Below are 188,056 nucleotides of genomic sequence, written 5' to 3' on the forward strand. Positions count from 1 at the left end.
GGAATTCACCCAGTACGCGCAGGCCGAGGTTTTCCAGAATCGGCAAGACGTCGGACAGCGCCAGCGGGGTGTCGGCGTGGTACAGCTTGCAATGCAGCTCGCGCTGGCCTGAGACCTGACCAAGCGGCTGATAGAAGCTCATCACCAGCGGATTTTTTTCGTTGAGGCTCAGCAGGTGCTGCATGTCGACCACGGCCGAATGCGCAGCGAAACGCTCGCGGTAGCCGGCCGGGAAGCCTTTCGGGAAATCCGCCAGCACGTTGGTGCCGTGGGCTTCGCCGAAGCTTTCGACGGTCAGCGCGGCGTAGTCGTCCTGCCAGCTGCGGCAGGCCTGCACCACTTCTTTTTCCAGCAGCAGCGGGTCGATGTCGATGCGGTTCTTCGGATCGACGCGCAGGATCAGCTGCACGCGGGCCAGCACGGACTCGGAGAAGAACGTCCAGAACTCGCAGTCGGTGGCCTTCAGGCGCTCCATCAGGACTTGCTGGATCTTCTGCCGCACTTCGGTGGAATAGATGTCGCGCGGCACGTAGGCCAGGCAGTAGCAGAAACGACCGTACGGGTCTTTGCGCAGGAACACGCGGATCTTGTTGCGCTCCTGGATCTGCACGATCGACATCACGGTGGTGAACAGTTCGTCGACCGGGGTCTGGAACAGGTCGTCACGCGGCAACACTTCGAGGACCTGCGCCAGTTCCTTGCCCAGGTGAGCCTTGGACTGGAAGCCGGAGCGACGCTCGATTTCCTCGACCTTGCGCCGGATGAACGGGATGACCCGCACGCTCTCGCCATACACCGAGGAGGTGTACAGGCCCATGAAGCGGTGTTCCTTGATGACTTTGCCGTCGGCGTCGATTTCACGGATCGACACGTAGTCCGGGTAAGCCGGACGGTGCACACGGCTCGGGTGCGCAGCCTTGGCGAACGACAGCAGGGTCGGTTCGCGCAGGTAGTTCACCGCGTAGTCTTCGATGTGCCGGTCTTCGTTGGTCAGGCCGGTGCGCAGTAGCTTGGTCAGACCGAGGAAGGAATTCTGGTCGTACTCGATGTGGCCGCCATCGGCCTGATCGACCACGGTGAACTCTTCGTAGCCGAGGAAGGTGAAGTGGTTGCCCACCAGCCATTCCAGGAAGCTTTTGATTTCGCTCTTTTCGTCGGCATCGACGGCGAATGCGCTGTGGTCGAGCTTGGTGAGGATTTCCTGCACCTTGGCCTTCATCGGCTCGAAATCAGCGACCGCGACGCGCACTTCGCCAAGCACCTGCTCCAGCTCTTTGCTCAGCACGGTCAGCTCGGCCGCGTTGGCGCAGCGGTCGATTTCCAGGTACATCAGCGACTCGTGCAGCACGCCTTCGCCGGTGCTGCCTTTTGGCAGGATTTCCAGCAGTTCGCCCTTGCTGCCACGGCGTACGCTGAGCACGGTGGTTTGCAGGGTGTGGATGCTGTAGCCGCGACGGTTCAGCTCGGTGCGGACCGAGTCGACCAGGAACGGCAGGTCATGGTGCAGCACTTCGACCGCGGTGTGGGTCGACTGCCAGCCATGACGTTCGTAATCGGGGTTGTAGACGCGCACTTGCGGTTGCGCGTGATCGAAGCGCTCAAGCAGGCGCCACGCGGAAAGAGTACAGCCAGCGAGGTCGGAGAGGCGACGTTGAGTCAGCTCGTCCAGAGAAATGATGCCGAAGAATTGTTCAGCGAACAGCGCCACTTGTGGCAGTGCCTGTTCACTGATGTGCTGCGCCAGTGCCGCTTGCAGTTGGTGCTGGAAGTCGGCTTTGCTGGCTGCGGTGAAGAACGCCATCTGTGGTACTCCGCTTAAGCTTGTTATTGATGGAAAGCGTCGCGTGCAACACCCCTCTCGGGGCCTGTGTCGCCCTGTTCCTGATTCTCGGGCAGAGGAAACAGGGTGACAGGTGGGTGAAGCTGGACGGGACACTCAGGTCACATTCACCTTCCATTGAATGAGCATCTGCAAAAACGACTGCGGGACTGCCGACAATGCCTTTACGGGTGCTCATCCGTTGCGCAGCTTAATGGGTGCGACAATGTGTCTGCTTGCGGTGCTGCGACATATTCGGTCATTGGCACGTAAACCCGGGGTCTGGCACCGGTAAACACTAGCAGCCGTGGCGGAAAACGGCGGCTTGAATGCCCGGTTTCACGGGACTTCCGTGCCAGAAGCAGCCTTCGTGGCGCTACATATCCGGAAACGAAAACGCCCAGGGACGTTAATCGGCCCTGAGCGTGGCATTGGCGGCGTGCTCGATGATTGATCCGGATCAGTCCGGCAACTCCTCGTAAGCCCTGAATTTGCTGATGGTGGCGCAGTCGTAGCACATCGTCCTGAGAATCTGCTTGTCCATGCTGGCGTCGATATTGCCCGAATCGCACTCGCGGCAAAAAAGCCGAAAATTGCCGAGCAGATCACTGTCGAACGCCGCTGCGGAAAAGAACTGCGGCACCAGTTCATCGCGCCAGTACAGCCCTGGAGATTTGCCGAAACCGGCACCGCTGTCCTTGAGCACGACGTCGTACAACACCCGTTGCAACGCTGTTTGCGGCACTCGCGAATCGCGATGGGAATTCTTGCGCCAGCTGCGTGCCAAGGCATCCTGAGCGGTTCCGAGCATGTTGCGCGGGATGGTGTTGGAGGCGTGATTGCGTCCTTTGGAGTTGCCGGTGGCGTAGAAGTGCGCAGCATTTTTTACCGCCAGCCGGGCGAAGTAGTAGAGCTGGCTCACGGAAAAATCCTGCAGGAGTTGACTCACTACCGTTTCAGCGCGGGCTTCTGCCGTGAAGGTAAAACTGACTTCATTGGCCAGCACGCGGATGTATTGCAGCGATTCCTCCCGGGCCAGATCGAAGATCAACCCGTAAAGCTCACTCTTCCAGGCCGCCTTGATGTCGCCGGACAATTCCTGATAGAGCGCCAGATACAGGCTTTCCCGGTTGCAGCGCGCCGCACCGCCAAGCGCGACATTGGGCTGCCAGCGCACTGCAGAGTAGTCGCTGATACTGCAACCCTCGGCACGGTCGAACGCCCTGATGTCAGAACTGGTCTCGACCGTTAACACTCCGGCTTCGTAGAGGCTCTTCAACCTGTCCTCACTGGCCTCGGTGGTCAATGCGAGAGGCTCGCTGCGCGAAGGCGCGCGCAACGGCGCGATCCATTCGGCATGGCCGCCGCTGCCGTCCTCGAGCAAGGCCAGCAGCGTCAACTTCTGCACAAATCCCAAAGCGGTATAAGGCACCGCTGGCGGGGGCGTGCCGTAGCGCGACTCAAGTTCGAAGCGGTCACGTGCGGCCTGCGCCGCCCGCTGTTGCTGCTCCACCCTGAAGCAGGCCTGGCAATTGCAGACAGCGCGCCGACCATGACGCGCCGACGCCGCATAGCGATGCTCGCACCGCACACATTTGAACGGCTGGCGCTGCGAAACCGGCGTGCCCCGGGCATGCCGACGCACCCACATGGGCAGATCGCAGTAAGGACACCTCAGGTCTGGACTGATGATGGGCGGCAAGACCTTGAGCAAGCTGCGCACCGTGGCAGGGATTTGATATTCGAGCAAAAGCGCAGCGCTTTTTTCCCCGTCCAGATAACGCTGGTAAAGCTGCTCGACCTGCTCGTCGGACAAATGCGCAATGGCCTCAGCGCGTTCGAAATATTTGTGCATGGGAAAGGTCCTTTTTTCAGTCAATGTTGACGCACTCCCTTGCGTTCGAGTGGCCAAACTAATGGCAATCGTGCCGGCAAAACAAGCGAAAAGACCCACAACGTACGAAAATAGCCGACTGGTAAATCTTCCTGCACAGTGGTCGGAAATTTCAGTCCGTTACGCCGGATTCAACGGCGGGAATTTTCCTACATCATTGGTTTTGCCAATTCCAAAACGCTGCGTTATTACCCAGACCAATAGGACCAAATCGCCCTTGAAACAGCCTTGTCCGCGCAAGACAGCAGCGCAAATCCGCCAAGGCTGGCAAAATCGCGCTTTCGATTGCCCTTAGCGCCCGCTGGCCAGGAATTCCCCATGCAAATGACCACCGCCCTACTGATCGTCAACCCGTGCGACGACGAAGAAGACAACATGGCCATGCTTTGCTGCCACAGTGACAAGGGCGACATGTTCCTGATGAGCCGCTATCCGGACGAGGATGAGCTGGAGATCACCCTGGATGGCGAGCCATCGACGCTGGACGGGGTCAAAGTCACCCTGAGCAAGACCCTGCTGAAGATCGAGATCGCGGCGGCGGATGCCGATGCGTTGAACGGGGATGATGTGCTGGAGATCAGCTTCAATCCGGACATGGTGGATCTGGATGAGGTGGTCGAGACGTTGAAGAATATTCTGGATGGGACTGGCACTTTCATCAGCGAGATTTGATGTTGTCCGGGCTGGCCTCATCGCTGGCAAGCCAGCTCCCACAGGGTTCTCCGTTGTGCATGCAATTTGTACAACACATTGGTTACTGTGGGAGCTGGCTTGCCAGCGATGAGGCCGGAACTGCCACCACAACACTCGCCCACTACAAAACTCCAACAATTGCCCCAGTCATTTCCCGCACTTTGCGCAAAATGCCGTTAGTCGCCACCCCCCTCGATGGATTAAAGTAACCCCCCCAGCCACGGCGTTATCCGAACGCCTGCGGCCACCCTTTCCAGGAACAGTCACCGATGGAACATCGTGAAGCGCTGCTGGCGCTGCGAACCTTTCTTTCAACGCAGATTCTCGGCCAGGAAAAACTCATCGAGCGCCTGCTCATCGCCCTGCTCGCCGACGGCCATCTACTGGTCGAAGGCGCTCCGGGTCTGGCCAAGACCAAAGCGATCAAAGAGCTCGCCGAGGGCATCGAAGCCCAGTTCCATCGCATCCAGTTCACCCCCGACCTGCTGCCGGCCGACATCACCGGCACGGAAATCTATCGCCCGGAAACCGGCAGTTTCGTGTTCCAGCAAGGGCCGATCTTCCACAACTTGGTGCTGGCGGACGAAATCAACCGCGCCCCGGCCAAGGTGCAATCGGCGCTGCTCGAAGCCATGGCCGAGCGTCAGGTCAGCGTCGGGCGCAGCACCTATGAGCTGTCGCCGCTGTTTCTGGTGATGGCCACGCAGAACCCGATCGAGCAGGAAGGCACCTATCCGCTGCCGGAAGCGCAGCTCGACCGTTTCCTGATGCATGTCAAAATCGGTTTCCCGGATGCCGCCGTCGAACGCCGCATCCTCCAGCAGGCCCGTGGCGAAGCGCTGAATGGCGAGACCAAGCCCGAGCGCCGGGTCAGCCAGCAGGCGATCTTCGCCGCGCGCAAGGAAATCCTCGGTCTGTACATGGCCGACGCCGTGGAGGAGTACCTGGTGCAACTGGTCATGGCCACGCGCACGCCGGCCAAGTTCGACCCGGAAATGGCCGAGTGGATCGCCTATGGCGCCAGTCCGCGCGGCTCGATCGCCCTTGACCGCTGCGCCCGCGCCCATGCGTGGCTGGCCGGACGCGACTTCGTCAGCCCGGAAGACATTCAGGCGGTGTTGTTCGACGTGTTGCGCCATCGCATTATTCTGTCGTTTGAAGCGGAAGCCGCCGGCATCGATCAGGATCGCGTGGTACAGCGCATTCTCGACGTCGTCGCCGTCGCTTGACCCCCATGAACACCCCTCTGCCGTCCGAAGCGGGCATCCGCATCAGTCTTACCGACCTGATCGAGATGCGTCACCGTGTGCGCGAAGTGCAGCTGTTTTCCACGCCGAGCCAGCGCAGCCCGCTGGTCGGCCTGCATCATTCGAAATTTCGTGGGCGCGGGGTCGACTTCGATCAGGTACGGGTCTATCAGGCCGGCGACGACGTGCGCACCATCGACTGGCGCGTGACCGCGCGTACCCAGGAGCCGCACACCAAGCTGTTCCATGAAGAACGCGAGCGACCGATTTTCATCATGGTCGAGCAAAGCACCCGGCTGTTTTTCGGCTCGGGGCTGATGTTCAAGTCGGTGCTCGCGGCGCAAGCGGCGGCCCTGATCGGCTGGGCCGCGCTGGGCCATAACGACCGGGTTGGCGGGCTGGTGTTCGGCGACAACGAGCATTACGAAATCAAGCCGCGCCGCAGCAAGCAGAGCCTGTTGCAGTTGCTCAACCGGCTGGTCAAGGTCAATCAGTCGCTGCACAGCGAGCGCGAAGCGGACCGTGACGGCCTCGGCGTGGCGTTGCGCCGGGCCCGTGAAGTGTTGCGTCCGGGCAGTCTGGTGATCGTGATCTGCGATGAGCGCGCGCTGTCCGACAGTGCCGAGCAGCAACTGAGCCTGCTCTCGCGTCATTGCGATCTGTTGCTGTTGCCGCTGTCCGATCCGCTGGACCACGCACTGCCCGCCGCCGGCCTGTTACGGTTCGCCGAACGCGGCGCGCAGTTGGAACTCGACACGCTGAATTTCGAGCTGCGCCAGACCTATCGCGCCCAGGCCGAAGCGCGCATCGCCCGCTGGGAATTGCTCGCGCAAAAGCTGCGGGTGCTGTTGATGCCGTTGAGCACGCAGAGCGAAATGGTCGAGCAGATGCGCGAGTTCCTTAATCCGCAGCGCCCGGGGAGCAGTCGATGAACGGCCTCGAGCAATTGCAGCCGCTGATCTCGCCGCCGCCGATCGACTTCTGGCCGCCAGCGCCGGGTTGGTGGTTGCTGTTGTTATTGCTGCCGCTGCTCGGCTTCGGCGTGTGGCGCTTGCGCCGTTTTATGCCGATCAGAAAGCGTCCGCTGGTGCGCGCCGAACAGCCGCTGGATCCGCTGCGCATCGCCGCGCTGGCGGAACTGGCGCAAATGCCCAAACCCTACGACGGCGCACCGGCCGGGGCCTGGCTGCAACAGCTCAACGGCCTGCTCAAACGCCTGTGCCGCAACCACTATCCCTACAGCCAGAGCCATACGCTCAATGGTCGCAAGTGGCTGGCGTTTCTCGACAACCGGTGCCCGGCCGCCGGCCTGACGCGCTGGATGGTGCTGGTCGAAGGCGCCTACAAACCCGAATGCAAACTCGACGACAAAGCCATCGCCGGCCTGACCCAGGCCGTTGAAATCTGGATTCGCAAACATGTTTGAGTTCGCCTGGCCGTGGATCTTTGCGCTGCTGCCGCTGCCGTGGCTGATGCGCCTGCTGCTGCCGGTGGCCGACAGCGGCGAGCCGGCGTTGCGCGTGAGTTTTCTCGCCGACCTCGAAGGCCTCGCGCGGCGCCGGGCGCGGGCCAACCTGCCGGCGTGGCGGCAGCAAGCACCGTTTTTGCTGCTGTGGCTGTTGCTGCTGAGCGCCGCCGCCCGCCCGCAATGGCTCGGCGAACCGTTGCCGATTGCTGCCAGCGGCCGCGATCTGCTGGTGGCGGTGGACGTGTCCGGCTCGATGGATTTCCCCGACATGCAGTGGCAGGACGAAGATGTCAGCCGCTTGTCGCTGGTTCAGCACCTGCTGGGTGACTTTCTCGAAAGCCGTGATGGCGACCGGGTCGGTCTGATCCTGTTCGGCAGTCAGGCCTATCTGCAGGCGCCGCTGACCTTCGACCGCCACACCGTACGCGTCTGGCTCGACGAAGCGCGCATCGGCATCGCCGGCAAGAACACCGCGATTGGCGACGCCATAGGCCTGGCACTGAAACGCCTGCGCATGCGTCCGGCGCAAAGCCGGGTGTTGATTCTGGTCACCGACGGCGCCAACAACGGCGGTGAAATCGATCCGCTGACCGCCTCCAGACTGGCCGCCAGTGAAGGGGTGAAAATCTACCCGATCGGCATTGGTGCGGATCCTGAAGCCAGCGGCAGCACCGGCCTGCTCGGGGTCAATCCGAGCCTCGACCTCGACGAACCGGCACTCAAGGCAATCGCCGCAGCCACCGGTGGCCAATACTTCCGCGCCCACGACGGCAAGGAGCTGCAGGCGATCAAGGACACCCTCGATCAACTCGAACCGGTGACCCAGCAGCCGACCCAGGCGCGGCCGGCGCAAGCCTTGTATCAGTGGCCGCTGGCACTGGCCCTGCTGCTGAGCCTGTTGCTGGTCGCGCGGGATTTGTGGCCGGACAATCCGCTGCAACGCCTGTTCACCAAGGAGCTGTATCTGCAAAGTCCGTTGCCTGACTGGCGCGCGCGTCTGCAACGCCTGCGTCTGCGGAGGCGCCGATGATCGCGCTGTGGCCGCACTGGTTCCGCCCGTGGTGGCTGTTGCTGCTGCCGCTGCTCGGCTGGCTGCTCTGGCAACTCTGGCACCGGCAGAAACGCGCCGGGCGCTGGCAGATGATTCTGCCGCCGGCGTTCCACGCGACGCTGCTCAGCGGTGGCAATGGCCGCGACAGCAAGCTGCCGTGGGTCGCCCTCGGTGTTGCGTGGTTGCTGACTCTGGTCGCGCTACTCGGACCGAGCTGGGAGCGGGTCGAACAGACCAGCCAGAAACCGGCCGATCCGCTGGTGGTGGTGCTGGAACTGACCCCGGAAATGCTCGCCACCGACTCACCGCCCACTCGCCTGGAGCAAGCCCGGCGCAAGCTGTTCGACCTGTTGCAGGCGCGCAGCGATGCGCAGACGGCGATCGTCGTCTACGCCGGCAGCGCGCACACGCTGGTGCCGCTGTCGGATGACCTGGCGACCAGTCGCAATCTGCTCGACGCGCTCAAGCCGTCGCTGATGCCGGAAAGCGGCCATCGCGCCGACCTCGGTGTGCGCAAGGCACTGGCGCTGCTCAAGCAAGGCGCGCTCGGCCAGGGGCGGATTCTGCTGATCGGCTCCTCGTTGAGCGAAGACGAACGCCAAGGCATTCGCCGCGCCCTCGGCGAGCAATCGGCGCAACTGCTGATGCTCGGCGTCGGCACCGCCGAAGGTGCGCCGATTGCCCAGGAGGACGGCAGCTTCCTCAAGGACGAACAAGGTGCGATCCGCGTGCCGCAACTCGACAGCCCGAGCCTCGGCGCCTTCCTCGCCAGTGTCGGCGGCGAATACCACCCTGCCCGCCTCGATGAGGCGGATCTTGGTGCGCTCGGCCTGCTCAACGGCCCACGCAGTCTGCGCAACGATGGCCAGACCGTACGCCTCGACACCTGGGCCGATCAGGGTTACTGGCTGTTGTTGCCGCTGTTGCTGCTTGCCGCTTGCGCCGGGCGCCGTGGCTGGTTGCTCTGTCTGCCACTGCTGCTATGCCTGCCGCAGCCGAGCTACGCGTTTGACTTTGAAGACCTGTGGCTGCGCCCCGACCAGCGAGGCGTGCACCTGCTCAAGCAGAAACGCCCGGCCGAGGCTGCCGAGCACTTCGAAGATCACCAGTGGCAAGGGGTGGCGTTGTACGAGGCCGGCGATTACAGTGGCGCCGCTGAGCGTTTCGCCGAAGGCAGCGATGCCCGCGCCCACTACAATCGTGGCAACGCCCTGGCAAAAAGTGGTGCGCTGGAAGCCGCGATCGATGCTTATGAGCAGGCGCTGGAACTGCAACCGGATCTGCGCCCGGCGCTGACCAACAAGGCGCTGGTGGAAAATCTGCTGAAGCAGAAAAACACCCCGCCGGCCGCCGAGCCGCAAAAGCAGCCTGACGAGCAGAGCCTGCCCGGCGATGAACCGCCGCCGGCCGCCGCGCCGCCACCGGCGGTCAGCAGTGAAAGCCAGAGCGAGGCGCATCCGGCCGAGTCAGCCAGCGAACCGCCGCCGAGCACCCCGCCGCAGCCAGGCCCCAACGAAGTCCCGGGGCTTGATGAAGCGGAAGACACCGACACCGTGCCAACGCTGCGTCCGAGTGAGGACAACCTCGAAGCCGAGCAACGGCAGGCACTGGAACAATGGCTGGGCAAGATTCCCGACAATCCCGGAGAATTGCTGCGCCGTAAATTCTGGTACGAACAGCAACAACATCAGGATCAGGAAAACACTCGATGACCCGTTTCACCGCTCTGTTCCTGCCCCTGCTGATCTGCACGGCCACCGCCCAGGCGGCCGAGCTGACCGCCAGCGTGGATCGCAGTCGCCTGAACTCCGGCGAGACGGTCGAACTCACCCTCGAATCCGACGATGTCACCCAGTTCGGGAAACCCGACCTGACCCCGCTGGAACCGCTGTTCGAAGTGCGCGGCACGCGTCAGGTCAACCAGCTGAACACGCTCAATGGCGACAACCGCGCCACCACGCGCTGGATCATCACCCTGCTGCCCAAGGAAAACGGCAGCGTGGTCATTCCGCCGCTGCAACTGGGCGACGTACAGAGCCAGCCGATCACCGTGCAAGTGGTCGAGAGCGATACCCGCGAAGAAAAAAACAACCCGGCGCCGGTGTTCATCGAGGCCAGCCTCGACCAATCCAGCGTGTACGTGCAGGCGCAGGCGATCCTGACCCTGCGCATCTACCATTCAGTGTCGCTGTACGACGACAGCAGCCTGACCCCGCTGCTGATCGCCGATGCGCGGATCGAGCAACTGGGCGACACACGCACCTACGAGAAAGACATTAACGGCGTGCGCCATGGCGTGATCGAAATGCGCTATGCGATCTACCCGCAACACAGCGGCCTGCTGCTGATCGCGCCGCAGACCTTCAGCGCGACGCTGGTCGACACTCAACCGGCGCAAGATGCGAGCGCGCAAGGACCGAAACCGGGCAAGCTGCTGCGGGTCAACTCCGCCGAGATTCCGCTGACGGTCAAACCGAAACCCCTGACCTACCCCGCCGATGCGCCGTGGCTACCGGCCCGCAGCCTGAGCCTCACGGAAAGCTGGAGCCCGGAGCCGGAGCACGTCCAGGTCGGTGACTCGCTGACGCGCAGCCTGACCCTGAAAGTCGAAGGCTTGGCCAGCTCGCAACTGCCGCCGCTGCCCGCCACCGAGGCCAACGGCCTGCGCCGCTACCCGGATCAACCGGTGCTGAGCAACCAGAGCGGCGAGCGCGGTCTGATCGGCAGCCGTGAAGAACGCGAAGCACTGGTGCCAAGCCGCAGCGGCAACATCGAATTGCCCACCGTCGACGTGATCTGGTGGAACACCTTCGAAGATCACCTGGAACACACCAGCCTGCCGGCGCGCACGCTGCAAGTGGCGAACAACCCGAGCCTGCAAGTCGACACCCCGGCCGGCAGCCTGCAACCGGGCGTCGTCGATAACGACGTGCTGTGGTGGTGGAAACTCAGCACGCTGATCCTCGCCTGCACCACCCTGCTCGGCTTCGGCCTGTGGTGGCGCGCTCGTTGGCAACCGGCAATCCTGCGCGCCGCACAAACCGGCCCGAGCCCCCGCACCTTGATGGACGACATCAAACGCGCCTGCCAGGCCAACGACCCGCAAGCCACGCGCCAGGCACTGGATGCGTGGGCGCGGCAGCAGCCGGAAACCCTGGCGGACATGGCGGCGCGGTTTGTGCCGCTGTCTGATGCGCTGGATGGGTTGAACGGCGCGCTGTACAGCGAGACCGGGCAGCATTGGCAGGGTGAGGATTTGTGGCGGGCGATACGGGTGATTCCGGCGGCGGAGCGGGTTCAGGATCCGCTGGGTGACAGCGGCTTGCCGCCGCTTTATCCGAAGTAAAAAATCAAAAGATCGCAGCCTTCGGCAGCTCCTACACTTGACCTCTGTAGGAGCTGCCGAAGGTTGCGATCTTTTGATCTTGATCCGCCTGTCTACCGGGCACGCTCTCGGCAAACCGTCGCCCCCCTCCTAACTCACGCAGCTAGCTCACAGGCCCTGCCTATACCTGCCAGAAGGTTAAACACACCCCATATTCATCGAGAAGATCATCCGCGATTTCAAAGTGAAACACCTTTTCCGGAAAGGCGTCTGATAACTCGCGCTTCCAATATCTGACAATCTGCTCGGCAAAGAGATGACAAAGGCGATAGTCCTCTTCCGACAGGCCGACCTTAAACACTGGACGTTCAGGCGTATCTTCCCACTTTGAAAAGAACTGATTTATTGAAAAAACATTTCTGTATCGCTCCACATCTCTACGCAACGTACTTTGTTCCAACCTGCCAAGCTCAGCCTCGACCAGCCCCTTCAATTGAATCTCTTGCGAGTCGTATTGCTGAGCGTCAGGCAGCCAGAAAACATGACCATCGACCTCAATAAAATCAGGCGATAAAATTCCTAGAACAGAAATTGCCTGTTCCAGTGAAACTAGGTTTCCTGCATGTGAAAAATATTCTTTGGAACCGATATCCGACACAAACAGGTTTAAATAATCTTTAGAAATATTGCCCTTACAAACTTTCATCAACTCAACCCTTGATGATTAAGGACCGACTGAAATAAATTTCTTCTCTGTTCTCTGGAAGAAAACCGACCACTTAAGGCCACTCCTTACCCGCCACTCAGAGCCGGAGCGAACACAGGGGCCTCCAAATTCACTCAAAGAAGAAAATGCGTGCGCACAGTTTCCATTTCCGCCTGGATAATTTTCAATTCCTCATCATCGACATCTGCTTCAATCAGGCTCTCAATGCTGCATCTGCTATACGTTGCCGCCAGAATATCCAACATATCACGCGCATATAAACTGTCTTTTGAGAGTTGCATACCACGACGAAGCCCCTCCATATAAATGGCGGTCTGAAGGATTGCATTCGGGCCGGGTGCATCCTTGCGCAACAAGATCTCCAACTCATCCTGTGCGTAGGCGAAAGCTTGCTCGGGACGGAAACCAAGCTCATCCATCGCGTGAAAATAAAGCCCTTTAACCATTGCCCTGGCCTGATTGAACAAGCTTTCAACCTGCATTTACGTTCTCCGGGGACGTGCATTATCCAATTAATGGTTGAATTTCGTTTTCACTTGTTCACCATCACGATAAGACAGGACAAAGGACTTCCATGGTTCACCGCGCTGGACTGCATTAGCCTGTAAGTCGCGTACCAGATGTAGAATTAGCGCGCCGTTAATGTCGTACTCGACGTTCCAGTCCTCCACACCGTCCTTCTCAACGCACAACTCCATTTCAATGTACCCTTCACCAAGCTACACACCATATCGGAACGCATCATAGCCTTGGACAATGCTTGCTTCGACCAACTGGAAAATTTTCTGGATGATTCTTATATCTTCAGTGATCATTTTTTTCCCTTGGGGATGGGGCACTGTTGAGTAGGTACGGAAGCGACAGTTTCTTCGGTGACTTCTTCGACGGCGTCAGACCATCTGTAGACCTTGAACTGACCCAGAAAAACTGACACCAAGCGGAGCAACAAGCACTGGTCCAGCTCACTCCCACCTTCGTCCAATTCAATGATCATGAGGGTCTTTCCTGACATGTCTACTGGCCAGAAAGCGCCATCCTCACGTAGAAAATCTTCGAGCGTAGCCCCTTTAAATTTTTCAATTCTTATCCAGCACTCGCTGTCCTGCTTATCGCCCCATTCCCTGTTGAGTTCCCATTTATTGACTTTTAAATCCAGGAAACTGCAGTCGTTAAACGCCTCTTGATCCTGGATATAGGAGACGGGAACGTCGCCCCATGCCCGACTGACCAGAATATCTCTGTCAGGCAAGTCAGATCCTGATTCCACAACAACAGCGAATCTATTAGCCAACACAAGCTTCCTTTTACTTGCGAATGATGCAGGCCTTTCTCAGCGTTTTTGATCAGTTAAAATCTTGCTGACTGAGGCGAAAATTGTCAAAAGCGGACAGATTTATTTAATCAAATAAATCTGTCCGCCTTTTTATTTATACCTTGTAACCCGCTTCTCTCATCTTCCTGAGAACTGTTTCATCAAGTTGCTGATCAGAGGTACCTCTAGCCGACTTGGCACTTTTCCAATGCCAAATCACAGAAACAACTTTGTCATCCAAACGATCATACTCCTCCAAAAAAGCATCTGCCAAAGCATACTTATCCAGATCATGAACAGTTTTCAGCATCATGTTAAACACTGTACTGGGCAACTCTCCATCCAATATTTTCGCGAACAGACGCCTATTTTCCGAAAGTGACATAAGTGGTGTACCCGTCATCTTCAATTTTCTCGACCTTCGTGAAGCCGTACTTTTGGGATAGCTTACCGGTCCAAGTGTTCAGAGCAGCATTTTCTTGCGACATTCCATTGGCGATATTCTGACGACATTGAGCAATATTCACACTATCGGTTCCCGTCTCCCACGACCCACGGATTTTATTGACCTGAACCCCCTCATTGCCGAGTCGCTGCATCGCGCTGGCGAACATATCCGTACCCGAAGCCTCGAAATAAGGATGGTCCTTTGCCGCTCGAATTTCAAACGCCAGAACGCCTTCGTCATTTACTCTGACAACCAATCCCGCTACTCCATCAGGATTGCCGTACTTCCACGTAGAAACCCCATTGCTGGTAGGCAACCTCTCAAACGCATCGGTAACATCAAATTTCGGGATGGGTGGCTCAATCTTTTCCACACCAATGACGCTTTTCGCAAACCCTGAGCTTACCCGGCCAATTACGGCAGCCAGCCCTAAAAAGGAGAGCTCGCCCGCCATGAACTGGCCCCACGCCTTGACAAACTCGGTGGCAGGCTGCACACCCTCAAAACCTTGCCCTTCACCGAGCGCTCGTTGTACTCGGGCAACGTCCTCTGCTGATGCCCCTATACTTTGCATGTACTCCGTCAAGGTCGTTGATGCGTTGGCATACTCCGTCAGCCCCGGTGGCATGTGAAAATCATGATTGTAAGTCGTAGCATTCCCGGCGATGCCTGCGCCCAGCTGCAGGTCTCCACCTACCGCTGCCGCCCCGATCATCCCGGTAAGTTGGGAAAGCATTTGATGCAAATCTTTGTTAGTGCCTACGAAGTCAGCCAGAACATTCATCGCCGCTTCGTTCAGGCCGGCAGCCGCCGCACCGGTGGCAAAATCTCCGCCCATGGCCTGTGACAGCAAGCCTCCCATCAGCGCATGCGCGACGGTTTTCTCAAGACTGCCATCAGGAAATTTGATGGTGTCACCCACCCAATTGAACCCGGTTGCCATGGCGACGCTACCCGCCTGCCCCACCAGTGCCGCGCCAAAGCTGTCACCAAGGCTGCCGCCGCCAATGGCGGTCGAAATGCCACTGGTGATGATCGCCCGACCGGTCGTCCGGATAGCGACGTCGGTAAAGTTGCTGCTCGTCAGGATGTTTGCAGTTTTGCTGGTTCCACCCGCAAACCAGTTGGCGTCTGCATAGTTGAGCACGCCCGCCGTAAACCCGGCGATGGCCGCGCTCTTGAGGCTGTCGGCGCTGAAGGTGTCCTTTAAAGCAGCGCCCAGGTTGCCCTTGTTGCTGATGGTGCTGGTCACAGCGGTGGTGGCCAAAGAGGTGGCAATTGCGCCGCCGAAGCCACCACTGGTCAATGCCAATCCTCCGGGCCCCATGACAAACGACATCATGATCGCGATGGCTATTTGTGCTGCAGGGCCCACACCAGAGTTTTCATACTTGAACGACTCGTGGATTTCCTTGACGCGTCGCCAATCGACGTCTCCACGAGACTCGGCATCTTTCAGCCAGGCCAACTGCGGATCTGCCTTGACCATAGCGTCGATGGTCTGGCTGACGGACTGCTGGTTGACATCCTTGATGTCGATCTTCAGGCCATCGACCGCTTTGATCACGATGTTGCCTTTGGCAATCATCTGGGTCTGGCGCAGGGTTTCATCGGTATTACCGCGACCTTTGGACGACACCCACGCGGCATTGTTGTTGGTCTTGGTGTGGCTTTCGTCATGGAGGTCTTTGACCCCTTCAAACGTAATCGCTCCACCGCTGTCCAGCCGGTGATGTTGATGTCGTTGGCCGCTTTGACGGTCAAGTCATTGGCCGACTCGATCCGCGCGGCGTTGTCGGCATAGTCATGATGCTGGGTGCCGAAGCGGGTGCTGTTGTCGGAGCAGGTGATGGTCCGTTCGTTGATCACATCCCCGGTGCGAGTCGTCAGGTTCACATCGCGCCCGGTGATGATGCCACCGGACTTGTTGACGATATTGTTGGTCGCCAATAGATCCAGCCGGTTACCAGCCTCGATCACTCCACTGTTGATCAGATCCTTGCCCGCCATCGCCGACAGATTATCAGGGATCTATCAGGGACAGATGTATTTTCAACCTGCGAATTCAGCGTAGATAAAAATAAATCACTTCCCTTTTCCTTACTTTTGCGCCTCTCAGTATGACTTCTTAATGCTCAGGGTCGGTCATTCACCTCTTTGAGATGGTCTCAATAAATGAGACCCGCACTTTCCTCAAATCCCACATAAGTTTCTAAATTCATCCAGCGACATAACTAAACCTGGATCAGTTTCTGGCAACAGCACATCTTGGACTACTACAACCTGCCTCTCAAAATCAATAAAAACATCAAATAAATTAAAATTAAACTCGCGAATACACATAACACTACCGGGATCTTGCGCACTTAAAACCTCTCTGCGTAATAGCTCACGAGTACTTTCATTAAGCTCCTCACTTAAAAAACGCTGAAACAACTCACTCATCATCAAAGCCTCACAGTGGAAACGCGGTATGAATCACACCATCGCGCACATTAACCTTCAAAATACTAGTCGAATTACCTAGATTATCAGTACCAATTATTTTTCCGACATTGTATTCAATAGCGTAGCCCGTTGGCCCATTTTGAGAGACTTTACCGTATCTCAGCGCACTGTCGACATAAGCAGAAATATCCTTCATCGACGTTCCTTTGGAGAATTTGCTAACTTCTGAGAATCCTGTATCAGGCCCATGGCGGTACATTACGTGTTCAATCCCCGTCATAAGGCCACCTTTTTTATAGCTGAGGGCTCCCCAGGCCGCATCAATTTGACGAGGGCCTGGCAGGGCTTTAATCGTTTCTACCGCTTTTTCTGGCAGGCTACCCGCGACAGCCTCTTCCACATTCTTAACGATAACTGCGCCACCCGCTTCAAGACCCACCAGTCCTTGCAAAGTGTTACCAAAGTGTCTGACCGCCTGGCCCAGGTTGAGTATCGAAAAAGCCAGTGTAAACTTCTGTTCGGTGTCGAGTCTCGATGCCTCCGACTCTGTCGGGCTGTAAAGGGTGTCTCTATACCCGGGAATTCTTGAAAATATGAAATCATCCAAGAATGCAATCGCCTCAGGCTTCACGCTATCAATCCCAGCACCGTGCAAGCCCTCGACGCGCATCGCGTCAACAACGTCCTCGATTGTCAGTCCTGAAACATCAACACCAACGTCACAGCTACCTGGATTTGAATTGCAGAAACCCAATGCCTGTTTCGCGAGATCCCGCGCTGCTCCCTCGTGCAAATCGTGGTTGTACCGCGTTGCATTTCCCGCGATATCGGCACCCAGTTGGAAGTCCCCCCCAACAGCTGCCGCCCCAACTAGACCAGTAAGCTGCGAAAGCATTTGATGCAGTTCTTTGTTATCGCCTACGAAATCAACAAGAACATTCATAGCCGCTTCGTTCAACCCGGCAGCCGCCGCACCGGTAGCAAAATCCCCGCCCATTGCCTCGGAAAGCAAGCCACCCATCAGCGCATGCGCTACAACTTTCTCAACACTGCCTTCCGGGAACTTGATTGTGTTGTCACCAACCCAATTGAACCCGGTGGCCATGGCGACACTACCCGCCTCACCCAGCAACGCCGCACCAAAATTGTCACCAAAACTACCTCCACCAATGGTGGTGGAAATGCCACTGGAAATGATCGCCCGGCCTGTCGTGCGGATTGCGACGTCGGTAAAGTTGCTGCTGGTCAGGATATTTGCTGTTTTACTGGTTCCACCCGCAAACCAATTCGCGTCCGCGTAGTTCAGCACGCCGGCCGTAAAGCCGGCGATGGCCGCACTCTTGAGGCTGTCAGCGCTGAACGTCTCCTTGAAAGCAGCGCCCAGGTTGCCCTTGTTGTTGATCGTGCTGGTCACGGCGGTGGTCGCCAGAGAGGTGGCAATTACACCGCCAGCACCGCCGCTGACCAAGGCCAATCCTCCGGGGCCCATCACGAACGACATCATGATCGCAATTGCGATTTGTGCTGCCGGACCAACTCCCGAGTTCTCGTACTTGAACGACTCGTGGATTTCCTTGACGCGTCGCCAATCGACGTCTCCACGAGACTCGGCATCTTTCAGCCAGGCCAACTGCGGATCTGCCTTGACCATAGCGTCGATGGTCTGGCTGACGGACTCCTGGTTAACGTCCTTGATATCGATCTTCAGCCCATCAACGGCTTTGATCACCACGTTGCCCTTGGCAATCATCTGGGTCTGACGCAGGGTCTCGTCGGTATTGCCTCGACCTTTGGAAGATACCCATGCTGCGCTGTTGTTGGTCTTGGTATGGCTTTCGTCATGAAAGTCCTTGACCCCTTCAAACGTGATCGCGCCACCACTGTCCAGCGTGATGTTGTTTCCGCTTTCCAGTTTGGCAACCTGATAAAGCTGATCGCCCTTGCTGGACAGCGTCAAATCACCGCCCGCCTTGATTTCGGAGCCGATATGCTTGATATCGGTCACCTCATCGCGCTTCAACTTGAGCTTGCCGAAACTGCCCTTTTTCTTCTTGTCATAGAGCGAGTAATCGGAATCCTGCGCAGCAAGAATATCGAGGTTGTCACCCGCAACCAGATAGGCCTCGTCGCCGGCGGTGATACGGCTGGAAATCACACTGAGGTCTTTACCCGCATCCAGTCTGACGTCGCCGCCAGCCGAAATACCGGACATGACCTGGCTGACATGGTCCTCCTGAACGGTGAGTTTCTTGCTCTTGGACAGTGAGTGGGTTTCATCCGCCGCAGACGTGATGACCACGTCTCCGGTCGCCTTGATCGCAACATCACGCTTGGCATCGATCTGACTGGCGATGACGTTGATATCGCGCTTGGCGTCAGCCTTGAAGTCACGACCAGCGTCGATTTCCGCACCCAGCTGGGTGATGTCACTGCTGTTGTGCCTGGCGTCTTGGTAAACGCTGTTGGTGACCTGAGCGGATGAGACGTTGATGTCACGCCCGGCATTCACGACCATGTCCTGGCCGCTTTTCATCACGCCACCGGCGATGTTGATGTCTTTGGCCGCTTTGACGGTCAGGTCATTGGCCGCTTCGATCCTTGCCGCGTTGTCGGCGTAGTCATGATGCTGGGTGCCAAACCGGGTGCTGTTGTCGGAGGACGTGATCGTGCGTTCATTGATCACGTCCCCGGTGCGAGTGGTCAGGTTCACATCGCGCCCGGTGATGATGCCGCCGGACTTGTTGACGATGTCGTTGGTCGCCAGCAGATCCACACGGTTACCCGCCTCGATCAGGCCGCTGTTGACGATGTCCTTGCCCGCCGTCGCCGACAGATTATTCGTCGCCTTCAACGTCCCGACGTTATCCAGATTCCCGCCGGCAATCAGCGTCACATCCTTACCGGAAATCAACGCACCAGTCGGGCCGAGACGGCCGTTGGCCTGGGCCAGGTACAGCACCGGCACCAGCACTTTTTCGCCGTTCACTTCGTGCTCTTCGAGCCAGACGATATCGTGTGTCAGCGCCGCCACTTGTTCGGCCGTGAGTCCCACGCCCATCGACAGGTTGAGGGCGTCCTTGCTGGCGATGGCGTTGTCCATCAGGTAGCGGAACATGTCCTCGTTATTGCTGCGGCCATCGATAAAGGCCTGGCCGGTGCGTGCGGTCACGGCCTGCTGTACCAGACGCTGCTCAAATAGGCCGTCACCCAGGCGTTTGGCGCTCTGGTCCGGGTCATAACCGAGTTTGCCGAGCAGGTAGTCCGAACTCATGAAGGACTTGAGATCGGTCAGCGCCGGGTTGGTTTCGATCAGGTATTTGTGCGCGTTGGACGGCGCCTTCGTGTCCGGCAGACCGGCAACGCGTGTTACCGGACGGGTGTCGATCGACTCTCTGGCATCATTGCCGCGGTCCTTCATGCCGGGACCGGCCGACTTCACCGGCACGTTGACATCGACCGTACTGGCCACCGCCGTGACCACGCTCGGGGACCGATGGAATGTGTCAACCGCGCGCGTGCTATCGGAGACTGCGGGCGGTGCATCAATGAAAAGATTACGCGGGCCGCCACTGCTACCAGCCACGACATGCTCCTCGGTAGCGACAACCTGCCCCCCCATCGTCCAGGTCGGTGCCGGGCCGGTTGTGCCAACGGGTGCGATGTCAGCCGCGCCTTGACCGCTCAGACGGAACAAACCGTTTTCCCCGGTTGGCAGGGAGAAGCCTGGCAGCGATAGTGGATTGACTTGCTGTTGGGCGAGGTCTGGTGGCAGTTGGCTGTTAATTCGGATGACGGCTGTGCCGGAATTGCCGACGTTGGTGTTACCGACCTTGTTGGTACCTCCCGTCGAACCGTAGTCCTGATGGATAACGCTGTTTTCCAGATTCTGGGCGGCAATGATCGAGACGTAGCCACCCGCCTGGATGACGGCATTGCGACCCGTGTTGGTGCTGGCGGCACCGGTGCTGTCAACGGCAGCCTCAGTGACGGACTCCGGTTGGTACTGGGTCAACTGGCCAGGAAGTTCGACCAGGTTGTTCGGGTCATACAGGGAGGGGGTTGTGGTTTCAAAGCCGTAGTTCACGTCTGGTATCGCGTTGCCCCATCCACGCAGCTTACTGACGACCGCGCCGGTTTCGCTGTCCTTGAGTGTTACAACGTCAAACCACTCGCCGTCGCGCCCCCCTTCTCTGATACTCGTGGACTTGGGAATGGCCTTACGTATGCTGCCTCCCGCTCCGATGTAATAAACAAATGGAAAGTCAGGGTTATTGCGCTGGTTGTAAGGCAACACGACACTGTTAAAGAACCGTTTGGTACCACCGTCGGTCATGCTGAGTACGTAAGTACTTGTGCGTTCGATGGTGCCGCTTTTCGCCCCGATGTTTTTGAGACTGTCTGCGGTGATATTGATATTGCCGCCAGCAGCGACGGTGCTTTTGCTATTGAGAAACGTACCTCCCTGGAAAACAAAATCCTTGCCGACATTGAGCACTGCCGAGGGGCTGCTATCAGCGTCCGTACTTTGATAAAACTCTTTGGCCATCAGCGTGAAGACGTAATTGTCACCCTGGCAGTCATTGCAAATATTGGCGATATAGCCCGATACCAATTTGCGATCGCCCGACATCACCGGACCTTCAGTACGGTTCTCGAACACATCGGCATTGATCGTGAACCCGCCACCGCTCTCCATTGAACCGGAGATGTTGTAAACCCCCGCAGCCCGCGCGGCACCGCCGTAACCATTGATCGTCACGTTGCCCAATCCGTAGAAATCACCGTGCTGGTTGGTCAGGTTGCCGACATTCAGCGTCATGTCCTTGCCGCTGAAGATCAGCCCGCGGTCATTGAGCAATGAAGGGGTGTTGATGTTCAGGTTCTGCGCCGCACCCAACGTGCCGTAGTTGGCGACACTGCCGGCGTTCACGGTCAGATCTTCACTGGAGGTGATGCGGCCCGAGTTGACGAGCGATCCACCGGTACTGATCGTCGACGATCCGCCAGCGGCGATGCTGCCGGCACTACCGATGTTGACTTGCGCTGCACTCAGGTTGAGACCACGCTGACTCGACATGCGCCCGTTGCCGCCATAGGCGCCGGTCAGTTGCATATCGATCAGGCCATCACTGGCGAGCAGACCGTCGTTGGTCCAGTTGCCCCCACGTATCTGCAGAAGATCGGAGGCCAGCAGCTTGCCGCTGGCGCTCTGGCTGAACTGGCGGACGTTAACGTTCAAACGCCCGGCCTGAATCACGCTGGAGTTGTTCCAGGTGTCGGCCGTCAAATCCAGCAGGCCGCCGGTGGTAATGCTGCCGCCGGCACCGATCACGTTGGCCGTGGAGAGATCGAACTTGCCGCGACCGACGTGGTTGAGCTGCCCGCCACCGTTGAGGAAGTTGCCGACGGCCAGGGTCATGTCGGTGTTCGCGGTTTCCAGCACGCCATTGCGGTTGTCGAGCAGGCCACCGATCTGGAACTCGGTCTTGCCAGAGGTTCCCAGCGAACGCAGTCGACCACTCTGGTTATTGACGCTGGCCGCTTTAACGGTCAGTCGGGTGTTGCTTTCAATGACACCCGCGCCGTTAATCAGCGCACCACTCAAGCCAAAATCGATGCGTTCGGCGGCGATTTGCCCGGCACCGTTGTCCAGACTCGTGCCGCTTACGCCAACCAGCCCTTTGGCGTAGATCACGCCGTTGCGGTTATCGAATGCAGCGGTGGTGATATTCGCATCGGTGGCTTGCGCCGAGATGCGCCCGCCATTGTTGTCCAGACCGGCCAGTGCCGACAGTTTCAGGCCCTGAGCCTGAATGACGCCGCCCTGGCGATTGTTGTTCAGGTCGAAGCCATTGCGCAGGACACCGACTGTACGCGCCTCAAGCGCACCCTTGATGCTGGACAGAATCCCGCCGCGGTTGTCGATGCTGGCCGCACCGACCGTCACGTCGCCTTCCTGAGCGATGATTTTTCCGCTCTGGTTATCGAGATCGCCGGTGATGTCGAGCGTCAGGCCGGTCTGGCTCTGGATCGAACCTTTGCCGTTGGCCAGGCTTGCCGCCTTGAGTTGCAGGCTACCGGTCTGACTGTAGATCAAACCGTCGGCATCGTTGCGCACGGCGCCGCTGGCGGTGATCAGCAAGTCATCCTTGGCCGCAATGGTGCCTTTGCTGCCGTTGTCCAGCGAACCGGTCAGCAGTTGCAGCGAGCCTTGGCTGGCGAGCTGGCCGTTGCGGTTGCTCAGATCGCTGACGCCTTTGATCACGACCGGACCGGTGCCCGCCAGTTTGCCGGCGTTGTTGTTCAACAGTCCCGACAGGTTCAGGTTGATCGCGCCGTTGGCCGCGAGTTTGCCCCCGCTGTTATCCAGGCTCGAAGCGTTGGCAGTGAGCGCCTGGAGCGCGTTGATAGAACCACCGACGTTGGTCAGTTCAGTGCTGGTGATGTCCAGTGCGGCGCCACTATCGATCAGGCCGCCCTGATTGTTGTTGAGTGAGCCTTTGAGCGTGAGGGTCTGCCCTGCCGCACTGCTGAGGATGCCCTTGTCGCTGTTGTCGAGGCTGCCGGCATTGACGGTCAGACTGCCTTGCGAAACCAGAGCGCCGTTACCGCTGTTGAGCAGAGCGCCCTTGAGATCGACCGACACATCGCCGTTGCGGCTTGAGAGCGTGCCGTTGGCGCGGTTGTCCAGACTGTCGCCACTGACGCTCAACTGCTGCCAGCCCGAGAGCAAGCCGTTCTGGTTGGTCAGGGTCGTACCGCTGAGCTTCAGTTTCTCGCCGCTGATGATCTTGCCGGCATTGTTGTTCAACGCCCGGGCAATGACGTCGAAACCCAGGCTGCTGGAAATCTCGCCGTCCTGGTTGTTCAGGTCGCGCAAGCGCTTGAGGGTCAACGGCCCCTTGGCCGTCAACAAACCATTGGTGTTGTCGACGTCGCCATTGGCAAGATCCACGATAACGGCTTTGTCGCCCAGCAAGCGCCCGCCGTTCTGGGTCAGAGAGGTCAAGGTCAGGTCGATGTCGCCGCCGGCAGAGACTTCACCGCCATTGCTGGAGTCCAGCGCTGTCGCCGTCAGCGACAGACTGCCCTGGCTGTTGATCAAGCCTTTGTCGCGGTTGTTCAGGGCCATGGCATTGAGCGTGACGCTGCCGATGCCCTGCAAAACACCGCCCTGGTTGTTCAGGTCGGCGCTGCGAATACGCAGCGCTTGCGCCGCACTCACCAGGCCGTCGCTGTCGTTGCGCAGCAGGCCATCGACAGTCAGGTCAAGATCACCGCGGCTGACCAGACTGCCGCCACTGCTGTTCAGACTGCCGGCACGGGCATCGATCGATGCTGCACCGATCATGCCTTTGACGTTGTCCAGTGCCTGGGCGATGCGCAGCGTCAGGCTCTGGGTGCTCAGCAATTTGCCATTGCCGTTGTCCAGATTTTGCGCCGCCACGGTAAAGGCTTCACCGCTGGAAATTTCTCCGCCCTGGTTGTTCACGCCATTGAGCTGCTTGAGCAGCAACGTACCGGGGGCATTGATCAAGCCATTCTGGTTATTAAGCTGGCCATTGTTCATGTCCAGGCTCAGGCGAGTGTTGCTGAAAAGCTTGCCGCCCTGTTGCTCAAGCCCTGTGACCGACGCCGTCAAAGCGCCCTGGCTACCAATCTGCCCGCCATCGCGGTTGGTGACCTTTCCCGCGACAAGGTTCAGGGTGTCGGCGCTGCTGAGCTTGCCGGTGCTGTTGTCGAAGTAGCCTGTGGAGACGCGGGCCGCGCCCTTGGCGCTGAGTGTGCCTGCCTGACGGTTGTCGAGGCGGGTGCTGTCGAGCACCAGCGCCCCATCGGTGACCACCGCACCGCCCTGATTATCAACGCTGCCGCGACTCTCGATTGTCAGGTCCGCAGCGCTGGAAAGGCTGCCCTTGATGTTGGTCAGTTGCGAGGTTTTGACCGTCAGGGCGCTCTCGCTGCTGACCTTGCCCTGGCTGTTGTCGAATGCACCGCTCAGCGTCAGACCCATGGCCTGCTGACTGAGCAGCTCGCCACCACTGTTGTCCAGTGAATCGCCGTGCAGGTCGAGCGAAGTGCTGGCACTGATCAGGCCCTTGTTGAGGTTGATCAGTTGCTCAACGGTCAGCGTCAACGACTGGCCGGTGAAGATCTTGCCGGCGTCACTGTTGTCGAGTTTTTTGCCAATCACCTGCAGGTCGCTGTTGGTGCTGATTTCGCCGCCGCGGTTATCCAGATCCCCAACGTTCAGAGTCATGGTTCTGGTCGAGCCGAGCAGTCCGCCCTGACGGTTGTCGAGCAGGTCGGCATCGAGTTTGAGGACGCCTGTGGCGATCAACTGGCCGTCCTGGTTATCGAGCTTTTTCGCCTGCACGGTGGCATCCGACTTGCCGGCGATGCTGCCGCCACGGTTGTCCAGCGTCTGCGCCGTCAGTTCGAGTTTGCCGTCGGCAATCACCGTACCAAGCTGGTTATCCAGGGTGTTGTCGGTCGTCAGCGTCAGCGGGCCACGGCTGCTGATCAAGCCTTCATTGTTGTCGAGGCTGGCGCTGTGACTGTCCAGCGATGTACCGGAAATAACGCCTTTGGCGTTGTTCAGCGCCTGCGCAATACGCACGGTCAGACCCTGCTGGCTCAGCAGTTTGCCGTTGCTGTTGTCCAGGTCATGGGCGGTCATTGCGAAGGCTTGCTGGCTGGAGATTTCGCCGCCCTGGTTGTTCACGCCATTGAGTTGCTTGAGCAGCAATTCGCCGGGCGCATTGATCAAACCGTTCTGGTTGTTCAACTGGCCGTTGTTCAAATCAAGACTCAGGCTGGTCTTGCTGAACAGTTCACCGCCCTGCTGATCGAGGCCGGTGACCGACATGGTCATGGCTTGCTGACTGGCGACGCGGCCTGCTGCGTTGTTGACCTGCCCCGCCGTGAAGTCCAGCGTTCCACCACTGATCAGGCGCCCGCCCTGACTGTTGTCGACATCGCCGCTGTCGATCCGGCTGTTGTCCTTGCCGGAGATAAGACCTTTCTGGCTATTGTCGAGACTGGCGCTCTTGAGTTTCAGAGTGCTGTCGGTGCTGATGGAGCCACTCTGGTTGAGCAGCGCGCCAAGACTGGTCAACGCCAGGGCGCCGGCGCTGGTCAAGTTGCCGGCATTGTTATCGACACGGCCGGCATTGATGGTCAACGTGCCTTCGCTGCTGATGAGCCCCTGGCCGTTGAGCAGTGCATCGTCCAGTGTGATGACCAGACCTTTCAAGCTATCGAACGAGCCACCGGTGTTGTCCAGCGTGCTGCCGGTCAGTTTCGTCGCGCCACTGGCGACGATCATGCCTTTGTTCTGGTTGATCAATCGGGTAACAGCAAGTTCCAGATCGCTGGCCGCGAGAATCTTGCCACCATCACTGTTGTCCAGACGCTGGCCCTTGATGTTGAGCAACAGGCTGCCAGATAGCTCGCCCGCTCGGTTATCGATATCATCGACCGCGAGAGTCAGCGCTTTTTTGGTGCCGATCAGCCCGCCGTTTCGGTTGTCGAGTGTGGTGCCGGTCAGGCTCAGATTGCCCTGTGCGACCAGTGCGCCGCCCTGCTGTTGCAGCAGGCCGATGGTCGCGGTCAAGTCGCCCTGGCTGGAGATCCGCCCTTTGGCGTTCTGCACCTCGTCGGCCTTGAGACCGACAGGGCCGACAGCGCTGACCAGACCATTGCTGTTGTCCAGTCGCGTGCCCGCGTAGGTAACGCCGGCCTTGCCGATGATCAGACCGTTGTCGCGGTTATCCAGTCGATCGACGTTCAGCGTCAGTTGCCCGTCGCCTTGCAGCGCGCCGCCACGGTTGTCTGCCGAATCACTGCGCAGTGCCAACGTACCCTTGGCGATGACTTTGCCGTCACGGTTGTCGAGATGACCGGCCTGCGCGTCAATGGCACCCTTGGCCGTGATTTCGCCCTTGTTGCGGTTGTCGAGCAGACCGCTGACCCGCACTACGAGACCGCCATCGCTGACCACGACCCCGGCGTCCCGGTTATCGAGGCTGCCGGCCTTGAGATCGAGAGCAACGCCGGAACCGAGCACGCCGTCGCGATTGTCCAGCGCCGCGCTGAGATCAATATTGAGCCCCAGATCACCCAGGATCTGGCCGCCGAGGTTGTTGACGGAGGTCCCGCTGAGTCGAGTGATAGCGGAACTCGAAACCTGGCCGTTGCTGTTGTTCAACTGACCGATCATGGCCGTCAGGCTGCCCTTTCCGTCGATCAAGCCTTGGCTGTTGTGCACTTGATTGGCGGTCACGTTCAGCGCGCCGTTGCTCAGCACACGCCCGTCATTCTGGTTGTCCAGTGTCCCTGCAACGATGCTTGCGACTTGTGCAGCGCTCAGCGTACCGCCCTGGTTACTCAGCACCTGTGCGGCATTCACCGCCAGATTGCGGCTGGCCACCAGGCTCTTGCCACGGTTGTCGATGACTTGCGCACTCAGGCTCAGATCACCATTGGCATTGCGGCTACCGTCAGCGTTGACCCCGGCTTCAATGGCCCCGGCATTGGTTATCTGACCGCCCGCACTGAGGACGACACTGTCGCGCGCCGCAAGGGTCTGGCGGTTGCTCAGGTTGCCCTGGGTCTGCACGTTCAGCGCGGTGCCGGCGTACACCGCACCTTGCGCATCAAGGCTGGCGGCTTTGACGTTGACCGCGCCGGTTGCCGAGGTCTCGGCCAGGCTCAGTTGACCGTTGGCGTCGAGCTGAATGTCGCCGCCACTGGCGATCAGTTTGCCGTCGAGTTTGACCCCGACCCCTGCCTCGCTGCCGACCAGTTTGATCGCCCCGGCGTACATCCCGCCGAGCGCCGAGGAGTCGATCGCCAGTTGCGGTTTGGCGCTGCCGTCATCGGCGCGGGCCGTGGCTTCCAGGGTCTGTGCGTTGACGTCGTTGCGCCCGGCGACGATGGTCAGGTTCTGTGCCTGAATCTGCGCATTGATCTTCGCGCTGCGAGTGATGATTTCGAAACGGTCGACGTTGGTCGCGTTGAGCCCTGTGCCTTCGATGGCGACACTGCCCTGATCCACTTGAAAGCGAGTCAGTTGCCCGTTTTCCAGTACCGGCTTACCGGTGGTCAATGTCACGCGCGGCGCGTTGATAAAGCCGCAACCATTACAGGTGATGCCATAGGGGTTGGCGACGATCACCCGCGCCGACTGCCCTGCCACTTCGGTGTAGCCGCGCAACTGGCTCGGATTGCCGCTGATGACTTCGTTGAGAATCGCCTGCGCCGAGCCGCTGTTTTTCAGGTTCGGGTTGCCGATGATGTGCCCGGCCAGTTGCGTGTTCGAGGTCTGGCTCGAACCGTTGTTGAGGATGACGCCCTGCGCACCGACGTTGTAATCGTGGAACTGGTTGTGCGACAGCCCGCTGCCATTGGGCGTGGCGATGTTGATGATCGGCACGCCGTTGCCCGCGCGGTCCAGCGCGGTATTCGGGTTGGCCACGACAATGCCGTCGGCCTGCGCCCACATCGGCTGCCAGAACATGACGTTCGCCAGCAGGAACGCCAGGCCGCGTTTGGGCATGCCCAGGAAAGACTCACGGTTTTTCACGGCCGAAGAAGGCTGGCCTGCGAGGAAGGCGAACTGGCGAACGTCCATGTCAAGAATCTCGATGCATCAACAGTAATGTGGGGGCAGACGCCAGGCGCTACGCTTCTCGAACGGCATGCCCAAGGCTGTGGACAGCAGGAGAAATGAACAGGAGGGGCTGTGGCTCAAACGGTTACGGAACGCGCCGCAACACATCCGCCAGCCCTTCATGGCGGCACACTGATGTCACAATAGTGGCGCGATGTTAGATGGCCACTATTTTGGCGTCAATAAATCTGTGTACTGTCGTACCGTTACCGACGAACGGTAGTGACAAAGTCACGCGCTTGTAGAGTTATCCCTGCGTCTCGCGCCCGCCCTCCCGGCTCAATAATCTGTAAACTCCCCTCTCTTTCGCCGCCCATTCCCTGCGGCCATCACCTGTTTATGTAGCGGAGTCCACCTTGCGTCTGTTTCACACCTCCGACTGGCACCTTGGGCAAAACCTGCACGGCCAGGAGCGCGATTTCGAGCATGCATGCTTTCTCGAATGGCTGCTGCGCCAACTGCAACTGGCGCAGCCGGATGTACTGCTGATTGCCGGGGACATCTTTGACACGGTCAATCCGCCGGTCAAAGCCCAGGAACGCCTCTACGATTTCATCGTCAGTGCCCACGAGCAGCAGCCGTTGCTGACCATCGTGATGATCGCCGGCAACCACGACTCCGGCTCGCGCATCGAACTGCCGGCGCCGTTGATGCGCCGTTTGCGTACCCATGCGCTGGGCCGGGTGTTGTGGCTGGATGACGGCCAGCTCGACGCCGAACGTCTGTTGCTGCCTTTGCCGAATGCCCAAGGCGAGATCGCCGCGTGGTGCCTGGCGCTGCCGTTCCTGCGTCCGGCGGAGGTGACCGGTGCGCATCTGGGCGACGACTATTTGCGCGGCATCGGTCAGGTGCATGAGTGGCTGATCGAAGCGGCGAATGCCAAGCGCCAACCGGGCCAGGCGTTGATCGCCATCAGCCACGCGCACATGGCCGGTGGTTCGGTCTCGGAGGACTCCGAGCGCAGTCTGATCATCGGCAACGCCGAAGCGCTGCCCGCCAGCCTGTTCGGGCCGAGCATCAGCTATGTCGCCCTCGGCCATTTGCACAAGCCGCAGAAGGTCAACGGTGAGGAACGCATTCGCTACAGCGGCTCGCCGATACCGCTGTCGTTCTCGGAGATCGGCTATCAGCACCAGATTCTCGACATCACCCTCGACGGCGAAACCCTGGCCAGCGTTGAACCGAAACTGATTCCGCGCTCGGTCAACCTGCAACGCATCGGCCCGGCGCCGCTGGCAGAGATCCTGCTGCAACTGGCCGACCTGCCGAACATCGATCTGCTCGCGGAAACCCAGCGTCAGCCATGGCTGGAAGTGCGGGTGACCCTTGATGAGCCGCAGCCGGACTTGCGCCACCAAGTGGAAACCGCGCTGCAGGGCAAAGCCGTGCGGCTGGTGCGGATCGCCGCTGAATATGCGGGCAATCGCGGTGCAGACGGTAGCGATGAAGGCAGCGCGTTGATCGAACTGGATCAGCTCACCCCGCAGGAATTGTTCAGCCGCGCCTGGCTCGACAATTACGGCAATGAGGTCGATGAACAGACGCTCAAGGACTTCGCCGAACTGCTGCAGGACGTTCAGATGGAGGACGAGCAGCCATGAAGATTCTCGCCATTCGCCTGAAGAACCTCGCCTCGCTGGCCGGGCCGTTCGAGATCGATTTCACCGCCGAGCCGCTGGCCAGTGCCGGGCTTTTCGCGATCACCGGGCCGACCGGCGCCGGCAAAAGCACCTTGCTCGATGCCTTGTGTCTGGCGCTGTTCGGCGCCGTGCCGCGCCTGAACAATACCGGTCGGGACGCCAAGGTCCCGGACGCTGACGGCGAAATCGCCACCGGCGACCCGCGCACTTTGCTGCGCCGTGGTACCGGGGAAGGCTATGCCGAGGTGGATTTTGTCGGCGTCGATGGCCGGCGCTATCGCGCACGCTGGGAAGCCAACCGCGCTCGGGAAAAGGCCAGCGGCAAGTTGCAGATCAGCCGCCAGAGCCTGCGCGACATCGATCAGGATCAGTTGCTCGCCAGCCAGAAAGGCGAGTACAAGACCCAGCTCGAAGCCGCGCTGGGCCTGAACTTCGAACAGTTCACCCGCGCCGTGCTGCTGGCGCAGAGCGAGTTCAGCGCGTTCCTCAAGGCTGATGACAACGACCGCAGCGAACTGCTGGAAAAACTCACCGACACCGCGCTCTATACCCGCCTCGGCCGTCGCGCGTTCGACAAGACCAAAGAGGCCCGCGAAGCGCACAAATTGCTGCAGGATCAGGCCAGCGGCGTCACCCCGCTGACGCCCGAGGCACGCGCCGAACTGGACGAGCGCTTCAACGCCGCCCAGCAGCAGTTGAAGTTGCAGCAGGCGCAGCTCAAGCAACTGGAACAACAGCACGGCTGGCTCAAGGATTTGCGGCAGTTGCAGGACGCTCAACAAGCAGCGGTCGAGCAACTGCACAGTGCGCAACAGCAGTGGGAGAGTCTGGCCGGCGAACGTCTGCAGCTGACGCGTCTGGAACAACTCGCGCCGCAACGCCATCAGTTCGCGCGCAAGTCTGAACTCGATGCACAACTGACACCTTTGGCGAAGCAGATTGCCGCGCACACTCGCCAGCACGGCGAAGTCGGCGAGCGCCAGACGCAACTGGAGCAGGCGCTGGAGTCGGCCAAAGTTGCCCTCGGTGAGGCGCAGCAACGGCACAGCGAAAGCGCCCCGCTATTTCGTCAGGCATTCGAAGAACAAAGCACCCTCGCCCGCCTCGCCAAGGACACCGCGCACAGCGCCGAGGCGCGCCAGCATGCGGAACAGGCGTGCAGCCAAGGCCAGAGCGCGATTCAAGCGTTGCAGACGAAGCAGGCCGAAGTCGCTGAGCGTCTGCAGAAAATCGCCGCCGAGCTGGAGCAGAGTGCCGCTCTGGCGCCGCTCAGTGATGCGTGGAATGCCTACCGCGATCGCTTGCAGCAACTGATGCTGATCGGCAATCGCCTGAATAAAGGCCAGGCCGAACTGGCCAGTCTCGAACAAAACGCCACGCACAGCGCCGAAGCCCTGGCCACGCAAAAACAGCAACTGGAAGTGCTGTTCAAAGAGGCCGGCGCCGAGCCGGATGCGGTGGCCGAGCAGATCGGTATTCTCGGCAACCTGTTGCAGGACAACCGCAAACAGTTGCGCGCCATCGAAGATCTGACGCGGCTCTGGGCCAGCCAGCAGGAGCTGGAAAAACGCGGCGCCGAGCTGCAGCAACGCTTGCTCGATGCACAGCAGGAACGCGAGCGCCTGACACAGGACGGGGTGAAAACCAAAGCCGAGCTGACGGTCGCCGAGCAAACCCTGAACGTCACCCGTGAACTGCTCGAACGTCAGCGACTGGCGCGCAGTGCCAGTGTCGAAGAGCTGCGCGCGCAGTTGCAGGACGACCAACCGTGCCCGGTCTGCGGCAGTAACGAACATCCGTATCACCAGCCCGAAGCATTGCTACAAAGCCTCGGGCGCCACGATGAAAACGAGCAGGCCACGGCGCAGCAAACGGTGGATCAGCTCAAGGAAAAACTCACCGAACTGCGCGCTGATGTCGGCGGCGTGATCGCCCGGCAAAAAGAGCTGCTGCAACAGCAAGAACAGTTGACTGCCCAGTTGCAGGCGCTGGCGCCGAGTCTTGAGGCGCATCCATTGGCGACGGCGCTGCTCAATCAGGACGCCGACAAACGCGATGCCTGGCTGACCCGGCAAAACGAGCAATTGAACCAGAGCATCACACAGGACGAACAACGCCAGACCGCCCTGCTCACCCTGCAACAGGACGCCGCGCGCCTGACCCAGCAACTGCGCAATGCCGAGACCGCGCATCGGCAAGCCGCGCAGCAGTTGAGCAATCAACAACGCGAACTGAGCAGCGACCGGCAGCGCCTCGACGAGGAACTGACCGCGTTCGCCAGCCTGCTGCCCGCCGATACCCTCGAAGCCTTGCGCCACGAACCGGCGGCGACCTTTATGCAGCTGGATCGGCAGATTGCCGAGCGTCTGGCGCAGGTCGAGCAGCAAAAGGAAGAACTGGCCGAACAGCAGCAACGCCAGCAGACGCTGGAGAAGGAACAGGATCGCCAGCTCAGCCGCGTCCAGCAGCTGCAAACCGCCGAGCAGCAGTTCAATGCGCTGGCCGAACAGCAACAGGCCTGTCAGGCACAACTCGCGCAATTGCTCGGCGAACACAGCAGCGCCGAGCACTGGCAGCAGCAACTGGAGCAGGCTGTGGAGCAGGCGCGCAACGCCGAAACCGCCACGGCGCAGGAGCTGCAGGATGTGCGCACGCAACTGGTGCAGATCGTCACGCAGTTGAAAGCGCAGCAGGAACGCCAGCAGTTGCTGGAACACGAAGATCGCGAGCTGACCGGCAAAATCGCTGATTGGCGCGCACGCCATCCGGAGCTGGATGACGGCGGTCTGGAAGATCTGCTGCGCGTCGATGACGCGGCGCTCAGCGAGTTGCGCCAGCGCTTGCAGCACAACGAGAAAAGCATCGAACAGGCCAAGGTGCTGCTGCAGGAACGTGAGCAGCGCCTGGCCGAGCATCAGGCGCAGCACAACGGCAACCTCGATGCCGAACAACTGGCCAGCGCCCTCGCCGACCTGCAAAACCAGTTCAATCTCAGCGAACAACAATGCGCCGAACTGCGCGCCGAACAGGCGGAAGATCAGCGCCGGCAGAACGCTAATCAGGCCTTGGCGCAGCAAATTGCCGACGCCTATGCCGAGTATCAGCGCTGGGCGCGCCTGAATGCGTTGATCGGCTCGGCCACCGGCGACACCTTCCGCAAGATCGCCCAGGCCTACAACCTCGACTTGCTGGTGCATCACGCCAACGTGCAATTGCGCCAACTGGTCAAACGCTATCGCCTGAAACGCGGCGGTAGCATGCTCGGTCTGCTGGTGATGGACACGGAAATGGGCGATGAACTGCGCTCGGTGCATTCGCTGTCCGGCGGCGAGACCTTCCTGGTGTCGCTGGCCCTCGCGCTGGGCCTGGCCTCGATGGCGTCGAGCACGCTGAAGATCGAATCGCTGTTTATCGACGAAGGCTTCGGCAGCCTCGATCCGGAATCGCTGCAACTGGCGATGGACGCGCTCGACGGCTTGCAGGCGCAGGGGCGCAAAGTGGCGGTGATTTCCCACGTGCAGGAAATGCACGAACGGATTCCGGTGCAGATTCAGGTGCGGCGCCAGGGCAACGGCTTGAGCACGCTGGAGGTGAAATGAACACGCTGTACTCGTTCCGCCGCTGCCCGTATGCCATGCGCGCACGCATGGCCCTGCGTTATTCGGGGGTGCCGGTGGAGATCGTTGAAGTCAGCCTCAAAGCGAAACCGGCGGCGATGCTGACGATCTCGCCGAAGGGCACGGTGCCGGTGCTGGATGCCAATGGCCGGGTGATCGACGAGAGTCTGGAGATCATGCGCTGGGCGTTGGCGCAGCATGATCCGCAGGACTGGTTACTGGGCGGGGATCCACGGATCGACGAGTTGATCGAGGCTAATGATCAAGGGTTCAAACAGCACCTGAATCGCTACAAGTACGCCGAGCGCTATCCCGAGCAGCCGATGGAAGTTTATCGGGCCGAGGGTGCGGTGTTTTTGCAGCGGCTGGATGAGTTGCTGGCCGATCGCGACTTCTTACTGAGCAATCACTTGAGTCTGGCGGATGTGGCGTTGCTGCCGTTCGTGCGGCAGTTTGCGCATGTAGATCGTGAGTGGTTTGCGCAGACACCGTACGCGCGGTTGCAGGCGTGGTTGCAACGCTTGCTTGAGTCCGAGCTCTTTACCGCGATCATGAAGAAGTAACCCAAACTCCTGCCTGCAAAATATCCCCTGTGGTGAGGGGATTTATCCCCGATGGGCTGCGCAGCAGCCCTGAAATCAGACACCTTGGTGTATCAGAACAATCAGTTTGCCGGGTCTGGGGCCGCTTCGCAGCCCATCGGGGATAAATCCCCTCACCACAACGGACTGAGTTTCTAGGCGAGTGCGTTGCACATGCCCAGTGCCATGCAATCCACTTCGAACGGCCCGAGAAAATCGGCCGAGACTTTAACCGGCGGATTGCCGGCCAACAGCCCTTGCGAATTCGCTCGTTCAATATTGTGCGCAATGGTGTGATTGGCCTCTATGGCGCGTGCCAGCGCCCCCACCGAACCCTGTCCGAAGCCGAGTAACGCCGCACCATTGGTCATCAAAGCCAGACCGGCGATGATCCAGAGTCGGTAGCCTTTCATGCTCCACCGACGCTTGCGAGTGCATCCCGATCCACCATCACGTTTTGCGCGCGGTGTTCGAACTGGATGCCGGGGTGGGCGACTTCGATCGGTGCGTCGAAGCTGTGTTGGGTCTGCGCGGCGACGCTGACGAACAGCACCAGCGCCACGTAAAGACCAATGGCCACATAAGCGCCGCGTTTGGCTGAGGTGATGATTGCACTGGCCATGATGTTCTCCGTGGGCAGGTTTCAGTGCCGTCAGGATCGATCAAAAAAGCCGGGGTAACCACTCAGGGTTTCCCATAGTGAACATCAACTTGGTTGATCATTAAGCCAATCTATTCCTGCGCGAAACAACGCCTATGGACGCGCTGAACGCACAAACGTGTAGGAGCTGCCGAAGGCTGCGATCTTTTGACGTTGAAGATCAAAAGATCGCAGCCTTCGGCAGCTCCTACAGGAGATCGTGAGAATCCCCGGGACGGTGCGAAGTCAGAACGGGACTTTCAGTGTTGGGCTTTGTGGTCCAGCGCGGCGTAGAAGTTGGCGCTCTGTTGCAGGTATTTCTGGGTGTAGCTCTGGGTGTGGGATTTTTTGCCGGCGATTTCGACGCTGGCGCTGGCTGGCAGGGCAACGGTAGCGGAGATGGCGGAAGCGGCGATAACGGAGAAGAGATTGAAGTTCATGGCGGTAACCCTCGTGTTCAGTTGGCTGGTTTGCCCGGTTGGGCCGTGAAGCAAACTTAACGCTCGAGGGTTGATCGCTTGAAATGCTTTGTAGCATTACCGGATATCAGCGCGATTAATACATAGAGACAGGCCCCGTAAACCGGGGCCTGTGGCTTATTGTCGCACGATGAATTTCAGGTCACTGGGCGCATCCATCGGCAGTTTTTGCACGGTTTTGCCGAGCAGACCGGTCTTGGCATCGCGTTCGACGACGACAATCTCGTTGCTTTTCTGGTTGGCGATCAGCAGGAATTTGCCGCTCGGATCAAGGCTGAACTCGCGCGGGTGATCGCCTTCCACCGAACGTCTTTGCAACTCTTTGAGCTGGCCGGTCGCCGGATCGATGCTGAACACCAGCAGCTGATTGGCGGTGCCGCGGTTGCTGACGTAGAGGAACTTGCCATCAGCCGACGCATGCAGCGCCGCAGCGGCTTTGTCCGAGGTCGGCTGACCGGCGGCCAGATCGACCAATTGCGTCTGGGTCAGCACGCCATCGTGGTAGTCGAACACCGCGACCTGCGCGCTCATTTCCATGGTCAGCCAGGCATGTTTGCCGTCAGCGCTGAACAGCAGATGACGCGGGCCGCTGCCGGGCGGCAGGCTCACCGACGCGGTTTTCGCCGGGGTCAGCGGCAGCTCCGGGTTGGCTTTCGGGTCGAACTGGTAGATGAAGACTTTGTCCGCGCCCAAGTCATTGGAGAACACGTAGCGGCCATCCGGCGAGGACACCGTCGAATGCACGTGGTTGGACGCCTGACGCTCGGGATTGACCCGGCTCGCCGGGTGCCCACTCATCTGCACCACCGGTTGGAGTTTGCCATCAGCCCCGACCGGCAACACCGCAAGGGTGCCACCCGGGTTTTCCACCACCGAATAGTTGCTGACGAACAGGTGGCTGGCATCGCCGCTGAGGCTCGAATGAGTCGGCTCGTTGCCCAGGCTCTGCACCTGATTGATCAGGGTCAGGGCGTGGGTCTTGGGGTCGATCAAATAGCTGCTGACGCGGCCGACCGGATCTTTCTGGCCAGGGCCGTTTTCATTGACCACGAACAGTCGCTGCTGGTCCCTGGACAGGGTCAGCCACGACGGGTTTTCGGTCTTGACCACTTGCAGTGGCTTGGCGGCGATCTGCCCGGTGGCACTGTCGAAACTCATTCGATAGATGCCCTGGCTGGTGCCGGCGGTGTAGGAGCCGACCAGCAATTGATAGGTCTCGGCGCTGGCACTGGACAGGCCCATCGCGCCGACACTGCCGGCCATCAGCAGGGGCCAGAATTTACGCATGTTCATCAGATTATTCCTCGTCGTCGCTGCTGCTGACTACGTCGCCAAGGCAGACCAGGCGGTGTTCGCCGGTAGTCTTGGTGTCGCTGGCATAGCCAATGACCAGCCAGCTCTTTAAGTCTTCGTCAAACGTCGCTGCTTCAACCTGCGCGGGGGTGAACTCCCAATGCTTGGCCGCGCGGCCATCAATGCATTCGATGTGCAGGTTATCGTCTTCGTCGAGGGCGAATTCGAAGGCGTGCAGGCCGTCGATTTCGACCATGCCGCAGTGTTCGAGGGCGTTGAGAAGGGTTTGGGCAGTCATGGCAAACAGTCTTTCTTGGGGGAAAGGGCGAATGATAGCTCATCGAGCCCCACTGCCCCTGTAGGAGCTGCCGCAGGCTGCGATCTTTTGACTTTGTTTTTAAGATCAAGATCAAAAGATCGCAGCCTGCGGCAGCTCCTACAGGGGTGCGGTGTTAGAGGGCTTCGCGGCTGGGCTTGCCGTCAACCAGGCGCTGGATGCGCAGCGGGTTGGCGTTTTTCAGGGGATCGGGCAGCAAGCTGTCCGGGTAATTCTGGAAGCACACCGGGCGCAGGAAACGATCGATCGCCAGGGTGCCCACCGAGGTGCCGCGCGCATCAGACGTCGCCGGGTACGGCCCGCCATGCACCATCGAATCACACACCTCGACGCCGGTCGGGTAACCGTTGAGCAGGATCCGCCCGACTTTCTGTTCCAGCAGCGGCGTCAGTTCCGGGAAGCGTTCGAAGTCCGCCTGCTCGCCAATGATGGTCGCCGTCAGTTGCCCGTGCAGGCCGTGCAACGCCGCGCTGAGTTCAGCCTTGTCGGCCACTTCGACAATCACCGTGGTCGGGCCGAAGACCTCTTCCTGTAACACTTCATCGCCGCCGATCAACAGGCTGACATCGGCCTTGAACAGTTGCGGCTGTGCCTGATTGCCCTGCTGCGGGTGACCGGCGAGGTGCTCGATGCCGGGGTGCGCCAACAGCTTCTGCAGACCTTTGCCGTAGCTGCCGAGGGTGCCGCTGTTGAGCATGGTCTGCGCCGGTTGATCGCCGATCAAACCGGCGACTTGCTGGACGAACGCGCTGAACTGCGGCGAACGAATGCCGATCACCAGTCCCGGATTGGTGCAGAACTGACCGCAGCCCTGCACCACCGAGGCGGTCAGGTCGCGGGCCACGGCTTCCGAACGTTCAGCCAATGCCTGCGGCAAAACGATCACCGGGTTGATGCTGGACATCTCGGCGAACACCGGGATCGGTTGCGGACGCGCTGCAGCCATGTCGCACAGCGCGCGACCACCCTTGAGCGAGCCAGTGAAACCGACAGCCTGAATCGCCGGGTGCTTGACCAGCCACTCGCCGACACCACCGCCATAGATCATGTTGAACACGCCGGCCGGCATTGCAGTTTTTTCCGCAGCACGAATCACCGCGTCGGCCACTAGTTCTGCGGTAGCCATATGACCACTGTGCGCCTTGAACACCACCGGGCAGCCGGCAGCCAGGGCCGAGGCGGTATCGCCGCCAGCGGTGGAAAATGCCAGGGGGAAGTTGCTCGCACCAAACACCGCGACCGGGCCAAGGCCAATGCGGTACTGGCGCAGATCCGGACGCGGCAACGGTTGGCGCTCCGGCAGCGGCAGATCGATGCGCGCGCCGTAGAAATCACCGCGGCGCAGGACTTTGGCGAACAGGCGCATCTGCCCGCTGGTGCGTCCGCGCTCACCCTGAATCCGCCCCGCCGGCAGCGCGGTTTCGCGGCAGACCACGGCGACAAAATCATCGCCCAGCGCATCCAGTTCATCGGCAATCGCGTCGAGAAACTGCGCACGGCGTTCGGCGCTCAGGCTGCGATAGGCCGGGTAAGCGGCAGCGGCCGCTTTCGCCGCCGCGTCGACTTCTTCCGGCGTGGCCTGAATGAAATCGTGCGGCAGTTGCTCGCCCGTCGTGGCATCGACGGATTGCAGTTTGACCTCGCCAGCCGCACTGCGCTGACCGCCGATGTAGTTGTGACCGAGAATCTGAGTCATGGGAGCTCCTTAAAGGGTGCCAATGCTGTCCGGTTGAAAGGCCGCTTCGGCCGGGGCGATACCGTTGACCAGCGGTGCGCCGAATTCGGCCTGGCTGATCTCGAACACGTCGCCCGGTTGCGTGCGAATGCCATCGGCGAACGACAGGGTCGCGGTGCCGAAGAAATGAATGTGCACATCGCCCGGACGCAGGAACTGGCGGTACTTGAAGTGGTGGTATTCGAGGTTGGCGAGGCTGTGGCACATGTTCGCCTCGCCGCTGAGAAACTCGTTCTGCCACAGCACTTCGCCGTTGCGCAGGATGCGACTGCTGCCGGCCAGATGTTGAGGCAGTTCACCGGTGCGAAGTTCCGGGCCATAACTGCAACTGCGCAGTTTCGAGTGCGCGAGGTACAGGTAATTCTTGCGCTCCATGACGTGATCGGAGAACTCGTTGCCCACCGCAAACCCGAGGCGATAAGGCTTGCCGTCATGGCCGATCACATAGAGCCCGGCCATCTCTGGCTCTTCGCCGGCGTCCTCGGCGAACGGCGGAAGCGCAAAGTCTTCGCCCGGACGCACGACGATACTGCCGTCGCCCTTGTAGAACCATTCTGGCTGCACCCCGGCCTGCCCCGCCGTCGGTTTGCCGCCCTCCACGCCCCATTTGAAAATCCGCATGGTGTCGGTCATCGCCGCTTCGTCACCGGCCTGCTGGTGCATCTTGTCCCGCGCCGAGGCGCTGCCCAGGTGCGTCAGGCCAGTGCCGCTGACCAGCAGGTGCGCCGGATCAGGATGGTCCAGCGGCGGCAGAATGCGTCGGCTGCTCAGCAGCTCGGCGTAGTCATGGCTGCTGCCCAGACCATGGCTGTGCACCTGCTGCTCCAGCGAGCCGCCGGCCTCGATGGCGGCCAGTGCCAGATCCCGCACACTGCGAGCGCCCTGCACTTCGCGGATCAGGCTGTTGTCGACCACGCCAACGCGGCGCTCGCCGTTGCTTAATTCGAATTGAACCAGATGCATATGTTCTCTCCTGTATACGAAACTTCGAAACGCTGCGAAACCTTGTGGGAGCTGGCTTGCCAGCGATGGCGGCGGCCCATTCAGCAATGCTTTGCCTGACAGATCGCTATCGCTGGCAAGCCAGCTCCCACAGGTTCGGCGGTGATTGATGGATATAAGTCAGATTCGGGTAGCGCCACGCGCACTGGCGGCGAACTGCTCGACCGGCAGCACATGCTTTCTTTCAAGTACGCGGTACACCACGCCGGTCAGGATCAAGCCGAACACCATCACGCCTGACAGAAAGTACAGGCCTGAACCAAGATTGCCGGTGTACTCCTTCAACGCACCAATCACGAACGGCCCGATGTAGCCGCCGAGGTTGCCCACCGAGTTGATCAATGCGATCCCCGCCGCCGCACTGGCACCAGCGAAGAAGCGTCCCGGCAAGGTCCAGAACACCGCCGTGCAGGAAAACAGCGCAAACGCCACCAGACACAACGCCGCCAGTTGCGCCGCCGGCAGCGCCAGCCAGGCACTCAGAAACAGACCAATCGCGCCCAGCACATACAGCACCGCCAGATGGCCGTAGCGATCATTCAAACGGTCGGAGCTGCGCGGCACGATCAGCAAGCCGACGATGCCGAAGATGTACGGCACCGACGAGACAAAACCGGTGACCAGATCGCTGCCGCCGAACTGTTTGATCAGCGTCGGCAGCCACAGGCCGAGGCCGTAGATGCTCAAGGTCACCGGCAGATAAAACAGCGCCAGCAGCAACACGCGTTTGTCCTTGAGCGCATGCAGCGGGTTGCCATGACGGGTCTGGCCGTATTCCTGCAGGTCTTTTTGCAGCTGGCCGGTCAGCCAGTCTTTTTCCGCCTGATCCATCCACTTGACTTGCTGCGGGCCGTCCGGCAGCCAGCGCAGCACCGGCCAGGTCAGCAGGATCGCCGGAGTGCCGATGACGATGAACAGCCACTGCCAACCGTGCAGACCGAGAACACCGTCCATGCCGAGCAAGCCGCCGGACACCGGGCCGGTGATCATCATCGCGATCGGTTGCGAAAGGATGAACAGGCCGAGGATCTTGCCGCGATGGCGCACCGGGAACCATTGAGTGATGTAGTACAGCACGCCGGGGAAGAACCCCGCCTCCGCCGCACCGAGCAGAAAGCGCATCACGTAGAAACTGTGTGGGCCCTGGACGAACGCCATGCCGATGGTGATGGCGCCCCAGGTGATCATGATTCGCGCGAACCAGCGCCGTGCGCCAAAGCGTTCGAGCATCAGGTTGCTGGGGATTTCCAGCAGGAAGTAGCCAATGAAGAACAGCCCGGCGCCCAGGCCATAGGCCGCGTCACCGATGCCGATGTCGGCGCCCATGTGCAGTTTGGCGAAGCCGACGGCGGAGCGATCCACATAGGCGATCAGGTACAGCAGGATCAGGAAGGGAATCAGTTTCAGCGTGATGCGGCGGATAAGCCGCAGTTCCTGGCTCATGGGGACGGTCTCCGATTGTTGTTTTTATAGAACCTCGGGGGACGCCTCTCGCGGAATACCGCCAGGGCCGATCCCTCCATCGAAAACGACTATATAGTAATACTAATTACCCAACAACACTTCCAAACCGTCGATTTTGAGCTTATGTTTAGCCGTACCTCGCAAACAATAGTCTTACAATAAGAGAATCGATCATGTCTGAGAAGAAACCCACCCTGCGCTCGGCCCAATGGTTTGGCACTGCCGACAAGAACGGCTTCATGTACCGCAGCTGGATGAAGAATCAGGGCATCGCCGACCACCAGTTCCACGGCAAGCCGATCATCGGCATCTGCAACACCTGGTCGGAACTGACCCCGTGCAACGCGCATTTCCGCCAGATTGCGGAGCACGTCAAACGCGGGGTGATCGAGGCCGGTGGGTTTCCGGTGGAATTCCCGGTGTTCTCCAATGGCGAATCGAACCTGCGCCCGACCGCCATGCTCACCCGCAACCTGGCGAGCATGGACGTTGAAGAAGCGATTCGCGGCAACCCGATTGACGGTGTGGTGCTGCTGACCGGCTGCGACAAAACCACCCCGGCGCTGCTGATGGGCGCGGCCAGTTGCGACGTGCCGGCCATCGTCGTCACCGGCGGGCCGATGCTCAACGGCAAGCACAAGGGCAAGGACATTGGTTCCGGCACCGTGGTCTGGCAGCTCAGCGAACAGGTCAAGGCCGGCACCATCACCATCGACGACTTCCTCGCGGCCGAGGGCGGCATGTCGCGTTCGGCGGGCACCTGCAACACCATGGGCACCGCGTCGACCATGGCCTGCATGGCTGAAGCACTGGGCACTTCGCTGCCGCACAACGCGGCGATTCCCGCAGTGGATGCGCGGCGTTATGTGCTGGCGCACATGTCCGGCATGCGTGCGGTGGAAATGGTGCGCGAAGACCTGCGCCTGTCGAAGATCCTGACCAAGGAAGCCTTTGAAAACGCGATTCGGGTCAACGCTGCCATCGGCGGTTCGACCAACGCGGTGATTCACCTCAAAGCCATCGCCGGCCGCATCGGCGTCGAGCTGGATCTGGATGACTGGACGCGCATCGGGCGCGGCATGCCGACCATCGTCGACCTGCAACCGTCCGGGCGTTTCCTGATGGAAGAGTTCTACTACGCCGGTGGTTTGCCGGCGGTGCTGCGCCGTCTCGGCGAGGCCAACCTGATCCCCAATCCGAATGCGCTGACCGTCAACGGCAAGACCCTGGGCGAGAACACCAAAGACGCGCCGATCTATGGCGAAGACCAGGTGATCCGCACCCTCGACAACCCGATCCGCGCCGACGGCGGCATCTGCGTGCTGCGCGGCAATCTGGCGCCACTCGGTGCGGTGCTCAAGCCGTCCGCCGCTACGCCTGAGCTGATGCAACATCGTGGCCGGGCGGTGGTGTTCGAGAACTTCGACATGTACAAGGCACGGATCAACGATCCGGAGCTGGACGTGGATGCCAACTCGATTCTGGTGATGAAGAACTGCGGGCCGAAGGGTTATCCGGGCATGGCCGAGGTCGGCAACATGGGCTTGCCGGCCAAGCTGCTGGCTCAGGGCGTGACCGACATGGTGCGCATCTCCGACGCGCGGATGAGCGGCACCGCGTACGGCACCGTGGTTTTGCATGTGGCACCGGAAGCGGCTGCGGGTGGGCCTTTGGCGGCGGTGCAGGAAGGCGACTGGATCGAACTCGATTGCGCCAACGGGCGTTTGCATCTGGATATCCCGGACGCCGAACTGGCGGCGCGCATGGCCGATCTGCAGCCACCGCAACAGTTGCTGGTGGGCGGCTATCGTCAGCTGTACATCGACCATGTGCTGCAGGCGGATCAGGGCTGTGACTTTGACTTTTTGGTGGGTTGCCGCGGGGCCGAGGTGCCGCGTCATTCTCATTAAGCGCAAAAGATCGCAGCCTGCGGCAGCTCCTGCATTGGAATGCACTTCCCTGTGGGAGCTGGCTTGCCAGCGATTACGGTCTTTCAGCTGACATTCTTGTTGACTGACACTCCGCTATCGCTGGCAAGCCAGCTCCCACATTTGGCTTGTGTATCTGCCTCAAGATTGTGCCGTGCCTGCTATCATGCGCGGCATCTCCATCGCTCAGGATCGCGCCGTTCCCCATGGATTACCGCAAACCTTCCGACCGCAAAAGCATGCACTCGCGCATTGTCCAGGAACTGGGCATGCAGATCGTCTCCGGACGCTTTTTGCCCGACGACAAACTGCCCGCCGAAGCGCTGCTCTGCGAGGAGTACGCGGTGAGCCGGCCGGTATTGCGTGAAGCCACGCGGGTGCTGGTGGCCAAGGGGCTGGTGTATTCAAAACCGCGGGTGGGCACGGTGGTCAAGGCGCGCCGCGAATGGCACATGCTCGACCCGGACGTGCTGCACTGGCTGATGCAAAGCAGCCCGCAGAATGAATTTTTCAATGTTCTGACCAGCGTGCGCAGCATCATCGAACCAGCCGCTGCCGCCCTCGCCGCCCAGCATGCGACCGAGGCGGACATTGCCGCCATCGGTGAAGCCTATCAACGCATGGAAGCGGCACCGACCCCGGAAGCCCTGCTGCAGCCGGATCTGGACTTCCACAGCCGCATCGCCGATGCGACGCACAATGATTTGCTGGCGAATCTGTGCAACATGCTGTCGGTGGCGATTGCCGAGGCGCTGAAGCATTCCAACCAGCGACCGAATCTGCATGAACTGGCGTTGCCCCGGCACAAGGCGATTCTCACGGCAATTGAAAACCGTGATGCGCTGGGTGCGCGGCATGCGACGTTGGTGCAACTGGATGATGCGCGGAGTGCGTTGAGTGCGGTGCTGGGCGCGGAGTTGTCCTGAAGTTACCTTCAAGATCAAAAGCCCCTCACCCTAGCCCTCTCCCCGAGGGAGAGGGGACCGATTGGGGGATATTCGAGATTTACGCCGACTTGGACGATCTGCTGTGAATCCATAATCGCCTTGTTATCCCAAGTCGAACGATTTGCTGTGAATCCATAATCGACTCGGTATCTCAGGTCGATGTATCAAGCCGCACCGCTCGGTCAGTCCCCTCTCCCTCCGGGAGAGGGTTAGGGTGAGGGGCTGTTGATCCTCGCCACAAAAAAGCCGCAACCCAAAGGTTGCGGCTCTGTCATTTCCGGCCTTCAGATCAATGGGCAAACAGCGAATTGCCCTTCTGCCCCGCCAGTTTCTCCGGCTTGATCAGGAACTTCGCCAGTGCCGGCAGCAGCCACAGCGCACCGAACATGTTCCACAGCAGCATGAAGGTCAGCATCAGGCCCATATCGGCCTGGAACTTGATCGCCGAGAAGATCCAGGTGCACACGCCGATGGCCAGGCACAGACCGGTGAACAGCACCGCTTTACCGGTGGATTTCAGGGTCTGGTAATAGGCTTCCTGCAACGGCAGGCCAGCGCGCAGGAAACTTTCCAGACGGCTGTAGATGTAGATGCCGTAGTCCACGCCGATACCCACACCGAGCGCCACCACCGGCAAGGTCGCGACTTTGACGCCGATGCCCATGAACGCCATCAGCGCGTTGCCCAGCACCGAGGTCAGTACCAGCGGCAAGACGATGCACAGGGTCGCCGCCCACGAGCGGAAGGTGATCATGCACATTACCGCAACGCAGATGTAGACCAGGATCAGGATGGTCAGCTCGGCCTGTTTGATCACCTCGTTGGTGGCTGCCTCAATCCCGGCGTTACCGGCGGCGAGGATGAATTCCAGACCGTCCTTGTTGTTGGCCTTGGCGAATTCCTGCACCGCCTGCACCGCGCGGTCGAGGGTTTCGGCCTTGTGGTCGTTGAGGAAGATCAGCACCGGTGCCAGCGAACAGCTGTTGTTGTACAGGCCGTCGGCGCGGGCGATCGAGTTGTTCAGCACGTCCGGGTTGCGCGACAGGGTTTCCCATTTCAGGTTGCCCTCGTTCATGCCCTTGATCATCTGCTTGGACACGGTCACCAGCGAGATCGCCGACTGCACGCCCTCGGTGTTCTGCATTTTCCACATCAGCTCATCGATTGGCGCCATCGCTTCGTAGCGCGAGCAGCCTTCGGTGGCGGTCTTGACCATCACCACCAGCACGTCGGAACTGGTGGAATAGTTGTTGATGATGAAGTTGTTGTCCTTGTTGTAGCGCGAGTCCGGACGCAGTTCCGGCGCGCCCTGGTCGAGGTCGCCGATTTTCAGGTTCTGGCTGTACCAGAGACCGCCGCCGAAGGCGATCAGCGCCAACGCAATCGAAACCGGCGCGACTTTCGGGCTGGCGAAGTTCGACAGCAGGCGCCAGAACGGGTGTTCGCGGTTCGCGTCCTTCTTGCTCCTGGCAATCGCACGCTTGCTGATGCCGACATAGGAAATCGCCACCGGCAACAGGATCAGGTTGGTGAACACGATCACCGCCACGCCAATCGAGGCGCCAATCGCCAGCTCGCGGATCACCCCGATGTCGATGATCAGCAGCGTGATGAAGCCCACGGCGTCGGCAAGAATCGCGATCATCCCCGGCAGGAACAGCTGGCGGAAGGTGCGCCGCGCCGCAGTCAGGGCGTTATCGGCTTCGCTGGATTGCAGGGCGATGCCGTTGATCTTCTGCACGCCGTGGGAAATGCCGATGGCGAAGATCAGGAACGGCACCAGCATCGAATACGGATCGAGGCCGAAGCCGAAAAAGTGCATCAGCCCCAGTTGCCAGACCACCGCCACCAGCGTGGTGCTCAACACGGCAATGGTGCTGCGCAGGCAGTTGGTGAACCACAGCAGCAGGATCAGGGTGATGACGAAGGCGATGCCGAAGAACATCACCACCATCACCAGACCGTCGATCAGGTCACCGACCTTCTTGGCGAAGCCGACGATGTGAATCTTGACGTTGGGGTTCTGCGCCTCGAACTTGTTGCGGATCTTGTCTTCCAGCTCATGGGAGAACTGCCGGTAGTCCAGCGCCAGCAGCTTGCCTTGGTCCTGCGGGTCCGGGTAGGACTCGAGCAGCGGGATATCGACGATGCTCGACTTGAAGTCGTTGGACACCAGCCGCCCGACCTGTCCGGATTTGAGGACGTTGTTGCGCAGCATGTCGAGGCTGTCCGGCGAGCCGTCGTAGCTTTGCGGGATCACTTCACCGCCGGCGAAGCCTTCTTCGGTCACTTCGGTCCAGCGTACGCTCGGACTCCACAGCGACTTGAGGCCGGAGCGGTCGACGCCGGAGATGTAGAACACCTCGTCGTTGATCTGGCGCAGAGTCTCCATGTACTCCGTGGAGAAAATATCGCCGTCCTTGGCTTCCACCGAAATCCGCACGGTGTTGCCCAGGTTCGCCAGATCGTTGCGGTGCTCCATCATCTTCTCGATGAACGGATGCTTGAGCGGGATCATCTTTTCGAAACTGGTGGACGGCCGGATCAGCGTGGCCTGCCAGAACAGGAAGACGCTGACCACCAGGCAGATCAGGATCACTGCCGGGCGGTTGTTGAAGATCAGACGTTCAAGAAACGTCGCCTTGTCCTGATGATGAGAACTCAAGGAAGTCATAGCCCCGCCTTCTTATTATTGATTTCGGCGCCGTTCGGCTGCGTGGTGTGCACGCCACCCTGCCCGGTCAGAATCAGATTGCCGTCACCGGCTGCCGTCACCGACGACAGCGAAATGCGGTCGGGGCGGTTGAACACGCTGAAGGTTTCGCCGTTGTCGCTGCTGCTGATCACCGAGCCGCCGTTGCCGACGATGATGATCGAGCCGTCCGCAAGCAGGGTCGCGCCGGACAGGCCGAACTCCAGCGCACCGCGCGCGGCTTTCAGTTCGATTGGCTGCCAGCTGCTGCCGAAGTCAGTGGAGCGATAGAGGTTGCCGCGCAGGCCGTAGGCCAACAGGGTCTGTGGCTGGGCGGTGCCGATCACGCCGAACAGCGAGCCTTGGTACGGGCCCTGAAGTTTTTCCCAGGTCTGGCCCCAGTCCGGGGAACGAAACATGCTGCCCTGCTCGCCGACAATGAACAGGCCGGCGTCCTTGACCGCAGCAATGGCGTTGAGGTGGAACTGGTCCTGGTTGTCGAGGCGCTCGCTGACGTCCTGCCAGTTTTTGCCGCCATCGGTGGTTTCCAGCAAGGCGCCGTAGGCACCGACGGCGAGGCCGTGGTTGACGTCCTGGAACCAGACGTCGAGCAGCGGCGCTTCGCGCTTGAGGTCTTCGAACTGTTTGCTCCAGGTCAGACCGCCGTCTGCGCTGGTGAGAATTTGCGCGTCGTGGCCCACGGCCCAGCCGTGCTGGTCATCGACGAAGTACACCGCGGTCAGCAGTTGCCGGCTCGGCACTTTGGCCTGAGTCCAGGTCTTGCCCTGATCGTCGGAATAGAGAATGTGCCCTCGATCCCCGACCGCCACCAGGCGTTTACCGGCGTGGACGACATCGAGTATCAGGCTTTTCGCGGCTTTGGCCGATGCGGTGGAATACACCCCGTCGGCGGGCGCTTCGGCGGCCAGCGCGGGTGCCGACAAGGCAACACAGCCCAGCAACGCGAGTGCTGTGGCCAGCAACGCGGTGTTGCGTAACGCCGGCGGGCGGCAACGACTCATAGACCTTCCCCTGTTTATTATTGTTGGTCATCGACCTTGAGGGCGCCGCAAGAGTGCTCGAGTGACTGCCCGGTCACAAGAATAGTCCTGAAACCCGCAACCCAGAGCCCCTTCGGATGCTGACTCATCCTATCGGGCATTCGAAACGTCTGACAATCGGCGCAACGTTATCTTTTGTTAACCGAAAGCCGCTCTCTGTAACGAATGAACTCCCTGTGGGAGCGGGCTTGCTCGCGAAGGCGTGGTGTCAGCCGGCATAGATGTCGCCTGACACGACGCTTTCGCGAGCAAGCCCGCTCCCACAAGGGATCATCGTGGCTTGGGGATTTGAATACACGACCATTCGCCGGGGTGATGCGGCAAAAGTCATCAAGGGACTTGCGCGATAGGTATTATGGTATACCATCAGACGCACAGACACTCTCAATCCCCTAACGGAGCAGCTCATGAGTTTCGAAATTCGCAAGATCGTCAGCTATGTCGAAGAAACCTTCATCGAAGGCGGCAAGGCCACTGACAAGCCGGTGACCATGGTCGGCCTGGCCGTGGTGATGAAGAACCCTTGGGTCGGTAACGGCTTCGTCGAGGATCTGAAACCGCAGATCCGCGCCAACTGCTCCGACCTTGGCGCAATGATGGTCGAGCGTCTGGTGGGCATCATCGGCGGCGCCGAGAAGATCGAGGCGTATGGCAAGGCTGCGGTGGTCGGCGCTGACGGCGAGATCGAACACGCTTCGGCGGTGATCCACACCCTGCGCTTCGGCAATCACTACCGCGAGGCGGTCAAGGCCAAGAGCTACCTGAGCTTCACCAACAAGCGCGGCGGCCCGGGCACCTCGATCCAGATCCCGATGATGCACAAGGACGACGAAGGCCTGCGTTCGCACTACATCACCCTGGAAATGCAGATCGAAGACGCGCCGCGTGCCGACGAAATCGTCGTGGTGCTCGGCTGCGCCGACGGTGGTCGCCTGCACCCGCGCATCGGCAACCGCTACATCGATCTGGAAGAACTGGCCGCCGAAAAAGCCCAGTAATCACAATAAAAAGGCATTGCAGGAGCGCTCCATGATTCGGCTCACCGCTGAACTCACCCCGGCTGGCACCAGTTACCTGGCGACCGGCCAAGGCCAGCCCGTGGTCTTGATCCACGGCGTGGGCCTGAACAAAGAAATGTGGGGTGGCCAGATCGTTGGCCTCGCCAGCCAGTATCAGGTGATCGCCTACGACATGCTCGGCCACGGCGCCAGCCCACGGCCGGCCAGTGGCACCGCGCTGCTCGGTTATGCCGATCAGTTGCTGGAGCTGCTCGACCACCTGAAGCTGCCGCAGGCAGCGGTGATCGGTTTCTCCATGGGCGGCCTGGTGGCGCGGGCGTTTGCCCTGCACTACCCCGAGCGCCTGCAAAGCCTGGTGGTGCTCAACAGCGTGTTCAACCGCAGCGAAGAACAGCGCGCCGGCGTCATCGCCCGCACCGCGCAAGCCGCCGAGCACGGCCCGGATGCCAACGCCGAAGCGGCGCTGTCACGCTGGTTCAGCCGCGAATATCAGGCGGCCAACCCGGCACAGATCGCGGCGATTCGCCAGACCCTCGCCGGTAACGATCCGCAGGGCTACCTGACCACTTATGAATTGTTCGCCACCCAGGACATGTACCGCGCCGACGACCTCGGCTCCATCCAGGCACCGACGCTGATCGCCACCGGCGAACTCGATCCCGGTTCAACCCCGGAAATGGCCGAGCAACTGGCCCGACGCATCCCCGGTGCCAAGGTTGCCGTGCTGGCCGAACAGAGGCATATGATGCCGGTAGAGTCGCCGCGCCTGGTCAATCAGACGCTGCTGGAATTTCTCGAATACGCACACGCCCGACAAAATCATATAAAGGGGATCGTTGCATGACGCTCGCACGCTTCCAGATGTGCATCGGCGGAGAATGGGTCGACGCCCTCTCCGGCAAGACTTTCGAAAGCCTCAACCCGGCGTCCGCGCAGGCTTGGGCCGAACTGCCTGACGCTGATGAAGCTGACGTCGAACGCGCCGTGCAAGCGGCGCAGACCGCCTTCGACAGCCCGGCCTGGCGCGGCCTGAGCGCCACCGCACGCGGCAAACTGCTGCGCCGTCTCGGTGATTTGATCGCCGCGAACAAGGAGCAACTGGCGCAGCTGGAAAGCCGCGACAACGGCAAGCTGATCCGCGAAACCCGCGGTCAGGTCGGTTATCTGCCGGAGTTCTTCCACTACACCGCCGGCCTCGCCGACAAGCTTGAAGGCGGCACCCTGCCGCTGGACAAGCCCGATCTGTTTGCCTACACCGTGCATGAAGCCATGGGCGTGGTCGCCGCGATCATTCCGTGGAACAGCCCGCTGTACCTGACCGCGATCAAACTGGCCCCGGCGCTCGCCGCCGGCAACACCATCGTGATCAAACCTTCGGAACACGCTTCGGCGACCATCCTTGAGCTGGCGCGTCTGGCCCTTGCGGCGGGGATTCCGCCGGGGGTGGTCAACGTCGTCACCGGTTACGGCCCGAGCACCGGCGCCGCCCTCACCCGCCATCCGCTGATCCGCAAGATCGCCTTCACCGGCGGCGCGGCCACGGCGCGGCATGTGGTGCGCAGCAGCGCCGAGAACTTCGCCAAGCTGTCGCTGGAACTCGGTGGCAAGTCACCTAACATCATCTTCGCCGACGCCGATCTGGACAGCGCGATCAACGGCGCGATTGCCGGGATCTACGCCGCCTCGGGGCAGAGTTGCGTGTCCGGCTCGCGGCTGTTGGTGCAGGAGGAAATCTACGACGAATTCGTCAACCGTCTGGTCGAGCGCGCCCGGCGCATCCGCATCGGCAACCCGCAGGAAGACCACAGCGAGATGGGCCCGATGGCCACCGCGCAACAATTGGCGGTGGTCGAAGGGCTGGTGGCCGATGCCATCGCTGAAGGCGCGCGCTTGCGCACTGGCGGTAAACGTCCGAGCGGTCTCGGCGAGGGCTGGTTCTACGAGCCGACGCTGTTCGAGTGCGACCGCAATTCGATGAAGATCATGCAGGAAGAAGTCTTCGGCCCGGTGGCGTCGGTGATTCGTTTCAAGGATGAAGCCGAAGCGCTGGCGATCGCCAACGACTCGCAGTTCGGCCTCGCGGCCGGCATCTGGACCCGCGATCTGGGCCGCGCCCATCGTCTGGCCCGTGACGTGCGCTCGGGGATCATCTGGGTCAACACCTACCGCGCGGTGTCGGCAATGGCGCCGATCGGCGGCTTCAAGAACAGTGGCTATGGACGCGAAAGCGGCATCGATTCGGTGCTGGCCTACACCGAACTGAAAACGGTGTGGATCAACCTCTCTCAGGCACCCATGCCTGATCCGTTTGTGATGCGCTAGGAGTCCTGCGACATGATCGAACCCGGCATTTACAAAGACGTCATGAGCTCATTTCCGTCCGGGGTCACGGTGGTCACCACCCTCGACCCGGACGGCGGCATCGTCGGCATCACCGCCAGCGCCTTCAGCGCGCTGTCGATTGATCCGGCACTGGTGCTGTTCTGCCCCAACTACGCCTCCGACACCTACCCGGTGCTGCGCGACAGCAAGAAATTCGCGATCCATTTGCTGTCCGCCGAGCAGACCGCCGAGGCCTACGCCTTCGCCGGTAAAGGCAAGGACAAGGCCAAGGACATCGAGTGGCACTTGAGCGAACTCGGTAACCCGATCCTCGCCAAGGCCACGGCGATCATCGAGTGCGAGTTGTGGCGCGAGTACGACGGTGGTGATCACGCGATCATTGTCGGCGCGGTGAAGCATTTGATCCTGCCTGAACAACCGGTGACGCCGATGATTTATCACAAGGGCAAGCTCGGGGCGTTGCCGACATTGGCCTGACGCGATCCCTGTAGGAGCTGCCGCAGGCTGCGATCTTTTGACTTTGATTTTCAAGAGCAAGATTAAAAGATCGCAGCCTTCGGCAGCTCCTACAGGGGAATGTGGTGATGGGAGGATTTATGAGTAATGACAAGTACGAAAAAGGCCTTAAGATCCGCACCCAGGTCCTGGGCGAAGCCTACGTGCAACGTTCGCTAGACAATGCCGATGACTTCAACCGCCCGCTGCAGGAAATGGTTACCGAATACTGCTGGGGTCATGTCTGGGGGCGCGAGGGCTTGTCGCTCAAGGAGCGCAGCATGATCAACCTGGCGATGATCTCGGCGCTCAACCGTCCGCACGAACTCAAGCTGCATGTGCGCGGCGCCTTGCGTAACGGCCTGAGTCGTGAGCAAATACGCGAAATTCTGCTTCAAGTCGGCATTTATTGCGGCGTCCCGGCAGCCGTGGACAGTTTCCGGCTGGCCCGTGAAGCCTTCGCCGAAGCCGACGCCGAGGCCCCAGTCAACCCCTCGGCTGTTTAGATGCCCGTCTGGCATGGACAGCCAACTTAAAGAGCGGACCCCATGAAACGCCAGCCTCTCGACGACAGCTTCAAGGTCAATCGCAACCCCGTTACCCTGCGCGAAATCGTGCTGGACAAGCTGCGTAGCGCGATCATGAATTTCCAGCTCATGCCCGGCGATCGTCTGGTCGAACGCGATCTGTGCGATCGCCTCGGTGTCAGCCGCACGTCGGTGCGCGAAGCCTTGCGTCACCTCGAATCCGAAGGTCTGGTGGAGTTCGCCGACGCCAAAGGCCCGCGCGTGGCGATCATCACGCTTGCGGATGCGGTCGACATCTATGAGCTGCGTTGCGTGCTCGAAGGCCTGATCGTCCAGCTGTTCACCCTGCGCGCCAAGGCCAAGGACATCAAGGCCCTGGAAAAAGCCCTCGACGAGAACCGCAAGGCGCTCAAGGACGGCGAACTGCAACAGGTGATCGACTCGGTGCAGGGCTTCTACGACGTATTGCTCGAAGGCTCGGGCAACCATGTCGCGGCCACCCAATTGCGCCAGTTGCAGGCGCGCATCAGCTATCTGCGCGCGACCTCGGTGTCCCAGGAAAACCGTCGCGGCGCGAGTAATCACGAAATGGAAAAAATGGTCGAGGCGATCAAGAGCGGCGATCCGCTGGCGGCGCATCAGGCCTGCGTCGACCACGTGCGCGCCGCTGCCGCCGTAGCCCTCGACTACCTCAAGCGCAAACAGGAAGAGACCGGCGCCACGCCGAACATCACCCTGCCGATCGCGCTGAAAGAACCGCGTATAGGTCACTGACATGTTCAGCCCGAGCTATTGCCCGAAATGCGGTGGCCCTGACCTCGGTCAGCAGATACCGCCGGGCGATACGCACGAGCGCCTGATGTGCCGCGGCTGCGGCTACATCCACTACGTCAATCCGAAGATCATCGCCGGCTGCATCATCGAGCAGGACGGCAAATACCTGCTGTGCCAACGCGCAATCCCCCCGCGCCCCGGCACCTGGACCCTGCCCGCCGGCTTCATGGAAAGCGGCGAAACCACCGAGCAGGCGGCGCTGCGCGAAGTCTGGGAAGAAAGCGGCGTGCGCGCGGAAATCGTCTCGCCGTATTCGATCTTCAGCGTGCCGAAAATCAGCGAGGTGTACATCATCTTCCGCGCCATAGCGCTGGAGATCACCGGCCAGTACGGCCCGGAAACCCTCGACTACAAATTCTTCGCCCCTGAAGACATCCCGTGGGAGCAGATCTACTACCCGGCGATCCGGCAGATCCTCGAGCGTTATATCGAGGAGCGTCGGGCCGGGGTGTATGGGATCTACATGGGCAATGATGACAGCGGCAAGATTCATTTCATGCGCTGAGAATTACCGATGTCTCTGTGGGAGCGGGCTTGCTCGCGAATGCGATCAATCATTCAACATTTCTACCAACTGACACGGCGCCTTCGCGAGCAAGCCCGCTCCCACAGGGGATTTGGGGTGTTGCTTAAAGTGGGGCGATACCTTCAACGATGATGATCTCCGCCCTCGCCCATTCCTCGCGATAACTTTTCGCTTCCTGATACGCCGCCGAGTGGTAGCACGCCAGCGCCTGTTCGTAGCTGTCGAATTCGATCACCACGCTACGCTGAGGGGCAGCCCTGCCCTCCAGTGCTTCGCTGCGTCCGCCGCGGGCGAGGAATTTGGCGCCGAATGCGGCGAACGCTTGCGGCGCGCGCTGGGTGTATTGGCTGTAGTGCTCGGCATCCGCGATATCGACGTGGGCAATCCAGTACGCCTTCATAGTGACCTCTTTGTTGATTTTGTATTATGGTATACCAATATATTTCCAACGAACCCTGAGAGTCCAGCATGGCCTTCAACAGCATCGAAGAAATCATCGAAGATTATCGTCTCGGCAAAATGGTCCTGCTGGTCGATGACGAAGATCGGGAAAATGAAGGCGACCTGCTGCTCGCCGCTGACTGCTGCACGCCCGAGGCGATCAGCTTCATGGCCCGCGAGGCACGCGGGCTGATTTGCCTGACGCTGACCGACGAGCATTGCCAGCGTCTGGGCCTGGAGCAGATGGTCCCGGCCAATGGCAGTGTGTTCAGCACCGCGTTTACCGTGTCGATTGAAGCAGCGGTCGGCGTGACCACCGGTATTTCCGCGGCTGACCGCGCACGGACGGTTGCGGCCGCCGTGGCCAAAGACGCCCGCGCCGAAGACCTGGCGCAGCCCGGGCATATCTTCCCGCTGCGCGCCAAGGAAGGTGGCGTGCTGACCCGCGCCGGCCACACCGAAGCCGGCTGCGATCTGGCGCGTCTGGCCGGCTTCACTCCGGCCTCGGTGATCGTCGAGGTGATGAACGACGACGGCACCATGGCCCGCCGCCCGGATCTGGAAGTGTTCGCGCGCAAGCACGGGATCAGGATCGGCACCATCGCCGACCTGATCCACTATCGCCTGAGCACCGAGCACACCATCGAACGCATCGGCGAACGTGAATTGCCGACGGTGCATGGCACGTTCCGCCTGATTACGTTTGAAGACCGCATCGAGGGCGGCGTGCACATGGCGATGGTCATGGGCGAGCTGCGTCGTGAGGAACCGACGCTGGTGCGCGTGCATGTGATCGATCCGCTGCGCGATCTGGTCGGCGCCGAGTACAGCGGGCCGAGCAACTGGACGCTGTGGGCGGCGCTGCAGCGGGTCGCGGCGGAAGGACATGGCGTGGTCGTGGTGCTGGCCAATCACGAGTCGTCGCAGGCATTGCTGGAACGCGTGCCGCAGTTGACCCAGCCGCCACGGCAGTTCAGCCGCTCGCAATCGCGGATCTATTCGGAGGTGGGCACCGGGGCGCAGATTCTGCAGAACCTCGGGGTGGGCAAGCTGCGCCATCTCGGGCCACCGCTGAAGTATGCGGGGCTGACCGGGTATGACCTGGAGGTGGTTGAGAGTATTCCGTTCAGCGAATAACCCCCGGTCGGCCACGCTAAAAATGTGGGAGGGGGCTTGCTCCCGAAGACGGTGGATCGGTCGACATCCATGTCAAATGACACGCCCTCTTCGCGAGCAAGCCCGCTCCCACATGGGTTTTGCATTTCAGATTCATTTCTTCGAACCACAAAAAAGCGTATTCGCCAGATAACCGGTAAGGCAAAGTGCTTGCACAAAGCTTGGAATACCATAATATGATATTCCATAGACCGGACGACCGAAAAAGCCGTCCAGCTACTGCTCCCGACAGGCGGGCAACAACGCAAGCCCGCTCAAAAACACAACAATGAGGGCGTAAAAATGGTGTTGAACAAAGCTGCAACCGCGATTCTTTTTGCGGGACTGCTGAGCGTGACCGGTCAGGCCGCGATGGCCGCCGAGAGTGTGAACTTTGTCAGCTGGGGCGGTAGCACCCAGGATGCGCAGAAACAGGCCTGGGCCGATCCGTTCAGCAAGGCCAGCGGCATCACCGTGGTGCAGGATGGCCCGACCGACTACGGCAAACTCAAGGCCATGGTCGAAGGCGGCAACGTGCAGTGGGACGTGGTCGATGTCGAAGCCGACTTCGCCCTGCGCGCCGCCGCCGAAGGCCTGCTCGAACCCCTCGACTTCAAGACCATCCAGCGCGACAGGATCGACCCGCGTTTCGTCAGCGATTACGGCGTCGGCTCGTTCTTCTTCTCCTTCGTCCTCGGCTACAACGAGGGCAAACTCGGCGCCAACAAGCCGCAGGACTGGAGCGCGCTGTTCGACACCAAGACCTACCCCGGCAAACGCGCCCTCTATAAATGGCCAAGCCCCGGCGTGCTCGAACTGACGCTGCTGGCCGACGGCGTAGCGGCTGACAAGCTCTACCCGCTCGACCTCGACCGCGCCTTCAAGAAACTCGACACCATCAAGAAAGACATCGTCTGGTGGGGCGGCGGCGCGCAGTCGCAGCAACTGCTGGCCTCCGGTGAAGCAAGCATGGGCCAGTTCTGGAACGGTCGCATTCACGCCTTGCAGGAAGACGGCGCGCCGGTCGGCGTGAGCTGGAAGCAGAACCTGGTCATGGCCGACATTCTGGTGATTCCAAAAGGCTCGAAAAACAAGGACGCGGCGATGAAGTTCCTCGCGGCTGCCAGCGGCGCCAAAGGCCAGGCCGACTTCTCCAACCTGACTGCCTACGCCCCGGTCAACCTCGACAGTGTTCAGCGTCTGGATTCGACGCTGGCCCCGAACCTGCCGACTGCCTACGCTAAGGATCAGATCACCCTTGATTTCGCGTACTGGGCCAAGAACGGTCAAGCCATCGCGACACGGTGGAACGAATGGCTGGTCAAATGAAAATGGCGGCCACCGCGTCCCGTCCCTCCACTGCCACCGGGAGCGCCGCGCGCGCTGCCGGTCCGGCCCCAGGAACCCAGGCGGTTGCGATGCAGCAAACCCCGTCTTTAAGACAACGCTGGCGCGGCGCCGGCAACCTGCTGCCGGCGCTGCTGTTCCTCGGGCTGTTCTTTCTGGCGCCGTTGATTGGCCTGTTGTTGCGTGGGGTGCTCGAACCGACGCCGGGCCTTGGCAACTATGAACAACTGTTCGCCAACTCGGCCTACGCCCGGGTGCTGCTCAACACCTTTTCGGTGGCCGGGCTAGTGACGATTTTCAGCCTGTTGCTGGGCTTTCCGCTGGCCTGGGCGATCACGCTGGTGCCGCGCGGCTGGGGGCGCTGGATCCTCAATATCGTGCTGCTGTCGATGTGGACCAGCCTGCTCGCCCGCACCTATTCGTGGCTGGTGTTGCTGCAAGCCTCGGGGGTAATCAACAAGGCCTTGATGGCGCTGGGCATCATCGATCAGCCGCTGGAAATGGTGCACAACCTGACCGGCGTGGTGATCGGCATGAGCTACATCATGATCCCGTTCATTGTCCTGCCGCTGCAGGCGACCATGCAGGCCATCGACCCGATGATTTTGCAGGCCGGCTCGATCTGCGGCGCCAGTCCGTGGACCAACTTCTTCCGGGTGTTCCTGCCACTGTGCCGGCCGGGGTTGGCGTCCGGCGGGTTGATGGTGTTCGTGATGTCGCTCGGGTACTACGTCACCCCGGCGCTGCTCGGTGGAGCGCAGAACATGATGCTGCCGGAGTTCATCATTCAGCAGGTGCAATCGTTCCTCAACTGGGGCCTGGCCAGTGCCGGCGCCGCGTTGCTGATCGCGATCACGCTGGTGCTGTTCTACTTCTACCTGAAGCTTCAGCCGGAATCCCCGGTTGGCGCCAGCAACGCGAGGTAAGCCGAAATGCTCCTGACTCCCAATGCCATGAGCCGGCGCATGCGTTTCGGCCTCTACGCCACCACCGGATTGATCGGTCTGTTCCTGCTGTTGCCGATCGTGTTCATCGTGCTGTTGTCGTTCGGTTCGTCGCAGTGGCTGGTGTTCCCGCCGCCGGGCTGGACGCTGAAATGGTACGGCCAGTTCTTCTCCAACGCTGACTGGATGAACGCCGCAGCGGCTAGCCTCAAGGTCGCGGTGCTGACCACGATCTGCGCCGTGGCCCTCGGGTTGCCGACCGCGTTTGCCCTGGTGCGCGGGCGTTTTCCCGGGCGGGAAATGCTCTACGGCCTGTTCACCCTGCCGATGATCGTGCCGCTGGTGATCATCGCCGTGGCGGTGTACGCGCTGTTTCTCAAGCTCGGTTACACCGGGACCATGTTCGCCTTCGTGGTCAGCCATGTGATCGTCGCGCTGCCGTTCACCATCATCTCGATCATCAACTCGCTGAAGCTGTTCGACCAGTCGATTGAAGATGCCGCGGTGATCTGCGGCGCCTCGCGCCTGCAAGCGGTGTTCAAGGTGACCTTTCCGGCGATCCGTCCGGGGATGGTCGCCGGCGCCCTCTTCGCCTTCCTGGTTTCGTGGGACGAAGTGGTGCTCAGCGTGATGATGGCCAGCCCGACCCTGCAAACCCTTCCCGTGAAAATGTGGACCACTTTGCGCCAGGACCTGACCCCGGTGATCGCCGTCGCTTCGACGCTGCTGATCGGCCTGTCGGTATTGGTCATGGTGATCGCCGCCGCCCTGCGCCGGCGCAACGAAATCAGCGCCTGAGCGCCCAGGAGTACGACATGAGTGCCGTGATTAAAGACGCATCCCAGCAGAACGACAAACCCCTGGTCAGCCTGCGCAACCTGAACAAGCACTACGGCGACTTTGCCGCCGTCGACAACATCTCGCTGGAGATCAAGGACGGCGAGTTCCTGACCTTCCTCGGCTCCAGCGGCTCGGGCAAAAGCACCACGCTGTCGATGCTCGCCGGCTTCGAAACGCCGAGCAGCGGCGAGATCCTGGTCAATGGCCAGTCACTGGTCAACGTGCCGCCGCACAAACGCGACATCGGCATGGTGTTCCAGCGCTACTCGCTGTTCCCGCATCTGTCGGTGCGCGACAACATCGCCTTCCCGCTGGCGATCCGCAAACTCGCCACCGCCGAACGCGACAAGCGCGTCGACGCGATGTTGAAACTGGTGCAGCTCGAACAGTTCGCCCATCGCCGCCCTTCGCAACTCTCGGGCGGCCAGCAGCAACGGGTCGCCATCGCCCGGGCGCTGGTCTACGAGCCACGCATCCTGCTGATGGACGAACCGCTCGGTGCGCTGGATAAAAAGCTGCGAGAGGATTTGCAGGATGAACTTCGTCAGTTGCATCGGCGCCTGGGCATCACCATCGTCTACGTGACCCACGATCAGGAAGAAGCCATGCGCCTGTCGCAGCGCATCGCGATTTTCAGTCACGGCAAGATTGTCGGTCTGGGCAGCGGTTATGACCTGTATCAGAACCCGCCGAATGCGTTTGTCGCCTCGTTCCTCGGCAACTCGAACTTCCTCAAGCTCAAGGCGCAAGGCAACGCGGCGGCGAATTTCGAGGGGCAGTCGCTGTCGATTCGGCTGACCGCCGGACTGCATACCGATCAGGATGTGCTGCTGATGGTGCGCCCGGAAAAAGCTCTGGCGCTGAGCGTGCAGCAGGCCAGCGAAGAGCCGTTGGCGGCGGGCTGGAATGAGGTGTCAGCGCAGGTGGTGGAAGTGCTGTTTCTTGGTGAGAGCCAGACTTGCAGCGTGGTCACTTCGGGCGGGACGTCGATGACGGTCAAGGCCTTGTCGGCCGCGGGCATGCCGCTCAAGGCCGGGGATCCGGTGCGCGTGCGCTGGGCCACGGCGGATGCCTGCGTGTATACCGAGTGGACCGAAGGCGACCTCAACAAAGCCGCCGGGGCCCACTGAGCCCCCTGTAGGAGCTGCCGCAGGCTGCGATCTTTTGATCTTGTTTTTTAACCATCAAAGTCAAAAGATCGCAGCCTTCGACAGCTCCTACAGGAATGCATTCCAAATGTGGGAGCGGGCTTGCTCGCGAATGCGGTGTGTCATGCAATGGAGATGTTGACTGACACGGCCTCTTCGCGAGCAAGCCCGCTCCCACAGGGGTTTAGTGGTGTTCAGGTAATTGGGGCATAGCCTTCGATTTGATCCGGCCACGCCGTGAGGATTTCGAACCCGGTCTCCGTCACCGCCACCATGTGCTCCCACTGCGCCGACAGCGAGCCGTCCTTGGTCAGCACCGTCCAGCCATCCGGCATGTTCTTCACATGGCGCTTGCCGGCATTGAGCATCGGTTCGACGGTGAAGATCATCCCAGCCTTGAGCTTCATGCCCTGATTGGGAAAGCCGTAGTGCAGAATCTGCGGTTCATCGTGATAGACCTTGCCGATGCCGTGCCCGCAATACTCGCGCACCACACTGAAGCCTTCCCGCTCCGCCAGACTCTGGATCGCATGGCCGATGTCGCCCAGTGTCGCGCCCGGTTTGACCACGCGAATGCCCGCGCACATGGCGTCGTACGTGGTCTTGATCAGGTGTTGCGCTTCAGGCGTCGCCTCACCGACCACGTACATGCGGCTGGTGTCGCCGAACCAGCCGTCCTTGATCACCGCGATGTCGAGGTTGAGGATGTCGCCGTCCTTCAGTGGCGTGCCCGATGGAATGCCGTGACACACCACGTCGTTGACCGAAGCGCAGACGGTTTTCGGGAAGCCGTGATAGCCGACGTTGGCCGGAATCGCCTTCTGCACATTGACGATGTAGTCGTTGCACAGCCGATCCAGCTCATCGGTGGTCACCCCGGCCTGCACATGCGGCACCAGCATCGCCAGCACTTCGGCGGCGAGTTGGCCGGCGGCGCGTGACTGGGCGATCTCGGCGGGGGTGTTGATCTTGATCGGGTTTCTCATGCGCTGACGGCTTCCTGAGTCAGTTGATGCAGATCCAGCCCGCCGTTCTGTTCGGCGCGGATCAGCAAGCGGCAAATGGCGCTGTGGTCGAGGTTGGGGTGCAGCTCGGCGAGCATGCCGATGCGCATCCAGTGCTCGGCCTGCGCGTTGATCGAGCGGCTGAGGGCAGTGCTGGAGATGCGCAGGTTCTCGTGCATGTCCTCGGAAATCTTGACGATACCCATAAACGAATCCGATACGTTGTGTATATGGAACGTATATTACCCAACACCCCGTCGAGATTGCAAACCCGATCCCTGTAGGAGCTGCCGAAGGCTGCGATCTTTTGATCTTGCTTTTCACAAGATCAAAGTCAAAAGATCGCAGCCTGCGGCAGCTCCTACAGGAATTTCACAGGCTTACCTTCATCGAAGCGCCCCACCCGCGTCATCAGGATGTCATCAACCGCACGGCACACTCCTCGCCACCGCGAGTCATCGCCGCACGTTTGCAAGGACTCTCATGAAAGACGACGACGCACTGTTTGCCGCCATCGACCTGGGTTCGAATGCCTTTCGCCTGATGATCGGGCAGTCGGTGCGCAGCCGGAAGGGCCTGCAGATCCAGGAAGTGAAAACCCTGCGCGAACCGGTGCGCCTCGCCGAGGGCTTTGACGGCGGTACGCTGGATGCCCTGGCGCTGACTCGTGGCTGGCAGGCGCTGGCGCGGTTCGGCAAGAAGCTGCGCGGCTTCGAACCGGGCCGTGTACGCGCTGTGGCCACCAGCGCCGTGCGCGAGGCGGACAATGCGCCGCTGTTTCTCGCCAGCGCGGAAAAGCATCTGGGGTTTCGCATCGATGTTATTTCCGGCCACGAAGAGGCGCAACTGGTCTACGCCGGCGTCGCCCACACCCTGCCCGACGCGCACGACCTGCGGCTGGTGGTCGACATCGGTGGTGGCTCGACCGAGCTGATCCTCGGCCAGGGCGCGCAACCGTTGCTGACCGAAAGCATCGCCATCGGCAGCGGTACGTTGAGCGCGCGGTTTTTCCGTGGCGGCGAGATTTCCGCCGCCGCCCTGCAGGAAGCCGAGCGCTTCGCCCTCCTGCAGTTGGAAAAAGTCGCCCGGCGTTATCGCGCGCAGGGCTGGCAGCAGACCATCGGCTCCTCCGGCACCGCGCGCATGCTCGCCAAAGTACTCAAGGCCAACCGTCTCAACGACTTTGCCGAGGACGGCATCACCTATGCCGGCCTGCTTCGCCTGTCGCTGTTGCTGCTGCAGGTACAGAACGTGCGCCAGCTGAAACTCGCCGGCCTGCAGCCGCATCGCGAAAGCATCCTGCCCGGCGGTCTGGCGATCATGCTTGCCGCGTTCAAGGCGTTCGGCATCGCGCAAATGCTCCCGTCCGAACCGGGTCTGCGTCTGGGCGTGCTGCACGGTTTGATGAGCCAGCACTGATCCCCCGCAACTTCTCCAGACAAGGATCTCTTGTGGTGAGGGGATTTATCCCCGATGGGTCGCGTAGCGGCCCCAAAAAACGGGCCTGCTGCGCAGTCCATCGGGGATAAATCCCCTCGCTACAGGGTTCTCTTCCATGGATCCTGTGCATTGCAACTCCCTTTACTCAGCACTATCCGCTACCATGCCGGCGCCGGTTCCCGAACGGGAATAATAGGGAATCCGAGGTGCGCGCCGCGCATTGATCGGAACTGCCCCCGCAACTGTAGGTGCCGAGCCTGCTCCACGACTGCCACTGGGTGAAGACCCGGGAAGGCCGGAGCCCGGGCGATGACGCATCAGTCAGGAGACCTGCCGGCCGAGTAATTCACTAACCGGCGGGGTGTCCGGGAAGGACATCGTGCCGCGCGCATTGTTGTGGGATGGCCGGCCTTGCGCAGCTGTCCCGGCGGCGTTCCATGATGTGTTTCCAGTCCGTACGCGCCCGCTCCCCGTACGGTTCCATTGGAGACTGCCGCATGTCGCTGCCCCGCGTTGCCACTTTGATCACCGGTCTGGCCTTCAGCGCCCTCGCCCACGCAACGCCTGGGCACTATCCGCTGACCATCGAAAACTGCGGCAGCACGCTGACGTTTCAGCACGCCCCGAGCCGCACCGTCAGCATCGGCCAGGCCGCCACCGAAATGCTCTACGCCATGGACCTGAGCGACAAAGTGGTCGGCACCTCGTTGTGGTTCAACAACGTCCTGGCGCAATACAAAGCACAAAACGAGAGCATTGAGCGCCTCGCCGACAACGAGCCGAGCTTCGAAGCGGTGATCGGTAAACGCCCGGAACTGGTCGCCGTGGAACTGGAGTGGATGGTCGGCCCGCAAGGCGCGGTCGGCACCCGCGAGCAGTTTCATGAGCTGCAAATCCCCACTTATCTGCTGCCGTCCGACTGCGAAGCCAAAGACAATCTGGTCGGCGCCGACGGCACGCGGCTCGCTCCGTTTCGCATCGAGACGATCTACAAAAGCGTCAGTCAGCTGGCCGAAATCTTCGATGTGCGCGACCGTGGCGAGCAGCTCAACGCCCAACTCAAGGCCAGCCTCGCCCGCTCGATTGCCACCGCGCAAACCGTGAAGCACAAAGACCTTAGCGCGCTGGTGTGGTTTTCCAGTGCGCAACTCAACGTCGAGCCGTTTGTCGCGGGCCACAAAGGCGTGCCTGACTTCATGCTCAGCACGCTTGGCGTGCGCAACATCGTCGAGTCCGATGAGGAGTGGCCGACCGTCGGCTGGGAAACCATCGCCAAGGCCAACCCGACCTTTCTGGTGATCGCACGCATGGATCGCCGACGCTTCCCCGCTGACGACTACGAGAAAAAACTCGCCTTCCTGCGCAGCGACCCGGTGACGCGCAACATGGACGCGGTGAAAAACAACCGCATCATCATCCTCGACGCCATGGCCCTGCAGGCCAGCCTGCGCATGTTCGATGGCCTGGAACAACTGGCCGCCGCCATCAACGGCTACGACCTGCCGCAATGAGCAAAAGCCTGATCCGTCTGTCGCTGGCCCTGCTGATTCTGCTGATCGCGGTCATTGCGGGTGTGGCCATCGGCGAAACGCCCATTGCGCCGGACGTGGTCATGCAGGTGCTGGCCAACAAACTGTGGGCCGCCGGCCATGCGCTCGATCCCATCGACGAAGGCATCGTCTGGAACTACCGGCTGACCCGCGCCCTGGTCGCCGCTGCTTGCGGTGCCGGGCTGGCGACTTGCGGGGTGATTCTGCAATCGCTGCTGCGCAATCCGCTGGCCGATCCGTACCTGCTGGGGATTTCCGCCGGCGCCTCGACCGGTGCGGTGATGGTTGCCTTGCTGGGCGTCGGCGCCGGGGTGATTTCGCTGTCGGTCGGCGCCTTCGCCGGTGCAGTGACCGCGTTCGTGCTGGTGATTGTCCTGGCCCGTGTCAGCGGCAGCGCCAATGGCACCGGGCAGATCATTCTGGCGGGGATTGCCGGCTCGCAGTTGTTCAACGCGCTCACGGCGTTTCTGATCACCCGTTCGGCGAGTTCCGAGCAGGCGCGCGGGATCATGTTCTGGCTGCTGGGCAATCTCGGCGGCGTGCGCTGGCCGTCGGTGTGGCTGGCGGTGCCGGTCGCGCTGGCGGGGCTGGCGGTGTGCCTGTGGCATCGGCGGGCGCTGGATGCGTTCACTTTTGGCGCGGACTCGGCGGCGTCCCTCGGCATTCCGGTGCGGCGGGTGCAGTTCGTGCTGATCGGCTGCGCAGCGCTGGTGACCGCAGTGATGGTGTCGATTGTCGGTTCGATCGGCTTTGTCGGTCTGGTGATTCCGCATGCGGCGCGGCTGTTGCTGGGCACCGGGCATGCGCGTCTGTTGCCCGCCAGTGCCTTGGGCGGCGCGTTGTTTCTGATCGCTGCCGACGTGCTGTCGCGCACGCTGATCAAAGGCCAGGTGATTCCGGTCGGGGTAATCACCGCGCTGGTCGGTGCGCCGGTGTTTGCCCTGATTCTGGTTGGTCGCCGAGGTGTTCGATGAACGTCTTGAGTTGCACCGATCTGCGCTTCAAGGTGCGCGGCGCCGAGCTGCTCAACGGCGTCAGCCTGAGCGTTCGGCAAGGCGAAACCCTGGGCATCGTCGGCCCCAACGGCGCGGGCAAATCGACCCTGCTCAAACTGCTCGCAGGGTTGCGCACGCCGAGTGCCGGCGAAGTGCTGCTGGAGGGGCAGCGACTGGGGAAGATGACCCGCCGGGCGATTGCGCAAAAACTTGCGTTGGTGGAACAGCAGGCCGACACCGACGACGGCATTCGCGTGTATGACGCGGTGGCCCTCGGGCGCACGCCGTGGCTGTCGGCGTTACAGCCGTGGTCGTCGGCCGACCGTGCAATCGTTGAGCAGGCGCTGCTGGATGTCGATGCGGTGCACCTGCGTGATCGCATCTGGCGCGGCTTGTCCGGAGGCGAACGGCAACGGGTGCACATCGCCCGGGCGCTGGCGCAACGGCCACAGATCCTGTTGCTGGACGAGCCGGCGAATCATCTGGATATTCAGCATCAACTGGCGATTTTGCAGGTGGTGCGGGCGCTGCCGGTGACTACGCTGATTGCCTTGCACGACCTGAATCAGGCGCTGAAATGTGATCGTCTGGCGATTCTCGAAGGTGGGCTGCTGGTTGATCTGGGGCCGCCGCTGGAAGTGCTCACACCGCAGCGTCTGCAAGACACCTTTGGGGTAAAAGCGCGCTACCTGACCGACCCGGTCGATGGCGAGCAGATATTGCGGTTTCACACCTGAGCCAAAAACTTGCCCCCGGCCTCACCGACCTCCTGTAGGAGCTGCCGAAGGCTGCGATCTTTTGATCTTGATCTTTAAAAAACAAAATCAAAAGATCGCAGCCTTCGGCAGCTCCTACAGGGATAAAACAAAATCCGCCGTTCCGATCAACCGGGGCGGCGGGTTTTGTCTTTGTGGCGCTGGGTTGAACGGCGTCCGCTTCTGTATTTTAAACAAGGTCGTTTAAATGACATTCCTCGACACGCCTTCCAGGCTACACATCCTTGCGCCGTTGCCTACACGTACGCCAGAATCCGCCGGCTTGTGCGCGTTGGGGTCGGGATTTATCGTTTGCGGGTCGCTGACAAATCAGCGATCGGGTTTAGCGATCCGTCCTTACGCCGAAGCAACCTCTTCTCAATTGCAGACCCGTCTGTCTGCATTTGCGTCATGGTGGCTGTGCGTGGGAGACCTTCGGGTCTACCCGGGGTTTCTGTGACCCGGATCGCTAACCTGCGTACAGCCGCCACCTTTACTTGTTTAGCGATGGGTCGTGGCGGCCTCATTCCTTCACGGAGATATGCCATGATCAAACCAACGCCCAACCCACCCGAACAACTGCCCGAAACCGATCCCACCTCCCCTTACAAATCCCCCGATTCCAACAAACTCCACGAAGCCGCCGAGCGCGCGCTCGATCATTACCTCAATCCGTCGAACCATCCAAACCCCAACCCCAAGCGCGGCCCGATGTACGCCGTCGACCCGGATTACAACAACGAAGAACTGCTGGTGAATGTCTGCGAAACCCTGGGCTCGGCCAAGACTATCGCCCTGGATTTCGCCGCCATGCTGCCCGCGCCACAGCGCCGGACGTTGTTGGGGATTGCGCAGTTGGTGATGTTGAGTGAGCTGGCGGTGAATCGGGTGGTGGATCGGTTGGAGTTGCCGCCGGGGCAGTGATTGTTTTTTGGAGTGTGATCGTTCCAATGCTCAGAGTAGGAACGATCAAACCTGCACACAACCCCCTGTAGGAGCTGCCGAAGGCTGCGATCTTTTGATTTTGCTTTTAAAAAACAAGATCAAAAGATCGCAGCCTGCGGCAGCTCCTACAGGGGGTGCGTATCAATATGCAGTTTGCAGCGGTCAGGCCAGTTCTTTGCGCAACTGCCGTGCCGCCGCCACCATGTGCACCAGCGCCGCTTCGGTCTCGGGCCAGCCGCGGGTTTTCAGGCCGCAATCCGGGTTGACCCACAGGCGTTCGGCCGGGATACGTTTGGCGGCCTTGCGCAGCAGATTGGCCATCTCCGAGGCATCCGGCACCCGTGGCGAGTGGATGTCGTAGACGCCCGGGCCGATCTCGTTCGGGTAGGCGAAGGCTTCGAAGGCCTCGAGCAATTCCATGTCCGAGCGCGAGGTTTCGATGGTGATCACGTCGGCATCCATCGCCGCGATCGACTCGATCACATCGTTGAATTCGCTGTAGCACATGTGGGTATGGATCTGCGTTTCGTCGCGCACACCCGAGGCGCACAGACGGAACGCTTCGGTGGCCCAGTCCAGATAGTGCTGCCACTGTGCCCGGCGCAGCGGCAAGCCTTCGCGGAACGCGGCTTCGTCGATCTGCACGATCCTGATCCCGGCGGCTTCCAGGTCCAGCACTTCATCACCAATCGCCAGCGCAAGTTGCCGCGCCTGCACTTCGCGACTCACGTCTTCACGCGGGAACGACCACATGAGCATGGTCACCGGCCCCGTCAGCATGCCTTTCATGACCTTGTCGGTCAGGCCCTGGGCGTAGCGGATCCAGTCGACGGTCATCGCTTGCGGGCGGCTCAAATCACCGAAGATCACCGCTGGTTTCACGCAACGCGAACCGTAGCTCTGCACCCAGCCGAAACGGGTAAACACGTAGCCCTCTAGTTGTTCGGCGAAGTACTCGACCATGTCGTTGCGCTCGGCTTCACCGTGCACCAGCACATCGAGGCCCAGTTGCTCCTGGATTTGCACCGCATGGCGGATCTCGCTGTACATCGCCTCGGTGTATTCGGCGGCGCTGAGCTTGCCCTGTTTGAACGACTGACGGGCCAGCCGAATCGATGCGGTCTGCGGGAATGAGCCAATGGTGGTGGTCGGGAACAGCGGCAGAGCGAGGCCGGCGCGTTGTTTGCGGATGCGTTGGGTAAACGCCGATTGGCGTTGGCTGTCCTGCGCGGTAATGGCCGCGACACGCGCCTGCACTGCGGGTTTGTGGATGCGCGGCGAAGCGGCGCGGCTGGTCTGTACCGAACGGCTTTGGGTCAAGGCGCGCAGGACTTGCGGCGCTTCCGGCTGATTGACCGCCTGAGCCAGCAGCGCAACCTCTTCGCACTTCTGCACGGCAAACGCCAGCCAGCTTTTCAGCTCGGCATCGAGCTGGTCTTCGCGGCTCAGGTCCACCGGGCTGTGCAACAGCGAACAGGATGGCGCGACCCACAGACGCTCGCCCAGACGCTCATGCGCATGCTGCAGCGTGGCGAGTGCCTGTTCCAGATCACAGCGCCAGACGTTTCGACCGTTGACCAGGCCCAGCGACAACACCTTGTACGCCGGCAGCCGATCCAGGATGGTCGGGTATTGCTCCGGCGCACGCACCAGGTCGATGTGCAGACCGTCGACCGGCAGATTGGCGGCCAACCCGAGGTTTTCTTCCAGGCCCCCGAAGTAGGTGGCGAGCAGTTTTTTCAGCGGATCGCGCTGGATCTGGTTGTAGGCGCGTTCGAAGGCATTCTTCCAGTCCTGCGGCAGGTCGAGCACCAGAATCGGCTCGTCGATCTGCACCCACTCGACGCCCAGCGCAGCCAGCCGCGCGAAGATCTGCCCGTACAGCGGCAGCAGGCGATCAAGCAGTTCCAGCTTGTCGAAGTCGCCGCCCTTGGCCTTGCCCAGCCACAGATACGTCAGCGGGCCGAGCACCACAGGCTTGACCGTGTGACCGAGGGCGCGGGCCTCTTCGACTTCTTCGAACAACTGCTCCCAGCCCAGCTGGAACTGTTGATCGGCACTGAATTCCGGGACCAGATAGTGGTAGTTGGTGTCGAACCACTTGGTCATCTCTTGCGCGTGAGCACCGCCGCAGCAGCTGTCGCTGACGCCACGGGCCATGGCGAACAGGGTTTGCAGGGTGGCTTTGCCGTCATGCGGGCGGAAGCGCTCGGGGATCACGCCGAACATCAGCGAGTGGGTCAATACCTGGTCGTACCAGGCGAAATCGCCCGCAGGCAGCAGTTCGATGCCGGCCTGCTTCTGCACCTCCCAATGAGCCTTGCGCAGTTCACGGCCAACTTCACGCAGGCCAGCCTCGTTCAGTTCTCCTTTCCAGAACGCCTCTTGCGCTTTCTTCAGTTCGCGGTCGCGACCGATGCGCGGAAATCCGAGGGAATGGGCCAATGCCATGACGAACAACTCCAATGTCTTGTTTGATGGCGGCCATTGTCGGGATCGGTCACTGGTGAGACAAACTCATTTTAATCGTGATCGTCACAAGTTCTACTCATGATCAAAAATCCTTCGCAGCCGTCGTTGCGCTGCCGGATATTCAGGCGCAATTCAACCCACTGCCGATACTTACGACGCTCTTTGAATACTCAATGGCGCCTCGATATAAACCCTTACACATCAACATCTGCCACCCTCGAATTTCGATCTATGGTTAGACCGAACTGGCTGGACGCGCGGCCGACTAAAGGTTGCGACGGCCCTTGTCTGCGCCTATGTTGCACGCGAGCTTTTCCCCGCGATTGGAACGCGATCAACACCACCAAGAGGTGAAGAAATGTCAAAGGAATCACGCCCTGCCGTACTTGGGCTGATCGGCAATACGCCGCTGGTTCAGGTCACTCGATTCGATACCGGCCCGTGCACCCTGTTTCTCAAACTGGAATCGCAAAACCCCGGCGGTTCGATCAAGGACCGCGTCGGTCTGGCGATGATCGACGCGGCTGAACGCGACGGTCGCCTGCAACCGGGCGGGACCATCGTCGAAGCCACCGCCGGCAACACCGGCCTGGGTCTGGCGCTGGTCGGCCGCGCCAAAGGCTACCGCGTGGTGCTGGTGGTGCCGGACAAAATGTCCACCGAAAAAGTTCTGCACCTGAAAGCCATGGGCGCCGAAGTGCACATCACCCGCTCGGACGTCGGCAAGGGCCATCCCGAGTATTACCAGGACGTCGCCGCCCGCCTGGCAAAAGACATTCCCGGCGCGTTCTTCGCCGACCAGTTCAACAACCCCGCCAACCCGCTCGCTCACGAATGCAGCACCGCCCCGGAAATCTGGGCGCAGACCGAACATGACCTGGATGCGATCGTGGTCGGCGTCGGCTCGGCCGGGACCCTGACCGGACTGAGCCGCTTCTTCAAACGCGTGCAACCGGATCTGCAAATGGTCCTCGCCGACCCGGTCGGTTCAGTCATGGCGCAATACAGCCGCGACGGCAGCATGCCGACGCCCGGTTCATGGGCGGTGGAAGGCATTGGTGAAGACTTCATTCCGTCGATCACCGACCTCTCCAGCGTGCGCCACGCCTACTCGATCAGCGATGAAGAAAGCTTCGATCACGCCCGCCAGTTGCTCAAGGCCGAAGGCATTCTCGGCGGCTCGTCCACCGGCACCCTGCTGGCTGCCGCGCTGCGTTATTGCCGCGAGCAGACCGAGCCCAAGCGCGTGGTCAGCTTCGTCTGCGACACCGGCACACGCTATCTGTCGAAGGTCTATAACGATCAGTGGATGACCGATCAGGGCCTGTTGCAGCGCAAGGGCTACGGCGACCTGCGCGACCTGATCGCCCGGCGCTTCGAAGACGGCCGAGTGATTAGCGTCGGCCCTGACGACACCCTGCTGACCGCGTTCCAGCGCATGCGTCTGGCCGATGTCTCGCAACTGCCGGTGCTGGTTGAAGGCAAGCAACTGGTGGGGGTCATCGACGAATCGGACATCCTTCTGGCGGTGCACGAAGACGCCGCTCGCTTCAGTCAATCGGTGTCCGGCGTGATGACCGACAAGCTGCAAACCCTCGCGCCCGGCGCCGACCTCGCCGAGCTGGAAGCGGTGCTCAGTCGCGGCCTGGTGGCGATCGTCGCCGACGCCTCGGGCTTCCACGGCCTGATCACCCGCACCGACATGCTCAACCAATTACGGAGATCCCTCGCATGAGTCAGCACGACGATAAATCCCAAGGCTTCGCGACCCGGGTGATCCACGCCGGGCAGATGCCGGACCCGACCACCGGCGCGTTGATGCCGCCGATCTACGCCAACTCGACCTACCTGCAGGACAGCCCCGGCGTGCACAAGGGCTTCGACTACGGGCGCTCGCACAACCCGACGCGGTTTGCCCTGGAGCGCTGCGTGGCGGATCTGGAAGGCGGCACTCGCGCGTTCGCCTTCGCTTCCGGGCTGGCGACGATTTCCACCGTGCTCGAACTGATCGATGCCGGTTCCCACGTGATCTCCGGCAATGACCTGTACGGCGGCACTTTCCGTCTGTTCGACAAGGTCCGTCAGCGCAGCGCCGGACATCGTTTCAGCTACGTTGATCTGACGGATCTGGCGGCGTTCGAAGCGGCGCTGCAGGACGACACGCGGCTGGTGATCGTCGAGTCGCCGACCAATCCGCTGCTGAGCCTGTCGGACCTCGCGGCCATCGCGCGTATCTGCCGTGCCCGCGGGATCATCAGCGTCGCCGACAACACCTTTGCCAGCCCGTATATCCAGCGGCCGCTGGAGCTGGGTTTCGACGTTGTGCTGCACTCGACCACCAAGTACCTCAATGGTCACTCCGACGTGATCGGTGGCATTGCGGTGGTTGGGCAGAATGCCGAGCTGGCGGACAAACTCGGCTTTCTGCAAAACGCTGTCGGCGCGATTTCCGGGCCGTTCGACGCGTTCCTGACCCTGCGCGGGGTGAAGACCCTGGCGCTGCGCATGGAGCGTCATTGCAGCAACGCGCTGGCGCTGGCGCAGTGGCTGGAGCAACAGCCGCAGGTCAAACGCGTCTACTACCCGGGCCTGCCGTCGCACCCGCAACATGAGCTGGCGAAACGGCAGATGCACGGTTTCGGCGGGATGATTTCCCTGGACCTGAACACTGACCTCGCCGGCGCGCGGCGTTTTCTGGAAAACGTGAGCATCTTCGCCCTGGCCGAAAGCCTCGGTGGCGTCGAAAGCCTGATCGAGCATCCGGCGATCATGACCCACGCGACCATCCCGGCGGAAACCCGCGCCCAACTCGGCATCGGCGACGGCCTGGTGCGCCTTTCGGTGGGCGTCGAGGATCTCGAAGACCTGCGCGCCGATCTGGCCCACGCACTGGCGAAAATCTGACCCGGCAACAACGACAAAGCCCGCAGCAATGCGGGCTTTGGTGTTCGGGTAGGCGGCCAGTGCTGGTCTCTGGCTTACAAGGTTTATCGGGCCTCTCACAGTACAAAAGCAACCATGGAAACAACGGCGGTGCTTTGCTGCCTCACACGGCATAAGGGCTGGATCTCAGCGCGGAGATCTTTCTAACCGTGTACCCTTCGGAACGCGCCCCACGTCCCCTTGCTATCCGCTTGCGCATCAGTCTGCGTGTTCGCCTACACCCTTGAGGCTAGCAAACGCCATCGGCTGAAGGCGCAGTGTTTTTAGACCGATTTCCTTTTGCCCGGCGCGTGCAAGGTCGCGAAAAGACTATCGGCTGCGCGCGCTCAACCTACCGTCGCGAACAGCCGCTGCCGTGAAGTACTCGGGCGGCAACGGCGCAATTTAAATGAACCCTGCGCGCCGAGGCTCACCTAACTGAAAGACCATCAGGAGGTAGCCCCATGCAATTTGAACCCGTCTGGATCGTACTCGCTGTCGTACTTGTGATCATTGAGTTGTGGGCGATCAACCGCGTGCGCAAAAGCTCAGGCAAAGGCAGCAACAAAGGCGTGTGGATTGTCGCCATTGTGTTTGTGCCGTTGTTCGGGCTGATTGCGTGGGCACTGGCCGGCCCGAAACACGTCTCTCAAGACTGAGCAAATTACCTGTAGGAGCTGCCGAAGGCTGCGATCTTTTGACTTTGTTTTTAAGGATCAAGATCAAAAGATCGCAGCCTGCGGCAGCTCCTACAGAGAAAGCGGGGTTCAGGGGTCGACTTGCGCCATCAGCTCCGGCAGTGATTCCGGGCGTTTGGCATAGCGCTGCGCCAACACCGCACAGACCATCAGTTGAATCTGATGGAACAGCATCAGCGGCAAAATCAGCACACCAATGGTGCTGCCGGCAAACAACACCTGCGCCATCGGCACGCCGGTCGCCAGACTTTTCTTCGAACCGCAGAACAGAATGGTGATGCGGTCTTCCTGACTGAAGCCGAACGCCTTGCCCAACAAGGTCGAGGCCAACAGCACCAGCGCCAGCAGAATGCAGCAGACCACCACCAGCCCGAGCAGATCGATCAGCGGAATCTGATGCCAGATGCCTTCGTTGACCGCCTCGCTGAACGCGCCATAGACCACCAGCAGAATCGAACCCTGATCGACGAACTTCAGCCAGTTCTTGTTGCGCCCGACCCACGCGCCGATCCAGCGCCGGGCGATCTGCCCGGCAATGAACGGCAGCAGCAGTTGCACGCTGATCTTCAGAATCGCATCCACGGTCGAGCCGCCGTCTCCGTGCACGTCCAGCAGCAGTGTCACCAGCAACGGCGTGAGGAAAATCCCGAACAGGCTCGACGCCGCCGCACTGCAGATCGCCGCCGGAATATTGCCGCGAGCCAGTGAAGTAAAGGCAATCGCCGACTGCACGGTGGCGGGCAGTGCGCAGAGGTAGAGCACGCCCATGTACAGTTTGTCGCCTATCAGCGGTGTCAGCAGCGGCTTCAATGCCAGCCCGAGCAACGGGAACAGCACGAACGTCAGGCCGAACACCAACAGGTGCAGACGCCAGTGGCCGGCGCCGGCGATGATCGACTCGCGTGACAACTTCGCGCCATGCAGAAAGAACAGCAGCGCGATGGCGATGTTGGTCAGCCAGCTGAACCCCACCGCGACCTGACCGCTGGCCGGCAGGAAACTGGCCAGCAGCACGACGCCGATCAAGGTCAGGGTGAAGTTGTCGGGCAAGAATCTTGGGCGGGTCATGGGTTTGTTCATCCGGGGTTGCCAGTACGTGATTGCGACTCTAACGTGAGCGGGAATTACCGACTAACGCCGAAGAGCCATTAGATGCCGCCTAAAGGACATGAGAAGAGCTTCCGGCGCAGCATTCCCGGGCTGCCGAGCCTGCCGCGTGCGCTGTATGGGCGCACCGAATCGCTGCCCAATCGCGCACTGACCCGGCGGCACAGTCATCCGTGGGTGCAATTGTCGTACGCGATTCAAGGCGTGCTCGAAGTGCAGACCAGCGCCGGGCGTTTCGTCGCGCCACCGGAGCGCGCGGTGTGGATTCCGGCGGGCGTGCCGCATCGGGTGTTCAGTTCGCCGCACACGGAAATGCGCAGCTTGTACATCGATTGCAGCGTGACCGGCTGGGCGCTTGAGCGCTGCCACGTACTCGGCGTCAGCGACCTGTTGCGCGAGCTGATTCGCGCCTTCAGCCGGGTGCCGGTGGAATATGACGAGAACGGCGCGCATGGCCGGCTGGCACAGGTGATCCTCGATCAACTGGCCGAGGCGCCGCAGATCGACCTGATGTTGCCGCTACCGCAGGACGCCCGTCTGCGACAGATCTATCAGAGCCTTGAGCAACATCCGGAACAGCAGACCACACTGCAGCACTGGAGCGAAAAGTTCGACGTCACCGAGAAGACCCTCAGTCGCCTGTTTTTGCGTGACACCGGCCTGACCTTTCGCGCCTGGCGCCAGCGCCTGCGTTTGCTGGGCGCACTGACTCCGCTGGAACGCGGTGAACGGGTCACCGACGTAGCACTGGCCTGTGGGTACGACTCGACGTCGGCGTTCATCGCGGCGTTCCGGCAGCAGTTTGGTGAGACACCCGGAGAATTTTTCCGCTGAAATGCCGATAAATATCGAATTAGCGCGAGCCTTTGGTCGGAGTTCAAGGTAGAGTTTCCTCTATCGAGTTTTCAATCGCGTCTTCAACAATAAACCTGAACAACCTTTATTCGGTGGTAGCCGCATGATCGAAGTCACTGAAGTTTCCATTGCCCAATTGCGCTCGGCGCTTGAGTCCGGCCAGACCACGGCGGTTGAACTGGTCAAGGCCTATCAGGCACGCATCGCGGCTTACGATGGCCCGAACACCGCCACAAAACTGAACGCGGTGGTGGTGCACAACCCCAAAGCCCTGGAAGAGGCGGAGGCGTCCGACGCCCGCCGGGCCAGGGGCGAAACCCTCGGCCCGCTCGATGGCATCCCCTACACCGCCAAGGACAGCTATCTGGTCAAGGGCCTGACCGCGGCTTCCGGCAGCCCGGCGTTTGCCGATCTGCTGGCGCATCGCGACGCGTTCACCATCGAACGCCTGCGCGCCGCCGGGGCCATTTGCCTGGGCAAGACCAACATGCCGCCGATGGCCAATGGCGGCATGCAGCGTGGCGTCTATGGCCGGGCCGAGAGCCCGTACAACGCGGCCTACCTGACCGCGCCGTTCGCCTCCGGCTCGTCCAACGGCGCCGGCACCGCCACCGCCGCGAGCTTCTCGGCGTTCGGTCTGGCAGAAGAAACCTGGTCGAGCGGTCGCGGCCCGGCGTCGAACAATGGTCTGTGCGCCTACACGCCGTCGCGCGGGGTGATTTCGGTGCGCGGCAACTGGCCGCTGACACCGACCATGGACGTGGTCGTGCCCTACGCGCGGACCATGGCTGACTTGCTCGAAGTGCTCGACGTGGTGGTGGCCGAAGACCCCGATAAGCGTGGCGATCTGTGGCGCCTGCAGCCGTGGGTGCCGATCCCCAGCGTCGCCTCGGTGCGCCCGGCCTCCTACGCTGAACTGGCAGTAAAACCCGCCGCACTGGCCGGCAAACGCCTCGGTGTCCCGAAGATGTACATCAATGCCGACCCGGAAGCCGGCACCAGCGAAGCCCCCGGCATCGGCGGCCCGACCGGCCAGCGCATCAACACCCGCGCATCGGTGATCGATTTGTGGAAACAGGCCCGCGCGGCTCTGGAAGCGGCCGGCGCCGAAGTCATCGAAGTGGATTTCCCGCTGGTTTCCAACTGCGAAGGCGACCGCCCGGGTGCACCGACCGTGTTCAATCGCGGCATCGTCTCCAAGGAATTTCTGCACCACGAACTGTGGGACCTGTCGGCCTGGGCGTTCGACGATTTCCTGCGCGCCAACGGCGATCCGAAGCTCAACCGTCTGGCCGATGTCGACGGGCCAAAGATCTTCCCGCACGACCCCGGCACCCTGCCCAACCGTGAAGGCGACCTGGCCGCCGGCATGGACGAGTACGTACGCATGGCCGAGCGCGGCATCACCCCGTGGGATCAGATTCCGACCCTGCCGGACGGCCTGCGCGGCCTGGAAAAGACCCGCAAGCTCGACCTGGAAGACTGGATGGACACGCTGCAACTCGACGCGGTGCTGTTCCCGACCAATGCCGACGTCGGTCCGGCAGATGCCGATATCAATCCGGAATCAGCAGACATCGCCTGGAGCAACGGCATCTGGGTGGCCAACGGCAATCTGGCGATCCGTCACCTCGGCGTACCGACCGTCACCGTACCGATGGGGATCATGGCCGACATCGGCATGCCGGTCGGCCTGACCTTCGCCGGTCGCGCCTACGATGACTCGAACCTGCTGCGCCTGGCCTCGGCGTTTGAAGCCACCGGTTCGAAGCGTCAGGTGCCACCGCGCACGCCGCCATTGACGGCCGGCAAGTAACGACTCAGGGCGGGATTGGGACTGGAAACGGTCTCAATTCCCTCGCCCGATAACGGCCCCTCTTTCCCCGATACTTCGTTATTCCCGAACTATCCCTCAGAAATAAGCGATTTTTCTTACCGGCGAATTCGCCGATAGCATGGCCCTGCCTGACCCTAATTCAATAAAAGCCAGGGGAGCCAGCCATGCCCAGCACCAACCTCAATATCGGCGAACCGTGGATGTGGGGCGCGTTTATCGCTTTCGTCCTCGCCATGCTTGCACTGGATCTGTTTGTCTTCGGCGGCCGCAAGGCGCATCGGGTGTCGGTGCGCGAGGCCGCGTGTTGGGTGATTGCCTGGTGTGCGCTGGCGCTGGCCTTTGCCGGATTGCTCTGGTGGTACCTGAATGGCGAGTTCGGCGCCGAGATCGCCCAGCGCAAGACCCTGGAGTTTCTCACCGGTTATCTGATCGAGCAGTCGCTGTCGATCGACAACATGTTTGTCTTCGTGATGATCTTCAGCTACTTCGCCGTACCACCGGAACTGCAACGCCGAGTGTTGCTGTACGGGGTACTCGGGGCGATCGTGATGCGTGCGGCGATGATCTTCGCCGGGGTGTGGCTGGTGTCGCAGTTCGAGTGGCTGCTGTATGCCTTCGGGGTGTTTTTGATCATCACCGGGATCAAGATGCTGCTGTTCGCCGAGCAGCAGCCGGACCTCGACAACAACCCATTGCTACGCTGGGTGCGCGGGCACATGCGGATCACCCAGGGCTTCCACGGCGAACGCTTTTTCGTGCTGCAGAACGGCGTGCGTTGGGCGACGCCGATGTTTCTGGTGCTGGTGCTGATCGAGGCCAGCGACCTGATGTTCGCGGTCGACAGCATTCCGGCGATCTTCGCCGTCACCACCGACCCGTTCATTGTCTTCACCTCGAACATCTTCGCGATCATGGGCCTGCGGGCGCTGTACTTCCTGCTGGCGGACATGGCTGAGCGCTTTCATCTGCTCAAGTACGGACTGGCGATCGTGCTGGTGTTCATCGGCGGCAAGATGACCGTGATGCCATGGTTCCACATGCCGGTGGAATGGTCGCTGGCGGTGGTGGGCGGGGTGATTCTGGGGTCGGTGCTGTTGAGTCTGGTGGTCACGAGAGAAAGTGAACGCAGCACAGAATGACACCCTGCATAAACCTGTGGGAGTGGGCTTGCTCGCGAAAGCGGTGGGTCATTCAACGATGACGCTGGATGAGACGACGCCTTCGCGAGCAAGCCCGCTCCCACAGGAATTTCATTCGGCCGGCAGTTACTTGTCAGATTTGATGCTGGTCCACACGCGGGTGCGTACGCGTTCTATCTTTTGTGGCAACGGCTGGACGACGTAGAGGTTTTTCAGCGCTTCAGGGGTTGGCGTCAGGTTCGGGTTGCCAGTGATTTCCTTGTTGATTAACGGCAGCGAATCCTTGTTCGCATTCGGGTAACCGAGGAAGTCACTGATCGGCGCGATCACTTTCGGATCGAGCAGGTTGTTGAGGAACTCATGCGCTTCGGTGACGTTCTTCGCGCTCTTCGGAATCGCGAAGGTGTCGAACCAGATCGGCGCGCCCTCTTTCGGCAGCCGCCAATCGACGACCACACCGTTGCCCGCCTCTTTGGCGCGGTTACCGAACTGGTAGAAGCTGCCGGAGTAACCAATGGCCACGCAAATGTCGCCGTTGGCGATGTCTGTCATGTACTTGGCCGAGTTGAAGTAGGTCACGTACGGACGCACCTTGAGCATCAGTTCCTTGGCTTTTTCATAATCGGCAGGGTTCTGACTGTTCGGGTCGAGGCCGAGGTAATGCAGGGCCAGCGGCAGAATCTCCGACGGCGAATCGAGCATCGCCACGCCGCAGGATTTCAGTTTTTCCATATTCTCCGGCTTGAACACCAGATCCCAGCTGTCCACCGGCGCGTTGTCGCCCAGTGCGGCCTTGACCTTGGCCGGGTTGAAGCCGATCAGCACAGTGCCGACCATATAGGGCACGCCGTACTGGTTGCCAGGGTCATTCTTGTCCAGCAGTTTCAGCAACTCCGGATCCTGGTGGCTCCAGTTCGGCAGCTTCGACTTGTCGAGTTTCTGGAACACCCCGGCCTTGATCTGCGTATCGAGGAACTGGTTCGACGGCACCACCAGGTCGTAACCGGAATTGCCGGTGAGCAATTTGGCTTCCAGCGATTCGTTGGTGTCGAAGGTGTCCCAGGTGACTTTGATGCCGGTCTTGGCGGCGAAGTCCTTGGGCACTGACGGCAGGATGTAATCCGCCCAGTTGTACACTCGCAGTTCGCGTTGCTCGGCATGCACCGCGCTGGCCAGCAGCGTCAGCCCACACACGGTGGCACCCAGAATGCGTTTCATCGTGACCATGGTTGTTTCCCCGAAATGCGACGTGAGATCGATGTTTTTATGTTCTGTACACGGCAGCGGCTGTAAAGGTAGCCAAGGGCAAGGCAGGTTCAGCGTTTCGTTATGGTTTGATTCTTGCCGAGCGCGCGGTTGCGGCACAGTGGGGGATGGGCCAAAAGGGGATCGAAATGGCCAATTTGAATGTCCGCTGGAATGCGGAGGATGGGTGAGGATCACTTGTGAGGATTCAGCGAAACGTCGCGCTGCCACGACGGGTTGCGAAGCGGCCCACCTTCTATCTAAAGGGGAACCGCGCCCGCTGATCTTACGACTGCTTCGCAGCCGATCGGGGATAAATCCCCTCGCCACAGTGCTTTTGCGTCTGCCCGCGCGTGGCGAGGCAGTAATACAGCGGCACCGTCACCACCAGGCCGAATAGCCACGACAGGTCCGCACCCTCCACCAGATTGGCGTACGGCCCGACGTACAGCGAAGTATTGGCGAACGGCAGCTGCACGATGATCCCGATGAAGTAAGCAATGATCGCGTGCAGATTGAAGTGTCCGTAAATACCGCCGTCCGCGCGGAAGATCGAGGTGATGTCATACGCGCCGCGCTTGATCAGATAGAAGTCGATCAGGTTGATCGACGCCCACGGCACCAACACCAGCAGCAACGCCAGAATCAGCCCGATGAACTGGGAAATGAAATCCGCCGAAGCACCGAGCGCCACCACGCAGCAGCCCGCCAGCACTACGCTCGACAACACCACACGCACCTTGATGCTCGGCGTCCACTGACTGGCAAAGGTCTGGATCGAGGTGATGATCGACAGCACCGCGCCATACAGATTCAGCGCGTTGTGGCTGATGATGTTGAGCAGGAACAACACCATCAGAATCGGCCCCAGCCAGCCGGTGGACTGCTTGACCGCGACCATCGCCTCGGTACCGTCGGGCGTTGCCAGTACCGCCACCGAGCCGAAGCTGAACGACAGAATCGTCCCCAGCGTCGCGCCCAGATACGTCGCCCAAAAAGGTTTGGCGATACCAATGCCCGCCGGCAGGTAACGCGAATAGTCGGACACGTACGGCGAGAAGCTGATCTGCCAGATGATCCCCAGCGACACCGTCGCCAGCCAGCCGGACAGGTTGAAGCTGCCGCGCGTCAGGAAGTCCGCCGGCAAGTCATGGGCGAAGATGTAGATGAACCCGGCGAGCAGCGCGCTGCCCATCACCCAGGTGCCGATGCGGTTGAGCGTATGGATGAAGTTGTAGCCGATCACGCCAATCGCCGTGGCCGCCAATGCACCGATCAGAATGCTCAGCGGCGCCGGCACTGACGGCGCGATACCGACAATCGATTTACCGGCGAGAACGATGTTGGAAATGAAGAAACCGATGTAGATCAGCGCCGCAAAAAACACGATCAGCAGCGCACCATAGCGACCGAACTGGCCGCGACTCTGGACCATCTGCGGAATGCCCATGCGCGGACCTTGCGCTGACGCCAGTGCAATCACCACCCCACCGACCAAGTGCCCCAGCGCAATCGCCAGCAGCCCCCAGAACAAATCGAGATGGAACACCTGAACCACCATGGCGCCGGTGACGATCGGCAGTGGCGCGATGTTGGTGCTGAACCACAAAGTGAAAAGGTCGCGGGCCTTCCCGTGGCGTTCCGCGAGTGGGACGTAGTCGACCGTATGGTTCTCGATCAACGGATCTTGCCGGGACATCTGGGACATATGCATGAACTCGAGTTTGTCTGTTCTTATCGTTGTATGAAGCCAAACCGGGAGGACTCTATGGTCGCCCCTCAGATGCAGACCATATTATGGTATTCCAAACAATTCACAAGACTGATCCGCAGTTTACGGCGCCATCTGATCCGTCATCGTCCCTGAAACTGTGGTCTGCAGGCCAGCCTAAAGCCTAATAAATACTGAGTTTCCGACGAAAGCACCACGTTTATCGGTTCAGCGGAAAAGCCCTTGCAAAGAAAAAATACTGGTATACCATCAGACCAACAAATACATAAAAATCGCGTCACAACACCCGAGGACCGTGCAATGATCGATGCTGCCATCTACAAACAAGTCATGGGCTCGTTTCCGTCCGGCGTCACTGTCATCACCACCCTGGATGACGACGGCCAGATCGTCGGCCTCACCGCCAGCGCCTTCAGCTCGTTGTCGATGGACCCGGCGCTGGTGCTGTTCTGCCCCAATTACAGTTCCGACTCCTACCCTGTGCTGATCAAGAACAAGCGCTTCGCGATCCACGTACTGTCCGGCGGCCAGCAGAGCGAGGCCTATGCCTTCGCCCGCAAAGGCAAGGACAAGGCGCAGGGCATCGAGTGGACCTTGAGCGAACTGGGCAACCCGATCCTGGCCAACGCGACGGCTATCATCGAGTGTGAGTTGTGGCGCGAATACGAAGGCGGTGACCACGCAATCATGGTCGGCGCGGTGAAGAATCTGATCGTGCCCGAACAGAACCACGGACCGCTGGTGTACTGCCACGGCAAGATGGGCGCCCTGCCCGTTCTGGCCTGATTAAAACTTCAACCCCACACAAATCCACTGTGGGAGGGGGCTTGCTCCCGAAGGCGATGTGCCAGCCACCAGAGATGTCGATTGACACACCGCTTTCGGGAGCAAGCCCCCTCCCACACAGTTTTGAAGCCTCAACAATAAAAGATCCGAGGAAGCGAAATGAAATTTTCCCTGTTCATCCACATGGAACGCTGGGACGAAAGCGTCAGCCACCGCCAACTGTTCGAAGACCTGACCGAATTGACCCTGATGGCCGAGGCCGGCGGTTTCAGCACCGTGTGGATTGGCGAACACCACGCCATGGAATACACCATCTCGCCAAGCCCGATGCCGTTGTTGGCCTACCTCGCCGCCAAAACCACCACCATCCACCTCGGCGCCGGCACCATCATCGCGCCGTTCTGGCATCCGCTGCGGGTTGCCGGTGAATGCGCGCTGCTCGACGTGATCAGCAACGGACGCATGGAAGTCGGCCTGGCGCGCGGCGCCTATCAGGTCGAGTTCGATCGCATGGCCGGCGGCATGCCCGCCTCCGCCGGTGGCCAGGCCCTGCGCGAAATGGTCCCGGTGGTCCGCGCCCTGTGGCAAGGCGACTACGCCCACGACGGCGACATCTGGAAATTCCCGACCTCGACCAGCGTGCCAAAACCGGTGCAGAAACCCAACCCGCCCATGTGGATCGCCGCCCGCGACCCCGACTCGCACAACTTCGCCGTGGCCAACGGCTGCAACGTGATGGTCACGCCATTGATGAAAGGCGACGAAGAAGTCGTCGACCTGAAAAACAAATTCCAGACCGCTCTGGACAACAACCCCGACGTACCGCGCCCGCAACTGATGGTGCTGCGCCATACCCACGTGCACACCGCTGACGACCCCGATGGCTGGAAAGTCGGCGCCAAGGCTATCTCCCGTTTCTATCGCACGTTCGATGCGTGGTTTGGCAACAAGCAAACCCCGGTCAATGGCTTCCTCGCGCCGAGCCCGGAAGAGAAGTTTGCCGGGCGTCCGGAGTTTGAGCTGGAGAGCCTGCACAAGACGGCGATGATTGGTACCCCGGAGGAGATCATTCCGCGGATCAAGTATTACCAGGAACTGGGGGTGGATGAGTTCAGTTTCTGGTGTGATAACAGTTTGCCGCATGCGGAAAAGAAGAAGTCGTTGGAATTGTTTATCAGGGATGTGGTGCCGGCGTTTCGTTGAAAAACGCTGAGAGGCTGCAATAAAAAGGGGCGAATTCATCGATATGAATTCCCCCCTTTTTTTGCGCTTGTCGGCGATGGAACGTTACCCCTGAGCGGCGGCTTTTCGACTGCGGCGCGACGGCTTCAGATTGAAACGCCGCTTGCGTCGCGGATCCTGCCCTTGCGGCATTGCCAATCAGGTAACGAGTAATCAGCCTTGTCGCAATCAGACCTACAACGCGTCAATACTGCCAATTACGCCAGACACGACTCCCCGAGGCAGCAACGCCTCATGGACAACATTACCGAAATCTTTACTCCAGACCAATCTGTCCGCATGTTCGGTTTTTTGGAAATAGATAAACAGTCCGGCATCCCCCAGGAAGGTGCATGTCATATCCTGCACATCTTCCATAACCACCGCCTCCTCTTTAAAAAAATAACCATGAGCGGAAGCAAATAATTCTTTAGCGGAAATCGCCGAATCGCCCTCTTTTATATCTTCAAACTTCATTTTTGCGTAAAAATTCACTGTCGTTTTAAGCTCAATGACATCCACAATATCAAGGAGCCTTTCGCCAGCCACAAATACCGAAAACAAACCGTTTATCCAGAAGCAATTTGAGTCAGTCCAATCGCCTACTGCATCAAACTGAATTGAAAACAGGAACGGGTCGCCGTAAATCAATTTAATTTCACTCCTGGTACTTTCTGATTTTCCGTGGGTTCACCACTGGCCCACCAATGGATTTATGCCGTATCCGAGCAAACCGTCGGTGGCTGAAACAAAAGTTTTGAACAGTTCAGGACGTTATTCCAAATGGAGAATATCCTTGCCAGTAAAATAAACCACTCTTAAAGCACTATCACCCTTGCGCCAGCAAACGAGTCGCAAGCTTTGACATTCAGCGTTATCAACCTTCGCCAGTGCCCGTAATTTCTCTTTAGCATTGATGCCGTCAGCCTGCGCCCACATCGGCTGCCAGAACATGACGTTCGCCAGCAGGAACGCCAGCCCGCGCTTGGGCATGCCCAGGAAGGACTCACGGTTTTTCACGGCCGCAGAAGGCTGGTCTGCAAGAAAGGCGAACTGGCGAACATCCATGTCGATGATCTTGAAAAATGGTTCTCAGATGAAAAAGTCGAGGCGGAAATAGATCGGCGCCTCGCGCTCGGTCAGCGCATCCGGGCGTTCCAGCGAATGGGCGAACGTCACGCTGGCGGCCATGTGCTGACCACGGGCGAACAGCTCCAGCGAGTTGCTTGACATCCGCCCGTGCTGATCGCCGTTGTAACGATCATGGCGAATCACGCCCTGGTCATATCCCAGGCTGGTGCCGTATTCGGCGAACACCGGTTGCAGCCACTCGGCGGTTACCGGGCGTGACCAGCGCAGGTCGTTGCGCCAGTAGCCGCCGCTGTCGCCGGACAGCGACTGATCCTTGTAGCCACGGATCGACGACAGGCCGCTGAGGCTGGTGCGCTGTGGGCTGAACAGCACGTCTTCGCTGCGTTGGCCGGTCATCAGGCTGCTGAAGCTGAAGGACTCGCCCCAGACCTTGAACGGTTGCAGATAGCTCAGGGTTGCGGTGTATTTGCGGTAGCGCGCATCCGGCTCGCCGGGACCTGGATCGTGGCTGCCCTGCGCGTCGAAGGCGCCGATGCCTTCCTGCATGCCGGCATCAAGGTTGACGAAGGCGCTGCCGATGCGCCGACCGTGGTTGATGCCGAACTGCGCTTCGCTGATGCGGTTGCTGCTCAGCCTGAGCTTGCTGTCTTCGATGTAGTTGTTGCTGCGCAGGTACGACAGGCCGGCGCTGAGCGAGGTCTTGCTCACCGAGTCACGATGGACCACCCGCTCGGCGCGCAACTGATGGTTTTCGCTGTCGCCGGTCTGCTTGAAGTTGTAGCCGTTGGCGGCGATCTGCGAGCGGTAGTCGCTCTGGCTGTAGGTGTAACTGAAGTTCCACCAGCCCCAGGGCAGGCTGTAATTGAGCATCGCGTTGCTGGAGGTGTGCTGGTGGTCGGTCATCGCATCGTGACCGCCGCGCAGGCTCAACTGATCGGCCAGACCCAGCGGACTGTCCCAATCGAAGGTGGTGCCCCACTGTTGCTCACCGGTGCTGCGCTGGCCTTCGTTGCTGCGCGACAGCCCGGCACGCCAGGGTTTCTGCGGGGTATTGGTGACCAGTACTTCGCTTCCGCCGACGTTCTTGCCCGGCGCCAGCTCCATCTTCGCCTGATTGGATGGCAGGCGATTGAGCTGATCGACCATCTGCTCGATTTCGCGCAGGTTGACCAGCTCGCCGGCCTTGCCCGGAAAGGCCATGGCCAGTTCGCGCTCCGAGAGCTTGCTGTTCTCGGCGCCCTTCATGCCTTCGAGCTTGCCCTCGACTACCAGCACTTTCAGGTGCCCGGCGGACAGATCCTGTTGTGGCAGGTAGGCGCGACTGGTGACCAGGCCTTTTTCGATGTAGTGATCGGTGATGACCTTGAGCAACTCGTTGAGCTGCGGCACGCCGAGACACTGATCGATGTAGGGTTTGAGCAGGCGGTTTTTTTCGCCCTCGGAAAGACTGTCGGCGCCCTTGAGCTCGATGTCCTTGATCGGGAAGCACCGGGTATCGGTGGGCGCTGCCGGTTGCGCCGGTTTGGCGTCCTTGCCCGGCAATTCCTTGAGTTCTTCGAGGCGCCGCTGCTGTTCTTCGAGCAGGCGATTCTGGCGCTCGCGGATCAGGTCGGTTTCACCGGGGGTGGGGGCAGCCAAGGCAACCTGAAGGGGAGAAAGGCACAGCAACGCTACGCACAACCTCGCCGCGAAGGCGGGTGAGGACATGTTCGATCCCTCGATACGAAAAGTGACATCAAAATAGTGGCGCGATATTAGATGGCCATCATTTTGACGTCAAACAATCGTTTCAACCTTTTATCGGGTTTGTATCAAGGAATGAACAACAGGCGATCAGCATTTCGCAGGGTACAAAAAAGGGCGCGTATCCGCCTGCAACGGATACGCGCCCTCTTTCGCCAAGCGGTATCAATCGCGAATACGGCGCTCAGTGAACGCGTAGTCCTCCTGACAATCACCCGATGGGTCTTTCGCCACGTTGACGTAATGCACCGTGTCACCATCGATCAACGTGTAGGTGTAGATATCGGGCAAAGGAACACCGACGGTTCGCAACTCGTTTTTGCCATTGGCCGCCTTCCAGGTTCCGTGTTCGGTCTGGATCGGCTGAGTCTGCCCGGCGTCCCGGAAGAACGTGATGCTGAAGCTGCCGTCCGGTCTCAAGTTGTTCTTCCAGGAGAGGAACTGGCATTTGCCGTTTTCCGCCCGTACACCTTTCCAGGCGCCGACCAAGGCTGGATCGTTGCCCGGTTTGTTGGCGGCGCAACCACCCAGGGTTGCTGCCAGAACGACCAGGGCCAGGGAGAGTTTGCGTTTCACGTATCAAGTCCTTTCTTCAACCGAATCCAATGCGGCACGTTGCCCGATCAACCCGCAACAGGGATGCGCTGCTGGGGTTGGGTAACGTCGTAGACATGCTGCTCGCACAGCTCACCGTTGAACTGGAACTCTACTTGATACACCTTGCCGCGCTGCGGTGTGAATGTGCTCATCAGCGGCCCGCAGCTGTAGATACCCGCCGTCATCCGACCGTGCGAATAACCCGAAACCTCGAATGGCTTATCGGGGTCAGCTTGTGCTTCGAGTTGCGGAAAGCGTTTGACCGTGGCGCTGTTGGCCACTTCATTGAGGTTGGCGATCCAGCCGAAGACCTTGCCGCGACCAGAATCCACCACGGTGCCAAGCACCTCCATGCGCCGGTCGGGATCATCTGCGCGTCTGATGGAAAACTCCACCGGCGCGGTACCACCTGAAGACTTCATGATGACCTTGGCGTGCTGCGCGTCCACCACGACCTTGTCTTGATGCAACTGAATGCCGTCTTTCAGCAGGCTGGGGGACGAGTTACGCACATTGGACTGGCAGCCAGGCAGAGCGAGCAGCAGGGCCAGCGTCACGAGCAGACGTTTTTTCACGTAAAAATCTCTATTGAGCACAGCAGGACCGGGAATGACCTCAACATAACGCCGCGATATTAGATGGCCATCATTTTGACGTCAAATCTATGTGTTGTGCTGGTTCTCTCTGCGCTCAACGCCAAACCTTGCCGCTCTGCCCTGCATTGCGCTGGTTGCTTCTGACAACTGTGCTTATCTGAAGGGTCCACGCCGACAGCGCAGCACTTGCATACAAGTGGCGGCGCCCGATTGCGCGGATAGTCAGGTCTGCTTTAAAAAACCCTCCCGTACGCCCATTCAAGCAAGGAGTTTCCATGAGCACATTCACTACCGATGACGGCACCCAGATCTATTACAAGGACTGGGGTAGCGGCAAGCCCGTGCTGTTCAGCCACGGCTGGCCGCTGGATGCCGACATGTGGGAATACCAGATGGAATACCTGAGCAGTCGCGGCTACCGCACGATTGCCTTTGACCGCCGTGGTTTCGGCCGCTCCGATCAGCCGTGGACCGGCTACGACTACGACACCTTTGCCGATGACATTGCGCAACTGATCCAGCACCTCGACCTGCGCGACGTGACGCTGGTCGGCTTCTCCATGGGCGGCGGCGACGTCAGCCGTTACATCGGCCGTCACGGCACCGAACGCGTTGCCGGGCTGGTGCTGCTGGGTGCAGTGACACCGGTGTTCGGCAAGAAAGCCGACAACCCGCAAGGTGTCGACACCTCGGTATTCGAGGGGATCAAGGCCGGTCTGCTCAAGGATCGCGCGCAGTTCATCGCCGACTTCTCCACCCCGTTCTACGGCCTCGATCAGGGCCAGACCGTCTCCGACGGCGTGCTCACGCAAACCCTGAACATCGCCCTGCTGGCCTCGTTGAAAGGCACCGTGGATTGCGTGACCGCGTTCTCCGATACCGACTTCCGCCCGGACCTGGCCAAGGTCGACGTGCCGACGCTGGTGATCCACGGCGATGGCGACCAGATCGTGCCGTTCGAAACCACTGGCAAGCAGGCGGCGGCGATGATCAAAGGCGCCGAACTGAAAGTCTACCCCGGCGCGCCCCACGGTTTTGCCGTAACCCACGCGCAGGCGTTGAACGAAGACCTGTTGGGTTTCCTCAACCGCTGATGCGTCGCGCTGACCGGGGGCAATTCCGGTCAGCGCCTGGTTCCGCCTCAATCTTCCAGCAACGTCGCCAGTGCCAACGCATTACCCAACGCCGCACCACTGGCGGTGTTGTCGAAAATGCACCAGATCGCGGTGCCCTCTTCTGCCGCGACTTTCATCTGCTGAGCCAGCACCTGCAGATACTCCTCAGGGTAGGCGCTGTGATAGATGCGCGGCGAACCGTGCAGCCGCCAATAACGCACACCCGACCAGCCTTGCGGCGAAGCATCGGTACTGATCCGCGACGGATCGACCGCCACCTGGGCGATCTGGTGAGTCTGCAGCATTGGCGCCGCCGCCACCCACGATTCATGCCGTGGCTCAAACACCACATCACCGTCGAAGCGCTGGCGCAACGCAAGGAAAAACGCCTGCGCAGTTGCCGGTTCGAAGGCCAGCGAAGGTGGCAGTTGCACCAGCAAACAGCCGAGTCGATCCCCAAGGCCGCCGCATTGTCCGAGAAATTCATCCAGCGCCTGCTCACAGTTTTGCAGACGCATTTCATGGGTGATCTGCTTCGGCACTTTCACCGAAAAACGAAAATCCGCCGGCACCGAATCCGCCCAGCGTTCATAAGTCTGGCGCCGATGCGGACGATAGAACGAGCTGTTGATTTCCACGCAATTGAGGCGCGCGGCATACCGTTGCAGGTGCGTGCCCTGCTCCGGAAACAAAGGCCAATACCCACGCCCCAGGCTCCAGCCGGCGCAACCGATAAATATCAAAAAAGCACCCTCGCCGCTTCGCGCATGAAAATCTCCACGGTCTTCGGGCCAATGCCGTCGAATGCCATCAGGCGCTTTTCGAACTCGGCGCGATCGGCGCTGGCCTTGAGCATGTTGCCGATTTTGCCGGCGTATTCGTCATTGAGCCGCGCCGCCAGCGCCAGCAGACGCGCGGCCGTGGTCTCGTCGTAACGCACGTAACGCGCCTCGCCGAGCATGCCGACCAGTTGCCGATGTGTGCAGTTGGCGAGTTTGCGCGGCGTGTCGCGTTGATGGCGCTCGGCGATCACCCGGTAGGCCTCGGCGGCAATGTCGGCCTGAATCCGTTTGCCCATCAGGAAGCTGGCGAGCAGCCATTTGAACAAGCCTTCCTCGTTGGCCGAATCAAGGCTGATCTGCAGGTCGTGGGCGCTGATGGTTTTGCTCATCGTTGATCGCTCGCGGATCGAGAACTGGCCGCGGATGGCGACCTTCTGATGCCAGAGCAACATCAAACGATCGCAGCCTGCGGCAGCTCCTACAGGTTATTTTTTGCCGGGGAGGACGCTGGCAAGCACTTGTTTGGCGGCTTGCACGATCACGCCCGCCTCGTCCGGATCGCCCTTGAGCAGCGTCGTGGCAAACTTTTTCGCCTGCTCAAGCTTGATGTGTGGCGGCAACGGCGGCACGTTGGGGTCGGTCTTGAACTCGATCAGCACCGGTACTTCCGAGGCCAGCGCCTGCTCCCAGGCGGCAGCGACGTCTTCTTCACGGTCGACGAAAATGCCCTTGAGGCCGATGGAAATGGCGAACAGGTGATACGGCACATCAGGGATGCTCTGTGAGGCTTCGAACTTCGGATCGCCCTCCATCACCCGCTGCTCCCAGGTGACCTGATTCAGGTCCTCGTTGTTGAACACCGCGCAGATCCACTGCGGACTCTTCCACTGCCGCCAGTATTTGGCGACGGTGATCAGCTCGGCCATGTTGTTCATCTGCATCGCGCCGTCACCCACCAGCGCGATCACCGCGCGCTCGGGATGGGCAAACTTGGCGGCAATCGCGTACGGCACCGCCGCGCCCATCGAGGCCAGGCCACCAGACAACGAGCATTGCATGCCGCGACGGATCTTCAGGTCGCGGGCAAACCAGTTGGCGCAGGAACCCGAGTCACTGGTGATGATCGCCTGCTCCGGCAGCCGTGGTGACAGCTCGTACACCACCCGCTGCGGATTGACCGGATCGGCTTTGGCCAGCGCACGTCGCTCCAGGGTTTTCTCCCAGCTGCCGCGCCAGCCTTCGATCTTTTTGCGCCACTTGTTCGAGGTTTTCTGTTCGAGCAACGGCAACAGCGCGGCGAGGGTTTCTGCGGCGTCGCCGACCAGATTGACCTCCATCGGATAGCGCAGGCTGAGCATGTCCGGCTGCAGGTCGATCTGCACGCCGCGCGCCTGGCCTTCCTTGGGCAGAAATTCGGCATACGGGAAGCCCGAGCCGATCATCAGCAAGGTGTCGCACTCGCTCATCAGCTTGTAGCTCGGCTCGGTGCCGAGCAGGCCGATACTGCCGGTGACCCACGGCAAATCGTCCGGCAACGCAGCTTTGCCGAGTAGTGCCTTGGCGACCCCGGCACCGAGTTTTTCCGCGATCGCGATCACCTCATCGGTCGCCTGCAAGGCACCGGCGCCGACCAGAATCGCGACTTTTTCGCCACTGTTCAGCACGTCGGCGGCACGTTGCAGATCCGCCTCGTAGGGCAGCACTTTTGGCTTGGTATAACCGACGCCAGAGTGCGTGGTGCCGTGCGCCCGAGCCGGCGGCTGGTATTCCAGATCCTGCAAGTCATTGGGCAGAATGATAGCGGTCACCCGCCGCTCGCCCACCGCCGTACGCACCGCGCGGTCGAGCAGATGTCGCACTTGCGACGGCGCCGACGCCTGCTGCACAAACGCCCCGGCCACATCCTTGAACATCGACACCAGATCCAGCTCCTGCTGGTAATGGCTACCGAGGGCGGTGCGCGCCTGCTGACCGACAATCGCCAGCACCGGCTGGTGATCCATGCGCGCGTCGTACAGCCCGGTGATCAGGTGCGAAGCTCCCGGCCCCGATGTGGCAATGCACACGCCCAGCTCACCGGTGAACTTGGCGTGCGCCGAGGCCATGAACGCGGCCATTTCCTCATGCCGCGCCTGAACGAATTCGATTTTGCCATTGGCTCGGGCGAGCGCGCCGAACACGCCATTGATGCCGTCTCCCGGATAACCAAAAATCCGCGTGACGCCCCATTGGCTGAGCCGCTCAACCAGAAAATCTCCCACTGTCGTCGTCATCTCGTTCCCCACCTGTCGCCGATGCATGAAGCCCGCCCGGCAAGAACTGCGCCGGGCGGTACAAGGGTCTGGACAGTCGGGGCGCGGGTGAAGTTTCGATTGTTTTTTGCGCTAGCCAGTGACCGCGGGCGCTGCCTGCGGCCAATCGGCCTCGTCGATCTGTTCAAGACTGAGGTGCGCCGTCTCTTTGAGGAGCAATGAGCACAGCGCCACAATGCCCAGCGCCATCGCGCCGTACACCGCCACCCCGAACGCGTTGTGGTTGTTGGCGATCAGAATCGCGGTGGCCGCACTGGATGCTGTGCCGCCGCCCAGCGCCGCGCCGATCTGATAGGCCGCCGACATTCCCGAATAACGCATCTGCCGTGGAAACTGCTCGGCCAGAAACGCCGGAATCGGACCTTGCGTCGCCCCCATGAAGGCACCGATGGCGATGTACGCGGCAGTGGAAACCAGCAGGCTCTTGAGGCCGACCAACGGGAAGAACGCGAAAAAGCCGAGGGCCATGATCAGCGCGCCGAGGACCATCACCTTGCGGCGACCGATCCGGTCGGACAGCAAGGCAAACAACGGTGCGGTGATGACGATGGCGATGGACAGCGACAAGTCGAAGATCAGCGCGTCGGTGCTGCCATAACCCAACTGCGTGGCGTAGGACAGAAAGAACGTGCTGCCGATGTAGGCGATGGTCACGTAGCCGAAGGCAATGCCGGTGCACAGCAGCATGGCTCTGGGTCTTGCACGCAACGCCTCGAGCAACGGCATGCGCACTGGTGACTGCGGTGCGGCGGGTTGTTCGAGCGGTTTCTGCAAGCGCGCATAAAGACCGATCAACACCAGCACACCACCGAGCCAGAACGGAATGCGCCAGGCGAATCCGGCCAGGTCATCATGCGACGCGACGCTGACGATAGCGAATACCCCGGCACCGAGAATCCCGCCAATGCCGATGCCCATGCTGGTGAAACTGCCCCACAGCCCCCGTCTTCCGGGCGGCGCCGACTCGATGCCGAACAACGCCGCGCCACCCCACTCGCCACCAGCGGCAAAGCCCTGCACCAGCCTGAGCAACACCAGCAGCACCGGCGCGCCAGCACCGAGCGTAGCGTAGCCCGGCAGGCAGCCGATCAGCAGCGTGCTCAGGCCCATCAGCAACAGCGTGATCACCAGCATTTTCTGCCGGCCGAGTTTGTCGCCGTAATGCCCGAACACCATGCCGCCCAGAGGCCTGGCAAAAAAACCCGCACCAAACGCGCCGAACGCCACCAGGGTCGCGGTCAGCGGCTCCATCTGCGGAAAAAACACCTTGGGAAACACCAGCGCGGCTGCAGTGCCGTAAATCACAAAGTCATAGAACTCCAGGGCGGTGCCCATGCCGGAGACGAAAAACGTCCTCAGCGCAGACGGGTAACCGCTCTTGCGATCAGTTTCGGTAGCCATGTGCAATGCTCGTTTTGTTTTTATTGGAAGCAGCGACTCAGAAACGCAGATAACCGTTTCGGGCCAGTTGTTTGGGGTTGCCGGCGGCGTATTCGAGCACGCTGTGTTCAGTGTCGATGCCGATGGTCAGCAGGGTTTCCCAGCGCTCGGTGGCTGGCATGTTCAGATCCGGGTGGAAGCAGATCGGCGCGTGCTCACCTGCCTCGCCACACATTGCATCGGCGCGACGACTCAGGTTGCCGCTGGCCATGTTTCGCCGCGCGGCGTTGACGTGGTCAAAACGCGCGTAAGTCGTCGAGGCATCAGGCGTGCGCTCGCCGAAGCTCAGTTCGGGATCGAGAAAGTGATTGGTATGGGTGATCCAGCCCTCGACATCCGGCCGCACCACAGCCGTGAAGACCGGTGACATTTCAATGCTCACCGCGCGCGGGCTCGAGTCCTCACGGGAGAACACGGTCAGCACCGTGGAGGCGCTGACCCGCGCCGAACGCGCCAGGGCAATTGCTTCATCAACGCTATTGGCCTCCTCAAGGATGCGCCGGGCAATCGCATGCACCGGCACCCCGGCAGACCCGTTGTCGCTGGCGTGGTGCAGGATATTGAAGTGCAGTCCCAGCCCCGCACTGTTTACGCCGATCTTGCCGAGCATGCCGAATTCGGTGAACAGCTTCACCGTCATGCCGCTGGCCGCGGTCAGTTGCAGGATCAGCCCGTTGGGCACCAGCGAATCGTGCCAGTCCCAGGTTTGAATGGTGCGTGGCGGCAGCTCGCCGTCGGGCGCGAACACGGCGGTCGAACATTCACCTTCGGTAGACGCCGGCATCACCGCGAGAATCTCGGTGCGGGCATTCAGGCTCGCCAGCTGCCAAAGCGGCACCTTGGCCGCTTCAGCGGTGGCGACGATTTCTTCGGCGAGACTCGGGCACCAGCCTTGCAGCGTTTGCAGACTGGCTTCACCGATGGCCCGCACCTGGGTCTGGGGAACGCCAACCTGACTGAAGAAATCCAGATAGAGCGCCACTGTCTGGCGGATCTGCGCAGCCCAGGTGACGCCAATCTGATGCCCGCGAGTCTGCGGATTCCGGGTGTCGGTGACGAAGCAATGAACATTCACGAAAGGCTTTCCTTGGTTACGTTAAAGAGAGATGCCATCAGGGCTTGCGGCGATAAATTTCGCGACCGGCAAACCACGTGTTAAGCACTTGGGTGTCGCGCAGGGCCTGCGGCTCGACACTGAACACATCGCGGTCGAGGACGATCATGTCGGCCTGCTTGCCGGGCTTGAGCGAGCCGATCCGGTCTTCCAGGCGCAGCACCTTGGCCGCATTGAGGGTGTAGGCCTGGAACATGGTCTGGCGGTCGATGTCTTCGGCGGCGTTGAGCACGCCTTTCGGGCCTTTGCGACTGACTGCCTGGTAGATTGCCTTCCACGGCTCGGGGGTGGTGATCGGCCAGTCGCTGGCACCGGCGATGGTCGCGCCGTGCTTCAACAGCGAACGCGCCGGGTAGGTGTACATGAAGGCCATGGCGCTGACATACGGCTTGACCAGATCCATGCTCGACTCATCGGCAGCGGCCCAGAACATCTGCATCGAGGCGATGACATTCAGCGCCTTGAAGCGGGCAAATTCCCTGGGGTTGACCATTTGCAGGTGAGTGATCGAATGGGCGATGCCGCTCTGGCGATCCTTGCGTGCCTGTGCGATGCCATTGAGTGATTCACGCACCGCACGGTCGCCGATGGCGTGAATGTGCACCAGCCAACCGCGCGCGTCGGCGGCGCTGACCAGTTCACCGAAATGCGCCGGATCGATCAGCAGTTCTCCGGTCTTTTGTGAATTGCGGTACGGCTCGAGCATCGCCGCGCTTTGCGCCGGCACTTCCGCCACGCCATCGGCGAAGATCTTGATCCCCGGCAAGGTCAGGTTACTGACACCGAGAAATTGTTGGCGCACCTTGTCCAGTTCATCGAGGTCGGCCGGCGTGGCCTTGGAATCCGCCATCAGCAGCGCCGCAACGTGAGCCGTGAGTTCGCCGTTTTCCGAGAGGGTCTTATAGGTCGGCAGCACGCCGAGTGAGGTGTTGCTGACGTCACTGCCGGGAACCTCGTTGGCAATCGGGTCCAGCCACCCGGTGATCCCCAGACTCTTGTAATAGCTCAGGGCCGCGCGCCCACCGGCCAGCAACGCGTCAGCCGTCGGCGGCGGCAACAAGGCCTGCACCGGATACAGACCAGCGTCGACGAGGAATCCGTCCGGGCTGCCATCGGGGTGATGGCCGAGGGTCGCCTGCTCTTCGCCTTTGAGGCCCTTGATCTTTTCCGACGTGACGCCGGCGCGTGCGAGCATGGCCCGATTGGCCCAGCCGGTATGCAAGTCCCAGCCCAGCAGGAGGATCGGCTGGCTCGCCCATTCGCCCTGATTGAAACGTTGTTCGAGGCCGGCGATGTCACTCCAGTAAGTCGACGGCAAACCGCCGACACTAAGGAACTCCCCGCGCTGCGCCTTGCCGTCCAAGCGCCACTGGCGCAGGCGTTGCTCCAGTTGATCGAGCGACAACTGTTGCCCATCGAGATTGGCCTGCAGCAACTGCAGCCCGCCCTTGATCGTGTGCGAATGCGAGTCGATGAAGCCCGGCATCAGCACTTTGCCATGCAGGTCGATCACCTGCGTGGCCGCGGTCTTCAGGCGCAACACCTGCGCATCCGTACCCACGGCGAGGATCTTGCCGCCCTCCACCGCGACCGCCTGCTGCAAGGCCTGGCCAGGTTCGGCGGTGTAGACCTTGGCGTTGTGCAGAATCAGATCTGCAGACGCCAGACTTTCCAGTGAGGCACAAGCCAGTGCCGATGACAGCATCAGGGTCAGTAGCTGCTTCATGAGGTTTCTCGTTATTTTTGTTAGGCTGCGAGCAAGCCTATCCAAGCCTTGGCGATAACTGAATGCCACCTCGCGCACAACTTCTGTGCCCAGCAGGAACAGATCAATGGACAAGATGAGTGCCCTGACGATGTTCGTCGCCACCGCCGAGCACGGTAATTTCAGCCGCGCCGCCGAGGTGCTCGGCAGGACGCCTTCAGCCCTGACCAAAGCCGTGGCGCAGCTGGAAGAGGAGCTTGGCGCGCGGCTGTTCGACCGGACGACCCGGCGCATGGTGCTGACCGAGGCCGGGCGGATTTATCTGGACGGTGCGCGCCAGGCGCTGATGCAACTGCAACTGGCCAGCGAAGGCGTCGAGCAGCTCAAGCACGAATTGAGCGGCGGTCTGCGCATCACCGCCCCGCCCTCCTTCGCCCCCGCGTTTCTCAACGAGGTCTGCTGCCGTTTTCTCGACGCCCATCCGCAAGTGCATCTGGAAGTCGACTTGAGCGACAGCTATGACGATCCGGTGGATGGCGGTTACGATCTGGCGCTGCGCGATGGCCCGATCGATCTGCCGGGCGTCATCGCCCAACCCATCGTCGAAAACCAGGTGGTGTTGTGCGCCAGCCCGGCGTATCTGGCACGCAAAGGCCAGGAAGTATCACTGGACAATTACCAGCAGCACGACTGGCTGATCTTCCGTCATCCACTGCTCAACCGGCATTTCTGGTGGGTCAAGCAAGGAGATCGGCGGATTCGTCTGACCCAGCCGAACCCGCGAGTGGCCAGCGACAATTACGACTTCCTTCTGGCCTGTCTGCTGAAGGGCCAGGGCCTGCAGTTTTTGCCGCAATGGAGCGCGGCGCGGTATCTGGCCAGTGGTGAACTGGTGGAAGTGATGCCCGAATACTGGCGCGAGCCGAGCGCATTCGGCCCGTGGATTTACGTGCTGTACCTGGCCCACCGCCGCAGCACGCGCAAGGTCAAAGTGTTTATCGAATGTCTGAAGGCGCATTGCCGCCCGCCGACGCAAGGGACCAATGAAAATGGATTTGCCCCAGAGCTGACGCAATCGCTTCGCTGACCTCGGGGTTGCACAGCCCTGCGCCAGTGCGTTTATGCTGTCGCGTCTGATACCCGCCAAAACATTCCCGGCACATTCACGATGAGGCCCGTTTCATGAGTAAAGCGCCCTACGTACCGCCCAAAGTCTGGAAACACGAAGCGCCGTCCGGCGGCCACTTCGCCAACATCAACCGCCCGGTAGCCGGGCCTACCCACGACAAGACCCTGCCAGTGGGCAAGCACCCGCTGCAGCTGTACTCGTTGGCGACGCCCAATGGCGTGAAAGTGACCATCCTGCTGGAAGAGTTGCTGGCGGCGGGACATGCTGATGCCGAATACGATGCCTGGCTGATCCGCATCAACGAAGGCGACCAGTTCTCCAGCGGCTTCGTCGAAATCAACCCGAACTCGAAGATTCCGGCGCTACTCGACCGTAGCGCACAGCCGCCGATTCGGGTGTTCGAGTCCGGTTCGATCCTGTTGTATCTGGCTGAGAAGTTCGGCGCCTTCCTGCCGAAAGATCCGGCCGGGCGCACCGAAACCCTCAACTGGCTGTTCTGGCAGATGGGCTCGGCGCCTTATCTGGGCGGTGGTTTCGGGCACTTCTACGCGTACGCGCCGGAGAAGCTTGAGTACCCGATCAACCGCTTCACCATGGAAGCCAAGCGCCAACTCGACGTGCTCGACCGGCGCCTCGCCGAAAGCCGCTACCTGGCCGGCGACAGCTACACCATCGCCGACATCGCGGTCTGGCCGTGGTACGGCCAACTGGTGCGCAACAACGTGTATTCCGCTGCCGAATTTCTGGCCGCCCACGAATACACTCACGTGCAGCGCTGGGCCGAAGAAATCGCCCAACGCCCTGCCGTAATGCGTGGCCAGCGCGTCAACCGCACCTGGGGTGACGAGGCCAGTCAGGTCGCCGAACGGCATCAGGCCAGCGATCTGGATTGAGTCCGCCGCTCAGACGGTTTGCCGCGCATCCAGCAGGCCTTTTGGCCCGCGAGCCTGCGCGGAATACCGGCTCAGCAATTCGCGGCGGACGCTAGCCGCGCAGGATGCTATAGGTCGACTGCACCAGCCCTGAAGGAAAACCGCGGCTGGCGATCAGTTTCAGCGCAATGTCGTGTTCAAGCGCCCCGAATAACGAGCGTCCAGAACCGATCAGCACCGGAACCGTCGTGATCACCATATCGGTGACGAGGCCATCGCGCAGGAACGATTGCACCACCTGCCCGCCGTCGACATACACCCGGGCGATACCCTGACTTGCCAGCTCCGCCATCAGCTCGACAGGTGCAAGACTGGAAAAACGCACCTTGCCCTGCAGCGCCTCGGGCACTGGCGTACCCGCCAACTGTCTGGACAGCACCACCACTGGCCGATCGTAGAACCAGGTGTCGAAGGTCAGCACCTTTTCATAGCTTCCGCGCCCCATCACGATCACGTCCTTGTCGGCAATGAAGGTGCCATAGCCATGATCCTCAGTCTGATCGTCACGCTGTAACAGCCAGTCAATGTCGCCATCCGGGCGCGAAATGAAACCATCCAGACTGACGGCAATGAACACGTGGGCAGTGACCATCAAGACCTCCTGATGCAAAGGAATGGCGCTCCAGTTATCCTCAACCGGAGATCGAAAGCAACCTCGGTGAGCGACGCCGAAACACCTTGCTGACCCGATATGATGAGCACTTTCGATCACTGGTGATTACCCGCTAAGGAATTCGTGATGCCCCCTGGAAAACGTGAACTGGCGCGGATCGAACGGCGCCTGATCGCCACACTCACCGACGCCTGTGAAATCGCAAAAACTGAAATCCAGGGCTTTACCTGGCTGACCCACATCGCAGACTTGAACGCACTGGCGCAAACCCTGACAGTCACCTGGGTGTTCGAAACCGAGGCGGACAAAAAGCTCGCCCAGACGCAAGCCAAAGCCCGTATCTTTGAACTGACTGCCACCGCGCTGAGTGAGGCCGATATCCAGCTGTCGCCTTCGGATGCCTGCGTGCATTTCGACTCCGAGCAGGAATGCCAACGCACGCACGGTGGCAACTGGCGCGAGCGGCTACAGCGAAACGCGCGCAAGCCGCGGTAAGCTCCGGCTTGCAGTCTAATGCTGTTCACTTAACTCTGTGGCGAGGGGATTTATCCCCGATCGGCTGCGAAGCAGTCGCCGCTTTTGACGATTTTAGGGCCGCTTCGCAGCCCATCGGGGATAAATCCCCTCGCCACAACGTTCTGTAAAACTTAAGTGAACAGCATTACGGCTTGTAGTCAGGTCGCAAACATCCTGCGCAGCAGGTTTTCTTTTTCAGGGGCAGTGAAACCATGGAACAGCCGAAACCAGGCTCCGACTGGGTACTGCGCAGCGCTCACCCGGGACGGATAGAACGCATCGAGGCGTGGTTTGGCGGCCATGGTTACCAGCCTCATCGGCACGACACCTACTCGATCGGCCGCACCCTTTCCGGCGTGCAGAGCTTTCACTACAAGGGCTCGCTACGCCACGGCCTGCCCGGGAACACTTTGCTGTTGCACCCGGATGAGCTGCACGACGGCATGGCTGGGACCGACGCCGGTTTTCGCTACCGCATGGCCTACATCGACCCGGCACTGATTCAGCAAGCGCTCAAGGGCGAGCCGCTGCCCTTCATCGCCGGCGGTCTCTCCAGCGATCCGCGCCTGTATCGGGCCAGCGAAACGTTCGTGCAGGCCATGGATCACCCACTCGACCCAATGGAAGAACAGGACGCCCTGTTCGATCTGGCAATGGCCCTGCGCGCAGTGGCGGGCAAACCTCGCGGGCGCAAACTGCTCGACTACCCGGCAGCCGAGCGCGCCAGGGAATTCATCATGGCCCACCTGCAGCAGAACGTGACGCTGGAAATGCTCGAGCACGCCAGCGGCCGCGAAAAGTGGAGCCTGTCCCGGGACTTCCGCGTGCTGTTCGGCACCAGCCCCTACCGCTTCGTCACTCTACGCCGCCTCGATATTTTCCGCTCGCTGGTGCTGGACCGATTCTCGCTGGTAGACGCCGCACTGGCGGCGGGTTTTCACGACCAGAGCCACATGACCCGACATTTCACCCGCACCTATGGCGTGTCGCCGTCACGCTGGCTGGAGCGCGTCCGGCGCCAACGCTGACTTGCAGGATCGTACAAGCAACGCCCCCCGTCCCTTCGCTAGGCTGATGGCTCACGTTCAAGAGAGAGTCCGTCATGCCAAACATCCAAAAAGAACTGAATCTGCAAGCCATCAATCTCGCGCAAAAAACCGCGTTGATCGATAAGCAATGGAACCCGCGCGTTGTCGCCGAAATGAACGACTACCAGTTCAAAGTGGCGCGCATCCAGGGTGAGTTCATCTGGCACACGCATCCGGAAACTGACGAGGCCTTTATCGTGATCGAGGGCACGCTGCGCATCGATCTGCCGCAGGGTAGCGTTTATCTTGTGGCGGGTGAGTTGTACGTGGTGCCTCGTGGGGTTGAGCATCGGACGGCGGCCGAGGATGAGGTGAAACTGTTGATGATCGAGCCGCGAGGGGTGCGCAATACCGGGCAGGAAGGTGGGGAGCGGACGGTGGAGAATGATGTCTGGATTTGAGCTGAAAAAACATCAAAAAAATGGGAAGTTTTGGCCAAGGGTACCGGGCTTGGCAAATCGCCCCATCAATGGAAAACCTTTGGCCAACCTTATACTGGGTACGACGAAGTCAACAGAATATATAAAGGCTTTGACGGTACCGTTAAATGAAACTGAAAATATTAGCCGTGAGCCTTTTGTGTTGCGTCAGTCTACTTGCTAACGCAGCAGACATTCCTGTCAAAAAGGGAATGCCATTTCCGAAGGCCCGAAAAGCTCTGATCAAAAATGGCTGGAAGCCGAATCCGACCTACTCGGGTGAGTTCGGGGTCGAAAGCGTCATCCAAAGAGGAGGCTTCAATGAAATCGAATCCTGCACGGAGGGCGTTCGTTTCTGCAGTTTCAATTACATCAAGAATGGAGATTGTTTGGGTGTAGGAACTGTCGGCGAAGAAATCAAAGACATGAAGATCTATTCGTGGAGCTTCAAATGTCCTGAAAGGGATTGAGGCCAGACTACAAAGGGGATAGAAATCTATCCCCTTTCGTTCAACTCGTCTTGGGCTGTCTGGTTTGTAAGCCCCTCCTGATGGAGGCGCCTTAAAGATCAAAGACTCCGAGTCAACCCCAAGGCCAGCACCAACCGTTCAAGTCCGATGCCGAACCCAGCGCCTTCTCGATAGGCACCGCCGCCGACAACTTGTTGTTGTGCACCCAATACCGGGCAACGCACCTCGAAGCCGTTCCCCTCAAGGTAATAACTGAGTCCGCGCTTCACTGCGAGACTGAGTTGATACTCCAATCCCAGCGAATCAAGAAAGCCGGTGCAGATTTTTTGGCTACGCAGCAAAGCCTGTGCCGGTGTGGGACTGAGAATTTCGAGTCCCAGCTGAGTGAATTCGCGATAACGACCGGCCTGGGGTCGTTCATAGCGGTAACATCGCGCCACATAGAAAAACATCGCTTCTTCTCGTGAGCCGAGAAGCACATCGTTGCGCTCCTGAAAGAGCGCGGTTGCTTCCAGGATGAGGCAACAAGGACGTCCGGCCTTGTCATTGAAGGCCCACATTTGTCCGATAATTTCACTCCCGCCGGTTTTCTCAATGAAAGTGTCCTGGCCCCATAGCGCAGGAACTATGACCTCCTCAGCCCCGGCATTGATGAAGATAGCTCCGAAAACAGCCTTCTATCTCACGCATGATTGCAGCGTCTTTCCCAGTCACTATTCGAGTTCCACGAAGCATCGTCATTTTCAAAATCTCCAATTTACAGGCAATAAAAAAGGCGCCATTGGCGCCTTGGGTTGGTTCACTGAGTATTCAGAATCGATGTGTCGAACTCTGATTAATCGATGAGCGTAGGCAACCGCGGCACCCTGAGCGAGGTCCGTGATGATGATGGCGATTGCTTGGAATAAATTTAGTCATGGCGAATCCTTGCACAAAAATGGGAGCGCTTTCAGGCGCCGCATTTTTTACAAACCGACGACACTTCCCACCGAAGCCGTTTTCACACAGTCTCGGCCAAAAGCAGCCCTTCTGGAACTCAAATCGGACCTACTTCGAAAGCCCGTTTGCGCCGTCGTCGACCTCACACAAAATCCTCTCAAGCTCAGGCCGCGTCCACTTCTCCCAAGGAAATACCTCCCGGTCATCGCCGCTATGCCAATACTCGCCTGCGTCAAATGCCTGGTAGATTGAAAATGCCGGCTGCGGCATCGACGCGTGCAGGGACAACTCGACGATATCGCTGATGACAATATTCATCACCTCATCACAGTAATGAAAATCGCGGGTGCCTGTAATAAACAGTCTTGCCACTGAGATCGCCAACTGATTCAAAAGATCGCGACTGTCGATCTGCAGGTGCTCACACATTACAACTAACTTCGTGTTTGGGGCACTTTCAATGACCGCAAGTACGTAATCCAGATTGGTATCACTTAGACCTTTGTTCATGGGGTGAAAGTACTCGTCAAGTCAGTCACGCGAGGGAATCAGGACAGGTTGGCCGCAAGCATATTGCCAGATGCGCTGCCGATTTCACGCCGGACATCCTCCATGCCTGCACACGCTTCAGGTGGCAAATGATTGATGACTTCCATGCAATACACTCCTTTGTTGAAAACAATTTGGGACGTTGCGGCCAGCTTCTGGCGGACAGCAGCCAGAACAGGATCAATCTGGTTTCAGTCGAACGCCGCCTCGACAAAAGCCTCCAGCGTCTTTTCTTCCAGTATCTCGATGGAGAAATGCCCGAAGCGCTTTGGCAGCCAGATGATCCTTCCCCCGGACGGCGACTGCAGATTCGCACGGGCCAATGGCTGACCGTTTTCGTCCTCAGGCTGAACACCGGCGGCCATTAATTCGTCGTAGGCTTTTTCGATGTCCGGTGTCGAGTAGCAGTGACGGTAGATCATCCCCTCGCCCACGGAATCCAGCAGCGCTTTCAGATTCCCGGCCAGCGGTTGCACCAGCATGAAACGCTCTTGCCCAATGAGCGCGATCGCGTAGCGCACATGTAAGCCACCCCGCTCCCAGACCAGCGTTTTGGAAATTCTGGCGTTGAGTATGTGTGCATAGTAAGCACAGGCTTGTTCAAGATCAGTGACCAGTACATCGACGTGGCTGAACTTCAAATCCATGGTGTGACTCCTGTCGAAACGGTCCCTATCGTATCGACGCCCCGTGGACGGCGCGAGGGGCAGAAGCCCCCACCGAAAATCGCCAGTGGGTTTCCCCTCGCAGTCCGCTGCCTCAGCCCAGCCGCATCGACAACTCAATATCATCGGCAAACGGCAGCGACAGATAACCATTCTGCGGCGCACGCACGTACGCCAGGTATTCCGGGCAGTAGTTGGTGTTGTCCGCCACCACCAGCGCGCCCGGTTGCAGGTGTTTCTCCAGCAGTTTCAGCACATCACCATACAGCGCCTTGGCGCCATCGAGCAGCAGGAGGTCGACGGACGATGGCAGGTCGCTGGCGAGGGTGACGAGTGCGTCGCCTTCGCGGATTTGCACCAGGTCACTGACGCCGCCCTCGATGAAATGATGTCGCGCCAAGGCGATTTTTGCCGGTTCGAACTCGCTGCCGATCAGCACGCCGCCACCGTTGTCGCGCAGTGCCGCCGCCAGGTGTAGGGTGGACAGGCCGAACGAGGTGCCGAATTCGACGATGGATTTGGCCTTGGCGTTGCGTGCCAGCAGGTACAGCAGTTTGCCGGTGTCGGGCGATACCGGCAGCCACAGGTCCTTGAGCATGGCGTAGAGCTGCAGGTATTCGGTCTTGCTGTGCATCAGGCGTTCGCGTTCTTCGCCAGACACCGTTTCCAGCACCGGGCTGGTGGCGGCGCTGGCTTGCTGGTAGAGGCGTTCGATCAGGCTGGCCATGGGTTGAGAAGTCAGGGTGGTCATGATTGCTTTCCGTCAGTGGGCGTTTAAGATGCGAGCAATTCGTCGCATTTAAATGATGCGAGTGATTGCCCTACTCCGCTATTCGCGTTTCCCACAAGGCCCGAACCGCTCATGAACCAGCGCCAGACCGCCCGTATTTCCTCGCGTAAACAGCCGCAACAGGCACGCTCGGCCGATCTGGTGGCGGCAATTCTGCAGGCGGCTATTCAGGTTTTGACCGAGTACGGCGCTACTCGATTTACCACTGCACGGGTCGCGGAAAGGGCTGGGGTGAGCATTGGTTCGCTGTATCAGTATTTCCCCAACAAGGCGGCGATCCTGTTCCGTTTGCAGAGCGATGAATGGCTGCACACCACGCAGATGCTGCAGCGGATTCTGCAGGACCTCGACCAGCCGCCATTGGCCCGCTTGCGCACGCTGGTGCAGGCGTTCATCCGTTCCGAGTGCGAGGAAGCACAGATGCGCGGCGCGCTGAACGACGCGGCGCCGCTGTATCGCGATGCGCCAGAAGCTCATGAAGTGCGTGCGGCAGGCCGGCAGATCTTTGCCGGGTTCATGGAGCAGTTGCTGCCGGAAGCCGACGAGGCAAACCGCGCCGCAGCCTGCGAACTGATCCTGACCACGCTCAGTTCGGTGGGCAAGGATTTTTCCGGCAGCCCGCGCAGCGATGCACAAATCACTGCGTTCACAGACGGTCTGGCGGACATGTTCAGCGCTTACGTGGTGGCTCTGAATCAGCCTTCAGGCTAAATCATAGGGCGCGTTTGATAGCGGATGAGTGCTTGTTCGGTGACAAGCGTGTGCCCTGCTCCTCTCGCAGCAGACGAAAAAAATCCAGGCAAAAAAAGCCCCGCAACCAGATGAGGTGCGGGGCAAGGTATTGGTTGGTTGCGGCCAACCAAAGGAGCTCGGTTAAAACAGTTCGCGGACCAGGGTCAGATGCAATCCTGGGCGGCGCGTTCGAAGCTGGAGGGCAGGAAATTCGACGCCAGCAAATGGCGCTCGTAGATGAACACCTTGCCGCCGCTGCCAGCCTTGTAGGCTTCCAGCACGTTGTCGGCGGAGACCTTGCTCGGCACCACGATGCGGTAGCTGCGCTGGGTCTGCGAGACACTCGGGTTCAGCGCACTGAGTTGCAGCTTCGGCACCACGCAGTCGGCGTACTGCGCCGGGGTCTTGCTGGTCTGCAGAGTCAGCGTCGGGTCGTTCGGCGCCGAAGCGCAACCGGCGAGCAGCAGCGCGACAACAGCCATGGACGGGATAAAGAAAGTGCGCATCGGCGTCATCCTGAAAATAAAGGTTCGGTGCAACGGGCAGCGGCACCACCGCTACCCTTGTCGTTTAACTGTTCAGTTGGCAGCTACCAGCGCCTTGAGCGAAGCATCGAACTGCTTCAAGGCGTTGAGCTGCAGGTCGTGCTGTTTCTCGATCTGCGCGGCAATCTCGTGCGGCGCTTTGTCGCGAACCCAGACCGACGGGATCTGCTTCTCGACGGAGCCTTCGGCCTTGCCGATGTACTGCAGGTCGGCGTCGTAGAAACGCGCAATGAAGTGCGCTTCGAACAGGCTGTTCTGCTGGGTCAGCAAGCGGTCGAACGTGTCGAGTTTGACCACGATGTCTGGATGCGCCTGAATCAGGGCGTCAAGGTCGTCGTACACCGTCACCGACTTGAACTGACGCTGCAGCGAGCTGAGCACCCAGTCAATCGCCAGTTCCGGATCAGAGCTGCGGACAAACGCTGCGCGAATCTGCGAATCCAGCGCATCCTTGGCACCGTGCAGCGCCATGTCGTGGTACCGCGTCAGGTATTGCAGGTTTTCCCGGGTGTCATCGCTGTACAACACACCCACCCTCTGCGAAGGCTGCAAGGTCGCGCTGCTGCCAGCGATCGGTTGAAGATGACACGCACAGGCGTCGTCTGCGTAAGACGGTGCCGTGGCCATCACCCCGCCCATCAGCAGGGCGATCAGCGCCAGTCGGGTCAGTGTCTTCATCGCGCATTTCCTTGAGCTGCGTGTTCAATGAAGGCAATTTTCCGCCTGTTGCGCGCAAAGCTGAACTTGCGTTTCGTGATGGTCACTATTACTTCTAGCGATAGTTGCGCACGATGAACACGGGTACACACTCATCCACAACGACTAAAACATCCATGAGGAAGCCGATTTGAGAACCTTTGACCTGATCCGCGACGCCGTCTTGTCCGAGTACCGAGAGCGAGTGGCCGAATACCTGGTGCAGTACGAAACGGTATTGCTGGACAAGGACATCACCAACGCGCAGCTCAAGCGCGACACCGCCAACCAGTTGCGCGGCTATCTGCGCGGGCTGAACACCACGCGAGTGCTGGGCATGGCCTATTGGGAAGAACTTGATCGGCGGGTCGTCGACACCTGGCTCGCGCCACAGTCCTGACGGCGGATATCCGGCGCTGACCCGCGCGTACGGCGCCTGCCAAAACCGCGGCGAACGCTTACAATCGCCGGTCTGACCGAATTCTGACAGGCTGCTCAAGAAATGCCGCTCGACCCGCCAACGATGCTGACCCTCTCGATCGCGCTTGCAGCCGCTGCCGCGCTGTATCTGGCGACCGAATGGCGCAGCATCCGCGAGCCCTCGCTGCTGTTCTGGAGCGCCGGTTTCGCCACCATCACTGTCGGCTCCACTCTGGCCCTGCTGCGCAGCAACGGCTTCCTGCTGATCGGCATCTGGTTCGCCAACGGCTTGCTGGTGACCGCACATTTTCTGTTTCTGCTGGGGGTGGCGCGCTTCACCCAGACGCGCCTGTCCCGCGCCTGGTACCTGCTGTTCGTCACCTGGCTGGTGCTGCTGTTGCTGCCGGACGGACCGTTGTGGTCGAAAGTCATGTTGGCGGCCAACTCGCTGCTGGTGGCGGCAGCGACGCTCAAGGCCAGTTTTCTGCTGCGCCCGCATGGCAAATCGCTGAGCGTCGGCGCGGTGCAGCTGCGTTACGTGCTGCTCGGGCATGGCGCGTTCTATGTGGCCAAGGCGCTGACGGTGATGATTCCGGGGACGCTGATCGATCTGGCGGCATTTCGCGGTGAAATCATTCAGGTCTCGCTGGTTGAAGGCGCGATGGCAATCATGTTGATCGCACTGTCGATGACCGGCACCGAACGCTACCGACGCGAAGAACAGATCGCCCGACTGGCCGCCCGCGATCCGCTGACCGCCCTGTACAACCGCCGTGCCCTCGAAGTGCGCGCCCCGCATCTGTTGCAGGACGTCTCGCCGACGCACCCCGGCGCCCTGCTGCTGATCGATATCGACAATTTCAAACTGGTCAACGACCAGCTCGGCCACAGCGCTGGCGACCGTCTGCTGGTGGCCTTGAGCGAGATGATCCGTGCCGAGTCGCCCGATCAGGCGCTGACTGCGCGCTTGGGTGGAGACGAGTTTGTGATTCTGCTGAATAACGCGCCGGGGGAAAGCGTCGTCACCCTTGGCGATACCTTGCGCGAACAGTTCCAGCGTATCGCCATTCAGGCCTTCCCGACCTCGGAGCCAGTGACGCTGAGTATCGGCGCCACGCTGTTCAGCAAACCGCCGGCCAGCCTCGCGACGCTGATGGAACAAGGCGACGCGGCGCTTTACGAATCCAAGCGCGGCGGTCGCAACTGCCTGCGCCTGACCGGGCTCACCACTTCAGGATGATCAAACCCATGTCCCGTCTCGAAACGCCCCTGCAAGATCTCGCCGCCCCCGAAGGCGTCTGCTACGGCTGCGGCGGCCGCAACCCGCACGGCTTGCACGTCAAAAGCCGCTGGCACGAAGACGGCGTGCATGTCATCGCCGAACACCTGCCGGACGCCAAATACTGCGGCTGGCCGGACCTGGTGTACGGCGGCCTGCTGGCGATGCTGGTCGACTGCCATTCCAACTGGACCGCCATGGCCTACCACTACCGCGCCGAACAGCGCGCACCGGGCAGCCTGCCGCGCATCGACTGCGTGACCGGCAACCTTGGCATCAAGTTCATCAAACCCACCCCGATGGGCGTTCCCCTGACCTTGCGCGCCAAAGTCGAGGGCGACGTCGGGCGCAAGACGCGGGTGATCTGCGAGGTGTACGCCGGGGAAGTGCTGACGGCGATTGGCGATTCAGTGTTTGTGCGGGTTGACGCCGGGCGACTGGCGGATGCGGCGCACGGGCGCTGAGATCCCGCGCCACACTGCGACACCGCAACACCGCAACACCGCAACACTACGCGACCACGCGTCTGTATGACCGTGCGAAAACGCGACCACTGTAGGAGCTGCCGAAGGCTGCGATCTTTTGATCTTGTTTTTAATATCAAAATCAAAAGATCGCAGCCTTCGGCAGCTCCTACACGGATCAAATGCCCGCACGATAACTTGAGCAAACCCGGCTAGGCGCCCCCGTTCCGAAATCGTCGAGGCTATTGCAGACCGCACTCCTCAGGAGCTTCAGGCCCATGTACGAACCGCCAACCGACCTCACCTACACCCGACGTTTCAACACGGTGCTCGCCTACATCGACGCGCATCTCGAGGACGATCTGTCGGTGAATACGTTGAGTCAGGTGGCGAACTTTTCGGTGTTTCACTTCCATCGGCAATTCAGCGCCTTCGTCGGCGTCCCGGTCTCGCGCTATGTGCAGCTGATGCGTTTGCGCCGCGCGGCACATCGGCTGGCCGCGCAGCCACGGCACTCGATACTGGACGCTGCGGCTGACGCCGGTTTCGACAGTCCGGAGGCGTTCAGCCGGGCGTTTCGGCGCGACTTCGGCCTGTCGCCGAGTGCCTTCAGGAAGCAACCGAACTGGCAGACCTGGAATGCGGTATTCGCCATCCCTCACTTTTCCAGGAGCGTCATCATGCAGACCCGAATCATCGATTTCCCTGCCGTGCGGGTCGCCGCGCTTGAACACTGCGGCGCGCCGGGAGCGGTTGCGCAAAGCGTGCAGAAATTTATCGCCTGGCGTATGCACAGCGACCAGTCGCCGGTGGCGTCGAGTCGCACCTTTGGCATTCCTTACAACAACCCCGATACCACTGCGCCGGCGGATTTCCGCTTCGCCATTTGCGGCGAGATCGACGAGGCCGTGGCGCCCAACGCATTCGGCGTGCGCGACATGCTCATTCCTGGCGGTCGCTGCGTGGTGGTGCGGCACGTGGGTTCGCCGGATCACATTGGCGAAACGATCTACCCGATCTACCGCGACTGGCTGCCGTCCAGCGGCGAGGAATTGCGCGATCATCCGCTGTTTTTCCATTACCTGAGCGTCTATCCCGAGACGCCACAGGAGCAATGGCAGACGGACGTCTACGTGCCGTTGCAAGGATAAGAACCAACCCGGTGTTTTTCCGCTTGTCGGCGGTAAGGCCAACCCCTTATAAGAGCGGCTTTCTTTCTCGAAATAATGGGTGCACCGATGAGCAACGCCTGGAACGAAGGGTATTTCACCGACGAGGGCTACACCTACTCGTACAGCCGGGAAATCAACCCGGTGTTCCAGCGTTTTTGTCTGTTGTTGCGCGGCTTTGCCACCTTGGAAAATCCCGGCGCTTATCACTGCGAACTGGGTTTCGGCCAGGGTGTGTCGATCAACATCCATGCCGCTGCTAACCCTGGTAACTACGTCGGCACCGACTTCACGCCGTCCCAGGCCGCGCATGCCATCGCGCTGGCAAACGACTGGAACAGTCAGGCACGGCTGTATGACGACAGTTTCGAGCAATTGCTGGCCCGCGATGACCTGCCGGCATTCGACAGCATCAGCCTGCATGGCATCTGGACCTGGGTCAGCCGCGACAACCAGAAACTGATCGTCGAATTCGCCCGTCGTCACCTCAAACCCGGCGGCATGTTGTACGTCAGTTACAACTGCTTTCCGGGCTGGTCGCCTGCGGCGCCCTTGCGCAATCTGTTCAGCCTGCACAACCGTTTTGCCAGCCAGACTGCCACCAGCCCGGCCAAACGCATCGATGCTGCGCTGCAGTTTTCCGAAGCGCTGCTCGCGGCACATCCCAAATATGCTCACGCGGCGCCGGGCCTCAGTGCCCAGTTGAACAGCATCAAGGGCCAGAATCGCCAGTACGTGGCCCACGAGTACTTCAACCGCGACTGGAACTGCATGTATTTCACGGACGTGGTCGAGGCCATGACTGCGGCCAAACTGGACTTCGCCACCACCGCCGTGCCGCTGGACACCGTCGCCCCGCTGAATCTGAGCGCCGAAGGCATGGATTTTCTCGAGGGCATCGAGCACCCGATCATGCGCGAGCAGGCACGCGATTACTTCGTCAATCAGAACTTCCGGCGCGATCTGTACGTGCGTGGCGCCAATCGGCTGTCTGCCGCCGAGCAGCGCGACAGCCTGCTGAGAAGCCGGTTTGCCTTGCTGCAAACCGCAGACAGCATCCCCGCCACGGTGACCGGCCCTGCCGGCGAAGCATCGTTGCAGGCGGAGATTTACGGCCCGGTGCTCGAAGCGCTTGCCGCCGACGCCTACGCACCGAAAACCTTGCAGCAGCTTGCTATGGCGGTCGGCGCGGTGTCGTATGACGATCTGCTGCAGGCTGTCAGCGTACTGATCGGCATGGGCGTCGCCGCACCGTGCCAGAGCGAAGCCGCCGAAAGACAGGTGCAAGAGCGTTGCGACATGCTCAACCTGCAACTGTGTAAACGCGCGCTGTTCAACAGCAATATTCAGGTGCTTGCCAGTCCGGTCACCGGTGGCGGCGTACCGGTCAGCCGTTTCCAGCAATTGTTTCTGATCGCGTTCAAGCAGGGCATGACCGATCCGCAAGACTGGGTGCAACTGGCGTGGAGTGTCATCGGAGATCAGGGCGAAGTGCTGCTCAAGGGAGACCAGCCGCTGCGCACCGCCGAGGACAACCTCGCCGAACTGACCGAACAGGCCCGGGCTTTTGCCCAGACATCCCTGGTGATTCTGCAGGCGTTGAAAGTTGCTTGATACTGGCCGGCGTGGCGAGTGACACACCGGCAAACCGGGCGTATGGCGGTTATTGAAACTGGCCAGACGCTCGGGCTTGCAAAGCTGATCGCAGTCATCTGAATCCCCCAGCCAGTCCAGCGCCCCGTTTCCCCGGCAAAAAAGCCAAATCCCCATGTGCTCCCCACGTCCCTTTATACGTCGCACTGTTCATTGCCCGTTCCTGTCTGCCTGGAGTTTTTCGATGCCCGCGCCCAAATCCGTGCCCGCCGCCCTGCTGGGCCTCGCCCTCGCCTGTCCGGCCATGGCCGAGGAGCCGAAAGGTCTGGAGTTGGGTCAGGTGCTGATTTCGGCTGAGCAACAGAGCGGCACCGATGCCGCGGTGGCCGAGGCCGAAGCGCGTCTCGCGCAGGTGCCCGGTGGCAGCAACGTGGTCGACCTGCGTCAGCCGTTGCAGGGCAAGGTGGCGAGTAATCAGGATGTGCTGGCGTATCAGCCGGGGGTCTACGCGCAGTCGGCGGGTAATGAAGGGGTGAAGATTTCGATCCGCGGTTCGGGGATCAATCGCGCACCGGGCGCCCACGCCTCCGGGCTGTACACGATGCTCGATGGCCTGCCGCTAACCGGCCCCGGCGGCACGCCTTACGAATTGCTCGAGCCGTTGTGGCTCGATCATGTAGAAGTGCTGCGCGGCGCCAACGGGTTTGATCGTGGCGCCCTGGCGCTGGGCGGCGCCATCGATTACGTCAGCCACACCGGCTATGACGCGCCGAAACTGCAGGTGCGTTATGCCACCGGCAGCCACGGCTATCAACAGCGTCAGGTCAGTTCCGGGCAGGTGCTGGGCGACTTCGATTACTACGTGTCGCTGACCGATGCGAACGCCGACGGGTATCAGGATCACACCGCCAGCGAGAGCCAGGGCGTGATCGCCAACTTCGGCTATCGCTTCAACCCGAACCTGGAAACCCGCTTCTATTTCCGCTACCGGCAGACCGACAACGATCTGGCCGGACGCGTGACCAAACACTCGATCGAACACGACCCGCGCGCAGCCAACCCGGCCTACGTGTCCCGCGATGACAGCCGCAAGCAGCCGGGCAGCACCTTCATCGGCAACAAGACCACTTATTACATCGACGACGATTCGAGCATCCAGACCGGGCTGGTCTATCACGACTACCCGATGGATCTGCGCGAAGGCCCGAACCGCCTGAAAGTGGCGTACACCGACGTCAGCGGTACCTTCGATTACAAGCGCCGCGATACCCTGTTCGGCATGGAAAGCCGCAGCACCCTCGGCCTGCGCACCACCAAACACCTGCCCAACGACGGCGCCAGCGAATTCGTGCGCATCCCCGGCGGCAACACCGCCGGCTACGCGCCGGGCACCCGTATGCGCAACTTTACTTATCAGGGTTCGGACACCGTGTTGCACGTCGGCAACGACCTGGAACTCGCCGACGACCTGTGGCTGACCACCGGCCTCGCCGCCATCTACACCCGCCGCGAAAGCGCCGTCACCTACCCGCAAGGTGGCGGCAAGACCAGCCTCAGCGACTGGGATTACGCGCCGCGCCTGGGCCTGCGCTATCAAGTCACTCCGGACCTGCAAGTGTTCGGCAACCTCAGCCGCTCGGTCGAGGCGCCGCATCCATGGTCGCTGATCTACAGCTCGAACATCCGCTTCCCGGCCGGCAACGGTGCGGCAACCGGCACCCAGCGCGACCCGATCAAACTGCAGAACCAGACCGCCACCACCCTCGAACTCGGTGGCCGTGGCGACAGCGCGCTCGGCCAGTGGAGCCTGGCGTGGTACTACGCGCAGGTGCGCCACGAACTGCTTTCGGTGCTGCCGGACGCCAACGCCGTCACCCCTTATGAACTCAACGCCAGCCCAACTGTGCATCAAGGCGTCGAAGCCAGTTTGCAAAGCACTCTGTGGTCAGCGGATGACGGCCGTAAATTGAGTCTGCGTCAGGCCTACACCTTCAGCGATTTCAACTACCGCGACGACCAGCGCTTCGGCGACAACCGCCTGCCCGGCCTGCCGATGCACTACTACCAAGGCGAACTGCGCCACGACTGGCCGCAAGGTTTCTTCGCGGCGGTGAATACGCAACTGGTGTCGAAGGTCGCGGTGGATTACGCCAACAGTTACTACGCCGATCCCTACGCACTGTTCGGCGCCAGCGTCGGCTACAACGCACCGAAAAACGACTGGCAAACCTGGCTCGACCTGCGCAACCTGACCAACAAACACTACGCCGCGACCGTCACACCGGGGTATGACGACAAGGGACTGGACGCGGCGCGGTCCACGCCGGGTGAGGGTTTTGGGGTTTATGTCGGGGTGTCTTGGAGCTTGCTTTGAGGGCATGAGCTGAGGGCGCAAATTTCTCGAACTCGCAGCATGTCGTCGTATCCAACGTGGTAAGCCAATGGAGGTATGAGATATGAAAAGCACCGACGACAGCAAGCCTGCAACCCCGCATAACGCGCCAGCGCTCGACGCGGCGGGCAAACCGGTGGACGTGGTGCGCCGCGATCTGCAGGACGGCGATGACCACACCAAGGCGGTGGATGAGGTGATTACCCCGACTTCGATCCGCACCAAGGAACAGGAAGCCGAGGAACTCAAGCGCAAGACCGATGCGATCGAACGCAAGGTTGCCGACGGTAATTAGTCCTGTGACTGCCGGGCCGGATTGATCAAGTGCTGGCAGGCGAAAGAAAGAATGCCCCGTGCGCTTAATGCTGTTCACTTGACCCTGTGGTGAGGGGATTTATCCCCGATGGGCCGCGAAGCGGCCCCAAAACTGTCAAAAGCGGCGACTGCTTCGCAGCCGATCGGGGATAAATCCCCTCACCACAAAGTTAAGTAACCAGCATCCCCCCGTACGCGAGCCTTTTGCATGGCAGTGTGCTAAATGTTGCCGCCCCGACAAGCATCTACGAGGCAAGGAATCCCATGCTGCGAATACTCGGCAGAGCATCATCGATCAACGTGCGCAAAGTGCTGTGGACTTGCGCCGAACTGCAGATCCCGTTCGAACGCGAGGATTGGGGCTCGGGTTTCAAACCCACCGACTCCCCCGAGTTCCTCGCCCTCAACCCCTGCGCGATGGTGCCGGTGATTCAGGATGGCGACTTCACGTTGTGGGAATCGAACACGATCATCCGGTATCTCGCGGCCGAATATGGCGGCTCGTTGCTCTACCCCGCCGAGCCGAAACGCCGCGCGCGGGTCGATCAGTGGATCGACTGGCAGGCGTCGGAGCTGAACCGCTCGTGGTCGTACGCGTTCATGTCGCTGGTGCGCCAGTCTGCGGATTATCAGGACAGCGCTGCTCTGGCCGATGGCGTCGAGCAATGGTCGAAGACCATGGGCATCCTCGATCAGCAGTTGCACAAGACCGGCGCTTACGTCAGTGGCGAGCAGTTTTCGCTGGCGGATATTCCCATCGGCCTGTCGGTCAATCGCTGGTTCGAAACCCCGCTGGCACATCCGGACTATCCCGCCGTCCGTGCTTATTACGAACGTCTGAGCCAACGTGAAGGGTTTCGTCTGTACGGCAGAAATGGCACGCCATAACAAGCCTGCCTCTACGCCTCTGCACGCACCACCCCACGCTCCTCCAGCAAGCGCACAAACATGCTCAAGCTGCGCGAGACGGTGCCGCGTCGCCACACCAGCCACGTCGTCAGATAACGGAAATCCGCGGCCAGCGGCCAGACGCTGACCGTGGCGCTGCCGGGCATGCTCTGCAGCATTTTGCGCGGCATCAGCGCCAGTCCGGCGCCTGCGCTGACGCAGGCAAGCATGCCGTGATAGGACTCCATCTCGAAGATCTTGCTCGGCGCGGCGGCGTCGGTGCTGAACCATTTTTCGAAATGATGCCGGTAGGAGCAGTTGGAGCGGAACGCGTAGATGCTCTCGCCATTGACGTCCGCCGCACGCTGCACCGGAGCGTGATTGAGCGGCGCGATGATGACCATTTCTTCCTCGAACGCCGGCACGCCTTCCAGCGCCGGGTGCAGCACCGGGCCATCGACGAACGCCGCCACCAGGCGTCCGGCGAGCACGCCGTCGATCATCGTTCCGGAGGGTCCGGTCGACAGGTCCAGATCGACTTTGGGATGCAACTGGTTGTACGCCGCCAATAACTCGGGAATCCGCACCGCCGCCGTGCTTTCCAGTGAGCCCAACGGGAACGCGCCTTGCGGCTCCTCCCCCGCCACCGTGGCGCGAGCCTCGTGCACCAGATCGAGAATGCGCCGGGCGTATTCGAGAAAACTCCAGCCGGCGGGCGACAGGCGCAAGCGGCTTTTCTCGCGGATGAACAGGTCGACGCCCAGATCCTGTTCCAGCTGTTTGATCCGCGTGGTCAGGTTCGACGGCACCCGATGGATCTGCGCCGCCGCGGCGCTGATGCTGCCGTGCTCGGCCACGGCCTTGAAAATTTCCAGCTGCACCAGATCCACAGTCATTCTCCAATCGTGAAAGAAACGATCTTTATTATTCAGTTTCCAGAAAACAAAAGCCAGCCTACTCTGGGCCCATTCACTGAACTCGCAGGAGCCAGCCATGAGCCCGATTTCCAGCCAGACCCACGCCATCTCGATCAACCCCGCCACCGGCGAGCAGATCGGCCACTACGCATTTGAATCAGCCGACGCCCTCGATGCCGCGCTGACCCGCGCCGCGTTTGGCTTCTCGAAGTGGAAACGCAAGCCGCTGCAGGACCGCTCCCGCGCCCTGACTGCGCTGGCCGGCGCACTGCGTGACAGCGCCGAAGCCATGGCGACCATGATCACTCTGGAAATGGGCAAGCCGATTGCCCAGGCCCGTGGCGAAATCGAAAAATGCGCCAAGCTCTGCGAGTGGTACGCCGAAAACGGTCCGGCCATGCTCGACGCTGAGCCGACTCAAGTGGAAGGCGGCAAGGCACGCATTGAGTACCGTCCGCTCGGTCCGATCCTCGCGGTGATGCCGTGGAACTTCCCGATCTGGCAAGTGCTGCGTGGCGCGGTGCCGGCGCTGATCGCCGGCAATACCTACGTGCTCAAGCATGCGCCGAACGTGATGGGCAGCGCCTACCTGCTGCGCGATGCGTTCAAAAATGCCGGTTTCGCCGACGGCGTGTTTGAAGTAATCAACGTCACCCCCGAAGGCGTGTCGAGCGCCATCGCCGATCCGCGCATTGCCGCCGTGACCCTGACCGGCAGCGTCCGCGCCGGCATGGCCATCGGTGCTCAGGCCGGTGCTGCACTGAAGAAATGCGTGCTGGAGCTGGGCGGTTCCGACCCGTTCATCGTGCTCAACGATGCCGACCTCGATGAAGCCGTGCAGGCTGCGGTGATTGGCCGCTATCAGAACTCCGGCCAGGTCTGCGCCGCGGCCAAGCGCTTGATTATCGAAGAAGGCGTGGTCGAGGAATTCACCCGCAAATTCGTCGAAGCCACGCGCAAGCTCAAGGTCGGCGATCCGCTGTCCGCCGACACCTACATCGGTCCGATGGCGCGTTTCGACCTGCGTGACGAACTCGACCAGCAAGTACGCGCCACCCTTGAAGAAGGTGCGACCCTGCTGCTCGGCGGCGGCAAGGCTGAAGGCCCCGGCAACTACTATGAGCCGACCGTGCTGGCCGACGTCACCGACCGCATGACCTCGTTCAAACAGGAACTGTTCGGCCCGGTGGCTTCGATCATCACCGCCCGCGATTGCGCCCACGCCGTGGCCCTGGCCAACGACAGCGACTTCGGCCTGACCGCGACGATCTACACCGCCAACGTGCAACTGGCCCAGCAACTGACCAGCGAACTGGAAACCGGCGGTGTGTTCATCAACGGCTACTCCGCCAGCGACCCGCGCGTGACCTTCGGCGGCGTGAAGAAAAGCGGTTTCGGCCGTGAACTGTCGCATTTCGGCGTGCGCGAGTTCTGCAACGCGCAGACGGTGTGGCTGGATCGCAAATAACCGACACGTCATCCCTGTAGGAGCTGCGGCACGCTGCGATCTTTTGCTGTTGATTTTCCAGATCAAGAGCAAAAGATCGCAGCGTGCCGCAGCTCCTACAGGGGTTATGCCGTTTGTTGTTGCGATTCGCTAGCCGTCCGGCCTTTGCTCAACAGCCCGAACACCACTGCCGCCGCGGCCAGGGTGACCAGCGTCAGGATGTGCAGCAGGACCTGAAACGCCGCCGCATAACCCTGCACCAGACGCTCTTTGGCCAGCCCCGGAATCGTGTTGATCGCATGCGCCATGTCCCCCGTGGTGACCCGGTGTGCGGTCTCGGCAATCAGCGCCGCATCGGCGTTACCCGCCACAACACCTGTCAGATCGCTCTGCAACAACGAGCTCAGCACGGCGGCCACCAGCGCCAGGGCAATGCCCTCGCCCGCCACTCGCACGGTATTGAAGATCCCCGCCGCCATCCCCGCGCGCTCTTTCGGCACGACGCTGACCGACAGACCATCCATCAAGCCCCACGGCAGACCGGCGCCAATCCCGATCAACAGCATCGCAATGACCAAGGCCCATTTCGAGTCGCCGACGGTGTACAGGCTCAAGCCATGCAAGCCCGCTGCAGCGATCAGAAAACCAAGCCCCGACAAGATCCCCGCCGAGACCAAGCGGGTCATCGATGCCGCCAGCATCGGCACCACCAGCATTGGCGCCGACAGCGCCAGCAACAGCAGGCCGGCGTCGATTTCGCTCAAGCCTTCCACGCCGATAAAGCGCAAGGGCAACATCACCACCAGCACGATGTAGCAAAAGCAGGTACCGATCGGCAGCATCTGTACGCCAATGAAACGCGGAAAACGAAACAGGCTCAGATCGAGCATCGGCTGTCTGACGCGCATTTCGATCATCACAAACAACCCCAACAACACCGCCGAAGCACTCAGCAGACCGACCACCAACGGGCTGCTCCAACCACTGTCCGGGGCCTGAATCACGCCGAAAGTGAACAACGCCAACATGCCGCTGAACGTCAGCGTGCCCGGCCAGTCCAGCCCTGTCGCGTGCGGATTGCGGCTTTCGCGCATGCGGGGCAGGCCGAAGACCATGGCAATTCCGCCGATCAGTGCGGTGAAGAGGAAAATCGCCCGCCAGTTGAACGCCTCGATCAACGCCCCGGCCAGCAATGGACCGAAGGCCAGACCGATGCCGAAGGTGGTGCCAAGCAGGCTGTACGCGCGGGTCCGCGCATGCCCTTCGAACTCCTGCGCCAGCGACGCCGAACCACTGGCCAACGCCGCCGCACCGGCCACGCCCTGCACCGCTCGCAGACCATCGAGCCAATACACCGACGGCGCCAGGCTCTGGGCAATCGACGCGGCGGTGAACAGCAACATGCCGAAGCTGAACAGACGCTTGCGCCCATAGACATCGGCCAACGCCCCCGCCGCCATCAGCAAACTGCCGAACGACAACATGAACGCGTTGGTGATCCAGGTCAGGGCCACGGGACTGCCGCCCAGATCACGACCAATCGCCGGCGTCGCCACCGCGCCGCCGGTAAAACTCAAGGGCAGTACCAGCGCCGACAGGCACACAGCCGCAAGGATCAACTGCTTGTTACGCGTGCCTTGCAATTGAGCAACCGTTGTCATGCTTTCATCCTTTGAAAAATAGTCAGGCGCCGACTTTAAGGCCGTGCTACTGATGTGATAATCCCAGCAATTTTGCATGACTTTGTGAAAGGCATTCACAGATGAAATCACCCTCAGCATCAGACCTTTCAGTGTTTCTCTGTACGGCGCAACAGCTGAATTTCAGCAAGGCCGCCGTCGAACTCGGCCTCACCCCCTCGGCCCTGAGCCATTCGGTCAAGGCGCTGGAGAATCGCCTCGGCGTGCGCCTGTTCAATCGCACCACCCGCAGCGTGGCATTGACCGAGGCCGGTGAGCGTCTGTACGCGCGCTTGAAACCGGCGTTCCGCGACATCGACGACGCCCTGGAAGACCTCAACCATTTTCGCGATAAACCCACCGGCAACCTGCGCATCACCTGCGGGCGCCAGGCGTGTGAATTGGTGTTGCTGCCGATTGCCAGCGAGTTCTTGCAGGCCTATCCGGACATTCGTCTGGAAGTGGTCGAAAGCGAGGCATTGCTGGATATCGTCGCCGGCGGTTTTGATGCCGGTGTGCGCTTTGGCGATCGGCTGGAGGCCGACATGGTTTCGCTGCCGATCGGCCCGCCGATGCGTTCGGTGGTGGTCGCTTCGCCGGCATTTCTTGAGCGTCATCCTGCGCCGCAAACACCCGAAGACGTGCAGCGCTTGCCCTGCCTGCGCCACCGCTACCCCAGTGGCACGATGTATCGCTGGGAGTTCGAACGTGAGGGCATTGCCCAGGAAATCGAAGTCAACGGCCCCCTGATTCTGGGCGACGTCAGCTTGATGATCGGCCCTGCGCTGCAAGGCCTGGGCCTGGCGTATGTGTTCGATGAAATGGTCAGCGAACACCTGGCATCGGGCCGGCTGATTCAGCTGCTGGCCGACTGGTGCCCTTACTACCCGGGCCTGCATCTGTACTACCCGAGCCGGCGCCACGTACCGGCGCCGCTCAAGGCGTTTATCGACTTCGTGCGCGAACGCAGTCGCCACTAGGACTTACAGATATTTCAGCCAGGCAATGTCGCGGCGCCGCGCCTTCAGCGCCGAGAACCAGCGCACTGCCGGATACAGCGCCAGTGCCAACAGCACCGACATAACCCATACCGCCGCCACTGAATCGAAACCGAAATAGCTGCCGTGGTTAAGGCCGAACAGCGCCACGGCAATCAGATACAACACCTTCAGCACATACAGGTGCAGCAGATAGAAAAACATCGGTGCCGAACCGAATACGCATAGCCAACGAATCCAGCGACGCGTCTGCACCCGTTCAAACAGCCACAACAGCAGCAGTCCGACACTCAAAGTCAGGGCGATGAACAGCAGCGAGGGCGGGTATTTGGTGATGTTGAAAAACGCCATCAGCGTCTGCACCGTCGTATCGTGCAGCGCCCACGGCTTTTCACCGTAACCGTTGAGCAGCCGCAGTCCGACGAAGCCCAGCAGACCAGCGATACCCGCCAGCAACAGGCATAGCTGACGAGTCCCGGCATCAGCCGCGCGGGCAAACCACGGGCCCAGCGCATAACCCAGACCGATCACGCCGATCCACGGCAACAGCGGATACGAAGTGCGCAAACGCAGGCTCTCACCGGCGTCGATCCAGCCGCGGTCGTGGAGAATCGCCCATGGCACATGCAGGGCCGACTGTGCCGCGAAATGCAGGCCATCAAGCAGATTATGTCCGGCGATGATCGCCAGACTCAGCGTCAACAGCGCCCAGCGCGGCAGCCACACCAGCAGTGACAAGACGATCATGCTCAGGCCGATCGCCCAGATCACCTGCAGATAGATCACGCTCGGCGGCAACTGAAAGGTCCAGGCGAAGTTCACCAGAGTAAATTCCAGCGCCACCAGAAACAGCCCGCGCTTGAACAGGAAAGCACTGACGTCGGACTTGCCGGCGTACTTCTCGCCAAATAGCCATGCGGACAGCCCGGTCAGAAACACGAACACCGGCGCGCACAGATGCGCCAGGGTGCGGCTGAAAAACAACGCCGGTTCGGTGGTGGCGATGTCCATCGGATCGGAGACCTGCCGGTGCAACAGAAAGGTCTCGCGCACGTGGTCCAACAACATGAACAGAATCACCAGACCTCGTAGTGCATCGATGGATAACAGGCGGCCGGTCAGGGTCGGGGTGGAGCGAGCTAACGCAATCGTCATGAACATTTCGCTATCGAATGGATGAACCGGAGTCAGCGCTGGTGTGCGTCCCCGTCAAAAATTAGCGTTACTCTATAACATTAAAAAGCCAAGCCAAAGCCGGACGAAACAGGTTCTGAAAAAAACCGCTGAAGCTTGCGCCGTGATTTGCCCAATCACCCCAGGCTTCTATAGTGATCAGGCGCCCTCCGCGCTTTGCGCCTGCTGTCGAGCGTTATCCATGACCCAGACCGAGCACCTGATCATCTGCGAGCACTGCGATTGCGTGTACGAAAAAGTCGTGCTCGGCAAACACCAGAAAACCCTCTGCGTGCGCTGCGGTGGCGTGCTCCAGCGCTACAACGGCCTGACCGTCGAGCAGCGTCTGGCGCTGAGTTTTACCGCCGCGATGCTGTGGCTGTTCGCCAATTTCTACCCGGTGATGAGCATCAGCATGAAGGGCCTGAAAAACAGCGCGACGCTGTGGGATTCGGTGCTGGCGTTAAGTCAGGGGCCAATCACCTTCATCGCAATGGTCGCAGCGATTTCGATCATCATCGCCCCGGCGTTCCAACTGGCGCTGTTGATCTGGGTGCTGGGCTTCGCCGTGTCCTCGCGGCGTGCGCCGGGGTTCAAGCTGTGCATGCGCTGGCTGGAAACCCTGCGCCCGTGGAGCATGCTCGAAGTGTGTCTGCTGGGGGCGATGGTCGCGGTGTTCAAACTGGCGGGGCTGCTCGATGTTTTGCCGGGCATCGGCCTGTTTGCCCTGGCCGTGTTGAGCCTGATGATGATCCGCATCGCCGGCCGCGACATTCGTGAGCTGTGGGACATCCTATGAAGCGACCACCGACTGCCGGCGAACTAAATCTGTGCCTGTGCCACAGTTGCGGACTGGCTTGCGACATGCGCGGCGAGCCGCACGAATGTCCGCGCTGCGAGGCGCCACTGCATCGACGCAAAACCAACTCGCTGACCCGCACCTGGGCCTACATGCTGGCCGCGCTGGCGTTTTACGTGCCGGCCAATCTGCTGCCGGTGATGAACACGGTAATGCTCGGCAACGGCGCCGACAGCACGATCATGAGCGGCGTCCTGGAGTTCTGGGAAGGTGGCGCGTGGGACATCGCCCTGATCATTTTTATCGCCAGCATCGCCGTGCCGGGGATCAAGTTTGTCGCCCTGACGCTGCTGCTGGTCACCGTGCAGCGTAACAGCGACTGGGCGCGCCGCGAGCGCTCGAAGCTGTTCCGTTTCGTCGAGCTGATCGGCTATTGGTCGATGCTCGACGTGCTGGTGGTCGCGCTGGTCGCGGCGCTTGTGAAGTTTCAGGCGCTGGGCGATATCGAACCACGACCGGGCATTCTGTTTTTCGGCCTGGTCGTGGTGTTCACCATGCTCTCGGCGATGAGTTTCGATCCACGGCTGATCTGGGACAACGCCCCGGACGACGAGCCGCTCAGCGACGCACCACTTCCAGCAACACCTGCAACGGATGGCGCAGTGCCCGATCCGACTGGCGCTTGACCTGACTGCGGCACGAGTAACCGGTGGCCAGTGCTTCACCGCGCTCAACCGGCGCTTCGACCTGTTTGGCCCAGGATTGCTCGTAGATCACTGCCGAGGTCTCACGGTTGCGCGCCTCGTGACCGTAAGTACCCGACATGCCGCAGCAACCGGTGGCTTGCGTCGCCAGTTTCAAGCCGACCCGTTCGAACACCTGCTCCCACTGCCGGGTCGCGGCCGGTGCGTTGGTTTTCTCGGTGCAGTGCGCCAGCAAACGGAACGGCTGAATCGCCTCGGCAGCGGCCTGCTCGGGCATGACCTTGAGCAACCATTCCTGGACCAGCGCGACCTCCGGGCACTCCTGCAGACCGGGCACTTTCAGGTATTCCTGGCGATAGACCAGGGTCATCGCCGGGTCGAGTCCCACCAGCGGCACGCCGACATCTGCCAACTCGCGCAGTTGCTGCGCATTGCGCAACGCCGCGCGGTTGAACGCCGAGAGGAAGCCCTGCACATGCAGCGGTTTGCCGTTGGCGCTGTATGGAGCCAGATACACCTGATAGCCGAGTCGCGACATCAGCTCCAGCAGATCCGCCAACAGCGGCGCCTCGAAGTAACGGGTGAACGCGTCCTGCACCAGCACCACACTGCGCTCCCGTTGCGCCGGGGTCAGCGCTGACAGCTTGGCCACGGTCGCCGGCTGTACATTCCAGCGGCGCAGCGCCGCGTGGAAATCGAAACGACTGAGCAACGGCACATCGACCATCCCGCCCACCCGCTCCAGCAGCTTGCGCACCACCGGTGCGCCCATCACGCCGTTGTATAGCGCGGGAATCCGCGCCATGTAAGGGACGCTGTACTCCAGCGAGGCGATCAGATAATCCCGCGCCGGGCGCAGATATCGAGTGTGGTACAGCTCAAGAAAACGCGAACGAAACTCCGGCACATTGACCTTGACGGGGCACTGCCCCGCGCAGGACTTACAGGCCAGGCAACCGGCCATGGCGTCGTACACCTCGTGGGAAAAGTCTGCGTCCTGCGCACGACTGTTGCGCCAGCGCGTCCACAGGTGGCTGAAAAATGCCGGGCGGCGGATCGCATCAGACAGAACATCCACGCCCACCTCACCCTGCAATCGCAGCCATTCGCGGATCAGCGAAGCACGGCCCTTGGGCGATTGCGCACGTTCACGGGTGGCCTTCCACGACGGGCACATGGCGTCGTCGGGATCGAAGTTGTAGCAGGCGCCGTTGCCGTTGCAATGCAGGGCCGCGCCATAGCTTTGCCAGACTTTTTCGTCGATCTGCCGATCCAGTTCGCCACGCAAGGTCACTTCATCGATCTTCAACAGTTGCGCATCGGTATTGGCCGGGGTGGCGATCTTGCCCGGATTGAACTGGTTGAATGGGTCAAATGCGGCTTTCAGCGCTTGCAGCGCCGGGTACAGCTCGCCGAAGAATGCCGGCGCGTATTCCGAGCGCAGGCCTTTGCCGTGCTCGCCCCACAGCAGGCCGCCATAGCGCTGGGTCAGCGCCGCCACGCCGTCGGACACCGGACGCACCAGCGCTGCTTGTTGAGGATCCTTCATGTCGAGAATCGGCCGCACGTGCAGCACGCCGGCATCGACATGGCCGAACATGCCGTACTGCAAACCGTGGCTGTCGAGCAGCTCGCGCAATTCGGCGATGTACTCGGCCAAGTGCTGCGGCGGCACTGCGGTGTCTTCGACAAACGGCTGCGGCCGCGCTTCCCCGGCGACGTTGCCGAGCAGGCCCACCGCGCGTTTGCGCATGCCATACACCTTGTTCACCGCCGCCTGCCCGACCGCCAGCGTGTGCCCGAGGCGCTCGACCGTGGTGTCGCTGCTCAAGTGCTCGAGAAAGGCTTGGATCCGCAGCTGCAGATCCTCGGGATCATCACCGCAGAACTCCACCAGGTTGATCCCCAGCGTCGGCCGTTCGGCGCTTTCCGGAAAGTATTCGGCAACGCCGTGCCAGACGATGTCCTGCATTGCCAGCAGCAACACTTTCGAGTCGACGGTTTCAATCGACAGCGGCTTGAGCGCCATCAGCGCCCGGGCATCACGCAACGCGTCCATGAAGCCGGCGTAGCGGATGTTCACCAGCATCGTGTGTTTGGGAATCGGCAGCACATTGAGTTTGGCTTCAACGACAAACCCCAGCGAACCTTCGGCGCCGCACAGCACGCTGTTGAGGTTGAAGCGATTGTCGGCCTCGCGCAGGTGCGCCAGGTCGTAACCGGTCAGGCAGCGGTTGAGGTCAGGAAAGCGCTGTTTGATCAGCTCGCCCTGCTCATCGATGATCTGCCGCGCGCAGCGGTAAACCTCGCCGACCCGGTCTTCGCGGGCGCACAGCGCGGCCAGATCCTCTTCGGCCAGCGCCGCACCGTGCAGGCGTTCGCCGCCGCGCAGGATCATGTCCAGCTCCAGCACATGGTCACGGGTCTTGCCGTAGGTGCAACTGCCCTGGCCACTGGCATCGGTGTTGATCATGCCGCCGACGGTGGCGCGGCTGGAGGTCGACAGCTCTGGAGCAAAGAACAGCCCGGCGGACTTCAGCGCGGCGTTGAGCTGATCCTTTACTACCCCAGCCTGCACCCGCACCCAGCGCTGCTCGACGTTGATTTCCAGAATGCGGTTCATGTGCCGCGACAGGTCAACAACAATGCCGTCGGTCAACGACTGGCCGTTGGTGCCGGTGCCGCCGCCACGTGGGGTGATCACCACTTTGCGGTAAGCCGGCTCGGCAATCAGCCGGGCGACCCGCGCCACATCTTCGGCATCCCGCGGAAACACCGCCGCTTGCGGCAGGCGCTGGTAAATGGAGTTGTCGGTGGCGAGCACCACGCGGCTGGCGTAATCGGCGCTGATCTCGCCACGAAAGCCGCTGGCTTTGAGAGCGTTGAGGAACTGCTGGTAATCGGCGGTCAATGCGGTGGCGAGCGACAGCTGGGCAATCATCGGTCAGGAAGTCTCGGTCAAAATCGGGTCGTGTGGCGGTGAACTGTTGTGCGCAACGAATGATTGCGTCACGCTCCCGCCATCTCATGGCGCTTATATTCATTGCTTGGTGCCGTCGGGACAAACGTAAAATCGACCCGTAATCCATGACTAAAACGAATGAATCCGCGAACCCTTACCCCTTCCATGTCGTTGCTGCTGGCTTTCGAGGCCGCCGCACGCCATGAAAGCTACACCCGCGCCGCCCACGAACTGTCGCTGACGCAAAGTGCGGTCAGCCGCCAGGTGCAGATTCTGGAAAAAATGCTCGGCATGCGTCTGTTCAGCCGTGAAGGCCGGCAAGTGGTGCTGACCGATGTCGGGCGCATGTATCAGCGCGAGCTCGCCGAAGCCCTCGGGCAGATCCGCAGCGCGACGTTGCAGGCCATGGCATTCGGTTCGGGCATTCACAGCCTGCGCCTGGCGACGCTGCCTACCTTCGGTTCGAAATGGCTGCTGCCACGGCTCAAGGATTTCTACACCGCACACCCGGGCATGACCGTGCATTTGCATTCACGGATCGAAGCGATCGACTTCGACACCAGCGAGATCGACGCAGCAATCTGTGTCGGCGCGGGTGAATGGCCAGGGCTGAGTGCCCTGCCGCTGCACACCGAGGAACTGGTGGTGATTGCCAGCACGCAGTTGTCGGCGGCCGAACGTCAGGATGCTGAACAGCAGATTGCCGGACAACTGCTGCTCAATGTCAGCAGCAATGCCCAGGCCTGGGCGGAATGGTTCACTTATCACGGCTTGCCGCACCGCAGCATGCGCATCGGCCCGAGCTTTGAAATGACCTCGCACCTGATTCAGGCGGTGCGCGCGAATATCGGCGTGGGGCTGGTACCGCGGATCCTGGTGGAGGACGAATTGCTCAACGGCGATCTGCTGCAATTGGGGGAACCGATCACCAGTCGGCGCAGCTATTACCTGGTGTATCCACCGCGCAATGAGGCGTTGCCTTCGTTGAAAGCGTTTCGGGACTGGCTGATGCGATCACTGTGAATGCTGATCGCATCGATCGAGCCAACAATCAGCGCTTTGGCGGCGGCGGTGCGCTAGGACCTCGGGCGGTTTGCGGTGAGTTTCTGTCGTTTGAACCAAGGTAGCGTGCCACCTCTGGCGGCATGGGTCGCGGTGCTTCGGCGGTCATGACTGGCCCTCTTTTATGCTGGTAAATTCAACCCACTGGACTTTCGACGAATCTATCACCAACAGATCGGCTTCAAAAGGCTGGACACGACCATCATCGCTCAGCCATTTCGGACTCTGCATTACAAACTGTCCATTCGCCGGCTCGGAAGGCCACTCACAGGGCCAGCCAAACAGGCGTCTTTCGTCGTTCAAATGTAGCGTTATGAGCCGATCATGCCGCGCAAAGGTGCTGTACCACTGACTGGGATATGACGTTTTTCTGGTTACATTTCGAAACCGTAACCACGCATGCAGCCTGTCATTCGACGCAAGATTGCAGGATAGAAAACCGAGCGTTACCGACACGAGAAACGCCCAGATCGTCTGCGCTTTGCCATCCCATATTCCTATGGAAAACCCTTTCGTCCCCACCCACAAACAGACCGCCCCGATCCCCAACACCACCCCGTGAATCACAAAGGTAAAAATCAACGCCTGGACAATCTGCCCAAACGTGTCAGGTCGCTTGAATGCGGTGAGCGTATAAAAGATCCAGGTCGAGACAAACCCGGGAATGAGGTACTGCAACAGCGGAATCACTTCCTTGACCAGATCGTCCATGATCCAGGGCTCCTTGAAAGACTTGCCGGCCTGATAAGTGACCGTCAGTCAAAGCCTAGTGCACGCTGGAAAAATGCCTCCACCGAACTGTCACCGGGCATTACACCAGCCGCCAGTCCTGCGCATCTGTGAAGTCCGATCCTCGCCCTCCTCGCCATCCTTCGCCGCGCCGCACGACGCAAAAAAAGCAGAAACCGTAACTCCGGTTTCTGCTTTTTTTATCGCTTTGATTTGTGACTGCAGCTCTGCGTTACAGGCAGTCACGTACCGATTTGCGCAACGACGCGGACTTGGCCCAGGGCGGCCCCTGATACAGGGAAACCCGGCTGCCGTCCTTGTATTTGATGACGTCAAGAATCTCGTCGGCAGTGACGATGCTCGGCGCGGTGATGCGGTAGCCGTTGGAAATCGAAGTCTGCGTAGTCTTCGGAATGTCCTGCTGCCACAACGGCAACAGGCACGCGGCATAGTCTTTGGGGGCCTTGGTGCTGGTCTTGCTGAGATTCGGCTCGCCCGGCACCAGCGATGCGGGTAATGAGCAACCTGCCAGCAATGCCACCGCCAAACTCCCGATCCATATCCGCATGGTATTTCCCTGTTCTGAAAAAAACGCGAATGTACCTTGTAACAGGGGTTTACATCCATTGTTGTGCGGGCCGAATGGGGCATTTGGACAAATATTTACATCGATTCGGCCCGGTACCAGACGAGCTGTACATCACCCGCAAAAATTGCGGCTAATCTTGGCTACCGAGAATGTTCCGGAGGTGATCATGCGGCTCAATGAATACGAACATGAACTTCAGCGTGACCTGCAGGCTGTTGCATCGGATCTGCGCTGGTCGGCAGTCGATCTCAAACGCGTTGCCGAACAATTGCGCAAGAGCGGTAACGAAGCGGATGCGCAAGCGGTGCTGAGGTCTTGCGAGGTGCTGCAAAGCGATGAAGAACGGTTGCAGTTGTATGCGAAGGAAGTGAAGACGCGCTCAATCAGCCGAAGCAAGGTTCACTGATAACGTCCCCTTCAACAAAAGCCCCGGCAGTTACCGGGGCTCTTTCATTGCATTGACTTCAACTTGCAGTGTGACTTCGCGCCCGCGCCGGTCGTTGTTTATAACCCGGCAATGCGGCGGCGTAAGCCAGCGCTTCTTCCCGACTACCAAATGAGGCAAGCCGGTCGCCCTGGGTGCAAACCCGCCATGGGCCATTGTTTACGCTGAGTACGTCGTAGCCGTTCATGTGCATCTTGTTCAAGACAGGAATGCTCATGGGTCACCTCCTTATTTGCCAACGATAGATTCAGCCCTGCCGTTTCACCTTACACCCGGCGACCAGGGCTGTACCGACCGGGCGTCGCGGTAGCGATGCGCCAAGCCGACCGCACTTTTCATCCGCCTCTATGCTCATAACCTGAAGGAACCTTTAATCTGCGAACCGGCTCGAATATTGCAGTTTTGTTTCATATTTATGACATGTGGCAGACAGGTAACAGATGAAAATACGCGCCACCGTCATTTGCGAACAGGATCGACACGTTCTCCTGGTGCGCAAACCCAGATGCCGCTGGACATTGCCCGGCGGCAAAGTCGAGCCCGGCGAAAGCAAGGTCGGCGCGGCAGCGCGCGAGCTGCAGGAAGAAACCGCGCTCGATGCCGAGCAGATGCTGTACCTGATGGAATTGCACAGCGGCAGCACCCAGCATCATGTTTATGAGGCTTCAGTGCTGGATCTTGAGCAGTTGCGACCGCAAAACGAGATCACCGAATGCATCTGGCACCCGCTGGATGCAGTGCAGAATCTGCCCACCAGTGATGCAACCTTGCGCATCGTGCAGGCGTTTCAGCGGCGCCTGTGAGGGGTTCAACCGGCGAATGCCCGGCGTCCGGCGCGCATTTCCGTACGCAATTCGCCGATGAAGTTGGAAATATCGCGGATCGTCACCAGATGTTCCGGCGACACCCCGTTGAGCAACAACTCGACTCGCCCGGAGACAGGCTCGTACACCTTGATCCGCAACAGACCATGCTCCTCCGAGCATTCGCATTCAAGCGACGGGAAGCCGGATTCGATGATCCGGCAGATGTCGGTAATGGCTAGCATGGGACACGCCTCGCAGGCGAGCAGTCGGTCTGACCCGAACAGCATAGATGAGCCCCGCGCAACCTGCCGCCCGCCGATTGCCAAGCCGATCACATATTTGACGCCGCCTCAGTGCGCGTCATGGTCCCAGATCCAGTTCCAGATGCCCGGCAACTCGACCGACTCCGAACTCTGCTGCACCGCGCGCGCCAGCGCCGCTTTCTGCAGCGCCGCGTGATCATCGTAAAACGGCTTGTCCGAGAGCCGCACGCCGGTAGCGGCGGCACTGTCGAGGAGAATTTGCAGGTATTCGCGGGTATGCCGCGCGGTGTAGCGATTGAGGTCATGGAAGGTCACCACTACCGGAATCACCCCGTCCACCGTGGGAAATTCACCGAGAGCAATCCGCTCGCGCACTTGCGAAAGCTGCCGCAGCATATTCGCCCGACGTCGGGGGCTGGCATTGAAGCCCCAGATCTTGCCGTCGTTGGCGCTCAAATCAGTCAACAACACGTGCACGCCATGCTGCTGATAGGCGGCGAAGGTGCGTTTGTCGTAATTCCAGAACGGCGGCCGCAGCAGCACTGGCGCGGCCCCGGTGATTGCGGCGATATCGGCCGTGCCGTTGGTCAACGACTGCTCCAGTTCCTGCGGATTGAGCAAACGATGATTGGTGTGCCAATGGGTAGCGGTGTGAAACCCGAGGATGTGCCCCTCGGCGTGCTCACGGCGCATGATGCTGCGGCCAATCTCGCTGTCGCCGGCACGGGGCGCGCGGGTCTGCACGAAGAACACCGCTTTGATGTCCGGTTGCACCGGATTGGCCTTGAGACTGTCGAGCACCGTCGCCGACGGGTTCCAGAAACTCGAAGCGCTGGGCCCGTCATCGAACGTCAGCAGAAACCGCACCGGCGCCTGGGCCTTGAGACGGGTTTCAGTTTGCGCGGTCAGTTCGACCGGCGCAGCAATGCAACCAGCAAGCCCAAACGCAATGGCCGCCGCACAGAGAAGGTTGAACGTGAATTTCATGTTTTGCCTGGCGCCTGACCGTTGCGGTCCTGTTGTCGACTGGCAAAACTCCCTCGCCCTGATCCATCCTTGCGCCGGCTGTTTTGCCGGCGCCGCATAGATTACACAGGGTTTGAGTGTGGCGCTCGTTCAGTCAGCCAAGGCTTGCTGAAACGAGGGATCGATGATCCCGGCAGTGGCCAGCGGCGCCGGCAAGGCCTTGACCTTGAACAGGAAATCCGCCGTGCTTTGCAGGTCCGCTGCAGCCTGCTGATCCACCGGCCCTACCGTCATGTGCGCCTGACGCAACCAGTGCCGCGACACCTGCTGATCGAGGTTGGCCTTCTTCGCCCACAGATCTGCGTATTCGTCGGTATGGCTGTCGACCCAGCCCCGCGCCTGCTTCAAACGCTTGAGAAAATCGGCGATCGCTTCGCGTTTGCTATCGATTGACGGCGCCGACGCGGCAATCGCACTGAGGCCCGGCATCAGGTTCTTCGCGGTGAGAATCGGTCGCGCACCGGAAAACACGATCTGCTGCGAGATGTACGGCTCCCACACCGGGAACGCATCGATGCTGCCTTGGGGCAACGCCGCGGCGGCATCGATTGGCATCAGTTTGACGAAGTCGACGTAATTGTCCGGCAGACCGCCCTGCTCCAGCGCACGCAAGATCAATTGCTGACTCCACGCCCCGGGCCAGTAAGCGACCTTCTTGCCCTTCAGATCAGCGATGCTTTTCACCGGAGAATCCTTCGGCACCAGCAAAGCGATGGTGTCCGGATTCTGCCGTGACACACCGATCAGTTTCACCGGCGCCTGCTTGGCAGCGAGAAACAGAAAGCCCGAATCCCCGAGAAAGCCCAGATCCAGCGAGCCGGTCTGCAACGCCTCGGCCAAAGGTGCGGCAGCCTGGAAGTGCTTCCAGTCGACGCTGTACGGCGCGTCTTTCAACACCCCGGAAGCCTCGAGCGAGGCGCGGATGTTGTAGTAGTTCTGATCTCCGACGTGCAGGACCAACGGTTCAGCAGCGTGGGAAAATGGTGCGGCAAACAATCCAGCAATCAGTGTGGTGCGGAACAATCGGGAGAGCTTCATGGCGAGGCCTGCAATGGGATGTTGCATAGACCATAACGCTATTGCCTGATCATTTTTAAATTCTATTAATGCATAAGCTAAGCACCTTGAATGCTCGCTGTTGACTGCCCGGCGCCAACTAAGCTGAAGGTGTCCAACCGGAGGTTCGCTGATGTGCGGAAGACTCTCGCAGTATCGCGGCATTCACGACTTCGTCGCGGTGCTGAGCATTCCCGATGCGCTGATCAATCATGTCGGCGATGCGCCACTGGCGCGCTACAACGCCGCGCCGACCACTGCCCTCGCGGTCCTGCATCAGCACGAGCGACAGCTATATGCCGACAACCTGCGCTGGGGCTGGCGTCCGCACTGGGCCAAAGACCGCGCAGCGCCGATCAACGCTCGTGTGGAAAAAGTCGCCCACGGCCCGTTCTTCCGGGCGATCTGGCGCCATCGGCTGATCGTGCCGATCGACAACTGGTTTGAATGGGTCGACGACACGGATAAAACTCGCCAGCCATGGTTGATCCGGCGTGCCGATCACGGGCCGGTGTTCTGTGCCGCCATCGGCCAGTTTCCGACGCTTGGCAAAGACGCTCGGGAGGACGATGGTTTTGTGATCATCACCGCCGACAGCGTTGGTGGTTTGCTCGACATTCATGACCGTCGCCCGGTGGTTTTCGCTGCAGAGCTGGCGCGCGAATGGCTCGACCCGGCAACACCGGCAGCGCGCGCCGAGCAGATGTTGCTGTTCGAAGGAGAGCCCGGCGCTGCGTTCATCTGGCACAAAGTCGACAAGGCCGTTGGCAACTCACGCAACCAGAGCGCCAGCCTGATCAAACCAATCACCTGAAAACGAATGACCCCTGTAGGAGCTGCCGCAGGCTGCGATCTTTTGATCTTGCTTTTAAAAATGAAAATCAAAAGATCGCAGCCTGCGGCAGCTCCTACAGGTGGCGCAAGATCGTTACACGTGGTGTTTCATCGCTGAAACAGCTCAACAAAACAGTCGTTTGAGCGAACTAACCGCCTGTCTGACATTTCATCCGTCATACATACATTTGGATGCGCTACGGATAGCATGCGCGCCGCATTTCCGTTTGGCATACCAATTGATCATAGAGTCAAGAAACCAGGAATCCCTACAACGTTAACCAGCCCTTGCAGAGAACTAAGTTGCGCGACGATTTTGCAATCAAACAGGCCAACGGCCTGGAGTGTATCTATCTGTCCATGACAGAACGCTTTGAACTCGACTGTTTTATCGGCCACTACATCAAGACCCGAAACCTGCGTTCAGTGCCCGACATTGAACGCGTCTTGCGCACCACACTCGAACACTATCCCGGCCACCCGCCGGTGATGGTCAACGAACTCAATGCGTGGCTCGACAAGACCTTGGGCTATCGGGCGTCTCATCCGGACTTCTCGAAGCTGGAAGATCTCTGAAACAACAAAAAGCCCCGCGATCGCGGGGCTTTTTGGCACAGTGGCGTCAGAACTTCTCATCAGGTCCGGTAAGTTCCTTGCCGTCGTCGTGCTTCCAGGTCTGTTCCTTGCGCTTTTCACGCTCGATCTCTTCTTCGGTCGGCTCATCGACCGCTTCGTCTTTATCGGTACGTTCTTGCTCAGTCGTCATGTGCACCTCGCTCTGAATAAAAGCCAGCTGAATCATTGAAGCGTAGAACATTTTTTACCGTCGCAACTTACCACCACCAACGCAGCAAAAAGAAAAACGCCATGCTCAAGAGCATGCTGAGCAAGGTATTGCGGGTGTACAGCACCAGTCCGATCGCGACCAGCGAACTCAACAAATACGGATTATCCCACTGCAAATTCAACTGTTTGTCGGGCATGAACACGATAGGCCCACAGATCGCCGTCAACATCCCCGGCACGGCAAAGCCGAGAAACTGTCGCGCGTTGCTGCTTAAACGCAACGGCAAGCGCGGTTCGAGAAACACGTAACGGTTGAGGAATACCAGGATCCCCATGCCGAAAATCACGGCCCAGATCATCATGTGCGCTCCCGATACAGCTTGTTGCAGATAAACCCTGCGGTCATCCCGGCCAATCCCGACAACACCAGCGCGGAGCCCCACTGCCAATAGCTGAACAGCACCGAGCAGAACAACGACACGGCGACGCACACCACGGTCGGCACATTCCGTACCACCGGGGTGATCAGCGCGATAAACGTCGCGGCGATCGAGAAGTCCAGACCCAGATGTTCAAGTCCCGGAATGCTGCTGCCCAACACAATGCCGGCCAGGGTGAAGAGGTTCCAGGCGATATAAAACGTCAGGCCGACGCCCAAGGCGTACCAACGATTGAACTGCTGGCGGTCATGCTGGCTGGTCAAGGCAAACAGCTCGTCGGTGAGCAAAAAGCCCAGACCGACGCGCCAGCGCCCGGGCAACGGCGAAATCACTGAACGCATGCTCATCCCGTACAACAAATGCTGCGAAGTCAGCAGCAACGTGGTCAGCAGAATCGAGAACATGCCCGCACCACCCTTGAGCATGCCGATCGCCACCAGTTGTGCGGCGCCCGCAAACACGATGCTCGACAGGCCCTGCCCCTGCAGCGGGGTCAGATTGGCTTCGATGGCCATGGAGCCGGCCAGCAGTCCCCACGGCGCTGTCGCCAGCGATAACGGCATGATCGCCACAGCACCGCGAAGAAACGCACGGGGTGGCACAAGTGAGTCAGACATAACGCTCTTCAACCGGGGAAACGGTCACAGACTGTGCCAGCAAACACCCCTTCGGGGCTTGAACAATCTTGCGCATTTGCCCTGAATCGCAGCGCCCTTGCGCCGCTGTCGGCGTACTATGGAGCCCTTCACAATCGCGTCAGGGAGACGACATGCTGTACCGAATCGCAGCCGACGGGCTGGTGCTGTTTCATCTGTGCTTCATTCTGTTCGTGTTGTTCGGCGGGCTGCTGGTGCTCAAGTGGCCGCGCGTGATGTGGCTGCATCTGCCGGCGGCTGCGTGGGGGGTTGCGGTCGAGGTGTTGCACCTGACCTGTCCGCTGACCTACTGGGAGAACCTGATGCGCCACGCCGCCGGGCAGACCGAATACGCCGGCGGCTTCATCGAGCACTACATCTGGCCGATCATTTACCCCGCCGGACTGACGCCGCAGATCCAGCTGGCGCTGGGCAGTGTGGTGCTGGTGATCAATCTGCTGGTGTATGGACGCCTGATCCGTGGGTGGAAACTGCGTCGCGCCAGTCGCATTCCGTTTTAGCCCGCAGTCGGTTTCAAGGCTTGCAGCCAGGCCGGATCCAGGCGCGTCTGGTCGATATCCAGACCTAGCGCTTGCATCCGCTCCTTGTGCGTTTCGACTTCTCGATGCAATTGCGCGTGATCGCTGGAGTTGCCGTCCAGTTCGTGCATCTGGGTCAGCCCCAGATGATAGAAGCGCAGCACCTTCATCGCGGTCGGATCGTTACGCTCGACCGCCGCTGTCACCTGATGCATGACGTTGGTCACGCTCATCAGGCTGCGTTTGAGCCGCCAGCTGTAGACCGCCGGCGCCATCCACGCCTGTTGCCAGAACTGCCCGCGCAGCAGTGCCGCTGTCAGCAGAAACGCAACGAACACGCCACCGACGTTGAAGCGCAGATTATCCCCGCCGGGTTCACCGAACAGCGCCACGGCCGCCGTGGACAATCCCATCGCCAGCACCAGGAACAGTCCAGCGATAATCAGCGTGCTGCGGCGGGTCTGCTGGCGAAACGTGGCGGCGTCCATCGGCTGGATCTCGAACATCGGGCATGACTTCCTTGAGCGATAAAAGGGGCGATGGAAAAATCTCGCTGCGCATTATCGCCTCTGCGCGCGATTTAGCTATGCTGGGGGCCCTTTTCATCTTTTCAGCGTCCAACGGGGACATGGCGGTACAGCGCAGATCGTGCCATCTTCATTCATGGATACACACTATTCGGATGCCATTTCCCTGCTATTGGAATGACATCGTTTTAAGGATCATTGCATGACCCAACGACACGTAATCAACGCCTCGGTCAGCCCGAAAGGCAGCCTGGAAACCCTTTCTCAACGTGAAGTCCAGCAACTGAGCGAAGCCGGATCCGGCAGCATCTATACCCTCTTCCGCCAGTGCGCCCTGGCCATCCTCAACACCGGCGCCCATGTCGACAACGCAAAAACCATCCTGGAAGCCTACAAGGACTTCGAGATCCGCATTCACCAGCAGGATCGTGGCGTGCGCCTAGAACTGCTGAACGCCCCGGCCGACGCCTTCGTCGACGGCGAAATGATCGCCAGCACCCGTGAGATGCTGTTCAGCGCCCTGCGCGATATCGTCTACACCGAAAACGAACTCGACAGCCAGCGCATCGACCTCAGCACCTCGCAAGGCATCAGCGACTACGTGTTCCACCTGCTGCGCAACGCGCGCACCCTGCGCCCGGGCGTCGAGCCGAAAATCGTCGTGTGCTGGGGCGGTCACTCGATCAACACCGAAGAATACAAATACACCAAAAAAGTCGGCCACGAACTGGGCCTGCGCAGCCTCGACATCTGCACCGGTTGCGGCCCCGGCGTGATGAAAGGCCCGATGAAAGGCGCGACCATCGCCCATGCCAAGCAACGCATCCACGGCGGGCGCTACCTCGGCCTGACCGAGCCGGGGATCATCGCCGCCGAAGCGCCGAACCCGATCGTCAATGAGCTGGTGATCCTGCCGGACATCGAGAAGCGTCTGGAAGCATTCGTGCGTGTCGGCCACGGCATCATCATCTTCCCGGGCGGCGCCGGCACCGCCGAAGAGTTCCTGTACCTGCTGGGCATCCTGATGCACCCGGACAACGCCGGCCTGCCGTTCCCGGTAATCCTGACCGGGCCGAAACATGCCGCGCCGTATCTGGAGCAACTCGACGCGTTCGTCACCGCGACCCTCGGCGATGCGGCGAAGCAGCACTATCAGATCATCATCGACGACCCGGCCGAAGTGGCCCGGCAGATGACCGCCGGCCTCAAGGCGGTGAAGCAGTTCCGCCGCGAGCGCAACGACGCGTTCCACTTCAACTGGCTGCTGAAAATCGACGAGAGCTTCCAGCGTCCATTCGATCCGACCCACGAAAACATGGCCAATCTCAAGCTGCACCGCGATCAGCCACCGCACGAGCTGGCGGCCAATTTGCGTCGCGCGTTCTCCGGGATTGTCGCCGGCAACGTCAAGGACAAGGGCATCCGCCTGATCGAGGAACACGGGCCGTACCAGATCCGCGGTGACGCGGCGATCATGCAACCGCTGGACGCGCTGCTCAAAGCCTTCGTCGCCCAGCACCGGATGAAATTGCCGGGTGGCGCGGCGTACGTGCCGTGCTATCGCGTGGTGGCGTAATCCTTTCGGTTATCCCACACCCAATGTAGGAGCGAGCCTGCTGGCGATGGCGGTGGATCAGTCACCTTTTATATTGACTGACACATCGATATCGCGAGCAGGTTCGCTCCTACAGGGGTTTGGCGGCTGACGCAGATTTTGCATTCACCTCGATCAAATGTGGGAGCTGGCTTGCTGGCGATCGCGGTGGATCAGTCACCTATTATATTGACTGACACATCGCTATCGCGAGCAGGCTCACTCCTACAGGGGTTTGGCGGCTGACGCAGATCTTGCATTCACCTCGATCAAATGTGGGAGCCAGCCTGCTGGCGATCGCGGTATCAGTCACCTTTTATATTGACTGACACATCGCTATCGCGAGCAGGCTCACTCCTACAGGGGTTTGGCGGCTGACGCAGATTTTGCATTCACCTCGATCAAATGTGGGAGCTGGCTTGCCAGCGAAGGGGACCGGAAGCACACCTCAACCTATCAGTCGCGCCGCCAACGCCTTCGCCTGCAACGCCACATCCGTCACCGCCGTACTCTCCCACCACATCCCGCGCAACGGCGGGCCCATGGCGAAGATACGTTCAGCTGCCAGCCCTTGCGCATCCAGCACCGCGCCGTCTACCGCTGCGGCAATCCCCAGTGCCAACGGCCCCGGTTTTATCAGTCCACGCGCCAGCAACTGCTGCGGCAACGGTCGCGCCACGCGGCGCCAGTCGTACTCGATGCCGCTGGAGTTGATCAACGCAGCCCCCTGCACCACACACGTTTCGGCTTCACCGCGACGCCGAATGCGAATACTCACACCCGCGCCCGATGTCGGCTCAAGCCCCTTGAATGACGCGGCCTGAATCCGCAGACGCCCTTCGCTGTGCAGGCGTTCAACCAACGCCGCGCTGAGCGGCGGCGAGCGGTGGTGATGGCTCTCCCACCACGGCCGCACATGGCGTACGAATTGTCGCCGCTGCACATCAGTCGCCTGGCTCCACAGCCGTCCGATATGTGCGCGGACCGTGTCCAACGGCGCCTGCCAGTCGATGCCTTGGGCGATGGCTTTACGGCAGTGTCCACGTAACTCACGCAGCAATTGCCGCGGCGTGCGGATGCTCGGGTCTGCCGCGAGGAAGTCCGTCCATGGCGGCGGTTGCCGGCGCACATGGGGCAGCAGCCCGTGACGGGAAAACACTTCGATCGGCCCACGATGCCCGGCCTGCTCCAGCGAAACCACGGCATCAACCATAGTCAGCCCGGAACCAATGATCAGCACTGTCGATTGCGTATCGAGCTGGCGCATGGCCGCGACATCCCAAGGATCGAGCGCAGCGGCATTCAGCCCGCTGGAATCTTTCTGCGGCGTGCGCGCGGCGGGGAACATGCCGGTGGCGAGCACAGCGTAGGCACCGCTCAGGCGCCGACCATCGTTCAAAGTCAGTTGCACCGAATTGCCGGCGCTTTGCAGATCAACCACCTCGGCACACACATGCTCGACCGTCGAGCCGTACTGCGCACCTACGCCCCGCGCCTCGGCCAGACGCTGCTGCACATACACACCAAACAGTCCACGCGGCGGGAACAGTTCGCTGACCGGCACCTTCTGCTCGGCAGACTCGGGCCAGCCGCCGTCGGCAATATGCGCGGTCAGCCACTGGGTCAGGTCATCGGGGTTGTCCGGGTCGACACTCATCCGCGCCGCATTGCCGTTGAGCGTATGGCCCAGTTCGACTGCGCTGTAAGCTTCACCGCGACCCAGTTCGGCGCGCGGTTCGATAATCAGAATCCGGCGCTGGCCGGGCAATCGCAACAATTGCACCGCCAGCATCGTGCCGCTGAGGCCACCGCCGATGATCAGGATGCCTGCGTTCTGACTCATTCAAATCACCACGTTACGTACAAAGCGCGTGGCCACGTCGCCGTCGTTGCGATAGCTGTGCGGCTGGTTGCTGGCAAACATGAAAAACTCGCCGGTGGCGATTTGCTGCCGCTGCTCGCCGAGCATCAGCGTCAGACAGCCCTCGAACACATAGATCTGCTCGCTCCAGCCATCGGCGTCCGGTTGCGAGGGGTAGACCTCGCCCGGTTGCAGACACCACTCCCACAACTCGACTTCGCGGGTGGCGGTGGCTTTCGACAGCAGCACCGCCTTACTCCCGGGGAGGGTGCCGGCCCAGGCTACTTCGTTGATGCGGCTCGGATCGCGGGCGTCGGGGGCCTGGATCAGGTCGCTGAAGGCGACGCCGAGGGCTTCGGCGACGCGGTCGAGCGTGGTCAGGCTGACATTCTTTTCCCCGGCCTCGATCGCCACCAGCATGCGCCGACTGACGCCGGACTTTTCAGCCAGCGCGGTCTGGCTCATGTCGGCCGCGTGGCGCAGGCGCCGTATGTTCAGGCTGACGTGTTGCAGGACAGACGCCCGCTGGCTGGAAATCTTGTGCACTATATTGCTCACTCGGTGGGGTTGGGCACTATACTGCGCAACGTTGGACGCATTGTGCGTCCTGCCTTTTATAGTGCGCAAGGTCATGACGTCAGCCAACAACTCCTCCACGCCTCTTCGCTTCTCCCGCTTCAGCAAGGCCGAGTGCGTGCTGGTGCTGATCACCATGATCTGGGGCGGAACGTTCCTGCTGGTGCAACACGCCATGACCGTCAGCGGCCCGATGTTCTTCGTCGGCCTGCGCTTTGCCGCGGCGGCCGGCATCGTCGCCCTGTTCTCCTGGCGACATTTGCGCGCGCTGACCCTGTTCGAACTCAAAGCCGGCGCGTTCATCGGTGTGGCGATCATGCTCGGTTACGGTTTGCAGACGGTGGGCCTGCAAACGATTCCGAGCAGCCAGTCGGCGTTCATTACCGCGCTGTACGTACCCTTTGTGCCGTTGCTGCAATGGCTGGTGCTGGGACGCCGCCCGGGGCTGATGCCGAGCATTGGCATCATGCTCGCGTTTACCGGATTGATGCTGCTGTCCGGGCCGTCCGGGGCGGCGCTGAATTTCAGCCCCGGTGAAATTGCCACGCTGATCAGTGCCATCGCGATTGCCGCCGAGATCATTCTGATCAGCACGTTTGCCGGCCAGGTCGATGTGCGCCGGGTGACCGTGGTGCAATTGGCGGTGACGTCGGTGCTGTCGTTTCTGCTGGTAGTGCCGACCGGGGAAATGATTCCAGACTTTTCCTGGACCCTGCTGGCGACCGCGCTGGGCCTGGGCGCCGCGAGTGCGGCGATTCAGGTGGCGATGAACTGGGCGCAGAAGAGCGTTTCACCGACCCGCGCGACTTTGATCTACGCCGGTGAGCCGGTGTGGGCCGGGATCGTCGGGCGGATCGCCGGAGAGCGTCTGCCGGCGATTGCGCTGGTGGGCGCCGGGTTGATTGTGGCGGCGGTGATTGTCAGTGAGTTGAAGACCAAGGGTAAGGTGGCCGTTGAAGTTGAGGGTGCCTTGGAGAGCGATAGCGGGATTTAACAGCCAGAATCAAAAGATCGCAGCCTGCGGCAGCTCCTACATTGGAATGCGTTCTGTGTAGGAGCTGCCGCAGGCTGCGATCTTTTCGCCTCTGAAACAAAGCCAAACGAAAATTATCGGACTACTTTGTAGGATTCTGAGACATCCTCGCGTTTGGTAATCAGGGAGCTGGCACGTATGATGCTTCACAAATCTCCGCAGATTAGAAGCCTATGTCTCTGATAGTTCTACTGCTTCTGCCATTCATTGGCAGCTGTCTGGCAGCGGTGCTGCCACACAACGCGCGTAATGCCGAATCCCTGCTGGCAGGTCTGGTCGCTCTGATCGGTACCGTGCAGGTTGCGCTGTTGTACCCGCAAATCGCCCATGGCGGCGTGATCCGCGAAGAATTCATGTGGTTGCCCAGCCTCGGTTTGAACTTCGTCCTGCGCATGGACGGTTTCGCCTGGCTGTTCTCGCTGCCGGTCCTGGGCATCGGCACTCTCGTCTCTTTATATGCCCGCTATTACATGTCGCCGGACGATCCGGTGCCGCGCTTCTTCGCGTTTTTCCTGGCATTCATGGGCGCCATGCTTGGCCTGGTGATCTCCGGCAACCTGATCCAGATCGTGTTTTTCTGGGAGCTGACCAGCCTGTTCTCGTTCCTGTTGATCGGCTACTGGCACCACCGCGCCGATGCCCGGCGTGGCGCCTACATGGCGCTGATGGTCACCGGGGCCGGGGGGTTGTGCCTGTTGGCGGGGGTCATGATCCTCGGCCATGTCGTCGGCAGCTATGACCTGGACAAGGTCCTGGCCGCCGGCGATCAGATTCGCGCACATGCGCTCTACCCTATCCTGCTTCCCCTCATTCTCATTGGCGCCCTCAGCAAGAGCGCGCAGTTCCCCTTCCACTTCTGGTTGCCGCACGCAATGGCGGCGCCCACCCCGGTTTCGGCTTATCTGCACTCGGCGACCATGGTCAAGGCCGGGGTCTTTCTGCTGGCACGGCTGTGGCCGTCGTTGTCCGGCAGTGAAGAGTGGTTCTACATCGTCAGCGGCGCCGGGGCCGCGACACTGCTGCTCGGCGCGTATTGCGCGATGTTCCAGAACGACCTCAAGGGTCTGCTCGCCTACTCGACCATCAGCCATCTCGGCCTGATCACCCTGCTGCTGGGCCTGAACAGCCCGCTGGCGGCGGTCGCCGCAGTGTTCCACATTCTCAACCACGCGACCTTCAAGGCCTCGCTGTTCATGGCCGCAGGCATCATCGACCACGAAAGCGGCACCCGCGACATCCGCAAGCTCAGCGGCCTGATCAAACTGATTCCTTTCACCGCGACGCTGGCGATGGTGGCCAGTGCCGCGATGGCCGGCGTGCCGCTGCTCAACGGCTTCCTGTCGAAAGAAATGTTCTTCGCCGAAACCGTGTTCATCAACGCCACCGCGTGGGTCGAAGCGGCGCTGCCGATTGTCGCGACCATCGCCGGTACGTTCAGCGTCGCCTACTCGCTGCGCTTCACCGTCGACGTGTTTTTCGGCCCGACTGCCACCGACCTGCCGCACACTCCGCACGAGCCGCCACGCTGGATGCGGGCGCCGGTGGAGCTGCTGGTGTTCACCTGCCTGATCGTCGGGATCTTCCCGGCGCAAGTGGTCGGTCCGCTGCTGGCCGCCGCTGCGCTGCCAGTGGTCGGCGGCACGCTGCCGGAGTACAGCCTGGCGATCTGGCACGGGCTCAACGCACCGATGATCATGAGCCTGATCGCCATGTCCGGCGGCATCGTGGTCTATCTGCTGCTGCGTAACCAGTTCAAGCGTGGACGCTTCAAGTACCCACCGCTGGTGGGGCGCTTCAACGGCAAGCGCCTGTTCGAACGCAGCCTGGTGATGATGATGCGCCTGGCGCGCCGGGTAGAACGCCGGCTCGGCACCCGACGCCTGCAGATGCAATTATTCCTGATGGTGCTGGCGGCGGTGCTCGCCGGGCTGATTCCGATGCTGCACAGCAGCCTCAGTTGGGGCGACCGGCCGAAGATTCCCGGTTCTATCGTCTTCGTCACCCTTTGGCTGCTGGCGATTGCCTGTGCCCTCGGCGCCGCTTGGCAGGCCAAGTATCACCGCCTCGCCGCCCTGACCATGGTCAGCGTCTGCGGCCTGATGACCTGCGTTACTTTTGTCTGGTTCTCCGCGCCGGATCTGGCACTGACGCAACTGGCGGTGGAAGTGGTAACTACGGTGCTGATCCTCCTCGGCCTGCGCTGGCTGCCGCGACGGATCGAAGAAGTCTCGCCACTGCCGAGCAGCCTGCGCAAGGCGCGTATCCGCCGTCTGCGCGACTTGCTGCTGTCGGTTGCGGTCGGTGCCGGCATGGCGCTGCTGTCCTACGCCATGCTGACGCGGCAGACGCCGAACGACATTTCCTCGTTCTACCTCAGCCGGGCCATGCCCGAGGGCGGTGGCAGCAACGTGGTCAACGTGATGCTGGTGGACTTCCGCGGTTTCGATACCCTCGGTGAAATCACAGTGCTGGTGGCCGTGGCGCTGACCGTGTTCGCCCTGCTGCGACGCTTCCGCCCGCCGAAAGAAAGCCTGCAACTGCCGGCCCAGCAACGCCTGCTCGCGCCGGACGTAGTCACCGACCTGGTCAACCCGCGCAGCGCCAGCGATACCGCGCTCGGTTTCATGATGGTGCCGGCGGTGCTGGTGCGCCTGCTGCTGCCGGTGGCGCTGGTGGTGTCGTGCTACCTGTTCATGCGCGGCCACAACCAGCCGGGGGGCGGTTTTGTCGCCGGGCTGGTGATGTCGGTGGCATTCATCCTGCAGTACATGGTCGCCGGGACGCAGTGGGTCGAGGCGCAAATGAGCCTGCGACCGCTGCGCTGGATGGGTACCGGTTTGCTGTTCGCCACGGTGACCGGTCTCGGTGCGATGGCGGTCGGCTATCCGTTCCTGACCACCCACACCTGGCATTTCACTTTGCCGTTGCTGGGCGACATCCATATCGCCAGTGCGCTGTTTTTCGATATCGGCGTGTACGCCGTGGTGGTCGGCTCGACGCTGCTGATCCTGACCGCCCTCGCCCACCAATCGGTGCGTGGTCACAAGACCGCGTCGCTGCCCAAAGCCGTCGCCAGTAAAGGAGCCGTCTGATGGAAGAAGTCATCGCAATCGCCATCGGCGTGCTTGCCGCGTCAGGTGTCTGGCTGGTGCTGCGGCCACGGACATTTCAGGTGGTCATGGGCCTGTGCCTGCTGTCCTACGCGGTCAACCTGTTCATCTTCAGCATGGGCAGCCTGTTCATCGGCAAGGAGCCGGTAATCAAGGACGGCGTGACCCAGGACCTGCTGCACTACACCGATCCACTGCCGCAGGCGCTGGTACTGACCGCGATCGTCATCAGCTTCGCCATGACCGCGCTGTTTCTGGTGGTGCTGCTGGCGTCCCGGGGCCTGACCGGCACTGACCACGTCGACGGCCGGGAGCCCAAGGAATGATGGCGATGACTCATCTGATCGCCGCACCGATCCTGCTGCCGCTACTGACCGCCGCCATCATGCTGATGCTCGGCGAGAAACACCGGCCGCTGAAGGCGAAAATCAACCTGTTCTCCAGCCTCGTCGGCCTGTTCATTTCGGTGATGCTGCTGCAGTGGACGCAAACCACTGGCGTACCCGGCTCGATCGGCGTGTACCTGCCGGGCAACTGGCAGGCGCCGTTCGGCATCGTGCTGGTGGTCGATCGCCTGTCGGCACTGATGCTGGTGCTGACCGGGATCATTGGCGTCAGCGCCCTGCTCTTCGCCATGGCGCGCTGGGATGGCGCAGGGTCGAGCTTCCACGCGCTGTTCCAGATTCAGTTGATGGGCCTGTACGGCGCATTTCTCACCGCCGACCTGTTCAACCTGTTCGTGTTCTTTGAAGTATTGCTCGCCGCTTCCTATGGCCTGTTGCTGCACGGCTCAGGCCGGGCGCGGGTGTCCTCGGGTTTGCATTACATCTCGATCAACCTGCTGGCGTCGTCGCTGTTTCTGATTGGCGCGGCACTGATCTATGGCGTCACCGGCACCCTGAACATGGCCGATCTGGCGCTGAAGATTCCGCTGGTGCCGGAAGCCGATCGGGGCTTGCTGCATGCCGGCGCGGGGATTCTCGCGGTGGCGTTCCTGGCCAAGGCCGGCATGTGGCCGCTGAACTTCTGGCTGGTACCGGCCTACTCCTCGGCCAGCGCGCCGGTGGCAGCGATGTTCGCGATCATGACCAAGGTCGGCGTCTACACCCTGCTGCGTCTGTGGACACTGCTGTTCTCCGGCCAGGCCGGGGCCTCGGCGTTCTTCGGTGGCGACTGGCTGATCTACGGTGGCATGGCGACCATGGCCTGCGCGGCGCTGGCGATTCTCGCCGCGCAACGTCTGGAGCGCATGGCCAGCCTGAGCATTCTGGTATCGGCCGGGATTCTGCTGTCGGCGGTGGGTTTCGCCCAGCCGAAGCTGATTGGCGCGGCGCTGTTCTATCTGGTCAGCTCGACCCTGGCCCTCAGCGCGCTGTTCTTGCTGGCGGAGTTGATCGAGCGCTCACGCTCGGCCAACGAAATCCCGCTGGAAGACGAAAGCGAATTGTTGCCGCGCCCGCAGGAATCCCTGCAGCCGCCCAAGGGCATCAACCTCGACGACGAACAGAAAGCCGTGGTCGGTCAGGTCATCCCATGGACCATGGCGTTTCTCGGCCTGAGCTTTATCGCTTGCGCGCTGCTGATCATCGGCATGCCGCCGCTGTCCGGGTTCATCGGCAAGCTGAGCCTGATCGGCGCGCTGCTCAATCCGCTGGGACTGGGCGGCAGCGATGCGCCAGTTTCCAACGCGGCATGGGCGTTGCTGGCGCTGCTGATCCTGTCCGGGCTGGCATCGTTGATGGCTTTCGCGAGGATGGGGGTACAGCGCTTCTGGACTCCCGAAGAGCGGCCTTCGCCACTGCTGCGCAAACTCGAATGTGCGCCGATCTTCCTGCTGCTGGGGCTGAGCATCGCCCTGACCTTCAAGGCCGAACCGCTGCTGCGCTACACCCAGGCCACCGCTGACGCACTGAATAACCCGCAGCAATACGTGATGGCCGTGCTCGGCACCCGCGCCGTGCCAAGCCCGGCAGCCAAAGCGGCGATGCTGGAGGTGCAACCATGAAGCGCGTGTTTCCGGCTCCGTTGCTGTCTCTGGCGTTGTGGGTGCTGTGGCTGACGCTCAACCTCTCCGTCAGTCCGGGCAATCTGCTGCTTGGCGCGATTCTGGGGTTCGCCGCACCGTTGATGATGCGCAAGCTGCGCCCGAAACAGGTGCGCATTCGTCGTCCGCTGACGATTTTGCGCCTGTTCGTGATGGTGGGGCGTGACGTGATTCTCTCAAACCTGATCGTCGCCTGGGGCGTGCTCAACGCCGGTCGACGGCCACCGCGCTCGGCCTTCGTCAAAGTGCCGCTGGACCTGCGCGACGCCCATGGTCTTGCCACGCTGGCGATGATCTGCACCGTGGTGCCCGGCACCGTGTGGTCGGAACTGGCGCTGGATCGCAGCGTTCTGCTGTTGCACGTCTGGGATCTGGATGACGAGGAACACTTCATCCACCACTTCAAGACAGCCTATGAGCAGCCGTTGATGGAGATTTTCGAATGAGCCCCTTGCTGTCCAACGCGATTCTGCTGACGCTGTTCCTGTTCTCGCTGGCGATGGTCCTGACCCTGATCCGCCTGTTCAAGGGGCCATCGGCGCAAGATCGGGTTCTCGCTCTGGATTACCTGTACATCGTCGCCATGCTGATGATGCTGACCCTGGGCATCCGCTACGCCAGCGACACTTATTTCGAGGCAGCGCTGCTGATCGCGCTGTTCGGCTTCGTCGGCTCGTTTGCCCTGGCGAAGTTCCTGCTGCGTGGCGAGGTGATCGAATGACTAGCGAACTGTCGCTCTGGGTCGAAATTCCGGTGGCGATCCTGCTGGTACTCAGCGGCGTATTCGCCCTGATCGGCGCGGCCGGACTGCTGCGCATGAAGAACTACTTCCAGCGCATGCACCCGCCGCCACTCGCCTCGACACTCGGCGCGTGGTGCGTGGCGCTGGCGTCGATCATCTGTTTCTCGGCACTCAAATCCGGGCCGGTGCTGCACGCCTGGCTGATTCCGATCCTGCTGGCGATCACGGTGCCGGTGACCACCCTGCTGCTGGCGCGGGCGGCGCTGTTCCGCAAACGCATGGCCGGGGATGATGTGCCGGCTGAGGTGAGTAGTCGGCGGACTGAGAGCGGGAATCAGACTCAAGAGATGTGAAGGCCGGTCGGGCCTCTTCGCGGGCAAGCCCGCTCCCACAGGGTTCGGGGTGGAATCCATTACCTGTGAACACCTACAACTACTGTGGGAGCGGGCTTGCCCGCGAAGAGGCCGGCACTGCCTACACAAGAACCGGATCAGACCCAGGCCACCGCCAACAACCCTGCCCCCAACACCAGACACAACGGCGAATACACCCAGGTATCCAGCCGCGCAAACCGCGAATCCTTCACTTCCTTGAAAAACCCCACCAGATGCGAATCGCCGATGGCCCGGGCAAACATCAGCAGCGCAATCGCGCTGATCACCCATTGCAACGCCTTATGATGCACCGCCGGCATTCCCCAGCCGACGCGCATACACACCAGCCCGGCAATCGCCAATAACGCCGCCGCCACCAGCAAGGTGATCCAGCCTGATGGTTTGAACGCCGGCCGCACCGTCGCCACCAAACCTTGCACCGGCACTTGCGGCACTGCCGCCACCGCCGCCCATTGCCCACCCAACGCCCAATACACGTGTACCAGCGCGATCACTGCAAAAACCGTCACCAGCCACTGAGCCATCACAAAGGTCATGGTTGAAATCCTTTCCAGGGATTTGAACAAATCATCCTAGACGGCATTTTTTGAAGTGCACGACCGATCAGCGGTCCGGAGCAGCGATGACTATCTGGCGGTGCGAACTCGATGCCAATCCCGAACCCAATACCCTTGTAGGAGCTGCCGAAGGCTGCGATCTTTTGACTTTGATTTTCAAGATCAAGATCAAAAGATCGCAGCCTTCGGCAGCTCCTACAGGTAACAGTCGCAGATAGCAGTGGCAGGTTGCAGTCGCAGGTGGCAGTTACAGACTGCCCGCCACCTTCTCCGCCACATCCTTCGGCAGCCACGCCTGCCACACGTCCGGGTGCGCCTTCATGAAGGCTTCCGCCGCATCCCGTGGCGCGGTGTGCTTCTCGCTCATCTCGGCCAGCGCCTTGTTCAGTGGGTCAATCGGAAAATCCACTTTGCTGAAGAACTCGGCAATCTGCGGGTACTGCTTCTGGAATGGTGTTGAAACCCCGATCGACAGCTTCGAGGCCAGCGAACGGGTCGGTTTCGGATTGGGGTTATCAGCATCGGTCAGGGTCTTCCACGCCTCGGCGTCAAACGCTGGTTCTTCCAGTTGCACCAGTTTGAATTTGCCCAGCAGCGGCGTCGGCGACCAGTAATAGAACAGCACCGGTTTGCCGCGGCGGATCGATGAGCTGATTTCGGCATCCAGCGCCGCGCCGGAACCACTGCGGAAATTGGTGTAGTCGTCCTGCAGGCCGTAGGCAGTCAATTTCTGCTTGTTGACCACTTCCGAGGTCCAGCCAATCGGGCTGTTGAGGAACCGGCCCTTGCTCGGGTTCTCCGGGTCCTTGAACACGTCCTTGTACTTCTTCAGGTCACTGACACTACGCAGGTCCGGCGCCAGCGGCTTGATGCCCTTGGCCGGGTCGCCCTTGATCACGTATTCCGGGACCCACCAGCCTTCGGTGGCGCCCTTGACGGTATCGCCCAGGCTGACGACCTTGCCCTCCGACTCAGCCTTGACCCACACCGGACTGCGTCCGGCCCACTCCTCGCCAATGACCTGGATATCATTGTTGGCCAGCGCGGTTTCAAGCGTGATGGTGGTACCCGGCAACGTATCGGTCGGCAGGTCGTAACCCTTCTCGACGATGATCCGCAGCACATCGGTGATCAGGCTGCCGCTCTCCCAGTTCAGGTCGGCAAAATGGATCGGCGCCTGCGCCGCTGCTGGCTGCGCTGCCGTGAGCACACCGAACGTGACCGCGCTGGCGGCCAGTAACTGTCGAAATCCTTTCATGCTTTTGCACCTCGTGCTGTTCACAGCAATAGCAGGATGGCCCGGCACAAGAGCGCAAGCCTCTGGATACTCAGTCAACTGACTGTAGCCGAGGTTCCTGCTTTTTCCGGGGCCACGCCCCATCGAGATCAGGTTTCAGACTTTTCCTGCAAGCTTTGCAGCTCGCGCCTGACCATGCTGGCGAACTCCGCAGGCCGCAGGGTGTAGATCTGCGCAGCCACCCAAGTCAGCCAGGCGCCTTGCAACTCGGCTTTGGCATCGAACAGGCGCAAGGCTTCTTCACGCGCGCGGTCGAGGTGCTGCGAATGGAAGTCGGCGCGACTCACGCCAGCGGTCACTCGCTGGCCTTGAACGTGACGAGCTCACCCTTGCGCCATTTCGCCGCTTTGCCGGTCACGGCCTTCAGGGTCTTGGTCAGGCCTTCCTGCAATTGCTGATGCGCGGCAAACACCGTCACCACGCTATGACCTTCCTTGAACAGGATCGCGTGGCCATCAGCAGTTTCGACGAAAGCGTAATCGCCCAGGCCATACACCGTCAGTTTGATTTCGCGAAAGCGAATATCCATCTTGCCGCCTTCACGGCTGGGCAGGACCGAAGCGCTGAAATGATCGCCGACTTTGAGCTTGAGCCCCGGTTTGTCATCGACCACCAATGCGCTTTCGGTGTCGATTTCGGCTACGTAAATGCCTTCGGCGTTCTGTTCGGTGATGTAAACAAAACGCGATTGGAACAGCTTGACCAGCTTTGCACGCAAATCACCCAGCACGAACAAAGCATGCATATCGAGATTACTGACTGCCAAAGAAACATCCCCACATCTGAAAAAGTACCTTGCGCAAAAACGCGCACGGCAAAAAACGGCCAGGCCGATGCTGTTACCGAATGACTCCGTCCACCTGAATCAGGAAGAACACCGATTCATTGCAAGTTCGCAAGGCTAATGGAAAGTCGCGCGAGAAACTTGCCCCGACGTTCGCCAGGCCTTGAAGGAAAAATCGTCACTTAAGCGTAGTGAAGATTGACCACAAACTTTAGGGAAAAATCTGACGAAAAAAAGCTCTTTTCCGACATATCGCTGGCAAAAAATTGCTTTAGATAGACACCTGTCGCCAACAGGCACTGGCGATTCTAGAGCAGCGATGCTCCTTACGACTACCCGAACCGACCAGTAAAACGTCGGCCAACTCATGAAAAGGACTTCATATGTGCACTCTGACTCACTTTGCCCGGCCTTCCAACACCCACATCGACTCGCCATTGGTGTTGCACGGCGGCACTGTGCCAGAACTTGCGCACGCTGCACAAAACGCCAATACCCCACGTTTTCAGGTAGTCCCGGCGGGAAACGCGTTCTTTCATATCAAGGAATTATCGACCGGACGTGTAAGAGGTTTCCGCGAAGATCATAACGCAGCCTGCGCCCTCGCCCGTTTGCTTGAATCACGGATCGAACTCTTGCCCAACGCCTGCCTCAGATAAAGAGCAAGCGACAGCGCCATTCCGGCACACGCAAAAGGAGTACACGATGGAACTGCCTGCATATGATCTGAAAACCCTGTTCGACCAACTGGGCCTGCCATCGGAAGGTAGCGCAATCGACGACTTCATCGAAGCGCATCCGCTGGACGCCAATACCAAATTGATCGATGCCGACTTCTGGACGCCGCCACAGGCGCAACTTCTCAAGGAATGGCTGCGCGCCGACGGTGAAGAAGCAGTGGTGGTCGATGAGTTGAACGTACGCCTGCACGACGGACGTTAATCAATGTCAGTGCAGGCTGTCGCCCGGCTCGGCCTGCAATTGCGCGAGCCAGGCAGCCTTGCACTCTTCCGCCTCGTCGCGACTGGCGAACGCGGTGCCACGCCGCTCACCGTTGAGCAACACCACCCAGCACACGCTTTGCCCCATCGCGCGCAGCCCGGCGGGCACACCGCTGCCAATCATCACCGCGACATCGACTCTGCTCTGCATGCTGACCTCTCAAATTCATTAGCTACCTAACTAGTCGCCATATTAAGGAGTCAGTCGAAACGGAAACAGCAACGCCCATGCACAGATTCATTGCAGCAGCGGTAACAATCGATCAGCGCGCAGCTTCAGGTTTATAACCCAGGCGCAATCCACCCCAATGGCGGCCCTTGACCATGATCGGCACCGACAGGTCATGCATCAGCTCGCCGGTGTCGCGGGTGTAGGTCTGCAGCAACACCGCTTGCTGATGACTGCCGCAGCGGATACCGGTGCGGTCGGCGAACTTGCGTTTGGTGCGATTGCCCACGGCATCCGCCTGCTCGTCCCCGGTCAGCGGCTGGCTGAACGCCAGATTGTGCGTCGGCACATAGCCCTGTTGCGTACAGGCGATGGCGAATACCAATCCTTCGTGACGCGGCAGCAGTGGCTCTTGTATCGCCGGCAGCACCTGGTCGGTGTAGCGATCGAAACGGGTGTGAAACTTCGCCGGTTGCGTTCCGGGAATCGCTTGATACTGGCGGTCGAACAAGTCTTCGAGGCTGATCCGCCCCTGATCGACGTCCGCCTCGAAACGCGCGGCAATCTGGCTCGCGCCTTCTCGCGCCAGGTCATAAACGCGCTGGTGATAGTCATCCAGACCGACTTCGGCCAGACGCTCGCTGATGGTTTCCGCCTGGCCCTCCATCTGCACCGCAGCCTCGGCCAGACGTCGGGTCTGTTGATCGCTGATCGCCAGATCACTGCGCATCTGCTCGATGGCCTTGAACAGACTGTCGAGTTGCCCGCGATTGGTTTCCGCGCCCCGGGCGATTTCACCCACCTGCCCTTCCACGCCGGCGGCCAGGCGGGCGATGTTTTCCAGATGCTGGCCGGTGTTTTCCACCTGCTCGACACCGGTCTGCAAATCGCTCGACAGCTCGCGGATCTGCTCCACCACTTGCGCCGTACGCTGCTGAATATCGGCGACCATCTCCCCGACCTCACCGGTCGCTGACGCCGTGCGCGCCGCCAGACCACGCACCTCGTCCGCCACCACGGCGAAACCACGACCATGCTCACCGGCCCGCGCCGCTTCAATCGCTGCGTTCAGCGCCAGCAGATTGGTCTGGCTGGCGATCGACTGAATCACCAGCGTCACCCGTTGAATGTCGTCACTGCGCAGGCTCAAGGCTTCGATCAGCTCACGACTGGCGTTGGCACGCTGGCTGAGTTGGCGCATGCGCGCAATCGAATCCACCAGATCGGTACGCCCCGCGGCGCTGCTGTGATGCGCTTCACTGGCAGCGTCCAGCGCCTCGCGGCTGAGTTGCGAGGTGGCTCGCTCGGTGGCAATCATCACTTCGGCATTGCTGACAATCTGCGCCGCGGCGTCGAGCTGCGACTCCAGCTTGCTGGCCAGTTGTTTGACGGAAAACGCCACACCCGCGGCTGACAGCGCGTTATGACTGGTGGTGCAGGAAAGATCGCGAGTAAGAGCGGAAATCGCGCTGCCGCTGTCGACCGGCGCAGCATCGACTCCAGCGCGAGAACGCAGGCGTGGCAGCCAGACGATCAGCACCGCCAGCGGCAGGCTGATATACAACGACCATCCACCCACGGCCATGCCGACCAGCAACAACATCAGGGCGATGCTTTGCAGGGTCGGAGCGATCCAGCGGTTTTTCGGCAGCAGCACTGGTGCAGGCAGAGCCTCAACCAGAGATCCGTCTCTCGTCATATCAACACCCCACGTTTGTTCTCATTGTTGTGACTGCATTAAACGCCACTACCTCGCCATTATCCATGGTCCGTTAGTCGTGAGGTCTGCAGCAGGTCAATGGAACGGCACGCAAAATATCGCAGACGAGCAAAAGCAAAGATCGCAGCCTTCGGCAGCTCCTACATGGAACTGCCGAAGGCTGCGATCTTTTGCAGGCGCCCCCGATTCAGGGGGCAGCCAAGGAATCAGGCCTGACGCTGGTGCTTGTCGATCTGCTCGTGACGCTCTTGAGCTTCGATGCAGTATTTGGTGGTCGGGCTGATCAGCAGGCGCTTCAAGCCGATCGGCTCGCCGCTGTCGTCGCACCAGCCAAAGCTGTCGTCCTTGATACGCTCAAGGGCTTGTTCCAGTTGCGGCAGCATGCGCTGGTCGCGATCGATCGCGTTCACCAGCCAGGTGCGCTCTTCTTCAACCGAAGCCGCATCCGCCGGGTCGGCCGGGGTGTCCAGGCTTTCGATGGCAATACGGTTTTGCTCAATGCGCTCGTGGGTTTCGACTTTCATGTTCTGCAGCAGCTCAGTGAAGAAAGCGTGCTGCTCGGCATTCATGTAGTCATCTGCCGGCATGGCCAGCAACTTGTCCTTTGTCATTGATATCTCTATAAAAAAACGTGCATTAAGGCGAAATAGGGAGCGTTCCGGCGAACCGTGTCCGGTCGACGAAAAGGCATCGTTTTTTGCAAACGCCACCCGGCACTCAATTTACGAAGGGGCGGCAGTCTAAGGCCCGATTGAGGCCTCAGCAACTGTAAATACCGGGAATTTGTCCGACATCCCCGGTAAACAGCACTGACACAGGCGTCACGGCGGTCATCGGAGTGCGTTTATAGCAAGAAATTCAGTCGAGCGGCTGTATATAGAAGACAAACGGCTAACCGCTGGTGCCTCTTCGCCAATTTTTTCTTCTCCCGGTGCATCGTTTCAGCCAGGCAGACCCGCAAAAGCCCTCCTAATATCAGCCACACCGCGTGACTTGATCAGCCTGAAGGAAGACTTATGCCCCGCCCCGATCTGCCGGCCAACGACGAGCCCTCCCTCGCCAGCCCCCCGATCAATGCCGAGCGTCTGCTGCAGCTGATCACCGACGAATACGACACCCTGCCCCGCCAGCTCAAGCGCATTGCCAGTTACATGAGCCAGCAAAGCGAGCGGATCATGGTCGAGCGCATCAGCGACATCGCCCGCGAATGCGAGGTGCATCCGTCCGCCATCGTGCGTTTTTCGCAGCGCTTCGGCTTCAGCGGTTTCAGCGAAATGCAGGCGCTGTTCCGCACCGCCTACACCCTCAAAGCCTCGCCAGTGCAGAACTACCAGCAACGCGTGCGCAACATGATCGCCAACCCGTCGCAGCAAACCCGCGACGGCGACCTCGCCCGCGAATGCATCGACGCCACCCGCTCCGGCATCGAACGCCTGGGCCGCGAACTCGACGACACCGCATTCGAAAAAGCCGTCGAGCTGATCGTCAACGCCGACAACATCTATGTCGTCGGCGTGCGCCGCTCCTTCGCCGTCGCCGACTACCTCGTTTACAACTTGCAACACACGCAGAAGCGCATTCACCTGGTGTCGGGGCTGGGCGGCAGTTATCGCGAGCAGATGCGCAGCGTGCGTAGCGGCGATCTGGTGATCGCCATCAGCTTCACCCCCTATGCCAAAGAAACCCAGCACTGCCTGCGCTACGCCCGCCAGCAACAGGCCAACACCCTGATCCTCACCGACAGCCACCTCTCGCCCCTGGCCAGAAACGCCAACAGCCTGTTGCTGGTCAATGAAGGCAGCGCGCTGGCGTTTCGTTCGCTGAGTGCGACGTTGTGTTTGTGTCAGGCGTTGTTCGTGGCGGTGGCGTATCGGCTGGAATTGAATGTGGAGGAGATTCACGAACAAGCCGGATTTGACGCCTGACATTTGCCTCAGCCTCGGCTAGGTTATGCCTTCCCACTCGGTTCGACTTGAAGGAACGCGTCATGAAACTGATCGGCATGCTGGACTCCCCTTACGTGCGCCGCGTGGCGATCTCCGCCAAACGCCTGGGCATCGACCTCGAACACCAGTCGGTCTCGGTGTTCCGCCACTTCGAACAATTCCAGCAGATCAACCCGGTGGTCAAGGCGCCCACGCTGGTCCTCGACGACGGCACCGTGCTGATGGACTCCACCCTGATCCTCGACTACCTCGAAGCCAGTTCCGGCAAAAGCCTGCTACCCGCCGACCTTCAACAACGCGCCCACGCCCTGCGCCTGATCGGCCTCAGCCTCGCCGCCTGCGAAAAAGCCGTGCAGCTCTACTACGAACGCAACCTGCGCCCGGCCGACATTCAATATCAACCGTGGGTCGAACGCGTCGAAAGCCAACTCGCCGCCGCCTTCAACGCCCTCGAGCAGGAACTGGAAAAATCCGGCCTGCCCACCGACGGCACCCTCACCCAGGCCGGCATCAGCCTCGCCGTCGCCTGGAGCTTCACCGGCCTCGTCGTCCCCGACCAGATCGACACCCGCCGCTTCCCGCACATCGCCCAATACACCGCCTACGCCGAAACCCTCGAAGCGTTCGTCAGCACCCCGATGACCTGACCATGAGCACCACCGACACCGCCGCCCCGGCGTTAAAGGAAATCTTCAACGCCGAGCGCCTGCAACACATCGCCAGCGAAATGAGCGCCGTGTACCCGGCGTTCAAGGCCAAGGCCTTTCTCAAACACGCGCAGAACGGACTCGCTGAATTATCAGTGATGCAACGCATGGCCCGCGTCAGCGAAAGCCTGCACGCCGTACTGCCGCTGGACTACGAAGATTCCCTCGAAGTCCTGCGCGAACTGGCGCCAAGACTCAACAGCGGCTTCGTCAGCATGTGCCTGCCGCACTACGTCGCCAGCTACGGCGGCCACGCGTTCGACACCTCAATGGACGCCCTGAAATACTTCACCACCTTCGGCTCCTCCGAATTCGCCATCCGCCACTTCCTGCGCAGCGACCTCGAACGCACGCTGGAACGCATGCACGACTGGACCCGCGACCAAAACCACCACGTCCGCCGCCTCGCCAGCGAAGGCAGCCGCCCGCGCCTGCCCTGGTCATTTCGCCTGGAAGCGGTACAAGCCAATCCGCAACTCGCCGCCGGCATTCTCGATCGGTTGAAGGCCGACGACAGTTTGTACGTGCGCAAGTCCGTGGCGAATCATCTGAATGACGTGACCAAAGAACATCCGGAATGGGTGCTGGACACGATTGAAGGTTGGTCGCTGGAGAACAAACACACCGCGTGGATTGCCAAGCATGCGTTGCGCAGTTTGATCAAACAGGGCGATTTGCGTGCGCTGACGGTGATTGGTGCGGGGGCGAAAGCTGAGGTTGAGTTGCTGGATGTGCGGGTTGAGCCGGCGGAGGTGAGGTTGGGTGAGGCGATTACGTTGTCGTTTGTGGTGAAGTCGACGGTGGCGCATGAGCAGCGGTTGGTGATTGATTATGCGATTGACTATGTGAAGGCGAATGGCGGGGTTTCGGCGAAGGTTTTCAAGTTGAAGACGGTGGAGTTGGCGGGGTTTGAAAGTGTAAGTGTGGGGCGGCGGCAGGTGATTAAGGACTTTACAACGCGGAAGCATTTTGTGGGGCGGCATGGGGTAAGGGTTATGGTGAATGGGGAGGTTTTGGGTGGGGGTGTGTTTGAGATTGTTGGGGGGTGAATTTGGGGGGGGATTTTGTGGATCTGGAAGTGATGGGATAGAAATGGATTTATGAATGAGCTTACTTTCGGCCAAGAGCAGCCCTTCGTGTAGGGAAAAACGTCCAAAAGGCCACCGCACGAGAAGATAGGACGTTTGTCAGCATCAGCCGAAGTGCTTATGCCAACATCACCGTAAATGCGTTAAGGGGCTGCGGAGTGCGGCCGAGTGATTGAAGCGAAGAGCTATAACCAGTTGTTATGGTTTTACATACAGAACAAGAAAATAGCCTCCGTTTTTGCTTCTGTAAGGCCGTCCAAGTTTCGAAAAACCAAACTGGTTAAACAAGTGATGCATCGGGGCATTATCTTCACGCGTAGTAGCAAAGCAAGCCTTGCCAGCAAGTGATTCTTTAATTGCCTCCATTAAAACACGCCCGTAGCCGTTCCCTCTCGCCGCGCTCGATACATATAACCAGCCTAGCTCATACTGATATTTACTTTGTTCTGGAGCACTACATTTCTCAAAAATACCAGTTTTATAGCCTGCATTAGGATTTTTGATTGCTCCAATAGCAACACACTCGACGTCGTGAATGAAGAAAAGTTTCTCTGCGCGCTGAATTCGCTGTCGCAGACCGGTCAGCGAAACCTCTCCTCCTTTCGAAACCAACTTCTCAAATGTGTCAAGCTCAGTGACGCTACAATCTTTAGGGGCTTTGGCTATTCTGTCCATGCTAAAACCTCACAACGATTAAGCTAAAGGGGCTGAAGGATAAGTTTCCAGCAAACAAAATCAGCGCATTGAGCGAATTTTCATCCCTCAATAACTCAAACGGGCCAAAAATTCTGTTACGCCAAGAAGCATGAAGCTTACTTGCTCCTTAGTGTACTCATTGTATTTTCCGTGAGCGGCATTATTCCTTAGATCCAGCCATGCCGTGACTGATTTCTGGTCAAGCTTTGTATAGACTTCGGATTTCGCCAAGTCAGAATTTAACCGATCAGCTTTTTTAGGAATAAAAACACCATCTTTCTCAAGCTCTGTATCAATATTATTTGCCGCACAGAGCTGCCGTAGTTTTTCCTCCAAAACGCTGCCAATCATTACGGCTGCGGAATCTTTATAGCCTTGTTCCAAAAGATGTTCAGCCATCTCAAGAAAGTCAGAAAATATTTCAGCTGCAATTAATTTTTTTACTGTAAATATCCAGCCGCCGTCAATCTCACTTTGAATCGAGTGCAAAATTGCATGACTTCTCTTAGCGCTGGACTCAAGAGTGCTTTTCGTGGCGGAGTCGTATTCTGAATAATATGAATGGTTGTCTCCATAAGTCATCGCAATAAAAGACAATGTTGAAGCCCTAAGTCCAGCCATCGCTCCAGACTCTACGTGATCTGAGCCGTACTGGTTATGTTTTTTTGTCGCTAGTACCTTTTCAGATTGCTCAATTAGCTGGGCGACTCTTTTCGACAAATCTTTTGGTTGCATGTAATTTCCTTTGTCACATAACTACTATTAGGTGACATTGCTCAGGGAGAAATGCAACATGAATGACAGCAAGCCCTGCTGCGTACTAAAGTCGAATGCAGTTTCCGGGACACTACTCGTGCGCCGCCACCGCGCCCATTGAAATAATGGGGGGGGTATATCTATTTCCGAAAAAATAAAACCGCACCCATTTTTGGTCCATTTTTTCCTTATCCTTATAAAAGCCGCAATGACAAAAGCTACCTTTACAGTAGCTTCTGCCTGCGACATCCTATTTTTTTGAGGATTTGCTAGGTTTCAAGTCGGGATTATTTCCTTGCGTGTCTTTATTATCACGACGACGCTTGTCAACTTCACCGGTTGATTTAGCAATTGGTTTTGGGCCTGGTTTAAGCGCCATAAGTTTTCTCCTTAACGTTGATATTGATTGTGTTTTTTTTGCGCTTATCAACTACTCATAAGTAGATTTTTTCCCTTTGTCCTCCTGCCAAGGTTGTTTTCTTAAATCTATGGCCAACGCACCAAATTCAATTCCTTGATTCGAACCGCCATGGCACTGTCAGAGACTCTGAATTGCTGAGCCAAAGAATTGATTGCCTTGCCATTGAATCTTGTACAGCGAGCCAAAGCTATTTCTCGGTCGAGTGAGTTTTGCGAGGCATAAAGAAGAGAATCTGGATCGTTAGCGCTCAGGTGATAACAACTGACGTCGTTGAAATGAAACTGCCCCTTGCATCCAAACTGGCTTTCAAACCGAGCAATCACAAGCTTAGTGGGCATAAGGAAACACGCTGCGAAATAATCCGCTTCGCGCTCAATCAGAGGTTTGGTCGATAGTGAGTGATAGCCGCCTATCGGCCGGTCCCTATGCATAATTTCTTGCTCATGAAGTAGGAAATGGCCTATCTCATGAGCAGCTGTGAAACGGCGTTCATGTAATGGGAATTCGGTAGAGACTGCGATTTTTCCGGAACGCCGATCAAACATCCCTGCTGCTTGGAATTTCTGACCTTGCGGAGCAAATCTTGTGGAACCAAGGGTCGGAAGCTCCTGGTACGTCAGCCCCAACAGCGAAGCCGCAACTGCGGGATCGAGCATGTTTAATAGTGGAGGTTGTCCGCCGGGCCACAGAGTCTCTTTGTTTGACCAAAGCCCTTCGTGAACCCAATGTGCTGCTTCTTGGATGTATTCTCGATCCATTTCGCCACCACCACATATTGTGCCTGGAGTAAAAATAGACACAACATGTAGGACAATCAACCATCTCCCCGCCAGATTTGGTTCCAGCTGACGAACGGTGTTGAAAGGATAGACCGCTCGGTCTTCTCACTCACTGGACAGGCTAACGGCCCAGCCTGAAAAGCTATGGCTGCACGGCAATGCACTTGATCTCCACGAGCAGTCCCGGTCGAGCCAGTTCACTCACGCCTATGCAAGTCCAGGCACAAATGCCTCTGGGAAAGACCTGATCCTTCACGCGTCTGAAAATTGGCATGTGGCGTTGCATATCGACGTGATAAGTCGTCATTTCAACAACGTCCTCAAAGTCGCAGCCACCCGCAATCAAAACCAGTCGTAGATTTTCCCACGCAGCCAAAAACTGCTGCTCGGGATCTTCGATAACGGCCAATTCCGGTGTGCGACCTACCTGACCCGCGCAGTAGAGCGTTTTTCCTACCTTCACGGCTGGCGCATAACCGGCTCGATCGCTGAGCAATTTCATGCTGTCTGGAACGATGATTTGACGGTCAGCCATGGTTGCGGAACCCAAATTAGAGACGGGTACGAAACCTACCTCAAGTGCCAGAGCGCCGTCCAATTGGCTCACTCTTCATTGAGTGATCAAGCCCGCGGGGCGCCAGGCGGACGCCCTCTCCTACCAACTCCCGTATGGAATGCCGTACTTCTCGATATAGCGCTTCGCCTTTTCACTAACCGGATAGGCGTAACGCCCTCCGCGCTTCCCCTGCTCCGGCCCTAGCGGTTCAAGTTCGCCTTGGGCATGAGCGACTTGAACCGGGCGATGACATGAGTCTCTGACCCACGCTCGAAGTACCCCACCAGGGGCTAACCCCACGTACAGCGAGGCCATATATCGAGCAGTCTTTTCTGGAGTTTCTGGGCAACGCTGGTGCGTTGATTCCACCATCAATTGGCTCGCCGATTCCGGAATTTCAATGAAACCCTTGTAGGTCTTCTGCTCTGATATGGACTGCCAACGGACGAAGATGAGTTTGGGAAGATCGGCACCGGTTACCGGAATACCGGAACCACTGACCGTACCCCAACCACGAGCTGACTCTGTACCATCTTCTGGTTCGCCTCCGGCGGCGGTGCTTCCGCCCACCTTGAAAAAAGTCCTGTTTTTGATGTCCAGGACTGAGCTGTCCTCTACCCAAACCCTCATGTAATCAGGTTCAGTGAAAGCCAGTTCCCACCACTCGGATTTCGGATCACCTTTGGCCGAAAGTGGATCAGTTTTTTGGCATCCTGCTAGCAGCAATACGCATAGCAGAGTTAGGACCTGCTTCATGGCTGGCGGCCTGATGGTTTACCAACTCCCATAAGGGACGCCGTACTTCTCGACATATCGCTTAGCCTTCTCACTCACCGGATAGGCGTAGCGACCGCCGTTTTTCCCTTGTTGTGCACCTAGCGGCTCAATCTCGCCCTGGCCTCTAGCGACCTTGATAGGATTTCGGCAGGAGTCTTTTACCCAAGCCTGCAGAGCGCCACCTGGAGCGAGACCTACGTAAAGAGACGCCATGAAACGTGCAGTTTTATCCGGCGTTTCCGGGCAACGTTGATGTGTGGATGTCACCATCAACCGTCTGGCCTCTTCAGGAATATCAATAAACCCGCGATAGGTTTTCTGCTCAGTAATGGACTGCCAGCGCACGGAAATGCGTTTTGGAAGGTCGGCCCCCGTGACAGGCATTCCCGAGCCAGTCACTGCTCCCCAGCCTCGAGCCGATTCGGTCGAGATGTCGGGTTCTCCTGAAGCGGCAGTGCGTTTGCCTACTTTAAAAAATATTTTGTCATTGACGTCTTGAACGGAGCTGTCCTCCACCCAGACTTTCATGTAATTCGGTTCAACAAACACTAATTCCCACGACGAATACTTAGGGTCGTTTTCACCAGTTTCGGCACCTCCTGATTGGCATCCCGCCAACAGTAGAGCACCCAGCAGAGCAATCATCGCTTTCATTACCAAAAATTCCAGTCAGGTACATGAGGGTGTTGTACGCGGACCCCGTCATCCGTCGGGGCATTGATATATACCGCGTCTATGCCACTTCCATCTCTTCTTCCAAGAGGATGATTCCAGTTGGCAGAGGTATGAATGTACCTCAGCTTGAGAAGCTCCTCTTCCTCTAGAGTGGTTGTGTTATCGCCGGCAACGAATCGATCGCATAGCGATTGAAGTTCCTCCGGTACGGAATACTCACCATCGTCGGGCATGTCGATGAAGCGAACACCCTTTTCTTTTGCCAGTTGGTACATGACTCTCAGGTAAACCCTGGAAAGCTTGCCGCTAACTGGCCGCTTGAGCTGGAGGGCAGCAAACACGCGCGTCTGCTTGGGGGAGAGCCTGTCCTGATGATCACGCGGGAGTTCAACAGAGGCGGGGGTGACAATTTCCAGTAAATGAGCAGGCCATCCCTTGGCGACCCATTCACTTTTTGCCCTTGCAGCATCATGGTAGATCGACGTGCTTGTGACATCGGTAAAAGTAGATACCGCCAAAGACTGCATCGGGCTCACCAGCACACACTCCTCAACTTCGTCGAGATAGCTGCCACCGATATCAGAATGAACGCCAGGAAAGGTGTACTCCGGGTGAGCGGGCTTCACCCTGCTGAGCGCAAAGTTTGCGCGGCATTCATCACGAGCGACCAAGTGGACAACGTCTTTGAAGTACTTGCGATCCAGATAGAGCTTCACACCGGGCGCGATGGAACTTTTCACTCGCCCGAAATTTGTGAATCCGGCGATTGAGGGCACGGTGTCGAACAGCCCGATGAACCCCATGTTAATGCCGCTTCCGTACTGACTATCAAAGGTTCGACTGAAATCTCTGGCGCTGCTGTTTAGTAAATTCCCTAACGGACCTTGCTTCCCGCTGACAACCTCGTTCGAAAAGTGCCGTGCTGCAGCAGCTCCACGACTAAAGCCAAACGTATCAAAAGTCAGAGAAGCAATTTCGCAATTCGGGTTCTCCTTCAATGCTTCTTCAATAATGCTGTTGATCTGTTTGAAAGATGCCTGCACGCGGCCGGCCACACCGGTGTCGCCGCGCCCCATTCCGGAACCCACCACGCTGTCTTTTTTATCGCTCTGTGTACCGATACCGTCGATGTAAAGAGCACGCGAAACACGTCTCAAAGAACCTTCACCCTTGGCTTCTTTGATCTCTTCGTACAGTGAAAATAACTTATTTACGTTGGTAGGCCCGGCGCCATAGCTGCTGTCCGGATCCTTCATGTACGGCTGACAACTCGCAGGAATATCCTGCGGTGCAATCGGATGCTGCGCACCGCACAGCAACCCCGCCGCCGTGTTGTTCGCATTGTTGCCAGTACCATCAAAGAAAACCCCAATCCTCAACGCAATGCCGATTTTCTCAGGCTCGCGCGCGGGTTCTTTCCCGTGTTTCTCATACTCCGCCCAACGCTGGGCGTGAATATCGACGGGTTTGGCTTCTTCGTAGCGGTAGTTTTTCGGGGGGTTGGGAACGTAGCCACTCAATCCTTGATTCCTTGTTCTGATCCTTGAAGAACGGGCCGAAGGGTGCCAGCCGGGGCTGGGAGGCGCAAGGCGTGGCCCTGTGCCAGCGCGGTTGAGACAAGTGGGTGCGACGAGGGTTCGGGCTCGTCGCAGGGGCGTGGCTAGTGGGCGATTTCGACGTTGTCGAGGGCCTGGTTGACGGCGAGTTCGCCGAGCATCACCACTTGGGCGATGCCGAGTGCGGTTTTGCGGTGGGAGGTGTCGAGCATGGCGGCGAAGTTGTTGAGCATTTCGCTGGCCGAGCCTAGGGTTTCGCTGGCATTGGCGAGCAGGGATTCGGTGTCGCACTTCGGGTTGGCGAGGTACATGGGTTCAGGTTTTTGTGGGTTGGCCATGATTTGGGTGGCCGGCGACAGATAATGGTCCAGGGCGCGTTCGGCGGCTTCGTGGAGCTTTTTCGAATCGAGGGATTCGTAGGGGGATGCGAGGTCGGTTTCTGGCGGGTTGGGTGTTGGTTTGATCATGGTGAAGCTCCTGGTTGTTCATTAGGAGCTACCGCCATCACTTGCAGATGATGGGTGGCAGCTGTGCGCGGGTCTGCAAGACCGGGAAACCAGGAACCCGGCAGACCCAAAGGTCTCCCGCACAAAGCTGCCATTGATTGGACGCAAACGAGCGTCCATCTAGCCTGGCTATGCGACTGGTTTTCCGGCGGGCTTGCAGACCCGATCACTGATGAGCAGTGACAGGAATCAAGTTACGGAGCGCGGGCCAGACGCACAAGCCGGCGGATTCTGGCGTACTCGTAGCCGATGGCGCAAGGCGTTGTAGGGCGTGACCCGTAACAACAGGCGTCATTTAAACATCCCGAATTTTCTGTGTTTATCCGCCAGCCGAACGAACCACCGATCCCGCATCAACCCCACCCGCGCAATGATCAAAATGCACTGTTCAGCGCAAAACAGTCATTTACACACCTACCTAGCCAAGGCCCCGCTCGCTAGAGTGCAACGCCCCTTTATAACTGGCTGACGTACTTATGAATCTTTGGTTTCGCTTGCTCTGCATGCTGTTTCGCCGACCGTGGCGCAAGCCGGTCAATGCGCTGGAATCCACCGTTATCCGCATGCGCGTGTGGCCGCTGGATCTGGACTTCAATCGGCATGTCACCAACGGCCGCTACTTCACCATGGCGGACGTCGGGCGCATGGATTTCGTGCTGCGCAGTGGCGCGTTTCGCGTGGCGTTGCGCGCTAAAGCGCTGCCGATTGTTGGTGATACGTGGGGTAAGTTTCGCCGTGAACTGAAGCTGTTTGAAGCGTTTGAGATCCATAGCCGGATGCTTGGCTGGGACGATAAATGGAGCTTCATGGAGCATCGTTTCGTGAGCAAGGGTCGGGTGATCGGCGTGGTGGTCATGCGGGGGTTGTTTCGGTCGGCGAAGGGGACGATTGCGCCGGGGGAGTTTGTCAGGGAATTGGGGTTGCCTGAGCAGTCGCCGCAGATGCCGGAGTGGTTGACGGCGTGGTCGGGGAGTTGTGATTTGATGAGTCTGCAGCTTAGGGGGGAAGAGGTTAAGTGATTGGGTGTCTGGGCTGACGTCTTCGCGGGCAAGCCCGCTCCCACAGGGGATTTGGGCTGGCTTGGGATTGGTGGTGTTTGGGATGGTGTCATCGCCAGCAGGCTGGCTCCTACATGGGATTGGGTCTGATCTGAGATGGGTGGTGTCTGGGCTGGCGTATTCGCGGGCAAGTCCGCTCCCACAGGGGGATTGGGCCTGGCTTGGGATTGGTGGTGGTTGGGCTGGCGTCTTCGCGGGCAAGCCCGCTCCCACAGGGGATTGGGCTTGGTTTGGGATTGGGGTTGATGGCGTTGCGCGTTATTCGGTACGCCCCGGCAACATCCGCACCAGCGTGTTATCCCGCACCCAATAATGGTGGAACAGCCCCGCCGCCGCGTGCAGGCCGATCAGCCAGTAGCCGGCGTTGCCCAGCCACTCGTGCCAGTATTTGAGTTGTTTGGCGAAGTCCGGGTCGATCGCCACCGGCGCCGGGACGTGGAAGCCGAAGTACGGGAACGGTTTGTCGGCGGCGGCGAGCATCAGCCAGGCGAGGATCGGCGTGGCGATCATCAGCACGTACAGTCCCAGGTGCACCAGGTGCGAGAGGCCGGTCTGCCAGGCTGGCGGTTTTGGCGTGATTGGCGGACGTGGCTTCATACGGGCGAGCAGGCGCAGCCACACCAGAACGAAAATGCTCGTGCCGAACAGGCCGTGGAAGCCCATCAGCAGGCCGCGCGCTTCGCTTCCCTTGGGCAGGTAGCCTTTGATTTCGACGCAGGCATAGACGCCGACGAACAGCGCCAGCATCAGCCAGTGCAGAGCAATTGAGAGATTTGCATAACGGGTGACGGCAGTGTCGCGGGTCATAAGGCGCCTCATGCTTGGCTAGGTTGCCCTTACATTATCCGCATTCATGTCAAATTGTTGTGACCTCACTCAAGCAAACGGGCCAAACATGCCACTTGCGTCATTGCCGGCAACCGTCGCTTCAGTTGTGCAACAACGCAGCAGCGGATGAAACCACCAGCAGCACTGCGAGGATCCGGTTCAGCCAGCGCATCTGCGCCGGATTGCTCAACCAGCGTGCCGCGCCGCGACCGAGCAACGCCCACAGCGCCAGACACGGCAACGACACCAGAAAGAACGCCAGGCACAAAGCATTCAAGCCCTGCCCTTGCGCAGTGAACACGCTGATCACGGCAATCGCCATCATCCACGACTTGGGGTTGACCCATTGCAGCAGCGCGGCGCCGAGCAGGCCCAGTTCGGGTTTTTCCTCGCTGGCGGCGGGGTCAATGGCGGTGGCCGGGGTGGTGAAAATCTGCCACGCCAGCCACAGCATCCAGGCCATCCCCAGTGCGCTGATCACCGGGCGCACGCCGGGCAGCATCAGCGTGCTGGCGCCCACGCCGGCCACCCACACCAGCGATGCAGCGCCCGCCCCTGCGCCGAGAATGATCGGCAGACACGGCCGCCAGCCACGTCGGGCGCTGGTGCTGAGGACGATGAGATTGGTCGGCCCCGGAGTGATCGAAGCGACGAAAGCAAAGAGAATGAACGCAAGCATGGCACGGCCCTGTAGTAAGTCAGGGCTCACTGTGACGCCTGCGCAGCGCGCGGGTCTTGAACGTTTGTTCAGCGGCGAAAGCTGCCGATGGCGCGCTGCTGATAGGCGCCCGGCGTGATCCCATAGGCGCGCACGAACCAGCGGCCCAAGTGGCTTTGATCAGCGAAACCGAGCCGGCTTGCGACCTCCACCGGTTGCACCCCGGCGGCGAGCAATTGGCGGCCACGGATCAGGCGCAACTGGATCAGCCACGCGTGCGGCGCCAGACCATAGGCAGCCTTAAACGCGCGGGTCAGGCGAAAGCGATCGGTGCCGCAGACTTCGGCCAGGGTGTGCAGGCTGATGTCCTGCTCGTGGTAGGCCATCAGATAGTCTCGCGCCTGCCGGGCAATCAGCGGCGCACGCAGCGTGGCGGCCGATTGCGGGCGCCGATAGAGGTGCAGCGCCAGCCGTTCGAGCAGCGCATCCAGCGCCACTTCGCGGACCATGCGCACGTCCTGTTTGTGCAGCGCGTTGAACGCAAACAAGGTGGCGCGGGCCAGTTCGGGATCATCGTTGAGCACCGTGCCGATGCCCGGCAAACCGCCGACGCAGCCGTCCAGTTGCAGGCTGTCCAGCGCCTGTTCCAGCCACGCCGGTTGCAGGTACAGCATGCGATAGGTGAAACCTTCCGGGCTCGGCGCATCGCCGTCATGAATGTCGCCGGGCTCGAGCATGAAAACTTTGCCCGGCGTGCTGTCATGCCGCGCCCGGCGGCTGTTGAAGCGCTGCACGCCTTGCTCGGTGAAGCCGATCAGGTAGGTCTCGTGCCAGTGCGGATCGTACGCGTGCGCGTGCCCGGCGAAATGCGCGTGCAGGGTTTCGATGCCGGTTTCCCGGTCGTGGGCAAGGTCGATCCAGTTGCTCATGGCTTGAATACGCTGATGGGGCTGGGGGCAGTAATCCATAAATGCCGGGTTGAGGCTAGAAGGTTTGTGCAAAACAGATGACCGTGTAGGAGCTGCCGCAGGCTGCGATCTTTTGATTTTGTTTTTTAAGATCAAAAGATCGCAGCCTTCGGCAGCTCCTACAGGGGGCGTGATCAACCGAGGAGCAGCCCTCGCTCCGCCTCGCACAACCCCACCATATAATCCCAAACCACCCGCAGCCGCACCGACTTGTGCAGCTCGCGCCGGGTGCTGATCCAGTAGCTGCGCTCGATGCTCTCGTCCGGCAATAACGGCACCAGATCCGGGTCGGACGCGGCCATGTAGCACGGCAACACGGCAATCCCCAAGCCAGAACGCGCCGCTTCCTGCTGGGCGATCACGCTGGTGCTGTGAAACACCACGCGCGGGCTGCGGCAGAAGCTGTTGAGGAACATCAGTTCCTGACTGAACAGCAGATCGTCCACGTAACCGATCCACGCATGTCGCCCGAGGTCTTCGCGGCTGCGCAGTGGCGGCGCGCTGTCGAGGTAGCGTTGGCTGGCGTAGAGCGCGAGGCGGTAGTCGGTGAGTTTGCGGGTGACCAGCATGTCGGCGGCCGGGCGTTCGAGGTGGATGCTGATTTCCGCCTCGCGGTTGAGGATGCTGACGAAGCGCGGCACTGCCACCAGTTCCACTTCGAGGCCCGGATAGCGCTCGAACAGGCCGATCATGCGGCCGGCGAGAAATTTCACCCCGAGGCCTTCGGTGACGCCAACGCGGATCTTGCCCAGCGGCGCGCTGGACTGGGTGATTTCTTCCTGAGCCAGCAGCGCGACGTTTTCCATGGCTTCGGCGTGCTTGAGCAGCGCCTCCCCCGCCGGCGTCATCTCGTAGCCTTGGGCGTGCTGGACGAACAGCGCGGTGCCGAGGCTTTTTTCGATGGCCTCGATGTGCCGGGCGACGGTGGCGTGAGTGGTGTTCAAACGGCGCGCGGCGGTGAGCAGGCGCCCGCTGCGTTGCAGTTCGAGAAAAAACCGCAGGTCGTTCCAGTCGAACATGGCGGGTCCTTGTCAGCTATGGTCATTTAGAGCTGTTTGAAAACGCACAGCGGCTGCGCAAAAACTAACATTCTTTTAACGAAAGCTAACAACTAGAGTGTCCGACAATAAAAACAAAAAGCGAGGTCAGGGAATGCAGACTTCCCTCGATGAATACGACTACATCGTGGTCGGCGCCGGCCCTGCCGGGTGCCTGCTGGCCAATCGACTGTCGGCGGATAAACAGCAGCGCGTGTTGCTGCTCGAGGCCGGTGGGCGCGACAACTATGCGTGGATTCACATCCCGGTCGGTTACCTGTTCTGCATCGGCAACCCGCGCACCGACTGGTGCTTCAAGACCGAAGCGCAAAATGGCCTGCAGGGCCGCAGCCTGAGCTACCCACGCGGCAAAGTGCTGGGTGGCTGCTCGTCGATCAACGGCATGATCTACATGCGCGGCCAGGCCGGCGACTACGACGGCTGGGCGGCCGAGGGCAATCCGGGCTGGGCCTGGAACGACGTGCTGCCACTGTTCAAGAAGAGCGAAAACCACTTTGCCGGCGCCGCTGAATTTCACGGCGCCCAGGGCGAATGGCGGGTCGAACAACAGCGTCTGTCATGGCCGGTGCTCGACGCCTTCCGCAGCGCCGCCGAGCAGAGCGGCATCGCCAGCATCGACGACTTCAATCAGGGCGACAACGAAGGTTGCGGCTACTTTCAGGTCAATCAGAAGGCCGGGGTGCGCTGGAATGCGGCCAAGGCCTTTCTCAAACCGATTCGTGACCGGGCCAATCTGACGGTGCTGACCGGGGTCGAGGTGGACCGGGTGCTGCTGAAAAATGGCCGTGCGTCGAAGGTCAGCGCCCGTCATGAAGGTCAGGTGAAAAGCTTCAAGGCGCGCAAGGAAATCATCCTCTGCGCCGGCGCCGTGGGTTCGCCGAGCATTCTGCAGCGCTCCGGGATCGGCCCGCGTCCGTTGCTGGAACGCCTCGGCATTGGCGTGATTCATGAGTTGCCGGGGGTGGGCGGCAATCTGCAGGATCACCTGCAACTGCGCCTGATCTATAAGCTGGAAAATGCGCGCACCCTGAACCAGATCGCCGGCAGCGTGTGGGGCAAAATGGGCATGGGCCTGCGCTACCTGTATGACCGCAGCGGGCCGTTGTCGATGGCGCCCAGTCAGCTCGGCGCCTTTGCCCGATCCGGACCGGAACAGACCTCGGCCAACCTCGAATACCATGTGCAGCCGCTGTCGCTGGAGCGTTTTGGCGAGCCGCTGCACAGCTTCCCGGCGTTCACTGCGTCGGTGTGCGACCTGCGTCCACAGAGCCGCGGGCGGATCGACATTCGCTCGGCCGACCCGCAAGCCGCGCCGCTGATTCAACCCAATTACCTCAGCCACCCCGAAGACCTGCGCGTGGCTGCCGACGCCATTCGCCTGACCCGGCGCATCGTCAGTGCGCCGGCCTTGCGTGCGTTCAATCCGGTCGAATACCTGCCCGGCGACAGCCTGCAAAGCGAAGAGCAACTGCACGAAGCCGCCGCGAAAATCGGCACGACGATATTTCATCCGGTGGGCACTTGCCGCATGGGCCAGGACGCGGACGCGGTGGTCGATGCGCAACTGCGCGTGCACGGCGTGCCCGGCCTGCGCATTGCCGACGCCTCGATCATGCCGCGCATCACCTCGGGCAACACCTGTTCGCCTACGCTGATGATTGGCGAGAAGGCGGCGCAGTTGATCCTCAATCCCAAAGCTATAAACACCCTACCTGTGGGAGCGGGCTTGCTCGCGAAAGCGGTCGATCATTCAACATAGACGCTGCCTGATACGACGCCTTCGCGAGCAAGCCCGCTCCCACAGGTTTTTACGGCAGACCAAAAGCATCGCGCTGCACCCGGACACGCAACACCAGTGGAACAACAAAAACAATCACTGTGAGGGATACCGATATGTCAGAACACGCCCAGCCGCTGGACGCCGCGAGCGGCGCCAGTACCAGCAATGCCACGCAGAAAGTCATCTTCGCCTCGTCCCTGGGGACGGTGTTCGAGTGGTATGACTTCTTTCTGTATGGCGCCCTGGCGGCGGTGATCAGCAAGCAGTTTTTCGCCGGGGTCAACGACACCACCGCGTTCATTTTTGCGCTGATGGCTTTCGCTGCCGGGTTTATCGTGCGGCCGTTCGGCGCGCTGGTGTTCGGTCGGTTGGGCGACATGATCGGGCGCAAATACACCTTCCTTGCGACCATCATTCTGATGGGCATCGCCACCTTCTGCGTCGGCCTGCTGCCGACCTACGCCAGCATCGGCATCGCCGCCCCGATCATTCTGGTGGTACTGCGCATGCTGCAAGGCCTGGCGCTGGGCGGTGAATACGGCGGCGCCGCAACCTATGTGGCCGAGCACGCACCGATCGGCAAGCGCGGTTTCCACACCAGCTGGATTCAGTCCACCGCGACCCTCGGCCTGCTGCTGTCGTTGCTGGTGGTGCTCGGTTGCCGCTACTTCACCGGCGATCAGTTCGAAGTCTGGGGCTGGCGCATTCCGTTCCTGCTGTCGATCGTGCTGCTGGGCATTTCCACCTGGATTCGCCTGAGTCTGCACGAGTCACCGGCCTATCTGAAAATGAAAGAAGAAGGCAAAACCTGCAAGGCGCCGATCCGCGAATCCTTCGGCAAATGGGAAAACCTCAAAGTGGTGCTGATCGCCCTGTTCAGCATCAACGCCGGGCAAGCGGTGACCTTCTACGCGGCGCAATTCTACGTGCTGTTCTTCCTCACCCAGTTCCTGAAAATGGACCCGGCAGTGGCCAACAGTCTGCTGATCATCAGCGTGGTGATCGGTGCGCCGTTCTTCATTATTTTCGGCTGGCTGTCGGACAAGGTCGGACGCAAACCGGTGCTGATGCTCGGCCTGCTGCTGGCGACCGCGCTGTACTTCCCGATCTTCAAATCCCTCGCTCACTACGCCAACCCGGCGATTGATCAGGCCAGCCGTCAGGCGCCGATCACCGTGCTCGCGGACCCGGCGACCTGCACCTTCCAGTTCGATCCGGTGGGCAAAGCCAAATTCGACAGCCCGTGCGACAAGGTCAAAACCTTCCTGGTCAAACAGGGCCTGCCCTACACCAGCGCCGCCGCCCCGGCCGGCAGCGGCGTACAGGTCAGCGTCGGCGACGTGAAGATCGACGGTTATGACGAAGCGGCCCTGCGCGGCGCCGTGACCCTCGCCGGCTACCCGCAACAGGCGGACATGCAGCAGATCAACAAACCGATGATCGTCGCCCTGATCGTCGCGCTGATCATCATCTCGGCCATGTGCTACGGCCCGCTGGCGGCGCTGATGGTCGAACTGTTCCCGACGCGCATCCGCTACACCTCGATGTCCCTGCCGTATCACATCGGCAACGGCTGGTTCGGCGGTTTCCTGCCGACCGTGTCGTTTGCGCTGGTGGTGTACACCGGGGATATTTTCTATGGGCTGTGGTACCCGGTGCTGATTACCGGGGTGAGCCTGGTGGTGGGGATGCTCTGCCTGCGGGAGACGAAGAATATCGATCTGGACAAGAACTGAACCTGATCGACTGGAAATCACCTGTGGCGAGGGGGCTTGCCCCCGTTCGGCTGCGAAGCAGTCGCAAACTGCGAACGGTATCGGCTCCATCCGGATTTGCAGAGCTTGGGGCCGCTACGCCGCCCAACGGGGGCAAGCCCCCTCGCCACAATGACTCGACCTGGAGGAATCAGGCCTCAGCCTCGATCACCTCAAACTTCACCTGATTTGGATAAAACGCCACATAGTCCTTGATCTGTCCGACCGAAATCTTCGGCTTCTCATACGTCCACACCGCATTCGCCGCCTCATGTCCCGGCACCTGCAAGCTGAAGTAATTGGCATCGCCCTTGTACGGGCAGTAGCTGGTGTGCTCGGTGCGGGCGAAGTATTTCTCGTCGATGTCTTCGCGAGGGACGTAGTACACCGGCGGGTAGTTGGCCTCGTTGAGAATCAGCACGTGCGAGGACGCCGCGACCTGAATGCCGTGGAATTTAACTAGCAGGCAACCGGGCAGTTGTTCGAGAGTGATGACGGGGTTGAGGCCTGAGGTTTTCATCGGGTTTCTCCTGAATACGGCGCAGAGACCGCTTCAGGTATAGCCCAAGTGGCTGGGTCGGAATGGTTTTGCAGCCGAACGGCCAAAAGCCCCTCACCCCAGCCCTCTCCCCGAGGGAGAGGGAGCCGACCGTGTAGTCTTGCGCTCAACACCGACCTGAACGTGCTTTGTCGATTATGGATTCAGCGACGCGCTTTCAGGTCGATGTATTTCCTGAGCATCCCCCAATCAGTCCCCTCTCACTATGGGAGAAGGAGCCGACCGCGCTGTCTTGCGCTCGACACCGACCTGAACGTGCTTTGTCGATTATGGATTCGGCGACGCGCTTTCAGGTCGATGCATTTCCTAAGCATCCCCCAATCAGTCCCCTCTCCCACTGGGAGAGGGAGCCGACCGCGCTGTCTTGCGCTCAACACCGACCTGAACGTGCTTTGTCGATCATGGATTCAGCAACGCACTATCAGGTCGACGCATTTCCTGAGCATCCCCCAATCAGTCCCCTCTCCCTCTGGGAGAGGGTTAGGGTGAGGGCTGCTCTTCAGGCATCACGCAACAATATCAGCCGCCACTGCCTGCCCCACCACACCCACGGCAAAGTCGGTCTGCCCCTGCCCTGTCAGGTCGACCAGCAGCGTGGTCTGGTTGCTCTGCGCGAAGTACGTCAGGATCGCGTCGCCGGCATGCCCGGTGAAGCCGCTGACGAAATTCAACGAGGCCGCGCCCGTGGCGAATCCGGCGATGCCCGACAGGTCGATCCTGTCCAGGCCACTCTGGAAATCCATGATCCAGTCCGGCTGGTTGTTGGTCGAATCGCTGGCCGCGCCGAATACGAAGGTGTCTGCACCCGCACCACCCCACAGCACGTCCGCGCCGCCACCGCCATAGAGAATGTCGTTGCCGGCACCGCCGAACAAACTGTTGACCGCCGCATTGCCGATCAGCAGGTCATTGCCCGACCCGCCCACGGCGTTTTCCACGGTGACGCCGTAAGCGATCGACACGTTGCCCACCAGCCCGCCGACGTCAGAGAACGACCCTTCATTGAGGTTGATCTTCTGGTTCTGGGTGAAGCCGGAGAAGTCCAGCCAGTCGTTACCGCCGCCGTCCCACACGGCAAACACCAGCTTGGAAGAGGCCGACGTCGCGCTGTAGTAATCAAGACCGGTGTTGGAGCCGAAGCCGTACCACGTGTCATCGGCGCGGGTCTCGTAGTTGGCGCCGTAGAGTTTCTGCACCGCGACGATATCGTCCAGCAACGGCGCCGAGGCATAAGCACCGCTGCCGTCCGTGCTGAAGTTCTGGTCGGTGTTGGCTTCGCTCCAGTAGCTCATCAGGCTGTAGCCACGGGTGTCTTCGGCGTATTTCGCGTCGTTGTAAGTCGGGCTGCCATTGCCGGCGTTGTAGGCGCCGGGGTGCGACAGGCCGAGGGTGTGGCCGATTTCGTGGGTCAGGGTCTGGCGCCCGTAGTTGTTGGTGTCCGGGGTTTTGTTGACCTGATACTGGTTGTTGATCAGGTACCACGACTGGCCGTCATAGCTGCCGCCGCTCGGCAGATAGGCGAACGCCGCGCCGCCGGTGCTGACGTCGTAGTTGCCGAAGGTCATGTGACCGTCGCCGCCCGTACCTTCAATGAACGTCACCTTGGCCACATCGGCCCAGGATTGCATGGACAGCACGGCCTGGGCCTTCTGCTGCGCGCTGAACTGACTGAAGTTGCCGAGGCTGGGGTTGTAGTTGGCCGGTTTCTCGGTGAGGAAGGTGTAAGTCAGGGAGATTTTGCCGTCGCCGTTCTTGTCGTGCCACGACAGGTTTTTGCGCAGGATTTCGTCGGCAGCCTGGTCGGCGGTGAACGATGGTTTGCCATTGATGAAGCCGACGCCACGGTCATACAGATGGCTGAAGGCATTCACTTGATCATAGGCGCTGCTGGTTTTCGCTTTGGCTTGAGCCATGGTGGACTTCCTTGTGTCAGGGTTAAGCGCACAGACACGGCGATCCTCTGGCGGGATCGGCCGGTCACTCGCGTTTCTTGCAGGCCCGACGAACCTGCCATGCGCGCCAACCCCGGCACCATTGGATTTCTCGATAGCCGTGCGCGGTGTCCCGGTAAAACCGGTCATCCCCGGCAACGTTTTCATCTGTATATCCATACAGATAAAAGTTGCCCCGCGCGCCAACAGCAGCCATTCTGTGCACCTCATGTGAACGGATCGACGACGGTGGTTATGCGGCTGTACCTCTGTGAAAAACCTTCCCAGGCCAAAGACATTGCGGCCGTGCTCGGCGCCAAACGCCGGGGCGACGGCTGCTGGCTGGGAACAGACGTCACGGTGACCTGGTGCATCGGCCACTTGCTGGAAACCGCACCGCCGGATGCCTACGACGCACGCTACAAGCGCTGGGTGCTGGCGGATCTGCCGATCATCCCGGACAAATGGAAAATGACCGTCAAGCCGCGCACCGCCAGCCAATACAAGGCAGTCAAGCGCCTGCTGAGCGAAGCCAGCGAGCTGATCATCGCCACCGACGCCGACCGTGAGGGCGAGATGATTGCCCGGGAACTGGTCGAGCACTGCCGCTATCGCGGACCGATCCGTCGATTGTGGCTGTCGGCGCTGGACGAGGCGTCGATCCGCAAGGCCCTAGCCGCGCTCAAGCCGGGCGCGGAAACCTTCAGCCTGTATCACTCGGCGCTGGGCCGCTCGCGGGCCGACTGGCTGATCGGCATGAACATGAGTCGTCTGTTTACGTTACTGGGCCGCCAGTCCGGCTATCAGGGCGTGTTGCCGGTCGGCCGGGTGCAGACGCCGACCTTGCGGCTGGTGGTGGACCGCGACCGCAGCATCGCCGACTTCGTGCCGGTGCCGTATTGGGCGATCGATGTGCAACTGCTGCACGACGGCACGCCGTTCACCGCGCAGTGGCGCGCGCCGGGGGATGCCTGTGATGATCAGGATCGCTGTCTGAATCAGGCGCTGGCTCAGCAAGCGGCGGCAGCCATCCGCACCGCCGCCAGCGCTCGGGTGGTCAAGCTGCGCACCGAACGCATGCGTGAAGTGGCGCCGCTGCCCTTCGACCTTGGCACCCTGCAGGAAGTCTGTTCGAAAAAGCTTGGCCTCGGCGCCCAGGAAACCCTCGACATCGCCCAGGCGCTCTACGAAACCTACAAGGTCATCACCTACCCGCGCAGCGATTGCGGCTTTCTGCCGCTGAGCCAGCACAGCGAAGCGCCGGGGATACTCGCGGCGTTGCGTCAGGCCGATCCGGGCCTCGAAGCCTTGAACGGCCACCTCGACCCTCAGCGCCGCTCGCGGGCGTGGAACGACGCCAAGGTCAGCGCGCACCACGGCATTATTCCTACCGCTGCCGCGAAAAATCTCGAGCGCCTGAGCGGCAAACACCGGGCGGTCTACACCCTGATTCGCGCCCGCTATCTGGCGCAGTTTCTGCCAAATCATGAATACGACCGAACCCAGGCCGATTTCGATTGCGCCGGTGAAGCCTTGCGCGCGGTCGGCAAGCAGATCATCGAGCCGGGCTGGAAACGCGCCCTGCCCGAAGCCCTCGCCCCGGCCAAGGGCCGTGAAGCACCCGCCCCGCAAACCCTGCCGACGCTGAGCCAGGGCATCGATTGCGCGGTGGCCGGCGTCAACCTCAAGGACCTGTGGACACAGCCGCCCAAGCCTTACACCGAGGGCGACCTGATCAAGGCAATGAAGAACGTCGCCAAACTGGTGGAAGACCCGCTGCTCAAGCAGAAACTCAAGGACACCACCGGCATCGGCACCGAGGCAACGCGTGCCTCGATCATCCAGGGCCTGCTGGACCGGGGTTATCTGGTGAAAAACGGCAAGGCCCTCGCCGCGACCCCGCCAGCCTTCAGCCTGATCGACGCCGTGCCCCGAGCGATTGCCGACCCCGGCACCACCGCCATCTGGGAACAGGCGCTGGACATGGTGCAGAGCGGTGAGATGAGTCTGGAAGAATTCGTCACCAAGCAGGCAGCGTGGATGAGCAAACAGGTCACCCGCTGCTCGGCGCTGAGCCTGACCATCAGCGGCCCGCCGCCTGCCGGCAAGGCTGGCGCGCCATGGAAGAAAAAGCGCAAATCAACCCGCAGTAAAAGTGCCAGTCCAGCCAAGCGCACAGCGAAATAGCGCCGATCAGGGTTTTTATGCCCTGCGTGAACGGCGCTTTTCTCATTCCAAAACAGCTTTGTCCGACAATATGTAGTGAACAAAAATAATCACTACAAAACCGTTGACGGCGTCGTTTTGCTTTTGCATGATGAAGACGTTCCCCGATCGGGAACATCGGTAACACGCTTGAGCAAACTCGTCTGACCGCCGAGTTGTTTTTTCCGGATACACGCTGCCCACAAGGCAGATTGAAGAAGCTGACCTGGCCTGAACGTCCAGTACAAGGACGAGAAGCGCTGGCGAAAATTCTCAAGACGCTTGTGGTCGACCGTGAAACGTCGTCAAGGAGCCTCCCGGTTTTCGCTGCTTCTCCTCGTTGTGACGCTATTGCGTAGCAGTTATTCAACACGACTACATGCAACAGACGCATGACCCCGTACTTCTCACGGGCGAGCGCTGACGTCCTGGTTTCGGTGCCAGGGATCAACTAACCGATGGGCTACCTGTATTAGCGAATCAACTTTGAAAGATCACCAGACTGGTCAAGGGGCAAACATCATGAATCTGAACAATCAACCTACTATCGAAGAACTGGCTCGTATGTTCGCTGCGCAAAAAGACAGCCACGACAGCCATATTCTGTGGATCAGCAAGTCGGGTCAGGTGCATATCGACTGCCTGTCGCCCCACGCTGGTGAGGAAGAATTCGACCGCAACCACCAGAACCTGCTGGCCCGCCTGAAGATGTATCGCCGCGGCCACGGTTATGTCGGCAAGAAGGCTGCGGCCGACAAGGACTTCATTGGTAATGTTCTGCAAACGCTGAAACAGGCGTGGGATTCGATGCAGAACAACAATGAAGTTCGGGTGATTGACCGGTTCTACTAATTTACAACTTCCATAATTAACAAGGGCCTGCTTCTCTTGGAAGCAGGCCCCTTTTTTTTCCAAAACCCCACTGTAGGAGCTGCCGAAGGCTGCGATCTTTTGATCTTGATCTTGATCTTGATCTTGATCTTGATCTTAAAAACAGAATCAAAAGATCGCAGCCTTCGGCAGCTCCTACAGATAAATATCATTGGCGTTGCAGGACGAGATTCACAAACGCCATCGCCGCCGCACTGTGATAATTATTCCTGCGCCGCAACAACGCCGCGCCACGCTGCGGTGCTTCGCTGTCAATCCGCAGCCTGCGCAGCGCCCGGTCCTCGGTGGCAATCGCTTCGGGCAACATCGTCGCCAGCGGCGAATGACGCACCACTTCCAGTAACGTACTCACCGAATTCACCTCGATCCGAACCTGCGGAGTAACGCCCTGCTGGCGGAAATACTCATCAATCGATAACCGCGTGATGAACTCCGGTGCCAGCAAGGCGAAATCCAGTTGCGCAAGGTCGCTCGACGTCAGCCGCGCGTTGCTGTCGTACAGCGGATGCTCGCGGCCGACCATGATCCCCAGGGTTTCGGTAAACGCCGGGATGCATTCGATGTCCGGGTTGCGCACCGGGGTAAAGGCAATCGCAAGATCCAGCGAATCATCGGCCAGCCCCGCTTCGATGTCGTCCATCGACAGCTCGAAAATCTGCAGATGAATCCCGGGAAACCGTGCCGTGTAATCCCGCACCAACGGCCCGACCAGATAGGCCATGAACGTGGGGGTCATGGCCAGCCGCAAGGTCCCGCGCGACAGATCCTTCACGTCATGCAACGCACGCTTGCCCGCCTCCAGCTCCACCAGCACCCGCCGCGCGCATTCGATGTAGGCCTCGCCGGCATCGGTGGCTTTGACCGTGCGTGAGGTGCGGTCAAACAGCAGCACGCCCAGGCTTTCCTCGAGCTGGCGGATCTGTTGCGACAGGGTCGGCTGCGACACATGCAAGGCATCCGCCGCCCGGGTGAATCCGCCGTGATCGGCCACGGCCAGCAGATAGCGTAAATGTCGCAGCAGCATGGGGTTCACCATCTATAGGCAGGACTTATGCGAAGCATTGTATATCGGTCTTGGACGCTATGGATCAACCGGCAGAAGATGGCTTCCACACCGCAAGCCAACCTCGAAAGGAGTGACACCATGCAACAGTCCCACGCCTACAACGATGCCAGCCTGGCCCTGACCACGCGTATTCTCGACATCAAGGCCCGCAAGAATCTGTCGTGGCAGGATCTGGCCGATGGCACTGGCCTGAGTCTGGCCTATGTCACCGCTGCCCTGCTCGGCCAGCACCCGTTGCCGCAGGACGCCGCGCAAGTGGTCGGTGACAAACTCGAGCTGGATGCCGACGCCATTGCCGCGCTGCAGATCATCCCGCTGCGCGGCAGCCTCAGCGGCGTGCCGACCGACCCGACCATCTACCGCTTCCACGAGATGATCCAGATCTACGGCACCACCCTCAAAGCCCTGGTCCACGAGCAGTTCGGCGACGGCATCATCAGCGCGATCAACTTCAAGCTCGACATCAAGAAAGTCGAAGACCCGGAAGGCGGCTCCCGCGCCGTGGTCACCCTCGACGGCAAGTTCCTGCCGCTGCGTCCGTTCTGATCGCGCCCGACCCGCCCTAGGGGCGGGTCATCCGACCTTTTCATTGCATCCATTTCCCACTCTGTCTGGAGGCTGCCCCATGCAAAAAATACTGCTGACCCTCGCCCTGCTCGCCGGACTGTGCGCTCAGGCCCACGCCGATGAAGACGCCGTCGCCTATCGCTACGGCATGCCTCTGGACATCGCCAAAGTCGTGAGCATTACCCCGGTTGCGGACGTCTGCGGCGTGGTGCCGGTGGAGATGACGTATCTGGACAGCCACGGCGGCCAACACATTCTGCAATACAGCGAATTCGGCAACGGTTGCTCGAACTGAGAGGACTGCACCATGAAAAACCTGATCGACGGCTTCCTGAAGTTCCAGAACGAAGCCTTCCCGCAACGCACCGAACTGTTCAAGCACCTGGCAACCACGCAGCAGCCCGGAACCTTGTTCATCACCTGCTCCGACAGCCGCGTGGTCCCGGAACTGCTGACCCAGCAAGAGCCCGGCGAGCTGTTCGTGATCCGCAACGCGGGCAATATCGTGCCGTCCTACAGCCCGCATCCGGGCGGGGTATCGGCGACGGTGGAATACGCGGTGGCGGTGCTGGGGGTGACCGATATCGTGATCTGCGGTCACTCGGACTGCGGCGCGATGACCGCGATTGCCCAGTGCAAATGCATGGACCACCTGCCTGCCGTCAGCGGCTGGCTGCAACATGCCGAGTCGGCAAAAGTGGTGAACGAGGCGCGGCCGCATGCCAATGACGCGGCCAGATTGAGTTCGATGGTGCGGGAAAACGTGATCGCGCAACTGGCGAACATTCAAACCCACCCGAGTGTGCGCCTGGCGCAGGAGAAAGGTCTGCTGAATCTGCATGGCTGGGTGTACGACATCGAGACCGGCTCGATTGGTGCGCTGGCGGCGGATCGGCGCACGTTTGTGCCGCTGGCGGAGCGGCCAGCGACCTGTGCCGTTCAGGCGAACACCAGCGCAGCCGCCTGATACAAATCCGCTGAGGTAAAGAGGAAGTTGTGGCGAGGGGGTTTATCCCCGATGGACTGCGCAGCAGGCCCAATCTCTTGGGGCCGCTGCGCGCCCCATCGGGGATAAATCCCCTCGCCACAGGCCGGTGTGGATCAACCAGGATGGGGAATTTTCAGCGTTTTACTGTGAGATCGGTCTGGGTCATGCGGCTGCGAACCGTGAACACGCCATCCCCCGAAAGAATCGCACTGCGCGCAAACAGGCGCCCGCTCTCCCAGTTCGAAAGGCCCAGTTCCGGCTTGTTCAGCGCGTACTGACCATCGACCCAACGGGTAATCCCATTGCCCACGAACGGCGCGTTCACCGCGTTGTAAAAACGCGTGTGCGCCGCCGCATCCTCGCTGATCAGCGACACCGTGAACTGCGGACTGTAGCGGTTGAACAAGGCAATCGCCTGATTCAGATCGTCAATGATCATCAGGCTGACTTCCGGGGTTTCTTCCCATTCCCACTCACGGCCCAGCTCGGATTCTGCCAACGCTTCGGCCTGGGCTTCGGTCTGATAACCCTCGGCGCGATAAACCTTGACCGTCGCGCTGTGCCATTCAGTCGGCAGGCAGCTTTCACTGCCTTCGACGATGTGCAATTTGCAGCCCTGCCCGCGTGCGTTGCCAGCCTGTTGCAAGGCGTCGAGGAACAGCGGCACCAGTTCGGCGGCGCGCTCGCGGTGAATCAGGCAGACGTTCAGGGTGTTGCAGACTTTGCGATCCAGCGAGTTGCGCACCACAGCGGCGAAGCGCGTGGCGTCGGCGTCGCGATCGGCAATCAGCCACGCGCCACCGGTGCCGTGCAGGCTGACCGCCGTGCCCGCCTGCTGGGCGATGCTGCCCAATTGGCTGACCGCACGACCCGAACCGCGGGCCACCGCCAGCGACAAACGACGGTCGGCGAACATCGCCCAACCGGCGGCGTGATTGACGCTCTCCACCAACGACACCGCACCCGTCGGCAGACCGGCATCGGCCAGCGCCGGGTTCAAGGCGTGCGTGACGATCGCTTGCGCCGTGCCCAGCGCATCACTGCCGATGCGCAGTACGGCGGTGTTGCCGGTGCGCAACACCCCGGCGGCGTCGGCGAATACGTTCGGCCGTCCTTCAAAGACGAAAGCGACGATGCCCAGCGGCGACACCACTTGCTCGACCTTCCAGCCGTCATGCTCGACGCTGCTGATGACCTTGCCACGGGTGGCCGGCGCATCGCGCCAGGCGCGCAGACCGGCGATCATGTCGCGGCGCATGCGCTCGTCGGCGAGCAGGCGGGTGGTGGAGCGGCCACGGGCCTTGGCGCGTTCGATGTCGGCCAGGTTCGCCGCTTCGATCAAGGCCCAGCAGTCCGGACTTTCCAGGCGCTGGGCGAATAGATCGAAAAAGCGGCTGATGGCCTCGTCGGACACCGCCGACAAGGCGCTGAATGCCGCTTCTGCACGCTCGATAGCCACTGCAGCGGCCTGTTGATCCGCCACCGGAATCAGCAACAGCTCGCCGCTCACCTGCTCGACCAGCAGGTGGTCACCGGGCTGAAACCGCGCCGCCAGTTCGGGGCTGACCACTGTCACGCGGTTACCGGCGAAAGGGATTGGCGTGCCAGCGACTAGACATTCGAGCGCAAGAGACATGAAGCGGATTCACCATAGGAGGGGCGGCCGAAAAATGTAGCGGATTCTGCGCAGAAACACACCTTCTACAAACACCTCGACCCTGTGGGAGCTGGCTTGCCAGCGATAGCGGTGGTTCAGCCACATCAATGCAGGATGTGCCGGCCTCATCGCTGGCAAGCCAGCTCCCACAAGGGTTTCACCGTGATTGAAAGATCGGCTCAGAACACCGACCAGCCAATCCGCGAACTCAACAGTTCCAGCGCCGCCATCCCCGCCAGCGAGTTACCGGCGGCGTTGAGTTCCGGCGACCACACGCACACGCTGAACTGCCCCGGCACCACCGCGACGATGCCGCCGCCGACCCCGCTCTTGCCCGGCAGGCCGACGCGGTAGGCAAAGTTGCCGGCCTCGTCGTACAGACCGCTGGTGGCCATGATCGAGTTGACTTGCTGGGTCTGGCGTCGGGTAAGGATCTGCTCGCCGCTGTGCTTGCAGAAACCGTCGTTGGCGAGGAAGCAGAAGGCCCGCGCCAGATCGATGCAGTTCATGCGCAGCGCGCAGTGGCTGAAGTAGCTGCGCAGCACCGCCTCGACGTCGTTGTGGAAGTTGCCGAACGATTGCATCAGGTACGCCATGGCGGCGTTACGGGCGCGGTGCTGGTATTCGGAGTCGGCGACCTTGCCGTCGACGATCACCTGTGGATTGCCCGACAGGCGCCGCACGAAGTCACGCATCGACAGGGCCGGCGCGGCGAAACGCGATTGGTTGATGTCGCAGATCACCAGCGCCCCGGCGTTGATGAACGGGTTGCGCGGACGCCCGCGTTCGAACTCCAGCTGCACCAGCGAATTGAACGGCTGGCCGGACGGCTCGTGCCCCAGGCGCTCCCAGATCGCCTCGCCGGAATGCTCGATGGCCTGCACCAGGCTGAACACCTTGGAAATACTCTGCACCGAGAACGGCGTCTCGGCGTCGCCGGCGCAATACATCTCGCCGTCGTTGCTGTACACGGCAATGCCCAGTTGATTGGCCGGCACCGTGCCGAGGGCGGGAATGTAGTCAGCCACTTTGCCCTGCCCGATCAGGGGCCGGACCGCGTCAAGAATCTCGTTCAACAGCGCTTGCATGCCGGGTTCCGAAGTCTCGCCCCATGGGATTGCGGGGACACTGGGGCTAGACGCTGGACAACTGCAACGAATCACACTGGCTGACACGCTGAAATCCAAATGTGGGAGCGGGCTTGCTCGCGAAGGCGTCAGGTCAGTCGACACCGATGTCGGATATGCCGGCCCCTTCGCGAGCAAGCCCGCTCCCACAGGGTTTTGTGCGTTTGAGCTCAGTGCGCTCCGTCCAGCCCCGCCAGCAGCGCGTTATCGCGGCTGTAGATGTCCGGCGCATAGCGCAGCTGGCCGTCGCTACCGACCTGCGCCGTCCAGTAGGTCATCAGGATCGGTACCGGCGCCGACAGGCGGAATTCATGGGTGCTGCCAGTGGCGAGCAAGGTATCGGTGCGGCTGCGTTCCGCCGGGCTCAGCAACAGGTCGCGCAGTTGCAGTGGATGCTCGACCCGCACACAGCCGGAGCTGAACGCCCGTGGGCCTTTATCGAACAGGGCTTTGCTCGGCGTGTCATGCAGGTACACGGCGAACGGGTTGGGGAAGCGAATCACCAGTTGCCCCAGCGGATTACGCGGCCCGGCGTCCTGGCGCAGCATGATGTTGCCGGGGTTGTCCCAGTCGATGTCGGCAGCGGCCAACGGCTGGCCTTGGGCGTCGAGCACTTGCAGGTTCTGGCGGCTGAGGAAGGTCTGGTCCTTGCGGATCGCCGGCAGCTTGTCTTCTTTCCAGATGGTCGGCGGCACGGTCCAGGTCGGATTCAGGGTCAGGCGCGTGACCCGGGATTTGAGCAGCGGAGTCTGCCGTTCGGCGCGACCGACCTGGGTGCGGGTCTGCCACACCGGTCGCCCGCCCTGATAAAGGGTCAGTTCAGCGGCGGCGACATTGACCAGCAAGCCGTCCGGCTCCATGTCCTGCGCCAGCCAGCGGAAGCGTTCGAGGTTTACGCGCAACTGCTCGCGACGGGTCAGTGGACTGATGTTGAGCTCGGCAATCGTCCCCGGCCCGACCACGCCGTCGGCCTGCAGCGAATGGTTGGCCTGAAAGCTTTTCACCGCCTCCACCAGCACGCCGTCATAGGCATTGCCGGGGGTGCCGATGGCGTGCGTCAGGTAGCCTTCGTTGAGCAGTCGCTGGGCCAGTTCCGGCACGCGTTTGTCTTCCATCGCCGGCCGTAACAGCGGGCCGTTGCCCACCGACTGCCAGTGGGGCAAGGCTTGCAGCCGCTGGCTGGCATACAGATGCCGCAGGCTCTGATACTGCGCCAGACGCGGACGCGCCAGATCGAACGCGGCCTTGATGTCGTGCAAGCCAGGCTCGGCGATGGCGAGCAATTCCGCCTGACGATCACGCGGGGTGTCGTCGGCATGCCACAGCGGCTCGAAGTGCGACTGCAACAGGCGCCCGTAATGCAAGTCCTGCAAGGCCTGCAGGTAGTAGCGAGTGATGTCGATATCGGCGCACAGTTCGCCGTCCTGCGGCGGATTGGCCGCTACCGGATAGCGTTTGGGGTTGAGGCCATCATCAGCCAACAGCTGCAATTGCTCGCGCAACACCGGCAGGCGTCCAGACTCGCTGGCCCACACCGGCAGCCAGTCCTGCTGCTGATAGAACGCCTGCAGTTGCGTCAGCGCCGCGCCGCTCAGGTGGGCAGCAATCGCCGGGCAGGCCTGGGGCAAACCGATCAGAACCGCCTGCAACGGACTTTGCGGTGCGACCGGCATTGGCGCCGGCGCTGGTGGCAAGGTCTGCAACGGCGGCAGCGGTTCATCGGCACAAGCGACAAACGGCGCAGCGAGCAAACAAATGCTCAAGTAGCATGCGTACTTTTTGAACAACTGCTTTACTCCAATCCGTGGCCGTCTCGATGACGGCCAACCTTACATCAGGTGCGCTGAACAGTCAGGCCCGAATCATGGGTCTGTGGGTATGACTGGGAGTCAGGAGCCAAAGTGCCAAATAAGTAGCAAGTGAGGACACTTTATAAATGTTGACGTTTTTGCGCCGACTTCTACTGACCACCGCGACCCTGGTCGTGGCGGGCAGCCCCGCTTTCGCCGCCGGCAAACCATCGCCGGTTCTGTTGACCAGCCTCGCCCACGCCGCGCCGGAACTCAATCCCCAGGCGCTGAAAGGTGCCTTGAGCGCCATGCAATGCGCGGTCAGCAATGGCGCGCGACCTTCGCGTCATCTGGCGATCATCGATTATTCGCAACCTTCCACCGCCCGCCGGCTGTGGATCTTCGATTTGAGCAAACGCAAACTGGTGCTGCGCGATCTGGTCGCCCACGGCTCCAACTCCGGGGAAAACTTCGCCACTCAGTTCTCCAATCGCGAAGGCAGTTACCAGTCCAGTCTGGGCCTGTTCCGCACTCAGGAAAGCTACGAAGGCACCCACGGTTACTCGCTGCGCATGGACGGTCTGGAACCGGGCTTCAATGATCTGGCCCGCGACCGGGCAATCGTGATCCACGCCGCCGACTACGTGAATCCGCTGTGGAGCAAGCGTCAGGGCCGCATCGGGCGCAGTCAGGGGTGCCCGGCGGTGCGTCCGCAAGTGGCCAAGCAAGTGATCGATAAACTCAAGGACGGACAGTTCATGTTCTCCTGGTACCCGGACCAGCGCTGGCTGAAATCCTCGCCGTACCTCAACTGCCGGCCGCAGCAGGTGGCGAGCATTCTGAGTACCCACGCCAGTTGAGACTCGCCCTGTAGGAGCTGCGGCACGCTGCGATCTTTTGATGTTGATTTTAAAGGCAAGATCAAAAGATCGCAGCGTTCCGCAGCTCCTACAGGGACGTGTCAGTCAGCGACTTCACCGGCGGGCGAAGTTCCACACGTAATCCGGGTTCGGCTGATGACCAGCGCCACGATCATCAGCGCCGCCGCCACACCGAACGTGCTGTGCAGGCCGCTGCCGATGACTTCGGGCGGGGCCTGCGTCGGGTCGCCGGTGGCGAATGCAAACACCGCCCCCATCACCGCCGCGCCGGTGATCAGTCCCAGATTGCGCGACAGCCCGAGCAGGGCCGAGACCACGCCGCGCTGCGCCTGACTGACCGTACTCATCAAGCCGCTATTGTTCGCTGCCTGGAACAACGCGTAATTGCTGGCGATCACCGCCATCGGCAGCAGATACGCCGCCAGCCCGAACGCGGTCGGCAACAGCGCCAACAAGCTGCAACCCGTCGCCATCCCGAGCAAGGCACAAGGCACCACGCGTCGCGCGCCGAAGCGATCCACCAGGCGCCCCGCCGGCACCCCGCCGCACGCCGCGAGCAACGGTCCCACCGATAACGCCAGACCAACCACGCTGCTGCCCATGCCCAAACCGCGACTCAGGTAAAACGGCCCGACCACCAGGGTGGTCATCATCACCGTCGTCACCAGAAATGTCAGCACCAGACTGCTGCTCAACCGCGCATCGGCGAACAACGACAGACGAAGCAGCGGCGCCTTCGCCTTCATCTCCACCACCACAAACAGCCCTGCCCCGCACAGACTGAGCAGCAACAACGTCAACGTAAAGCCGTGCAGGGTCATTGCCAGCGCATACGCCGCCAGCGTCGAAACCAGCACCACGGTGCCGAGGTAATCGAAAGCCAGCGTCGATTGCGCCGGGCGATCGGCTGGCAGATAGCGGTACACCAGCCACGCATTGAGCAGGCCCAACGGCACATTCAGGAGAAAGATCGCCGGCCAGCCGACATGCGCGATCAGCAGCCCGCCCAACGACGGCCCGAGGCTGGTGCCGGTGGCGGACATGGTCGCCAGCAAGCCCATCGCACTGCCCGCCCGCGTCTTGGGCACCGCATCCGTGACCAGCGCCACGGTCAGGGCAAACATGATCGCCGCGCCCAGCCCCTGCACCGCCCGCGCGCCGATCAACCAGCCCAGCCCCGGGGCCAGCGCGCAGCCCAAGGACGCGCTGGCAAAGATGCCGATGCCGATCAGCAGCAGGCGCCGCCGCCCGAACACGTCCCCCAGCCGCCCGACGCTGACGATCAACGTGGTGACCGCCAGCAGATACGCCAGCACGATCCACTGCACCTGCTGAAACGTCGCGTCAAACGCCGTGGCCAGCGTCGGCAGGCCGGCATTGGCGATGCTGGTATCGAGCGACGGCATCAACATCGACAGCGCCAGACTGGTCAGCGCCCAGCGGGCTTGGGGGCTCAAGGGGGATGCGGGCATCGGGCGCTCCTGCGGCAAAGGTCGGACGGCATAGCCTGAATCTCGACAACCCAAGGCGCAAGACGCATGCTTTGCACTTGATACCTGCATGGAACGCCATGTCATGAGCACACCGGATCTGAACCTGCTGATCACCCTCGACGTGTTGTTGCGCGAAGGCAGCGTTGCCCGCGCCGCGCAAATCCTGCGGCTGAGCCCGTCGGCCATGAGCCGTTCCCTGGCCCGGCTGCGTGAAACCACCGGCGATCCGTTACTGGTGCGCGCCGGTCGCGGCCTGGTGCCGACGCCGCGAGCGCTGGAGCTGCGCGAGCGGGTCAGCACGCTGGTGCAGGAGGCCGAAGCGGCGCTGCGCCCCGCCGAGATCCTTGATCCCGGCCAGTTGCAGCGCACGTTCACCCTGCGCAACACCGACGGTTTTGTCGAAACCTTTGCTGCCGCACTTCTCGCGCGCATCGCTGAAGAAGCGCCCGGCGTGCGTCTGCGCTTTGTGCAGAAAGCCGACAAGGACAGCACGCTGCTGCGCGAAGGTCGGGTCGATCTGGAAACCGGTGTGGTCGATGACAGCACCGACCCGGCGCTGCACAGCCGCATCCTGTTTCAGGATCAGTGGATCGGCGTGGTGCGCGAAGGGCATCCGCTGAGTGCAGGCAAGATCAGCAGCAAACGCTTTGCCGGCGGCCAGCACATTCTCATCTCACGGCGCGGACGCAGCAGCGGCCCGGTGGACGAAGCGTTGCTCGCCCTGGGCCTGACGCGGGACATCGTCACCTCGTTCGGCGGCTTTTCTCCAGCACTGACGCTGGTGCGCGAATCGGATCTGATCGCCACCGTGCCCGAACGCCACACCAGCAAACTGCGCATGGGCCTGCACAGCTTCGCCCTGCCGTTCAAAATGCCGCCGATCAGCGTGTCGATGCTCTGGCACCCGCGCATGGACGCCGACCCGGCGCATCGCTGGCTGCGCAATTGCGTGCGCGAAGTCTGCGTCTAACGCGCATCGCCAGCGGCGGGTTTGTAGAAGAGGAATTTGCCGACCCTGGCAGTCCTTTTGTAGGCCTTGGCCCAGCTCGGGTGCACGTTGCGGTCATGAAAGTACAGCGCGCCATGGGTGCGATCCTTGAGCTGGCGGTTGAGCGCCTTGCCGGCGATATCCTTGGCCAGGGTGTATTCGGCGTCTTCCTTGACCTGATCGGCCTTGCCATCGCACCACCAGGAAAACTGGCAGCTCCTGGTTTCCGAACCCTGTTTGACCACTGCACAAACGGTACTCGGGAAGCCGTCATGGCCGAGGCGATTCATCACCACGCTGGCCACCGCCTCCATTTCCGGCGTGTCGCGGCCCTTGGCTTCCCAGTAGATACTGCGCGCCAGGCAGGTGATCGGATCGTCCAGCGGCGCGGTGCCTGCCGGGTCTACGGCTTGCACTTCAGTCGGGGTAATTGCTTCGGATTTCGGCGCCGGTGCCGCGCTGACGTTGTCGGCGGCTTTTTCCTCCAGCACCTGGGCTTTTTCTTCGGCCTTGGCCTTGATCGGGGCCTGCTCGGTGGCCATCACCACGCCAGCCATCAGGGTTACTGCAAAACAGCCTGCCAACCATTTCAATCCCATGTCAGTTCTTCCGGCAGCGCCCGGTCCGGGCAAGGTGTTTCGTCGGGGGAGACGCCCGGTTCCCGGGGTCGTCGCAGAGTGTAGACGGCCAACAACGACGCAACGTTCCGCAGAAAAACCGCCTCGATGAAGAAAAAGACATTGCACGGACCGGGGGCCTTTCGCGCATCATGAGCGCATTCCGCACCAGGGAGATTTCCATGCGTTTCATGCCATCCGTTTTGCGTTTCGCCGCGCTGTCCGTGGGCCTGACCGTCGCCGCCTCGGCCATGGCTGGCGACGAGTCGCAGCTAATCGAGTCGATCAACGCCTACCGCAGCCAGCCACAGCGTTGCGGCACTCAGGTGTCCAATGAATTGGCGCCGCTGGCGGCCGATCCACGGCTGAGACTGCCGGCCACCGGCGCGGTCAATCTGCAACAGGCCATGGCCAGCGCCAGTTACCCGATGGTCAACGTGCAGGCAATCACCCTCAACGGACCGCGCGATGCGGCGTCGGCAATGCAGGCGATTAAGGAAAGTTTCTGTCAGGTGGTGCTCGATCCGCAGTTTGTCGATGTGGGCGTCAGCCGTGATGATCGCGACTGGCGCATTGTCCTGGCGCGACCGCTGCTGTCGGCGAAACTCGGCGATGCGCAAAGCGAAGGCCTGAAGTTGCTCGCACAGCTCAACACCGCCCGCGCCCAGCCGCGCCAATGCGGTGGCCAGGCGTTTGCCGCCGCTGCACCGCTGGCCTGGAGTGCCAGCTTGGGCACAATCGCTCAGGATCACAGCCGCGACATGGCCAATAACAATTACTTCGACCACAAGGATCGCGACGGCCGCACCCCAGGCGACCGCGCGGAACTGGCCGGCTACAGCGGGCAACTAGTCGGCGAAAACATCGCCGCCGGGCAAGACACCGTGGGCAAAGTCGTAGAAGGCTGGCTCGCCAGCCCCGGGCACTGCGCCAATCTGATGAACCCGCAATACAAGGAACTCGGCGCCGCCTACGCGACCGATCCGAAGAGCAGCGCCGGGATTTACTGGACGGCGATGTTCGGGGCGCAGTAACTCCCCTTCAGAGAACACCGCAGATCCAGTGTGGGAGTGGGCTTGCTGGGGTCGGCACATTCAGCATCAATGGCGACTGAACTGACGCCTTCGCGAGCAAGCCCGCTCCCACAGGGGGAGCGTCGGTGATCAGGGACTTCGGCGGGTCGCAATCCAGGTGGGAGTGGGCTTGCTCACGAAGGGGCCGGCACATTCAGCATCAATGGCGACTGACCTGACGCCTTCGCGAGCAAGCCCGCTCCCACAGTGGGAGCCTCGGTGATCAGGGACTTCGGCGGGTCGCAATCCAGGTGGGAGTGGGCTTGCTCACGAAGGGGCCGGCACAGCCAGCATCAATGTCGACTGAGTTGACGCCTTCGCCAGCAAGCCCGCTCCCTTGGGGATCGCATTTATTCGGATGTATTCGGTGAATGCGCATCTTGAGTTCAAACCCAGATTGCATCCCATAACGGATAGTCACCGAGTTTTTCCACCAGTCCGGCCCGCAGTGGATTAGCCACTACATAGCGGGCCAGTTTCACCAGATCCTCCTCTCGACGTAACGCATGGTCATGAAAACTGTGCTGCCAAAGGCTTCCCGATCTACCGGCTGCCTTGTTGACTGAACGAGTGCTCAAGGATTTGACCTGGCACATCAATTGACCAAGTGTTCCCTTTTGCAACTGGATCAGCCAATGGAAATGATCCGGCATGACCACCCATGCCAATGTGTCGGCAAACCCCTCTTCCTGCGCCTGCCGGAACTGATGCACAACCAATCGACCGAGCCTGTAATCCTTGAACACTGGTTCTCTTCCCAAGGTGTTGGCCGTTAAAAGGTAGATCTGGCTTTCTTCGCTATGACGACCCGTTCGCAGGCGATGTGATGAATAACGTGTGGGCATTCCTTTGCCTTGTTCATGGTTGAATTGAGAAAAGGCTAGATCAGCCAGCCCCCTGCGCCGCGCATGTTTATTGGCAGGATGTGTCTGCGCACCAGATCCAGGGTGGGAGTGGGCTTTCTCACGAAGGGGCCGGCACATTCAGCATCAATGTTGCCTGACCTGACGCCTTCGCGAGCAAGCCCGCTTCCACAGGGGATTACGGCTGGATGAAGGATTCGCAGCTAACCGCGATCAAGGGTGGGAGTGGGCTTGCTCACGAAGGCGCCGGCATATTCAGCATCAATGTCGACTGACCTGACGCCTTCGCGAGCAAGCCCGCTCCCACAGGGGATTACGGCTGGATGAAGGATTTGGAGCTAACCGCGATCAAGGGTGGGAGTGGGCTTGCTCACGAAGGCGCCGGCACATTCAGCATCAATGGCGACTGACCTGACGCCTTCGCGAGCAAGCCCGCTCCCACAGTGGATTACGGCTGGATGAAGGATTCGCAGTTAACCGCGATCAAGGGAGGGAGTGGGCTTGCTCACGAGGGGGCCGGCACATTCAGCATCAATGTCGACTGAGCTGAT

At 60.5% G+C, this 188,056-nt stretch carries 176 protein-coding genes, 1 pseudogene and 1 riboswitch (1 of these 178 only partly in view); of the genes and pseudogenes, 87 read left to right on the forward strand and 90 right to left on the reverse strand.

The genetic code is table 11. From position 1 onward, the window contains the following. Together ACXR0M_RS07000 and ACXR0M_RS07005 are read right to left on the reverse strand one after the other, a co-directional pair. Positions 1-1,801 carry the beginning of an NAD-glutamate dehydrogenase gene (locus ACXR0M_RS07000; protein ID WP_458831172.1) on the reverse strand. Its footprint begins 3,095 nt before the window's first position, so the window shows 1,801 of its 4,896 coding nt (coding positions 1-1,801); it begins with the start codon at positions 1,799-1,801; its stop codon lies beyond the left edge, outside the window. Between the two features lie 478 nt (positions 1,802-2,279). Further along, positions 2,280-3,773, reverse strand: a complete 1,494-nt coding sequence (locus tag ACXR0M_RS07005; RefSeq protein WP_458831174.1) for a hypothetical protein — start codon at positions 3,771-3,773, stop codon at positions 2,280-2,282. A gap of 258 nt (positions 3,774-4,031) precedes the next feature. On the opposite strand from ACXR0M_RS07005, the gene ACXR0M_RS07010 reads away from it, so the two are divergent. From ACXR0M_RS07010 to ACXR0M_RS07040, 7 genes are all read left to right on the forward strand, one after another. Next, positions 4,032-4,385 (forward strand): hypothetical protein, encoded by a 354-nt coding sequence (locus ACXR0M_RS07010; RefSeq protein WP_458831176.1) that lies wholly within the window; start codon positions 4,032-4,034, stop codon positions 4,383-4,385. A gap of 290 nt (positions 4,386-4,675) precedes the next feature. Further along, positions 4,676-5,635, forward strand: coding sequence for an AAA family ATPase (locus ACXR0M_RS07015; protein ID WP_458831178.1), 960 nt, complete (start codon positions 4,676-4,678; stop codon positions 5,633-5,635). A gap of 5 nt (positions 5,636-5,640) precedes the next feature. Continuing rightward, positions 5,641-6,585, forward strand: coding sequence for a DUF58 domain-containing protein (locus ACXR0M_RS07020; protein WP_458831180.1), 945 nt, complete (start codon positions 5,641-5,643; stop codon positions 6,583-6,585). Further along, a complete protein-coding gene (locus ACXR0M_RS07025; RefSeq protein ID WP_458831181.1) occupies positions 6,582-7,079 on the forward strand; it encodes a DUF4381 domain-containing protein in 498 nt (165 codons plus the stop codon). Before ACXR0M_RS07020 ends, ACXR0M_RS07025 begins: the two co-directional genes overlap by 4 nt. Then, positions 7,072-8,151: a vWA domain-containing protein gene (locus tag ACXR0M_RS07030; RefSeq protein WP_458831183.1), complete on the forward strand. Its 1,080-nt coding sequence runs from the start codon at positions 7,072-7,074 to the stop codon at positions 8,149-8,151. The genes ACXR0M_RS07025 and ACXR0M_RS07030 overlap by 8 nt, the downstream gene beginning before the upstream one ends. Then, positions 8,148-9,884, forward strand: coding sequence for a vWA domain-containing protein (locus tag ACXR0M_RS07035; protein ID WP_458831185.1), 1,737 nt, complete (start codon positions 8,148-8,150; stop codon positions 9,882-9,884). The genes ACXR0M_RS07030 and ACXR0M_RS07035 overlap by 4 nt, the downstream gene beginning before the upstream one ends. Next, positions 9,881-11,518 carry a BatD family protein gene (locus ACXR0M_RS07040; RefSeq protein WP_458831187.1) on the forward strand — a complete coding sequence of 546 codons (1,638 nt, stop codon included), beginning with the start codon at positions 9,881-9,883 and terminating at the stop codon, positions 11,516-11,518. The genes ACXR0M_RS07035 and ACXR0M_RS07040 overlap by 4 nt, the downstream gene beginning before the upstream one ends. 160 nt (positions 11,519-11,678) lie before the next feature. On the opposite strand, the gene ACXR0M_RS07045 is transcribed toward ACXR0M_RS07040, so the two are convergent. The 8 genes and pseudogenes from ACXR0M_RS07045 to ACXR0M_RS07080 all read right to left on the reverse strand — a co-directional run bounded on the left by ACXR0M_RS07045 (position 11,679) and on the right by ACXR0M_RS07080 (position 28,067). Next, the gene (locus ACXR0M_RS07045) at positions 11,679-12,203 is read right to left on the reverse strand and encodes a hypothetical protein (RefSeq protein ID WP_458831189.1); all 525 of its coding nucleotides are present in this window, start codon (positions 12,201-12,203) and stop codon (positions 11,679-11,681) included. A 134-nt stretch (positions 12,204-12,337) separates the two neighbouring features. Beyond that, positions 12,338-12,706, reverse strand: coding sequence for a hypothetical protein (locus ACXR0M_RS07050; protein ID WP_458831191.1), 369 nt, complete (start codon positions 12,704-12,706; stop codon positions 12,338-12,340). A 329-nt stretch (positions 12,707-13,035) separates the two neighbouring features. After that, entirely contained in the window at positions 13,036-13,515 is a 480-nt protein-coding gene (locus ACXR0M_RS07055) for a hypothetical protein (RefSeq protein ID WP_458831193.1), read from the reverse strand. 136 nt (positions 13,516-13,651) lie between these two features. Beyond that, a complete protein-coding gene (locus ACXR0M_RS07060; protein WP_458831195.1) occupies positions 13,652-13,849 on the reverse strand; it encodes a hypothetical protein in 198 nt (65 codons plus the stop codon). Between the two features lie 52 nt (positions 13,850-13,901). Next, entirely contained in the window at positions 13,902-15,623 is a 1,722-nt protein-coding gene (locus tag ACXR0M_RS07065) for a DUF637 domain-containing protein (protein ID WP_458831197.1), read from the reverse strand. A gap of 86 nt (positions 15,624-15,709) precedes the next feature. After that, positions 15,710-16,009 (reverse strand): annotated as a pseudogene (locus ACXR0M_RS07070) (hemagglutinin repeat-containing protein); the annotation flags it as partial. Between the two features lie 168 nt (positions 16,010-16,177). Further along, positions 16,178-16,429 (reverse strand): hypothetical protein, encoded by a 252-nt coding sequence (locus tag ACXR0M_RS07075; protein WP_458831199.1) that lies wholly within the window; start codon positions 16,427-16,429, stop codon positions 16,178-16,180. 10 nt (positions 16,430-16,439) lie between these two features. Then, positions 16,440-28,067, reverse strand: coding sequence for a two-partner secretion domain-containing protein (locus ACXR0M_RS07080; RefSeq protein WP_458831201.1), 11,628 nt, complete (start codon positions 28,065-28,067; stop codon positions 16,440-16,442). 395 nt (positions 28,068-28,462) lie between these two features. Here ACXR0M_RS07080 and ACXR0M_RS07085 point away from each other — a divergent pair, with 395 nt between their 5' ends. The 3 genes from ACXR0M_RS07085 to ACXR0M_RS07095 are packed head-to-tail and all read left to right on the forward strand — an operon-like array spanning position 28,463 to position 33,926. Further along, complete coding sequence (locus tag ACXR0M_RS07085; RefSeq protein WP_458831203.1) at positions 28,463-29,707, forward strand: exonuclease SbcCD subunit D C-terminal domain-containing protein; 1,245 nt, start codon at positions 28,463-28,465, stop codon at positions 29,705-29,707. Then, positions 29,704-33,345, forward strand: coding sequence for an AAA family ATPase (locus tag ACXR0M_RS07090; protein ID WP_458831205.1), 3,642 nt, complete (start codon positions 29,704-29,706; stop codon positions 33,343-33,345). The genes ACXR0M_RS07085 and ACXR0M_RS07090 overlap by 4 nt, the downstream gene beginning before the upstream one ends. Then, positions 33,342-33,926 carry a glutathione S-transferase gene (locus tag ACXR0M_RS07095; RefSeq protein WP_458831207.1) on the forward strand — a complete coding sequence of 195 codons (585 nt, stop codon included), beginning with the start codon at positions 33,342-33,344 and terminating at the stop codon, positions 33,924-33,926. Before ACXR0M_RS07090 ends, ACXR0M_RS07095 begins: the two co-directional genes overlap by 4 nt. 173 nt (positions 33,927-34,099) lie before the next feature. Here ACXR0M_RS07095 and ACXR0M_RS07100 read toward each other — a convergent pair whose 3' ends face one another. The 8 genes from ACXR0M_RS07100 to ACXR0M_RS07135 all read right to left on the reverse strand — a co-directional run bounded on the left by ACXR0M_RS07100 (position 34,100) and on the right by ACXR0M_RS07135 (position 40,873). Continuing rightward, positions 34,100-34,357, reverse strand: coding sequence for a hypothetical protein (locus ACXR0M_RS07100; RefSeq protein ID WP_458831209.1), 258 nt, complete (start codon positions 34,355-34,357; stop codon positions 34,100-34,102). Next, a complete protein-coding gene (locus ACXR0M_RS07105; protein ID WP_458831211.1) occupies positions 34,354-34,566 on the reverse strand; it encodes a hypothetical protein in 213 nt (70 codons plus the stop codon). The genes ACXR0M_RS07100 and ACXR0M_RS07105 overlap by 4 nt, the downstream gene beginning before the upstream one ends. 278 nt (positions 34,567-34,844) lie before the next feature. Beyond that, positions 34,845-35,024 (reverse strand): hypothetical protein, encoded by a 180-nt coding sequence (locus ACXR0M_RS07110; RefSeq protein WP_458831213.1) that lies wholly within the window; start codon positions 35,022-35,024, stop codon positions 34,845-34,847. Between the two features lie 156 nt (positions 35,025-35,180). After that, complete coding sequence (locus tag ACXR0M_RS07115; protein WP_458831215.1) at positions 35,181-36,356, reverse strand: lactonase family protein; 1,176 nt, start codon at positions 36,354-36,356, stop codon at positions 35,181-35,183. 4 nt (positions 36,357-36,360) lie between these two features. Beyond that, positions 36,361-36,654, reverse strand: coding sequence for a DUF5629 family protein (locus tag ACXR0M_RS07120; protein WP_458831217.1), 294 nt, complete (start codon positions 36,652-36,654; stop codon positions 36,361-36,363). Positions 36,655-36,808: 154 nt separating this feature from the next. Further along, positions 36,809-38,389, reverse strand: coding sequence for an aldehyde dehydrogenase (NADP(+)) (locus ACXR0M_RS07125; RefSeq protein WP_458831219.1), 1,581 nt, complete (start codon positions 38,387-38,389; stop codon positions 36,809-36,811). Positions 38,390-38,398: 9 nt separating this feature from the next. Then, complete coding sequence (araD1, locus tag ACXR0M_RS07130) at positions 38,399-39,391, reverse strand: AraD1 family protein (RefSeq protein WP_458831221.1); 993 nt, start codon at positions 39,389-39,391, stop codon at positions 38,399-38,401. Between the two features lie 159 nt (positions 39,392-39,550). Continuing rightward, a complete protein-coding gene (locus tag ACXR0M_RS07135) occupies positions 39,551-40,873 on the reverse strand; it encodes an MFS transporter (RefSeq protein ID WP_458831223.1) in 1,323 nt (440 codons plus the stop codon). A 194-nt stretch (positions 40,874-41,067) separates the two neighbouring features. On the opposite strand from ACXR0M_RS07135, the gene ACXR0M_RS07140 reads away from it, so the two are divergent. After that, positions 41,068-42,804, forward strand: coding sequence for an IlvD/Edd family dehydratase (locus tag ACXR0M_RS07140; RefSeq protein ID WP_458831224.1), 1,737 nt, complete (start codon positions 41,068-41,070; stop codon positions 42,802-42,804). A 224-nt stretch (positions 42,805-43,028) separates the two neighbouring features. After that, positions 43,029-43,748 carry a FadR/GntR family transcriptional regulator gene (locus tag ACXR0M_RS07145; protein ID WP_458831226.1) on the forward strand — a complete coding sequence of 240 codons (720 nt, stop codon included), beginning with the start codon at positions 43,029-43,031 and terminating at the stop codon, positions 43,746-43,748. 310 nt (positions 43,749-44,058) lie between these two features. On the opposite strand, the gene ACXR0M_RS07150 is transcribed toward ACXR0M_RS07145, so the two are convergent. Both ACXR0M_RS07150 and ACXR0M_RS07155 read right to left on the reverse strand, forming a co-directional pair. Beyond that, positions 44,059-46,443: an efflux RND transporter permease subunit gene (locus ACXR0M_RS07150; protein ID WP_458831228.1), complete on the reverse strand. Its 2,385-nt coding sequence runs from the start codon at positions 46,441-46,443 to the stop codon at positions 44,059-44,061. Then, on the reverse strand, positions 46,440-47,483 hold the full coding sequence (locus ACXR0M_RS07155) for a WD40/YVTN/BNR-like repeat-containing protein (RefSeq protein ID WP_458831230.1): 1,044 nt from the start codon (positions 47,481-47,483) through the stop codon (positions 46,440-46,442). Before ACXR0M_RS07155 ends, ACXR0M_RS07150 begins: the two co-directional genes overlap by 4 nt. 446 nt (positions 47,484-47,929) lie before the next feature. Between ACXR0M_RS07155 and ACXR0M_RS07160 the strand changes: the two genes are divergently transcribed. The 7 genes from ACXR0M_RS07160 to ACXR0M_RS07190 all read left to right on the forward strand — a co-directional run bounded on the left by ACXR0M_RS07160 (position 47,930) and on the right by ACXR0M_RS07190 (position 53,245). Next, positions 47,930-48,520 (forward strand): amino acid synthesis family protein, encoded by a 591-nt coding sequence (locus ACXR0M_RS07160; RefSeq protein WP_007968626.1) that lies wholly within the window; start codon positions 47,930-47,932, stop codon positions 48,518-48,520. A gap of 31 nt (positions 48,521-48,551) precedes the next feature. Continuing rightward, entirely contained in the window at positions 48,552-49,385 is an 834-nt protein-coding gene (locus ACXR0M_RS07165) for an alpha/beta fold hydrolase (protein ID WP_458831231.1), read from the forward strand. Beyond that, positions 49,382-50,863 (forward strand): aldehyde dehydrogenase, encoded by a 1,482-nt coding sequence (locus tag ACXR0M_RS07170; protein WP_458831233.1) that lies wholly within the window; start codon positions 49,382-49,384, stop codon positions 50,861-50,863. Before ACXR0M_RS07165 ends, ACXR0M_RS07170 begins: the two co-directional genes overlap by 4 nt. 12 nt (positions 50,864-50,875) lie before the next feature. Beyond that, a complete protein-coding gene (locus ACXR0M_RS07175) occupies positions 50,876-51,361 on the forward strand; it encodes a flavin reductase family protein (RefSeq protein WP_458831235.1) in 486 nt (161 codons plus the stop codon). 119 nt (positions 51,362-51,480) lie between these two features. Further along, complete coding sequence (locus ACXR0M_RS07180; RefSeq protein WP_458831237.1) at positions 51,481-51,885, forward strand: carboxymuconolactone decarboxylase family protein; 405 nt, start codon at positions 51,481-51,483, stop codon at positions 51,883-51,885. A gap of 42 nt (positions 51,886-51,927) precedes the next feature. Beyond that, the gene (locus tag ACXR0M_RS07185; protein WP_007968636.1) at positions 51,928-52,680 is read left to right on the forward strand and encodes a GntR family transcriptional regulator; all 753 of its coding nucleotides are present in this window, start codon (positions 51,928-51,930) and stop codon (positions 52,678-52,680) included. 1 nt (position 52,681) lies between these two features. Further along, the gene (locus ACXR0M_RS07190; RefSeq protein WP_458831239.1) at positions 52,682-53,245 is read left to right on the forward strand and encodes an NUDIX hydrolase; all 564 of its coding nucleotides are present in this window, start codon (positions 52,682-52,684) and stop codon (positions 53,243-53,245) included. A 124-nt stretch (positions 53,246-53,369) separates the two neighbouring features. On the opposite strand, the gene ACXR0M_RS07195 is transcribed toward ACXR0M_RS07190, so the two are convergent. Continuing rightward, positions 53,370-53,666, reverse strand: coding sequence for a DUF1330 domain-containing protein (locus ACXR0M_RS07195; RefSeq protein WP_458831241.1), 297 nt, complete (start codon positions 53,664-53,666; stop codon positions 53,370-53,372). 68 nt (positions 53,667-53,734) lie between these two features. Here ACXR0M_RS07195 and ribBA point away from each other — a divergent pair, with 68 nt between their 5' ends. From ribBA to ACXR0M_RS07220, 5 genes are all read left to right on the forward strand, one after another. Continuing rightward, complete coding sequence (ribBA, locus tag ACXR0M_RS07200; RefSeq protein ID WP_458831243.1) at positions 53,735-54,844, forward strand: bifunctional 3,4-dihydroxy-2-butanone-4-phosphate synthase/GTP cyclohydrolase II; 1,110 nt, start codon at positions 53,735-53,737, stop codon at positions 54,842-54,844. A 321-nt stretch (positions 54,845-55,165) separates the two neighbouring features. Continuing rightward, positions 55,166-56,191, forward strand: a complete 1,026-nt coding sequence (locus ACXR0M_RS07205; RefSeq protein ID WP_458831245.1) for an ABC transporter substrate-binding protein — start codon at positions 55,166-55,168, stop codon at positions 56,189-56,191. Next, positions 56,188-57,135: an ABC transporter permease gene (locus tag ACXR0M_RS07210; RefSeq protein WP_458831376.1), complete on the forward strand. Its 948-nt coding sequence runs from the start codon at positions 56,188-56,190 to the stop codon at positions 57,133-57,135. The genes ACXR0M_RS07205 and ACXR0M_RS07210 overlap by 4 nt, the downstream gene beginning before the upstream one ends. A gap of 6 nt (positions 57,136-57,141) precedes the next feature. Further along, on the forward strand, positions 57,142-57,951 hold the full coding sequence (locus tag ACXR0M_RS07215; RefSeq protein WP_025111627.1) for an ABC transporter permease: 810 nt from the start codon (positions 57,142-57,144) through the stop codon (positions 57,949-57,951). A 17-nt stretch (positions 57,952-57,968) separates the two neighbouring features. Beyond that, positions 57,969-59,123: an ABC transporter ATP-binding protein gene (locus ACXR0M_RS07220; RefSeq protein ID WP_458831248.1), complete on the forward strand. Its 1,155-nt coding sequence runs from the start codon at positions 57,969-57,971 to the stop codon at positions 59,121-59,123. Between the two features lie 212 nt (positions 59,124-59,335). On the opposite strand, the gene map is transcribed toward ACXR0M_RS07220, so the two are convergent. Beyond that, entirely contained in the window at positions 59,336-60,127 is a 792-nt protein-coding gene (gene map / locus ACXR0M_RS07225; protein WP_458831250.1) for a type I methionyl aminopeptidase, read from the reverse strand. Continuing rightward, the gene (locus ACXR0M_RS07230; RefSeq protein ID WP_025111624.1) at positions 60,124-60,351 is read right to left on the reverse strand and encodes a ParD-like family protein; all 228 of its coding nucleotides are present in this window, start codon (positions 60,349-60,351) and stop codon (positions 60,124-60,126) included. Before ACXR0M_RS07230 ends, map begins: the two co-directional genes overlap by 4 nt. A 277-nt stretch (positions 60,352-60,628) precedes the next feature. Here ACXR0M_RS07230 and ACXR0M_RS07235 point away from each other — a divergent pair, with 277 nt between their 5' ends. The 5 genes from ACXR0M_RS07235 (at position 60,629) to ACXR0M_RS07255 (ending at position 65,809) form a co-directional block, all read left to right on the forward strand. Further along, positions 60,629-61,564, forward strand: coding sequence for a Ppx/GppA phosphatase family protein (locus tag ACXR0M_RS07235; protein WP_458831252.1), 936 nt, complete (start codon positions 60,629-60,631; stop codon positions 61,562-61,564). A 177-nt stretch (positions 61,565-61,741) separates the two neighbouring features. After that, positions 61,742-61,937, forward strand: a riboswitch (cobalamin riboswitch). A gap of 145 nt (positions 61,938-62,082) precedes the next feature. Further along, positions 62,083-63,096 (forward strand): ABC transporter substrate-binding protein, encoded by a 1,014-nt coding sequence (locus ACXR0M_RS07240; protein ID WP_458831254.1) that lies wholly within the window; start codon positions 62,083-62,085, stop codon positions 63,094-63,096. Continuing rightward, positions 63,093-64,109, forward strand: coding sequence for a FecCD family ABC transporter permease (locus ACXR0M_RS07245; RefSeq protein ID WP_458831256.1), 1,017 nt, complete (start codon positions 63,093-63,095; stop codon positions 64,107-64,109). The genes ACXR0M_RS07240 and ACXR0M_RS07245 overlap by 4 nt, the downstream gene beginning before the upstream one ends. Next, positions 64,106-64,867, forward strand: a complete 762-nt coding sequence (locus ACXR0M_RS07250) for an ABC transporter ATP-binding protein (protein WP_458831258.1) — start codon at positions 64,106-64,108, stop codon at positions 64,865-64,867. The genes ACXR0M_RS07245 and ACXR0M_RS07250 overlap by 4 nt, the downstream gene beginning before the upstream one ends. Positions 64,868-65,431: 564 nt before the next feature. Beyond that, positions 65,432-65,809 (forward strand): DUF6124 family protein, encoded by a 378-nt coding sequence (locus tag ACXR0M_RS07255; RefSeq protein WP_458831260.1) that lies wholly within the window; start codon positions 65,432-65,434, stop codon positions 65,807-65,809. Between the two features lie 183 nt (positions 65,810-65,992). Here ACXR0M_RS07255 and metE read toward each other — a convergent pair whose 3' ends face one another. Continuing rightward, a complete protein-coding gene (metE, locus tag ACXR0M_RS07260; RefSeq protein WP_458831261.1) occupies positions 65,993-68,281 on the reverse strand; it encodes a 5-methyltetrahydropteroyltriglutamate--homocysteine S-methyltransferase in 2,289 nt (762 codons plus the stop codon). Positions 68,282-68,660: 379 nt separating this feature from the next. On the opposite strand from metE, the gene ACXR0M_RS07265 reads away from it, so the two are divergent. From ACXR0M_RS07265 to ACXR0M_RS07275, 3 genes are all read left to right on the forward strand, one after another. Beyond that, on the forward strand, positions 68,661-70,037 hold the full coding sequence (locus tag ACXR0M_RS07265; RefSeq protein WP_458831263.1) for a pyridoxal-phosphate dependent enzyme: 1,377 nt from the start codon (positions 68,661-68,663) through the stop codon (positions 70,035-70,037). Then, positions 70,034-71,206: a cystathionine gamma-synthase gene (locus ACXR0M_RS07270; protein ID WP_458831265.1), complete on the forward strand. Its 1,173-nt coding sequence runs from the start codon at positions 70,034-70,036 to the stop codon at positions 71,204-71,206. Before ACXR0M_RS07265 ends, ACXR0M_RS07270 begins: the two co-directional genes overlap by 4 nt. A 482-nt stretch (positions 71,207-71,688) precedes the next feature. Further along, positions 71,689-71,883: a PLDc N-terminal domain-containing protein gene (locus ACXR0M_RS07275; protein WP_458831266.1), complete on the forward strand. Its 195-nt coding sequence runs from the start codon at positions 71,689-71,691 to the stop codon at positions 71,881-71,883. A gap of 108 nt (positions 71,884-71,991) precedes the next feature. Here the strand turns inward: ACXR0M_RS07275 and ACXR0M_RS07280 are convergent, their stop codons facing one another. Further along, positions 71,992-72,990 (reverse strand): bile acid:sodium symporter family protein, encoded by a 999-nt coding sequence (locus tag ACXR0M_RS07280; RefSeq protein ID WP_458831267.1) that lies wholly within the window; start codon positions 72,988-72,990, stop codon positions 71,992-71,994. An 84-nt stretch (positions 72,991-73,074) separates the two neighbouring features. Between ACXR0M_RS07280 and ACXR0M_RS07285 the strand changes: the two genes are divergently transcribed. From ACXR0M_RS07285 to ACXR0M_RS07295, 3 genes are all read left to right on the forward strand, one after another. Then, positions 73,075-73,863, forward strand: a complete 789-nt coding sequence (locus ACXR0M_RS07285) for an AraC family transcriptional regulator (RefSeq protein WP_458831268.1) — start codon at positions 73,075-73,077, stop codon at positions 73,861-73,863. A gap of 124 nt (positions 73,864-73,987) precedes the next feature. Continuing rightward, positions 73,988-75,700 carry an amidase gene (locus ACXR0M_RS07290; RefSeq protein ID WP_458831269.1) on the forward strand — a complete coding sequence of 571 codons (1,713 nt, stop codon included), beginning with the start codon at positions 73,988-73,990 and terminating at the stop codon, positions 75,698-75,700. 185 nt (positions 75,701-75,885) lie between these two features. Then, on the forward strand, positions 75,886-76,860 hold the full coding sequence (locus ACXR0M_RS07295) for a TerC family protein (RefSeq protein WP_458831270.1): 975 nt from the start codon (positions 75,886-75,888) through the stop codon (positions 76,858-76,860). A gap of 126 nt (positions 76,861-76,986) precedes the next feature. On the opposite strand, the gene ACXR0M_RS07300 is transcribed toward ACXR0M_RS07295, so the two are convergent. Both ACXR0M_RS07300 and ACXR0M_RS07305 read right to left on the reverse strand, forming a co-directional pair. Next, complete coding sequence (locus ACXR0M_RS07300; protein WP_458831271.1) at positions 76,987-78,087, reverse strand: polyamine ABC transporter substrate-binding protein; 1,101 nt, start codon at positions 78,085-78,087, stop codon at positions 76,987-76,989. 304 nt (positions 78,088-78,391) lie between these two features. Beyond that, positions 78,392-79,813, reverse strand: coding sequence for a purine-cytosine permease family protein (locus tag ACXR0M_RS07305; RefSeq protein ID WP_458831272.1), 1,422 nt, complete (start codon positions 79,811-79,813; stop codon positions 78,392-78,394). Positions 79,814-80,137: 324 nt separating this feature from the next. Here ACXR0M_RS07305 and ACXR0M_RS07310 point away from each other — a divergent pair, with 324 nt between their 5' ends. Further along, positions 80,138-80,623 (forward strand): flavin reductase family protein, encoded by a 486-nt coding sequence (locus ACXR0M_RS07310; protein ID WP_458831273.1) that lies wholly within the window; start codon positions 80,138-80,140, stop codon positions 80,621-80,623. 159 nt (positions 80,624-80,782) lie between these two features. Further along, positions 80,783-81,826, forward strand: a complete 1,044-nt coding sequence (locus ACXR0M_RS07315) for an LLM class flavin-dependent oxidoreductase (RefSeq protein WP_458831274.1) — start codon at positions 80,783-80,785, stop codon at positions 81,824-81,826. A 213-nt stretch (positions 81,827-82,039) separates the two neighbouring features. On the opposite strand, the gene ACXR0M_RS07320 is transcribed toward ACXR0M_RS07315, so the two are convergent. The 5 genes from ACXR0M_RS07320 to ACXR0M_RS07340 all read right to left on the reverse strand — a co-directional run bounded on the left by ACXR0M_RS07320 (position 82,040) and on the right by ACXR0M_RS07340 (position 85,851). After that, positions 82,040-82,495: an Imm42 family immunity protein gene (locus ACXR0M_RS07320; RefSeq protein ID WP_458831275.1), complete on the reverse strand. Its 456-nt coding sequence runs from the start codon at positions 82,493-82,495 to the stop codon at positions 82,040-82,042. Positions 82,496-82,618: 123 nt separating this feature from the next. Further along, the gene (locus tag ACXR0M_RS07325) at positions 82,619-82,912 is read right to left on the reverse strand and encodes a hypothetical protein (protein ID WP_458831381.1); all 294 of its coding nucleotides are present in this window, start codon (positions 82,910-82,912) and stop codon (positions 82,619-82,621) included. A 24-nt stretch (positions 82,913-82,936) separates the two neighbouring features. Beyond that, positions 82,937-84,643, reverse strand: coding sequence for a ShlB/FhaC/HecB family hemolysin secretion/activation protein (locus tag ACXR0M_RS07330; RefSeq protein WP_458831276.1), 1,707 nt, complete (start codon positions 84,641-84,643; stop codon positions 82,937-82,939). 201 nt (positions 84,644-84,844) lie between these two features. Then, a complete protein-coding gene (locus ACXR0M_RS07335; protein ID WP_458831277.1) occupies positions 84,845-85,255 on the reverse strand; it encodes a hypothetical protein in 411 nt (136 codons plus the stop codon). A 47-nt stretch (positions 85,256-85,302) separates the two neighbouring features. After that, complete coding sequence (locus tag ACXR0M_RS07340) at positions 85,303-85,851, reverse strand: hypothetical protein (protein WP_458831278.1); 549 nt, start codon at positions 85,849-85,851, stop codon at positions 85,303-85,305. A 296-nt stretch (positions 85,852-86,147) separates the two neighbouring features. Here ACXR0M_RS07340 and ACXR0M_RS07345 point away from each other — a divergent pair, with 296 nt between their 5' ends. Further along, a complete protein-coding gene (locus ACXR0M_RS07345) occupies positions 86,148-86,966 on the forward strand; it encodes an alpha/beta fold hydrolase (protein WP_458831279.1) in 819 nt (272 codons plus the stop codon). 47 nt (positions 86,967-87,013) lie between these two features. Here the strand turns inward: ACXR0M_RS07345 and ACXR0M_RS07350 are convergent, their stop codons facing one another. The 6 genes from ACXR0M_RS07350 to ACXR0M_RS07375 form a co-directional block, all read right to left on the reverse strand. Further along, on the reverse strand, positions 87,014-87,730 hold the full coding sequence (locus ACXR0M_RS07350) for a DUF72 domain-containing protein (protein WP_458831280.1): 717 nt from the start codon (positions 87,728-87,730) through the stop codon (positions 87,014-87,016). Next, entirely contained in the window at positions 87,727-88,158 is a 432-nt protein-coding gene (locus ACXR0M_RS07355; RefSeq protein WP_458831377.1) for a DNA methylase, read from the reverse strand. The genes ACXR0M_RS07350 and ACXR0M_RS07355 overlap by 4 nt, the downstream gene beginning before the upstream one ends. A 96-nt stretch (positions 88,159-88,254) precedes the next feature. Then, the gene (locus ACXR0M_RS07360; protein WP_458831281.1) at positions 88,255-90,042 is read right to left on the reverse strand and encodes a thiamine pyrophosphate-requiring protein; all 1,788 of its coding nucleotides are present in this window, start codon (positions 90,040-90,042) and stop codon (positions 88,255-88,257) included. A gap of 111 nt (positions 90,043-90,153) precedes the next feature. Then, positions 90,154-91,482 (reverse strand): MFS transporter, encoded by a 1,329-nt coding sequence (locus tag ACXR0M_RS07365; RefSeq protein WP_458831282.1) that lies wholly within the window; start codon positions 91,480-91,482, stop codon positions 90,154-90,156. Between the two features lie 37 nt (positions 91,483-91,519). Then, positions 91,520-92,596, reverse strand: coding sequence for a C45 family autoproteolytic acyltransferase/hydolase (locus tag ACXR0M_RS07370; protein WP_458831283.1), 1,077 nt, complete (start codon positions 92,594-92,596; stop codon positions 91,520-91,522). A gap of 37 nt (positions 92,597-92,633) precedes the next feature. Then, positions 92,634-94,361, reverse strand: coding sequence for an amidohydrolase (locus ACXR0M_RS07375; RefSeq protein ID WP_458831284.1), 1,728 nt, complete (start codon positions 94,359-94,361; stop codon positions 92,634-92,636). 106 nt (positions 94,362-94,467) lie between these two features. On the opposite strand from ACXR0M_RS07375, the gene ACXR0M_RS07380 reads away from it, so the two are divergent. Together ACXR0M_RS07380 and yghU are read left to right on the forward strand one after the other, a co-directional pair. Continuing rightward, positions 94,468-95,427 (forward strand): LysR family transcriptional regulator, encoded by a 960-nt coding sequence (locus ACXR0M_RS07380; RefSeq protein ID WP_458831285.1) that lies wholly within the window; start codon positions 94,468-94,470, stop codon positions 95,425-95,427. 95 nt (positions 95,428-95,522) lie between these two features. Further along, the gene (gene yghU, locus ACXR0M_RS07385) at positions 95,523-96,362 is read left to right on the forward strand and encodes a glutathione-dependent disulfide-bond oxidoreductase (RefSeq protein WP_458831286.1); all 840 of its coding nucleotides are present in this window, start codon (positions 95,523-95,525) and stop codon (positions 96,360-96,362) included. A gap of 91 nt (positions 96,363-96,453) precedes the next feature. Here the strand turns inward: yghU and ACXR0M_RS07390 are convergent, their stop codons facing one another. Continuing rightward, positions 96,454-96,993 carry a dihydrofolate reductase family protein gene (locus ACXR0M_RS07390; RefSeq protein WP_458831287.1) on the reverse strand — a complete coding sequence of 180 codons (540 nt, stop codon included), beginning with the start codon at positions 96,991-96,993 and terminating at the stop codon, positions 96,454-96,456. Between the two features lie 147 nt (positions 96,994-97,140). Here ACXR0M_RS07390 and ACXR0M_RS07395 point away from each other — a divergent pair, with 147 nt between their 5' ends. The 4 genes from ACXR0M_RS07395 (at position 97,141) to ACXR0M_RS07410 (ending at position 99,507) form a co-directional block, all read left to right on the forward strand. Beyond that, positions 97,141-97,509: a hypothetical protein gene (locus tag ACXR0M_RS07395; RefSeq protein ID WP_458831288.1), complete on the forward strand. Its 369-nt coding sequence runs from the start codon at positions 97,141-97,143 to the stop codon at positions 97,507-97,509. A 233-nt stretch (positions 97,510-97,742) separates the two neighbouring features. Then, positions 97,743-98,558, forward strand: a complete 816-nt coding sequence (locus tag ACXR0M_RS07400; protein ID WP_458831289.1) for an AraC family transcriptional regulator — start codon at positions 97,743-97,745, stop codon at positions 98,556-98,558. Positions 98,559-98,632: 74 nt separating this feature from the next. Further along, positions 98,633-99,019, forward strand: a complete 387-nt coding sequence (locus ACXR0M_RS07405; protein WP_458831290.1) for a cupin domain-containing protein — start codon at positions 98,633-98,635, stop codon at positions 99,017-99,019. Positions 99,020-99,165: 146 nt separating this feature from the next. After that, complete coding sequence (locus ACXR0M_RS07410) at positions 99,166-99,507, forward strand: hypothetical protein (RefSeq protein WP_458831291.1); 342 nt, start codon at positions 99,166-99,168, stop codon at positions 99,505-99,507. Positions 99,508-99,605: 98 nt separating this feature from the next. On the opposite strand, the gene ACXR0M_RS07415 is transcribed toward ACXR0M_RS07410, so the two are convergent. The 4 genes from ACXR0M_RS07415 to ACXR0M_RS07430 form a co-directional block, all read right to left on the reverse strand. Beyond that, complete coding sequence (locus ACXR0M_RS07415) at positions 99,606-100,166, reverse strand: ATP phosphoribosyltransferase regulatory subunit (protein ID WP_458831378.1); 561 nt, start codon at positions 100,164-100,166, stop codon at positions 99,606-99,608. 388 nt (positions 100,167-100,554) lie between these two features. Next, the gene (locus ACXR0M_RS07420) at positions 100,555-100,956 is read right to left on the reverse strand and encodes a hypothetical protein (RefSeq protein ID WP_458831292.1); all 402 of its coding nucleotides are present in this window, start codon (positions 100,954-100,956) and stop codon (positions 100,555-100,557) included. 230 nt (positions 100,957-101,186) lie between these two features. Beyond that, complete coding sequence (locus tag ACXR0M_RS07425; RefSeq protein ID WP_458831293.1) at positions 101,187-101,642, reverse strand: VOC family protein; 456 nt, start codon at positions 101,640-101,642, stop codon at positions 101,187-101,189. Between the two features lie 112 nt (positions 101,643-101,754). Next, entirely contained in the window at positions 101,755-102,411 is a 657-nt protein-coding gene (locus ACXR0M_RS07430) for an O-methyltransferase (protein ID WP_458831294.1), read from the reverse strand. Between the two features lie 111 nt (positions 102,412-102,522). On the opposite strand from ACXR0M_RS07430, the gene ACXR0M_RS07435 reads away from it, so the two are divergent. Beyond that, positions 102,523-103,161, forward strand: coding sequence for a TetR family transcriptional regulator (locus tag ACXR0M_RS07435; RefSeq protein WP_458831295.1), 639 nt, complete (start codon positions 102,523-102,525; stop codon positions 103,159-103,161). Between the two features lie 185 nt (positions 103,162-103,346). Here the strand turns inward: ACXR0M_RS07435 and ACXR0M_RS07440 are convergent, their stop codons facing one another. Together ACXR0M_RS07440 and ACXR0M_RS07445 are read right to left on the reverse strand one after the other, a co-directional pair. Next, positions 103,347-103,688, reverse strand: coding sequence for a hypothetical protein (locus tag ACXR0M_RS07440; protein ID WP_458831296.1), 342 nt, complete (start codon positions 103,686-103,688; stop codon positions 103,347-103,349). A 72-nt stretch (positions 103,689-103,760) separates the two neighbouring features. Beyond that, positions 103,761-104,405, reverse strand: a complete 645-nt coding sequence (locus ACXR0M_RS07445; protein ID WP_458831297.1) for an ATPase — start codon at positions 104,403-104,405, stop codon at positions 103,761-103,763. A gap of 169 nt (positions 104,406-104,574) precedes the next feature. Between ACXR0M_RS07445 and ACXR0M_RS07450 the strand changes: the two genes are divergently transcribed. The 8 genes from ACXR0M_RS07450 to ACXR0M_RS07485 all read left to right on the forward strand — a co-directional run bounded on the left by ACXR0M_RS07450 (position 104,575) and on the right by ACXR0M_RS07485 (position 112,943). Beyond that, the gene (locus tag ACXR0M_RS07450; protein ID WP_458831298.1) at positions 104,575-104,823 is read left to right on the forward strand and encodes a hypothetical protein; all 249 of its coding nucleotides are present in this window, start codon (positions 104,575-104,577) and stop codon (positions 104,821-104,823) included. 102 nt (positions 104,824-104,925) lie between these two features. Further along, positions 104,926-106,083: a GGDEF domain-containing protein gene (locus ACXR0M_RS07455; protein WP_458831299.1), complete on the forward strand. Its 1,158-nt coding sequence runs from the start codon at positions 104,926-104,928 to the stop codon at positions 106,081-106,083. An 8-nt stretch (positions 106,084-106,091) separates the two neighbouring features. Continuing rightward, complete coding sequence (locus ACXR0M_RS07460) at positions 106,092-106,586, forward strand: PaaI family thioesterase (protein WP_458831300.1); 495 nt, start codon at positions 106,092-106,094, stop codon at positions 106,584-106,586. Positions 106,587-106,864: 278 nt separating this feature from the next. Then, positions 106,865-107,737: an AraC family transcriptional regulator gene (locus tag ACXR0M_RS07465; RefSeq protein WP_458831301.1), complete on the forward strand. Its 873-nt coding sequence runs from the start codon at positions 106,865-106,867 to the stop codon at positions 107,735-107,737. 87 nt (positions 107,738-107,824) lie between these two features. After that, on the forward strand, positions 107,825-109,369 hold the full coding sequence (locus tag ACXR0M_RS07470; RefSeq protein ID WP_458831302.1) for a methyltransferase regulatory domain-containing protein: 1,545 nt from the start codon (positions 107,825-107,827) through the stop codon (positions 109,367-109,369). A gap of 223 nt (positions 109,370-109,592) precedes the next feature. Further along, complete coding sequence (locus ACXR0M_RS07475) at positions 109,593-111,722, forward strand: TonB-dependent receptor family protein (RefSeq protein WP_458831303.1); 2,130 nt, start codon at positions 109,593-109,595, stop codon at positions 111,720-111,722. 82 nt (positions 111,723-111,804) lie between these two features. Next, entirely contained in the window at positions 111,805-112,035 is a 231-nt protein-coding gene (locus ACXR0M_RS07480; protein ID WP_458831304.1) for a hypothetical protein, read from the forward strand. Positions 112,036-112,319: 284 nt separating this feature from the next. After that, on the forward strand, positions 112,320-112,943 hold the full coding sequence (locus ACXR0M_RS07485; protein WP_458831305.1) for a glutathione S-transferase family protein: 624 nt from the start codon (positions 112,320-112,322) through the stop codon (positions 112,941-112,943). 11 nt (positions 112,944-112,954) lie between these two features. On the opposite strand, the gene ptrR is transcribed toward ACXR0M_RS07485, so the two are convergent. Continuing rightward, positions 112,955-113,833, reverse strand: coding sequence for a putrescine utilization regulator PtrR (ptrR, locus tag ACXR0M_RS07490; RefSeq protein WP_458831379.1), 879 nt, complete (start codon positions 113,831-113,833; stop codon positions 112,955-112,957). 103 nt (positions 113,834-113,936) lie between these two features. Here ptrR and ACXR0M_RS07495 point away from each other — a divergent pair, with 103 nt between their 5' ends. Continuing rightward, a complete protein-coding gene (locus ACXR0M_RS07495) occupies positions 113,937-115,328 on the forward strand; it encodes an aldehyde dehydrogenase family protein (protein WP_458831306.1) in 1,392 nt (463 codons plus the stop codon). A 104-nt stretch (positions 115,329-115,432) separates the two neighbouring features. Here ACXR0M_RS07495 and ACXR0M_RS07500 read toward each other — a convergent pair whose 3' ends face one another. Further along, entirely contained in the window at positions 115,433-116,968 is a 1,536-nt protein-coding gene (locus ACXR0M_RS07500; protein WP_458831307.1) for an MFS transporter, read from the reverse strand. 101 nt (positions 116,969-117,069) lie between these two features. Here ACXR0M_RS07500 and ACXR0M_RS07505 point away from each other — a divergent pair, with 101 nt between their 5' ends. Continuing rightward, on the forward strand, positions 117,070-117,966 hold the full coding sequence (locus tag ACXR0M_RS07505; RefSeq protein ID WP_458831308.1) for a LysR family transcriptional regulator: 897 nt from the start codon (positions 117,070-117,072) through the stop codon (positions 117,964-117,966). A 3-nt stretch (positions 117,967-117,969) separates the two neighbouring features. Here ACXR0M_RS07505 and ACXR0M_RS07510 read toward each other — a convergent pair whose 3' ends face one another. Beyond that, entirely contained in the window at positions 117,970-119,139 is a 1,170-nt protein-coding gene (locus ACXR0M_RS07510; RefSeq protein ID WP_458831309.1) for a DUF1624 domain-containing protein, read from the reverse strand. A gap of 220 nt (positions 119,140-119,359) precedes the next feature. Here ACXR0M_RS07510 and ACXR0M_RS07515 point away from each other — a divergent pair, with 220 nt between their 5' ends. Both ACXR0M_RS07515 and ACXR0M_RS07520 read left to right on the forward strand, forming a co-directional pair. Continuing rightward, positions 119,360-119,956, forward strand: a complete 597-nt coding sequence (locus tag ACXR0M_RS07515; protein WP_458831310.1) for a paraquat-inducible protein A — start codon at positions 119,360-119,362, stop codon at positions 119,954-119,956. Further along, positions 119,953-120,642 carry a paraquat-inducible protein A gene (locus ACXR0M_RS07520; protein WP_458831311.1) on the forward strand — a complete coding sequence of 230 codons (690 nt, stop codon included), beginning with the start codon at positions 119,953-119,955 and terminating at the stop codon, positions 120,640-120,642. Before ACXR0M_RS07515 ends, ACXR0M_RS07520 begins: the two co-directional genes overlap by 4 nt. Here ACXR0M_RS07520 and ydiJ read toward each other — a convergent pair. Then, the gene (gene ydiJ, locus ACXR0M_RS07525; protein WP_458831312.1) at positions 120,575-123,601 is read right to left on the reverse strand and encodes a D-2-hydroxyglutarate dehydrogenase YdiJ; all 3,027 of its coding nucleotides are present in this window, start codon (positions 123,599-123,601) and stop codon (positions 120,575-120,577) included. The genes ACXR0M_RS07520 and ydiJ overlap by 68 nt on opposite strands. Before the next feature lie 159 nt (positions 123,602-123,760). Between ydiJ and ACXR0M_RS07530 the strand changes: the two genes are divergently transcribed. Beyond that, positions 123,761-124,645: a LysR substrate-binding domain-containing protein gene (locus ACXR0M_RS07530; protein WP_458831313.1), complete on the forward strand. Its 885-nt coding sequence runs from the start codon at positions 123,761-123,763 to the stop codon at positions 124,643-124,645. Positions 124,646-124,789: 144 nt separating this feature from the next. Here the strand turns inward: ACXR0M_RS07530 and ACXR0M_RS07535 are convergent, their stop codons facing one another. Continuing rightward, entirely contained in the window at positions 124,790-125,395 is a 606-nt protein-coding gene (locus tag ACXR0M_RS07535) for a DUF6338 family protein (RefSeq protein ID WP_458831314.1), read from the reverse strand. 250 nt (positions 125,396-125,645) lie between these two features. Further along, positions 125,646-125,981, reverse strand: coding sequence for a hypothetical protein (locus ACXR0M_RS07540; protein ID WP_458831315.1), 336 nt, complete (start codon positions 125,979-125,981; stop codon positions 125,646-125,648). Between the two features lie 187 nt (positions 125,982-126,168). On the opposite strand from ACXR0M_RS07540, the gene ACXR0M_RS07545 reads away from it, so the two are divergent. Next, positions 126,169-126,408: a hypothetical protein gene (locus ACXR0M_RS07545; RefSeq protein WP_458831316.1), complete on the forward strand. Its 240-nt coding sequence runs from the start codon at positions 126,169-126,171 to the stop codon at positions 126,406-126,408. A gap of 58 nt (positions 126,409-126,466) precedes the next feature. On the opposite strand, the gene ACXR0M_RS07550 is transcribed toward ACXR0M_RS07545, so the two are convergent. Then, positions 126,467-126,664, reverse strand: a complete 198-nt coding sequence (locus tag ACXR0M_RS07550; RefSeq protein WP_458831317.1) for a DUF2188 domain-containing protein — start codon at positions 126,662-126,664, stop codon at positions 126,467-126,469. A 223-nt stretch (positions 126,665-126,887) separates the two neighbouring features. Between ACXR0M_RS07550 and ACXR0M_RS07555 the strand changes: the two genes are divergently transcribed. Continuing rightward, entirely contained in the window at positions 126,888-127,250 is a 363-nt protein-coding gene (locus tag ACXR0M_RS07555; RefSeq protein ID WP_458831318.1) for an NUDIX hydrolase, read from the forward strand. A 5-nt stretch (positions 127,251-127,255) separates the two neighbouring features. Here ACXR0M_RS07555 and ACXR0M_RS07560 read toward each other — a convergent pair whose 3' ends face one another. The 3 genes from ACXR0M_RS07560 to ACXR0M_RS07570 form a co-directional block, all read right to left on the reverse strand. After that, positions 127,256-127,495 carry a DUF1652 domain-containing protein gene (locus ACXR0M_RS07560; RefSeq protein ID WP_458831319.1) on the reverse strand — a complete coding sequence of 80 codons (240 nt, stop codon included), beginning with the start codon at positions 127,493-127,495 and terminating at the stop codon, positions 127,256-127,258. Between the two features lie 108 nt (positions 127,496-127,603). Beyond that, the gene (locus tag ACXR0M_RS07565) at positions 127,604-128,503 is read right to left on the reverse strand and encodes a polysaccharide deacetylase family protein (RefSeq protein WP_458831320.1); all 900 of its coding nucleotides are present in this window, start codon (positions 128,501-128,503) and stop codon (positions 127,604-127,606) included. Positions 128,504-128,632: 129 nt separating this feature from the next. Continuing rightward, positions 128,633-129,580: an ABC transporter substrate-binding protein gene (locus tag ACXR0M_RS07570; protein ID WP_458831321.1), complete on the reverse strand. Its 948-nt coding sequence runs from the start codon at positions 129,578-129,580 to the stop codon at positions 128,633-128,635. Between the two features lie 151 nt (positions 129,581-129,731). On the opposite strand from ACXR0M_RS07570, the gene ACXR0M_RS07575 reads away from it, so the two are divergent. Both ACXR0M_RS07575 and ACXR0M_RS07580 read left to right on the forward strand, forming a co-directional pair. Further along, on the forward strand, positions 129,732-130,412 hold the full coding sequence (locus tag ACXR0M_RS07575; protein ID WP_458831322.1) for an SOS response-associated peptidase family protein: 681 nt from the start codon (positions 129,732-129,734) through the stop codon (positions 130,410-130,412). A 323-nt stretch (positions 130,413-130,735) separates the two neighbouring features. Beyond that, entirely contained in the window at positions 130,736-131,008 is a 273-nt protein-coding gene (locus tag ACXR0M_RS07580; protein ID WP_458831323.1) for a hypothetical protein, read from the forward strand. Positions 131,009-131,054: 46 nt separating this feature from the next. On the opposite strand, the gene ACXR0M_RS07585 is transcribed toward ACXR0M_RS07580, so the two are convergent. The 3 genes from ACXR0M_RS07585 to ACXR0M_RS07595 form a co-directional block, all read right to left on the reverse strand. Next, a complete protein-coding gene (locus ACXR0M_RS07585) occupies positions 131,055-131,198 on the reverse strand; it encodes a hypothetical protein (RefSeq protein WP_458831324.1) in 144 nt (47 codons plus the stop codon). Between the two features lie 67 nt (positions 131,199-131,265). After that, positions 131,266-131,577 carry an AzlD domain-containing protein gene (locus tag ACXR0M_RS07590; protein ID WP_458831380.1) on the reverse strand — a complete coding sequence of 104 codons (312 nt, stop codon included), beginning with the start codon at positions 131,575-131,577 and terminating at the stop codon, positions 131,266-131,268. After that, the gene (locus ACXR0M_RS07595) at positions 131,577-132,275 is read right to left on the reverse strand and encodes an AzlC family ABC transporter permease (protein WP_458831325.1); all 699 of its coding nucleotides are present in this window, start codon (positions 132,273-132,275) and stop codon (positions 131,577-131,579) included. Before ACXR0M_RS07595 ends, ACXR0M_RS07590 begins: the two co-directional genes overlap by 1 nt. Positions 132,276-132,427: 152 nt before the next feature. On the opposite strand from ACXR0M_RS07595, the gene ACXR0M_RS07600 reads away from it, so the two are divergent. After that, positions 132,428-132,814 (forward strand): DUF2784 domain-containing protein, encoded by a 387-nt coding sequence (locus ACXR0M_RS07600; RefSeq protein WP_458831326.1) that lies wholly within the window; start codon positions 132,428-132,430, stop codon positions 132,812-132,814. On the opposite strand, the gene ACXR0M_RS07605 is transcribed toward ACXR0M_RS07600, so the two are convergent. After that, the gene (locus ACXR0M_RS07605) at positions 132,811-133,338 is read right to left on the reverse strand and encodes a DUF3087 domain-containing protein (RefSeq protein WP_458831327.1); all 528 of its coding nucleotides are present in this window, start codon (positions 133,336-133,338) and stop codon (positions 132,811-132,813) included. The two genes, ACXR0M_RS07600 and ACXR0M_RS07605, sit on opposite strands and share 4 nt — an antisense overlap. A 223-nt stretch (positions 133,339-133,561) precedes the next feature. Here ACXR0M_RS07605 and ppnN point away from each other — a divergent pair, with 223 nt between their 5' ends. Then, on the forward strand, positions 133,562-134,935 hold the full coding sequence (gene ppnN, locus ACXR0M_RS07610; protein WP_458831328.1) for a nucleotide 5'-monophosphate nucleosidase PpnN: 1,374 nt from the start codon (positions 133,562-133,564) through the stop codon (positions 134,933-134,935). Between the two features lie 466 nt (positions 134,936-135,401). On the opposite strand, the gene ACXR0M_RS07615 is transcribed toward ppnN, so the two are convergent. Then, positions 135,402-136,796, reverse strand: coding sequence for an FAD/NAD(P)-binding protein (locus tag ACXR0M_RS07615; protein ID WP_458831329.1), 1,395 nt, complete (start codon positions 136,794-136,796; stop codon positions 135,402-135,404). Next, positions 136,797-137,360 (reverse strand): helix-turn-helix domain-containing protein, encoded by a 564-nt coding sequence (locus tag ACXR0M_RS07620; protein WP_458831330.1) that lies wholly within the window; start codon positions 137,358-137,360, stop codon positions 136,797-136,799. A gap of 85 nt (positions 137,361-137,445) precedes the next feature. On the opposite strand from ACXR0M_RS07620, the gene ACXR0M_RS07625 reads away from it, so the two are divergent. The 7 genes from ACXR0M_RS07625 (at position 137,446) to ACXR0M_RS07655 (ending at position 144,672) form a co-directional block, all read left to right on the forward strand. Next, a complete protein-coding gene (locus ACXR0M_RS07625) occupies positions 137,446-138,384 on the forward strand; it encodes a DMT family transporter (protein WP_458831331.1) in 939 nt (312 codons plus the stop codon). A 212-nt stretch (positions 138,385-138,596) separates the two neighbouring features. After that, positions 138,597-141,515: a monovalent cation/H+ antiporter subunit A gene (locus ACXR0M_RS07630; protein ID WP_458831332.1), complete on the forward strand. Its 2,919-nt coding sequence runs from the start codon at positions 138,597-138,599 to the stop codon at positions 141,513-141,515. Further along, entirely contained in the window at positions 141,515-141,859 is a 345-nt protein-coding gene (locus ACXR0M_RS07635; protein ID WP_003225953.1) for a Na+/H+ antiporter subunit C, read from the forward strand. The genes ACXR0M_RS07630 and ACXR0M_RS07635 overlap by 1 nt, the downstream gene beginning before the upstream one ends. Then, positions 141,856-143,538, forward strand: a complete 1,683-nt coding sequence (locus tag ACXR0M_RS07640; protein ID WP_458831333.1) for a monovalent cation/H+ antiporter subunit D — start codon at positions 141,856-141,858, stop codon at positions 143,536-143,538. The genes ACXR0M_RS07635 and ACXR0M_RS07640 overlap by 4 nt, the downstream gene beginning before the upstream one ends. Further along, on the forward strand, positions 143,535-144,023 hold the full coding sequence (locus tag ACXR0M_RS07645; protein WP_458831334.1) for a Na+/H+ antiporter subunit E: 489 nt from the start codon (positions 143,535-143,537) through the stop codon (positions 144,021-144,023). Before ACXR0M_RS07640 ends, ACXR0M_RS07645 begins: the two co-directional genes overlap by 4 nt. Next, entirely contained in the window at positions 144,020-144,298 is a 279-nt protein-coding gene (locus ACXR0M_RS07650; RefSeq protein WP_090284207.1) for a K+/H+ antiporter subunit F, read from the forward strand. The genes ACXR0M_RS07645 and ACXR0M_RS07650 overlap by 4 nt, the downstream gene beginning before the upstream one ends. Next, a complete protein-coding gene (locus tag ACXR0M_RS07655; protein WP_458831335.1) occupies positions 144,295-144,672 on the forward strand; it encodes a Na+/H+ antiporter subunit G in 378 nt (125 codons plus the stop codon). Before ACXR0M_RS07650 ends, ACXR0M_RS07655 begins: the two co-directional genes overlap by 4 nt. Positions 144,673-144,809: 137 nt before the next feature. On the opposite strand, the gene ACXR0M_RS07660 is transcribed toward ACXR0M_RS07655, so the two are convergent. From ACXR0M_RS07660 to ACXR0M_RS07675, 4 genes are all read right to left on the reverse strand, one after another. Continuing rightward, complete coding sequence (locus ACXR0M_RS07660) at positions 144,810-145,250, reverse strand: DUF3995 domain-containing protein (protein WP_458831336.1); 441 nt, start codon at positions 145,248-145,250, stop codon at positions 144,810-144,812. Positions 145,251-145,518: 268 nt separating this feature from the next. Then, entirely contained in the window at positions 145,519-146,529 is a 1,011-nt protein-coding gene (locus ACXR0M_RS07665) for an ABC transporter substrate-binding protein (RefSeq protein ID WP_458831337.1), read from the reverse strand. Positions 146,530-146,657: 128 nt separating this feature from the next. Further along, a complete protein-coding gene (locus ACXR0M_RS07670; RefSeq protein WP_458831338.1) occupies positions 146,658-146,855 on the reverse strand; it encodes a hypothetical protein in 198 nt (65 codons plus the stop codon). 8 nt (positions 146,856-146,863) lie between these two features. Beyond that, on the reverse strand, positions 146,864-147,313 hold the full coding sequence (locus tag ACXR0M_RS07675) for a hypothetical protein (RefSeq protein WP_169841369.1): 450 nt from the start codon (positions 147,311-147,313) through the stop codon (positions 146,864-146,866). A 422-nt stretch (positions 147,314-147,735) separates the two neighbouring features. On the opposite strand from ACXR0M_RS07675, the gene ACXR0M_RS07680 reads away from it, so the two are divergent. Both ACXR0M_RS07680 and ACXR0M_RS07685 read left to right on the forward strand, forming a co-directional pair. After that, on the forward strand, positions 147,736-148,011 hold the full coding sequence (locus tag ACXR0M_RS07680; protein ID WP_458831339.1) for a hypothetical protein: 276 nt from the start codon (positions 147,736-147,738) through the stop codon (positions 148,009-148,011). A gap of 46 nt (positions 148,012-148,057) precedes the next feature. Further along, a complete protein-coding gene (locus tag ACXR0M_RS07685; protein WP_458831340.1) occupies positions 148,058-148,294 on the forward strand; it encodes a DUF2789 family protein in 237 nt (78 codons plus the stop codon). A gap of 6 nt (positions 148,295-148,300) precedes the next feature. On the opposite strand, the gene ACXR0M_RS07690 is transcribed toward ACXR0M_RS07685, so the two are convergent. From ACXR0M_RS07690 to ACXR0M_RS07700, 3 genes are all read right to left on the reverse strand, one after another. Further along, the gene (locus ACXR0M_RS07690; RefSeq protein WP_025111382.1) at positions 148,301-148,504 is read right to left on the reverse strand and encodes a hypothetical protein; all 204 of its coding nucleotides are present in this window, start codon (positions 148,502-148,504) and stop codon (positions 148,301-148,303) included. A gap of 112 nt (positions 148,505-148,616) precedes the next feature. After that, the gene (locus tag ACXR0M_RS07695) at positions 148,617-150,221 is read right to left on the reverse strand and encodes a methyl-accepting chemotaxis protein (RefSeq protein ID WP_458831341.1); all 1,605 of its coding nucleotides are present in this window, start codon (positions 150,219-150,221) and stop codon (positions 148,617-148,619) included. Between the two features lie 227 nt (positions 150,222-150,448). Then, positions 150,449-150,853 (reverse strand): TraR/DksA family transcriptional regulator, encoded by a 405-nt coding sequence (locus ACXR0M_RS07700; RefSeq protein WP_434597340.1) that lies wholly within the window; start codon positions 150,851-150,853, stop codon positions 150,449-150,451. Positions 150,854-151,258: 405 nt separating this feature from the next. Here ACXR0M_RS07700 and ACXR0M_RS07705 point away from each other — a divergent pair, with 405 nt between their 5' ends. The 3 genes from ACXR0M_RS07705 (at position 151,259) to ACXR0M_RS07715 (ending at position 153,944) form a co-directional block, all read left to right on the forward strand. After that, positions 151,259-152,167: a MurR/RpiR family transcriptional regulator gene (locus tag ACXR0M_RS07705; protein WP_458831342.1), complete on the forward strand. Its 909-nt coding sequence runs from the start codon at positions 151,259-151,261 to the stop codon at positions 152,165-152,167. Between the two features lie 62 nt (positions 152,168-152,229). Beyond that, positions 152,230-152,835: a glutathione S-transferase gene (locus ACXR0M_RS07710; RefSeq protein ID WP_458831343.1), complete on the forward strand. Its 606-nt coding sequence runs from the start codon at positions 152,230-152,232 to the stop codon at positions 152,833-152,835. Between the two features lie 2 nt (positions 152,836-152,837). Further along, complete coding sequence (locus tag ACXR0M_RS07715; protein ID WP_458831344.1) at positions 152,838-153,944, forward strand: DNA alkylation repair protein; 1,107 nt, start codon at positions 152,838-152,840, stop codon at positions 153,942-153,944. Positions 153,945-154,181: 237 nt separating this feature from the next. On the opposite strand, the gene ACXR0M_RS07720 is transcribed toward ACXR0M_RS07715, so the two are convergent. The 9 genes from ACXR0M_RS07720 to ACXR0M_RS07760 all read right to left on the reverse strand — a co-directional run bounded on the left by ACXR0M_RS07720 (position 154,182) and on the right by ACXR0M_RS07760 (position 160,666). Further along, positions 154,182-154,658, reverse strand: a complete 477-nt coding sequence (locus tag ACXR0M_RS07720; protein ID WP_458831345.1) for a GNAT family N-acetyltransferase — start codon at positions 154,656-154,658, stop codon at positions 154,182-154,184. A gap of 87 nt (positions 154,659-154,745) precedes the next feature. Beyond that, positions 154,746-155,414, reverse strand: coding sequence for a hypothetical protein (locus ACXR0M_RS07725; RefSeq protein ID WP_458831346.1), 669 nt, complete (start codon positions 155,412-155,414; stop codon positions 154,746-154,748). Positions 155,415-155,685: 271 nt separating this feature from the next. Beyond that, positions 155,686-155,814, reverse strand: coding sequence for a hypothetical protein (locus ACXR0M_RS07730; RefSeq protein WP_256214295.1), 129 nt, complete (start codon positions 155,812-155,814; stop codon positions 155,686-155,688). Positions 155,815-155,921: 107 nt separating this feature from the next. Then, positions 155,922-156,614: an ImmA/IrrE family metallo-endopeptidase gene (locus ACXR0M_RS07735; RefSeq protein WP_458831347.1), complete on the reverse strand. Its 693-nt coding sequence runs from the start codon at positions 156,612-156,614 to the stop codon at positions 155,922-155,924. A 163-nt stretch (positions 156,615-156,777) separates the two neighbouring features. Continuing rightward, positions 156,778-157,170 carry a RidA family protein gene (locus ACXR0M_RS07740; RefSeq protein WP_458831348.1) on the reverse strand — a complete coding sequence of 131 codons (393 nt, stop codon included), beginning with the start codon at positions 157,168-157,170 and terminating at the stop codon, positions 156,778-156,780. A gap of 120 nt (positions 157,171-157,290) precedes the next feature. Then, positions 157,291-157,947, reverse strand: a complete 657-nt coding sequence (locus tag ACXR0M_RS07745) for a DUF2931 family protein (RefSeq protein ID WP_458831349.1) — start codon at positions 157,945-157,947, stop codon at positions 157,291-157,293. Between the two features lie 18 nt (positions 157,948-157,965). Continuing rightward, positions 157,966-158,622, reverse strand: a complete 657-nt coding sequence (locus tag ACXR0M_RS07750; protein WP_458831350.1) for a DUF2931 family protein — start codon at positions 158,620-158,622, stop codon at positions 157,966-157,968. Beyond that, on the reverse strand, positions 158,622-160,163 hold the full coding sequence (locus ACXR0M_RS07755; protein WP_458831351.1) for a phospholipase effector Tle1 domain-containing protein: 1,542 nt from the start codon (positions 160,161-160,163) through the stop codon (positions 158,622-158,624). Before ACXR0M_RS07755 ends, ACXR0M_RS07750 begins: the two co-directional genes overlap by 1 nt. 140 nt (positions 160,164-160,303) lie before the next feature. Then, positions 160,304-160,666 (reverse strand): DUF6124 family protein, encoded by a 363-nt coding sequence (locus ACXR0M_RS07760; protein ID WP_458831352.1) that lies wholly within the window; start codon positions 160,664-160,666, stop codon positions 160,304-160,306. A gap of 515 nt (positions 160,667-161,181) precedes the next feature. Between ACXR0M_RS07760 and ACXR0M_RS07765 the strand changes: the two genes are divergently transcribed. Next, positions 161,182-161,724: a thioesterase family protein gene (locus tag ACXR0M_RS07765; RefSeq protein WP_458831353.1), complete on the forward strand. Its 543-nt coding sequence runs from the start codon at positions 161,182-161,184 to the stop codon at positions 161,722-161,724. 297 nt (positions 161,725-162,021) lie between these two features. On the opposite strand, the gene ACXR0M_RS07770 is transcribed toward ACXR0M_RS07765, so the two are convergent. The 4 genes from ACXR0M_RS07770 to ACXR0M_RS07785 all read right to left on the reverse strand — a co-directional run bounded on the left by ACXR0M_RS07770 (position 162,022) and on the right by ACXR0M_RS07785 (position 165,236). After that, positions 162,022-162,570, reverse strand: a complete 549-nt coding sequence (locus ACXR0M_RS07770) for a cytochrome b (RefSeq protein WP_458831354.1) — start codon at positions 162,568-162,570, stop codon at positions 162,022-162,024. 121 nt (positions 162,571-162,691) lie between these two features. After that, positions 162,692-163,270, reverse strand: coding sequence for a LysE family translocator (locus tag ACXR0M_RS07775; RefSeq protein ID WP_458831355.1), 579 nt, complete (start codon positions 163,268-163,270; stop codon positions 162,692-162,694). Positions 163,271-163,338: 68 nt separating this feature from the next. Next, positions 163,339-164,178: an AraC family transcriptional regulator gene (locus ACXR0M_RS07780; RefSeq protein ID WP_458831356.1), complete on the reverse strand. Its 840-nt coding sequence runs from the start codon at positions 164,176-164,178 to the stop codon at positions 163,339-163,341. Between the two features lie 173 nt (positions 164,179-164,351). Further along, positions 164,352-165,236 (reverse strand): LysR family transcriptional regulator, encoded by an 885-nt coding sequence (locus tag ACXR0M_RS07785; RefSeq protein ID WP_458831357.1) that lies wholly within the window; start codon positions 165,234-165,236, stop codon positions 164,352-164,354. Between the two features lie 133 nt (positions 165,237-165,369). Here ACXR0M_RS07785 and ACXR0M_RS07790 point away from each other — a divergent pair, with 133 nt between their 5' ends. Together ACXR0M_RS07790 and ACXR0M_RS07795 are read left to right on the forward strand one after the other, a co-directional pair. Beyond that, on the forward strand, positions 165,370-167,034 hold the full coding sequence (locus ACXR0M_RS07790) for a GMC family oxidoreductase (RefSeq protein ID WP_458831358.1): 1,665 nt from the start codon (positions 165,370-165,372) through the stop codon (positions 167,032-167,034). Between the two features lie 134 nt (positions 167,035-167,168). Further along, complete coding sequence (locus ACXR0M_RS07795; protein ID WP_458831359.1) at positions 167,169-168,791, forward strand: MFS transporter; 1,623 nt, start codon at positions 167,169-167,171, stop codon at positions 168,789-168,791. A 169-nt stretch (positions 168,792-168,960) separates the two neighbouring features. Here ACXR0M_RS07795 and ACXR0M_RS07800 read toward each other — a convergent pair whose 3' ends face one another. After that, positions 168,961-169,329: a DUF427 domain-containing protein gene (locus ACXR0M_RS07800; RefSeq protein WP_458831360.1), complete on the reverse strand. Its 369-nt coding sequence runs from the start codon at positions 169,327-169,329 to the stop codon at positions 168,961-168,963. A 545-nt stretch (positions 169,330-169,874) separates the two neighbouring features. Continuing rightward, complete coding sequence (locus ACXR0M_RS07805; RefSeq protein WP_458831361.1) at positions 169,875-171,281, reverse strand: serralysin family metalloprotease; 1,407 nt, start codon at positions 171,279-171,281, stop codon at positions 169,875-169,877. 273 nt (positions 171,282-171,554) lie between these two features. Here ACXR0M_RS07805 and ACXR0M_RS07810 point away from each other — a divergent pair, with 273 nt between their 5' ends. Next, a complete protein-coding gene (locus ACXR0M_RS07810; protein ID WP_458831362.1) occupies positions 171,555-173,486 on the forward strand; it encodes a DNA topoisomerase III in 1,932 nt (643 codons plus the stop codon). Positions 173,487-174,026: 540 nt separating this feature from the next. Further along, positions 174,027-174,356: a hypothetical protein gene (locus ACXR0M_RS07815; RefSeq protein WP_042609383.1), complete on the forward strand. Its 330-nt coding sequence runs from the start codon at positions 174,027-174,029 to the stop codon at positions 174,354-174,356. Between the two features lie 187 nt (positions 174,357-174,543). On the opposite strand, the gene cynR is transcribed toward ACXR0M_RS07815, so the two are convergent. Next, a complete protein-coding gene (gene cynR / locus ACXR0M_RS07820) occupies positions 174,544-175,419 on the reverse strand; it encodes a transcriptional regulator CynR (protein ID WP_458831363.1) in 876 nt (291 codons plus the stop codon). A 120-nt stretch (positions 175,420-175,539) separates the two neighbouring features. Between cynR and cynS the strand changes: the two genes are divergently transcribed. The 3 genes from cynS (at position 175,540) to ACXR0M_RS07835 (ending at position 176,995) form a co-directional block, all read left to right on the forward strand. Then, entirely contained in the window at positions 175,540-176,007 is a 468-nt protein-coding gene (gene cynS, locus ACXR0M_RS07825; protein WP_007966850.1) for a cyanase, read from the forward strand. A gap of 79 nt (positions 176,008-176,086) precedes the next feature. Continuing rightward, the gene (locus tag ACXR0M_RS07830) at positions 176,087-176,323 is read left to right on the forward strand and encodes a DUF2790 domain-containing protein (RefSeq protein ID WP_458831364.1); all 237 of its coding nucleotides are present in this window, start codon (positions 176,087-176,089) and stop codon (positions 176,321-176,323) included. 12 nt (positions 176,324-176,335) lie between these two features. Beyond that, entirely contained in the window at positions 176,336-176,995 is a 660-nt protein-coding gene (locus tag ACXR0M_RS07835; RefSeq protein WP_458831365.1) for a carbonic anhydrase, read from the forward strand. A 154-nt stretch (positions 176,996-177,149) separates the two neighbouring features. Here the strand turns inward: ACXR0M_RS07835 and ACXR0M_RS07840 are convergent, their stop codons facing one another. The 3 genes from ACXR0M_RS07840 to ACXR0M_RS07850 form a co-directional block, all read right to left on the reverse strand. Next, a complete protein-coding gene (locus tag ACXR0M_RS07840; protein WP_458831366.1) occupies positions 177,150-178,652 on the reverse strand; it encodes an aldehyde dehydrogenase family protein in 1,503 nt (500 codons plus the stop codon). Between the two features lie 200 nt (positions 178,653-178,852). Continuing rightward, positions 178,853-179,761 carry a glutaminase B gene (glsB, locus tag ACXR0M_RS07845; protein WP_458831367.1) on the reverse strand — a complete coding sequence of 303 codons (909 nt, stop codon included), beginning with the start codon at positions 179,759-179,761 and terminating at the stop codon, positions 178,853-178,855. Between the two features lie 209 nt (positions 179,762-179,970). Then, on the reverse strand, positions 179,971-181,587 hold the full coding sequence (locus ACXR0M_RS07850) for a L,D-transpeptidase family protein (protein WP_458831368.1): 1,617 nt from the start codon (positions 181,585-181,587) through the stop codon (positions 179,971-179,973). Between the two features lie 149 nt (positions 181,588-181,736). On the opposite strand from ACXR0M_RS07850, the gene ACXR0M_RS07855 reads away from it, so the two are divergent. After that, complete coding sequence (locus ACXR0M_RS07855; protein ID WP_458831369.1) at positions 181,737-182,450, forward strand: murein L,D-transpeptidase catalytic domain family protein; 714 nt, start codon at positions 181,737-181,739, stop codon at positions 182,448-182,450. Positions 182,451-182,551: 101 nt separating this feature from the next. Here ACXR0M_RS07855 and ACXR0M_RS07860 read toward each other — a convergent pair whose 3' ends face one another. Further along, a complete protein-coding gene (locus ACXR0M_RS07860; protein WP_458831370.1) occupies positions 182,552-183,943 on the reverse strand; it encodes an MFS transporter in 1,392 nt (463 codons plus the stop codon). A gap of 103 nt (positions 183,944-184,046) precedes the next feature. Here ACXR0M_RS07860 and ACXR0M_RS07865 point away from each other — a divergent pair, with 103 nt between their 5' ends. Next, the gene (locus ACXR0M_RS07865) at positions 184,047-184,934 is read left to right on the forward strand and encodes a LysR family transcriptional regulator (protein ID WP_458831371.1); all 888 of its coding nucleotides are present in this window, start codon (positions 184,047-184,049) and stop codon (positions 184,932-184,934) included. On the opposite strand, the gene ACXR0M_RS07870 is transcribed toward ACXR0M_RS07865, so the two are convergent. Beyond that, entirely contained in the window at positions 184,931-185,551 is a 621-nt protein-coding gene (locus ACXR0M_RS07870; protein ID WP_458831372.1) for a cell wall hydrolase, read from the reverse strand. The genes ACXR0M_RS07865 and ACXR0M_RS07870 overlap by 4 nt on opposite strands. Positions 185,552-185,751: 200 nt before the next feature. On the opposite strand from ACXR0M_RS07870, the gene ACXR0M_RS07875 reads away from it, so the two are divergent. Further along, entirely contained in the window at positions 185,752-186,603 is an 852-nt protein-coding gene (locus ACXR0M_RS07875; protein ID WP_458831373.1) for a CAP domain-containing protein, read from the forward strand. A 425-nt stretch (positions 186,604-187,028) separates the two neighbouring features. Here the strand turns inward: ACXR0M_RS07875 and ACXR0M_RS07880 are convergent, their stop codons facing one another. Then, positions 187,029-187,487: an REP-associated tyrosine transposase gene (locus ACXR0M_RS07880; protein WP_458831374.1), complete on the reverse strand. Its 459-nt coding sequence runs from the start codon at positions 187,485-187,487 to the stop codon at positions 187,029-187,031. Positions 187,488-188,056: the final 569 nt, after the last annotated feature.

The organism is Pseudomonas sp. Eth.TT006 (assembly GCF_054456575.1).

Bases quoted from the DNA above. Each gene is read 5' to 3' on its own strand.
- ACXR0M_RS07405 (WP_458831290.1), top strand. From the start codon at position 98,633: ATGCCAAACATCCAAAAAGAACTGAATCTGCAAGCCATCAATCTCGCG.
- ACXR0M_RS07760 (WP_458831352.1), bottom strand. From the start codon at position 160,666: ATGATCAAACCAACACCCAACCCGCCAGAAACCGACCTCGCATCCCCC.
- ACXR0M_RS07630 (WP_458831332.1), top strand. From the start codon at position 138,597: ATGTCTCTGATAGTTCTACTGCTTCTGCCATTCATTGGCAGCTGTCTG.
- ACXR0M_RS07360 (WP_458831281.1), bottom strand. From the start codon at position 90,042: ATGACGACGACAGTGGGAGATTTTCTGGTTGAGCGGCTCAGCCAATGG.
- ACXR0M_RS07355 (WP_458831377.1), bottom strand. From the start codon at position 88,158: ATGAGCAAAACCATCAGCGCCCACGACCTGCAGATCAGCCTTGATTCG.
- ACXR0M_RS07815 (WP_042609383.1), top strand. From the start codon at position 174,027: ATGAATCTGAACAATCAACCTACTATCGAAGAACTGGCTCGTATGTTC.
- ACXR0M_RS07505 (WP_458831308.1), top strand. From the start codon at position 117,070: ATGAAATCACCCTCAGCATCAGACCTTTCAGTGTTTCTCTGTACGGCG.
- ACXR0M_RS07585 (WP_458831324.1), bottom strand. From the start codon at position 131,198: ATGACGACTGAGCAAGAACGTACCGATAAAGACGAAGCGGTCGATGAG.
- ACXR0M_RS07475 (WP_458831303.1), top strand. From the start codon at position 109,593: ATGCCCGCGCCCAAATCCGTGCCCGCCGCCCTGCTGGGCCTCGCCCTC.
- ACXR0M_RS07080 (WP_458831201.1), bottom strand. From the start codon at position 28,067: ATGGACGTTCGCCAGTTCGCCTTCCTCGCAGGCCAGCCTTCTTCGGCC.
- ACXR0M_RS07135 (WP_458831223.1), bottom strand. From the start codon at position 40,873: ATGAGCCAGGAACTGCGGCTTATCCGCCGCATCACGCTGAAACTGATT.
- ACXR0M_RS07390 (WP_458831287.1), bottom strand. From the start codon at position 96,993: ATGGTCACTGCCCACGTGTTCATTGCCGTCAGTCTGGATGGTTTCATT.
- ACXR0M_RS07735 (WP_458831347.1), bottom strand. From the start codon at position 156,614: ATGGATCGAGAATACATCCAAGAAGCAGCACATTGGGTTCACGAAGGG.
- ACXR0M_RS07570 (WP_458831321.1), bottom strand. From the start codon at position 129,580: ATGAAGCTCTCCCGATTGTTCCGCACCACACTGATTGCTGGATTGTTT.
- ACXR0M_RS07515 (WP_458831310.1), top strand. From the start codon at position 119,360: ATGACCCAGACCGAGCACCTGATCATCTGCGAGCACTGCGATTGCGTG.
- ribBA (WP_458831243.1), top strand. From the start codon at position 53,735: ATGGCCTTCAACAGCATCGAAGAAATCATCGAAGATTATCGTCTCGGC.
- ACXR0M_RS07780 (WP_458831356.1), bottom strand. From the start codon at position 164,178: ATGAGCAACTGGATCGACCTTGCCCACGACCGGGAAACCGGCATCGAA.
- ACXR0M_RS07235 (WP_458831252.1), top strand. From the start codon at position 60,629: ATGAAAGACGACGACGCACTGTTTGCCGCCATCGACCTGGGTTCGAAT.
- ACXR0M_RS07500 (WP_458831307.1), bottom strand. From the start codon at position 116,968: ATGACAACGGTTGCTCAATTGCAAGGCACGCGTAACAAGCAGTTGATC.
- ACXR0M_RS07655 (WP_458831335.1), top strand. From the start codon at position 144,295: ATGACTAGCGAACTGTCGCTCTGGGTCGAAATTCCGGTGGCGATCCTG.
- ACXR0M_RS07100 (WP_458831209.1), bottom strand. From the start codon at position 34,357: ATGAAAGGCTACCGACTCTGGATCATCGCCGGTCTGGCTTTGATGACC.
- ACXR0M_RS07830 (WP_458831364.1), top strand. From the start codon at position 176,087: ATGCAAAAAATACTGCTGACCCTCGCCCTGCTCGCCGGACTGTGCGCT.
- ACXR0M_RS07645 (WP_458831334.1), top strand. From the start codon at position 143,535: ATGAAGCGCGTGTTTCCGGCTCCGTTGCTGTCTCTGGCGTTGTGGGTG.
- ACXR0M_RS07365 (WP_458831282.1), bottom strand. From the start codon at position 91,482: ATGGCTACCGAAACTGATCGCAAGAGCGGTTACCCGTCTGCGCTGAGG.
- ACXR0M_RS07410 (WP_458831291.1), top strand. From the start codon at position 99,166: ATGAAACTGAAAATATTAGCCGTGAGCCTTTTGTGTTGCGTCAGTCTA.
- ACXR0M_RS07785 (WP_458831357.1), bottom strand. From the start codon at position 165,236: ATGTTCGACTGGAACGACCTGCGGTTTTTTCTCGAACTGCAACGCAGC.
- glsB (WP_458831367.1), bottom strand. From the start codon at position 179,761: ATGCAAGCGCTGTTGAACGAGATTCTTGACGCGGTCCGGCCCCTGATC.
- ACXR0M_RS07690 (WP_025111382.1), bottom strand. From the start codon at position 148,504: ATGCAGAGCAGAGTCGATGTCGCGGTGATGATTGGCAGCGGTGTGCCC.
- ACXR0M_RS07770 (WP_458831354.1), bottom strand. From the start codon at position 162,570: ATGACCCGCGACACTGCCGTCACCCGTTATGCAAATCTCTCAATTGCT.
- ACXR0M_RS07345 (WP_458831279.1), top strand. From the start codon at position 86,148: ATGAGCACATTCACTACCGATGACGGCACCCAGATCTATTACAAGGAC.
- ACXR0M_RS07255 (WP_458831260.1), top strand. From the start codon at position 65,432: ATGATCAAACCAACGCCCAACCCACCCGAACAACTGCCCGAAACCGAT.
- ACXR0M_RS07445 (WP_458831297.1), bottom strand. From the start codon at position 104,405: ATGAAGACACTGACCCGACTGGCGCTGATCGCCCTGCTGATGGGCGGG.
- ACXR0M_RS07540 (WP_458831315.1), bottom strand. From the start codon at position 125,981: ATGCGGATATGGATCGGGAGTTTGGCGGTGGCATTGCTGGCAGGTTGC.
- ACXR0M_RS07180 (WP_458831237.1), top strand. From the start codon at position 51,481: ATGAGTAATGACAAGTACGAAAAAGGCCTTAAGATCCGCACCCAGGTC.
- ACXR0M_RS07125 (WP_458831219.1), bottom strand. From the start codon at position 38,389: ATGACTCAGATTCTCGGTCACAACTACATCGGCGGTCAGCGCAGTGCG.
- map (WP_458831250.1), bottom strand. From the start codon at position 60,127: ATGAGAAACCCGATCAAGATCAACACCCCCGCCGAGATCGCCCAGTCA.
- ACXR0M_RS07470 (WP_458831302.1), top strand. From the start codon at position 107,825: ATGAGCAACGCCTGGAACGAAGGGTATTTCACCGACGAGGGCTACACC.
- ACXR0M_RS07695 (WP_458831341.1), bottom strand. From the start codon at position 150,221: ATGACGAGAGACGGATCTCTGGTTGAGGCTCTGCCTGCACCAGTGCTG.
- ACXR0M_RS07640 (WP_458831333.1), top strand. From the start codon at position 141,856: ATGATGGCGATGACTCATCTGATCGCCGCACCGATCCTGCTGCCGCTA.
- ACXR0M_RS07750 (WP_458831350.1), bottom strand. From the start codon at position 158,622: ATGAAAGCGATGATTGCTCTGCTGGGTGCTCTACTGTTGGCGGGATGC.
- ACXR0M_RS07595 (WP_458831325.1), bottom strand. From the start codon at position 132,275: ATGTCTGACTCACTTGTGCCACCCCGTGCGTTTCTTCGCGGTGCTGTG.
- ACXR0M_RS07420 (WP_458831292.1), bottom strand. From the start codon at position 100,956: ATGAACAAAGGTCTAAGTGATACCAATCTGGATTACGTACTTGCGGTC.
- ACXR0M_RS07395 (WP_458831288.1), top strand. From the start codon at position 97,141: ATGCCCCCTGGAAAACGTGAACTGGCGCGGATCGAACGGCGCCTGATC.
- ACXR0M_RS07855 (WP_458831369.1), top strand. From the start codon at position 181,737: ATGTTGACGTTTTTGCGCCGACTTCTACTGACCACCGCGACCCTGGTC.
- ACXR0M_RS07250 (WP_458831258.1), top strand. From the start codon at position 64,106: ATGAACGTCTTGAGTTGCACCGATCTGCGCTTCAAGGTGCGCGGCGCC.
- ACXR0M_RS07300 (WP_458831271.1), bottom strand. From the start codon at position 78,087: ATGGTCACGATGAAACGCATTCTGGGTGCCACCGTGTGTGGGCTGACG.
- ACXR0M_RS07510 (WP_458831309.1), bottom strand. From the start codon at position 119,139: ATGACGATTGCGTTAGCTCGCTCCACCCCGACCCTGACCGGCCGCCTG.
- ACXR0M_RS07875 (WP_458831373.1), top strand. From the start codon at position 185,752: ATGCGTTTCATGCCATCCGTTTTGCGTTTCGCCGCGCTGTCCGTGGGC.
- ACXR0M_RS07325 (WP_458831381.1), bottom strand. From the start codon at position 82,912: ATGGATGTTCGCCAGTTCGCCTTTCTTGCAGACCAGCCTTCTGCGGCC.
- ACXR0M_RS07110 (WP_458831213.1), bottom strand. From the start codon at position 35,024: ATGAACTTCAATCTCTTCTCCGTTATCGCCGCTTCCGCCATCTCCGCT.
- ACXR0M_RS07810 (WP_458831362.1), top strand. From the start codon at position 171,555: ATGCGGCTGTACCTCTGTGAAAAACCTTCCCAGGCCAAAGACATTGCG.
- ACXR0M_RS07270 (WP_458831265.1), top strand. From the start codon at position 70,034: ATGAGTCAGCACGACGATAAATCCCAAGGCTTCGCGACCCGGGTGATC.
- ACXR0M_RS07010 (WP_458831176.1), top strand. From the start codon at position 4,032: ATGCAAATGACCACCGCCCTACTGATCGTCAACCCGTGCGACGACGAA.
- ACXR0M_RS07775 (WP_458831355.1), bottom strand. From the start codon at position 163,270: ATGCTTGCGTTCATTCTCTTTGCTTTCGTCGCTTCGATCACTCCGGGG.
- ACXR0M_RS07240 (WP_458831254.1), top strand. From the start codon at position 62,083: ATGTCGCTGCCCCGCGTTGCCACTTTGATCACCGGTCTGGCCTTCAGC.
- ydiJ (WP_458831312.1), bottom strand. From the start codon at position 123,601: ATGATTGCCCAGCTGTCGCTCGCCACCGCATTGACCGCCGATTACCAG.
- ACXR0M_RS07605 (WP_458831327.1), bottom strand. From the start codon at position 133,338: ATGTTCGAGATCCAGCCGATGGACGCCGCCACGTTTCGCCAGCAGACC.
- ACXR0M_RS07680 (WP_458831339.1), top strand. From the start codon at position 147,736: ATGTGCACTCTGACTCACTTTGCCCGGCCTTCCAACACCCACATCGAC.
- ACXR0M_RS07115 (WP_458831215.1), bottom strand. From the start codon at position 36,356: ATGAACATGCGTAAATTCTGGCCCCTGCTGATGGCCGGCAGTGTCGGC.
- ACXR0M_RS07495 (WP_458831306.1), top strand. From the start codon at position 113,937: ATGAGCCCGATTTCCAGCCAGACCCACGCCATCTCGATCAACCCCGCC.
- ACXR0M_RS07295 (WP_458831270.1), top strand. From the start codon at position 75,886: ATGCCCAGCACCAACCTCAATATCGGCGAACCGTGGATGTGGGGCGCG.
- ACXR0M_RS07265 (WP_458831263.1), top strand. From the start codon at position 68,661: ATGTCAAAGGAATCACGCCCTGCCGTACTTGGGCTGATCGGCAATACG.
- ACXR0M_RS07880 (WP_458831374.1), bottom strand. From the start codon at position 187,487: ATGCCCACACGTTATTCATCACATCGCCTGCGAACGGGTCGTCATAGC.
- ACXR0M_RS07205 (WP_458831245.1), top strand. From the start codon at position 55,166: ATGGTGTTGAACAAAGCTGCAACCGCGATTCTTTTTGCGGGACTGCTG.
- metE (WP_458831261.1), bottom strand. From the start codon at position 68,281: ATGGCATTGGCCCATTCCCTCGGATTTCCGCGCATCGGTCGCGACCGC.
- ACXR0M_RS07795 (WP_458831359.1), top strand. From the start codon at position 167,169: ATGTCAGAACACGCCCAGCCGCTGGACGCCGCGAGCGGCGCCAGTACC.
- ACXR0M_RS07835 (WP_458831365.1), top strand. From the start codon at position 176,336: ATGAAAAACCTGATCGACGGCTTCCTGAAGTTCCAGAACGAAGCCTTC.
- ACXR0M_RS07600 (WP_458831326.1), top strand. From the start codon at position 132,428: ATGCTGTACCGAATCGCAGCCGACGGGCTGGTGCTGTTTCATCTGTGC.
- ACXR0M_RS07650 (WP_090284207.1), top strand. From the start codon at position 144,020: ATGAGCCCCTTGCTGTCCAACGCGATTCTGCTGACGCTGTTCCTGTTC.
- ACXR0M_RS07560 (WP_458831319.1), bottom strand. From the start codon at position 127,495: ATGCTAGCCATTACCGACATCTGCCGGATCATCGAATCCGGCTTCCCG.
- ACXR0M_RS07625 (WP_458831331.1), top strand. From the start codon at position 137,446: ATGACGTCAGCCAACAACTCCTCCACGCCTCTTCGCTTCTCCCGCTTC.
- ACXR0M_RS07290 (WP_458831269.1), top strand. From the start codon at position 73,988: ATGATCGAAGTCACTGAAGTTTCCATTGCCCAATTGCGCTCGGCGCTT.
- ACXR0M_RS07230 (WP_025111624.1), bottom strand. From the start codon at position 60,351: ATGGGTATCGTCAAGATTTCCGAGGACATGCACGAGAACCTGCGCATC.
- ACXR0M_RS07050 (WP_458831191.1), bottom strand. From the start codon at position 12,706: ATGCAGGTTGAAAGCTTGTTCAATCAGGCCAGGGCAATGGTTAAAGGG.
- ACXR0M_RS07730 (WP_256214295.1), bottom strand. From the start codon at position 155,814: ATGGCGCTTAAACCAGGCCCAAAACCAATTGCTAAATCAACCGGTGAA.
- ACXR0M_RS07150 (WP_458831228.1), bottom strand. From the start codon at position 46,443: ATGACTTCCTTGAGTTCTCATCATCAGGACAAGGCGACGTTTCTTGAA.
- ACXR0M_RS07635 (WP_003225953.1), top strand. From the start codon at position 141,515: ATGGAAGAAGTCATCGCAATCGCCATCGGCGTGCTTGCCGCGTCAGGT.
- ACXR0M_RS07485 (WP_458831305.1), top strand. From the start codon at position 112,320: ATGCTGCGAATACTCGGCAGAGCATCATCGATCAACGTGCGCAAAGTG.
- ACXR0M_RS07460 (WP_458831300.1), top strand. From the start codon at position 106,092: ATGTCCCGTCTCGAAACGCCCCTGCAAGATCTCGCCGCCCCCGAAGGC.
- ACXR0M_RS07305 (WP_458831272.1), bottom strand. From the start codon at position 79,813: ATGTCCCAGATGTCCCGGCAAGATCCGTTGATCGAGAACCATACGGTC.
- ACXR0M_RS07840 (WP_458831366.1), bottom strand. From the start codon at position 178,652: ATGTCTCTTGCGCTCGAATGTCTAGTCGCTGGCACGCCAATCCCTTTC.
- ACXR0M_RS07675 (WP_169841369.1), bottom strand. From the start codon at position 147,313: ATGCATGCTTTGTTCGTGCTGGGTGATTTGCGTGCAAAGCTGGTCAAG.
- ACXR0M_RS07090 (WP_458831205.1), top strand. From the start codon at position 29,704: ATGAAGATTCTCGCCATTCGCCTGAAGAACCTCGCCTCGCTGGCCGGG.
- ACXR0M_RS07190 (WP_458831239.1), top strand. From the start codon at position 52,682: ATGTTCAGCCCGAGCTATTGCCCGAAATGCGGTGGCCCTGACCTCGGT.
- ACXR0M_RS07720 (WP_458831345.1), bottom strand. From the start codon at position 154,658: ATGGACAGAATAGCCAAAGCCCCTAAAGATTGTAGCGTCACTGAGCTT.
- ACXR0M_RS07440 (WP_458831296.1), bottom strand. From the start codon at position 103,688: ATGCGCACTTTCTTTATCCCGTCCATGGCTGTTGTCGCGCTGCTGCTC.
- ppnN (WP_458831328.1), top strand. From the start codon at position 133,562: ATGACCCAACGACACGTAATCAACGCCTCGGTCAGCCCGAAAGGCAGC.
- ACXR0M_RS07310 (WP_458831273.1), top strand. From the start codon at position 80,138: ATGATCGATGCTGCCATCTACAAACAAGTCATGGGCTCGTTTCCGTCC.
- ACXR0M_RS07015 (WP_458831178.1), top strand. From the start codon at position 4,676: ATGGAACATCGTGAAGCGCTGCTGGCGCTGCGAACCTTTCTTTCAACG.
- ACXR0M_RS07030 (WP_458831183.1), top strand. From the start codon at position 7,072: ATGTTTGAGTTCGCCTGGCCGTGGATCTTTGCGCTGCTGCCGCTGCCG.
- ACXR0M_RS07790 (WP_458831358.1), top strand. From the start codon at position 165,370: ATGCAGACTTCCCTCGATGAATACGACTACATCGTGGTCGGCGCCGGC.
- ACXR0M_RS07195 (WP_458831241.1), bottom strand. From the start codon at position 53,666: ATGAAGGCGTACTGGATTGCCCACGTCGATATCGCGGATGCCGAGCAC.
- ACXR0M_RS07155 (WP_458831230.1), bottom strand. From the start codon at position 47,483: ATGAGTCGTTGCCGCCCGCCGGCGTTACGCAACACCGCGTTGCTGGCC.
- ACXR0M_RS07555 (WP_458831318.1), top strand. From the start codon at position 126,888: ATGAAAATACGCGCCACCGTCATTTGCGAACAGGATCGACACGTTCTC.
- ACXR0M_RS07765 (WP_458831353.1), top strand. From the start codon at position 161,182: ATGAATCTTTGGTTTCGCTTGCTCTGCATGCTGTTTCGCCGACCGTGG.
- ACXR0M_RS07745 (WP_458831349.1), bottom strand. From the start codon at position 157,947: ATGAAGCAGGTCCTAACTCTGCTATGCGTATTGCTGCTAGCAGGATGC.
- ACXR0M_RS07430 (WP_458831294.1), bottom strand. From the start codon at position 102,411: ATGACCACCCTGACTTCTCAACCCATGGCCAGCCTGATCGAACGCCTC.
- ACXR0M_RS07590 (WP_458831380.1), bottom strand. From the start codon at position 131,577: ATGATCTGGGCCGTGATTTTCGGCATGGGGATCCTGGTATTCCTCAAC.
- ACXR0M_RS07095 (WP_458831207.1), top strand. From the start codon at position 33,342: ATGAACACGCTGTACTCGTTCCGCCGCTGCCCGTATGCCATGCGCGCA.
- ACXR0M_RS07315 (WP_458831274.1), top strand. From the start codon at position 80,783: ATGAAATTTTCCCTGTTCATCCACATGGAACGCTGGGACGAAAGCGTC.
- ACXR0M_RS07705 (WP_458831342.1), top strand. From the start codon at position 151,259: ATGCCCCGCCCCGATCTGCCGGCCAACGACGAGCCCTCCCTCGCCAGC.
- ACXR0M_RS07140 (WP_458831224.1), top strand. From the start codon at position 41,068: ATGTCTGAGAAGAAACCCACCCTGCGCTCGGCCCAATGGTTTGGCACT.
- ACXR0M_RS07045 (WP_458831189.1), bottom strand. From the start codon at position 12,203: ATGAAAGTTTGTAAGGGCAATATTTCTAAAGATTATTTAAACCTGTTT.
- yghU (WP_458831286.1), top strand. From the start codon at position 95,523: ATGAGTAAAGCGCCCTACGTACCGCCCAAAGTCTGGAAACACGAAGCG.
- ACXR0M_RS07330 (WP_458831276.1), bottom strand. From the start codon at position 84,643: ATGTCCTCACCCGCCTTCGCGGCGAGGTTGTGCGTAGCGTTGCTGTGC.
- ACXR0M_RS07660 (WP_458831336.1), bottom strand. From the start codon at position 145,250: ATGACCTTTGTGATGGCTCAGTGGCTGGTGACGGTTTTTGCAGTGATC.
- ACXR0M_RS07105 (WP_458831211.1), bottom strand. From the start codon at position 34,566: ATGGCCAGTGCAATCATCACCTCAGCCAAACGCGGCGCTTATGTGGCC.
- ACXR0M_RS07800 (WP_458831360.1), bottom strand. From the start codon at position 169,329: ATGAAAACCTCAGGCCTCAACCCCGTCATCACTCTCGAACAACTGCCC.
- ACXR0M_RS07035 (WP_458831185.1), top strand. From the start codon at position 8,148: ATGATCGCGCTGTGGCCGCACTGGTTCCGCCCGTGGTGGCTGTTGCTG.
- ACXR0M_RS07710 (WP_458831343.1), top strand. From the start codon at position 152,230: ATGAAACTGATCGGCATGCTGGACTCCCCTTACGTGCGCCGCGTGGCG.
- ACXR0M_RS07275 (WP_458831266.1), top strand. From the start codon at position 71,689: ATGCAATTTGAACCCGTCTGGATCGTACTCGCTGTCGTACTTGTGATC.
- ACXR0M_RS07530 (WP_458831313.1), top strand. From the start codon at position 123,761: ATGAATCCGCGAACCCTTACCCCTTCCATGTCGTTGCTGCTGGCTTTC.
- ACXR0M_RS07615 (WP_458831329.1), bottom strand. From the start codon at position 136,796: ATGAGTCAGAACGCAGGCATCCTGATCATCGGCGGTGGCCTCAGCGGC.
- ACXR0M_RS07175 (WP_458831235.1), top strand. From the start codon at position 50,876: ATGATCGAACCCGGCATTTACAAAGACGTCATGAGCTCATTTCCGTCC.
- ACXR0M_RS07435 (WP_458831295.1), top strand. From the start codon at position 102,523: ATGAACCAGCGCCAGACCGCCCGTATTTCCTCGCGTAAACAGCCGCAA.
- ACXR0M_RS07740 (WP_458831348.1), bottom strand. From the start codon at position 157,170: ATGGCTGACCGTCAAATCATCGTTCCAGACAGCATGAAATTGCTCAGC.
- ACXR0M_RS07040 (WP_458831187.1), top strand. From the start codon at position 9,881: ATGACCCGTTTCACCGCTCTGTTCCTGCCCCTGCTGATCTGCACGGCC.
- cynS (WP_007966850.1), top strand. From the start codon at position 175,540: ATGCAACAGTCCCACGCCTACAACGATGCCAGCCTGGCCCTGACCACG.
- ACXR0M_RS07170 (WP_458831233.1), top strand. From the start codon at position 49,382: ATGACGCTCGCACGCTTCCAGATGTGCATCGGCGGAGAATGGGTCGAC.
- ACXR0M_RS07210 (WP_458831376.1), top strand. From the start codon at position 56,188: ATGAAAATGGCGGCCACCGCGTCCCGTCCCTCCACTGCCACCGGGAGC.
- ACXR0M_RS07160 (WP_007968626.1), top strand. From the start codon at position 47,930: ATGAGTTTCGAAATTCGCAAGATCGTCAGCTATGTCGAAGAAACCTTC.
- ACXR0M_RS07380 (WP_458831285.1), top strand. From the start codon at position 94,468: ATGGACAAGATGAGTGCCCTGACGATGTTCGTCGCCACCGCCGAGCAC.
- ACXR0M_RS07020 (WP_458831180.1), top strand. From the start codon at position 5,641: ATGAACACCCCTCTGCCGTCCGAAGCGGGCATCCGCATCAGTCTTACC.
- cynR (WP_458831363.1), bottom strand. From the start codon at position 175,419: ATGCTGCTGCGACATTTACGCTATCTGCTGGCCGTGGCCGATCACGGC.
- ACXR0M_RS07550 (WP_458831317.1), bottom strand. From the start codon at position 126,664: ATGAGCATTCCTGTCTTGAACAAGATGCACATGAACGGCTACGACGTA.
- ACXR0M_RS07535 (WP_458831314.1), bottom strand. From the start codon at position 125,395: ATGGACGATCTGGTCAAGGAAGTGATTCCGCTGTTGCAGTACCTCATT.
- ACXR0M_RS07860 (WP_458831370.1), bottom strand. From the start codon at position 183,943: ATGCCCGCATCCCCCTTGAGCCCCCAAGCCCGCTGGGCGCTGACCAGT.
- ACXR0M_RS07165 (WP_458831231.1), top strand. From the start codon at position 48,552: ATGATTCGGCTCACCGCTGAACTCACCCCGGCTGGCACCAGTTACCTG.
- ACXR0M_RS07865 (WP_458831371.1), top strand. From the start codon at position 184,047: ATGAGCACACCGGATCTGAACCTGCTGATCACCCTCGACGTGTTGTTG.
- ACXR0M_RS07805 (WP_458831361.1), bottom strand. From the start codon at position 171,281: ATGGCTCAAGCCAAAGCGAAAACCAGCAGCGCCTATGATCAAGTGAAT.
- ACXR0M_RS07025 (WP_458831181.1), top strand. From the start codon at position 6,582: ATGAACGGCCTCGAGCAATTGCAGCCGCTGATCTCGCCGCCGCCGATC.
- araD1 (WP_458831221.1), bottom strand. From the start codon at position 39,391: ATGCATCTGGTTCAATTCGAATTAAGCAACGGCGAGCGCCGCGTTGGC.
- ACXR0M_RS07425 (WP_458831293.1), bottom strand. From the start codon at position 101,642: ATGGATTTGAAGTTCAGCCACGTCGATGTACTGGTCACTGATCTTGAA.
- ACXR0M_RS07285 (WP_458831268.1), top strand. From the start codon at position 73,075: ATGCCGCCTAAAGGACATGAGAAGAGCTTCCGGCGCAGCATTCCCGGG.
- ACXR0M_RS07520 (WP_458831311.1), top strand. From the start codon at position 119,953: ATGAAGCGACCACCGACTGCCGGCGAACTAAATCTGTGCCTGTGCCAC.
- ACXR0M_RS07220 (WP_458831248.1), top strand. From the start codon at position 57,969: ATGAGTGCCGTGATTAAAGACGCATCCCAGCAGAACGACAAACCCCTG.
- ACXR0M_RS07075 (WP_458831199.1), bottom strand. From the start codon at position 16,429: ATGAGTGAGTTGTTTCAGCGTTTTTTAAGTGAGGAGCTTAATGAAAGT.
- ACXR0M_RS07685 (WP_458831340.1), top strand. From the start codon at position 148,058: ATGGAACTGCCTGCATATGATCTGAAAACCCTGTTCGACCAACTGGGC.
- ACXR0M_RS07545 (WP_458831316.1), top strand. From the start codon at position 126,169: ATGCGGCTCAATGAATACGAACATGAACTTCAGCGTGACCTGCAGGCT.
- ACXR0M_RS07725 (WP_458831346.1), bottom strand. From the start codon at position 155,414: ATGCAACCAAAAGATTTGTCGAAAAGAGTCGCCCAGCTAATTGAGCAA.
- ACXR0M_RS07870 (WP_458831372.1), bottom strand. From the start codon at position 185,551: ATGGGATTGAAATGGTTGGCAGGCTGTTTTGCAGTAACCCTGATGGCT.
- ACXR0M_RS07465 (WP_458831301.1), top strand. From the start codon at position 106,865: ATGTACGAACCGCCAACCGACCTCACCTACACCCGACGTTTCAACACG.
- ACXR0M_RS07455 (WP_458831299.1), top strand. From the start codon at position 104,926: ATGCCGCTCGACCCGCCAACGATGCTGACCCTCTCGATCGCGCTTGCA.
- ACXR0M_RS07375 (WP_458831284.1), bottom strand. From the start codon at position 94,361: ATGAAGCAGCTACTGACCCTGATGCTGTCATCGGCACTGGCTTGTGCC.
- ACXR0M_RS07215 (WP_025111627.1), top strand. From the start codon at position 57,142: ATGCTCCTGACTCCCAATGCCATGAGCCGGCGCATGCGTTTCGGCCTC.
- ACXR0M_RS07715 (WP_458831344.1), top strand. From the start codon at position 152,838: ATGAGCACCACCGACACCGCCGCCCCGGCGTTAAAGGAAATCTTCAAC.
- ACXR0M_RS07400 (WP_458831289.1), top strand. From the start codon at position 97,743: ATGGAACAGCCGAAACCAGGCTCCGACTGGGTACTGCGCAGCGCTCAC.
- ACXR0M_RS07120 (WP_458831217.1), bottom strand. From the start codon at position 36,654: ATGACTGCCCAAACCCTTCTCAACGCCCTCGAACACTGCGGCATGGTC.
- ACXR0M_RS07700 (WP_434597340.1), bottom strand. From the start codon at position 150,853: ATGACAAAGGACAAGTTGCTGGCCATGCCGGCAGATGACTACATGAAT.
- ACXR0M_RS07145 (WP_458831226.1), top strand. From the start codon at position 43,029: ATGGATTACCGCAAACCTTCCGACCGCAAAAGCATGCACTCGCGCATT.
- ACXR0M_RS07280 (WP_458831267.1), bottom strand. From the start codon at position 72,990: ATGACCCGCCCAAGATTCTTGCCCGACAACTTCACCCTGACCTTGATC.
- ACXR0M_RS07665 (WP_458831337.1), bottom strand. From the start codon at position 146,529: ATGAAAGGATTTCGACAGTTACTGGCCGCCAGCGCGGTCACGTTCGGT.
- ACXR0M_RS07575 (WP_458831322.1), top strand. From the start codon at position 129,732: ATGTGCGGAAGACTCTCGCAGTATCGCGGCATTCACGACTTCGTCGCG.
- ACXR0M_RS07060 (WP_458831195.1), bottom strand. From the start codon at position 13,849: ATGATGCTGAAAACTGTTCATGATCTGGATAAGTATGCTTTGGCAGAT.
- ACXR0M_RS07480 (WP_458831304.1), top strand. From the start codon at position 111,805: ATGAAAAGCACCGACGACAGCAAGCCTGCAACCCCGCATAACGCGCCA.
- ACXR0M_RS07245 (WP_458831256.1), top strand. From the start codon at position 63,093: ATGAGCAAAAGCCTGATCCGTCTGTCGCTGGCCCTGCTGATTCTGCTG.
- ACXR0M_RS07565 (WP_458831320.1), bottom strand. From the start codon at position 128,503: ATGAAATTCACGTTCAACCTTCTCTGTGCGGCGGCCATTGCGTTTGGG.
- ACXR0M_RS07185 (WP_007968636.1), top strand. From the start codon at position 51,928: ATGAAACGCCAGCCTCTCGACGACAGCTTCAAGGTCAATCGCAACCCC.